General features: G+C 57.8%; 185 protein-coding genes and 1 riboswitch (1 of these 186 only partly in view). Of the genes, 104 read left to right on the forward strand and 81 right to left on the reverse strand.

Annotation, left to right across the window (positions count from 1 at the left end; translation table 11 throughout):
• The 3 genes from tal to AACV31_RS19470 form a co-directional block, all read left to right on the forward strand.
• On the forward strand, positions 1-80 hold the 3' end of the coding sequence (gene tal, locus AACV31_RS19460) for a transaldolase (RefSeq protein WP_012815221.1). Its footprint begins 874 nt before the window's first position; only the last 80 of its 954 coding nucleotides appear in the window; its start codon lies beyond the left edge, outside the window; its stop codon occupies positions 78-80.
• Positions 81-188: 108 nt separating this feature from the next.
• Entirely contained in the window at positions 189-776 is a 588-nt protein-coding gene (mog, locus tag AACV31_RS19465) for a molybdopterin adenylyltransferase (protein WP_165155843.1), read from the forward strand.
• Positions 777-903: 127 nt separating this feature from the next.
• The gene (locus AACV31_RS19470; protein ID WP_165155845.1) at positions 904-2205 is read left to right on the forward strand and encodes an MFS transporter; all 1302 of its coding nucleotides are present in this window, start codon (positions 904-906) and stop codon (positions 2203-2205) included.
• 75 nt (positions 2206-2280) lie between these two features.
• Here the strand turns inward: AACV31_RS19470 and satP are convergent, their stop codons facing one another.
• Positions 2281-2847: an acetate uptake transporter gene (gene satP, locus AACV31_RS19475; protein ID WP_075197478.1), complete on the reverse strand. Its 567-nt coding sequence runs from the start codon at positions 2845-2847 to the stop codon at positions 2281-2283.
• A gap of 291 nt (positions 2848-3138) precedes the next feature.
• On the opposite strand from satP, the gene dnaK reads away from it, so the two are divergent.
• The 4 genes from dnaK to AACV31_RS19495 all read left to right on the forward strand — a co-directional run bounded on the left by dnaK (position 3139) and on the right by AACV31_RS19495 (position 8021).
• The gene (dnaK, locus tag AACV31_RS19480) at positions 3139-5055 is read left to right on the forward strand and encodes a molecular chaperone DnaK (RefSeq protein ID WP_075197479.1); all 1917 of its coding nucleotides are present in this window, start codon (positions 3139-3141) and stop codon (positions 5053-5055) included.
• A gap of 84 nt (positions 5056-5139) precedes the next feature.
• Positions 5140-6282: a molecular chaperone DnaJ gene (gene dnaJ, locus AACV31_RS19485; RefSeq protein ID WP_012815226.1), complete on the forward strand. Its 1143-nt coding sequence runs from the start codon at positions 5140-5142 to the stop codon at positions 6280-6282.
• A gap of 270 nt (positions 6283-6552) precedes the next feature.
• Complete coding sequence (locus AACV31_RS19490) at positions 6553-7500, forward strand: LysR family transcriptional regulator (RefSeq protein WP_165155847.1); 948 nt, start codon at positions 6553-6555, stop codon at positions 7498-7500.
• Positions 7501-7682: 182 nt separating this feature from the next.
• Positions 7683-8021, forward strand: a complete 339-nt coding sequence (locus AACV31_RS19495; RefSeq protein WP_075197481.1) for a phage holin family protein — start codon at positions 7683-7685, stop codon at positions 8019-8021.
• A gap of 46 nt (positions 8022-8067) precedes the next feature.
• On the opposite strand, the gene AACV31_RS19500 is transcribed toward AACV31_RS19495, so the two are convergent.
• A complete protein-coding gene (locus AACV31_RS19500) occupies positions 8068-8607 on the reverse strand; it encodes a glycoside hydrolase family 108 protein (RefSeq protein ID WP_075197482.1) in 540 nt (179 codons plus the stop codon).
• Between the two features lie 20 nt (positions 8608-8627).
• On the reverse strand, positions 8628-9074 hold the full coding sequence (locus AACV31_RS19505; RefSeq protein ID WP_075197483.1) for a winged helix-turn-helix domain-containing protein: 447 nt from the start codon (positions 9072-9074) through the stop codon (positions 8628-8630).
• Positions 9075-9475: 401 nt separating this feature from the next.
• Between AACV31_RS19505 and AACV31_RS19510 the strand changes: the two genes are divergently transcribed.
• The 3 genes from AACV31_RS19510 to nhaR all read left to right on the forward strand — a co-directional run bounded on the left by AACV31_RS19510 (position 9476) and on the right by nhaR (position 13944).
• Positions 9476-11563 (forward strand): glycosyl hydrolase family 18 protein, encoded by a 2088-nt coding sequence (locus tag AACV31_RS19510; protein WP_165155849.1) that lies wholly within the window; start codon positions 9476-9478, stop codon positions 11561-11563.
• Between the two features lie 237 nt (positions 11564-11800).
• A complete protein-coding gene (nhaA, locus tag AACV31_RS19515; protein ID WP_075197485.1) occupies positions 11801-12973 on the forward strand; it encodes a Na+/H+ antiporter NhaA in 1173 nt (390 codons plus the stop codon).
• A 74-nt stretch (positions 12974-13047) separates the two neighbouring features.
• A complete protein-coding gene (gene nhaR, locus AACV31_RS19520) occupies positions 13048-13944 on the forward strand; it encodes a transcriptional activator NhaR (RefSeq protein ID WP_105538102.1) in 897 nt (298 codons plus the stop codon).
• A 77-nt stretch (positions 13945-14021) separates the two neighbouring features.
• Here the strand turns inward: nhaR and rpsT are convergent, their stop codons facing one another.
• A complete protein-coding gene (rpsT, locus tag AACV31_RS19525; protein ID WP_004386260.1) occupies positions 14022-14285 on the reverse strand; it encodes a 30S ribosomal protein S20 in 264 nt (87 codons plus the stop codon).
• Positions 14286-14602: 317 nt separating this feature from the next.
• Here rpsT and ribF point away from each other — a divergent pair, with 317 nt between their 5' ends.
• The 5 genes from ribF (at position 14603) to ispH (ending at position 20419) form a co-directional block, all read left to right on the forward strand.
• A complete protein-coding gene (gene ribF / locus AACV31_RS19535; RefSeq protein ID WP_007769449.1) occupies positions 14603-15541 on the forward strand; it encodes a bifunctional riboflavin kinase/FAD synthetase in 939 nt (312 codons plus the stop codon).
• A gap of 48 nt (positions 15542-15589) precedes the next feature.
• Positions 15590-18406, forward strand: coding sequence for an isoleucine--tRNA ligase (gene ileS / locus AACV31_RS19540; RefSeq protein ID WP_165155851.1), 2817 nt, complete (start codon positions 15590-15592; stop codon positions 18404-18406).
• Entirely contained in the window at positions 18406-18903 is a 498-nt protein-coding gene (lspA, locus tag AACV31_RS19545; RefSeq protein ID WP_007699831.1) for a signal peptidase II, read from the forward strand. The genes ileS and lspA overlap by 1 nt, the downstream gene beginning before the upstream one ends.
• A 114-nt stretch (positions 18904-19017) precedes the next feature.
• On the forward strand, positions 19018-19488 hold the full coding sequence (fkpB, locus tag AACV31_RS19550; protein WP_004386255.1) for an FKBP-type peptidyl-prolyl cis-trans isomerase: 471 nt from the start codon (positions 19018-19020) through the stop codon (positions 19486-19488).
• On the forward strand, positions 19469-20419 hold the full coding sequence (ispH, locus tag AACV31_RS19555) for a 4-hydroxy-3-methylbut-2-enyl diphosphate reductase (RefSeq protein WP_012815239.1): 951 nt from the start codon (positions 19469-19471) through the stop codon (positions 20417-20419). The genes fkpB and ispH overlap by 20 nt, the downstream gene beginning before the upstream one ends.
• 60 nt (positions 20420-20479) lie before the next feature.
• Here the strand turns inward: ispH and AACV31_RS19560 are convergent, their stop codons facing one another.
• The 9 genes from AACV31_RS19560 to AACV31_RS19600 form a co-directional block, all read right to left on the reverse strand.
• Positions 20480-21262: an SDR family NAD(P)-dependent oxidoreductase gene (locus AACV31_RS19560; RefSeq protein ID WP_075197776.1), complete on the reverse strand. Its 783-nt coding sequence runs from the start codon at positions 21260-21262 to the stop codon at positions 20480-20482.
• Between the two features lie 12 nt (positions 21263-21274).
• Entirely contained in the window at positions 21275-22180 is a 906-nt protein-coding gene (locus AACV31_RS19565; protein ID WP_075197775.1) for a dihydrodipicolinate synthase family protein, read from the reverse strand.
• A complete protein-coding gene (ilvD, locus tag AACV31_RS19570) occupies positions 22177-23886 on the reverse strand; it encodes a dihydroxy-acid dehydratase (protein ID WP_165155853.1) in 1710 nt (569 codons plus the stop codon). The genes AACV31_RS19565 and ilvD overlap by 4 nt, the downstream gene beginning before the upstream one ends.
• 21 nt (positions 23887-23907) lie before the next feature.
• A complete protein-coding gene (locus AACV31_RS19575) occupies positions 23908-25281 on the reverse strand; it encodes an MFS transporter (RefSeq protein WP_165155855.1) in 1374 nt (457 codons plus the stop codon).
• 24 nt (positions 25282-25305) lie between these two features.
• Complete coding sequence (locus AACV31_RS19580) at positions 25306-26730, reverse strand: sugar porter family MFS transporter (protein WP_165155857.1); 1425 nt, start codon at positions 26728-26730, stop codon at positions 25306-25308.
• A gap of 24 nt (positions 26731-26754) precedes the next feature.
• The gene (locus tag AACV31_RS19585) at positions 26755-27618 is read right to left on the reverse strand and encodes an SMP-30/gluconolactonase/LRE family protein (protein WP_255491290.1); all 864 of its coding nucleotides are present in this window, start codon (positions 27616-27618) and stop codon (positions 26755-26757) included.
• Positions 27618-28268: a 2-dehydro-3-deoxy-6-phosphogalactonate aldolase gene (locus AACV31_RS19590; protein WP_165155861.1), complete on the reverse strand. Its 651-nt coding sequence runs from the start codon at positions 28266-28268 to the stop codon at positions 27618-27620. Before AACV31_RS19590 ends, AACV31_RS19585 begins: the two co-directional genes overlap by 1 nt.
• Positions 28265-29167 carry a 2-dehydro-3-deoxygalactonokinase gene (locus AACV31_RS19595; RefSeq protein ID WP_165155863.1) on the reverse strand — a complete coding sequence of 301 codons (903 nt, stop codon included), beginning with the start codon at positions 29165-29167 and terminating at the stop codon, positions 28265-28267. Before AACV31_RS19595 ends, AACV31_RS19590 begins: the two co-directional genes overlap by 4 nt.
• Before the next feature lie 105 nt (positions 29168-29272).
• Positions 29273-30004 carry a FadR/GntR family transcriptional regulator gene (locus AACV31_RS19600; RefSeq protein ID WP_075197768.1) on the reverse strand — a complete coding sequence of 244 codons (732 nt, stop codon included), beginning with the start codon at positions 30002-30004 and terminating at the stop codon, positions 29273-29275.
• A 94-nt stretch (positions 30005-30098) separates the two neighbouring features.
• Here AACV31_RS19600 and rihC point away from each other — a divergent pair, with 94 nt between their 5' ends.
• The gene (gene rihC / locus AACV31_RS19605; RefSeq protein ID WP_165155865.1) at positions 30099-31016 is read left to right on the forward strand and encodes a ribonucleoside hydrolase RihC; all 918 of its coding nucleotides are present in this window, start codon (positions 30099-30101) and stop codon (positions 31014-31016) included.
• Here the strand turns inward: rihC and AACV31_RS19610 are convergent.
• Positions 31013-31909 (reverse strand): LysR family transcriptional regulator, encoded by an 897-nt coding sequence (locus tag AACV31_RS19610; RefSeq protein WP_165155867.1) that lies wholly within the window; start codon positions 31907-31909, stop codon positions 31013-31015. The two genes, rihC and AACV31_RS19610, sit on opposite strands and share 4 nt — an antisense overlap.
• A 94-nt stretch (positions 31910-32003) precedes the next feature.
• On the opposite strand from AACV31_RS19610, the gene AACV31_RS19615 reads away from it, so the two are divergent.
• From AACV31_RS19615 to AACV31_RS19640, 6 genes are all read left to right on the forward strand, one after another.
• Positions 32004-32636 carry an alanyl-tRNA editing protein gene (locus tag AACV31_RS19615; RefSeq protein ID WP_165155869.1) on the forward strand — a complete coding sequence of 211 codons (633 nt, stop codon included), beginning with the start codon at positions 32004-32006 and terminating at the stop codon, positions 32634-32636.
• 190 nt (positions 32637-32826) lie between these two features.
• On the forward strand, positions 32827-33648 hold the full coding sequence (gene dapB / locus AACV31_RS19620; RefSeq protein WP_165155871.1) for a 4-hydroxy-tetrahydrodipicolinate reductase: 822 nt from the start codon (positions 32827-32829) through the stop codon (positions 33646-33648).
• A 466-nt stretch (positions 33649-34114) separates the two neighbouring features.
• Positions 34115-35263 carry a glutamine-hydrolyzing carbamoyl-phosphate synthase small subunit gene (gene carA / locus AACV31_RS19625; protein WP_165155882.1) on the forward strand — a complete coding sequence of 383 codons (1149 nt, stop codon included), beginning with the start codon at positions 34115-34117 and terminating at the stop codon, positions 35261-35263.
• Positions 35264-35280: 17 nt separating this feature from the next.
• Positions 35281-38505 (forward strand): carbamoyl-phosphate synthase large subunit, encoded by a 3225-nt coding sequence (gene carB, locus AACV31_RS19630; RefSeq protein ID WP_075197763.1) that lies wholly within the window; start codon positions 35281-35283, stop codon positions 38503-38505.
• 159 nt (positions 38506-38664) lie between these two features.
• Positions 38665-39528, forward strand: a complete 864-nt coding sequence (locus AACV31_RS19635; protein ID WP_165155884.1) for a hypothetical protein — start codon at positions 38665-38667, stop codon at positions 39526-39528.
• Between the two features lie 133 nt (positions 39529-39661).
• A complete protein-coding gene (locus AACV31_RS19640) occupies positions 39662-39895 on the forward strand; it encodes a YgdI/YgdR family lipoprotein (RefSeq protein ID WP_007701022.1) in 234 nt (77 codons plus the stop codon).
• A gap of 59 nt (positions 39896-39954) precedes the next feature.
• Here the strand turns inward: AACV31_RS19640 and AACV31_RS19645 are convergent, their stop codons facing one another.
• Complete coding sequence (locus tag AACV31_RS19645; RefSeq protein ID WP_165155886.1) at positions 39955-40341, reverse strand: putative T6SS immunity periplasmic lipoprotein; 387 nt, start codon at positions 40339-40341, stop codon at positions 39955-39957.
• Between the two features lie 173 nt (positions 40342-40514).
• Between AACV31_RS19645 and kefF the strand changes: the two genes are divergently transcribed.
• Together kefF and kefC are read left to right on the forward strand one after the other, a co-directional pair.
• On the forward strand, positions 40515-41045 hold the full coding sequence (gene kefF / locus AACV31_RS19650) for a glutathione-regulated potassium-efflux system oxidoreductase KefF (protein ID WP_105538880.1): 531 nt from the start codon (positions 40515-40517) through the stop codon (positions 41043-41045).
• On the forward strand, positions 41038-42900 hold the full coding sequence (kefC, locus tag AACV31_RS19655) for a glutathione-regulated potassium-efflux system protein KefC (RefSeq protein ID WP_165155888.1): 1863 nt from the start codon (positions 41038-41040) through the stop codon (positions 42898-42900). The genes kefF and kefC overlap by 8 nt, the downstream gene beginning before the upstream one ends.
• Before the next feature lie 51 nt (positions 42901-42951).
• Here kefC and AACV31_RS19660 read toward each other — a convergent pair whose 3' ends face one another.
• Positions 42952-43566 (reverse strand): LysE family transporter, encoded by a 615-nt coding sequence (locus AACV31_RS19660; protein ID WP_012815261.1) that lies wholly within the window; start codon positions 43564-43566, stop codon positions 42952-42954.
• 264 nt (positions 43567-43830) lie between these two features.
• Between AACV31_RS19660 and folA the strand changes: the two genes are divergently transcribed.
• The gene (gene folA, locus AACV31_RS19665; protein ID WP_165155890.1) at positions 43831-44310 is read left to right on the forward strand and encodes a type 3 dihydrofolate reductase; all 480 of its coding nucleotides are present in this window, start codon (positions 43831-43833) and stop codon (positions 44308-44310) included.
• A 278-nt stretch (positions 44311-44588) separates the two neighbouring features.
• Here folA and apaH read toward each other — a convergent pair whose 3' ends face one another.
• The 6 genes from apaH to lptD are packed head-to-tail and all read right to left on the reverse strand — an operon-like array spanning position 44589 to position 51341.
• Positions 44589-45440 carry a bis(5'-nucleosyl)-tetraphosphatase (symmetrical) ApaH gene (gene apaH / locus AACV31_RS19670; protein WP_075197758.1) on the reverse strand — a complete coding sequence of 284 codons (852 nt, stop codon included), beginning with the start codon at positions 45438-45440 and terminating at the stop codon, positions 44589-44591.
• A gap of 4 nt (positions 45441-45444) precedes the next feature.
• Positions 45445-45822 (reverse strand): Co2+/Mg2+ efflux protein ApaG, encoded by a 378-nt coding sequence (gene apaG, locus AACV31_RS19675; RefSeq protein WP_007764350.1) that lies wholly within the window; start codon positions 45820-45822, stop codon positions 45445-45447.
• A 2-nt stretch (positions 45823-45824) separates the two neighbouring features.
• Complete coding sequence (rsmA, locus tag AACV31_RS19680; protein WP_007764351.1) at positions 45825-46646, reverse strand: 16S rRNA (adenine(1518)-N(6)/adenine(1519)-N(6))-dimethyltransferase RsmA; 822 nt, start codon at positions 46644-46646, stop codon at positions 45825-45827.
• The gene (gene pdxA / locus AACV31_RS19685) at positions 46643-47638 is read right to left on the reverse strand and encodes a 4-hydroxythreonine-4-phosphate dehydrogenase PdxA (protein ID WP_161589709.1); all 996 of its coding nucleotides are present in this window, start codon (positions 47636-47638) and stop codon (positions 46643-46645) included. The genes rsmA and pdxA overlap by 4 nt, the downstream gene beginning before the upstream one ends.
• Positions 47638-48924 (reverse strand): peptidylprolyl isomerase SurA, encoded by a 1287-nt coding sequence (surA, locus tag AACV31_RS19690; protein WP_007764354.1) that lies wholly within the window; start codon positions 48922-48924, stop codon positions 47638-47640. Before surA ends, pdxA begins: the two co-directional genes overlap by 1 nt.
• A gap of 53 nt (positions 48925-48977) precedes the next feature.
• Complete coding sequence (lptD, locus tag AACV31_RS19695; RefSeq protein ID WP_165155892.1) at positions 48978-51341, reverse strand: LPS assembly protein LptD; 2364 nt, start codon at positions 51339-51341, stop codon at positions 48978-48980.
• Positions 51342-51524: 183 nt separating this feature from the next.
• On the opposite strand from lptD, the gene djlA reads away from it, so the two are divergent.
• The gene (djlA, locus tag AACV31_RS19700) at positions 51525-52337 is read left to right on the forward strand and encodes a co-chaperone DjlA (protein WP_032804270.1); all 813 of its coding nucleotides are present in this window, start codon (positions 51525-51527) and stop codon (positions 52335-52337) included.
• 68 nt (positions 52338-52405) lie between these two features.
• Here djlA and rluA read toward each other — a convergent pair whose 3' ends face one another.
• The 6 genes from rluA to araB all read right to left on the reverse strand — a co-directional run bounded on the left by rluA (position 52406) and on the right by araB (position 62617).
• Entirely contained in the window at positions 52406-53062 is a 657-nt protein-coding gene (rluA, locus tag AACV31_RS19705; protein WP_007765052.1) for a bifunctional tRNA pseudouridine(32) synthase/23S rRNA pseudouridine(746) synthase RluA, read from the reverse strand.
• Between the two features lie 12 nt (positions 53063-53074).
• Positions 53075-55981: an RNA polymerase-associated protein RapA gene (gene rapA / locus AACV31_RS19710; protein ID WP_007765054.1), complete on the reverse strand. Its 2907-nt coding sequence runs from the start codon at positions 55979-55981 to the stop codon at positions 53075-53077.
• Positions 55982-56114: 133 nt separating this feature from the next.
• Positions 56115-58475, reverse strand: a complete 2361-nt coding sequence (polB, locus tag AACV31_RS19715) for a DNA polymerase II (RefSeq protein WP_165155894.1) — start codon at positions 58473-58475, stop codon at positions 56115-56117.
• A 133-nt stretch (positions 58476-58608) separates the two neighbouring features.
• Entirely contained in the window at positions 58609-59304 is a 696-nt protein-coding gene (araD, locus tag AACV31_RS19720; protein ID WP_007765646.1) for an L-ribulose-5-phosphate 4-epimerase, read from the reverse strand.
• 87 nt (positions 59305-59391) lie between these two features.
• A complete protein-coding gene (gene araA / locus AACV31_RS19725) occupies positions 59392-60894 on the reverse strand; it encodes an L-arabinose isomerase (RefSeq protein WP_032806156.1) in 1503 nt (500 codons plus the stop codon).
• Positions 60895-60904: 10 nt separating this feature from the next.
• Entirely contained in the window at positions 60905-62617 is a 1713-nt protein-coding gene (araB, locus tag AACV31_RS19730; protein ID WP_165155896.1) for a ribulokinase, read from the reverse strand.
• 339 nt (positions 62618-62956) lie between these two features.
• Here araB and araC point away from each other — a divergent pair, with 339 nt between their 5' ends.
• Positions 62957-63802, forward strand: coding sequence for an arabinose operon transcriptional regulator AraC (gene araC, locus AACV31_RS19735; RefSeq protein ID WP_146376772.1), 846 nt, complete (start codon positions 62957-62959; stop codon positions 63800-63802).
• Between the two features lie 116 nt (positions 63803-63918).
• Positions 63919-64689 carry a DedA family protein gene (locus AACV31_RS19740; RefSeq protein ID WP_165155898.1) on the forward strand — a complete coding sequence of 257 codons (771 nt, stop codon included), beginning with the start codon at positions 63919-63921 and terminating at the stop codon, positions 64687-64689.
• Here the strand turns inward: AACV31_RS19740 and thiQ are convergent.
• The 4 genes from thiQ to sgrR all read right to left on the reverse strand — a co-directional run bounded on the left by thiQ (position 64683) and on the right by sgrR (position 69771).
• Positions 64683-65384, reverse strand: a complete 702-nt coding sequence (gene thiQ, locus AACV31_RS19745) for a thiamine ABC transporter ATP-binding protein ThiQ (protein ID WP_165155900.1) — start codon at positions 65382-65384, stop codon at positions 64683-64685. The genes AACV31_RS19740 and thiQ overlap by 7 nt on opposite strands.
• On the reverse strand, positions 65368-66978 hold the full coding sequence (thiP, locus tag AACV31_RS19750) for a thiamine/thiamine pyrophosphate ABC transporter permease ThiP (RefSeq protein WP_165155902.1): 1611 nt from the start codon (positions 66976-66978) through the stop codon (positions 65368-65370). The genes thiQ and thiP overlap by 17 nt, the downstream gene beginning before the upstream one ends.
• On the reverse strand, positions 66954-67937 hold the full coding sequence (gene thiB / locus AACV31_RS19755) for a thiamine ABC transporter substrate binding subunit (RefSeq protein ID WP_165155904.1): 984 nt from the start codon (positions 67935-67937) through the stop codon (positions 66954-66956). The genes thiP and thiB overlap by 25 nt, the downstream gene beginning before the upstream one ends.
• 32 nt (positions 67938-67969) lie before the next feature.
• A riboswitch (TPP riboswitch) is annotated at positions 67970-68071 on the reverse strand.
• Between the two features lie 35 nt (positions 68072-68106).
• A complete protein-coding gene (gene sgrR, locus AACV31_RS19760; protein ID WP_075197746.1) occupies positions 68107-69771 on the reverse strand; it encodes an HTH-type transcriptional regulator SgrR in 1665 nt (554 codons plus the stop codon).
• An 86-nt stretch (positions 69772-69857) separates the two neighbouring features.
• Here sgrR and sgrT point away from each other — a divergent pair, with 86 nt between their 5' ends.
• Positions 69858-70022, forward strand: a complete 165-nt coding sequence (gene sgrT, locus AACV31_RS19765) for a glucose uptake inhibitor SgrT (protein ID WP_075197745.1) — start codon at positions 69858-69860, stop codon at positions 70020-70022.
• Between the two features lie 119 nt (positions 70023-70141).
• Entirely contained in the window at positions 70142-71320 is a 1179-nt protein-coding gene (locus AACV31_RS19770) for a sugar efflux transporter (protein WP_075197744.1), read from the forward strand.
• Between the two features lie 175 nt (positions 71321-71495).
• Here AACV31_RS19770 and leuD read toward each other — a convergent pair whose 3' ends face one another.
• The 5 genes from leuD to leuL all read right to left on the reverse strand — a co-directional run bounded on the left by leuD (position 71496) and on the right by leuL (position 76362).
• Complete coding sequence (leuD, locus tag AACV31_RS19775) at positions 71496-72101, reverse strand: 3-isopropylmalate dehydratase small subunit (protein ID WP_075197743.1); 606 nt, start codon at positions 72099-72101, stop codon at positions 71496-71498.
• Between the two features lie 10 nt (positions 72102-72111).
• Positions 72112-73512 (reverse strand): 3-isopropylmalate dehydratase large subunit, encoded by a 1401-nt coding sequence (leuC, locus tag AACV31_RS19780; protein ID WP_007767592.1) that lies wholly within the window; start codon positions 73510-73512, stop codon positions 72112-72114.
• Between the two features lie 2 nt (positions 73513-73514).
• On the reverse strand, positions 73515-74606 hold the full coding sequence (leuB, locus tag AACV31_RS19785; RefSeq protein WP_075197742.1) for a 3-isopropylmalate dehydrogenase: 1092 nt from the start codon (positions 74604-74606) through the stop codon (positions 73515-73517).
• Complete coding sequence (gene leuA, locus AACV31_RS19790; protein WP_075197741.1) at positions 74606-76177, reverse strand: 2-isopropylmalate synthase; 1572 nt, start codon at positions 76175-76177, stop codon at positions 74606-74608. Before leuA ends, leuB begins: the two co-directional genes overlap by 1 nt.
• Positions 76178-76275: 98 nt before the next feature.
• Entirely contained in the window at positions 76276-76362 is an 87-nt protein-coding gene (gene leuL / locus AACV31_RS23235; protein WP_105538031.1) for a leu operon leader peptide, read from the reverse strand.
• Positions 76363-76977: 615 nt separating this feature from the next.
• On the opposite strand from leuL, the gene leuO reads away from it, so the two are divergent.
• The 23 genes from leuO (at position 76978) to mutT (ending at position 104143) form a co-directional block, all read left to right on the forward strand.
• Positions 76978-77922, forward strand: a complete 945-nt coding sequence (leuO, locus tag AACV31_RS19795) for a transcriptional regulator LeuO (protein ID WP_007767597.1) — start codon at positions 76978-76980, stop codon at positions 77920-77922.
• A gap of 399 nt (positions 77923-78321) precedes the next feature.
• Positions 78322-80046: an acetolactate synthase 3 large subunit gene (gene ilvI, locus AACV31_RS19800; RefSeq protein ID WP_012815290.1), complete on the forward strand. Its 1725-nt coding sequence runs from the start codon at positions 78322-78324 to the stop codon at positions 80044-80046.
• A 2-nt stretch (positions 80047-80048) separates the two neighbouring features.
• Positions 80049-80540, forward strand: coding sequence for an acetolactate synthase small subunit (ilvN, locus tag AACV31_RS19805; RefSeq protein ID WP_004386411.1), 492 nt, complete (start codon positions 80049-80051; stop codon positions 80538-80540).
• Between the two features lie 177 nt (positions 80541-80717).
• Positions 80718-81722 carry a catabolite repressor/activator gene (gene cra / locus AACV31_RS19810; RefSeq protein ID WP_004386410.1) on the forward strand — a complete coding sequence of 335 codons (1005 nt, stop codon included), beginning with the start codon at positions 80718-80720 and terminating at the stop codon, positions 81720-81722.
• Positions 81723-82301: 579 nt separating this feature from the next.
• On the forward strand, positions 82302-82760 hold the full coding sequence (gene mraZ, locus AACV31_RS19815) for a division/cell wall cluster transcriptional repressor MraZ (protein ID WP_007783849.1): 459 nt from the start codon (positions 82302-82304) through the stop codon (positions 82758-82760).
• A gap of 3 nt (positions 82761-82763) precedes the next feature.
• Positions 82764-83705 (forward strand): 16S rRNA (cytosine(1402)-N(4))-methyltransferase RsmH, encoded by a 942-nt coding sequence (gene rsmH, locus AACV31_RS19820; RefSeq protein ID WP_075197739.1) that lies wholly within the window; start codon positions 82764-82766, stop codon positions 83703-83705.
• Positions 83702-84067 carry a cell division protein FtsL gene (ftsL, locus tag AACV31_RS19825; protein WP_007706714.1) on the forward strand — a complete coding sequence of 122 codons (366 nt, stop codon included), beginning with the start codon at positions 83702-83704 and terminating at the stop codon, positions 84065-84067. The genes rsmH and ftsL overlap by 4 nt, the downstream gene beginning before the upstream one ends.
• 15 nt (positions 84068-84082) lie before the next feature.
• Positions 84083-85849, forward strand: coding sequence for a peptidoglycan glycosyltransferase FtsI (locus AACV31_RS19830; RefSeq protein ID WP_007767909.1), 1767 nt, complete (start codon positions 84083-84085; stop codon positions 85847-85849).
• Positions 85836-87323 (forward strand): UDP-N-acetylmuramoyl-L-alanyl-D-glutamate--2,6-diaminopimelate ligase, encoded by a 1488-nt coding sequence (gene murE / locus AACV31_RS19835; RefSeq protein ID WP_161589721.1) that lies wholly within the window; start codon positions 85836-85838, stop codon positions 87321-87323. Before AACV31_RS19830 ends, murE begins: the two co-directional genes overlap by 14 nt.
• Positions 87320-88678: a UDP-N-acetylmuramoyl-tripeptide--D-alanyl-D-alanine ligase gene (gene murF, locus AACV31_RS19840; protein ID WP_165155906.1), complete on the forward strand. Its 1359-nt coding sequence runs from the start codon at positions 87320-87322 to the stop codon at positions 88676-88678. Before murE ends, murF begins: the two co-directional genes overlap by 4 nt.
• Complete coding sequence (gene mraY / locus AACV31_RS19845; RefSeq protein WP_007706942.1) at positions 88672-89754, forward strand: phospho-N-acetylmuramoyl-pentapeptide-transferase; 1083 nt, start codon at positions 88672-88674, stop codon at positions 89752-89754. Before murF ends, mraY begins: the two co-directional genes overlap by 7 nt.
• Positions 89755-89756: 2 nt before the next feature.
• Positions 89757-91073 (forward strand): UDP-N-acetylmuramoyl-L-alanine--D-glutamate ligase, encoded by a 1317-nt coding sequence (gene murD, locus AACV31_RS19850; RefSeq protein ID WP_075197736.1) that lies wholly within the window; start codon positions 89757-89759, stop codon positions 91071-91073.
• Entirely contained in the window at positions 91073-92317 is a 1245-nt protein-coding gene (ftsW, locus tag AACV31_RS19855) for a cell division protein FtsW (RefSeq protein WP_007768071.1), read from the forward strand. Before murD ends, ftsW begins: the two co-directional genes overlap by 1 nt.
• Positions 92314-93381 carry an undecaprenyldiphospho-muramoylpentapeptide beta-N-acetylglucosaminyltransferase gene (gene murG / locus AACV31_RS19860; RefSeq protein WP_105538025.1) on the forward strand — a complete coding sequence of 356 codons (1068 nt, stop codon included), beginning with the start codon at positions 92314-92316 and terminating at the stop codon, positions 93379-93381. The genes ftsW and murG overlap by 4 nt, the downstream gene beginning before the upstream one ends.
• 67 nt (positions 93382-93448) lie before the next feature.
• Complete coding sequence (gene murC / locus AACV31_RS19865; protein ID WP_075197734.1) at positions 93449-94915, forward strand: UDP-N-acetylmuramate--L-alanine ligase; 1467 nt, start codon at positions 93449-93451, stop codon at positions 94913-94915.
• Positions 94908-95828, forward strand: coding sequence for a D-alanine--D-alanine ligase (locus AACV31_RS19870; protein ID WP_165155908.1), 921 nt, complete (start codon positions 94908-94910; stop codon positions 95826-95828). The genes murC and AACV31_RS19870 overlap by 8 nt, the downstream gene beginning before the upstream one ends.
• A 1-nt stretch (position 95829) precedes the next feature.
• Positions 95830-96660 carry a cell division protein FtsQ gene (gene ftsQ / locus AACV31_RS19875; protein ID WP_007707156.1) on the forward strand — a complete coding sequence of 277 codons (831 nt, stop codon included), beginning with the start codon at positions 95830-95832 and terminating at the stop codon, positions 96658-96660.
• Positions 96657-97913 (forward strand): cell division protein FtsA, encoded by a 1257-nt coding sequence (gene ftsA / locus AACV31_RS19880; protein ID WP_004388394.1) that lies wholly within the window; start codon positions 96657-96659, stop codon positions 97911-97913. Before ftsQ ends, ftsA begins: the two co-directional genes overlap by 4 nt.
• Before the next feature lie 63 nt (positions 97914-97976).
• Entirely contained in the window at positions 97977-99128 is a 1152-nt protein-coding gene (ftsZ, locus tag AACV31_RS19885; RefSeq protein WP_004388393.1) for a cell division protein FtsZ, read from the forward strand.
• A 101-nt stretch (positions 99129-99229) separates the two neighbouring features.
• Complete coding sequence (gene lpxC, locus AACV31_RS19890; protein WP_012815300.1) at positions 99230-100147, forward strand: UDP-3-O-acyl-N-acetylglucosamine deacetylase; 918 nt, start codon at positions 99230-99232, stop codon at positions 100145-100147.
• A gap of 277 nt (positions 100148-100424) precedes the next feature.
• Positions 100425-100928: a secA translation cis-regulator SecM gene (gene secM / locus AACV31_RS19895; protein ID WP_199778685.1), complete on the forward strand. Its 504-nt coding sequence runs from the start codon at positions 100425-100427 to the stop codon at positions 100926-100928.
• 57 nt (positions 100929-100985) lie between these two features.
• Positions 100986-103691, forward strand: a complete 2706-nt coding sequence (secA, locus tag AACV31_RS19900; RefSeq protein WP_075197731.1) for a preprotein translocase subunit SecA — start codon at positions 100986-100988, stop codon at positions 103689-103691.
• A 59-nt stretch (positions 103692-103750) separates the two neighbouring features.
• The gene (gene mutT, locus AACV31_RS19905) at positions 103751-104143 is read left to right on the forward strand and encodes an 8-oxo-dGTP diphosphatase MutT (protein WP_146376791.1); all 393 of its coding nucleotides are present in this window, start codon (positions 103751-103753) and stop codon (positions 104141-104143) included.
• Here the strand turns inward: mutT and yacG are convergent.
• The 3 genes from yacG to coaE are packed head-to-tail and all read right to left on the reverse strand — an operon-like array spanning position 104140 to position 105713.
• Positions 104140-104340 carry a DNA gyrase inhibitor YacG gene (gene yacG, locus AACV31_RS19910; protein ID WP_007768394.1) on the reverse strand — a complete coding sequence of 67 codons (201 nt, stop codon included), beginning with the start codon at positions 104338-104340 and terminating at the stop codon, positions 104140-104142. The genes mutT and yacG overlap by 4 nt on opposite strands.
• A gap of 9 nt (positions 104341-104349) precedes the next feature.
• Positions 104350-105093 carry a cell division protein ZapD gene (zapD, locus tag AACV31_RS19915; protein ID WP_075197729.1) on the reverse strand — a complete coding sequence of 248 codons (744 nt, stop codon included), beginning with the start codon at positions 105091-105093 and terminating at the stop codon, positions 104350-104352.
• Positions 105093-105713: a dephospho-CoA kinase gene (gene coaE / locus AACV31_RS19920; RefSeq protein ID WP_165155910.1), complete on the reverse strand. Its 621-nt coding sequence runs from the start codon at positions 105711-105713 to the stop codon at positions 105093-105095. The genes zapD and coaE overlap by 1 nt, the downstream gene beginning before the upstream one ends.
• Before the next feature lie 264 nt (positions 105714-105977).
• Here coaE and AACV31_RS19925 point away from each other — a divergent pair, with 264 nt between their 5' ends.
• Positions 105978-107021, forward strand: coding sequence for a GMP reductase (locus tag AACV31_RS19925; protein ID WP_075197728.1), 1044 nt, complete (start codon positions 105978-105980; stop codon positions 107019-107021).
• Positions 107022-107060: 39 nt separating this feature from the next.
• Here AACV31_RS19925 and hofC read toward each other — a convergent pair whose 3' ends face one another.
• The 4 genes from hofC to nadC form a co-directional block, all read right to left on the reverse strand.
• Positions 107061-108260, reverse strand: a complete 1200-nt coding sequence (hofC, locus tag AACV31_RS19930; RefSeq protein ID WP_165155912.1) for a protein transport protein HofC — start codon at positions 108258-108260, stop codon at positions 107061-107063.
• The gene (gene gspE / locus AACV31_RS19935) at positions 108253-109635 is read right to left on the reverse strand and encodes a type II secretion system protein GspE (protein ID WP_165155914.1); all 1383 of its coding nucleotides are present in this window, start codon (positions 109633-109635) and stop codon (positions 108253-108255) included. Before gspE ends, hofC begins: the two co-directional genes overlap by 8 nt.
• Before the next feature lie 14 nt (positions 109636-109649).
• Positions 109650-110084: a prepilin peptidase-dependent pilin gene (ppdD, locus tag AACV31_RS19940; protein ID WP_007768411.1), complete on the reverse strand. Its 435-nt coding sequence runs from the start codon at positions 110082-110084 to the stop codon at positions 109650-109652.
• 248 nt (positions 110085-110332) lie between these two features.
• Positions 110333-111223 carry a carboxylating nicotinate-nucleotide diphosphorylase gene (nadC, locus tag AACV31_RS19945; RefSeq protein WP_165155916.1) on the reverse strand — a complete coding sequence of 297 codons (891 nt, stop codon included), beginning with the start codon at positions 111221-111223 and terminating at the stop codon, positions 110333-110335.
• 87 nt (positions 111224-111310) lie between these two features.
• Between nadC and ampD the strand changes: the two genes are divergently transcribed.
• Entirely contained in the window at positions 111311-111874 is a 564-nt protein-coding gene (gene ampD, locus AACV31_RS19950) for a 1,6-anhydro-N-acetylmuramyl-L-alanine amidase AmpD (RefSeq protein WP_075197724.1), read from the forward strand.
• Entirely contained in the window at positions 111871-112725 is an 855-nt protein-coding gene (gene ampE, locus AACV31_RS19955) for a beta-lactamase regulator AmpE (protein WP_007768417.1), read from the forward strand. The genes ampD and ampE overlap by 4 nt, the downstream gene beginning before the upstream one ends.
• 19 nt (positions 112726-112744) lie before the next feature.
• Here ampE and AACV31_RS19960 read toward each other — a convergent pair whose 3' ends face one another.
• The 4 genes from AACV31_RS19960 to AACV31_RS19975 all read right to left on the reverse strand — a co-directional run bounded on the left by AACV31_RS19960 (position 112745) and on the right by AACV31_RS19975 (position 116914).
• Positions 112745-113698: a glycoside hydrolase family 43 protein gene (locus AACV31_RS19960; protein WP_075197723.1), complete on the reverse strand. Its 954-nt coding sequence runs from the start codon at positions 113696-113698 to the stop codon at positions 112745-112747.
• Positions 113699-113707: 9 nt separating this feature from the next.
• Positions 113708-115108 carry a glycoside-pentoside-hexuronide (GPH):cation symporter gene (locus AACV31_RS19965; protein WP_041923197.1) on the reverse strand — a complete coding sequence of 467 codons (1401 nt, stop codon included), beginning with the start codon at positions 115106-115108 and terminating at the stop codon, positions 113708-113710.
• Between the two features lie 156 nt (positions 115109-115264).
• A complete protein-coding gene (aroP, locus tag AACV31_RS19970) occupies positions 115265-116635 on the reverse strand; it encodes an aromatic amino acid transporter AroP (protein WP_165155982.1) in 1371 nt (456 codons plus the stop codon).
• Between the two features lie 24 nt (positions 116636-116659).
• Positions 116660-116914 carry a hypothetical protein gene (locus AACV31_RS19975; RefSeq protein WP_105538015.1) on the reverse strand — a complete coding sequence of 85 codons (255 nt, stop codon included), beginning with the start codon at positions 116912-116914 and terminating at the stop codon, positions 116660-116662.
• 261 nt (positions 116915-117175) lie between these two features.
• Here AACV31_RS19975 and pdhR point away from each other — a divergent pair, with 261 nt between their 5' ends.
• From pdhR to lpdA, 4 genes are all read left to right on the forward strand, one after another.
• Positions 117176-117940: a pyruvate dehydrogenase complex transcriptional repressor PdhR gene (pdhR, locus tag AACV31_RS19980; RefSeq protein WP_007768422.1), complete on the forward strand. Its 765-nt coding sequence runs from the start codon at positions 117176-117178 to the stop codon at positions 117938-117940.
• Between the two features lie 254 nt (positions 117941-118194).
• Positions 118195-120858: a pyruvate dehydrogenase (acetyl-transferring), homodimeric type gene (aceE, locus tag AACV31_RS19985; RefSeq protein ID WP_007768424.1), complete on the forward strand. Its 2664-nt coding sequence runs from the start codon at positions 118195-118197 to the stop codon at positions 120856-120858.
• 14 nt (positions 120859-120872) lie between these two features.
• The gene (gene aceF / locus AACV31_RS19990; protein ID WP_012815318.1) at positions 120873-122774 is read left to right on the forward strand and encodes a pyruvate dehydrogenase complex dihydrolipoyllysine-residue acetyltransferase; all 1902 of its coding nucleotides are present in this window, start codon (positions 120873-120875) and stop codon (positions 122772-122774) included.
• A gap of 207 nt (positions 122775-122981) precedes the next feature.
• Entirely contained in the window at positions 122982-124406 is a 1425-nt protein-coding gene (gene lpdA, locus AACV31_RS19995; protein WP_004388373.1) for a dihydrolipoyl dehydrogenase, read from the forward strand.
• A gap of 51 nt (positions 124407-124457) precedes the next feature.
• Here the strand turns inward: lpdA and AACV31_RS20000 are convergent, their stop codons facing one another.
• A complete protein-coding gene (locus tag AACV31_RS20000) occupies positions 124458-125255 on the reverse strand; it encodes a DUF2950 family protein (protein ID WP_165155918.1) in 798 nt (265 codons plus the stop codon).
• Between the two features lie 10 nt (positions 125256-125265).
• Complete coding sequence (locus tag AACV31_RS20005; protein ID WP_165155920.1) at positions 125266-126747, reverse strand: DUF3300 domain-containing protein; 1482 nt, start codon at positions 126745-126747, stop codon at positions 125266-125268.
• A gap of 904 nt (positions 126748-127651) precedes the next feature.
• Here AACV31_RS20005 and acnB point away from each other — a divergent pair.
• A complete protein-coding gene (acnB, locus tag AACV31_RS20010) occupies positions 127652-130249 on the forward strand; it encodes a bifunctional aconitate hydratase 2/2-methylisocitrate dehydratase (protein ID WP_165155922.1) in 2598 nt (865 codons plus the stop codon).
• An 85-nt stretch (positions 130250-130334) separates the two neighbouring features.
• On the opposite strand, the gene AACV31_RS20015 is transcribed toward acnB, so the two are convergent.
• Positions 130335-130715: a hypothetical protein gene (locus tag AACV31_RS20015; RefSeq protein ID WP_007768674.1), complete on the reverse strand. Its 381-nt coding sequence runs from the start codon at positions 130713-130715 to the stop codon at positions 130335-130337.
• Positions 130716-130898: 183 nt separating this feature from the next.
• On the opposite strand from AACV31_RS20015, the gene yacL reads away from it, so the two are divergent.
• Positions 130899-131264, forward strand: a complete 366-nt coding sequence (gene yacL / locus AACV31_RS20020; protein WP_007707680.1) for a protein YacL — start codon at positions 130899-130901, stop codon at positions 131262-131264.
• Positions 131265-131291: 27 nt separating this feature from the next.
• On the opposite strand, the gene speD is transcribed toward yacL, so the two are convergent.
• The 3 genes from speD to AACV31_RS20035 all read right to left on the reverse strand — a co-directional run bounded on the left by speD (position 131292) and on the right by AACV31_RS20035 (position 133424).
• Entirely contained in the window at positions 131292-132086 is a 795-nt protein-coding gene (gene speD, locus AACV31_RS20025; RefSeq protein ID WP_075197716.1) for an adenosylmethionine decarboxylase, read from the reverse strand.
• A gap of 14 nt (positions 132087-132100) precedes the next feature.
• Positions 132101-132952 (reverse strand): polyamine aminopropyltransferase, encoded by an 852-nt coding sequence (speE, locus tag AACV31_RS20030; protein ID WP_032806177.1) that lies wholly within the window; start codon positions 132950-132952, stop codon positions 132101-132103.
• A 124-nt stretch (positions 132953-133076) separates the two neighbouring features.
• Complete coding sequence (locus tag AACV31_RS20035; protein WP_015386992.1) at positions 133077-133424, reverse strand: YacC family pilotin-like protein; 348 nt, start codon at positions 133422-133424, stop codon at positions 133077-133079.
• 219 nt (positions 133425-133643) lie between these two features.
• Between AACV31_RS20035 and cueO the strand changes: the two genes are divergently transcribed.
• On the forward strand, positions 133644-135206 hold the full coding sequence (gene cueO / locus AACV31_RS20040) for a multicopper oxidase CueO (protein ID WP_165155924.1): 1563 nt from the start codon (positions 133644-133646) through the stop codon (positions 135204-135206).
• Positions 135207-135456: 250 nt separating this feature from the next.
• Here cueO and AACV31_RS20045 read toward each other — a convergent pair whose 3' ends face one another.
• Entirely contained in the window at positions 135457-137853 is a 2397-nt protein-coding gene (locus AACV31_RS20045; RefSeq protein ID WP_075197714.1) for a glucose/quinate/shikimate family membrane-bound PQQ-dependent dehydrogenase, read from the reverse strand.
• A gap of 192 nt (positions 137854-138045) precedes the next feature.
• Between AACV31_RS20045 and hpt the strand changes: the two genes are divergently transcribed.
• On the forward strand, positions 138046-138582 hold the full coding sequence (gene hpt, locus AACV31_RS20050; RefSeq protein ID WP_165155926.1) for a hypoxanthine phosphoribosyltransferase: 537 nt from the start codon (positions 138046-138048) through the stop codon (positions 138580-138582).
• A 54-nt stretch (positions 138583-138636) separates the two neighbouring features.
• Here the strand turns inward: hpt and can are convergent, their stop codons facing one another.
• Entirely contained in the window at positions 138637-139299 is a 663-nt protein-coding gene (gene can / locus AACV31_RS20055; protein WP_012815327.1) for a carbonate dehydratase, read from the reverse strand.
• A 108-nt stretch (positions 139300-139407) separates the two neighbouring features.
• Here can and AACV31_RS20060 point away from each other — a divergent pair, with 108 nt between their 5' ends.
• From AACV31_RS20060 to AACV31_RS20075, 4 genes are all read left to right on the forward strand, one after another.
• Positions 139408-140334 carry an ABC transporter ATP-binding protein gene (locus AACV31_RS20060; protein WP_007768866.1) on the forward strand — a complete coding sequence of 309 codons (927 nt, stop codon included), beginning with the start codon at positions 139408-139410 and terminating at the stop codon, positions 140332-140334.
• A complete protein-coding gene (locus AACV31_RS20065; protein WP_007768867.1) occupies positions 140331-141101 on the forward strand; it encodes an ABC transporter permease in 771 nt (256 codons plus the stop codon). Before AACV31_RS20060 ends, AACV31_RS20065 begins: the two co-directional genes overlap by 4 nt.
• 87 nt (positions 141102-141188) lie before the next feature.
• Positions 141189-141620, forward strand: a complete 432-nt coding sequence (locus tag AACV31_RS20070) for a PTS sugar transporter subunit IIA (RefSeq protein WP_007768868.1) — start codon at positions 141189-141191, stop codon at positions 141618-141620.
• 79 nt (positions 141621-141699) lie between these two features.
• On the forward strand, positions 141700-142947 hold the full coding sequence (locus AACV31_RS20075; RefSeq protein ID WP_105538010.1) for a polysaccharide deacetylase family protein: 1248 nt from the start codon (positions 141700-141702) through the stop codon (positions 142945-142947).
• Positions 142948-142992: 45 nt separating this feature from the next.
• On the opposite strand, the gene panD is transcribed toward AACV31_RS20075, so the two are convergent.
• The 9 genes from panD to thpR form a co-directional block, all read right to left on the reverse strand.
• Complete coding sequence (gene panD / locus AACV31_RS20080) at positions 142993-143373, reverse strand: aspartate 1-decarboxylase (RefSeq protein WP_004387652.1); 381 nt, start codon at positions 143371-143373, stop codon at positions 142993-142995.
• Positions 143374-143470: 97 nt separating this feature from the next.
• A complete protein-coding gene (gene panC, locus AACV31_RS20085; protein WP_165155928.1) occupies positions 143471-144325 on the reverse strand; it encodes a pantoate--beta-alanine ligase in 855 nt (284 codons plus the stop codon).
• 12 nt (positions 144326-144337) lie between these two features.
• Positions 144338-145132, reverse strand: coding sequence for a 3-methyl-2-oxobutanoate hydroxymethyltransferase (panB, locus tag AACV31_RS20090; RefSeq protein WP_165155930.1), 795 nt, complete (start codon positions 145130-145132; stop codon positions 144338-144340).
• A gap of 87 nt (positions 145133-145219) precedes the next feature.
• On the reverse strand, positions 145220-145699 hold the full coding sequence (gene folK / locus AACV31_RS20095) for a 2-amino-4-hydroxy-6-hydroxymethyldihydropteridine diphosphokinase (RefSeq protein WP_165155932.1): 480 nt from the start codon (positions 145697-145699) through the stop codon (positions 145220-145222).
• Positions 145696-147096 (reverse strand): polynucleotide adenylyltransferase PcnB, encoded by a 1401-nt coding sequence (pcnB, locus tag AACV31_RS20100; RefSeq protein WP_207552699.1) that lies wholly within the window; start codon positions 147094-147096, stop codon positions 145696-145698. The genes folK and pcnB overlap by 4 nt, the downstream gene beginning before the upstream one ends.
• A 52-nt stretch (positions 147097-147148) precedes the next feature.
• Positions 147149-148045 carry a tRNA glutamyl-Q(34) synthetase GluQRS gene (gene gluQRS / locus AACV31_RS20105; RefSeq protein WP_165155934.1) on the reverse strand — a complete coding sequence of 299 codons (897 nt, stop codon included), beginning with the start codon at positions 148043-148045 and terminating at the stop codon, positions 147149-147151.
• A 69-nt stretch (positions 148046-148114) separates the two neighbouring features.
• Positions 148115-148570, reverse strand: coding sequence for an RNA polymerase-binding protein DksA (dksA, locus tag AACV31_RS20110; RefSeq protein WP_001155227.1), 456 nt, complete (start codon positions 148568-148570; stop codon positions 148115-148117).
• A gap of 178 nt (positions 148571-148748) precedes the next feature.
• Positions 148749-149453, reverse strand: coding sequence for a DNA/RNA nuclease SfsA (gene sfsA / locus AACV31_RS20115; RefSeq protein ID WP_165155936.1), 705 nt, complete (start codon positions 149451-149453; stop codon positions 148749-148751).
• Positions 149454-149462: 9 nt separating this feature from the next.
• Positions 149463-149993: an RNA 2',3'-cyclic phosphodiesterase gene (gene thpR / locus AACV31_RS20120; protein WP_165155938.1), complete on the reverse strand. Its 531-nt coding sequence runs from the start codon at positions 149991-149993 to the stop codon at positions 149463-149465.
• Positions 149994-150064: 71 nt separating this feature from the next.
• Here thpR and hrpB point away from each other — a divergent pair, with 71 nt between their 5' ends.
• The 6 genes from hrpB to fhuB all read left to right on the forward strand — a co-directional run bounded on the left by hrpB (position 150065) and on the right by fhuB (position 161286).
• Positions 150065-152494, forward strand: a complete 2430-nt coding sequence (gene hrpB / locus AACV31_RS20125; protein WP_165155940.1) for an ATP-dependent helicase HrpB — start codon at positions 150065-150067, stop codon at positions 152492-152494.
• Between the two features lie 103 nt (positions 152495-152597).
• Complete coding sequence (mrcB, locus tag AACV31_RS20130; RefSeq protein WP_041923207.1) at positions 152598-155117, forward strand: bifunctional glycosyl transferase/transpeptidase; 2520 nt, start codon at positions 152598-152600, stop codon at positions 155115-155117.
• Between the two features lie 274 nt (positions 155118-155391).
• On the forward strand, positions 155392-157563 hold the full coding sequence (gene fhuA / locus AACV31_RS20135) for a ferrichrome porin FhuA (RefSeq protein ID WP_165155942.1): 2172 nt from the start codon (positions 155392-155394) through the stop codon (positions 157561-157563).
• A 47-nt stretch (positions 157564-157610) separates the two neighbouring features.
• Positions 157611-158408, forward strand: coding sequence for a Fe3+-hydroxamate ABC transporter ATP-binding protein FhuC (gene fhuC / locus AACV31_RS20140; protein WP_105596931.1), 798 nt, complete (start codon positions 157611-157613; stop codon positions 158406-158408).
• Positions 158408-159304, forward strand: a complete 897-nt coding sequence (gene fhuD / locus AACV31_RS20145; protein WP_165155944.1) for a Fe(3+)-hydroxamate ABC transporter substrate-binding protein FhuD — start codon at positions 158408-158410, stop codon at positions 159302-159304. Before fhuC ends, fhuD begins: the two co-directional genes overlap by 1 nt.
• Positions 159301-161286 (forward strand): Fe(3+)-hydroxamate ABC transporter permease FhuB, encoded by a 1986-nt coding sequence (gene fhuB, locus AACV31_RS20150; protein WP_165155946.1) that lies wholly within the window; start codon positions 159301-159303, stop codon positions 161284-161286. The genes fhuD and fhuB overlap by 4 nt, the downstream gene beginning before the upstream one ends.
• Positions 161287-161467: 181 nt before the next feature.
• Here the strand turns inward: fhuB and hemL are convergent, their stop codons facing one another.
• A complete protein-coding gene (gene hemL / locus AACV31_RS20155) occupies positions 161468-162748 on the reverse strand; it encodes a glutamate-1-semialdehyde 2,1-aminomutase (protein ID WP_165155948.1) in 1281 nt (426 codons plus the stop codon).
• Positions 162749-162921: 173 nt separating this feature from the next.
• On the opposite strand from hemL, the gene clcA reads away from it, so the two are divergent.
• Complete coding sequence (gene clcA, locus AACV31_RS20160) at positions 162922-164325, forward strand: H(+)/Cl(-) exchange transporter ClcA (RefSeq protein ID WP_165155950.1); 1404 nt, start codon at positions 162922-162924, stop codon at positions 164323-164325.
• An 81-nt stretch (positions 164326-164406) separates the two neighbouring features.
• Complete coding sequence (gene erpA / locus AACV31_RS20165; RefSeq protein WP_004386149.1) at positions 164407-164751, forward strand: iron-sulfur cluster insertion protein ErpA; 345 nt, start codon at positions 164407-164409, stop codon at positions 164749-164751.
• 53 nt (positions 164752-164804) lie between these two features.
• Here the strand turns inward: erpA and AACV31_RS20170 are convergent, their stop codons facing one another.
• From AACV31_RS20170 to mtnN, 3 genes are read right to left on the reverse strand one after another with little or no spacing between them, the layout of a single operon-like run.
• Entirely contained in the window at positions 164805-165425 is a 621-nt protein-coding gene (locus AACV31_RS20170; protein WP_007769285.1) for a TRIC cation channel family protein, read from the reverse strand.
• A gap of 16 nt (positions 165426-165441) precedes the next feature.
• Positions 165442-166242, reverse strand: coding sequence for a vitamin B12 ABC transporter substrate-binding protein BtuF (btuF, locus tag AACV31_RS20175; protein WP_165155952.1), 801 nt, complete (start codon positions 166240-166242; stop codon positions 165442-165444).
• Positions 166235-166933, reverse strand: a complete 699-nt coding sequence (gene mtnN, locus AACV31_RS20180) for a 5'-methylthioadenosine/S-adenosylhomocysteine nucleosidase (RefSeq protein WP_165155954.1) — start codon at positions 166931-166933, stop codon at positions 166235-166237. The genes btuF and mtnN overlap by 8 nt, the downstream gene beginning before the upstream one ends.
• 92 nt (positions 166934-167025) lie before the next feature.
• Here mtnN and dgt point away from each other — a divergent pair, with 92 nt between their 5' ends.
• Both dgt and degP read left to right on the forward strand, forming a co-directional pair.
• Positions 167026-168540, forward strand: a complete 1515-nt coding sequence (gene dgt / locus AACV31_RS20185; RefSeq protein ID WP_165155956.1) for a dGTPase — start codon at positions 167026-167028, stop codon at positions 168538-168540.
• A 141-nt stretch (positions 168541-168681) separates the two neighbouring features.
• Positions 168682-170118 (forward strand): serine endoprotease DegP, encoded by a 1437-nt coding sequence (gene degP / locus AACV31_RS20190; protein WP_075197695.1) that lies wholly within the window; start codon positions 168682-168684, stop codon positions 170116-170118.
• 79 nt (positions 170119-170197) lie between these two features.
• Here the strand turns inward: degP and AACV31_RS20195 are convergent, their stop codons facing one another.
• The 4 genes from AACV31_RS20195 to map all read right to left on the reverse strand — a co-directional run bounded on the left by AACV31_RS20195 (position 170198) and on the right by map (position 175077).
• The gene (locus AACV31_RS20195; protein WP_004386143.1) at positions 170198-170587 is read right to left on the reverse strand and encodes a DUF3461 family protein; all 390 of its coding nucleotides are present in this window, start codon (positions 170585-170587) and stop codon (positions 170198-170200) included.
• A 109-nt stretch (positions 170588-170696) separates the two neighbouring features.
• Positions 170697-171521 (reverse strand): 2,3,4,5-tetrahydropyridine-2,6-dicarboxylate N-succinyltransferase, encoded by an 825-nt coding sequence (gene dapD, locus AACV31_RS20200; protein ID WP_012815351.1) that lies wholly within the window; start codon positions 171519-171521, stop codon positions 170697-170699.
• Between the two features lie 42 nt (positions 171522-171563).
• Positions 171564-174239, reverse strand: coding sequence for a bifunctional uridylyltransferase/uridylyl-removing protein GlnD (gene glnD / locus AACV31_RS20205; RefSeq protein ID WP_075197777.1), 2676 nt, complete (start codon positions 174237-174239; stop codon positions 171564-171566).
• 43 nt (positions 174240-174282) lie between these two features.
• Positions 174283-175077: a type I methionyl aminopeptidase gene (map, locus tag AACV31_RS20210; RefSeq protein ID WP_007769358.1), complete on the reverse strand. Its 795-nt coding sequence runs from the start codon at positions 175075-175077 to the stop codon at positions 174283-174285.
• Positions 175078-175386: 309 nt separating this feature from the next.
• On the opposite strand from map, the gene rpsB reads away from it, so the two are divergent.
• From rpsB to AACV31_RS20320, 22 genes are all read left to right on the forward strand, one after another.
• The gene (gene rpsB / locus AACV31_RS20215; RefSeq protein WP_004386139.1) at positions 175387-176112 is read left to right on the forward strand and encodes a 30S ribosomal protein S2; all 726 of its coding nucleotides are present in this window, start codon (positions 175387-175389) and stop codon (positions 176110-176112) included.
• A 156-nt stretch (positions 176113-176268) separates the two neighbouring features.
• Positions 176269-177120, forward strand: a complete 852-nt coding sequence (gene tsf, locus AACV31_RS20220; RefSeq protein WP_004386138.1) for a translation elongation factor Ts — start codon at positions 176269-176271, stop codon at positions 177118-177120.
• Between the two features lie 146 nt (positions 177121-177266).
• Positions 177267-177992 carry a UMP kinase gene (pyrH, locus tag AACV31_RS20225; RefSeq protein WP_165155958.1) on the forward strand — a complete coding sequence of 242 codons (726 nt, stop codon included), beginning with the start codon at positions 177267-177269 and terminating at the stop codon, positions 177990-177992.
• A gap of 167 nt (positions 177993-178159) precedes the next feature.
• Positions 178160-178717 (forward strand): ribosome recycling factor, encoded by a 558-nt coding sequence (gene frr, locus AACV31_RS20230; protein WP_007666696.1) that lies wholly within the window; start codon positions 178160-178162, stop codon positions 178715-178717.
• 124 nt (positions 178718-178841) lie between these two features.
• The gene (ispC, locus tag AACV31_RS20235) at positions 178842-180038 is read left to right on the forward strand and encodes a 1-deoxy-D-xylulose-5-phosphate reductoisomerase (RefSeq protein WP_165155960.1); all 1197 of its coding nucleotides are present in this window, start codon (positions 178842-178844) and stop codon (positions 180036-180038) included.
• 188 nt (positions 180039-180226) lie between these two features.
• Positions 180227-180985, forward strand: coding sequence for a (2E,6E)-farnesyl-diphosphate-specific ditrans,polycis-undecaprenyl-diphosphate synthase (ispU, locus tag AACV31_RS20240; RefSeq protein WP_012815355.1), 759 nt, complete (start codon positions 180227-180229; stop codon positions 180983-180985).
• A gap of 12 nt (positions 180986-180997) precedes the next feature.
• Positions 180998-181855, forward strand: coding sequence for a phosphatidate cytidylyltransferase (gene cdsA, locus AACV31_RS20245; protein ID WP_075199747.1), 858 nt, complete (start codon positions 180998-181000; stop codon positions 181853-181855).
• Between the two features lie 11 nt (positions 181856-181866).
• Positions 181867-183219 carry a sigma E protease regulator RseP gene (gene rseP / locus AACV31_RS20250; protein ID WP_007769414.1) on the forward strand — a complete coding sequence of 451 codons (1353 nt, stop codon included), beginning with the start codon at positions 181867-181869 and terminating at the stop codon, positions 183217-183219.
• Between the two features lie 30 nt (positions 183220-183249).
• Positions 183250-185664, forward strand: a complete 2415-nt coding sequence (gene bamA, locus AACV31_RS20255) for an outer membrane protein assembly factor BamA (protein ID WP_032806190.1) — start codon at positions 183250-183252, stop codon at positions 185662-185664.
• 122 nt (positions 185665-185786) lie between these two features.
• On the forward strand, positions 185787-186281 hold the full coding sequence (gene skp, locus AACV31_RS20260) for a molecular chaperone Skp (RefSeq protein WP_007697090.1): 495 nt from the start codon (positions 185787-185789) through the stop codon (positions 186279-186281).
• Positions 186282-186284: 3 nt separating this feature from the next.
• On the forward strand, positions 186285-187310 hold the full coding sequence (gene lpxD / locus AACV31_RS20265) for a UDP-3-O-(3-hydroxymyristoyl)glucosamine N-acyltransferase (RefSeq protein WP_165155962.1): 1026 nt from the start codon (positions 186285-186287) through the stop codon (positions 187308-187310).
• 116 nt (positions 187311-187426) lie between these two features.
• Positions 187427-187882, forward strand: coding sequence for a 3-hydroxyacyl-ACP dehydratase FabZ (gene fabZ / locus AACV31_RS20270; protein WP_004386127.1), 456 nt, complete (start codon positions 187427-187429; stop codon positions 187880-187882).
• A 3-nt stretch (positions 187883-187885) separates the two neighbouring features.
• A complete protein-coding gene (gene lpxA / locus AACV31_RS20275; protein WP_004386126.1) occupies positions 187886-188674 on the forward strand; it encodes an acyl-ACP--UDP-N-acetylglucosamine O-acyltransferase in 789 nt (262 codons plus the stop codon).
• A complete protein-coding gene (gene lpxB, locus AACV31_RS20280) occupies positions 188674-189816 on the forward strand; it encodes a lipid-A-disaccharide synthase (protein ID WP_105580609.1) in 1143 nt (380 codons plus the stop codon). Before lpxA ends, lpxB begins: the two co-directional genes overlap by 1 nt.
• Entirely contained in the window at positions 189813-190409 is a 597-nt protein-coding gene (gene rnhB / locus AACV31_RS20285; RefSeq protein WP_165155964.1) for a ribonuclease HII, read from the forward strand. The genes lpxB and rnhB overlap by 4 nt, the downstream gene beginning before the upstream one ends.
• Positions 190410-190438: 29 nt before the next feature.
• A complete protein-coding gene (gene dnaE, locus AACV31_RS20290; protein WP_075199752.1) occupies positions 190439-193921 on the forward strand; it encodes a DNA polymerase III subunit alpha in 3483 nt (1160 codons plus the stop codon).
• 103 nt (positions 193922-194024) lie between these two features.
• Positions 194025-194984, forward strand: coding sequence for an acetyl-CoA carboxylase carboxyl transferase subunit alpha (gene accA, locus AACV31_RS20295; RefSeq protein WP_012815365.1), 960 nt, complete (start codon positions 194025-194027; stop codon positions 194982-194984).
• 163 nt (positions 194985-195147) lie between these two features.
• Positions 195148-196914, forward strand: a complete 1767-nt coding sequence (locus tag AACV31_RS20300) for a chitinase (RefSeq protein ID WP_165155966.1) — start codon at positions 195148-195150, stop codon at positions 196912-196914.
• 149 nt (positions 196915-197063) lie between these two features.
• Positions 197064-199202: a lysine decarboxylase LdcC gene (locus AACV31_RS20305; RefSeq protein ID WP_105538716.1), complete on the forward strand. Its 2139-nt coding sequence runs from the start codon at positions 197064-197066 to the stop codon at positions 199200-199202.
• 57 nt (positions 199203-199259) lie between these two features.
• The gene (locus AACV31_RS20310; protein WP_007759960.1) at positions 199260-199649 is read left to right on the forward strand and encodes a VOC family protein; all 390 of its coding nucleotides are present in this window, start codon (positions 199260-199262) and stop codon (positions 199647-199649) included.
• A 64-nt stretch (positions 199650-199713) separates the two neighbouring features.
• The gene (gene tilS / locus AACV31_RS20315) at positions 199714-201018 is read left to right on the forward strand and encodes a tRNA lysidine(34) synthetase TilS (protein ID WP_165155984.1); all 1305 of its coding nucleotides are present in this window, start codon (positions 199714-199716) and stop codon (positions 201016-201018) included.
• Positions 201011-201325, forward strand: a complete 315-nt coding sequence (locus AACV31_RS20320) for a c-type cytochrome (protein ID WP_165155968.1) — start codon at positions 201011-201013, stop codon at positions 201323-201325. Before tilS ends, AACV31_RS20320 begins: the two co-directional genes overlap by 8 nt.
• Positions 201326-201370: 45 nt before the next feature.
• Here AACV31_RS20320 and rof read toward each other — a convergent pair whose 3' ends face one another.
• Positions 201371-201631 (reverse strand): Rho-binding antiterminator, encoded by a 261-nt coding sequence (gene rof / locus AACV31_RS20325; RefSeq protein ID WP_007760020.1) that lies wholly within the window; start codon positions 201629-201631, stop codon positions 201371-201373.
• On the reverse strand, positions 201618-201818 hold the full coding sequence (locus AACV31_RS20330; protein WP_007760023.1) for a YaeP family protein: 201 nt from the start codon (positions 201816-201818) through the stop codon (positions 201618-201620). Before AACV31_RS20330 ends, rof begins: the two co-directional genes overlap by 14 nt.
• Positions 201819-202024: 206 nt before the next feature.
• Between AACV31_RS20330 and AACV31_RS20335 the strand changes: the two genes are divergently transcribed.
• Genes AACV31_RS20335 through nlpE form a run of 3 tightly spaced genes read left to right on the forward strand, consistent with a single transcriptional unit; the run spans position 202025 to position 203715 of the window.
• Positions 202025-202570 (forward strand): YaeQ family protein, encoded by a 546-nt coding sequence (locus AACV31_RS20335; RefSeq protein WP_165155972.1) that lies wholly within the window; start codon positions 202025-202027, stop codon positions 202568-202570.
• The gene (arfB, locus tag AACV31_RS20340) at positions 202567-202989 is read left to right on the forward strand and encodes an alternative ribosome rescue aminoacyl-tRNA hydrolase ArfB (protein WP_165155974.1); all 423 of its coding nucleotides are present in this window, start codon (positions 202567-202569) and stop codon (positions 202987-202989) included. The genes AACV31_RS20335 and arfB overlap by 4 nt, the downstream gene beginning before the upstream one ends.
• 27 nt (positions 202990-203016) lie before the next feature.
• Positions 203017-203715, forward strand: coding sequence for an envelope stress response activation lipoprotein NlpE (nlpE, locus tag AACV31_RS20345; protein WP_165155976.1), 699 nt, complete (start codon positions 203017-203019; stop codon positions 203713-203715).
• 69 nt (positions 203716-203784) lie between these two features.
• Here the strand turns inward: nlpE and proS are convergent, their stop codons facing one another.
• From proS to metN, 6 genes are all read right to left on the reverse strand, one after another.
• Positions 203785-205503 carry a proline--tRNA ligase gene (gene proS, locus AACV31_RS20350; protein ID WP_165155978.1) on the reverse strand — a complete coding sequence of 573 codons (1719 nt, stop codon included), beginning with the start codon at positions 205501-205503 and terminating at the stop codon, positions 203785-203787.
• Between the two features lie 110 nt (positions 205504-205613).
• Positions 205614-206321, reverse strand: coding sequence for a tRNA (N6-threonylcarbamoyladenosine(37)-N6)-methyltransferase TrmO (tsaA, locus tag AACV31_RS20355; protein WP_165155980.1), 708 nt, complete (start codon positions 206319-206321; stop codon positions 205614-205616).
• The gene (rcsF, locus tag AACV31_RS20360) at positions 206318-206722 is read right to left on the reverse strand and encodes an Rcs stress response system protein RcsF (RefSeq protein WP_012815375.1); all 405 of its coding nucleotides are present in this window, start codon (positions 206720-206722) and stop codon (positions 206318-206320) included. The genes tsaA and rcsF overlap by 4 nt, the downstream gene beginning before the upstream one ends.
• Positions 206723-206834: 112 nt before the next feature.
• Positions 206835-207650, reverse strand: coding sequence for a MetQ/NlpA family lipoprotein (locus tag AACV31_RS20365; RefSeq protein WP_007674157.1), 816 nt, complete (start codon positions 207648-207650; stop codon positions 206835-206837).
• A 43-nt stretch (positions 207651-207693) separates the two neighbouring features.
• Positions 207694-208347, reverse strand: coding sequence for a methionine ABC transporter permease MetI (locus tag AACV31_RS20370; protein ID WP_012815377.1), 654 nt, complete (start codon positions 208345-208347; stop codon positions 207694-207696).
• Positions 208340-209371 carry a methionine ABC transporter ATP-binding protein MetN gene (metN, locus tag AACV31_RS20375; protein WP_007760178.1) on the reverse strand — a complete coding sequence of 344 codons (1032 nt, stop codon included), beginning with the start codon at positions 209369-209371 and terminating at the stop codon, positions 208340-208342. Before metN ends, AACV31_RS20370 begins: the two co-directional genes overlap by 8 nt.
• 190 nt (positions 209372-209561) lie before the next feature.
• Here metN and gmhB point away from each other — a divergent pair, with 190 nt between their 5' ends.
• Positions 209562-210122 (forward strand): D-glycero-beta-D-manno-heptose 1,7-bisphosphate 7-phosphatase, encoded by a 561-nt coding sequence (gmhB, locus tag AACV31_RS20380; protein WP_007760180.1) that lies wholly within the window; start codon positions 209562-209564, stop codon positions 210120-210122.
• Positions 210123-210419 lie beyond the last annotated feature (297 nt).

A 210419-nucleotide genomic window follows, 5' to 3' on the forward strand; every position in this document is an offset into this window, starting at 1 on the left:
TGGACAAACTGGCGGACGGTATCCGCAAGTTCGCCATTGACCAGGAAAAACTGGAAAAAATGGTCGAAGAGCTGCTGTAATCCCTCCGTGGCCGGTCCCGCCGGCCACGTTTCTTGCGTTCTCTCCCTGTCTGCAAACCCCGCTGGCGTGTATCATTTCGCAAAACCGCACTGATTTTCGGAAATGATATGGATACGTTACGCATAGGCTTAGTTTCAGTTTCTGACCGCGCTTCCAGCGGCGTTTATCAGGATAAAGGCATTCCCGCACTCGAAGCGTGGCTGGCGCAGGCGCTGACGACCCCGTTTGTGCTGGAGACCCGTCTGGTGCCTGACGAACAACCGCTTATTGAACAGACGCTCTGTGAACTGGTGGATGAAATGGGCTGTCATCTGGTGCTGACCACCGGCGGCACCGGCCCCGCGCGTCGCGATGTGACGCCGGACGCCACGCTCGCCATCGCCGATCGCGAAATGCCGGGCTTCGGCGAGCAGATGCGCCAGATAAGCCTCAACTTTGTGCCGACGGCGATTTTGTCGCGCCAGGTGGGCGTGATCCGCAAGCAGGCATTAATTCTTAATCTGCCGGGCCAGCCCAAGTCCATTCAGGAAACGCTCGAAGGGCTGAAAGATGAGCAGGGTAAGGTCAAAGTGGCAGGAATATTTGCCAGCGTGCCGTACTGCATCCAGCTGCTGGATGGCCCGTACATTGAGGCCAACGCGGATGTGGTAGCGGCATTTCGTCCCAAAAGCGCAATTCGCGATGTAAAAAACTGATTATTTGCTTTTGCTGGCATAAAGGCTGTTTGAGGATGGCGTGGCGGTGATTTAACGTTATAGTCACTTTTAGTTTACGTTTTTGCAGTAAGCTAATTCACGCCCACCTCTTTACAAACGGTTCGTTATGGAACAGCAAACACGCCCTCTTAATCGTCAGGATTATAAAACGCTGACGCTGGCGGCCCTTGGCGGCGCGCTGGAATTCTACGATTTCATTATCTTTGTCTTTTTCGCCGCCGTGGTGGGAGAGCTTTTCTTCCCGCCGGATATTCCGGAGTGGCTGCGTCAGGTGCAGACGTTCGGGATCTTCGCCGCCGGTTATCTGGCGCGACCGCTGGGCGGGATCATCATGGCGCACTTCGGCGATCTGGTCGGGCGCAAAAAGATGTTTACCCTGAGCATTCTGCTGATGGCGGTGCCGACGCTGCTGATAGGCCTGCTGCCGGATTACGCCGCGCTGGGCATCGCCGCACCCGTGTTGCTGTTGCTGATGCGCATTTTGCAGGGCGCGGCTATCGGCGGCGAAGTGCCTGGCGCGTGGGTGTTCGTTGCTGAACACGTGCCGGAAAAACGCATCGGCATTGCCTGCGGCACGCTCACGGCGGGCCTGACGGTAGGCATTCTGCTCGGCTCCGTGGTCGCCACCATCATTAATACCAGCATGACGCAGCAGGCCATTCATAACGGCGGCTGGCGTATTCCTTTCCTGCTTGGCGGGGCCTTTGGTCTGGTGGCGATGTACCTGCGTCGCTGGCTCCAGGAGACGCCGATTTTCCTTGAGATGCAGCAGCGCAAAGCGCTGGCGCAGGAGCTGCCGGTGAAAGCCGTGGTGGTGAAGCATCGCCAGGCGGTGGTCATTTCCATGTTGCTCACCTGGCTGCTGTCGGCGGGGATTGTGGTCGTTATTCTGATGTCGCCGGTATGGCTGCAAAAACAGTACGGCTTTACGCCAGCGGTGACGTTACAGGCCAACAGCATCGCGACGATTATGCTCTGCGTCGGCTGTCTTATCGCAGGCCTTGCCGCGGATCGTTTCGGCGCCAGCCGGACGTTTATCGTGGGCAGCGTGCTGCTGGCAGCCGCCAGCTGGGCGTTTTATCACCTTTCCGGCTCGCACCCTGAGCAGCTCTTTTTACTCTACGGCGTGGTAGGGCTGTGCGTCGGCGTGGTAGGCGCGGTGCCTTTCGTGATGGTGCGCGCGTTCCCGGCAGAGGTGCGCTTTACCGGCATTTCGTTCTCCTACAACGTGGCGTACGCCATTTTCGGCGGCCTGACGCCGGTGGCGGTAACGATGCTGATGGGCGTCTCACCGATGGCGCCCGCTTGGTATGTACTGGCGCTTTCCATTATGGGGCTTGGGCTGGGTGTGTGGCTTGGACGAAAGCCGCAGGCTGAATCCAGAGGGGTGGCGACGGCGCAGCCGTAATGCGGCAGGTGTTGAGAGGGCGGAAGGAGCACGGAAAGAAGAGACGTCGTACCCGCAGGCACGACGTCGGGTAAATCAGTGTTTCTCGCCGATCGGCAGTACGGTGCGACCGTACTGTTCGTTCAGCACTTCGCCCATCGCCAGCCAGATAGCGCTCGCGCCGCACACCAGGCCAATCCAGCCTGCGATATGTACGATGCTTTCGTTATCCATCAGGTGACCGACAGCCAGCAGCGCGAACAGCACCGTCAGGCTCAGGAATACGAATTGCAGCATGCGGGCGCCGCCCAGCGTGCCGAAGAACATGAAGAGCGTGAACACGCCCCAGATGCCTAAGTACACGCCCAGGAAATGCCCGTTGGCCGCGTCCGCCAGGCCCATCTTCGGCAGCAGCAGGATAGCGACCAGCGTCAGCCAGAACGAACCATAAGACGTGAACGCCGTTAAGCCGAACGTATTGCCTTTTTTATATTCCAGCAGACCGGCAAAAATTTGCGCGATACCGCCGTAGAAAATCCCCATCGCCAGAATAATGCCGTCCAGCGGGAACATCCCGATGTTGTGCAGATTGAGCAGAATGGTAGTCATACCAAAGCCCATTAACCCCAGGGGGGCCGGATTAGCCAACTTAATGTTGCCCATAAACCCTCAAAAGAATAAGAAAATTTGCAAAAAGTAACGCCCCGGACGTTATCTTCCGTGACGGGGCGCGGCATCATAATCAGGCCGTTTCGCGCCGTCTATGATCTGGGAAGGGAGAAAATAAAAAAATTTTGCGCTTTGCCCCTTGATGGCGGACAAGCTGACCCCATCTTGTAGTCAACCGCAATGGATGAGCCTGAAAAAAAGGGCGGTGGACGGTTGAATCCCCACCGTTAGCCCGCATAACAGGTTCATACCACATGATGACGATTTTTTAGTGGAGACGTTTAGATGGGTAAAATTATTGGTATTGACCTGGGTACAACCAACTCTTGTGTAGCGATTATGGATGGCACTCAGGCTCGCGTGCTGGAAAATGCGGAAGGCGATCGCACCACGCCTTCAATCATTGCATACACTCAGGATGGTGAAACTCTGGTAGGTCAGCCGGCTAAACGTCAGGCAGTGACTAACCCGCAGAACACCCTGTTTGCGATCAAACGCCTGATTGGCCGCCGCTTCCAGGACGAAGAAGTACAGCGTGACGAGTCTATCATGCCGTACAAAATCATTTCCGCTGACAACGGCGATGCCTGGCTGGATGTGAAAGGCCAGAAAATGGCACCGCCGCAGATCTCCGCGGAAGTGCTGAAAAAAATGAAGAAAACCGCCGAGGATTACCTGGGCGAGCCGGTAACTGAAGCGGTTATTACCGTTCCGGCTTACTTCAACGACGCGCAGCGCCAGGCGACCAAAGACGCCGGCCGTATCGCGGGTCTGGAAGTAAAACGTATCATCAACGAACCGACTGCCGCTGCGCTGGCTTACGGCCTCGATAAAGAAACCGGCAACCGCACCATCGCGGTCTATGACCTGGGTGGTGGTACGTTCGATATCTCTATCATCGAAATCGATGAAGTGGACGGCGAAAAAACCTTCGAAGTGCTGGCGACCAACGGTGACACCCACCTGGGTGGTGAAGACTTCGACAGCCGCCTGATCAACTATCTGGTTGAAGAATTTAAGAAAGATCAGGGCATCGACCTGCGTAACGACCCGCTGGCGATGCAGCGCCTGAAAGAAGCCGCAGAAAAAGCGAAAATCGAGCTCTCTTCTGCGCAGCAGACCGACGTGAACCTGCCGTACATCACCGCAGACGCGACCGGTCCGAAACACATGAACATCAAAGTGACTCGCGCGAAACTGGAAAGCCTGGTGGAAGACCTGGTGAACCGTTCTATCGAGCCGCTGAAAGTCGCGCTGCAGGACGCTGGCCTGTCTGTGTCAGACATCAACGACGTTATCTTGGTCGGTGGTCAGACCCGTATGCCGATGGTTCAGAAGAAAGTGGCTGAGTTCTTCGGTAAAGAGCCGCGTAAAGACGTTAACCCGGACGAAGCTGTCGCTATCGGCGCAGCGGTTCAGGGCGGCGTACTGACCGGCGACGTGAAAGACGTACTGCTGCTGGACGTGACCCCGCTGTCTCTGGGTATCGAAACCATGGGTGGCGTGATGACTCCGCTCATCACTAAGAACACCACCATCCCGACCAAGCACAGCCAGGTGTTCTCGACGGCTGAAGACAACCAGTCTGCCGTGACCATCCATGTGCTGCAGGGTGAGCGTAAACGCGCTGCGGATAACAAGTCTCTGGGTCAGTTCAACCTGGATGGCATTAACCCGGCGCCGCGCGGTATGCCGCAGATCGAAGTCACCTTCGACATCGACGCCGACGGTATTCTGCACGTGTCTGCGAAAGACAAAAACAGCGGTAAAGAACAGAAAATCACCATCAAGGCTTCTTCTGGTCTGAACGAAGAAGAAATCCAGAAAATGGTGCGTGAAGCCGAAGCAAACGCTGAAGCTGACCGTAAGTTCGAAGAGCTGGTGCAGACCCGTAACCAGGCGGATCACCTGGTGCACAGCACCCGTAAGCAGGTTGAAGAAGCAGGCGACAAACTGCCGGCTGATGATAAAACCGCTATCGAATCCGCACTGAGCGCGCTGGAAGCGTCCCTGAAAGGCGAAGACAAAGCGGATATCGAAGCGAAAATGCAGGCGCTGGCGCAGGTTTCCCAGAAACTGATGGAAATCGCTCAGCAGCAGCATGCTCAGCAGCAGGCGGGCTCCGCTGACGCTTCTGCGAACAATGCGAAAGATGACGACGTCGTTGACGCTGAGTTCGAAGAAGTTAAAGACAAAAAATAATCGCCCTGATGCAGGGTAGATAACACTGGCACGGGCGTAGGAGTTTCTCCACGCCCGTGCACGCATGTCAGGGGCAGATAAAACATGGCGAAGAAAGACTATTACGAAATTTTAGGCGTCCCGAAAACGGCGGACGAGCGTGAAATAAAAAAGGCGTATAAACGCCTGGCCATGAAATTTCACCCGGACCGTAACCAGGGTGATAAAGAGGCCGAAGCAAAATTTAAAGAGATTAAAGAAGCTTACGAAATCCTCACCGACGCGCAAAAACGCGCGGCGTATGATCAGTATGGCCACGCTGCCTTTGAACAGGGCGGTATGGGCGGCGGCGGTTTCGGTGGCGGCGGCTTTGGCAACGGCGCAGACTTCAGCGATATTTTCGGTGATGTCTTCGGCGATATCTTCGGCGGCGGACGTGGTCGTCGCGCGTCGCGCGGCGCAGATTTACGCTACAACATGGAGCTGACGCTCGAAGAAGCGGTACGTGGCGTCACGAAAGAAATTCGCATCCCGACGCTGGAAGAGTGTGAAGTTTGCCACGGTAACGGCGCCAAACCTGGCAGCCAGCCGCAGACCTGTCCGACCTGTCACGGTGCGGGCCAGGTGCAGATGCGCCAGGGCTTTTTCGCCGTCCAGCAGACCTGTCCGCACTGTCAGGGCCGCGGTACGCTGATTAAAGATCCGTGCAACAACTGCCACGGTCATGGTCGTATCGAGAAAACCAAAACGCTGTCGGTGAAAATCCCGGCGGGCGTCGATACCGGCGATCGTATCCGTCTGGCGGGCGAAGGCGAAGCGGGCGAGCAGGGCGCGCCGGCAGGCGATCTGTACGTTCAGGTACAGGTGAAACAGCACCCGATCTTCGAGCGCGAAGGCAATAACCTCTACTGTGAAGTGCCGATCAACTTTGCGATGGCGGCGCTGGGCGGTGAAATCGAAGTCCCGACGCTGGATGGCCGCGTGATGCTGAAAGTGCCGCATGAAACCCAGACCGGCAAGCTGTTCCGCATGCGCGGTAAAGGCGTGAAATCGGTCCGTGGCGGCGCGCAGGGCGATTTGCTGTGCCGTGTGGTGGTGGAAACCCCGGTCGGCCTGAACGATCGTCAGAAAGCGTTGCTTCAGGAGCTGCAGGAAAGTTTCGGCGGTCCTACCGGCGAAAAGAATAGCCCGCGTTCAAAAAGCTTCTTCGACGGTGTGAAAAAGTTCTTTGATGATTTAACCCGTTAACTCTTCGGTTTTAACGAATCATTCTTCAGCCTGAAATGGTAAATACCGTTTCAGGCTTTTTTATGCTCAGTTTTAACTTAATCTGTATAAATAGCTTCAGAACGAATATTAACATCTGCGAGCACGAACCAACCGACAGCGGAAGGAATAATGCGGGTTACACCGCTATTTTAGACCAGACATGTTACAGAAGAGATAAATTGATTTTGCCAGAGGACGCTGAACCTTATATTTTGTTACCTCTCCCCCGGCGCCAGGACACTCCGCAACATGAAGAAGAAGAATGGTGTCAAAGAATTTGATTATAATCTGATCAAAGTCCTTGATGCAGTAATCACGGCGGGCAATGCGACACGCGCTTCCCGGCAACTTCAGGTCACCCCTGCTGCCATTACCCTCGCCATTCAACGTTTACAGCAAACCTATAACGAAGAGCTTTTTATTCGCACCCGCGAGGGCCTGACGCCGACGCCGCGCGCTCACCAAATTCATCGTGCCTATAGCCGGGTGCTGGATATGATTGACGCCACCTTTGAACACGACGTCAGGATACCGCCGTGGTGTGAAATGAAAATTACGGGCGATGATGTCAGCGAACAGTACTACTTCTCGCAACTATTTGATATGGAAGTGTTTGACCGTTTACGCTTGCATTACGCTTCCGTAACAGGAAAAGGTTTGGCTCAACAGATCAGCGATTTGAAAAATGGGAACAGTGATTTGCTGATAGCCACGCATCATTTTAGCGATCCGGATATTGAGCAGATTATTATCGATCAATATCGAAATTATACGGCTGTCTGTCATGTACAAAATCCGCTTTGCGAACTATCGCAGTTATCGCTGGCGAATATTTTTAGTTCCAGACATGCCGTTTATCATCCTTACACGATAACGCCGCTGCTAAAAAAGGATATCAGAAACAATGAATCTTTCTCATTTTTTAATAATCATTTGTCTGTCGGGTATAATACAGATTCAATAAATGGATTATTAAGTATTATTGAAAACTCTTCCATGGTGGCAATTTTACCAGAAAAGATTGCGCGATTTTTCCAGACGCAAGGAAAGTATCGCATCGCGTTAATTAGCCTGCCTGATGCGATAGAGTTTGAAACTATTAAGGTTTATGCCAACTGGTATCGTAGTAACCCACAACGCGATCAACTCAGAGATGTTATTGCGATGCTACAAACTCTTATCAATTATCGTAAATAGCTTCTCTCACGCCTGTAAATCACATAAAAAACCTGGGCAGTAAAAAAAACAGCGAACCTAAAAATACGCGTGTTCCCTGAGTGTTGATATTAAATGATTAGCGTCCTATTGGTTAGATTGCTAACTTTATCGCATCGCCAGACGGCGTAATTATTTATCGTCTATTTATTACCGAGGTTATCATGTCTATTGCTGCACATATCGCAACGCCAAAACTGGTTCTTGTTGAACTGGAAATATTATTAACCATTATCGCTATTGGCGGGTGGGGGGGCTTTGTCAGCTATCTGATGAAGCGTGAAAGGAACGAGACCCATAAAGACATCATGGATTGTCTGGCTCAGATAGCCATCTCCTGTTTTACCGCTTTTTTGTTGAGTGTGGCCGCTATCGATCGCAACCTGAGTTTTAATATGGTGCTTATGGTCGCCGGGCTCGGAGGCGTATTCGCCACGCCGATACTACGGGTACTGAGCGAGAAGGTGAAAAACTTCCTGAGCGGGACCTCACTGTTAAAATAAGCTCAAAAAAAGCCCGCTGGCAGCAGCGGGCTTTGTGCAATTGTTTTTATGACAGCGTGACTCTTTCTCGCAGCCATCCGTAGATAAACGCCTCGTTCGCTTCACGCTTCTCAGTGATATCAAGATAGTAGTCGCCTTGCGTACAGTTCAGCGCTTTTACCAGCACGCCTTCACCTTCTTTACCACGTTTATCCAGGTACGCTTTCAGCGCATTCAATGTATTTTTGCCGATAACGCCGTCCACGGTTAAGTCCTGGCGAATATTCTGCTGGCCGTTGAAAACATTCAGCCAGCGCTGCAACCAGCGGGCTGGGATAGAAGGCCCGATATTCGTGCCCGCTTCGCACAACTCAAAGGCGACCGGCAGCGAATACTGCGCGACGCGATCAAACCCCGGCGCTATCCAGTAGTCTTGCTCAAGAATGCGGTAAGCTTCTTCGCGGCTCATGTCACGCATATCCCTTTTGTAGCCATGCGCTCTGGCCGTTTTTTCGGTGATACCCCATTTCGTCGGGCCGCCGCGATCGGCCGGATGATTCACATAACTCCCTTCGATATTCAGGATGCCGTCAATGACAGGATTCATAATGGTTCCTCGCACAGAGATTATGGGTTGCTCATATCCGTCAGAGTAAAAAGCGCGAGAACACAGACGATAAACACGGCAAATACCGCAACCGTCCAGAGCGCGCGTTTAGGCTTTTGCTTTTTTTCTTCGGTGAGAATGTCGACGGGTACATCATCATTCACTTTGATGCCGAGTTTGGGGATAGTGACGAAGAGGTCGTTGATGCCGAGAGTGCGCAGATCCCGGCGCAGCAGATACAGCACCTGCGTCAGGTTGGCGTCGCTGATGAATTGCCCCCGGTTTCCCCACAAGACGGCGGCGATTTGCTGCTTTTCAATTACACCATTTTTGGCGTTTTCAATAATAAAGCTTAAACACCGTGCCCGCATGGTAGTCATTTTTATAACGCATGCGTTATCGGTATTTTTTAATTCATTATTTGCCTCAGTGAAAAGGCAGTTGTGATTAATCAGATAACTTTTCATATATCACCTGTGGACAGATATTAATATATGGCGGGAGGTTCTCTGGCGCCTTTAAGAGTAGGGATGCGCTTAATTAATTTCCACAGAATAAAATAAAAAACGGTTTTTATTTGACGAAACGGTAGTCCAGATCACGATTCACTGGGCTTATTAACTTTGTCTTAATTGGCACTTAAAGATGGTTTAATATTTAATATATCATATATAACATTTCAATATGTTGAATTTAAAAAGAAAAAAACAAAAAGATGTCTTTTGTTTATAGTTTTGTAATGGCTATTTAAATCATTGCTATTTTTTAATCTCATTTTTATTGATTGTGACTGGAGGAATGAGAAGTGGCCGATCATGATAGTTAGCGCAGAAAGTACTGCACTCACTTTTCACGAAGGAAAATAAACATGGCTACAAGTAAATTAATTCAGGGCGACAGCCTCACTGAAACCAGTAATGCCGCTGATGGCTTTAATCCTGCAAGCGAAGTAGAAAAATATAGTTATACCTCAGCCCGCGTGGCGAAACCGGTATATAACAAATATAAGGCTGCTAATAAACCAAAAGTGTTTGGATATTATACCGACTGGTCGCAATACGATGGGCGTCTGGAAGGGGATGACAGCCCTGCCAACCGTGGGCGCGGCTATGATCTTGCGAAGGTCTCGCCTACCGCTTATGACAAAATCGTTTTCGGCTTCCTGGGCATTGTCGGCGATAAAGGCGAAAAGCAGTACACCATTGAAAACGCCGCGCGTCAGACGAATAAAAACACCAACGAACCGACCTTCCTGGATCCGTGGGGCGATTTCCAGTCTTACGTGAACTGCGGACATACTACCAGCGGCTGGGATATCGAGCCGGCAACCGTAACGCAGGCCACCACCAAAGGGCTGTTGGGCGGTCTTCGCGATCTGCAACAAAGAGCGAAGCAGCAGGGGCACACGCTGGCGCTGTCGATGAGTATCGGCGGCTGGACCATGAGTAACGGCTTCCATGAGATGTCGAAGACGGACTCGTCGCGTAAAACCTTCGCCGCCGGGGTCGTAAAACTCTTTAAACAATTCCCGATGTTCAGCGAAGTGGATATCGACTGGGAATACCCAAATGCGGAAGGCAACGGCAACCCGCATGGCCCGGAAGATGGCGCGAACTATGCGCTGCTTATCGCGGAGATGAAAAAACAGCTCAGCGCAGCAGGGCGCAGCGATGTCAAAATATCCATTGCCAGCTCGGCCGTTGTTTCTACCCTGGAATATTCCAACGTTAAGGCATTGCTGAACGCCGGTCTGTACGCGATTAACGTGATGACCTATGACTTCTTCGGCACGCCGTGGGCTGACACGCTGACCCACCATACCAACCTGACGCCGCTCACGGCGGGCGGCTGGAGTATCGAGGCGGTGGTGGATTATCTGATTGCCGAAGGCTTCCCGTCCGATCGTATCAACATCGGTTATGCCGGGTATACCCGCAACGCGCGTAACGCCGTTATCGAAAGCTTCTCGCCGCTTAAGGGCGCTTACACCCCGGGCAACGGCACCACCACCGGGACTTTCGAATCCGGCAGTACTGAATGGTATGACACCATTTATAACTACCTGGATCTGGAAAACCAGAAAGGGCGTAACGGCTTTAACGTCTATACCGATAAAGTCGCCAATGCGGACTACCTCTACAACCCGCAAAGCAAACTGTTTATGTCGCTTGATACGCCGCGTTCGGTAAAAGCCAAAGGCCAGTATGCCGCGTCGCGTAACCTTGGCGGGCTGTTTACCTGGACTATCGACCAGGATAACGGCGTGCTGGTGAACGCCGCGCGCGAAGGGCTCGGTTATGAAATCGAAACCCAGACGGTAGAGATGAAGCCGTTCTATTTCGAAGGCATTAATGTTTCCGAGCCGGATAGCAGCGGCAGCGACAGCGAGCCGCAACCGACCATCAACCATGCGCCGGTGGCGGCCATTCAGCTGCGCGTGGTCGGCGGTTCACGCATTCAGCTTTCCGGCGAGGCGTCGCACGATGAAGATAACGATGCGCTGAGTTTCAGCTGGGGCGTGCCGTCGACAATCACCGTGGCGGATAAAAGCGCGGCCGTGATTGAGTTTGATGTGCCGGTAGTTACCCAGAGCACCGATTACCAGTTCACGCTATTTGTACGTGACAGCAAGAATGAGCCATCTTCGCAGCAGCGTTTTGTCGTCACCGCCGTACCGGCAAGCTCCTCATCCACCGGCGGCGATACGCCTGCGCCGACGCCGGTCCCGGATCCGGAACCGACTCCCGTTCCCACCCCGACGCCTGATACCAGCGGCTCCGGCAACGCGCCTTATGCGCTCTGGAATGCCAGCACCATTTATGGCGCGAAATGGGGCACTTTCGAGAAGGTTAGCTGGAAAGGGCATAACTATCAGGTGAACTGGTATTCCCAGGGCGAACAGCCCGATCTCAACAGCGGGCCTTATCAGGTCTGGACCGATTTGGGAGCGTACTAATCGTCTTGCTTCCTGACGTATTTTTCCACTCCGCCCGTTATTTGAGCGGAACTCTGGCCCCGGGTAAGGATTACCGGGGCTTTTTTTATGCCCGCCTTTTGTCCTGACGCTATTCTGATTACTCGTTTTTATCGAATATTATCGGTTGAATAAACTGCTTTTCCGATGAGTAATCCACGCTATCCTTATACCTGGTGTAAGTAAATGGAGATGTGACTCCATAATTCTGGATGGACAATGATGATAAAAACGGTACAACGTTTCTTTAAAAGTGACGCTGCGGGTGGCATTGTGCTGATTGCCGCCGCCGCGCTGGCCATGCTTCTGGCAAACCTTAACGCCACGCAGGATCTCTACTCAGGCTTTCTCAGCACGCCGGTAGAATTAAAATTCGGGGCGCTGGAGATTAAAAAGAACATGCTGCTGTGGGTGAACGACGCCCTGATGGCTGTGTTCTTCCTGGTCGTGGGGCTGGAGGTGAAGCGAGAACTGGTACTGGGCTCGCTCGCCAGCCGTCGGCAGGCTTCGCTGCCGGTCATCGCCGCGCTGGGTGGCATGGTGCTTCCGGCCGCGCTGTACCTGGCGTTTAACTATCAGGACCCGATAACGCGCGCGGGCTGGGCTATTCCGGCGGCGACGGATATCGCGTTCGCGCTGGGTATTCTGGCGCTGCTCGGCAGCCGCGTGCCGCCTGCGCTGAAAATTTTCCTGATGGCGCTCGCTATCATCGACGATCTGGGCGCGATTGTGATTATTGCGCTGTTCTATACCAGTTCGCTGTCGATGGTATCGCTGATGGTGGCGGCAGGCGCTATCGCCGTACTGGCCGTGCTGAATATCTGCAACGTGCGTCGCGTCGGCGTCTATATTCTGGTGGGCGTGGTGCTCTGGACGGCGGTGCTGAAATCGGGCGTGCATGCCACGCTCGCGGGCGTGATTATCGGCTTTTTCGTGCCGCTTAAAGCGGAAAAAGGGCATTCGCCCGCAGGCTCGCTTGAGCATGCGCTGCACCCGTGGGTGGGTTTTATGATCCTGCCGCTGTTTGCCTTCGCCAACGCAGGCGTTTCGCTTGAGGGCGTCACGCTGGCGGGCCTGACCTCACTGCTGCCGCTGGGCATTATTGCCGGGTTGTTTATCGGCAAGCCGCTGGGCATCAGCCTGTTTTGCGCGCTGGCCGTCAAGCTTAAGTGGGCCACGCTCCCGCCGGGCGTCAGTCAGAAAACGATTCTGGCCGTCGGCGTGCTGTGCGGTATTGGCTTTACGATGTCCATTTTCATCGCGTCGCTGGCCTTCGGTGATGTTGACGCCGCGCTGGTGACCTGGGCGAAGCTAGGCATTCTGGTCGGTTCATTACTGGCTGCGGTCATAGGGTATGCGCTGTTGCGCAGCCATTTATCCGGGGCGCGTTAACGCCCGCTTGATTATGCGGCCTTTCGGAGCGAAGGCCGCTTTGCCCTCAGGGACGCCAGAGAGAACGCGCGTTTATGTCTCATATCAATTACAACCACTTATATTATTTCTGGCAGGTTTGTAAGGAAGGATCGGTCGTGGGTGCCGCCGAAGCGCTCTACCTTACGCCGCAAACCATCACCGGGCAGATAAAAGCGCTTGAGGAGAGGCTACAGGGCAAACTGTTTAAGCGTAAGGGAAGGGGCCTTGAGCCCAGCGAACTCGGGCAACTGGTCTTTCGTTACGCCGACCGGATGTTTACGTTAAGCCAGGAGATGCTGGACATCATCAACTACCGCAAAGAATCCCATTTGCTGTTTGATGTCGGCGTGGCGGATGCGCTTTCCAAAAGGCTGGTCAGCGGCGTGCTGGACGCGGCGGTGGTGGAAGATGAGCAAATCCACCTGCGCTGTTTTGAATCGACGCATGAGATGCTGCTGGAACAGCTGAGCCAGCATAAACTCGATATGATTATCTCTGACTGCCCCATCGACTCCACGCAGCAGGCGGGCCTGTTTTCCGTCAAAATCGGTGAATGCAGCGTGAGCTTCTGGTGTCAGAGCCCGGCGCCGATAAAGCCGTTCCCGGCGTGTCTTGAAGAGCGTCGGCTATTGATACCGGGGCGTCGTTCCATGCTCGGGCGTAAATTACTCAACTGGATCCACTCACAAGGGCTGAAAGTGGAAATCCTCGGTGAATTTGACGACGCGGCGCTAATGAAAGCCTTTGGCGCGGCGCATAATGCCGTATTCGTCGCGCCAAGCCTCTACGCGCACGATTTTTACGAAGATGACAATATTGTTGAGATAGGGCGCATGGATAACGTGATGGAAGAGTATCACGCGATTTTTGCGGAGAGGATGATCCAGCATCCGGCGGTGCAGCGCATCTGTAATCGCGACTACTCGGCGCTGTTTGTCCCGCCAAAATAAATCATCAGGCATAAAAAAACCCGCAGATGCGGGTTTTTTTAACAAACTGCTTTCAACAAAGCGACAACCAACGGCGATTAAGCCAGTTTGCTGATCTGTGCAGCCAGGTTAGCTTTATGACGAGCAGCTTTGTTTTTGTGGATCAGACCTTTAGCAGCCTGACGATCCACGATTGGTTGCATTTCGTTAAATGCTTTCTGTGCTGCAGCTTTGTCGCCAGCTTCAATCGCTGCGTACACTTTCTTAACGAAAGTACGCATCATAGAGCGACGGCTTGCGTTGTGCTTACGGGCCTTTTCAGACTGAACGGCACGCTTCTTAGCTGATTTGATATTAGCCAAGGTCCAACTCCCAAATATGATCTATGTGGACAATTCAAAGGCCGAGGAATATGCCCTTTCAGCCTTCTTTTGTCAATGGATTTGTGCAAATAAGCGCCGTTGTTATGCGGTGCTCGTTACGTAGTGATGGCGCAAGATTCTACCAGCTTGCCTCGTGCGAATACAGTCTTTGTGGGACAAAATTCACGTTCAGTGCGAAACCCTGACGCAGCGCGATGAAATCGTTGCCGGTTTATGGCTGACAGGGCCAAATCGTCGGTTAACCTTAAAGGCTGTACAAGGTATAATCCGACGATTTTCACTGTTCTGAGCCAGTCATGAAGCTGATACGCGGCATACATAATCTCACCTCTGAGCATCACGGTTGCGTGCTGACCATCGGCAATTTCGATGGCGTGCATCGTGGTCACCAGGCTTTGCTGAGCGGGCTATGCGCGCAAGGGCGCGAACGCGGCCTTCCCGTCATGGTCATGATTTTCGAGCCGCAGCCGCTCGAACTGTTCGCAGCCGATAAAGCGCCTGCGCGGCTCACCCGTCTGCGTGAAAAGCTGCGCTATCTCGCCCGTTGCGGCGTGGATTACGTGCTGTGCATTCGCTTCGACCGCCGCTTTGCCGCGCTGACGGCCCAGAACTTCGTGAGCGATCTGCTGGTAGAGCGTCTCGGCGTGAAATTTCTGGCGACCGGAGACGATTTCCGCTTTGGCGCTGGTCGCGAAGGGGATTTCTTGTTATTACAGAAGGCCGGGCGCGAATATGGCTTTGAAGTCACCAGCACGCAAACGTTTTGCGAAGAGGGCGTGCGTATCAGCAGCACCGCCGTACGCCAGGCGCTCGCGCAGGACGATTTAAGCCTCGCGGAAAACCTGCTCGGACGGCCATTCGCCATCTCCGGGCGCGTGGTTCACGGCGATGCGCTCGGGCGCACCATAGGTTTCCCGACGGCGAACTTACCGCTGCGCCGTCAGGTTTCGCCCGTTAAGGGCGTGTATGCGGTGGAAGTGCTGGGCATCAGCGATAAACCGCTGCCCGGCGTCGCCAATATCGGCACCCGCCCGACGGTGGCCGGCCTCCGTCAGCAGCTGGAAGTTCACCTGCTGGACGTTGCAATCGACCTCTACGGCCGCCATATAGATGTAGTGCTGCGTAAAAAAATACGCAATGAACAGCGGTTTGCCTCGCTTGATGAACTCAAGGCGCAAATCGCCAGAGACGTGATCACCGCCCGCGACTTTTTTGGGCTACCGACACCGGCGTAACGCCTGAATCGGCTAATTATCAAACCGAAATACGGAACCGAGAATCTGATGAGTGACTATAAATCAACCCTGAATTTGCCGGAAACAGGGTTCCCGATGCGCGGCGATCTCGCCAAGCGCGAACCGGGAATGCTGGCGCGTTGGACCGATGATGACCTGTACGGCATCATTCGTGCAGCCAAAAAAGGCAAAAAAACCTTCATTCTGCATGATGGCCCTCCGTATGCGAATGGCAGCATTCATATTGGTCACTCGGTTAACAAGATTCTGAAAGACATTATCGTGAAGTCCAAAGGGCTTGCCGGTTATGACTCTCCGTACGTGCCGGGCTGGGACTGCCATGGCCTGCCGATCGAGCTGAAAGTGGAACAAGAGTTTGGCAAGCCGGGTGAGAAATTCACCGCGGCCGAATTCCGCGCCAAATGCCGTGAATACGCGGCGACTCAGGTCGACGGCCAGCGTAAAGACTTTATCCGTCTGGGCGTGTTGGGCGACTGGTCGCACCCGTACCTGACCATGGATTTCAAAACCGAAGCCAACATCATCCGCGCGCTCGGTAAAATCATCGGCAACGGCCACCTGCACAAAGGCGCCAAGCCGGTGCACTGGTGTGTCGACTGCCGCTCCGCGCTCGCTGAAGCGGAAGTGGAGTATTACGACAAAACGTCGCCGTCCATCGACGTCGCCTTTAACGCGGTAGACGCTGCGGCGGTCACGGCGAAATTCGGCGTGCAGACCGTTAACGGCCCGGTATCACTGGTTATCTGGACTACCACCCCGTGGACGCTGCCGGCGAACCGCGCTATCTCTCTGCATGCTGAAATCGACTATGTGCTGGTGCAGATTGAAGGCCAGGCGCTGATCGTGGCGAAAGACCTGCTTGAGAGCGTGATGAAGCGCATCAACGTCGCCGATTACACCGTGCTGGGCGAAACCAAAGGCGCGCAGCTTGAGCTGATGCGCTTCACGCACCCGTTCATGGGCTTTGACGTTCCGGCTATTCTCGGCGAGCACGTAACGCTCGACGCCGGTACCGGCGCGGTGCATACCGCGGGCGGCCATGGCCCTGACGACTACACCATCAGCCAGAAATATGGTCTGGAGATTGCGAATCCGGTCGGTCCGGACGGCGCGTATCTGCCGGGCACGTATCCGGGTCTGGATGGCGTTAACGTCTTCAAAGCGAACGATCAGATCGTTGAGCTGCTGCGTGAAAAAGGCGCGCTGCTGAATGTCGCGAAAATGGTCCACAGCTATCCGTGCTGCTGGCGCCACAAAACGCCGATCATCTTCCGCGCCACGCCGCAGTGGTTCGTCAGTATGGATCAAAAAGGCCTGCGCGCGCAGTCGCTGAAAGAGATCAAAGGCGTGCAGTGGATCCCGGACTGGGGCCAGGCGCGTATCGAATCGATGGTCGCCAACCGCCCTGACTGGTGTATCTCCCGTCAGCGCACCTGGGGCGTACCGATGTCCCTGTTCGTTCATAAAGAGACGCAGGAACTGCATCCGCGCACGCTGGAGCTGATGGAAGAAGTCGCAAAACGCGTTGAGCAGGACGGCATTCAGGCGTGGTGGGATCTCGACCCGCGCGACATCATGGGCGATGACGCCGATGTTTATGAAAAAGTGCCGGATACGCTCGATGTGTGGTTCGATTCCGGCTCTACCCACTCGTCTGTGGTTGACGTGCGCCCGGAATTTTCCGGCCATGCGGCGGATATGTATCTCGAAGGCTCTGACCAGCATCGCGGCTGGTTCATGTCTTCGCTGATGATCTCCACCGCCATGAAAGGCAAAGCGCCGTACCGCCAGGTACTGACCCACGGTTTCACCGTGGATGGTCAGGGCCGCAAGATGTCGAAATCCATCGGCAACACGGTCTCTCCGCAGGATGTGATGAACAAACTGGGCGCCGATATTCTGCGTCTGTGGGTGGCATCGACCGACTACACAGGCGAGATGGCCGTCTCTGACGAGATCTTAAAGCGCGCCGCCGACAGCTATCGCCGTATCCGCAACACCGCGCGCTTCCTGCTGGCGAACCTGAACGGTTTCGATCCGGTAAAAGATATGGTGAAACCGGAAGAGATGGTCGTGCTGGATCGCTGGGCGGTCGGCTGCGCGAAAGCCGCGCAGGACGATATCGTGAAAGCGTATGAAGCGTACGATTTCCACGAAGTGGTGCAGCGCCTGATGCGCTTCTGCTCCATCGAAATGGGCTCGTTCTATCTCGATATCATCAAAGACCGTCAGTACACGGCGAAAGCCGACAGCGTGGCGCGCCGCAGCTGCCAGACCGCGCTCTATCACATCAGTGAAGCGCTGGTGCGCTGGATGGCGCCGATCCTCTCCTTCACCGCTGATGAAGTGTGGGGCTACCTGCCGGGGGAGCGCGAGAAGTACGTCTTTACCGGCGAATGGTACGACGGCCTGTTTGGTCTTGCCGATACCGAAGCGATGAACGACGCTTACTGGGACGCGCTGCTGAAAGTGCGCGGCGAAGTGAACAAGGTGATTGAGCAGGCGCGCGCCGATAAGAAAGTCGGCGGCTCGCTGGAAGCGGCGGTCACCCTGTACGCGGAGCCAGAGCTGGCGGCTAAACTCACCGCGCTTGGCGAGGAATTGCGATTTGTCCTGTTGACCTCGCAGGCGAAGGTTGAGGATTATGCCAGCGCCGCCGCCGATGCCCAGCAGAGCGAACTGCTCAAAGGGCTGAAAGTGGCGCTCGCAAAAGCCGAAGGTGAGAAGTGCCCGCGCTGCTGGCACTACACCACCGATGTCGGCAAGGTGGCGGAACACGCAGAAATCTGCGGTCGCTGTGTCAGCAACGTCGCCGGTGACGGCGAAAAACGTAAGTTTGCCTGATGAGTAAACCGATTCTTTCAACCGGTCTGCGCTGGCTGTGGCTGGTGGTGGTCGTGCTGATTGTCGATCTGGGTAGCAAGGCGTTAATCCTCCAGCACTTCGCGCTGGGGGAAACCGTCTCGCTGTTCCCGTCGCTCAATCTGCATTATGCGCGCAACTACGGCGCGGCGTTCAGCTTCCTCGCGGACAAAGGCGGCTGGCAGCGCTGGTTCTTCGCCGGTATCGCTATCGGTATCTGCGTGCTGCTGGCGGTCATGATGTATCGCGCGAAGGCGAGCCAGAAGCTCAACAATATTGCTTACGCGCTGATTATTGGCGGCGCGCTGGGCAATCTGTTTGACCGTCTGTGGCACGGCTTTGTGGTCGATATGATTGATTTCTACGTCGGCGACTGGCACTTCGCGACGTTCAATCTGGCCGATACCGCTATCTGTATCGGCGCCGCATTAGTCGTGCTGGAAGGCTTCCTGCCTTCTAAACAGAAAGCCACGGCGTAAATCCTGGCCGGGCGGCGTTCGCTGACCCGGCCCACAGAATGTGCGGCCTTCCGTAGGCCCGGTAAGCGTAGCGCTCCGGGCAAACAGACGACCCAAAATAAGTGAGCAACCTGCATGTCTACATCCATACAGAGCAACAGCGCGGTGCTTGTGCACTTTACGCTGAAGCTTGAAGACGGCTCCACGGCGGAGTCCAGCCGCAACAGCGGCAAACCCGCGCTGTTTCGCCTGGGCGACGGTTCGCTGTCGCAGGGCCTGGAGCGCGAGTTGCTCGGCCTGCATGCTGGCGACAAAAAAGCGTTTACGCTCCTGCCGGAAGACGCTTTCGGCACGCCAAGCCCGGATCTTATCCAGTACTTCTCCCGCCGCGAGTTTATCGATGCGGGCGAGCCGGACATTGGCGCTATCATGCTCTTTACCGCAATGGACGGCAGCGAAATGCCGGGCGTCATCCGTGAAATCAACGGCGACTCCATCACGGTGGATTTCAACCATCCGCTCGCCGGGCATACCCTTCATTTTGATATAGACGTGCTGGAGATCGATCCGGCGCTGGAGAGTTCTGATGCAGATCCTGTTGGCTAACCCGCGCGGCTTCTGCGCAGGCGTGGACCGCGCTATCAGCATTGTGGAAAACGCGCTGGCCATTTACGGCGCGCCTATTTACGTTCGCCATGAAGTCGTGCATAACCGTTATGTGGTGGACAGCCTGCGCGAGCGCGGCGCGATTTTTATCGAGCAAATCAGCGAAGTGCCGGATGGCGCGATCCTGATTTTCTCCGCCCACGGCGTCTCTCAGGCGGTTCGCAATGAAGCGAAAAGCCGCGATCTGACGGTGTTTGACGCTACCTGCCCGCTGGTGACCAAAGTGCATATGGAAGTGGCGCGCTCCAGCCGCCGCGGCGAAGAAGCCATTCTTATCGGCCACGCCGGACACCCGGAAGTGGAAGGCACGATGGGCCAGTACAGCAACCCGGAAGGGGGCATGTACCTGGTGGAATCGCCGGATGATGTCTGGAAAATTACCGTGAAGGATGAAAATAATCTCTCCTTTATGACCCAGACGACGCTGTCAGTGGATGACACTTCCGAGGTGATCGACGCGCTGCGCAGCCGTTTTCCGAAAATCGTCGGCCCACGTAAAGACGACATCTGCTACGCCACCACCAACCGTCAGGAAGCCGTGCGCGCGCTGGCGGAGCAGGCGGACGTGGTGTTAGTGGTCGGGTCGAAAAACTCCTCCAACTCCAACCGTCTGGCGGAGCTGGCCCAGCGTATGGGCAAAACGGCCTATCTTATCGACGACGCGAACGACATTCAGGAAGCCTGGGTGAAAACCGCCGACTGTGTAGGCGTGACCGCAGGCGCCTCCGCGCCGGATATTCTGGTGCAGAACGTCATCACGCGCCTCAAAGCGCTCGGCGGCAGCGATGCCCATGAGCTGACCGGCCGTGAAGAGAACATCGTTTTCGAAGTGCCGAAGGAGCTGCGCATCGACGCGCGCGAAGTGCAGTAAATTTCACGCGCGAGAAGCGATGACATCACAGACGGGGAGCCAGGCGCTCCCCGTTTTCATTCAGGCCTCGTCTTCATCCTGCATCAGGGCGCTGCGTCCGCCGTCCATGACGATAGTCGTGCCCGCAATAAACCCGGCGCGCTCACTTGCCAGAAACAGACACAGCTCGCCAACTTCTTCAGGACGGCCAATGCGCCCGACCGGATGTTTACGTACCGTTTTTTCCCGCACACGTTGCGCATCCGGGTGGCTGTCAAACCACGCCTGGTTGCCAGCGGTGTCGATAAACCCCGGCGCGATGCCCACGGTGCGAACCTCCGGGCCCCATTCGATGGTGAGGCTCTGCACCAGCGAAAGCAGAGCGCGCTTGCTGATGTTGTAAGGCGCGCAGCCTGGCATTGTGGAAAACGCATGGTTAGAAGTGATGATTAACATCACCCCATGACTTTTTGTTAGCGGTTCACGCGCGCATTTCGCCAGAAACCAGTGCGAGCGCAGGTTGAGCTCAAGATTATGCGACCACGTTTCCAGGCTGCAATCGACCCCTGCGAACACATTTTTCCCGGCGTTCGACACCACGACGTCAATGCGTCCCGCCAGCGCCAGCGCCTCCTCAATAAACTGCCGGATGTGCCCGGTTTGCGTCACATCCACGGAAAAGTAAAAAAACTGCCCGGGCCAGGCCGCCAGCAATGCCTGAGCCTGCGGCGCGTTTTCAGTAGACGGGAGCGCGCAGCCGATCACCAGGTCGCCGTGCGCTAAAAAGGCACTGGCGATGGCGTGGCCGATCCCCTGACTGGCGCCGGTTACGATGACCACGCGCGGGGTCTGTTGTAATGTCATGGCGTTATTCCCTCACAAGGAAAATTCTTCGATAAGCCGGGCAATAGCCTGACGATCGGCCTGCGTCAGCGGCCAGCCTGGATGGCGGCAGTAGTCGCTCGCGATAATGCCCCGGCGGTACAGCAGCGTTTTTTCCGCCTGGATGATGTACTCACAATGGCTCATCCACTGCCGGATCCAGGGCAGGAGCCGCTGATGCAGCGCCTGCGCTTCGGCTTCCTCCCCCGCCTGCCAGTGGCGGTAAATCCGCACATAGACTTCGGTAAACGAACAGCCAGGCATTACGCCTCTGGCGCCAGCCTCCAGCATTTGCAGCATATACAGGCCCGCATAGCCATTGAGCACGCCCGCCTGCGGCGCGGCGGCGAGAAACGCCCGGGTATATTCCACCGGCGGGTTACATTCGATTTTGAACACCGCGTGCGGGTAGCGCGTCGCCACGGCCGCCAGCTGTTCCGGCGGGACAGACAATCCGGTTTCACCCGGCGCGTACTGCACCATCACCGGAATATCTACCGCTTCCAGCACCGCGAAAATATGTTCCTGGATAGCCTGCGGGCGAGGTTGCAGGAAGAATGGGGGCAGCAACATCAGCGCGTCAGCGCCCAGCGCCTGATACTTTCTGGCGCGTTTTACCGCCAGCTCGGTACTGTGATCGGTCACAGAGAGGGCGCGAAATAAAGGGCTGCCGGAGAGCGTATGGATAAACCTCTGCGCCAGCCGATCGCGCTCTGTGTCGCTGAGTTTGGGAAACTCGCTGGCGATGCCAAACAGCGTGACGCCATCCGCGCCGGTCGCGGCGAGATGCTCCAGTAAGCGAACAAAGCTGCGCTCGTCGATATCGCCGTTCGCGGTAAACGGCATCGCCACGATGGGATTTACGCCTGCGATACTGGCAGCGTCATAAGCGTTACTCATGCCTCATCCTCCCGGTCTGCCAGCACGGCGCCCTGCGCGGCGGGTAGCGCCCAGCGGCGATAGAGACGCAGGAAGCCGCGCGGGACTTCCTTATAGACCGGCTGCCACACGGCGCGGCGCAGGGCCAGCGTGTCGTCATCCACATGTAAAATCAGAAGGCGATCCGGAATATGGATGGAGATTTCATCGCCGTCTTTCACCAGGCCCAGCGCGCCGCCGTCGGTCGCTTCCGGCGAGATATGCCCGACAAACAGGCCGCGATTCGAGCCGGAGAAACGCCCGTCCGTGATCAGCGCGCAGTGGTCAGATAACCCCATGCCTTCCAGACATTTCATCGGTTTATACATTTCCGGCATCCCCGGCCCGCCTTTCGGCCCTTCGTAGCGCAACACCAGCACGCTGCCAGGCGGAATGCTGCCGGACATAATGGCCTCCACGGCCTCCTGTTCGCTGTTGAACACCACGGCCGGGCCACGGAAGATCATTAAATGCTCGGGAACGGCAGCGGGTTTCACTACGCAGCCCAGCGGCGACAGATTGCCGTGCAATACCGCCACGCCCGCCTCGTTACGCACCGGGATGGCTAAGGTATGAATAACGTCAGGGCGCGGGCTGCGAGGGCCTGCGGCAATGAGCTGCGCTTTGGTTTTCCCGGAAACCGTCAGGGCGGACGTCTTCATCAGCGAGGCGATCTCCCGCTCCACCGCCGGGACGCCGCCTGCCTCATGAAAATCGATCATGTCGTATTCCGATGCCGGATATAACGACGCCACCAGCGGCACCTGATGGCTGAGCGCGTCAAACGCCGCCAGCGGCAGATGGCCCAGACCGGCTTCATAGTGAATGGCCTGCAAATGCAAAATAGCGTTGGTTGAGCCGCCGGTCGCCAGCAGATAAACCATCGCATTGTGGATGGATTCCGGGGTGATTAGCTGGCGGGCATTCATGCCATGGGTGACCAGCTTCACGGCCTGACGCCCGGTTTCTGTCGCACAGGTACGGCGCTGCGCTGAAATCGCGGGTAGCGTACTGCTGCCCGGCAGGCTCATGCCTAATACTTCAGCGATGCAGCACATCGTGTTGGCGGTGCCGTACATGGTGCAGGAGCCGGGGCCGGGCTCTGCAATGTTTTCGATGTGGGCGAACTCGGCCTCGGTTATCTCTCCACGTTTCTTCCAGCCGATGGCTTCGGTGACGATATTGCCATCCCAGTGCTTGCCCTGGTATTGCGCCGGGTACATCGGCCCGCCGTTTACCATAATCGCCGGAATGTCCAGACGGGCGGCGGCCATCAGCATCGCCGGGACGATTTTGTCGCAGGAGCCGAGCAGCACCATGCCGTCAAAGCGATGGGCGCGCACCATGGTTTCAATCGAGGCGGCAATCACTTCCCGCGCGGCGAGAATGTAGCGCATGCCCAGATGCCCTTCAGCGATGCCGTCGCAGGGCGCGATAGTGCCAAACACCATCCCGACGCCGCCCGCTTCATCGATGCCCTGTAAAACGTTCGCCGTCAGCTCGTTCAGATTGACATGCCCGGCGGTGGCGTTGGTATAGCTGTTGACCACCGCAATGACCGGGCGGCGCAACTGTTCGTCCGTGTGGCCCATCGATTTATACAGCGCGCGTTTCAGCGCGCCGTTATCGCCTTCCAGTATCGGATTAAAATGGGTACTACAGTGGGCGCATCCTTCGTTACAGCTCATAGTCATCCTCTTTTACATCAGTTAGCGACGTGCCGTCGCATCGACAGAAGGGGCAGTGTCAGACTGCTCATCATGGGGGTCAGATGCCGCAAGGCGTTTTGTTGGGTTCGCCAGCCGCGCGGGCAGGGCAAGGATCAGCGGCGCGCACAGCAGCAGGAAGCCAGCCAGAATGTAGAGCCCCGTGTCGGTGCGGCCGGTGGCGTCTTTCAGCCAGCCCAGCACGGTCGGGCCGAAGAAACCGGCGAGGTTGCCGATGGAATTGACCAGCGCGATGCCTGCCGCGGCGGCGGTGCCGGACAGCATCGCGCCCGGCAAACTGATATAGGTGGGAATGAGCGCCAGCGTGCCGGACATCGCAAGGCAAATCCACGTCATCATCCAGAAGGTGGACGTGCTGCACCAGGCGCTCAGCGCAAGGCCAATGCCGCCGATGAGCGCCGGGACGGCGATATGCCAGCGGCGCTCCTGCTTCAGATCGGAGTGATGGCTGTTCCACACCATAAACACCGCGCCACACACATACGGCAACGCGGCGAGTAAGCCAATGTAGATATCGTTGCTGACGCCGGAGGTTTTAATGATCGACGGCAGCCAGAAATTAATGCCGTAATAACCGATGTTGAAGCTGAAAAAGATCAGCGCCAGCAGCCAGACATAGCCGTTGTTAAACATATCTTTCAGGCTGCGATCGGCTTTGCCGTGGCGGGCGCGCTCGCGGTTCAGCGCGTCTTTCGCCATATCGTCAATGACCACCTGTTTTTCGGTTTCGCTCAGCCAGCGTGCGGCTTTCACGTCATTATCGAGATAGCGCAACACCACAAACGCCAGCACAAAAGAGGGGATCGCCTCGACAAGAAACAGCCATTGCCAGTTATGCAGCCCTTCCACGCCCTCAAACAGCGTCAGAATTAGCCCCGACAGCGGACTGCCGATAATGGTTGAGAGCGGCGTGACCAGAATAAACAGCCCCAGCGTGCGGGCGGAGCGCCAGGAAGGGAACCACAGCGTCAGATAGAAGACGATGCCCGGAAAGAATCCGGCTTCGGCGACGCCCAGTAAAAAGCGCAGCACGTAAAACTGCGTCGGGGTGCTGATAAAAATCATCGCCGCCGACAGCACCGCCCAGGTCACCATAATGCGGGCTATCCAGAAACGCGGGCCGAAGCGCTGCATCAGCAGATTGCTCGGCAGCTCAAACAGAAAGTAACCGATAAAGAAAATCCCGGCGCCGAGGCCATAAACCGTGTCGCTGAAGTTCAGCGCATCTTGCATATGCAGTTTGGCGAAACCGACGTTGACGCGGTCAAGGTAGGCGAAGAAATAGCACAGGATCAGAAACGGGATGAGCCTGCGGGTTATTTTGCGATAGACCTTATCTTCAGATGTCAGGAGCATGTCATTAACCTCCAGGAGAGCAACTTAGCGCGCGGTCGCAGCGCGGGGAGCATCAGACGCAACAGGCTGGCCAATAAGGCGCAGCGGCGCGCCGTTCATCAGGTTGCGCTCGATGTCTTCCAGAGAGATATTTTTGGTTTCCGGCACAAACAGCAGCGTCAGAACAATGCACACGACATTGAGCAGGCCATACAGCCAGAAGGTGTTCGGACTACCGATAGTGTCGATAAGCGTCAGGAAAGAAGCGCCGATAATCATGTTGGCTATCCAGTTCGCCATCGTGGAACAGGTGACGCCGAAATCGCGCCCGGCCAGCGGCTGGATCTCCGAGCACAACACCCAGATAAGCGGACCGGCGCTCATGGCGAAACCCGTGATGAAAAGCAGCAGGATCAGCACCGCAAGGTATTGCCCGACGGCGCTGTGCAGCCCGCTGTAAAACATGAAGCCGAGAATGCCCATGCAAACCGCCATCACTGCGAACCCCAGTTTCAGGACAGGCTTGCGGCCCCAACGGTCCACAAGGCCAATCGCAATAAAGGTGGCGAGCACATTCGTCAGCCCGGCGATGACCGTGCCCCACATCTGCTGTCGGGTTGTGGCGAATCCGGCGATTTCAAAGATTTTCGGCGCGTAGTACATGATGACCGTCATGCCGGTGAACTGCTGCATAAACTGCAACAGAATGCCAAGGCCGGTGGAGCGGCGAAAATGGGCGTTGTGACGGAATAATTGCCAGCCGCGCTGTTTTATTTTTACGCTTTCACGGATCTGGTTTAGCTCGTGCTGCGCGTCTTTATCGCTGTTACGCAGCCGTTTAAGCACGCTCGCCGCCAGCGCATCACGGCGTTTCATCATCAGCCAGCGCGGGCTTTCCGGCAGCGTCAGCACGCCGATAAACAGCACCACTGCCGGAAAGGTGATAATGCCCAACATCCAGCGCCAGTGGCCGCCGCCGCTCAGGGCCGTATCAGAAACGAACGCGGCCAGAATGCCGATAGTGATCATCAGCTGATACAGCGAAATCATGCTGCCGCGAATACGTTCCGGCGCGATTTCAGAGAGATACAGCGGCGCCGTGAACGAGGCCACGCCGACCGCCAGACCCAGAATAAAGCGCGCTATCGCCAGCATTTGCATATTCCCTGCCGCCGCGCAGCCGAGCGAGCCGACGACAAACAGCGTGGCGCCGAGCAACAGGCTTCTGCGGCGGCCCAGCGAGGAGGACATCGGGCCGCTGCACAGCGCGCCCAGCGCCGCGCCGAACATCATGACGCTGACCACAATTTCCTGCTGGTGGCTGTTAAGGTCGAATGTTCGCGCGAGAAACGGTAGCGCGCCTGCGATAACGCCCATGTCGAGGCCAAACAGCAACCCGGCGAGCGCCGCGAGAAAGCAGACGGTAAACGCCTGCCGGTTCAAAATGTGAGAGTGTGTTGAAGTCGTCATAATCGGTCCCGTGTCAGAAAAGAATCACAGCCGAAAACGGTTTTCAGGCTGGCCGGTCAACGTTGTTTTTAGAATTAACAGTGCGCCATCAAGCGGGCCGGGATGCGCGAGGCCATCCCTGGCGGACGTGATGTAGAGATCGCTGAGCGTGTCGCCGCCAAAGGCGCAACTACTCGGTTGTCGTACCGGCAGCGTGAAGGACTCTTCTTCCCGCATCGTCCCGGCGCGCAGGGCGTGACAAACCAGTTTTCCCGCGCCCCAGCGGGCATTAATCAGATGTCCATCCATGCTCAGAGCGGAGCCGTCGGCAATGCCCTCGACCTTATATTCCTGAAGAAGAGTGAATTCAGGCGGCCTGAACGCGGCGCGGTAAAAACGGTGACGCAGCGAATCGGCAAACCACTGCGCGTCTTCATACCAGACCATGGTATTGGGCACCCACTGGCGCGCCAGCAGAAGCTGAGGCGCGGTAGCGCCGGGCTCCAGGCGGTACCAGCGGCCGATGGCCTGCGCTGCCTGCGGCTCCATCGTGCTGAACCACAGCGCGCCGTCGGGCGCGATAGCCGCGTCGTTCGGCCGGGTGTGGGTTTCGCTTTCCGGCCACGGCAGAAGGGGCGACATGCGCGCCCGGGCGTAGTCATACACCCCTATGCCCGTCTGGCTGACGACCAGAAAATGGTCGCTCCGGGTCGTCAGTAATACCGCGCTGGTGAAGCGGGGCATATCGCGAATCGTGAGGCGCTGCGTTGACGGCCAGTAGCGCAGCAGTTTGCCTGCCAGAATATCGACCCACAGCAGCGAGGCGCTGCGATCGCACCACACCGGGGTTTCGCCGAGCCGGGCGCGCCAGGCGCCAATGGAGGCGGGATCGCCGAGAAAATACGTCATCACGCGTCTGCCAGGGTGCGCCAGGCCTGCCGGAACGCGCCAGCGCGCAGGCGTAAATCGTGCAGGCTCATCCCGGCCTGATACAGCGCGCCCCCAAGCCCGAAGCCATCCGCGCCAGCCCGGCGATAAGCGCCCATCTGCGTCGGATCAGGCTGAATGCCGCCTACCGGTAAACAGACGAGGTGTGGCGGCAGTACCGCGCGCAGGGCTTTCACGATGGCCGGGGTAATCTGTTCTGCCGGAAAGAGTTTCAGCGCGCTGGCGCCTGCGCCGATAGCGCTAAAGGCTTCGGTGGGCGTTATCACGCCGGGAAGGCTTATCAGCCCCCGCTCGCGGGTGCGGCGAATCACCGCCGGGCAGCTGTCGGGAGAGACGATAAGCTGTCCGCCGCATCTCGCCACGTGGTCGACCTGTTCCGGCGTCAGGACCGTCCCTGCGCCGACTCTGGCGCTATCGCCCACCGCCTCACGCATCAGCCTGATGGACGTCAGCGCCGAAGGACTGTTAAGCGGAACCTCAAGCCAGTGAAAACCCGCGTTAACCAGAATGTCTGCCGCGGGCTGCGCGTCGGCGGGCGTGATCCCGCGCAGAATGGCGATAAGCGGCAGCGTCTCCCGCTGCCAGCAGGTATAAAAGTCAGTCGGTGTCATGGATGAGTGTCCCGAAGCAGGGCGCGGATGGCGGCCATACCGCGAAGGAAGCAGGCGTCGCCGTCTGCGGCATGTAACGTCAGATGAAACGCCGGAGCGGCAAGCTGGTAGCGGGCCGTGAGCGAAGGGGAGCCCACAACCCAGATATCGTCGGTGCCAGGCATCGCGGCCAGCTCATACCCAATCAGCAGGCCGGAAAGATAGCTATGGACATGCTCCGGGGCGATGTCGCCTGCCAGCCGTCGCGTGCGGGCAGAAAAAATCAGATGACTGAATGGCGCGCTCTGCTCAGCGCTTTCCACCCCCGCGAGAAAGCTAAGGCGATCCTCATGCTGCGGCGGCAGATCGCGCCCGAGCAGCGAGTGCTCACTCAGCACTGAAAACAGTTCGCCGGTCATAAACGTTGAGAAATGAGTAATGGCGCCCTGACGCATAAAAACATGCTTACTGTGCGTGCCGGGCAGAATGACCGCATGGCGCGCCGCGGGATGCAGCGCATTAAGCCCCATCAACTGCACTTCTTCCCCCCGCATCACGTCAGGCAGGCCGAATGCGCTGACGCAACTGACGCCGGGGATAATCCATGTCGCACCGCCCCACGGCGTGACGAGCGGGAACGCCTTCGCCGCCAGCGACGCGGTACTGGCAGGCGTGGCGACATACGGCACTTCCTGCCAGCCCTGACGCGAGCCCACCATGCCAGCCATCAGAACCGGCAACGCGCCATAATCCTGAAGCCATTGCGCCAGGTGGCGTAGCGACGTGGTGGCAAAGGCGTTTTTCTCTACGGACAATAAACCGCAGTCGTGAAAGGACCTGGCAATAACATTCTGCTTATCAAGGAGAAAGGCGCGAAAGTTGGTCGTGCCCCAGTCGATGGCGATCCAGTATCTGCTCATAATGTAGTACAAACTCTATAATCTTGTAATACAAGAAGGATGGAGCAAAAAATAACCACAATCTGTGAGGGGGATCGGAATTACGTCAGAAGAGGATCGAAGAAATCAGAGAATGCGATCGACGAAAGCGGGGCGTTCCTGCCAGATGCTTTTCCCGGCGGCATTTAGCAGGATAGTGCGCATGCAGGCCCTGGCGTCATCGACCTGTCGCAGACGAATGGCTTCAAACAGGCGGAAGTGTTCATCAATGGCCGTGTGGGTGAGTCGCACATCGGCTTCCAGCGTCTGGCGAAAGGAGAGCATCATCGCGGCGCTCAACGCATTGCCAAGCGCGAGCAAAAACGGGTTGTGCGTTGCACGCAGCAGCGCCTGGTGAAAAGCCATATCCCCGGCTTCAAAAGCCGCTTTTTCTGCTTCCGTTTGCCCACGGCGCATCAACTCCAGCGCATCTTCCATGGCAGCCAGATCGTGCGCGTCGGCGTTAATCGCCGCCAGGGCCGCCACGCTGGGTTCAAAAATAAGGCGCGTGAGCATTAACTGTTCAACCAGTTGTGCATCCACTTTGCCTTCGGCGAGCCAGCCCAGCACGTCAAGGTCAAGCAGGCTCCACTGCTCCCGGGCGTTAACCGTGCTGCGTTTTTTAGCCTGAATAGCGATAAGCCCTTTGGCCGCAAGCGTCGCCAGCGCATTACGGATAGAAGTACGGGAAACGTTATATTCGGCCGCCAGCTCGTTTTCGCCGGGTAATGACAGACCCGCCGCCAGCTCGCCCCGCATAATGCGCCCGGCAAGATGCCGGGTGACGGATTCAGAAACACTGGCCTGCACAACTTTCATGACAATTCCCGGCTAAATTTGAAGACGATGATGTGTTACATAGTAAGCCAACCACGAGCGAAATAGCTAACAAACGCATAAGGGAGAATCACTTATGGAAGCCATTCCCATCCTTCTCGACACCGATCCTGGCATTGACGACGCCGTGGCTATCGCCGCCGCGCTGTTTTCGCCCGCGCTGGATTTACAGCTCATCACCACTGTCGCAGGGAATGTGTCCGTGGAGAAAACCACCCGCAACGCGCTGCAACTGTTGCATTTCTGGAACGCTGACGTGCCGGTGGCGCAGGGCGCCGCCACGCCGCTGGCGCGCCCGCTGCGCGATGCCGCGTCGGTGCACGGCGAATCGGGAATGGAAGGCTACACGTTTGTCGAACATGACCGGCTGACGCTCGACGTTCCGGCGTTTCAGGCCATTTACGAACGCCTGATGACCGCCACGGAGCCGCTGACGCTCGTCACCATCGGGCCGCTGACCAATATCGCGCTGCTGCTGACGCACTACCCGGCGTGTAAAGCGAAAATCAAACGGCTGATGATGATGGGCGGCTCTTCAGGGCGCGGCAACTTTACCCCCAACGCCGAGTTTAATATCGCCATCGATCCGGAAGCCGCCGCGCGGGTGTTTGACAGCGGCATTGAGATAGTGATGTGCGGGCTGGATGTCACCAACCAGGCGGTGCTCACGCCGGATTATCTCGCCGCGCTGCCCAAGCTTAACCGCACCGGGAAAATGCTGCACGCGCTCTTCAGCCACTACCGCAGCGGCAGCATGACGACGGGCCTGCGTATGCACGATCTCTGCGCCATCGCCTGGCTGGTTAAGCCTGAACTGTTCACGCTCAGGCCCTGTTTCGTGGCGGTAGAGACGCGCGGCGACTACACGGCGGGCGCCACGGTGGTGGATATTGAAGGAAAGTTAAACCGTCCGGCGAATGCGCAGGTTGCGCTCGGTATCGATGTGGCCGCGTTTCGCGAATGGGTCGCGCAGACGCTCATGCTGGCCCCTTAGCAGAGCTTTTCCGTCAGGTAGTCGATGAGCGCCCGGATTTTGGGAGGCATATGGCGGCTTGTCGACCACAGCAGCCAGAGCTTGCCGGAATAGCTGCTGATAAATTCCCACTCCGGCAACACCTGAACAATCTCGCCTGCCGCCAGCGCGTCGCTGGCGGTAAAGCGCGGCAGGCTGCCGATGCCCAGATGGCGCTTTACGGCGTCGAGACGCACGCCGGTATGGTTAGCGGCGTATCGCCCGTGCGTCTGCACCACCACGCTTTTCCCGTCGCGACGAAACTTCCAGCGCGCATCCGCCGCCGTTTCGCCAAGGCTGATGCAGCTGTGCTGGCGTAATGCCTGCGGCGTTTCCGGCGTGCCGTGGCGCGCCAGATAGTCCGGCGTGGCGCACAACAGATGGTCTATCTGCATCAGCGGTTTACCGTATAGCCCAGGGGAGGGGGAATCGGTAATGCGTAGCGCCAGATCCACCTCGTCATCAATCAGATCCATATACCGGTCTTCCAGGCGCAGACAGATATCCACTTCCGGGTAGCGCGCCAGAAACGCTTCCATCAACGGATGGATCACAAAGCGGCCTACCGCTTTCGGCACGCCGAGCGTGACGCGCCCCTGCGGCGCCTGTGAGGCGGTACCGCCCTGAGCCATCACGTCACGGGCGGCGTCCATCATGCTGGCGGCGCGCTGAAACACGCCGCTGCCTGCCTCGCTGAGGCGCAATTTGCGCGTGGTGCGAACCAGCAGCTTGCAGCCCAGCTCGCGCTCCAGGCGGGAGACGCTGCGGCTGACGGAAGAGGGTGTGCTGCCGAGCTTGCGCGCGGCGGCGGAGAAGCTGCCGGACTCCACCACCTGAACAAAAACCGCGATATCGGGCAGAAGGGCTAAATTCATATTTGTGCGCCTGGTGCAAAGGTTCGTTGTCGCCGCGCAGGATTATCGCTGCGGAAATAATAAATATACTGTGTGGTGAACCGGGAGGACAACGATGACACACAGAGAGTACTACCTGAGCGACGCGCTACAGGGCGAAGCGAACGTGTTGCGCTGCGAGCAAAACGCGCAGGGCGATTATGAAGTGGAGCTGGATACGACGCTGTTTCACCCGCAGGGCGGCGGACAGCCCTCTGACAGCGGCACGATAAACGCCGCGCCGGTGCTGCGCGTGGAAAACCGCGGCGAGACGGTCATTCATCTGCTGGCGCAGCCGGTAGCAACAGGCCCCGCCACGCTTGTGGTTGATGATGTGCTGCGCAAGCGTCATACCCGCTGGCACTCTGCGGGCCATCTGATTGGTTATGCGGGCGAGCAGCTCGGCTGGCAGCCGGTGAAAGCGCACCACTGGCCCGGCGAAGGGAAAATTACGTTTGCCCCGGCGCAGGCTTCAGACGCGCCTGACGCCGACGCGTTAAGCGAGACAATCGCCGCCTGGATCGCCGCCGATCTGCCGCGCTATGTTGATTTCGTTGACGGGCGGCGGCAGGTGCGCTTCGGCGAACTGCCCGTTTACGGCTGCGGGGGGACGCATGTGGCATCGTTGTCGCAGGTCGGCGAGGTGACGCTTACCAGCATTAAAGTGAAAAAAGGCCAGTTGCTGGTGGCTTATCAGCTGGCGGATTAAGTGTCGCGGCAGGCGGCGCGCCTGCCGTATTACCCCGCTATAACCATAAAAATATCAGGTGATCCACGCCTTTTACTGATATCCCCGCCGTTTTGTCATAAATTTCTAATTATCCATGTTTTCAGCTGGCAGCCTGCGGGCTGGCTGGTTAACCTAAGAACGATTTCTAAGCAATCTGAAGAGTATAACTATGCAAGAAGCACAGGTCCGCGTCGCGATCGCGGGGGCGAATGGCCGTATGGGACGGCAGTTAATTCAGGCGGCGCTCGCGATGGACGGCGTGGCGCTGGGCGCCGCGCTGGTGCGCGAAGGTTCCTCGCTGCTGGGCGCGGATGCGGGCGAACTGGCGGGCGCAGGCGCGACCGGCGTAACCCTCCAGAGCAGCCTTGAGGCGGTGAAAGATGACTTTGACGTACTTATCGATTTTACGCGTCCTGAAGGCACCTTAGCGTACCTGGCGTTCTGCCGCGCGCACGGTAAAGGCATGGTTATCGGCACGACCGGGTTTGACGATGCCGGCAAAGCGGCCATCCGTGAAGCCGCCGCGGCGATCCCTGTGGTCTTTGCCGCCAACTTTAGCGTCGGGGTGAATGTGATGCTGAAACTGCTCGAAAAAACCGCGCAGGTCATGGGCGATTACACCGATATCGAAATTATTGAAGCGCATCACCGTCATAAAGTAGATGCGCCTTCCGGCACGGCGCTCGCGATGGGCGAGGCGATTGCCGGTGCCCTGAATAAAGATCTGCAAAGCTGCGCGGTCTATGCGCGTGAAGGCCACACAGGCGAGCGCGTGCCCGGCACCATTGGCTTTGCTACGGTACGCGCGGGCGATATCGTCGGTGAACACACCGCCATGTTCACCGACATCGGCGAGCGCATCGAAATCACGCACAAAGCGTCGAGCCGGATGACGTTTGCGAATGGCGCAATTCGGTCTGCTTTATGGTTAAAAGGGCGAGAAACCGGGCTTTATGATATGCGTGATGTGCTTAATTTGAATGAGTTATGATTTTTATTACCCATCGTGATGTGGTTATTACAATCATAAGTTTCTGATTGGAAGGGCAATAATTTATTGCCCTTTTTTATTTATTTGTTTTTACTGATTTTGAATGTCAATCTTATTTAAAGTGCCAAAATACAGGCTTTTTTAGCATTTTTACGTTAACGGTTTGTGAATTTTGACCGTTTGGTCCGTTTTAAAAGCTGTGTTATGATTCGTTTTTACTTTTCTCGGTGAGCAACCGTTTTCTGCGCTTCGTTTTCTTTGGTTTTTACCCGTCATTTCTTCTCTTTTCATCAAAGCCCTCAAAAAAACAATAAAAAGTGCGTTTTAAGGTAGACTTCCCTGTGGGTTCTCTCTAGAATGCCGCCGTTTGCCAAAAATTCGCTGTTCAGGCGTTTTTGCGTTGATTTAGCCATACTGGTTGAATTAATATGCAAATAAATTGACTGTTTATTCCCTGGAGGACGTTTTGATTAAGTCAGCGCTGTTGGTTCTGGAAGACGGAACCCAATTCTACGGTCGGGCCATCGGGGCAACAGGTACGGCAGTAGGGGAAGTCGTTTTCAATACTTCAATGACCGGTTATCAAGAAATCCTCACTGATCCTTCCTACTCCCGCCAGATTGTCACTCTCACTTATCCTCATATTGGTAATGTCGGCACCAACGATGCTGACGCTGAATCCTCCCAGGTACATGCTCAGGGCCTTGTGATCCGCGATTTACCGCTGATTGCCAGCAACTACCGCAACACCGAGGATCTCTCTTCTTACCTGAAGCGCCATAACATCGTGGCGATTGCCGATATCGATACCCGCAAGCTGACGCGTCTGCTGCGTGAGAAGGGCGCTCAGAACGGTTGCATCATCGCAGGGGATAATGTCGATGCCGCGCTGGCGCTGGAAAAAGCGAAAGCCTTCCCGGGCCTGAACGGCATGGATCTGGCGAAAGAAGTGACCACCACCGAAGCCTACAGCTGGACGCAGGGCAGCTGGACGCTTTCAGGCGAACTGCCGGAAGCGAAAAAAGAAGAAGAGCTGCCTTACCACGTGGTGGCGTATGACTACGGCGTGAAGCGCAACATCCTGCGCATGCTGGTGGACAGAGGCTGCCGCCTGACGGTTGTTCCGGCGCAAACCTCCGCCGAAGACGTCCTGAAAATGAACCCGGACGGCGTGTTCCTCTCCAACGGCCCAGGCGACCCGGCGCCGTGCGACTACGCCATCGACGCTATCCAGAAATTCCTTAAAACCGACGTGCCGGTCTTCGGCATCTGTCTCGGCCACCAACTGCTGGCGCTCGCGAGCGGCGCGAAAACCGTGAAGATGAAGTTCGGCCACCACGGCGGCAACCACCCGGTGAAAGATATCGACAACAACCGCGTGATGATTACCGCCCAGAACCACGGTTTTGCGGTGGATGAAGCGACCATGCCGTCAACGCTGCGCGTGACCCATAAATCCCTGTTCGATAACACGCTCCAGGGGATTCACCGCACCGATAAACCGGCTTTCAGCTTCCAGGGGCACCCTGAAGCGAGCCCCGGCCCGCATGACGCCGCGCCGCTGTTTGACCACTTTATCGAATTAATTGAGCAGTATCGTAAGACCGCCAAATAATCGGGAGAAAGAGAGCAATGCCAAAACGTACAGATATTAAAAGCATCCTGATTCTTGGCGCAGGCCCGATTGTGATCGGCCAGGCGTGCGAATTCGACTACTCCGGCGCCCAGGCGTGTAAAGCGCTGCGCGAAGAGGGTTACCGCGTCATTCTGGTGAACTCCAACCCGGCGACGATCATGACCGACCCGGAGATGGCCGATGCAACGTACATTGAGCCGATCCACTGGGAAGTGGTGCGTAAAATCATTGAAAAAGAGCGCCCGGATGCGGTGCTGCCGACCATGGGCGGCCAGACGGCGCTTAACTGCGCGCTGGAGCTGGAGCGTCAGGGCGTGCTGGCCGAGTTCGGCGTAACCATGATTGGCGCGACCGCCGATGCGATTGATAAAGCCGAAGACCGCCGCCGTTTTGACGTCGCGATGAAGAAAATCGGCCTCGACACCGCGCGCTCTGGCATCGCGCACAATATGGACGAAGCGCTGGCGGTCGCGGCGGATGTCGGTTATCCGTGCATTATTCGCCCGTCGTTCACCATGGGCGGCACCGGCGGCGGCATTGCGTATAACCGCGAAGAGTTCGAAGAGATCTGCGCCCGCGGCCTGGATCTCTCGCCGACCAAAGAGCTGCTGATTGATGAATCGCTGATCGGCTGGAAAGAGTACGAGATGGAAGTGGTGCGTGATAAAAACGACAACTGCATCATCGTCTGCTCGATTGAAAACTTCGACGCCATGGGCATCCATACCGGCGACTCCATCACCGTCGCGCCTGCCCAGACGCTGACCGACAAAGAATATCAAATCATGCGTAACGCCTCGATGGCGGTGCTGCGTGAAATCGGCGTGGAAACCGGCGGCTCCAACGTGCAGTTTGCGGTGAACCCGAAAAACGGCCGTCTGATTGTTATCGAAATGAACCCGCGCGTGTCGCGCTCCTCGGCGCTGGCCTCCAAAGCGACCGGCTTCCCGATTGCCAAAGTGGCGGCGAAACTGGCGGTGGGTTACACCCTTGATGAGCTGATGAACGACATCACCGGCGGCCGTACCCCGGCGTCGTTCGAGCCGTCCATCGACTACGTGGTCACCAAAATCCCGCGCTTTAACTTCGAGAAATTCGCCGGCGCCAACGACCGCCTGACCACCCAGATGAAATCGGTGGGCGAAGTGATGGCGATTGGCCGCACCCAGCAGGAGTCGATGCAGAAAGCGCTGCGCGGCCTGGAAGTGGGCGCGACCGGTTTTGACCCGAAAGTGAGCCTTGACGACCCGGAAGCGCTGACCAAAATCCGCCGCGAGCTGAAAGACGCGGGCGCCGAGCGTATCTGGTACATCGCCGATGCCTTCCGCGCCGGTCTGTCGGTAGACGGCGTGTTTAACCTGACCAATATCGACCGCTGGTTCCTGGTGCAGATTGAAGAGCTGGTGCGCCTCGAAGAGCAGGTGGCCGAGCAAGGCATTAACGGCCTCAGCGCCGATTTCCTGCGTATGCTCAAACGTAAAGGCTTTGCGGATGCGCGTCTCGCGAAACTCGCGGGCGTCAGCGAATCGGAAATCCGTAAACTGCGCGAGCAATACAAGCTGCACCCGGTCTACAAGCGTGTAGATACCTGCGCGGCGGAGTTCTCGACCGACACCGCCTACATGTACTCCACCTATGAAGAAGAGTGCGAAGCCAACCCGAACCAGGATCGCGAAAAAATCATGGTGCTGGGCGGCGGGCCGAACCGTATCGGCCAGGGCATTGAGTTCGACTACTGCTGCGTACACGCCGCGCTCGCGCTGCGCGAAGACGGTTACGAAACCATTATGGTCAACTGCAACCCGGAAACCGTCTCCACCGACTACGACACCTCCGACCGTCTCTACTTCGAGCCGGTGACGCTGGAAGATGTGCTGGAAATCGTGCGTATCGAGAAACCGAAAGGCGTTATCGTGCAGTACGGCGGCCAGACCCCGCTGAAACTGGCGCGCGCGCTGGAAGCGGCAGGCGTGCCGGTCATCGGCACCAGCCCGGACGCTATCGACCGCGCGGAAGACCGCGAGCGCTTCCAGCAGGCGGTAGATCGCCTGAAGCTCAAGCAACCGGCGAACGCCACCGTAACCGCGATTGAAATGGCCGTTGAGAAAGCGAAAGAGATTGGCTACCCGCTGGTGGTGCGCCCGTCTTACGTACTGGGTGGTCGCGCGATGGAAATCGTCTACGACGAAGTCGATCTGCGTCGCTACTTCCAGACGGCGGTCAGCGTCTCCAACGACGCGCCGGTGCTGCTGGACCGCTTCCTGGATGACGCCGTCGAAGTGGATGTCGACGCCATCTGCGACGGCGAAATGGTGCTGATTGGCGGCATTATGGAGCACATCGAACAGGCGGGCGTGCACTCCGGCGACTCCGCGTGCTCTCTGCCAGCGTATACCTTAAGCCAGGAGATTCAGGACGTAATGCGCCAGCAGGTGCAGAAACTGGCCTTTGAACTCCAGGTGCGCGGCCTGATGAACGTCCAGTTCGCCGTGAAAGATAACGAAGTGTATCTGATTGAAGTAAACCCACGCGCCGCGCGTACCGTGCCGTTCGTCTCCAAAGCCACCGGCGTGCCGCTGGCGAAAGTGGCGGCGCGCGTCATGGCGGGCAAAACGCTGAGCGAGCAGGGCGTCACCAAAGAGATCATCCCGCCGTACTACTCGGTGAAAGAAGTGGTGCTGCCGTTCAACAAATTCCCGGGCGTCGACCCGCTGCTGGGGCCGGAAATGCGCTCCACCGGCGAAGTCATGGGCGTGGGCCGCACCTTCGCAGAGGCGTTCGCCAAAGCGCAGCTCGGCAGCAACTCCACCATGAAGAAACAGGGCCGCGCGCTGCTCTCGGTGCGTGAAGGCGATAAAGAGCGCGTGGTGGATCTCGCCGCCAAGCTGCTGAAATACGGCTTCGAGCTGGATGCGACCCACGGCACCGCCATTGTGCTGGGCGAGGCAGGCATTAACCCGCGCCTGGTGAACAAAGTGCATGAAGGCCGTCCGCACATTCAGGACCGTATCAAGAATGGCGAATACACCTACATCATCAACACCACCGCAGGCCGCCAGGCGATTGAAGACTCTAAGCTGATTCGCCGCAGCGCGCTGCAGTACAAAGTGCATTACGACACCACGCTGAACGGCGGCTTCGCCACCGCGATGGCGCTGAACGCCGACGCCACCGAAAAGGTGACGTCCGTTCAGGAGATGCACGCGCAAATCACGAAGTAACACGACATGAGTGAGCCCAAAGCCAGCGTAAGCTGGCTTTTTTTATTGGCACCCCCCTAAATTTAATAGCCAATTAGTTTTTCACTCCTGCGTAACCATCCGTTACCCTTCAGGCTGTCTCGTTTACCGACTTCCCGGTTCACGTTTAAGGAGAAACACGTGTTAAAAAAAGTCCTGCTTCTGGGTGCCTGTCTGACATTAGCCGCCTGCTTTGGCGGTGGTGACAGCAAAGAGTTCCTGATTGACAACCCGACAAATAAACCGCTGGCGATTTCGGTAGACGATCAAAAAATCACGCTGCCGGCAGAGCAATCACAAACGATCAAACTGGACGCGGGCCAGCATACGCTGACGCTTGAGAATGGCGACAAGGTAAAATTCAGCGTCTTTAGCGCGATGCCTCGCTCGGGCGTGAGCGGTCTTATCAACCCGACCCGTACCCGTTACATCTACGTGATACAAAAATACCTGGCGGAAGGGGTAACACCGTCCAGTGAAAACGGCGATGTTCACACCCTGACGATTGACGGGCAGACCGTGACCGGCCCGTTTGAAGATATGGGCAACGGGCTGTTTATCGATAATTTTACGAAAGAGTGGGAGCTGAACCCGACTGAACCTTTCCCGGAATCGATGTCATCGACGTCCGCGGATAACTACAAGACCAAACTTTTCCGTACCGAAGAGTTTAAGGACTATTACAACAATCAGTTTTCGCCATCCGTGGAATACACTGAAAATATGCGTATCACGGAGTCGCGTTATCAGCCGCCTGCCATCACCGCGCAGTTTACGTCGCCTGAGCTTCAGCAAAACCTGAATGAAGCCACCAAGATTTATAATGACTTTATTCACGCCGAATCGGCAGGCGACCAAAAAGATCTGCTCAAAGCGTTCGACAAACAGAACCGCGAGAAATGGCGCAACCCTAAAGCGGGCGGTGAAGAATTGACCCGTTATTTTGAGGTCATGACCAACCTGAATCACACCATGATGAGCTCCATTCTGGAGCTGAAGCAGTAACATCTGACCGCCGGGCGTCTGCGTCTCAGGATGCCCGGCCTCAGAACCTTCTGTATTTCCATCTGTTATCAGTAAGTTAATCTAAAATAATAAAGTAAGTCATTAAAACACACTGAAAGCAGGGGAGAACACCATGCGATCGAAACTACTGATAACCTCCATTTTTGCTGCCGCTACACTGTTTACCGTGGCGGGCTGTTCATCCAATCAGGCCGTCAAAACCACCGATGGCAAGACCGTAGTCACCGACGGCAAGCCGGAAGTCGATAGCGATACCGGGCTGGTTTCTTATAAAAACGCCCAGACCGGACAGACTGAGCAGATTAACCGCGACCAGGTGAAATCCATGAGCGAACTGGATAACTAACCGCCGCGTTAATTATCCTCACGCCTTAAAAGACGGATGCTGATGCATCCGTTTTTGTTTTATTGCTTGTGCTCAATCGCTATCTCACCGCCCGATGCCAACACTGTAAATCCATGTGTGACGTAGTGATGCGATGACGTATCCACCGATACGCTGTACGTTTTGCCCTCGACAAAGTGAAACCCCTCCAGCGCCTGCGCGCAGCGATGCGCGTCCAGCATTAACGTGCTGTATGCCAGGTTCTTGATATAAACCTCTTTTTGCGCCTCGTAGCTCCATACCCTGACACGCAGGATCTTTTCCGGCGCAGGCACGATCTCTTCATCCACGGCGACGCAGAGCCGTTCATCGACGAGGTTAACCTCCGCAGGCAAAAAAGGAACGCGATCCCCGAGGGGGCAACCTGAGAGCAGAAATACAAAAAGGGGAATAACGGTTTTTTTCATAGGGGCAGTCCTGTGCCAGCGTCAATTAAGACACATTATGCCTGCCGGTAAGCCGTAGCAAACCTGCTAACTTTCATCACCGCCCAATACCCCTGCGGATTGTCCCTGTAAGCGCGCCCGTTAACTGGCTACACTCATTGCATTCCCACGGTGGGCAGGACACAGGCAAGGTTATGATTTTAATTATTTATGCGCACCCCTATCCGCATCACTCCCACGCCAACCGGCGGATGCTGGAGCATGTGCAGGGGCTGGACGATGTCGAAGTACGCTCGCTTTATCAGCTTTATCCCGATTTCAACATCAACGTGCCCGCCGAGCAGGAGGCGCTGGCGCGAGCCGAACTCATCGTCTGGCAGCATCCGATGCAGTGGTACAGCGTGCCGCCGCTTTTCAAACTCTGGATAGACAAAGTGTTATCGCACGGCTGGGCTTATGGCAAAGGCGGAACGGCGCTCAGAGGGAAAAGCGTGCTGTGGGCCGTGACGACCGGCGGCGATAAACACCATTTTGATACTGGCGACCATCCGGGTTTCGACGTCCTCGCGCAGCCCTTACAGGCGACCGCGCTCTATTGCGGCCTGAACTGGCTGGCGCCCTATGCGATGCACCGCACCTTTGTCTGCGATGACGAAACGCTCGAAGGCAAAGCACGGGAATATCAGAAACGCTTAACGGACTGGCAGGAGCGTCATCATGGATAGTCATACGTTGATTCAGGCGCTGATCTACCTCGGGTCGGCCGCGCTGATTGTGCCTGTCGCGGTGCGTCTTGGGCTTGGCTCGGTGCTGGGATATCTGATTGCAGGCGGGCTGATCGGCCCGTGGGGACTACGGTTGGTGACGGACGCGCAGGCTATCCTGCATTTTGCGGAGATTGGCGTGGTGCTGATGCTGTTTGTGATTGGCCTTGAGCTCGATCCGCAGCGGCTGTGGAAACTGCGCGCCTCGGTCTTCGGCGGCGGCGCATTGCAGATGGGCGCGTGCGGCCTGCTGCTCGGCGGCTTTTGCGTGGCGCTCGGGCTGCGCTGGCAGGTGGCGCTGCTGATTGGCCTGACGCTCGCGCTCTCCTCCACGGCCATCGCCATGCAGGCGATGAACGAGCGTAACCTGACGGCGTCGCAAATGGGGCGCAGCGCCTTTGCCGTGCTGCTGTTCCAGGATATCGCCGCGATCCCGCTGGTGGCGATGATCCCGCTGCTGGCCGCGAGCGGCGAAGCGACAACCGCCAGCGCGTTTTTCCTCTCGGCGCTGAAAGTCGTCGGCGCGCTGGCGCTGGTGGTGTTGCTCGGACGTTTTGTGGCGCGACCGGCGCTGCGCTTTGTGGCGCGCTCCGGACTTCGCGAAGTCTTCAGCGCCGTGGCGCTGTTTCTGGTGTTCGGCTTCGGGCTGCTGCTGGAAGAGGCCGGGCTGTCGATGGCGATGGGCGCGTTTCTGGCGGGCGTGCTGCTGGCAAGCTCCGAATACCGGCATGCGCTGGAGAGCGATATCGAGCCGTTCAAAGGGCTGCTGCTGGGTCTCTTTTTTATCGGCGTCGGGATGTCGATTGATTTCGGTACGCTGGTGGCGCATCCGCTGCGCGTGCTTACGCTCCTGTTCGGCTTTCTGATTATCAAAACCGTGACGCTGTGGCTTATCGCAAAACCGCTGAAGGTGCCGGGCCGCCAGCGGCGCTGGTTTGCGGCGCTGTTAGGGCAGGGGAGCGAATTCGCGTTCGTGATTTTCGGCGCGGCGCGCAGCGCCGAGGTGCTGGATGCCGAATGGGCGAAGGCGCTGACGCTCGCGGTCGCGCTTTCGATGGCCGCGACGCCGCTGTTGCTGGTGTTGTTAACCCGCCTTGAGAAAGCGGGCCAGCAGCAGGCGCGTGAAGCCGATGAAATTGATGAAGAGCAGCCGCGGGTGATCATCGCGGGCTTTGGGCGCTTCGGGCAGATCGCCGGACGTTTGCTGCTCTCCAGCGGCGTGAAGATGGTGGTTCTCGATCACGATCCGGATCACATCGAAACGCTGCGCAAATTCGGCATGAAGGTGTTTTACGGCGACGCGACCCGCGTCGATTTGCTGGAATCGGCTGGGGTGGCGAAAGCCGAAGTGCTTATTAACGCCATTGACGATCCGCAGGCGAATTTACAGCTGACGGAGCTGGTGCAGACGCACTTCCCGCAGGTGCGGATTATTGCCCGCGCCCGCGACGTCGATCACTACATTCGCCTGCGTCAGGCGGGTGTGGTGCAGCCGGAGCGTGAAACGTTCGAAGGCGCGCTGCGTGTAGGGCGTATGGCGCTGGAAGAGCTGGGCATCGGGAGTTACGAAGCGCGCGAGCGCGCCGACCTGTTCCGCTGCTACAACCAGCAGATGGTGGACGAAATGGCCGAAGGCGACAACGATACCACGGCGCGCGCCGCCACCTTCAAGCGCACCAGCGCGATGCTGACGGAAATCATCAGCGAAGACCGCGCGCATCTGTCGTTGATCCAGCGCCACGGCTGGCAGGGCACACAGGAGGGCAAGCACACCGGCGATGACGCCGACGAGCCGGAAGTGAAACCGCAGCCATAAAAAAACGCCCCGTCCGGGGCGTTTTCTTTTGCGCGAAGGCAGGGCGCGGCGTTAGCTCAGCGCCACTTTGATGCCGAGCGCCAGCAGCATGCCGCCCAGCAGTTTATCGATCACCTTCTGCGCTTTGGTCAGGCCGCGGCGCACCGGCTGGCTCTGAATCAACAAGACCAGCAGCGGCCACCAGACCAGCGTCAGGGCGACGATAATGCCCGCGTACCAGAGTTTTTCCATCAGGCCGGAATTCACATTCAGCACCTGAGTGAACATCGCCAGGAAGAACAGCGTGGCTTTAGGGTTCAGCAGGTTGCAGAGATAGCCCTGAATAAACGCTTTTTTCAGCGAGGTGCTCTCCTGCGCCACGCCATCCAGCGCCAGGCTGGTGGTGCCACGCGCCAGCAGCGCATTAATGCCAAGCCAGACCAGATACGCCGCGCCGACATATTTCAGCGCGCCGAAAAGCCAGGGCGTCGTGGTGATGACCACCGCGATACCCGCCACGCAGTAAGTCATGTGCGTCACGACGCCTGCGATAACGCCGGCGGCCGTCATCATCGCGGCGCTGCGCGGATAGCGCGCGGCGTTTTTGATAACCAGAAAGAAATCGGGGCCCGGCGACAGCATGCCCAGCGCCGCAATGGTGGCAACGAAAAGGGTGGTTTCCAGCATGGTCAATCCTCACATCAACAAGCGCGCACTATAAAGCATTCAGCGCATTTTGACATCTGTCGCCGCAGGCGACACGGCGGCTTTACGCCGGTGTAAAGACGAAACGCGTTTGGTTTCAGTCGCATAACGCAGCGGCGAAAAAAGCTGCATCGTGCCCTGCACAGCAGAACAAAAAAAATTCTCTGCCTGGTTCGGGTCGCCAGTCGACTAAAGATTGCGCTTTCCGTATAGTGGCGGCAATTTTTTATATCTGGGAAATTATCAATGATCAGTCTGATTGCGGCTTTAGCGGTGGATCGCGTGATTGGTATGGAAAACGCCATGCCGTGGGACCTCCCTGCCGATCTCGCCTGGTTTAAACGTAACACGCTTAGCAAACCGGTTATCATGGGTCGTCTGACCTGGGAATCGATCGGCCGCCCGTTGCCGGGCCGTAAAAATATCGTGCTCAGCAGCCGTCCGGGCGACGACGACCGCGTGGTGTGGGTGCGCTCTGTTGAGGAAGCGTTACAGGCCTGCGGCGATGCCGAAGAGGTCATGGTGATCGGTGGCGGTCGCGTTTACGAGCAGTTCCTGCCGCGCGCGCAGCGTCTTTATCTCACCCATATCGATGCCGAAGTGGAAGGCGACACCCATTTTCCGGATTACGAGCCGGACGAGTGGCAGTCGGTGTTCAGCGAATTCCATGACGCCGATGAGAAGAACTCACACAGCTATTGTTTCGAGATCCTGGAGCGCCGTTAATCCGCGTTCGGGATGACGGTTAAGTCGAAAAAGCGGATGCGCATGGCGTGTCCGCTTTTTTTATGGGTCTGCGACGGCGGGTGCGCGTGGCTTACCCGCCCTACGGGGATGGTGATGATAAAAGGTAGGGTGGATAGATGAAAGGTAGGGTGGATAAGCGAAGCGCATCCACCTTTTATATGGCGGGTGCGTGTGCTTACCCGCCCTACGGGGATGGTGGTGAGAAAAGGTAGGGTGGATAAGCGAAGCGCATCCACCTTTTTACAGAGAAAACCCGGTCAGGACGCGATGGCCGCTTTGTCTTCGTCGCCGTCGGTCTGACGATTAGAGTGCTGCGTGAACACCGCTTTATCTTCCCAGCGCAGGCAGGTCAGCGTACCGCCCCAGCAGCAGCCGGTATCCAGACCGTAGATGTTTTCCGGCGTGCCTTTACCTTCCAGCGACGCCCAGTGCCCGAAGACAATGGCGTACTCCTGCGCCACGGGGCCTGGGATCGCGAACCACGGTTTCAGCGGTGCCGGCGCGCTTTCCGGGCTCTCTTTGCAATACATGTCAAGCTGGCCGTTCGGGAAGCAATAACGCATCCGCGTCAACGCGTTCGAGATAAAGCGCAGGCGCGCAAGGCCCGTCAGTTCTGTTGACCAGTTGTTCGGCATATCGCCGTACATCGCATCAAGGAACAACGGGTAACTGTCACTCGCCAGCACCGCCTCGACATCGCGTGCGCACGCCTGAGCGGTGGCGAGATCCCACTGCGGCGTAATGCCTGCGTGGGCCATCACCAGCTTTTTCTCTTCATCCACTTGTAACAGCGGCTGACGGCGCAGCCAGTTGAGAAGCTCGTCGGCATCCGGCGCTTCAAGCAGCGGCGTGACTCGGTCTTTCGGTTTATTGCGGCTGATGCCTGCGAAAACCGCCAGCAGATGCAGATCGTGGTTCCCCAGCACCATGCGGACGGAATCGCCGAGCGAACGCACGTAGCGCAGCACTTCCAGCGAGCCGGGACCGCGGGCCACCAGATCGCCGGTCAGCCACAGCGTATCCTGGCCTGGTGTAAAGTCGACCTGCTGTAACAGCGCGACCAGTTCATCGTAGCAACCATGAACGTCGCCAATCAGATATGTAGACATGGTATTAATGGATCAGTGTGGGAACGGCGAGGCGGAAAACCGGGATATCAAGGTGAAAACCGTTGCCCTGATCGTCCACCATCTCGTAGTGGCCCTGCATCGTGCCGAACGGCGTTTCAATAACTGCGCCGCTGGTGTACTGGTATTCGCCGCCGGGCTGGATGTGAGGCTGAACCCCTACCACGCCTTCACCCTGGACTTCGGTCTCTTTACCGTTGCCGTTGGTGATAAGCCAGTAGCGGCCCAGCAGCTGAACAGGCGTTCGCCCCAGATTGCGGACAGTGACGGTATAGGCAAAGACGAAACGCTCATCTTCAGGTGAAGACTGGGCCTCGATATAAACACTTTGAACCTGTACGCAAACGCGGGGTGAATCAACCATGTTTAGCTCTCCTTCGAGGGCGGATTATCGGCTAAATAATTCGCCATCTGGCAATACTGCGCAACAGAAATATTCTCGGCGCGCATGGCCGGGTCGACGCCCAGCGAGACCAGCACGTCAGGGGTGAACACATTGCCGAGGCTGTTACGAATCGTTTTACGACGCTGGTTAAATGCTTCGGTGGTCAGACGGCTTAACAGACGCAGCTCTTTCACCGGGTGCGGCGGCGTGGCGTGCGGCACAAGGCGTACCACGGCGGAATCCACTTTAGGCGGCGGCGTAAAGGCGGTAGGCGGCACTTCGAGCACCGGGATCACATTGCAGAAATACTGCGCCATCACGCTTAAGCGACCATACGCCTTGCTGTTCGGCCCCGCAACCAGACGGTTGACCACCTCTTTTTGCAGCATAAAGTGCATGTCGGCAATCGCATCAGTATAGCTAAAGAGGTGGAACATCAGCGGCGTCGAGATGTTGTACGGCAGGTTACCGAACACGCGCAGCGGCTGGCCCATCTTCTGAGACAGTTCGCCGAAATCCATGGTCATGGCGTCCTGCTGATAAATCGTCAGCTTCGGGCCAAGGAACGGATGCGTTTGCAGGCGCGCCGCGAGATCGCGGTCCAGCTCAATAACGGTGAGCTGGTCGAGGCGTTCGCCGACCGGCTCGGTTAATGCGGCAAGGCCCGGACCGATTTCTACCATCGCCTGGCCTTTTTGTGGGTTAATTGCAGAGACGATGCTGTCTATAACGAACTGATCGTTAAGAAAGTTTTGCCCGAAGCGTTTGCGGGCTAAATGGCCCTGATGGACTCGATTATTCATTGATTCTTACTGTTCACAATCATGCTGATGGCGAGATTAAGCGCCGTAATAAAACTGCCGACGCTGGCGTTTCCGGATCCTGCCAGCTCCAGCGCGGTGCCGTGATCGACCGACGTGCGGATAAAGGGCAGGCCGAGCGTAATGTTCACCGCGCGGCCAAATCCCTGGTATTTTAGCACGGGCAGGCCCTGATCGTGGTACATCGCCAGCACCGCATCGGCGTTTTCGAGGTATTTGGGCTGGAAAAGGGTATCGGCGGGGAGCGGACCGGTCAGACGCATCCCTTTCGCGCGCATCGCTTCCAGCACGGGGATAATCGTGTCGATCTCCTCAGTGCCCATATGACCGCCTTCGCCTGCGTGCGGGTTCAGGCCGCAGACCAGCACGTGCGGGTTCGCGATACCAAATTTGCTTTGCAGGTCGTGGTGCAGCGTAGTGAGGATATGGCGCAGGAGATCAGGGGTAATGGCGTCAGCCACCGCTTTCAGCGGCAGATGCGTGGTCACCAGGGCCACGCGCAGCGCTTCGGTGGCGAGCATCATTACGACTTTTTCGCTACCACTGCGCGCTTCAAAAAACTCGGTATGGCCGGTAAACGGAATGCCTGCGTCGTTGATAATCCCTTTGTGCACCGGCCCGGTCACCAGCGCGTCGAATTCGCCGCAAAGACAGCCATCGCAGGCGCGCGCCAGCGTTTCCACCACGTAAAGGCCGTTCGCCGCATCCAGTGTGCCTGGAACGACAGGGGCTTTTAGCGTGACGGGCAGAAGCGTAAGCGTACCTGCCGCCTGAGGGGCGGCAGGTGTATCGGAAGAGAAGGGCAACAGCGTGAGCGGTAAGCCGAGCTGCGCCGCCCGCGCGGTGAGAAGCGCCGGGTCGGCGCAGACAACCAGTTGCGCAGGCCAGCTGTTCTGCGCCAGCGCGACAACCAGGTCGGGGCCAATCCCGGCGGGTTCGCCGGGCGTAATGACCACGCGGGGTGTTTTTACCATCAGTTGCTCAGAATTTTCACGTAAGCGCTGGCGCGTTGTTCCTGCATCCAGGTCGCCGCTTCTTCGGAGAATTTGCGGTTAAACAGCATGCGGTAGGCGCGATCTTTCTGCGCCGCATCGGTGCGGTCAGATTTACGGGTATCCAGCAATTCGATCAGGTGCCAGCCGAAGGAGGAGTGCACCGGCGTGCTCATCTGGCCTTTGCTGAGGTTCATCAGCGCATCGCGGAAGGCCGGATCGTAAATGTCCGCCGCCGCCCAGCCGAGATCCCCGCCCTGGTTTGCGGAGCCCGGATCCTGAGAGAACTCACGCGCTGCCTGAGCAAACGTGGTTTTACCGCTCTTAATGTCCGCGGCGATCTCTTCAAGCTTCTGACGTGCCTGCTGATCGGTCATGATCGGCGACGGCTTCAGCAGAATGTGGCGCGCATGCACTTCGGTGACCGACACGGTCTGAGACTGGCCGCGCAGATCGTTAACTTTAATGATGTGGAAGCCGACGCCTGAACGAATCGGGCCAATCACGTCGCCTTTCTTCGCGGTGCTCAGCGCCTGAGCGAAGACGGAAGGCAGCTCCTGAATACGGCCCCAGCCCATCTGGCCGCCTTTCAGCGCCTGCTGATCAGCGGAATAGGTAATCGCAAGCTTACCGAAATCGCCGCCGTTACGCGCCTGATCGATAATCGAGCGCGCCTGGGCTTCCGCTTCGCTCACCTGATCGGCCGTCGGGTTTTCCGGCAGCGGGATCAGAATGTGGCTCAGGTTCAGCTCGGTGCTGGCGTCGTTCTGGTTGCCGACCTGCTCGGCCAGCGTTTCCACTTCCTGCGGCAGGATCGTGACGCGACGGCGCACTTCGTTATTGCGGACTTCAGAGATAATCATCTCTTTGCGGATTTGGGCGCGATAGGTGTTGTAGTTCAGACCATCATAGGCCAGACGGCTACGCATCTGATCGAGCGTCATGTTGTTTTGTTTGGCGATGTTAGCGATAGCCTGATCGAGCTGGTCGTCGCTGATTTTTACGCCCATTTTCTGGCCCATCTGCAACATTATCTGATCCATGATCAGACGTTCCAGAATCTGATGACGCAGCGTGCTGTCATCCGGGAGCTGCTGGCCTGCCTGGTTTGCGTTAAGCTTTACCGATTGCATGAGGCCATCAACGTCACTTTCCAGTACCACGCCGTTGTTCACGACGGCTGCAACTTTATCGACAACCTGCGGAGCAGCGAAGCTGGTATTCACCACCAGGGTGATACCGAGAAGCAGCGTTTTCCAGTTCTTCATACCTTTTCCATTTCGTTTAACCGCAAAGCGGAGGATGTTTCAAAATCTGAGCATTACATGGAGCGCTGATACGGCAGAATATTCGAGCGCAGCATCTGCTGAGTGCCGAGGCCGTAGTTGGAACTCAGGCCGCGCAGCTCAATGTTGAAGCCAATGACCTCGTCGTATTTGCTCTTATCAGTATCCCAGCCGTTGAGTTTCCGCTCATAACCGACGCGGATAGCATAACAGCAGGAGTTGTACTGCACGCCGAGCATCTGATCGGCCGCTTCGTTGGAGTTGGTATCGTAGTAATACGCGCCCACCACCGACCAGCGATCCACAATCGGCCAGCTCGCCGTCATGCCCACCTGATTAATACCGTCTTTATACTGTTCTGCCGTGGAATACGAAGGCAGCGTCGCCTGGATATACTCCGGGCTGGCGTAACGGTAGTTCAGCTGCACCACGCGATCGTCGTCGCGACGATATTCGATAACGCCGTTGCCGGTGGCGACGTTCGCGAGACGCGCGTCATACTGCACGCCGCCGCGCAGGCCCCAGCGATCGCTGATGCGCCAGTACGTGTCGCCCGCCCAGACCATCGAGCCCGTATCTTTGTTCTTCTCCCAGTTAATATCGTCATCGCCGGTACGGGACTGGGTGAAGTAGTAGATTTGACCTACAGAAACGTTAAAACGTTCAACGGAGGCGTCATCATAAATACGCGACGTGACGCCGGTCGTGACCTGATTTGCTGAGGCGATACGGTCCAGGCCGCCGTAGGTACGGTCGCGGAAGAGGCCCGAGTAGTCGGACTGCAGCAGCGAGGAGTCGTAGTTATTAATGGAACTCTGATCGCGGTAGGGCACGTAGAGATACTGCGCGCGCGGCTCCAGCGTCTGGGTAAAGCCGTCGCCGATAAGACCGGCGTCGCGCTCGAAGACCACCTTACCGTCGAGCTTAAACTGCGGCAGGACGCGGTTCACAGAGTCTTCCAGATTGTTCGCCGCTTCGTTATTGCCGCCGCGGTACGCGCGATAGCGGTCGAGATTATCCTGCTGATAGTGGGTCGCCAGCAGCTTCGCTTCGGCATTCAGGCTGCCCCAGTCGTTGGAGACCGGCAGGCTAATGGTCGGCTCAAGGTGCAGACGCGTAGCTTCCGGCAGGTTTTCGTTCACGTTGGTAAAGTGTACCGCCTGGGCATAGAGACGCGTGTCGAACGGCCCGACATCATTCTGGTAGAAGTTGACGTCAAGCTGCGGCTCGGCGCGGTAGGCGCTGCCGCGGCTGGCATCAAATACCTGGAACTGGAGCGCCGAGAGCGTCGCGTCGAAGTTTTCGACCGCATAACCGACGCTGAAAAACTGTCTGGCGTAACCGTCGGTGCTCGAGCCGTATTTGGAATTGAAATCGTTAAAGTAGCTCGTGTCGCTGACTTTGGTGTAGTTAACGTTAAAGCGCCACACCTGATCCATTACGCCGCCATGCTGCCAGTAAAACAGCCAGCGATGTTTGTCGCTCATCCCTGGATTTTCGTCCTGATAGACCTTATCGGACGGCAGATAGTCGAACTCCATCAGGCCCGCGCCTGCATGAGTCAGGTAGCGGAACTCGTTCTGCCACTGCACGTTGCCGCGTTTATGCATGTAGTGCGGCGTAATAGTGGCGTCAAAGTTCGGGGCGATGTTCCAGTAATACGGTAACGAGAACTCGAAGTAGTTGGTTTTGCTGTATTGCGCGTTCGGGATCAGGAAGCCTGAGCGGCGCTTGTCGCCGACCGGCAGCTGTAAATAGGGGCTGTAGAACACCGGCACCGGGCCGAGTTTAAAGCGCGCGTTCCAGATCTCGGCGACCTGCTCTTCGCGGTCGTGGATCACTTCGCTGCCGACCACGCTCCAGGTATCCGAGCCCGGCAAACAGGAGGTAAAGGAGCCGTTTTCCAGGATGGTGTAGCGGTTTTCGCCGCGCTGTTTCATCAGATCCGCTTTGCCGCGGCCCTGACGGCCCACCATCTGGTAATCACCTTTCCAGACGTTGGTATCTTTCGTGTTTAAATTCGCCCACGCTTTAGGACCTTTCAGGATGACCTGATTGTCATCATAGTGCACATTACCCAGGGCATCGACCGTGCGCACGGGCTCTGGCTGGCCTTCCGCTTGTTTCTGATGAAGCAGCACTTCATCCGCCTGCAGGCGACCATTACCTTGCTGAATATCCACATTACCGGTAAATACCGCATCGTCCGGGTAGTTACCTTTAGCGTGATCGGCGTTAATCGTCACCGGCAGCTGGTTGGTATCGCCCTGCACCAGAGGACGATTATAGGTGGGTATGCCAAGCTTACATTGAGAAGCAAGATCGGCAGCCATGCCTTGTTGGCTGTAAAGGGCTGTGCCAATCATGGTGGCCAGCAAGGTGGGAATACGTTTTTTCATACGAGTTATTCGTGGTTCCATCATCAATGGCTTCGCGTCGGCAAACGGTCAGAGACTAACTTACTCATCACTACAGCGCCAGTGTTATCCTGTCTGCTTTTCTGCCTGCCGGTTAGGCACCGCTTTGAATGGCAGGTATGATAAAGGAATTTCTGGCTGACGGCATGACCATTTGGGGAGTATATGCAGTATTGGGGAAAACTGGTTGGAGGGCTCACCGGGCTGCTGGTCGGCGGTGGAGTCTGGGGCGTCATCCTCGGCCTGGTGATAGGCCATATGATAGACAAAGCGCGCAGCCGCCGTACCGTCTGGTTCACCAGCCAGCAGGAACGTCAGTCGCTCTTCTTCGCCACCACGTTTGAGGTGATGGGACACCTGACCAAATCGAAAGGTCGTGTCACCGAGGCCGATATCCAGGTGGCGACGCAGTTTATGGATCGCATGAACCTGCACGGCGCGTCGCGAGACGCGGCCCGCAACGCGTTTCGCGTTGGCAAGGAGAATGACTATCCGCTGCGCGATAAAATGCGTCAGCTGCGCAGCGTCTGTTTCGGCCGCTTTGATCTGATTAGGATGTTTCTGGAAATTCAGATCCAGACCGCGTTCGCGGACGGCTCGTTGCACCCGAAAGAGCGCGACGTGCTGTACGTGATTGGCGAAGAGCTGGGGATTTCCCGCATGCAGTTTGATCAGTTCCTGCGCATGATGCAGGGCGGCGCGCAGTTCGGCGGCGGTCAGCAATCCTGGCACAACGGCGACACGCAGCAAGCCTCGCGCGGGCCGACGCTGGAAGACGCCTGCAACGTGCTGGGCGTGAAAACCACCGACGACGCCACGACCATCAAGCGCGCTTACCGTAAGCAGATGAGCGAACATCACCCTGACAAGCTGGTCGCCAAAGGGCTGCCGCCGCAGATGATGCAAATGGCGCAGCAGAAGGCGCAGGAAATCCAGAAAGCCTACGACATGATCAAGACGGCGAAAGGGTTTCGTTAAGCCTGTTTGAGGCCATAAAAAAGAGACGCGTTTGCGTCTCTTTTTATTTATGGGTTAACGAGCGCCATTCAGAAATCGGCTGGCGCCCGGAACGTCATCGGCGTGCCATAGGCCGGATGCGTAATCGTCAGCTGCTCGGCGTGCAGCAGCAAACGCGGCGCGCGGGCCAATGCCTCGGGTGTGGCGTAAAACTTATCGCCCAGGATTGGATGGCCGAGCGCCATCATATGCACGCGCAGCTGATGCGAACGCCCGGTAATCGGCCTGAGCAACACGCGGGCGGTATTATCGTCCGCGTACTCCAGCACGTCATACTCGGTTTGAGCCGCTTTGCCGGTTTCATAGCAGACCTTCTGCTTCGGCCGGTTCGGCCAGTCGCAAATCAGCGGTAAATCCACAACCCCTTGCGCTTTTTCCGGGTGCCCCCAGACGCGCGCCACGTAGTGCTTCTTCGGCTCGCGTTCGCGGAACTGTCGCTTGAGCTCACGCTCCGCGGCTTTGGTGAGCGCAACCGCAATCACCCCGCTGGTGGCCATATCCAGACGGTGTACCGACTCCGCATTCGGGAAATCGCGCTGAATGCGGGTCATCACGCTATCTTTATGCTCCTCAAGCCGTCCAGGCACAGAGAGCAGGCCGCTGGGTTTATTCACCACCATGATGTGCTCATCCTGATAAAGGATGAGCAGCCACGGATCTTGCGGCGGGTTGTAGGCGTCCAGCATATTTCGCTCCGGTTACTGGTGAGTCACTACGATAAGACGCAGCGCATCCAGTCGCCAGCTCGCCTGGTTAAGATTCTCCAGGACCTGCTGACGGTTATGCTCAATCGCCGCCAGTTCGTCGTCGCGAATGTTCGGGTTCACGGCGCGCAGCGCTTCGAGACGCGACAGCTCGGCGGAGAGTTTGTCGTCGGCTTCCTGACGCGCCGCATCGATAAGCTCGCGCGCCGCTTTCTCCACCTGCGCCTCGCCGCCCTGCAGGATCGCATGGACTTCCTGCTGCACCGCGTTCACCAGCTTGCTGCCGGTATGGCGGTTCACCGCGCTGAGCTGGCGGTTGAAGCTTTCAAACTCCACCTGGCCTGCCAGATTGTTGCCGTTTTTATCCAGCAGCATGCGTACCGGCGTCGGCGGCAGGAAGCGGTTAAGCTGCAACTGCTTCGGCGCTTTGGCTTCGACCACGTAAATCAGCTCCAGCAGCAGCGTGCCGACCGGTAACGCTTTATTTTTCAGCAGCGAAATGGTGCAGCTGCCGGTGTCGCCGGAGAGGATCAGATCCAGACCGTTGCGGATAAGCGGGTGTTCCCAGGTAATGAACTGCGCGTCTTCGCGCGACAGCGCCACGTCGCGGTTAAACGTAATGGTGCAGCCATCTTCCGGCAGGCCAGGGAAATCCGGCACCAGCATATGATCGGACGGCGTCAGCACAATCATATGTTCGCCGCGGTCATCCTGATTGATGCCTACGATATCGAACAGGTTCATGGCGAAATTCACCAGGCCCGTATCGTCATCCTGCTCAGCGATGGCGTCAGCCAGCTGCTGGGCTTTTTCGCCGCCGTTGGAGTGGATCTCCAGCAGGCGGTCGCGGCCCTGCTCAAGCTGCGCTTTCAGTTCATCGTGCTGTTTACGGCACGCCTGAATCAGCTCGTCAAAGCCCTCGCTGTTTTCCGGGGCGGCCAGGTAGCCAATCAGCTGCTCATAGACGCTGTCATAAATCGCGCGTCCGGTAGGGCAGGTGTGTTCAAACGCGTCCAGCCCCTCGTGATACCAGCGCACCAGCACCGACTGCGCGGTTTTCTCAAGGTACGGCACATGGATCTGGATATCGTGCGCCTGGCCGATACGGTCCAGACGACCGATACGCTGCTCCAGCAGATCGGGGTTGAACGGCAGATCGAACATCACCAGCTGGCTGGCGAACTGGAAGTTACGGCCTTCAGAGCCGATTTCCGAGCACAGCAGCACCTGCGCGCCGGTATCTTCTTCGGCAAACCAGGCTGCGGCGCGGTCGCGCTCGATAATCGACATGCCTTCGTGGAACACGGCGGCGCGAATGCCTTCACGCTCGCGCAGCACTTGCTCCAGTTGCAGCGCGGTGGCCGCTTTAGCGCAGATCACCAGCACTTTCTGCGAGCGGTGGCTGGTGAGATAGCCCATCAGCCACTCCACGCGCGGATCGAAGTTCCACCAGGTGCCGCTGTCGCCTTCAAATTCCTGATAAATCTGCTCCGGGTAGAGCATATCGCGCGCGCGCTCCTCGGCGGATTTACGCGCGCCCATAATGCCGGAGACTTTAATGGCGGTCTGGTACTGGGTCGGCAGCGGCAGCTTAATGGTGTGCAGCTCGCGTTGCGGGAAGCCTTTCACGCCGTTGCGGGTATTACGGAACAGCACGCGGCTGGTGCCGTGACGGTCCATCAGCATGGACACCAGCTCCTGACGCGCGCTTTCGGCGCCGTCGCGGTCGCTGTTGGCGGTTTGCAGCAGCGGCTCGATATCCTGTTCGCCAATCAGCTCGCTTAGGGTATTGAGCTGTTCATCGCTCAGATGCGTGCCTGCCAGCAGCAGCGCCACGGCGTCCGCCACCGGGCGATAGTTCTGCTGTTCTTCGACAAACTGTTCGAAATCGTGGAAGCGGCTCGGGTCCAGCAGGCGCAGGCGCGCGAAATGGCTCTCCATACCGAGCTGTTCCGGCGTCGCGGTCAGCAGCAGCACGCCCGCTACGCGTTCGGCCAGCTGTTCAATGGCCTGATATTCGCGGCTCGGCGCGTCTTCGCTCCAGACCAGGTGGTGAGCTTCGTCCACCACCAGCAGGTCCCACTCGGCATCGCACAGATGCTCAAGGCGCTGCTTGTTGCGGCGCACGAAATCCAGCGAGCAGATAACCAACTGTTCGGTATCGAACGGGTTCTCGGATTCATGCTGGGCTTCGGCGTAACGCTCGTCGTCAAACAGCGAGAAGCGCAGGTTGAAGCGGCGCAGCATCTCCACCAGCCACTGGTGTTGCAGCGTTTCCGGCACGACAATCAGCACGCGCTCCGCCGCGCCTGCAAGCAGTTGCTGGTGAATGATCATCCCGGCTTCGATGGTTTTACCGAGGCCCACTTCATCGGCCAGCAGGACGCGCGGCGCATGGCGGCGGCCCACGTCATTGGCGATATTGAGCTGGTGCGGGATCAGGTTCGTGCGCTGACCGCGCAGGCCGCTCCACGGCATCCGGTACTGTTCGCTCTGGTATTTGCGGGCGCGAAAGCGCAGGGCGAAGCGGTCCATACGGTCAATCTGACCGGCGAACAGGCGGTCCTGCGGTTTGCTGAACACCAGTTTGCTGTCGAGGAAAACCTCGCGCAGCGTAACATTTTCCTCAAGCGTATCCAGACGGGTGCCGATATAAATAAGTAAGCCGTTTTCTTCCTTTACTTCATCCACTTTCAACTGCCAGCCTTCATGGCTGGTCACGGTATCGCCCGGGTTGAACATCACGCGGGTGACCGGGGAGTCATTTCGGGCATACAGACGATTTTCACCGGTAGCCGGGAAAAGCAGAGTCACCATGCGGGCGTCGATCGCCACCACGGTGCCCAGTCCCAGTTCGCTTTCCGTATCGCTGATCCAGCGTTGACCAAGTGTAAAAGGCATATATATCGGCTCTATTCTCTTATCAAATGTGCAGGCAATAGTATGACTCCCGCCTGCGCGCAGGCGGGGTGTCGCAATCAGGGTGATGTGAAAAGGGCGCTATGGTACTGGATGCCAGGACGTTCGTCACGTGTCAAAAAAGCCCCATCTGCCCTGTCATCAGTGTAGCAAAGTCATCCTCCATGAAAGGCAGGATGCCGTCCGCGACGGGCTGTAACTGCTTCGTTAAATAGTGATCGTAGTCCGGCGCGCCCTGCTGATAATCCACCGGCTCCGGGCCGTTCATCGTCCAGACATATTTGATCGTGCCGCGATTCTGGTACTGCGCCGGACGCCCGAGGCGCGCGTTATGCTCATCGGCAAGCCGCGCCGCGCGTACATGCGGCGGCACGTTGCGCTGATATTCGCTGAGCGGGCGGCGCAGGCGTTTGCGGTACACCAGTTGATCGTCCAGCTCGCCCGCCATCAGCCGGGCGATAGTGTCGCGAATGTAATCCTGATACGGCTCGCGGCGAAAAATGCGCAGGTAGAGATTTTGCTGAAACTGCTGCGCCAGCGGCGTCCAGTCGGTACGTACCGTTTCCAGCCCTTTAAACACCATGCGCTGGCGGTCGCCCTCCTGAATCAGCCCGGCGTAGCGCTTTTTACTGCCCATCTCCGCGCCGCGGATCGTCGGCATCAGGAAGCGGCTGAAGTGGGTTTCGTATTCCAGCTCCAGCGCGCTCTCAAGACCCATGCTCTCTTTCAGGTGACGCTGCCACCACGCGTTGACGTGCGCAATCAGCCGCTGGCCTATCTCTGCGGCTTCCTCTTCCTGGTGCGCCCGCTTAAGCCAGACGAACGTGGAGTCGGTATCGCCGTAAATCACCGTATAGCCCTGCGCTTCGATAAGCGCTTTGGTCTGGCGCATGATCTCATGCCCGCGCATCGTGATAGAAGAGGCGAGGCGCGGATCGTAGAACCGGCACGCGCTGGTGCCAAGCACCCCGTAAAACGCGTTCATGATGATTTTCAGCGCCTGAGAGAGCGGTTTGTTGCCGAGGCGTTTGGCCTCTTCGCGCCCCTGCCAGATCTGCGTGACGATCTCCGGCAGGCAGTGCGTCTCGCGCGAAAACCAGGCGCCGATAAAACCTTCCACACTCGTCGCGGGTTCCGGCGCGCCCAGTCCTTCCACCAGCCCCACCGGATCGATTAAAAAGGTGCGGATAATCGACGGATAAAGGCTTTTGTAATCCAGCACCAGCACCGAGTCATACAGGCCGGGCTGCGAATCCATTACATAACCGCCAGGGCTTGCCTGCGGCGCTACTGCGCCGAGGTTCGGCGCGACAAAGCCCGCGCGGTGCATACGCGGAAAATAGAGGTGGCTGAATGCCGCGACCGAGCCGCCGTGGCGGTCCACAGGCAGGCCGTTCACCGTGGCGCGCTCCAGCAAAAACGGCATGATCTCCGTTTTATGGAAGATGCGCGTTACCAGCTCGCAGTCTTTCAGGTTATAGGTGGCGAGCGCGGGTTTATCTTCGGCGAAGCGCCGGTCGATTTCATCCATGCGCTGCCACGGGTTGTCGATAGCTTTGCCTTCGCCCAGCAGCTCCTGCGACACTGACTCCAGCGAAAACGACGAGAAATTCCAGAAGGCGGATTTCAGGGCTTCGATCCCGTCGATAATTAATCGCCCTGCGGCCTGCGCGAAAAAGACGCCGTTTTTAAAACCGTGCTCGCGCCACTCCAGCTCGCTGTTGCCGCGCCCAAGCCGCAAGGGCACGCCGTAACGCTCAGCATGTTTTTGCAGCATCCGCAGATCGAACTGGATAACGTTCCAGCCGATCAGCACATCCGGATCGTGCCGTGCAAACCAGGCGTTGAGTTTTTCAATCAGCTGCGGGCGGCTTGCGACATACTCCAGTTCGAAATCGAGGCCGCGGGCATCGCCGTTTTCCGGCCCGAGCATGTACACCACCCGCGAGCCGCAGCCTTCAAGGCCGATGCAGTAAAGCTCGCCGTGGCGGTTGGTTTCGATATCCAGCGACACCCATTTGAGCGGCGGGCGGTAGTGCGGGTTCGGCTTCAGACGCGCGTTAATCAGCCGCTCGCCCTGACGCTCGCCGCTGACCCACACCGGCGCCGTGATAAAGCGCTCCATCAGAAAGCGCTCGGGCGGGCGAATATCCGCCTCATAGACCGTGACGCCGTTTTCGCGCAGCAGCTTTTCAACCCGCATCAGCTGGCGGTGCGAGCGGCAGTAAAGGCCGCACACTGCCTGACGCTGAAAATCTTTCAGTGAAAGTGCCGCGAAGCGCGCGTCGTTCTCCTGCGCAAGCAGGCTTTCGGCGCGCGCGCGTTCGGCTTCGAGAATAAACGCGACGGACTCCTGCGGCGGCAGGCAAACCCGCAGCGGGCCGGCATCCGTCGCGAGCCAGAATTCGATCTCCGTTCCCTGCGGTGTATCCCGCCAGTGACGGCTTACAATAAACCCCTGATGCGCTTCAGACACGCGGCGTACTCACGTAAAAAACCAGGCGTGATTATAGCCTGGTTGCGTCTGTTTTGCTGGGGTTTTATACAGGTGCGCGGCGGCGGCACAGGCCGCTCGCAGGCCTGGTAAGCATCGTGCCGCCGGGCGCGGTTTACTGCCCGTAATACGCTTTCGCGCCGTGTTTGCGCAGGTAGTGTTTATCCAGCAGCGTCTGTTGCATCTGCGGCAGTTCCGGGGCGAGCTGGCGGCAGAAGATCCCCATATAGGCGACTTCTTCCAGCACGATGGCGTTATGTACCGCATCGACCGCATCTTTACCCCATGCGAACGGGCCGTGAGAGTGCACCAGCACGCCAGGCATCTGGGCCGGATCGATATCGCGCTGACGGAAGGTTTCGGCGATCACCACGCCGGTCTCCCACTCATACGCGCCGTTGATCTCTTCATCCGTCATTTTGCGGGTGCAAGGGATCTCGCCGTAAAAGTAGTCGGCATGGGTAGTGCCGGTCGCCGGAATCGGCAGGCCCGCCTGCGCCCAGATGGTGGCGTGGCGCGAATGGGTATGCACAATCCCACCGATGGTCGGGAATTGTTGATAGAGCAGGCGATGAGTAGGCGTGTCGGACGAGGGCTTTTTCTTGCCTTCGACGACCTCGCCGGTCTCGATGCTGACCACCACCATATCGTCAGCGGTCATCACGGTGTAATCCACGCCCGAGGGCTTGATAACAAACACGCCGCGCTCGCGGTCGACGGCGCTCACATTGCCCCACGTGAGCGTCACCAGATTATGCTTTGGCAGCGCCAGATTGGCTTCCAGCACCTGACGCTTGAGTTCTTCTAACATGCCTCTCTCCACGCCGGATGGCGCGTCGCCGCGTTGGCCTGCGAAACCACAGGCCCGGCAAACGACGCGCCACCGGGCATCCGGGATTTAACGTTTGAAACCGTAATAGACTTCGTTCCAGCGCAGCGCGTCTTTAAACGCGGGCAGGCGGGTGTCGTTGTCGATCACGGCGATTTCAAGGTCATGCATCTCTGCGAACAGGCGCATATCGTCGAGCGTCAGCGCCTGGCTGAAGACGGTATGGTGCGCGCCGCCAGCCAGGATCCAGGCTTCAGACGCGGTCGGCAGATCCGGCTGGGCTTTCCACAGCGCGTTGGCCACCGGCAGCTTCGGCAGGTCGTGCGGAGTTTTCACCGCGTCGACGCAATTCACCAGCAGGCGGAAACGATCGCCCAGATCGATAAGGCTCGCGTTCACGGCAGGGCCGGTGGTGGTGGAGAAGATCAGGCGCGCCGGATCGGCTTTACCGCCGATGCCGAGGTACTGCACGTCGAGGATCGGTTTTTCCGGCGTGGCGATGGTCGGGCAGACTTCCAGCATATGGGAGCCGAGCACCATGTCGTTGCCGTTCTCGAAGTTATAGGTGTAGTCCTCCATAAAGGAGGTGCCGCCTTCAAGACCGCCAGACATCACTTTCATGATGCGTAGCAGCGCGGCGGTTTTCCAGTCGCCTTCGCCCGCAAAGCCGTAGCCCTGCTGCATCAGACGCTGTACCGCCAGGCCCGGCAGTTGTTTCAGCCCATGTAAATCTTCAAACGTCGTGGTGAAGGCGTGGAAACCGCCATCCTCCAGGAAACGCTTCATGCCAAGCTCAATGCGCGCCGCATCGAGAACGTTCTGGCGTTTGTCGCCGTTGATCTGCGCGGCAGGGGTCAGGCGGTAGCTGCTTTCATATTCATCCACCAGCGCGTTGATATCGCCTTCGCTGACGTCGTTAACCACAGCCACCAGATCGCCCACGCCCCAGGTGTTCACTGAGAAACCGAACTTGATCTGCGCGGCGACTTTATCCCCTTCGGTCACGGCGACTTCACGCATGTTGTCGCCAAAGCGCGCCACTTTCAGGTGACGGGTATCTTGTTTCGATACCGCCTGACGCATCCACGCGCCAAGACGTCCCTGAGACTGTTTGTCCTGCCAGTGGCCCGTCACCACGCTATGTTGCAGACGCATACGCGCGCCGATGAAGCCGAACTCGCGGCCGCCGTGCGCGGTCTGGTTCAGGTTCATAAAGTCCATATCGATGCTGCCCCACGGGATCTGCGCATTGAACTGGGTATGGAATTGCAGCAGCGGTTTGTTGAGGATGGAAAGACCGTTGATCCACATCTTCGCAGGCGAGAAGGTGTGCAGCCAGACCACCAGACCCGCGCATTTATCGTCATAGTTGGCGTCGCGGCAGATGGCGGTGATCTCGTCCGGCGTAGTGCCGAGCGGCTTTAACACCAGTTTGCACGGCAGCTTCGCTTCGGCGTTCAGCGCGTTCACTACCTGTTCGGCGTGCTGGTTGACCTGACGCAGCGTTTCAGGGCCGTAAAGGTGTTGGCTGCCAATCACAAACCACACTTCATACTGATCGAAAATTGTCATCATCGTGTCCTTAATGTGTCAGGGCCGCCTGGCCTGCGCGCTCGGCAGACTGCGGGGTGGCGGCTGAAGGGAGATAGTGTTGTTCCGCGCTTTGCGACCATTGCTGGAAGCGGCGGTAGAGTTGTTCGAAGCGCGCGGCGCTCTCCGGCTGCGGCTGTAGCGTGTTTTCAATCTGGCTGGCCATCGCCTGCTGCGCCTGCGGGATATCGGCATGCGCGCCGGCGGCGACTGCGGCGAAAATGGCCGCGCCCAGCGCACAGCACTGATCGGAGGCGACGATTTGCAGCGGGCGGTTCAGCACGTCGCAGCAGACCTGCATGATCACCGGGTTTTTACGAGCGATGCCGCCGAGCGCCATCACGTTGTTCACGGCGATGCCCTGATCGATAAAGCACTCCTGAATGGCGCGCGCGCCAAAGGCGGTGGCGGCAATCAGCCCGCCGAACAGCAGTGGCGCGTCGGTGGCGAGGTTAAGATCGGTAATGACGCCTTTCAGGCGCTGGTTGGCGAACGGCGTGCGGCGGCCGTTAAACCAGTCGAGGATCACCGGCAGATGATCAAGCGACGGATTTTTCGCCCAGGCTTCCGTAAGCGCAGGCAGCAGCTGTTTTTTGCTGGCCTCGATCTGAGGCTTCAGTTCCGGATGCTGCTTCGCGAGCGTATCCAGCGGCCAGCCGAGCAGGCGGCCAAACCAGGCGTAGATATCGCCAAAGGCGGATTGCCCGGCTTCCAGACCGATGAAATCCGGCACCACGCTGCCATCCACCTGACCGCAGATGCCTTTCACGGCGCGCTCGCCGACGTCCGCTTTCTCCGCCACCAGGATGTCGCAGGTGGAGGTGCCGATGACTTTCACCAGCGTATTCGGCTGTGCGCCCGCGCCGACCGCGCCCATATGGCAGTCAAACGCGCCGCCGGAGATAACGACGCTTTCCGGCAGGCCGAGGCGCTGCGCCCAGTCGGCGCAAAGATTGCCTACCGGGATGTCGGCGGTGAAGGTGTCGGTGAACATCGGGTAATCGAGATGCTGGTTAATCAGCGGATCAAGCTCGTCGAAGAAGCTTGCCGGCGGCAGGCCGCCCCAGCTTTCATGCCACAGCGATTTATGACCGGCGCTGCAACGGCCGCGGCGAATATCCGCCGGACGGGTGGTGCCGGAGAGCAGGGCAGGCACCCAGTCGCACAGCTCAATCCACGAGGCGGCGGCCTGCGCGACGGCGTTGTCCTGGCGCGTTACATGCAGGATTTTGGCCCAGAACCATTCGCTGGAATAAATACCGCCGATGTAGCGTGAATAGTCCGCTTTGCCGGGCGTATGGCACAGGCGGGTGATTTCTTCCGCTTCTTCCACCGAGGTGTGATCTTTCCACAACACGAACATCGCGTTGGGGTTGTCGGCAAATTGAGGGTTGAGCGCCAGCACGTTGCCGTTGGCGTCAATCGGGGCGGGCGTGGAGCCGGTGCTGTCAACGCCAATGCCGACCACGGCGGCGCGCTGCTCTGGCGAGAGTTCCGCCAGCACGGTTTTTAACGCCGCTTCCATTGATTCAATGTAATCCCGCGGATGATGGCGGAACTGGTTACGGGCCGCGTCGCAATAGCGGCCTTCCTGCCAGCGTGGATACCACTCCACGCTGGTGGCAAGCTCGGCGCCGGTGGTGCAATCCACCGCCAAAGCCCGAACCGAGTCGCTGCCAAAATCGAGTCCCAGCGCAATAGCCATCTTCATACTCCATGCGATAAACAAACATGGAGAGAACATTAGTTTTACCCCGCCAAAAGGGTCAGGGTGGATCCGCTGAACTTATGGACGAAAATGCTGTGAAGCGAGAATTTGTGACGCCACGCAAATATTCGATGTGGACATTTCTGCCGCACTTATAGACACTTCGGTTATGGATTAAAAAGCCTGACAGCGAAGACAATACAGGTTATTTTCTGTAATAAAGCGGGCTTAAGACGCCGCCGCTATTGTACCGGGCGCTCAGGCGCCTGCCGCTGCCAGCAAAATTAACGATATGGACAAATGGTTTCTTCTCTCTCGCTTCGGAGCGCCGTGAAAATGGCTGAAACGCAAAACGATCCTCTGCTGCCTGGTTATTCATTCAATGCCCATCTGGTGGCCGGGCTGACGCCGATTGAGGCCGATGGCTGGCTCGATTTTTTCATCGACCGCCCGCTCGGCATGAAAGGCTTTATTCTCAACCTGACGGTGCGCGGCGAAGGCGTGGTGAAAAACCAGGGGAAAGAATATCTCTGCCGCCCCGGCGATATGCTGCTCTTTCCGCCAGGCGAAGTGCACCACTATGGCCGCAACCCGGAGGCCAAAGAGTGGTATCACCAGTGGGTCTATTTCCGCCCGCGCGCTTACTGGCACGAGTGGCTGAACTGGCCTGCGATTTTCGCCAATACCGGTTTTTATCGCCCGGATGAGGCGCATCACGAACAGTTTTCCGCGCTGTTTCAGGCGATTATCGACGCCGCTCAGGGGCCGGGGCGCTATGCCGAACTGCTGGCGATAAACCTGCTTGAGCAGTTACTACTGCGCCGCGTCGAGGCGATTAGCGAGTCCCTGAAAGCGCCGCTCGACAGTCGCGTGCGCGACGCCTGCCAGTACATCAGCGATCACCTGGCCGACAGCCATTTTGATATCGCAAGCGTCGCGCAGCATGTCTGTCTTTCGCCGTCGCGTCTGTCGCACCTCTTCCGCCAGCAGTTAGGCGTCAGCGTGCTGAGCTGGCGCGAAGATCAGCGCATCAGCCAGGCGAAGCTTCTGCTTAGCACCACCCGGATGCCGATAGCGAGCGTCGGGCGCAACGTGGGCTTTGAAGATCAGCTCTATTTCTCGCGAGTGTTTAAGAAGTGTACCGGGGCGAGCCCGAGTGAATTCCGCGCCGGGTGCGAATAACGGAACGTGGGTTTCGTGTCATGACCGGTAAAGTAAAGTATGGTTAAAGAATGATGGCTTGACGCAGGACATAGCGCTCAGGAGAATCCTCTGTTCCACACTTTACCGGATGCGTTATGGAAGCCTTTCTGGAACACTTTATCACTCAGTCAGTCGCCTATTCGCTGATTGCCATTGCGCTGGTAGCGTTCCTTGAATCCCTGGCGCTGGTCGGACTATTGCTGCCTGGCACTGTGCTGATGGCCGCTCTGGGCGCGCTTATCGGCAGCGGCGAGGTCAATTTCTATGAGGCCTGGGCGGCGGGGATTATTGGCTGTCTGCTCGGCGACTGGATCTCGTTCTGGCTCGGCTGGCGCTTTAAAAAGCCGCTGCACCGTTGGGCATTTCTCAAAAAACACAAGGCGCTGCTCGATAAAACCGAACACGCGCTGCATCAGCACAGCATGTTTACCATTCTCGTCGGGCGCTTTGTCGGGCCGACGCGCCCGCTGGTGCCGATGGTGGCAGGGATGCTTGACCTGCCGGTGCGGAAATTCCTCGCGCCGAATATCGTCGGTTGCCTGCTCTGGCCGCCGTTTTACTTTCTGCCGGGGATCCTCGCGGGCGCCGCTATCGACATTCCGCCGGAGATGAAAAGCGCCGCATTTAAGTGGCTGCTCGGCGGCGTGGCGTTGCTGGTCTGGCTGGCGGCGTGGCTGCTCTGGCGCTGGTGGCGCAGCGGCAAAACGCAAGACCGCCTCACGCGCTATCTGCCGCGCGCGCGTCTGCACTGGCTGGCGCCTGGCGTGGCCGTGGCGGCGGCGGCGGCGCTGTTCGCCATTCAGAGCCACCCGCTGATGCCGGTTTATCGCAGTATTTTGTGGAAAGTGGTGACCGGCGCTCAGTGAGGCGTAATGCCGAGCAGCGCCGATGCGCTGGTCTCGCCGCTCAGCAACTGCGCGGTGGGGCCGTCCCAGACGATATGTCCTTCAACGACCACCAGACTGCGCGCGGCGATACGCGCCGCATCTTCCACGCTGTGCGAGACCATGAGTAGCGTGGTGCCTTCCTCTTCGCATATGTGCTCCAGCAGCGTCAGCATCTCCTGACGCAGCGCCGGATCGAGCGCGGAAAACGGCTCATCAAGCAGCAGAACCGGACGCTTTCGCACCAGACAGCGCGCCAGCGCCGCCCGCTGACGCTGACCGCCAGAGAGCGCGCTCGGCAGCCGCTCCAGCAGATCGCCAATCGCCATGTTGTCGGCAATCGCCTCCACCTGACGCTTTTGCTGCGCGTTCAGCCGCAGGCCGGGCGAGAGCCCGAGCGCAATGTTCTGGCGCACCGTCAGATGGTTAAACAGATTATTTTCCTGAAACAGCATCGATACCGGGCGTTGTGACGGCGGCGTGTGGGTGTGATCCGCCCCGTTGATAGTGAGCGTGCCGCTGTCAGGCGCGAGAAAGCCGGCGATCAGGTTAAGCAGCGTGCTTTTTCCAGCGCCGCTTGGCCCCAGCACCGCGACCCGTTCAGCGTCGCGCACGTCCAGCGTAAAGCGCATCGGCAAATGGTGATACAGCCAGGTGAGATCAGTCAGTGTCAGCATGGCGCCCCGGAAGTTTTTCAATCAAGGTGAACAGCAGGAAACAGAGCAGCAGCAGAAGCAGTGCCGTGACGGCGCCCGCATCGCTACGGTAGGCGCCGATCTGCTGGTAGAGATAAAAGGGCAGCGTGCGGAAATCCTCATTGCCAAACAGCGCCACCACGCCGAAATCGCCAATCGATAATACGCAGGCGAACGCCATCGCCTGGGCGAGCGGCGCCCGCAGCGCGCGGGCCTCCACCAGCCGCAGCCGGTTCAGGCCGCGCATCTCAAGCGAGGCGCAGAGCGCGCCGTAACGCGCGGCGATGTCGCGCATCGGGTTATCGAGCACTTTCAGCGCGTAAGGGATTGCCATTAAGGCGTTGGTGAAAATTACTATCGCATCGGCGCGCTCCGGCAGCCCGACGGTGGCATTGAGCAACAGGAAAAAACCGGTCGCCAGTACAATGCCCGGCATCGCGAGGATCAGCACGCCGCAGAGCTCCAGGCTTTGCCCGGCGAGACGACGCTGGCGCAGGTACAGCTCGCGCGTGCTCCAGAGCAGCATCATGGTCAGGATAACGCACAGCCCCCCCGCGCAGAGCGCGATGCGCAGCGACGTCCAGAGCGCGCCCCACAGCGCCGGGTCGGCCAGCGCGTGACCGATGTCGCCGCGTAAACCATCCACCAGCACCGCCAGCAGGGGCGGCAGGAGAAGCAGCAGCGCGCCGGTAATCAGCAGGGAATCGATAAGTTTGCTGCGCCACGAATCCTCCGGGTTGCGCCAGCCGCGCACCAGCGTCGCGCCGACCGGGATCGCCTTGCTGAGCCGCTGGCTTAACAGGATAAGCGACAGGCAGCAGCCCATCTGGATAAGCGCCAGCAGCGCCGCGCGGCCTGGATCGTAGTCATAGCTCAGCGCCTGATAGATGGCGAGCTCAATGGTTGTCGCCTGCGGCCCGCCGCCAAGCGCCAGCACCGTTGCGAAACTGGCGAAGCACAGCATAAAGATTAGCGCCGCTACCGGCGGGATCTGGCGACGCAGCCAGGGCCACTCTACCAGCCGGAAGAAATCCCAGCCGCGCATGCCGAGTTGCGCGGCGAGCTGGCGCTGTTCGCCGGGGATCTGCGTCAGCGTCTGGTGCAGCAGGCGGGTCGCCATCGGCATATTAAAAAAGAGGTGCGCCAGCAGGATGCCCTGCAAACCATAAGGCGAGAACGTCCATTCGATGCCGAGCGTCGCGCAGAGCGCGGCAAGCCAGCCGCTGCGCCCGTAGACGCTGAGCAGGCCGAAAATCGCCACCAGCACCGGCAGGATGAGCGTCATGGCGCACAGGCGCAGCAGCGTTCGCCGCCCCGGAAAGCGGCGGCGGTAGAGCGCGCGGGCGAGTGGAATAGCGGGCACGACGGAAAGCAGGGCGGAGAGAAACGCCTGCCAGAACGAGAAGCGCACCACGTGCCACAGATAGCTGTCATGCAGCAGCGCGCGTACCTCGGTGTGCGGCGCGTGCGTCCAGAGCGCCGCGAACGCCGCCAGCGCCACCGCCGCCATTAGCAGGGCGGCGATGAGGCCGGGCCAGAGCCAGCCTGGGATCAGCGGCTCACGGCGCGTTGCCATTCACTCGTCCATTGCGCTCGCTGTGTGGCGACATCCTGTGAGGTGAATTGCAGGGTGGTCTGCGGCCGGGTCAGGGCGTTAAACCCTTCCGGCAGGGCGATCTTGGTCACCGGATACATCCAGTTGCCTGTGGGGATCGCATTCTGGAACGCGGGCGAAACCATAAACTTCAGGAATTTTTCCGCCAGCGCCGGCTGTTTGCTGGCGGCGGTGCGCGCGGCGACTTCCACCTGCAAATAGTGGCCTTCGCTGAAGTTCGCCGCCGCGTAGTTCTCTTTTTTCTCTTCGATGATGTGGTAGGCGGGGGAGGTGGTGTAGCTCAGCACCAGATCGCCTTCGCCTTTGAGGAACAGGCCGTAGGCTTCGCTCCAGCCTTTGGTGACGGTGACGGTCTTCGCAGCGAGCTTCTGCCAGGCGTCCGGCGCTTTATCGCCGTAAACTTTCTGCATCCACAGCAGCAGGCCCAGCCCCGGCGTGCTGGTGCGCGGATCTTCATAGACAACGCGCCATTTCTGATCGCTTTCCACCAGCTCTTTCAGGCTTTTCGGCGGGTTTTTCAGTTTAGTTTTGTCATAGACGAAGGCGAACCAGCCGTAGTCGAACGGCACAAAGGTGTCGTTGTTCCAGCCGCCCGGCACGTTGACGTCACTTGCCGGAACGCCGCTTTTCGCGAACAGCCCGGTCGCGGTCGCGGCCTGAAGCAGGTTGTTATCAAGGCCCAGCACCACATCGGCTTTGCTGTTTTTGCCTTCCATGCGCAGGCGATTAAGCAGCGAGACGCCATCTTCCAGCGCCACGAATTTCAGCTCGCAGCCGCAGTCGGCTTCAAAGGCGGTTTTAATTTTCGGGCCAGGGCCCCACTCCGAGGAGAAGGAGTCGTAGGTGTAGACGGTCAGAACGGGTTTGGCGAAAGCCGGAGCGGCGGCGAGCGCCAGCAGGGGAAGCAGTTTTTTTAACACTTTGCACCTTTATCAAATGGGGGCAAAGGATTTTGAGCGGTAGCCTCAAATCCCTTCGCCGGCGTTATCCGGATCAGGTTCGACGGGTATTATCTCAGCGCACCGGTCAGCCGGCAGCACCCCGTTGAGAACGGCCCATTGTAATGATTTGCGTAATGTTGCGAAAGGGTTACGGCTCGGGCGGCGCAAACCAGGCGGATTTAAAATCAAACCAGCCGAGCGTGTTCATCCGCACGCCGCGCATACTGCGCTGGCCCTGAAGCATCAGCCAGTGATGGATCAGCGGCAGAATGTCCTGACGCTCCAGCATGGTGCGGCACCACTGCGGCAGGTTCAGCGCGCCGGTACGCCAGCGCTGCGCGTCGCCCTGCCAGTCGAGCGGAATGCAATGCTGGATGAGCGGCACTTCGCACAGGTGCGCGAACAGCGAGAAGTCGAGCGGCAACGTAAAGTTGGCGCTGTTAAGCCACAGATCGCTGGTGATGTCGCCCTGATACCACTCTTCATAGCTCACTTCCCGCAGCTCAAGCTCAACCTGCTCCTGCGCCAGAATATCGCGCAGCAGCGCGCCGATAATGCGGTTTTCAATATGGTCGCCATAGAAGGTGAGCGTCAGGCGCTCCAGCCCGGCGGGTTTCTGCGCTTCAGGGATTTGCGGCGCGTGGTGCCAGCGCGGCAGCAGGCCGTAAGCCGGAAACCAGATGCGCTGATATTGCGGCGCGGCGCGGTGCAGCAGGCGGGCGGGCGTAAAGCGCGAGCTTATCCAGCGGCGCACCTCCGGCATGGCGCCGATGCGCGAGCGGGAATCAAATAACAGATAGTAACAGCCCTCTTCGAGGCGGCTCTCCACGGCTTTTTCGTCGGCGTCGCGCGTCGGGCCTTCAAGCTGAACGGCGCAGCTCAGTTCCTCGCCTATCTCCGGCAGCACCCAGAAGTTGACCTCATCAATCAGCGCCCGGTAACCGAAGTAGTCATCGAAGGCGTGGATCTTAAGCTGGTTGCTGTTATTGCGCACCACCGCGTAAGGGCCGGTGCCGACGGGCTGACTGGCGAATTTCGGCAGTTCCGGCCACTCCCGCGGCAGGATCATCGCAGGCACGCTGCCCATCAGCCACGGCAGCCAGTCGTCCGGCTCGCTCAGGTGAATATCTAGCGTCCAGGCCGTGGGGGAGGTCACCTGGTGAATATGAGCGTAGAGCGGCAGGGCGCAGATGCGCTGTAGCGAGCTGATGACATCGAGCATATCGAGCTCGCGGCCATGATGAAAATGGATGCCGGGGCGTAAGAAAAAGCGCCAGTGAAAAGGGGAAATCTGTTGCCAGTGGTGCGCGATATCAGCTTCCAGTTCCCCGTTTTCCTCGTTTATGCGCGTCAGGCCGCTGAAAATTTGCCGGGCGATATGGGTTTCTGAACGGCGCAACGCGCTGCCGGGCAACAGGTTTTGCAGCGGGCGGTAGTAGAGCACGCGCAGAATATGGCGTCCCTGGCGGAAGCTGCGGCCCAGGTGCGAGAGCAGCATTTGGCGCACCGCGGATTTGTCGCCGACGATCTGCACCAGTTGATCGATCCTGTCCTGCTCCAGCAGATCTTCCGCCCGCTGCTGCTGGAGCGCGAGACCGGTATAGAGGAAGCGCAGCCTGGAGCGCTTGCCGCGTCCGGCTTCGGCTTCCCACGTCAGCCAGCCGCGCGCCTGCATGGCGTTCAGCAGCGTGCGCATGTGGCGGCGCGAGCAGCTTAGCAGCTCGGCCAGTTCGTTCAGCGTGGTGTCCTGGGGTTTACCGTCGCAGCATTGCCACAGGCGGATGAATTGCTGTTGCAGACGACCTGAAGGCATAAAAGGGGAACTCCTGCCGTAAACTCATCAATTTAATATTCCCTATATTACGGCAATACTTCTCTTCGATGAAAGCGGAGGGGCTTATGGAAACGTCGTCAACAAGCAGATTTTATCAGCAATATTTCAGCGCAACGCAACGTCTTTCCCGCTCATGGCTGGCCCGCCTGAACGGTAAAACGCCGCAACGAATGCTGGATGAGATCATGCAGTGGGAGGTGACGCTCCCGATGACGTTTAAACGCCGCTAAGCGGACATCACGTGTAACTGAGTATTGGTGCTTTTCACCCGCCAGCAGTGTGCTACTGCTGGCTTTTTTCGTCTATCATGAACACGTCTTCGCCCGCCCCACGTGAAAGGATGCGCCTGATGTTGTGGTTTCTTACGTTTGTCCGACGTCTTAATGTCGTCTATCTCTCCTTTATGGTCGTCGCCTTCATGATGGGGGTGGCGGGCGCGCTACAGGCGCCGACGCTGAGCCTGTTTTTAAGCCGCGAAGTGGGCGCGCCGCCATTCTGGGTCGGGCTGTTTTATACGGTAAACGCCATCGCCGGGATCGCGGTCAGCCTGTTGCTGGCGAAGCGTTCCGACAGCCGGGGCGACCGGCGCAAGCTGATTCTTTTTTGCTGCCTGATGGCGGTCGGCAACTGCGTCCTGTTTGCTTTTAACCGTCACTATCTGACGCTGATTACCGCAGGCGTGCTGCTGGCGTCGCTTGCGAATACCGCCATGCCGCAGCTTTTCGCGCTGGCGCGCGAGTATGCCGATAACTCCGCCCGCGAGGCGGTGATGTTCAGCTCGGTGATGCGCGCCCAACTGTCCCTCGCCTGGGTTATCGGGCCGCCGCTGTCGTTTATGCTGGCGCTGAGCTTCGGCTTTACCACGATGTTTTTAATCGCCGCCGGGATTTTTATCCTGAGCCTGGTGATTATCTTTTTCGCGCTGCCGTCGGTGGCGCGCATTGAGCAGCCCGCCGACGTGGCGCTGACGCAGGTCAGCGGCTGGAAAGACAAGAACGTGCGGATGCTGTTTATCGCCTCGGTGCTGATGTGGACCTGCAACACGATGTATATCATCGATATGCCGCTGTGGGTGAGCCAGGAGCTGGCGCTGCCCGAGAGCCTCGCGGGCGTGCTGATGGGGACCGCGGCGGGGCTTGAGATCCCGGCGATGCTGCTGGCCGGTTTTTACGTGAAGCGGTTCGGTAAGAAGCCGATGATGCTGGTGGCGGTGGGCGCTGGCGTGCTGTTTTACGCCGGGCTTAATCTTTTTCACAGCCGCGAGGCGCTGCTGGGGTTGCAGCTGTTTAACGCGCTGTTTATCGGGATTGTCGCCGGGCTTGGGATGATCTGGTTTCAGGATCTGATGCCGGGGCGTGCCGGTTCTGCCACCACGCTGTTCAGCAACAGTATTTCGACCGGGGTGATCCTGGCGGGCGTAGTGCAGGGGGCGCTTGTGGAGAGCTTCGGGCATTACGCGGTATACCCTGTGATTGCCGGGATAGCGCTGGTGGCGCTGTGGCTGACGAGCAGGGTGAAGGACGTTTAAAGAGGTGGTTTGATGGCGGGTGCGCTGCGCTTACCCGCCCTACCAAAAAATACGTTTAAGCGTTTGTAGAGCGGGTAAGCGCAGCGCACCCGCCACATCATTACCTTACACGGTTTGCCGTAGGGCGGGTAAGCCACGCGCACCCGCCGTAGTCACCGAGGAAGCTGCAAAACACTCACCCCATAAACGCGGGCTGTTTTTTCTCATACGCCGCGATGGCGTCGTCGTGCTGCAACGTCAGACCAATGCTGTCCAGCCCGTTCAACATGCAGTGGCGACGAAACGCGTCGATGCTAAAGCTGTAGGACTTCTCGCCCGCTTTTACCACCTGCGCTTCCAGATCCACTTCAAAGCGAATGCCAGGGTTCGCCTTCACCAGCGCAAACATCTCATCCACTTCTTCATCGCTGAGCGTCACCGGCAGCAGCTGGTTGTTAAAGCTGTTGCCGTAGAAAATATCGGCGAAACTCGGCGCAATCACCACTTTAAAACCGTAATCGGTCAGCGCCCAGGGCGCATGCTCGCGCGAGGAGCCACAGCCGAAGTTTTCACGCGCCAGCAGGATAGACGCGCCCTGATATTCCGGGAAATTCAGTACGAATTCCGGGTTCGGTTGCTCGCCTTTGTCATCCAGAAAACGCCAGTCGTTAAACAGATGCGCGCCGAAGCCGGTACGCGTCACCTTTTGCAGGAACTGCTTCGGGATAATCGCATCGGTATCCACATTCGCCGCATCCAGCGGAACCACCAGACCGGTGTGTTGGGTAAATTTCTCTGCCATGGGGTTCCCCTTATTTCAGGCTACGGATATCGGCGAAATGGCCGGTAACGGCGGCGGCGGCGGCCATCGCCGGGCTGACCAGGTGCGTGCGTCCGCCGCGGCCCTGACGGCCTTCAAAGTTACGGTTGCTGGTGGACGCGCAGCGCTCGCCCGGGTTCAGGCGGTCATTGTTCATCGCAAGGCACATGGAGCAGCCCGGCAGACGCCATTCAAAACCGGCTTCGATGAAAATTTTGTCCAGCCCTTCGGCTTCCGCCTGCGCCTTCACCGGGCCTGAGCCTGGCACCACCAGCGCCTGAACGCCCGGCGCCACTTTACGGCCACGGGCGATTTCTGCCGCGGCGCGCAGATCTTCGATACGCGAGTTGGTGCAGGAGCCGATAAACACTTTATCAATAGCCACATCGGTCAGCGGCACGCCGGGTTTAAGACCCATATAGGCCAGCGCTTTCTCCGCAGAGGCGCGCTCGACCGGATCGGCGAACGAGGCCGGATCGGGAATGGCGTCGCTGACGGCGATCACCTGACCGGGGTTGGTGCCCCAGGTCACCTGCGGGGCGATCTCTTCGGCATTGAGCGTCACGACCGCATCGAACTGCGCGCCGTCGTCGGTTTTCAGGGTTTTCCAGTACGCCACGGCCTCGTCGAAATCCTGGCCTTTCGGCGCATGCAGACGGCCTTTGACATAATTAAACGTGGTCTCGTCCGGCGCGACCAGGCCCGCTTTGGCGCCCATTTCAATCGCCATGTTGCACAGCGTCATACGGCCTTCCATGCTCAGCGCGCGGATAGCGTCGCCGCAGAATTCCACCACATAGCCGGTGCCGCCTGCGCTGCCGGTTTTACCGATGATCGCCAGCACAATGTCTTTCGCGGTGATGCCCGGTGCTGCGCGGCCGTTGACCTCGATTTTCATGGTCTTCGCGCGGCCCTGCTTGAGGGTTTGCGTCGCCAGCACATGCTCGACTTCCGAGGTGCCGATACCGAACGCCAGCGCGCCGAACGCGCCGTGGGTGGCGGTGTGGGAATCGCCGCAGACGATGGTCATACCCGGCAGGGTGATGCCCTGTTCCGGCCCCATCACGTGCACGATGCCCTGATACGGGTGGTTCAGATCGTACAGTTCGACGCCGAATTCGTTGCAGTTCTTAATCAGCTCCTGCATCTGAATGCGGGCCATTTCGCCGGACGCATTGATATCTTTGGTCTGGGTGGAGACGTTGTGATCCATGGTGGCGAACGTTTTGCGCGGCTGACGCACCGGGCGGCCATGGGCGCGCAGGCCGTCAAACGCCTGCGGCGACGTCACTTCATGCACCAGATGACGGTCGATGTAGAGCAGCGGCGTTTCGTTCGGGGCCTCATGAACCACGTGAGCGTCAAACAGCTTCTGATATAAGGTCTTTGCCATGGTTACACCCCTTCGGCCACATAGCGGGCAATGATATCGCCCATTTCATCAGTGCTGACAGCCTGCCCGCCGCGGGCCAGGTCGCCGGTACGCACGCCTTCTTCCAGCGCGCGGTTGATCGCGTTTTCAATCGCCGTCGCCGCGTCGTCGGCTTCCAGGCTGTAGCGCAGCAGCAGAGACAGCGAGAGGATCTGCGCCACCGGGTTGGCGATGTTTTTCCCGGCGATATCCGGCGCGGAGCCGCCTGCCGGTTCGAACAGGCCAAAGCCCTGTTCGTTGAGGCTCGCGGAAGGCAGCATCCCCATCGAGCCGGTAATCATGGCGCACTCGTCAGAGAGAATATCGCCAAACAGGTTAGAGCAGAGCAGCACGTCGAACTGCGACGGATCTTTAATCAGCTGCATGGTGGCGTTGTCGATATACATGTGCGCCAGTTCGACGTCCGGGTACTCTTTGCCAATTTCATTGACGATTTCACGCCACAGCAGCGACGTTTGCAGCACGTTCGCTTTATCAATTGAGGTGACTTTATTACGGCGTTTGCGCGCCGACTCAAACGCGATGCGCGCAATGCGTTCAATCTCAAAACGGTGATAGACCTCGGTGTCGAACGCTTTTTCATGCATGCCGCTGCCTTCGCGGCCTTTCGGCTGGCCGAAATAGATGCCGCCGGTTAACTCGCGCACGCAAAGGATATCAAAGCCGTTGGCGGAGATATCGGCGCGCAGCGGGCAAAACGCTTCCAGGCCCGGGTAGAGCTTCGCCGGACGCAGATTGCTGAACAGCTTGAAATGTTTACGCAGCGGCAGCAGCGCGCCGCGCTCCGGCTGCTGCGCCGGGGGCAGGTTTTCCCACTTCGGCCCGCCGACCGAGCCAAACAGGATGGCATCGGCCTGCTCGCAGCCCTCTACGGTCGCCTGCGGCAGCGGGTTGCCATGGCGATCGATGGCGATACCGCCAACGTCGTAGTGGCTGGTGGTGATACGTATGTCAAAACGACTACGAACGGCATCCAGTACTTTCAGGGCTTGCGCCATGACTTCCGGGCCAATACCGTCGCCCGGCAAAACTGCAATATGATAATTTTTAGACATCACACGGTTTCCTGATTGTGTTCTTTATTCTGTGCTTTGCGTTGCAACTCTTTCTCGACTTCGCCGGCGCGCCAGATGTTGTTCAGCACGTTGATCATCGCGCGGGCGGAGGATTCGACGATATCGGTCGTCAGACCCACGCCGTGGAAGTGGCGGCCGTTATAGCTGACTACGATATCTACCTGGCCCAGCGCGTTTTTGCCGTGGCCTTTTGCGCCTAACTGGTATTTCACAAGCTCAATGTCGTAGTCGGTAATGCGGTTGATGGCCTGATAAACCGCGTCGACCGGGCCGTTGCCGTTAGCGGCTTCGGCTTTGATCTCCTCGCCGCAGGCCAGTTTCACAGACGCGGTCGCCATGGCGCTGGAGCCGGACTGCACGCTGAAGTATTCCAGACGGAAATGCTCCGGCTCTTCCTGCTGTTTATTGATAAAGGCCAGCGCTTCCAGATCGTAATCAAACACCTGGCCTTTTTTGTCCGCCAGCTTCAGGAAGGCGTCGTACAGGTCGTCCAGGTTGTAGTCGTTTTCGTGGTAGCCCATCTCTTCCATACGGTGCTTAACGGCAGCGCGGCCGGAGCGGGAGGTCAGGTTCAACTGCACCTGATTCAGGCCAATGGATTCCGGCGTCATGATTTCGTAGTTTTCACGGTTTTTCAGGACGCCGTCCTGATGGATGCCGGAAGAGTGCGCAAAGGCGCCGGAGCCGACCACCGCTTTGTTCGCCGGGATCGGCATGTTGCAGATCTGGCTGACGGTCTGGCTGGTGCGCCAGATCTCCTGGTGGTTAATGCGGGTGTGGACGTTCATCAGGTTCTGGCGCAGCTTGATAGCCATAATGACTTCTTCCAGCGCGCAGTTGCCCGCGCGTTCGCCGATGCCGTTTAACGTGCCTTCCACCTGACGCGCGCCCGCCTGCACGGCGGCCAGGGCGTTGCCGACGGCCATGCCCAGATCGTCATGGGTATGAACGGAGATAACTGCTTTGTCGATGTTCGGTACGCGCTCATACAGGCCGCTGATGATGTTGCTGAATTCGAAGGGCAGGGTGTAGCCAACGGTGTCCGGAATATTAATAGTCGTGGCGCCTGCGTTGATGGCGGCTTCCACGACGCGCGCCAGGTCCGCAATCGGGGTGCGGCCCGCGTCTTCGCAGGAGAATTCAACGTCGTCGGTATAGTTGCGGGCGCGTTTTACCATATAGACGGCGCGCTCAATCACTTCATCCAGCGTGCTGCGCAGTTTGGTCGCGATGTGCATTGGTGAAGTGGCGATAAAGGTGTGAATACGAAACGCCTCGGCGATTTTCAGGGATTCGGCGGCCACGTCGATATCTTTTTCCACGCAACGGGCCAGCGCGCAGACGCGGCTGTTTTTGACCTGGCGGGCGATGGTCTGCACCGATTCGAAGTCGCCCGGCGAAGAGACCGGAAAACCGACTTCCATGACATCGACACCCATGCGCTCAAGCGCCAGCGCGATTTGCAGTTTTTCCTTTACGCTCAGGCTCGCCTGGAGCGCCTGCTCACCGTCACGCAATGTGGTATCAAAAATAATGACTTGCTGGCTCATGGTTGGTGTCCTTATTTGTCATGGGGCGCCTTGCGTGAGCATAAAAAAACCCGCGCAGCGGCGCGGGTTTTCGTATTTCTGATGACCTGACTCAAGCGTTATCGCCGTACGTCGCGCACCAGTCTACCGCGCACTGAAGATGCGTTTAGTAGTAGTAGACCAGTAAAACGAACGATGCGAATCATGACTCACGTCCCGAATAAATGCGTTAATAGGCTTTTAGTGGTACTTGATAGCCCAGGCCATGTCAACCCCCTGTCCGGAATTCTACAGTTAGCGTGCCAGTGCCCCGCCAGATGCGGATTTAGTGGATTATGCTAAGTAAACGCTATTATATAAAACATCTGTATAAGTTAAGCGCAGCGTAAGTATTGATGTCGTAAAGGGGCGCATTTTTGGTGCCTTTTTAGCAACTTTATTGCGTTAAATTATTCGTCATATCAATTGATTGATATACCTTTGGGTTCCGTGAGCGTTTTTGAGACGTCATATTTCAAAATACATGGTCTCATTTGTGAAAAAAGTGAAGTGTTTACGAAAACTTAATTGATAATTCATAAAGTGAATTATTGTTTATTCGTCTTTTTTATGATTTGATCACGCTGTAAGAAAAGTGGCGTGATAATAAAAGTCCAAAAGTATCAGGAGATTTATTTTATTGTCCATTAATGATCTTTTATTTCTTAATAGTTACGTTTTATGAATTTTTAAACCTCCTCTTTTGCCTGAGATTGCTACAAGATAAACGGAATGTTCTGGGTAATGCATGCAAAGGGAATAATGTATCAGTGGAGTAAATTATGTCTGGTGATCATATTGAACACTCACCCGCACCTGAAGGGCTGAAACCTCAATTACGCACGGTCGATCTGAATTTATTGACGGTTTTTGATGCGGTAATGCAGGAACAAAATATTACCCGCGCCGCGCATATGCTGGGGATGTCTCAGCCCGCCGTCAGTAACGCAGTGGCGCGCCTTAAAGTAATGTTTAATGACGAATTATTTGTACGCTACGGGCGCGGCATTCAGCCCACGGTCCGGGCCTGTCAGCTGTTCGGGTCGATTCGTCAGGCGCTTCAGTTGGTGCAAAATGAATTGCCGGGCTCAGGTTTCGAGCCGCTCAGCAGCGAAAGGCTGTTTAATCTCTGCGTGTGCAGCCCGCTGGATAATCTGCTGACGTCGATTATTTACAACAGCGTAATGAATATCGCGCCCAATATACATTTAGTATTTAAATCATCGCTAAATCAGAATATCGAACATCAGCTGCGCTACCAGGAGACGGAATTCGTGATTGGTTATGACGAATTTCGCCGCCCCGAGTTTACCTGTGTTCCGCTATTTAAAGATGAGATGGTGCTGGTGAGCAGTAAGAGCCATCCGCGTAAAGATAACCTGTTACGCGAAAGTGAAGTTTTTAAAGAACAACATGCCGTGGTGGCGTTAGATCGTTTTAGTTCTTTCAGCCTGCCGTGGTATGACACCGCAGAAAAACAATCCGCCATCGCTTATCAGGGCATGGCGATGACCAGCGTATTAAATGTCGTGTCGCGCACGAATCTGATTACCATCGCTCCGCGCTGGCTCGCGCAGGATTATGAGCAAGCGCTGCAACTGCAAATCATGCCGTTGCCGTTTAAATTAAACAGCCGCACCTGTTATCTCTCCTGGCATGAGGCGGCCGGGCGCGATAAGGGCCATCAGTGGATGGAGGAGCTGTTATCGAACGTCTGTCGGCGTTAATGGCGAGAAAAACCCTGCGGGTGGCGTTAGCCGCCCGTTTTTCTGTTTATTCACCCTTTTTTGATATTTTATTCTGTTGTGATCCCCTGCCTTCCGGCACATCGCGTTACCTGCCGATTTTTTGATTTATCACTGTCAGAAATGAGCGATGCGAAATTAACGGTCATAAGCGCCGCTTATATTCAGCATATCTCTCCGTTTAATCGCTTTTCTTCAGCGCCGCGCGGCAATTTAGCGCGCCCGACGGCCGCCGATTGCTAATTGCCTGCCTCATTTTCAGCGGTTATGTTAGGGAGAACCTATAACGATAATTAACGACAGGACATCACACCTGTACCAGTGACCGTGCGGAAAATGACTTCTGCCGTCAGTCCGTAAACAAAAGCCTGGAGGCAAACCATGGAGATGTTGTCTGGAGCCGAGATGGTCGTCCGATCGCTTATCGATCAGGGCGTAAAGCAAGTATTCGGTTACCCCGGTGGCGCGGTGCTCGATATTTATGACGCGCTACATACCGTTGGCGGGATTGATCATGTGCTGGTGCGCCATGAACAAGCCGCAGTGCATATGGCGGATGGTCTGGCGCGCGCGACCGGCGAGGTGGGCGTGGTGCTGGTGACCTCAGGCCCTGGCGCGACCAACGCGATTACCGGTATTGCTACTGCCTACATGGACTCCATTCCGCTTGTGGTGCTGTCAGGCCAGGTGGCGACCTCGCTGATTGGTTATGACGCTTTCCAGGAGTGCGACATGGTGGGGATCTCCCGCCCGGTGGTGAAGCACAGTTTCCTGGTGAAGCAAACCGAAGATATCCCGACGGTACTGAAGAAAGCGTTCTGGCTTGCCGCCAGCGGCAGACCGGGCCCGGTAGTGGTCGATTTGCCGAAAGATATTCTCAACCCGGCGAAAAAACTGCCGTATGTCTGGCCGGAAACCGTCAGCATGCGCTCCTATAACCCGACGACGCAGGGGCATAAAGGGCAGATCAAACGCGCCCTGCAAACGCTTATTGCCGCGAAAAAGCCAGTCATGTATGTGGGCGGCGGCGCGATTACCGCGGCCTGTGAAAACGAGCTGCGCGCGGTGGCGGAGAAACTCAACGTGCCGGTGGTCTCTTCATTAATGGGGCTGGGCGCGTTTCCGGGTACGCACCGCCAGGCGCTGGGAATGCTCGGGATGCACGGCACCTTTGAAGCGAACATGACGATGCACAATGCGGATGTCATTTTCGCGGTCGGCGTGCGCTTTGACGATCGCACCACCAACAATCTCGCGAAGTACTGCCCGAACGCCACCGTGCTGCATATCGATATCGATCCGACGTCGATTTCCAAAACCGTGGCGGCGGATGTGCCGATTGTGGGGGACGCGCGGCAGGTGCTGAACCAGATGCTGGAGTTGCTGGGTCAGGAAGAGAGCCAGCAGCCGCTGGATGATATTCGCGACTGGTGGCAGCACATCGAACAATGGCGCGCCCGTCAGTGCCTGAATTACGACCGCGAAAGCGGCAGCATTAAACCGCAGGCGGCCATCGAAACGATCTATCGCCTGACCAACGGCGATGCCTATGTCACCTCCGATGTGGGCCAGCATCAGATGTTCGCGGCGCTGCATTACACCTTTGATAAACCGCGCCGCTGGATAAACTCCGGCGGGCTCGGCACGATGGGCTTCGGCCTGCCAGCGGCGCTGGGCGTGAAGCTCGCGCTACCGGAAGAAACCGTCGTGTGCGTGACCGGCGACGGCAGTATACAGATGAACATTCAGGAGCTTTCCACCGCGCTGCAATATGAACTGCCGGTGCTGGTGCTTAACCTCAACAACCGATACCTGGGCATGGTGAAGCAGTGGCAGGATATGATTTACTCCGGCCGCCACTCGCAGTCCTATATGGAATCGCTGCCGGATTTCGTCAAACTGGCGGAGGCTTACGGGCACATCGGGATCTCCATCACCCGCCCGGAAGAGCTGGAAAGCAAACTCAGCGAGGCGCTGGAGCATGTGCGCAATAACCGGCTGGTGTTTGTCGATGTCACCGTGGACGGGACCGAGCACGTTTATCCGATGCAGGTTCGCGGCGGTGGAATGGATGAAATGTGGTTAAGCAAAACGGAGAGAACCTGATTATGCGCCGGATATTATCAGTATTGCTGGAAAACGAATCGGGCTCGTTGTCTCGTGTGATTGGGCTCTTCGCGCAGCGCGGCTATAACATTGAAAGCCTGACCGTGGCACCGACAGACGATCCGACGCTCTCAAGGATGACCATCCAGACGGTCGGCGACGAAAAGGTCCTTGAGCAGATCGAAAAGCAACTGCATAAGCTGGTGGACGTACTGCGCGTCAGCGAGCTGGGGCAGGGCGCGCATGTCGAACGTGAAATCATGCTGGTGAAAATCCAGGCGAGCGGCTACGGGCGTGAAGAGGTCAAACGCAGCGCGGAAATTTTCCGCGGTCAGATTATCGATGTCACGCCCTCGCTCTATACCGTGCAACTGGCGGGCACCAGCGAAAAGCTCGACGCGTTTCTCGCCAGCATCCGCGACGTGGCGAAAATCGTGGAAGTGGCGCGCTCCGGCGTGGTGGGCCTCTCGCGCGGCGAAAAGATCATGCGTTAATGGTATTACCTTCTTGTTATGCATCCGCCCGGCGTCTGCCGGGCTTTTTTTTGCAGCGGGCGCGACAGGCGCGCGCAAAAGCAGTTGCTCAGGGTACTATTCTGCGCTTAGATGTTAAGGATTTTAACTTATAACCCTTGAAAGGTTATGGAGTAACACTCTTGTTAAGGGGCAAACGTGAAACTGGATGAAATCGCGCGGCTGGCTGGCGTGTCGCGCACCACGGCGAGCTATGTCATTAATGGAAAAGCCCGGCAGTACCGTGTGAGTGATAAAACCGTTGAGAAAGTGATGGCGGTGGTGCGTGAACATAACTACCACCCGAACGCCGTCGCCGCTGGCCTGCGCGCGGGAAGAACGCGCTCTATTGGCCTGGTGATCCCCGATCTTGAAAACACCAGCTATACCCGCATCGCTAATTACCTTGAGCGCCAGGCGCGTCAGCGCGGATACCAGCTCCTCATCGCCTGTTCCGAAGATCAGCCGGATAACGAAATGCGCTGCATTGAGCATCTGCTTCAGCGCCAGGTCGATGCCATCATTGTTTCCACCTCTTTACCGCCTGAACACCCGTTTTACCAGCGCTGGGCGAATGACGCGTTTCCGATTGTCGCACTGGACCGCGCATTAGATCGCGAACATTTCACCAGCGTCGTCGGCGCCGATCAGGATGACGCAGAGATGCTGGCAAGCGAGCTGCGCACGTTCCCGGCGGAAACCGTACTGTACCTCGGCGCGCTGCCGGAGCTTTCAGTCAGTTTCTTGCGCGAGCAGGGCTTTCGCACCGCGTGGAAAGACGACCCGCGTGAAGTGCACTTCCTGTATGCCAACAGCTACGAGCGTGAAGCCGCCGCCGCGCTGTTTGAGAAATGGCTGGAAACGCACCCGATGCCGCAGGCGCTATTCACCACGTCTTTCGCCTTGTTACAGGGCGTGATGGACGTAACGCTTAAGCGCGAAGGCCGTCTGCCGTCGGAACTCGCTATCGCCACGTTCGGGGATAACGAACTGCTCGATTTCCTGCAATGTCCGGTACTGGCCGTGGCGCAGCGTCATCGCGATGTCGCGGAGCGCGTGCTCGAACTGGTGCTGGCAAGCCTTGATGAGCCGCGCAAACCGCGGCCTGGCCTTACCCGCATCCGCCGTAATCTCTACCGTCGCGGCAGCTTAAGCCGCCGCTAACGCGCAGAGAAAAATGAGAAAAAGGCAGCTTCGGCTGCCTTTTCTGTGGATTCGGATAATTCCGGCGCATTTTTACACATTCTGACACTCTTCCTTCTCACTGCGGAGAAACGATGCGGCGTACCGTATTAGTGGTAACCAATCATTTCTTGTGTGTTAATTTGTAACCATCACAATCTCTGAATTGGCCGGCAGAAGGGTTTTATTTTCAGTCGGTTCCCGAACGGCGGAGAAAAGCGCGCTAAACCCTAGCTGACGCTGTTAACTCCAGGGCTTTTACCTTAAAATGCCGCTCGCGTCGCAAACTCAACACTTAGTCCTCTTCACCGATCGTATTAAGTGGTTTTTAACGGTCCTGTGTGTATTCGTCATTTTTCTTACAAATATTCATAGCGTTAATTTTGCCTCGTCAGGATGGCAGGGATTTTATTTGCCGCTTTCTCTTTGTCAGCGCCGAATCTTTTGTTGAAGGCTGCCCCGGTGCTGGCTTGACAAGCTTTTCCTCCGCTCCGTAAACTCCGGTGGGTGGGAATTTGTGGGATAAAGTGGTGAAAAAGGGCAGAGCTCAGTGAGGCTTTAATGTTTCGTGGCGCAACGTTGGTGAATCTCGACAGCAAAGGGCGGTTATCCGTTCCGACGCGCTATCGCGATTTACTGAACGACGCCTCGTCCGGCCAGATGGTTTGCACCATCGATATTCACCATCCCTGCCTGTTGCTTTATACCCTGCCCGAATGGGTAATTATCGAACAAAAATTGTCGCGTCTGTCGAGCATGAACCCCGCAGAACGGCGAGTGCAGCGCCTGCTGCTGGGCCATGCCAGCGAATGCCAGATGGACAGCGCGGGCCGTCTTTTATTAGCACCCGTTTTACGGCAACACGCCGGATTGACCAAACAAGTGATGCTGGTCGGGCAGTTCAATAAATTTGAGCTGTGGGACGAAGTGACCTGGCATCAACAGGTCAGGGAAGACATCGACGCTGAGCAGTCATCTTCTGAAGTGTTGTCGGAGCGGCTGCAGGATTTGTCTTTATAAAATATGATGGAAAATTATAAACATACGACGGTGCTCCTGGACGAGGCCGTCAACGGCCTGAATATACGTCCGGACGGCATTTACATTGACGGCACCTTTGGCCGCGGCGGACACTCGCGCCTTATCCTTTCACAGCTGGGCGAACAAGGCCGATTACTGGCGATCGATCGCGATCCGCAGGCGATTGCGGCGGCCGCTGCCATTGACGATCCGCGATTCTCCATCATCCATGGTCCTTTCTCGGCGCTGGGCGATTATGTCCGCGAACGCGAGCTACAGGGCAAGATCGACGGCATTCTTCTCGATCTCGGCGTTTCCTCGCCGCAGCTTGACGATCCCGAGCGCGGCTTTTCCTTTATGCGCGACGGCCCGCTGGATATGCGCATGGATCCCACCCGTGGACAATCTGCCGCCGAATGGCTGCGCAACGCGGAAGAAGCGGATATCGCCTGGGTGCTGAAAACCTTCGGCGAAGAGCGCTTCGCTAAGCGTATCGCGCGCGCCATTGTCGAGCGCAACCGCGAACTGCCCATGACCCGCACCAAAGAACTGGCGGAGGTTGTGGCCGCCGCGACGCCCATCAAAGACAAGTTCAAACACCCGGCTACCCGCACCTTCCAGGCGGTACGCATCTGGGTGAACAGCGAACTCGAAGAGATTGAGCAGGCGCTGAAAGGCGCGGTAGACGTGCTGGCGCCGGGCGGACGCCTTTCGGTTATTAGCTTCCACTCGCTGGAAGACCGTCTGGTGAAACGCTTTATGCGTGAGCAGAGCCGCGGTCCGCAGGTGCCGGCAGGATTGCCGATGACCGAAGCGCAGCTCCAGAAACTCGGCGGTCGCCACCTTCGCGCGCTGGGCAAACTGATGCCGGGTGAGGCCGAAGTGGCGGAGAACCCGCGCGCGCGCAGCTCTGTGTTACGTATCGCCGAGAGGACGGGCGCATGATAAGCCGGGTGACAGAGACCCTCAGCAAAGTAACCGGATCGCTTAGCAGCACGGAACGCCATGCGCTGCCTGCTGTGATCGGCGGCGATCTTCTGCGCTACGGGAAACTGCCGCTCTGTTTGTTTATCGCCATTATCGTGACCGCGATTTTCGTGGTCACCACCGCGCACCACACTCGCCTGCTCACCGCGCAGCGCGAGCAACTGGTGCTGGAACGCGACGCGCTGGATATCGAATGGCGCAACCTAATTCTTGAAGAAAACGCGCTCGGCGATCACAGCCGGGTTGAACGGGTCGCAACAGAAAAGCTGCAAATGCAGCATGTCGATCCCTCGCAGGAAAATATTGTGGTGCAGAAATAAGGACTGACCAGGCGAATGAAAGCAGCAGCAAAGACGCTTAAACCAAAACGTCAGGAAGAACAGGCCAACTTTATTAGTTGGCGTTTTGCGTTGCTCTGCGGCTGCATTTTGCTGGCTCTGGCGTTTCTGCTGGCGCGCGTCGCCTGGTTGCAGATTATCGACCCGGACATGCTGGTGCGTCAGGGCGATATGCGCTCGCTGCGCGTGCAGGAAGTCTCCACCGCACGCGGCATGATAACCGACCGCTCCGGCCGACCGCTCGCGGTCAGCGTGCCGGTAAAAGCGATCTGGGCCGATCCGAAAGAGCTGCACGACGCGGGCGGCATCACGCTCGATAACCGCTGGAAGGCGCTCTCCGACGCGCTGAAAATCCCGCTCGACCAGCTCGCCGCGCGCGTCAACGCCAACCCGAAAGGCCGCTTTATCTATCTCGCGCGTCAGGTCAACCCTGATATCGGCGATTACATCAAAAAGCTCAAGCTCCCTGGCATCCATCTGCGTGAAGAGTCGCGCCGTTACTATCCTTCCGGCGCAGTGACCGCTCACCTCATCGGCTTTACCAACGTCGACAGCCAGGGGATCGAGGGCGTCGAAAAAAGCTTTGATAAATGGCTCACCGGCCAGCCCGGTGAGCGTATCGTGCGTAAAGACCGCTATGGGCGCGTCATTGAGGATATCTCTTCGACCGACAGCCAGGCGGCGCACAACCTGGCGCTCAGCATCGACGAACGTCTCCAGGCGCTGGTCTACCGCGAACTTAATAACGCCGTGGCGTTCAACAAAGCGGAATCCGGCAGTGCCGTGCTGGTGGATGTGAACACCGGCGAAGTGCTGGCGATGGCCAACAGCCCCTCTTATAACCCGAACAACATCACCGGCACGCCGAAAGACGTGATGCGTAACCGCACCATTACCGACGTCTTCGAACCGGGTTCCACCGTTAAGCCGATGGTGGTGATGACGGCGCTGCAGCGCGGTGTGGTGCAGGAAAATACGGTGCTTAACACCGTGCCATACCGCATTAACGGTCACGAAATTAAAGACGTCGCCCGCTACAGCGAGCTGACGCTCACCGGGGTATTACAGAAGTCGAGTAACGTCGGGGTTTCCAAACTGGCGTTAGCGATGCCCTCCTCAGCGTTAGTAGATACTTACTCACGTTTTGGACTCGGGAAGTCGACCAATCTGGGGCTGGTCGGAGAACGCAGTGGCTTATATCCGCAAAAACAACGGTGGTCTGACATAGAGAGGGCCACCTTCTCATTCGGCTACGGGCTAATGGTAACCCCGTTACAGTTAGCGCGAGTCTACGCGACCATCGGCAGCTATGGCGTCTACCGCCCGCTGTCGATTACCAAGGTCGATCCGCCTGTGCCGGGCGAGCGCATTTTCCCGGAATCTATCGTGCGCACCGTGGTGCATATGATGGAAAGCGTGGCGCTGCCTGGCGGCGGCGGCGTGAAGGCGGCCATCAAAGGCTACCGCATTGCGATTAAAACCGGTACGGCGAAAAAAGTCGGGCCGGACGGACGATACATCAACAAATACATTGCTTACACCGCAGGCGTTGCACCTGCCAGCAATCCGCGTTTCGCGCTGGTGGTGGTGATTAACGATCCGCAGGCGGGCAAATACTACGGCGGCGCCGTTTCCGCGCCGGTCTTTGGTGCCATTATGGGCGGCGTGCTGCGCACCATGAACATCGAGCCGGATGCGCTGACAACGGGCGAAAAAAGTGAATTCGTAATTAATCGAGAAGAGGGAACAGGTGGCAGATCGTAATTTGCGCGACCTTCTCGCTCCGTGGGTAGCTGGTCTGCCTGCGCGAGCTCTGCGGGAGATGACCCTGGACAGCCGCGTTGCGGCGGCGGGGGATCTCTTTGTGGCGGTGGTCGGTCATCAGGCGGACGGGCGTCGGTATATCCCGCAGGCGATAGCGCAAGGTGTAGCTGCCATCGTCGCCGAAGCCAAAGGCGAGGCGACGGACGGCGAAGTCCGTGAAATGCACGGCGTGCCGGTTATCTATTTAAGCCAGCTCAACGAGCGTCTCTCGGCGCTGGCGGGGCGTTTTTATAATGAGCCATCCGATCGTCTGCGTCTGATTGGCGTGACGGGCACCAACGGTAAAACCACCACCACGCAGCTTATCGCGCAGTGGTGTCAGCGGCTGGGCGAAACCAGCGCTGTGATGGGCACCGTAGGCAACGGGCTGCTGGGTAAAGTGAGTCCGACGGAAAACACCACCGGCTCTGCGGTGGACGTTCAGCATGTGCTGTCAGGGCTCGCCGCACAGGGGGCTACCGTGGCCGCGATGGAAGTCTCATCCCACGGTCTGGTGCAGCATCGCGTGGCGGCGCTGAAATTCGCCGCCACGGTATTTACCAATTTAAGCCGCGATCATCTCGACTATCACGGCGACATGGAACATTACGAAGCGGCGAAATGGCTGCTGTTTTCCGCGCATCATTACGGGCAGGCGGTGATCAACGCCGATGATGAAGTCGGCCGCCGGTGGCTGGCGAAGCTGCCGGATGCCGTCGCGGTGTCCATGGAAAACAACATTAATCCGGGCTGTCACGGCCGCTGGTTACGCGCAGATGCGGTGGAATACCACGACCGCGGCGCCACGCTGCGCTTCAGCTCCTCCTGGGGCGATGGCGAAATCGACAGCCGCCTGATGGGCGCGTTTAACGTCAGCAACCTGCTGCTGGCGCTCGGCACGCTGCTGGCGCTCGATTACCCGCTCGCCGCGCTGCTCGAAAGCGCGCCGCGCCTCCAGCCGGTCAATGGCCGCATGGAAGTGTTCAGCGCGCCGGGCAAACCGACCGTGGTGGTCGATTACGCCCACACGCCGGATGCGCTCGAAAAAGCGTTGCAGGCCGCGCGTCTGCACTGTGCGGGCAAGCTCTGGTGCGTATTCGGCTGCGGCGGCGATCGCGATAAAGGCAAACGTCCGCTGATGGGCGCGATTGCCGAGCAATTCGCCGATGTCGTGGTGGTTACTGATGACAACCCGCGCACCGAAGATCCGAAGGCGATCATCGCCGATATCCTGACCGGTATGCTGGATGCGGGCCGCGCGCGCGTCGTTGAAGGCCGCGCCGAAGCCGTAACCAACGCCATTATGCAGGCGGCGGAAAACGACGTCGTACTGCTGGCGGGCAAAGGCCACGAGGATTACCAGATTGTCGGCACCCGCCGTCTTGATTATTCCGATCGCGTCACCGCGGCGCGTCTGCTGGGAGCAGTGGCATGATTCACGTATCTCTGAGCCAGCTTGCCGTTATTCTGAAAGGCGAGCTGCACGGCGCCGATGCTGATATCGACGCGGTAACGACCGACACCCGCAAACTGACGCCCGGCTGCCTGTTTGTGGCGCTGAAAGGCGAGCGTTTCGACGCGCATGATTTTGCCGACCAGGCGCAGGCTGGCGGCGCGGGCGCGCTGCTGGTAAGCCGCAAGCTGGATATTGACCTGCCGCAACTGGTGGTGGCCGACACGCGCCTGGCGTTTGGCGAACTGGCGGCGTGGGTCAGACAGCAGGTGCCCGCGCGCGTGGTCGCGCTGACGGGGTCTTCCGGTAAAACCTCGGTGAAAGAGATGACCGCCGCCATTCTCGGCGAGTGCGGCAACACGCTCTACACCGCAGGCAACCTGAATAATGACATCGGCGTGCCGATGACGCTGCTGCGTCTCACGCCGGAACATCAGTACGCAGTGATTGAGCTTGGCGCCAATCATCAGGGCGAAATCGCCTGGACCGTGAGCCTGACACGCCCGGAAGCCGCGCTGGTCAACAACCTGGCGGCGGCGCATCTCGAAGGTTTCGGCTCGCTCGCGGGCGTGGCTAAAGCCAAAGGCGAAATCTTCTCCGGTCTGCCGGCAAACGGCATCGCGATTCTGAACGCCGATAACAACGACTGGCTGAACTGGCAGAGCGTGATTGGCGACCGCAAGGTCTGGCGCTTCTCGCCAAACCTCGCCACCAGCGACTTCAGCGCCACCAATATTCACATCACCAGCCACGGCACCGAATTTACGCTGCGTACGCCGGTGGGCGACATGGACGTTTTGCTGCCGCTGCCAGGGCGCCATAACGTCGCCAACGCGCTCGCCGCTTCGGCATTAGCGATGGCTGTCGGCGCGCCGCTTCAGGCCATTAAAGCCGGGCTTGCGAAGCTGAAAGCGGTGCCGGGGCGTCTGTTCCCGGTGCATCTCGCCGAAAACCAACTGCTGCTGGATGACAGCTACAACGCCAATGTCGGCTCCATGACCGCTGCCGCGCAGGTGCTCTCTGAAATGCCGGGATATCGCGTGATGGTGGTTGGCGACATGGCGGAGCTCGGCGATGAAGCCGAAGCGTGCCATCAGCAGGTGGGCGAAGCGGCGAAAGCCGCTGGCATCGATAAAGTCCTGAGCGTCGGCACGCTCAGCGAAGGCATCAGCCGCGCCAGCGGCGTGGGCGAACATTTCCGCGATAAGCAGGCCGTGATTGCACGCCTGAAGACGCTTATCAACGAGCATTCCATCATTACCCTTTTAGTGAAAGGTTCACGTAGTGCTGCCATGGAAGAGGTAGTGCGCGCATTACAGGAGAACAGGACATGTTAGTGTGGCTGGCCGAGCATCTGGTCAAATATTATTCCGGCTTTAACGTCTTTTCCTATCTGACGTTTCGCGCCATCGTCAGCCTGCTGACCGCGCTGTTTATCTCGTTATGGATGGGGCCGCGCCTGATCGCGCATTTACAGAAACTCTCCTTCGGGCAGGTTGTGCGTAACGACGGTCCGGAGTCGCACTTCAGCAAACGCGGCACGCCGACCATGGGCGGCATCATGATCCTCACCTCTATCGTGGTGTCGGTGCTGCTGTGGGCTTATCCGTCCAATCCGTATGTCTGGTGCGTGCTGTTTGTGCTCGTCGGTTACGGCGCGGTGGGTTTCGTCGACGATTACCGCAAGGTGGTGCGTAAAGATACCAAAGGCCTGATTGCCCGCTGGAAATATTTCTGGATGTCAGTGATAGCCCTGACGGTGGCGTTTGCGCTCTACATTACCGGCAAGGGAACGCCTGCGACCGAACTGGTGGTGCCGTTCTTTAAAGACGTCATGCCGCAACTCGGCATTTTCTATGTGTTGCTCGCCTATTTCGTGATTGTCGGCACCGGCAACGCGGTGAACCTGACCGACGGTCTGGACGGCCTTGCCATTATGCCCACCGTGCTGGTGGCGGGCGGTTTCGCGCTGGTGGCGTGGGCGACGGGTAACATGAATTTCGCAAGCTATCTGCATATTCCATATCTGCGCCACGCGGGCGAACTGGTGATTGTCTGCACCGCGATTGTCGGCGCGGGCCTGGGCTTTTTGTGGTTCAACACCTATCCGGCGCAGGTCTTCATGGGCGATGTCGGCTCGCTGGCGTTAGGCGGCGCGCTCGGCATTATCGCCGTGCTGCTGCGTCAGGAATTCCTGCTGGTGATTATGGGCGGCGTGTTCGTCGTGGAGACCCTGTCGGTCATCCTGCAGGTCGGCTCCTTTAAGCTGCGCGGACAGCGCATTTTCCGAATGGCGCCTATTCATCACCACTATGAACTGAAAGGCTGGCCGGAGCCGCGCGTGATCGTGCGCTTCTGGGTGATTTCGCTGATGCTGGTGCTGATTGGCCTGGCTACGCTTAAGGTACGTTAAACATGGCAGATTATCAGGGTAAAAAAGTCGTCATCATTGGGCTTGGGTTAACCGGCCTTTCCTGCGTGGACTTTTTCCTGGCGCGCGGCGTGACGCCGCGTGTGATGGATACCCGAATCTCCCCGCCGGGGCTGGATAAGCTGCCGGAAGAGGTGGAGCGCCATCTCGGCTCGCTCAACGAAACCTGGCTGATGAACGCCGATCTGATCGTCGCAAGCCCCGGGATCGCCCTCGCGCATCCGGCGCTGAGCGCGGCGGCGGAAGCGGGCGTTGAGGTCGTCGGCGATATCGAACTGTTCTGTCGCGAAGCGCAGGCGCCGATCGTCGCCATTACCGGATCGAACGGTAAAAGCACCGTGACGACGCTGGTGGGCGAAATGGCGAAAGCGGCGGGCGTTAATGTGGGCGTCGGCGGCAATATCGGCCTGCCCGCGCTGATGCTGCTGGAAGAGGGGCGCGAACTCTATGTGCTTGAGCTTTCAAGCTTCCAGCTCGAAACCACGTTTAGCCTGAAGGCCGCCGCTGCGACTATCCTTAACGTCACCGAAGATCATATGGATCGCTATCCGCTCGGGTTGCAGCAGTATCGTGCGGCGAAGTTACGGATTTATGAAAACGCGACGGTGTGCGTGGTCAATGCCGATGACGCGCTGACTATGCCGGTACGCGGCGCCGACGAGCGCTGCGTGAGCTTCGGTATTGATGTCGGGGATTATCACCTCAACCGCCAGCAGGGCGAAATCTGGCTGCGTGTGCGGGGCGAGAAAGTCCTCAACGTCAAAGAGATGAAGCTGGTCGGCCAGCATAACTACACCAACGCCCTGGCGGCGCTGGCGCTGGCGGATGCCGCGGGCCTGCCGCGCGCCAGCAGCCTGAAAGCGCTGACGACGTTTGGCGGGCTGGCGCACCGTTTCCAGCTTGCTTATGAGCATAACGGCGTGCGCTGGATTAACGATTCCAAAGCCACCAACGTCGGCAGCACCGAGGCGGCGCTTAACGGTCTGCATCTCGACGGCACGCTGCATTTGCTGCTGGGCGGCGACGGTAAATCCGCCGATTTCTCGCCGCTCGCGCATTATCTGACGGGCGATCGCGTGCGTCTTTATTGCTTTGGCCGCGACGGCGACGCGCTGGCTGCGCTGCGCCCTGAAGTGGCTGAGCGTATGGAAACCATGGAAGAGGCGATGAAAGTCATTGCCGGACGCGTGGCGCCTGGCGATATGGTGCTGCTTTCGCCTGCCTGCGCCAGTCTCGATCAGTTTAAAAACTTCGAACAGCGCGGCGACGTCTTTACGCGACTTGCGAAGGAGCTTGGCTGATGCGCTTATCGCTCCCACGCCTTCGCCTGCCGCGCCTGCCCGGTATGGGCATTCTCGCCTGGCTTTTCCGGGCGGTTCGCGGCTGGGTGATGGGCTCGCGCGAGAAAGACACCACCAGTCTGGTGATGTACGACCGCACGCTGCTCTGGCTGACGCTGGGGCTGGCGGCGATTGGTTTTATCATGGTGACGTCGGCGTCAATGCCGGTAGGTCAGCGTCTGGCAAACGATCCTTTCCTGTTCGCCAAGCGTGACGGTATTTATCTGCTGCTGGCATTTGGCCTGGCGCTGATTACGCTGCGCCTGCCGATGGAATTCTGGCAGCGCCACAGCGCAGCCATGCTTATCGCCTCGATTGTGATGCTGCTGATCGTGCTGGTGGTGGGCAGTTCGGTCAACGGCGCGTCGCGCTGGATTGCGCTTGGCCCGCTGCGTATTCAGCCAGCCGAATTCTCCAAGCTGTCGCTCTTTTGTTATCTGTCGAACTACCTGGTGCGTAAGGTCGATGAAGTGCGCAACAACCTGCGCGGCTTCTTAAAACCGATGGGCGTGATCCTGGTGATGGCGGTGCTGCTGCTGGCGCAGCCTGACCTCGGTACGGTGGTGGTGCTGTTTGTGACGACCCTTGCGATGCTCTTTCTCGCAGGCGCCAAGCTCTGGCAGTTCATCGCGATTATCGGCATGGGTATTTCGGCGGTTGTGCTGTTGATCCTCGCCGAGCCTTACCGTATTCGCCGTGTGACGTCGTTCTGGAACCCGTGGGAAGATCCGTTCGGCAGCGGCTACCAGCTTACCCAGTCGTTGATGGCGTTTGGTCGCGGCGAATTGTGGGGGCAGGGGCTCGGGAATTCGGTGCAGAAACTGGAGTATTTACCCGAAGCGCATACCGACTTCATCTTCTCCATTATTGGGGAAGAACTGGGATATATCGGTGTGGTACTGGCGCTTTTGATGGTATTCTTCGTGGCTTTTCGCGCCATGTCGATAGGGCGTCGCGCGCTGGAAACCGATCAGCGCTTCGCGGGTTTTCTGGCCTGTTCTATCGGCGTCTGGTTTAGTTTTCAGGCGCTGGTTAACGTCGGCGCGGCGGCGGGTATGCTGCCGACCAAAGGCCTGACGTTGCCGCTTATCAGTTACGGCGGTTCGAGCCTGCTGATAATGTCGACGGCGATTATGTTTTTGTTGCGCATAGATTATGAAACGCGTCTGGAAAAAGCCCAGGCGTTTACACGAGGTTCACGATGAGTGGTCAACCAAAGCGGCTGATGGTGATGGCGGGCGGAACGGGCGGACACGTCTTTCCAGGACTCGCCGTTGCGCACCATCTGATGGCGCAGGGATGGCAGGTTCGCTGGCTGGGGACCGCCGATCGCATGGAAGCAGACCTGGTGCCGAAAAACGGCATTGAGATCGATTTTATTCGTATCTCCGGCCTGCGTGGTAAAGGCCTGAAAGCACTGGCGCTGGCGCCGGTGCGTATTTTTAACGCCTGGCGTCAGGCGCGGGCGATCATGAAGCGCTTTAAGCCCGATGTCGTGCTGGGCATGGGCGGCTATGTATCCGGCCCTGGCGGGCTGGCGGCGTGGTCGCTGGGTATTCCGGTCGTGCTGCATGAGCAAAACGGCATCGCGGGGCTGACCAACAAGTGGCTGGCGAAAATCGCAAGCCGCGTGATGCAGGCGTTCCCCGGCGCATTCCCGAACGCGGAAGTGGTGGGCAATCCGGTACGCACCGATGTGCTGGCGCTGCCGTTGCCGCAAGCGCGGCTGACGGGGCGTGAAGGGCCGGTGCGCGTGCTGGTCGTCGGCGGCTCGCAGGGCGCGCGCGTACTGAACCAGACGATGCCGCAGGTGGCGGGGCGTCTGGGCGATGCTGTCACTGTCTGGCATCAGAGTGGTAAAGGCGCGCTGGCAGATGTTCAGCAGGCGTATGCCGCCGCGGGCCAGCCGCAGCATAAAGTGACCGAATTTATCGACGACATGGCGGCAGCCTACGCGTGGGCGGATGTGGTGGTATGCCGCTCCGGCGCGCTGACGGTAAGTGAAATTGCCGCCGCCGGTTTACCGGCGCTGTTTGTGCCGTTCCAGCATAAAGACCGGCAGCAATACTGGAATGCGCTGCCGCTTGAGAAAGCGGGGGCGGCGAAGATTCTGGAGCAGCCGCAGTTTACCGTTGAGGCGGTGAGCGAGACGCTGAAGGGATGGGATCGCGCTACGTTGCTCGATATGGCTGAGCGCGCGCGCGCGGCCGCCATTCCCGACGCGACCGAAAGGGTCGCAGATGAAGTACGCGCGGTCGCCCGCGCGTAACGATTGCGGATCATGTTTGTTCCGCGTGATTGATGATGTTATGGCGTTTGCCAAAGGCTTTTAAAGAATGAATACACAACAACTGGCGAAACTGCGTTCTATCGTGCCCGAGATGCGTCGCGTCCGGCACATTCACTTCGTTGGCATCGGCGGCGCCGGTATGGGCGGCATTGCGGAAGTGCTGGCGAACGAAGGCTACCAGATCAGCGGGTCCGATCTGGCGCCGAACGCTGTCACGCAGCAGTTGACGGCGCTGGGCGCCACTATTTATTTCAACCACCGTCCGGAAAACGTCCTGGACGCGAGCGTGGTCGTCGTATCCAGCGCGATTTCTGCGGATAACCCGGAGATCGTCGCGGCCCATGAGGCCCGTATTCCTGTTATCCGCCGCGCCGAGATGCTGGCGGAGCTGATGCGTTTTCGTCACGGCATCGCCGTGGCAGGTACGCATGGCAAAACGACGACGACCGCGATGGTGTCGAGCATTTATGCCGAAGCGGGTCTCGATCCGACGTTCGTTAACGGCGGCCTGGTGAAAGCGGCGGGTACGCACGCGCGCCTTGGCCACAGCCGTTATCTGATTGCCGAAGCGGACGAAAGCGACGCCTCGTTCCTGCATTTGCAGCCGATGGTCGCGATTGTGACCAATATCGAAGCCGACCACATGGACACCTACCATGGCGACTTTGAGAACCTGAAACAGACATTTATTAACTTCCTGCACAACCTGCCGTTTTACGGCCGCGCGGTGATGTGCGTGGACGATCCGGTGATCCGCGAGCTGCTGCCGCGCGTCGGGCGTCAAATTACCACTTATGGTTTCAGCGAAGATGCCGATGTACGTGTGGAAAATTATCGCCAGACCGGCGCGCAGGGGCATTTCACTCTGGTGCGTCAGGACAAGCCGGAACTGCGCGTGACGCTGAACGCGCCGGGCCGCCATAACGCGCTGAACGCCGCGGCGGCGGTCTCTGTAGCGACGGAAGAGGGGATTGAAGACGAGGCCATTCTGCGCGCGCTGGAGAGCTTCCAGGGCACCGGGCGTCGTTTTGATTTCCTGGGCGAGTTTCCGCTGGCAAACGTCAACGGTAAATCCGGCACGGCGATGCTGGTGGACGATTACGGCCATCACCCAACCGAAGTGGATGCGACCGTGCGCGCTGCCCGCGCAGGCTGGCCGGAGAAAAATCTGGTCATGATTTTCCAGCCGCACCGCTATACCCGTACGCGCGATCTGTATGACGATTTCGCCAACGTGTTGTCGCAGGTCGATGTGCTGCTGATGCTGGACGTTTACCCGGCGGGTGAAGCGCCGATCCCGGGCGCTGACAGCCGCTCGCTGTGCCGCACTATCCGCGCGCGCGGCAAGGTCGACCCGATTCTGGTTTCCGATCCGGCGCAGGTCGCCGCGATGCTGGCGCCGGTACTGTCGGGCAATGATTTGATTCTGGTTCAGGGCGCGGGCAATATCGGTAAAATCGCGCGCCAGCTGGCGGAAGCGAAGCTGCAACCAGAGGAGAACGCGCATGGCTGAGAAAATCGCCGTACTGCTGGGCGGTAGCTCGGCGGAACGTGAGGTCTCCCTGCAATCCGGCAGCGCGGTACTCGCGGGCCTGAAGCAGGCGGGTGTTGACGCATATGCCGTCGATCCGCGCGATGTGTGCGTGACAACCCTGAAAGAAGAAGGGTTCGATAAAGTCTTTATCGCGCTGCATGGTCGCGGCGGCGAAGATGGCACGCTGCAAGGCACGCTGGAGTATCTCGGCCTGCCTTATACCGGCAGCGGCGTGATGGCTTCGGCTATCACCATGGATAAATTGCGCACCAAACTGCTCTGGCAGGGCGCAGGGTTGCCTGTGGCGCCTTGGGTGGCGCTGGAGCGTCGCGACATCCGTGGCGGCCTTAGCGAGGCGCTGAGCGCGCGTATCGCGGCGTTAGGTCTGCCGGTTATCGTGAAGCCGAGCCGCGAAGGGTCAAGCGTCGGCATGTCGAAAGTGGACAGCACGCAGGCGTTACTGCCCGCGCTCGAACTGGCGTTTGAACACGACAGCGAAGTGCTGGTGGAAAAATGGTTGAGCGGCCCGGAGTTTACCGTCGCCATCCTTGGCGATGACATTCTGCCCTCGATTCGCATTCAGCCCGCTGGCGTGTTTTATGACTACGAGGCGAAATATCTCTCGGACGAGACGCAATATTTCTGCCCGGCCGGTATTGATGCCGGGCGCGAGCAGGCGCTACAGGCGCTGGTGCTGGAAGCCTGGCGTGTGCTGGGCTGCCGGGGCTGGGGCCGCGTGGACGTGATGCAGGACAGCGACGGCGAGTTTTATCTGCTTGAGGTGAACACGGCGCCTGGCATGACTAGCCATAGCCTGGTGCCGATGGCGGCGCGTCAGGCGGGGATGAGCTTCTCGCAACTGGTGGTGCGTATTCTGGAGCTGGCGAACTGATATGTCGCAGGCTGCGCTGAACACGAAAAATCGTCCTGAAGAAAATACGGTTTCGCGCCGTAATAATGGGACCCGTCTTGCAGGCATCGTCTTTCTGCTGGCGGTCGTGTTAACCGTGATATTCGGCGGCTGGATGGTGCTGGGGTGGATGGAAGACGCCCAGCGCCTGCCGCTGTCAAAGCTGGTGGTAACGGGCGAGCGCCATTACACCCGCAACGATGATATTCGTCAGTCCATCCTGGCGCTGGGCGCGCCGGGCACGTTTATGACCCAGGACGTGAATATCATTCAGAATCAGATAGAACGTTTGCCCTGGATCAAGCAGGCAAGCGTAAGAAAGCAATGGCCGGACGAATTGAAGATTCATCTGGTTGAATATGTGCCGATAGCACGCTGGAATGACCAGCACATGATCGACACCGACGGTACGGCCTTCAGCGTGCCGTCCGATCGCGCCAGTAAGCAGGTTTTGCCGTTACTGTACGGCCCGGAAGGCAGCGAGAACGAAGTGCTGCAGGGTTACCGGTCGATGGGACAGGTGCTGGCGAAAGATAAATTTACACTGAAGGAAGCGGCGATGACCGCACGTCGCTCCTGGCAGGTGACGTTGAGCAATAATATTAAGCTCAATCTCGGTCGGGATGACACAATGAAACGCCTGGAACGCTTTGTGGAGCTCTACCCGGTTCTGCAACAGCAAGCGCAAACTGACAATAAGCGGATAAGCTATGTCGATTTACGCTATGACTCCGGCGCGGCGGTCGGCTGGGAGCCGGCCCCCACTGAGGAAATTAATCAGCAACAGAATCAGGCACAGGCAGAGCAACAATGATTAAGGCGACGGACAGAAAACTGGTAGTTGGACTGGAGATTGGCACTGCGAAGGTCGCCGCTTTGGTAGGGGAAGTTCTGCCCGACGGTATGATCAATATCATTGGTGTGGGAAGCTGTCCGTCCCGCGGGATGGATAAAGGCGGCGTTAACGATCTGGAATCGGTGGTGAAGTGCGTTCAGCGCGCGATAGACCAGGCCGAACTGATGGCGGATTGCCAGATCTCTTCCGTCTACCTGGCGCTTTCCGGCAAGCACATTAGCTGCCAGAACGAAATCGGCATGGTGCCGATCTCCGAAGAGGAAGTGACGCAGGAAGATGTTGAAAATGTTGTCCATACCGCAAAATCAGTACGCGTACGCGATGAACATCGCGTATTGCATGTGATTCCTCAGGAATACGCTATTGATTACCAGGAAGGGATTAAAAACCCGGTAGGGTTATCCGGCGTTCGCATGCAGGCGAAAGTGCATTTAATCACCTGCCACAATGACATGGCGAAAAACATCGTCAAGGCAGTGGAACGTTGCGGCCTGAAAGTTGACCAACTTATTTTCGCGGGCCTGGCCTCCAGCTACTCCGTATTGACGGAAGACGAGCGTGAGCTGGGCGTCTGCGTAGTGGATATCGGCGGTGGTACAATGGATATTGCGGTCTATACCGGCGGTGCGCTGCGTCACACTAAAGTGATTCCGTATGCCGGTAACGTGGTTACCAGCGATATCGCTTATGCCTTCGGCACGCCGCCGAGCGATGCCGAGGCGATTAAAGTGCGTCACGGTTGCGCGCTGGGGTCGCTGGTCGGTAAAGACGAGAGTGTTGAAGTGCCGAGCGTGGGCGGTCGTCCGCCGCGCAGCCTCCAGCGTCAGACGCTGGCGGAAGTGATTGAGCCGCGTTATACCGAGCTGCTTAATCTGGTAAACGAAGAAATTTTGCAGTTGCAGGAGCAGCTTCGCCAGCAGGGCGTGAAACATCATCTTGCGGCGGGGATTGTATTAACGGGCGGCGCGGCGCAAATTGAAGGTCTGGCGGCGTGCGCGCAGCGGGTGTTCCATACGCAGGTGCGTATTGGACAGCCCTTAAATATTACTGGCCTTACCGATTACGCCCAGGAGCCCTATTACTCCACGGCGGTGGGTTTACTGCATTATGGTAAAGAATCGCATCTCAGCGGTGAGGCGGAAGTGGAAAAACGAACTTCAGTCGGCTCGTGGATCAAACGGATCAACAGCTGGCTGCGAAAAGAGTTTTAATTTTTTTCAGAGACCGGACAAAATTAGCGGTCTCAGGCGAAAGGCACAAAACGGAGAGACATTATGTTTGAACCTATGGAACTGACCAACGACGCGGTGATTAAAGTCATCGGCGTCGGTGGCGGCGGCGGTAATGCCGTAGAACATATGGTGCGCGAGCGCATCGAAGGTGTTGAGTTCTTCGCAGTCAACACCGATGCCCAGGCGCTGCGTAAAACCGCAGTCGGCCAGACTATCCAGATTGGTAGCGGCATCACTAAAGGTTTGGGCGCGGGCGCCAACCCGGAAGTCGGTCGTAACGCTGCGGAAGAAGACCGCGAAGCGCTGCGCGCCGCATTAGATGGCGCTGATATGGTATTTATCGCAGCCGGCATGGGCGGCGGTACAGGCACCGGCGCTGCGCCAGTTGTCGCTGAAGTGGCGAAAGACCTCGGCATCCTGACCGTTGCTGTCGTGACTAAGCCGTTTAACTTCGAAGGCAAAAAGCGTATGGCTTTTGCCGAACAGGGTATTGCCGAGCTCTCCCGTCATGTCGACTCCCTGATTACCATTCCTAACGACAAGCTGCTGAAAGTGCTGGGTCGTGGGATCTCTCTGCTGGACGCGTTCGGCGCGGCCAACGACGTGCTGAAAGGCGCGGTGCAGGGTATCGCCGAGCTGATTACGCGCCCGGGTCTGATGAACGTCGACTTTGCAGACGTGCGTACCGTGATGTCTGAAATGGGTTACGCCATGATGGGCTCGGGTGTCGCAAGCGGCGAAGACCGTGCGGAAGAAGCGGCCGAAATGGCTATCTCCAGCCCGCTGCTGGAAGATATCGATCTGTCCGGCGCGCGCGGCGTTCTGGTCAACATCACGGCGGGCTTCGACCTGCGTCTTGATGAGTTCGAAACCGTGGGTAATACCATCCGTGCCTTCGCATCGGATAACGCCACCGTGGTTATCGGTACGTCTCTCGACCCGGATATGAACGACGAACTGCGCGTAACGGTTGTAGCGACCGGTATCGGCATGGATAAGCGTCCTGAAATCACTCTGGTGACTAACAAACAGACGCAGCAGCCTGCAATGGATCGTTATCAGCAGCACGGCATGGCCCCGCTGACTCAGGAGCAGAAACCGGCTTCTAAAGTGGTTAACGACCCGACGCCGCAGACGGCGAAAGAGCCAGATTATCTGGATATCCCGGCATTTCTGCGTAAGCAGGCTGATTAAGAATAAGCCGGAAGTTGGGCAGATGCGCTCTTTGTGCTAAAATGCCCCACCGGTTGTGATGTACACTATCGGTAAGGTGAATTATTTGGCGAGATTATACGATGATCAAACAAAGGACTCTTAAACGTATCGTTCAGGCGACTGGCGTCGGTTTACATACCGGCAAGAAAGTCACCCTGACGCTGCGCCCTGCGCCGGCAAATACCGGGGTCATCTATCGTCGCACCGACTTGAATCCTCCGGTAGATTTCCCGGCCGATGCCAAATCTGTGCGTGATACCATGCTCTGTACTTGCCTGGTTAATGAGCATGATGTGCGGATTTCTACCGTCGAGCACCTGAACGCCGCGCTGGCGGGTCTTGGTATCGACAACATCATTGTCGAAGTGGACGCGCCTGAAATCCCGATTATGGATGGCAGCGCCGCGCCGTTCGTCTACCTGCTGGTTGATGCAGGTATCGATGAGCTGAACGTAGCGAAGAAATTCGTGCGCATCAAAGAAACCGTGCGTGTAGAAGATGGCGATAAATGGGCGGAATTTAAACCGTATAACGGTTTTTCGCTGGACTTCACTATCGACTTCAACCACCCGGCTATTGATGCGAGCAATCAGCGCTACTGCATGAATTTCTCTGCAGATGCGTTTATGCGCCAGATCAGTCGTGCCCGTACTTTCGGTTTCATGCGTGATATCGAATATCTGCAGTCCCGCGGTTTGTGCCTGGGCGGCAGCTTCGATTGTGCCATCGTTGTTGACGATTATCGCGTACTGAACGAAGACGGCCTGCGTTTTGAAGATGAATTCGTTCGTCACAAAATGCTGGATGCGATCGGTGACTTGTTTATGTGTGGCCACAACATTATCGGCGCGTTTACCGCCTATAAATCGGGTCATGCATTGAACAACAAATTGCTGCAGGCGGTTCTTGCGAAACAAGAAGCCTGGGAATATGTCACCTATGAAGACGATGCAGAACTGCCTCTGGCTTTCAAAGCGCCTTCGCTGGTGCTGGCGTAACCGCATAGTTTGACTAAAGACGACTGGTAGACCAGGTACTCTCTCCGGCCTGTGTTCACCAGTCGTTTTTTATTGCTTTCAGACCGCCATTTTTCTCTTCGCCTTTTTCCCTGCTTTACCATCTCCCTGCTGATGATTAACTGCTGGTTTCTTGTGCGGATTGCGTAAGGTATCGCAGCGATACTGCTGCCGCCTCGCGGGAATGATGGTAATATTTATGCCCTTATTAACAGATAACATAACGCGGGCGCAGGCCAGCGTTATCCGGTGGGTTACAGTGCCTGGTATATTCACGCGTTGGCGACAGTTAGGAAGACGCTACTTCTGGCCGCATCTCCTTTTGGGGATGGTCGCGGCCAGCCTTGGCCTGCCTGCGCTCAATAATAACGCTGAACCCGCCGCGCCTGCTGAGGCCAGCACCAGCCATACCGGTACGTTGCGCAGTTTCGATTCACTGGCGCTCATCGGTGAAACTTCACGTCGTTCCGCAGCGTTCGGTGTGGATTACTGGCAGCAGCACGCCATTCGTACCGTTATCCGTCATCTTTCTTTCGCCATGGCGCCGCAGGCGCTACCAATGGCGATGGAAGAAAGCCTGCCGCTGAATGCGCAGCATCTCGCGCTGCTGGATACGCTCAGCGCGATGCTAACGCAGGATTTGCAGCCTGCCGCTACGCAGGTGCGGCCCGCACCGCGTTTGCTTCCTCATCTTTCCTTTACGGTTTCCACATGGATTCGCCAGGTTCAGGGTATCCGCGCCGGTCCTCGTCTCCTCGCCTGAGTACTCTCTTTTTTATTTATTTCATTTTTGCCTGTGCGAGGCTTCAGAGAATTTATTATGTTAATCAAAATGTTAACCAAGGTATTTGGTAGCCGTAACGATCGTACCTTACGTCGTATGCGTAAGGCCGTGACGCTTATTAACGGCATGGAACCGGCGCTGGAAAAGCTTTCCGATGAAGAGCTTAAAGCAAAAACCGTGGAATTCCGCGCGCGCCTGGAAAAAGGCGAAACGCTGGAAAGTCTGTTGCCGGAAGCCTTCGCGGTAGTCCGTGAAGCGAGCAAACGTGTCTTTGGCATGCGCCACTTTGACGTCCAGTTGCTGGGCGGTATGGTGCTTAACGATCGCTGCATCGCAGAGATGCGTACCGGTGAAGGTAAAACCCTGACGGCGACGCTGCCTGCCTACCTGAACGCGCTGACCGGCAAAGGCGTTCACGTGGTAACCGTCAACGACTATCTGGCGCAGCGTGACGCCGAAAACAACCGCCCGCTGTTTGAATTCTTAGGCATGAGCGTTGCTGTGAACATGTCCGGCATGCCTGCGCCAGCCAAACGCGAAGCCTACGCTGCGGATATCACCTACGGCACCAACAACGAATATGGTTTCGACTACCTGCGCGACAACATGGCCTTCAGCCCGGAAGAGCGCGTACAACGTAAGCTTCACTATGCGCTGGTGGATGAAGTCGACTCCATTCTTATCGATGAAGCGCGTACGCCGCTGATTATCTCCGGCCCGGCCGAAGACAGCTCCGAGCTTTACAAGAAAGTGAACAAAATCATCCCGCATCTGGTGCGTCAGGAGAAAGAAGACTCCGATACGTTCCAGGGTGAAGGTCACTTCTCGGTAGATGAAAAAGCACGTCAGGTTAACCTGACCGAGCGCGGCCTGGTGCTGGTTGAAGAGCTGCTGGTGAAAGAAGGCATCATGGACGAAGGCGAATCGCTCTACTCGCCGGGCAATATCATGCTGATGCATCACGTCACCGCCGCGCTGCGCGCGCACGTGCTCTTTACCCGCGACGTTGACTACATCGTTAAAGACGGCGAAGTTATTATCGTCGATGAGCATACCGGCCGTACCATGCAGGGCCGTCGCTGGTCTGATGGTCTGCATCAGGCTGTGGAAGCCAAAGAAGGCGTGGAAATTCAGAATGAAAACCAGACGCTGGCTTCCATCACCTTCCAGAACTATTTCCGTCTGTATGAAAAACTGGCGGGGATGACAGGTACTGCGGATACCGAAGCGTTTGAATTCAGCTCAATCTATAAACTGGATACCGTCGTAGTTCCGACCAACCGTCCGATGATTCGTAAAGATCTGCCGGATCTGGTCTATATGACCGAAGCTGAGAAGATCGACGCGATCATCGAAGATATTAAAGACCGTACCGCGAAAGGTCAGCCGGTTCTGGTAGGGACTATCTCCATCGAGAAATCCGAAGTGATTTCTGAGGCGCTGACAAAAGCAGGCATCGAACACAACGTCCTGAACGCCAAATTCCATGCCCGCGAAGCAGATATCGTCGCGCAGGCGGGTTATCCGGGCGCGGTCACCATCGCGACCAACATGGCAGGCCGTGGTACCGACATCATGCTGGGCGGTAGCTGGCAGGCGGAAATCGCCGAGCTGGAAGCGCCTGGCGAAGAGCAGATTGCGCAGATCAAAGCCGACTGGCAGAAACGCCACGACGCGGTGCTGGCCTCCGGCGGTCTGCATATCATCGGTACCGAGCGTCACGAATCGCGTCGTATCGATAACCAGTTGCGCGGCCGTTCCGGTCGTCAGGGCGATCCGGGTTCTTCCCGTTTCTATCTCTCCATGGAAGATGCGCTGATGCGTATTTTCGCCTCGGATCGCGTCGCCAACATGATGCGTAAACTGGGCATGAAGCCGGGCGAAGCGATTGAACACCCATGGGTGACTAAAGCGATTGCTAACGCGCAGCGCAAAGTAGAAAGCCGCAACTTCGACATCCGTAAACAGCTGCTGGAATACGATGACGTTGCCAACGATCAGCGCCGTGCTATCTACACCCAGCGTAACGAACTGCTGGATGTGGCTGACATCAGCGACACCATCAACAGCATCCGCGAAGACGTTTTCAAAGCGACCATCGATGCCCATATTCCGCCGCAGTCTCTGGAAGAGATGTGGGATATTCCGGGTCTGGAAGAGCGCCTGAAAAACGACTTCGATCTGGAGCTGCCGATTGCGCAATGGCTGGATAAAGAGCCGGATCTGCATGAAGAAACGCTGCGTGAGCGTATTCTCGAAAGCGCGAAAGAAGTTTACGCCCGTAAAGAAGAGGTCGTTGGCGCTGAGATGATGCGTCACTTCGAAAAAGGCGTGATGCTGCAGACGCTGGATTCCCTGTGGAAAGAGCACCTGGCGGCAATGGATTACCTGCGCCAGGGGATTCACCTGCGTGGCTATGCGCAGAAAGATCCGAAGCAGGAATATAAGCGTGAATCGTTCGCCATGTTTGCGGCTATGCTGGAATCGCTGAAATATGAGGTCATCAGCACCATCAGCAAAGTGCAGGTGCGTATGCCGGAAGAAGTGGAAGCGATGGAACAGCAGCGCCGTGAAGAGGCGGAGCGCCTGGCGCAGATGCAGCAGCTCAGCCATCAGGACGACGAAACCGCCGCAGCCGCAGCACTTGCTGAGCAGACCGGCGAACGTAAAGTCGGCCGCAACGATCCGTGCCCGTGCGGCTCCGGTAAAAAGTATAAGCAGTGCCACGGCCGCTTAAGCTAACCGGTTGTTAACCGACATAAAAGGCGCAGATATCTGCGCCTTTTTTACAGGGAGAAAGCATGAAAAAATTACAGATTGCGGTGGGTATCGTGCGTAACGCAAAGGGCGAAATCTTTATTACGCAGCGCGCCGCCGATGCGCACATGGCGAATAAATGGGAATTCCCAGGCGGTAAGATTGAAGCGGGCGAAACGCCTGAAGCGGCGCTTCGCCGCGAGCTTCAGGAAGAGACCGGGATTACAGTAACTTCCGCCGCCCTGTTTGAAACGCTGGACTATGAATTCCCGGATCGCCACGTCAGCCTGTGGTTTTACCTGGTAGAAAGCTGGGAAGGGGAGCCGTGGGGGAAAGAGGGGCAGCCGGGACACTGGGTGCATCAGCAGGCTCTGGACGCGCAGGCGTTTCCGCCTGCCAACGAGCCCGTGATTGCTAAGCTTCGCGCCCAGCCTTAAGGCTGGTTGTCTTCCTCGCTCCAGCCGTCGGTGTCGGAGCGATCGCCGCTGCTGGGAATACGTTTCTCTTCAGCGGCCCACTCTCCCAGGTCGATAAGCCGGCAGCGGTTTGAACAGAACGGACGAAACGGGCTTTGCTCACCCCAGATAACTTCTTTGCCGCAGGTCGGGCAGTTAACGATGGTAACGTCTGACATCATAATTCCTTAACAACAGGCCAGTTCAAAATCGAAACGTTCCGGTACGCGCCCGTGCTCACTGTCGAGCGGCATAAAGCGGATCGCGAAACGGCTCTTATGGCCGGAAATCTGTGGGTAAAGCGCTTCTTCAAGCGGGAGTTGCAGGCGCAGAAGATCGGCATCATCGCCGTTATCCTGATAAAACCCGTTCAGGCTGGTTTGTTTGCGAAACGGCGCTGACTGGCGGATAAGATCCAGGATCATATCCAGCGTGTACGTCAGAGGTTGCAGCGTAGCAAGCCAGCGGTTTACCTGAACGTCACGCTCTTCCTGTGATGAGCAGAGCCAGACGTGCAGCAGCGGTAAATCGAAGCTGCAACAGCCGCCGGGGATACTCAGGCGCTGACGCACCAGGGCGATAAGGCGATCTTCACGCAGCGTCTGCCCGAGGCGAGGCGCAGCCATCAACATGCTGCTGCGCGCTTTCAGTTCGTGGCGCAGCGACTCAATGCGCTCGTTATCAACACCCGGCACTTCTGCCCAGCTTTGCAGCTTGCGCTGCTGGCGTTCCAGCTCTTTCAGGAGTTCAGTGCGGGTATCGCCGCGCTCAAAGACATCCAGCAAATCGCCCACGTTGCGAAAGAAGTGCAGCGCAGAGGCATGATCGCTGACAGGCAGCAGCGCTTTCATTTGCTGGATGAGAAATTCGATACGCAGCCAGGTGCGCATTTTTTCATTCAGGGGATGTTCAAAAAGAACGTGAGTCTGCATTACTTATTTTCCTGTGGTACGGCCTGCGCCGCCAGTTGCAGATAGCGCTGATGCAGATGCGCCACATCCAGGGCTATCGTATCCGGCGAGCCGTTATTATCTATGACGTCATCAGCAACCGCTAACCGGGCCTCGCGGGAGACCTGCGCGTTGAGGATAAGCTCTGCATGCTCCCGGGAAACCCTATCGCGCTGCATGGTGCGCTGTATCTGCGTTTCTGGCGTGACATCCACCACCAGCACGCGGTTAGCTTTACTGTGTAATTGGTTCTCAAGCAGCAGCGGGACGACCCAAAGTACATAGGCTGACGCGGCGCGCGCCATTTCCGCTTGTGTCTGCTGATGAATAAGCGGGTGCAGAAGGCCGTTCAGCCAGGCTTTTTCCTGCGGGCTTGAGAAGATGATTTCGCGCAGCGCGCGACGATTGAGTGTGCCGTCGGGGAGACAAATGGTCGGCCCAAAATGCCCGATAATGGCATTTAATCCGGGCGTGCCAGGCTCTACAACCTGACGAGCGATGACATCGGCATCGACAACGGTAACGCCGAGACGGGCGAAGGCGTCGGCGACTGTACTTTTGCCGCTTCCGATACCGCCCGTCAGTGCTACCGTATAAACCATAAGGCCATCATCCCGAATCGTTGAAATAAACTAAACAGCATGAAAATATTTATTTTTCAGTCTGTTAAAAGAATCGATAAACACCGCCAGCGGGCTCGTTTATCGACCTCGCGCACAAGGTAAATTTATAGGATTGTAGCGTAAAAAAGAGCGCTTTCGCAGTCTTGCGGCGCCATTATTAGTGCGTATGATAACGTCACTGGAGTTGGCAGTTGTCCCGCCGCACACGTTACGCGCTCATCGCCATTAACCCAGGAATCGCAAATGCGTATTGAAGAAGATTTGAAGTTAGGTTTTAAAGACGTTCTTATCCGCCCGAAACGCTCTACCCTCAAAAGCCGCTCTGATGTTGAACTTGAGCGTCAGTTCACCTTTAAACATTCCCGCGTTCAATGGTCTGGTGTTCCGATCATCGCAGCCAATATGGATACCGTTGGTACTTTCGCGATGGCGCAGGCGCTGGCGGCGTTCGATATCCTGACGGCGGTGCATAAACATTACAGCGTGCAGGACTGGGCCGGGTTTATCCAGTCCGTGTCGGCAGATGTGCTGAAGCATGTCATGGTGTCGACTGGTACTTCCGATGCCGATTTTGAAAAAACCAAAGAAATCCTCGCGCTTTCTCCGTCCTTACAGTTTATCTGTATCGACGTTGCGAACGGCTACTCAGAGCATTTCGTTCAGTTCGTCGCGAAAGCGCGTGCCGCCTGGCCTGATAAAGCGATCATCGCAGGCAATGTCGTTACCGGCGAAATGTGTGAAGAACTGATCCTGGCGGGCGCCGATATCGTTAAAGTCGGTATTGGGCCGGGCTCTGTCTGCACCACACGCGTAAAAACCGGTGTGGGCTATCCGCAGCTTTCTGCTGTTATCGAATGTGCGGATGCCGCACACGGTCTCGGTGGTCAGATAATCAGCGACGGCGGCTGCACCGTACCGGGCGATGTGGCGAAAGCCTTCGGCGGCGGCGCGGACTTCGTTATGTTAGGCGGTATGCTGGCAGGCCATGACGAAAGCGGCGGCACCGTCGTTGAGCAGAACGGCGAAAAATTCATGCTCTTCTACGGTATGAGTTCCGAATCTGCGATGAACCGTCACGTCGGCGGCGTAGCGCAATACCGTGCCGCAGAAGGCAAAACGGTGAAACTACCGCTGCGCGGCCCGGTGGAAGACACGGCGCGGGATATCATGGGCGGCCTGCGTTCTGCCTGTACCTATGTCGGGGCTTCCCGTCTGAAAGAGCTGACCAAGCGCACCACGTTTATTCGCGTGCAGGAGCAGGAAAACCGGGTGTTCAACAGCCTCTGAACCGGTTAAATATAATGCTGGCGCCTCTTTGCGCCAGCATTAATTCATTCCACTCATCGCATCCCCAAGCCGAAATATCGGCAAATACATCGCAACCACCAGCGTGCCGACAATCAATCCTATGATCATCATCATGAGCGGCTCCAGCGTGGCGGCCAGCGTCTGGGCGCGTTCAGATGTTTGCCCCAGATGCCAGCCGGCAAGTTTCTCCAGCATCAGATCCAGCGAGCCGGTTTCTTCTCCCGTACGCACTAACTGAATACATAGCGCGGTAAATACCGTTTCCTGCTCCAGCGCTCTCCATAACGGCAACCCGCTGGCGATACCTTCTTTAACGCGCCCGACAGCCTGGCGCCATAAGGGCGAGGCCAGCGTTTCTTCCACGCTACCAAGGCTCTGAAGTAAAGGAATACCGGCGCCCTGCATGAGTGAGAGCACCGTATAGATCTGGCTTAGCAACTGACCGCGAATCAGCGGACCAAACAGCGGCAGTTTCAGAAGCCAGGCCGCCTCCCGCAGCTGCCATTGTGGCTTTCGCCGAAGCCTGATAATGAGCAAAGGTGCTATGAGTAACACGCCGAGCCACCATACCGCGTACTGCATCAAACCTTCAGAAAGCGCAATAACGGCGCGTGTCACCAGCGGCAGCGGCGTATTAAAGGAACGGTAAATAGCCGTAAACTGCGGCAGGACAAAGCAGGTCATACCCAGCGTCAGCAACAGCGCGACGGTAAAAATAAAGGCCGGGTAGCGCAGCGCCTTGATGACCTGCTTACGTAATTTTTGCTGATCCTCCTGCTGTTGCGCCAGTTGCTGACAGCACATATCGAGCTTGCCGGTCAGTTCGCCGGTACGCATGAGCGAGATATAGAGTGGAGGAAAAATGTCTGGCCACTGGCGTAACGTTTCTGAGAAGGCGACGCCGCGACCGAGCTGTTTCGCAAGCTGCGCAAACAGCGCGCGCCACTGGGCGACGGGATGCTGGCTCGAAAGCATCGCCAGACCCTGCGTCAGGCTGACGCCCGCCTGTAGCAGCGCAGCCAACTGGCGGACTGCCAGGATTTTATGCTCGCTGCTCCAGTGGCGCTTGTTTACGCTGGCGCGCTTGAGTATCAGCGGCTGAACCTCGTCATCCAGCAACTGCAACGACGCGCTTATTTTATCTGGCGCCCAAATCATGCCTTCACAACTTGCGCCGTCTTTATCAACGCCGCGCCAGCGCCATAACATGTTATCCATGTGGCGCACCCGAAACGCGATAAAGCTCTTCGGGCGTGGTAAGCCCTGCCTCTACGGCCTGTAGCCCGTGTTCAAAGAGTGTGGTCATGCCCTGAGCCCGCGCTTGCGATGCTATCTCCTCAGGTGGGGCGCCGCTGGCTATCGTCTGGCGCAGCGCCGCATTAATGCTGAGCAGTTCAAAAAGCGCGATGCGTCCGTAATACCCGCCATAGCAGCGTTCGCACCCGCAGGCCTTGTAAGGATGGATCGGGCGCGGCCAGAGCGAGGCCGGGAGCGTTACTGGCTCCTGTGCAAAGACCCGGCAGTAAGGGCAAAGCTTTCTGACCAGCCGCTGTGCGACAATCAGTTCCAGCGCAGACGCCAGCATCCAGCGCGGCAATCCCATCTGTTCGAGTCGCACCAGGGTTTCCGTTGTGGAATTGGTGTGAAGCGTTGAGAGCACCAGATGCCCCGTCTGCGCGGCTTTTACCGCTATCTCCGCGGTTTCGAGATCGCGAATTTCACCAATCATGATAACGTCCGGATCCTGTCTTAACAGCGCCCGCAGCACGGCCTGAAAGGTCAGGCCAGCTTTCGGCAGCACCGGCGTCTGGTTAAGGCCCGTGACAGGAATTTCTACAGGATCCTCCACGCTGCAAATATTCACCTGTGGATCGTTAAGCGCGCTGAGCGCGGTGTACAGCGTGACGGTTTTACCGCTCCCGGTGGGGCCAGTAACCAGAATCAGCCCCTGCGGGCGCTGCAACGCCTGGCAAAACAGAGTTTGCTGCGCCTGCGATAAGCCCAGCGCCTGCACTTCAAGCGGCTGCTCTGTTTGCTGTAACAGACGCAACACCACTTTTTCACCGCAGCGGCAAAGCAGGGTAGAGATGCGAAAAGAGACGGTCCGGCCTGCAAGCTCAATGCTGAACTGCCCGTCCTGCGGAAGCCTGCGCTCCGCGATATCAAGGTTGCCCAACACCTTAAGGCGCGCGGTCAGCGCGCTGGCAAGCGTCGCTGGCAGCGGCGGCAGGGCGTGTAAAACGCCATCAATACGAAACCTTATCTGGTAGTGCGCTTCTGCCGGTTCAAAATGGATATCAGATGCGCGCCGCTGTAGCGCCTGTTGCAACGTCTTGTCAATCAGCTCAACCACAGAGGCGCTCTCATCCTGAGCTGCCGGGCGTAGCGGGTCGGCCGTAAGCTGTCGCTCTTTTTCCAGCCGTTCGGCGCTCCAGCATTCAATATCAATATGCCTGTGCGTGGAAAACCGTAGCGCATCCATCAGCTCATTGCTGGGCTCGCCCGCCACGGCGATATGCACCGTGGCGTCGTCGATATTCAGAACCAGCGCGTTATAGCGCTGGCATAACGTATGTAAGTAATCGAGTGGCATGGCACTACCTCCGCTTAAGGTAGCGAACTGCGAAAGACATCTTCGCAGGCCTGTTGCAATGCGGCGTCGCTGGTGGCGCAGGTTCGCTTCCAGCCTTCCATGCCGTTAGCGCTGTTCCACTGGGGCGTGAGCGTGACCGACAAACCGTTGAGGCTGTCCTGGCCAGTGACGCTTATTACGCCTTGCGCAACGGTCATTTCGCTTACATAGCGGGTCGTTTTTGGCGCCGGAATGCCATTAGTGCCTGCATCGCAGCTGCCAAGCCCGCCGCGATCGATAACGCAAAGCTCAATGGCGGTGCGGTAAGGGATGACCGTTTGCAGCATGTCCGTCAGCGCCGCTTTGCGCAGATAATTCTGGTATGCCGGTACGCCAATGGCGCTAAGAATGGCGATGATGCCTATCACCACCATCAGTTCAATCAGCGTGAAGCCGCTTTGTTTGTTCATGTTTTCTCCTTGGTTGGGTGACGTCACTCTGTCAGACCCAAAAAAGAGTCTCCAGACGAACAAACCGATTCAGGAATCTGTCTTCAGAAGAAATTCACGCCGTTGCACGAAACCGCAACGCGGTTGCGTAACGTCTCGCAAATCCGTTAATAAACAAGAGTGTGCTCTAAAAAAAGCAGGACAACACCGAGAGGAAACACGAAGATAACGGCAGGGAGAGGGCAGGCGAAAACCTGCCCTGTGGTGAGTTAGCGAAAACGCATGGAGAGGTCGAGCGCGCGAATATGTTTAGTCAATGCCCCGACGGAGATGAAGTCCACGCCGGTTTGCGCGAATTCGCGCAGCGTCTCCAGCGTGACGTTGCCGGAAACCTCCAGCCGAGCCTGGCCTGCGGTACGTTTTACCGCTTCACGCATTTGATCGACAGTAAAATTGTCGAGCATGATGATATCGGCCCCGGCTTTCAGCGCGGCTTCCAGTTCTTCAAGCGATTCCACTTCGACTTCAACCGGCACGTCGGGATGCAGCCAGAACGCTTTTTCCACCGCCTGACGCACCGAGCCAGAGGCGATGATATGGTTTTCTTTGATCAGAAACGCATCGGACAGCCCCAGACGATGGTTAGCGCCGCCGCCGCACAGTACCGCGTATTTCAGCGCGCTGCGCAGCCCAGGTACGGTTTTACGGGTGTCGAGCAGTTGCGTGTGAGTGCCTTCCAACAGCGCCACATAACGGCGAACTTCGGTAGCGACGCCGGAAAGCGTCTGCACGAAATTCAGCGCGGTGCGCTCGCCGGTCAGCAGGACGCGGGAGCGGCCTTCGAGCTCAAAAAGCGGCTGATCCGGCTTTACGTCGTCACCATCTTTCACGTGCCACGTCACGCTGACATCGCCGCCAAGCTGGATAAAAACCTCATCAACCCAGCGTTTGCCGCAGAACACGCCCGCTTCGCGCGTGATGACTACCGCGTGTGAACGACTGTCTGGCGGTAACAACTGCGCGGTAATATCGCGGCTGGCATCGGTCTCGCCGCCGAGATCTTCACGCAGGGCCTGAGCGACGGTTAAGGGGATATCCAGGGTGATTCGTTCCAGTAGCACGTCACGTCGATGGTCCGGATTGTAACGGCGAGGTGGCATGATATAACTCCAGATTGGTGGCTAATCAAAAGAATGAAACATGCTACTCTGAAGCGAGTTTGAGTACCACAGAAAGGAGAATTGCACATGCAGGTGAAAGATGGCTGGCTGGTGGATGCCCGGCACGCGCCCTCGCCGCATCACGACTGCCGGCCAGAGGATGAAGCGCCTTCGTTGCTGGTAGTGCATAACATCAGCCTGCCGCCAGGGGAGTTTGGCGGTCCCTGGATTGACGCGCTGTTCGCCGGTACGCTCGATCCGCAGGCGCACCCTTATTTCGCCGGCATCGCCCACCTGCGTGTTTCGGCGCATTGCCTGATTCGTCGTGACGGCGAAATTGTGCAGTATGTGCCTTTTGATAAACGCGCCTGGCACGCTGGCGTATCCTGCTACCAGGGGCGCGAGCGCTGTAACGACTTTTCCATCGGTATTGAGCTTGAAGGGACGGATACGCAACCTTACACCGACGCGCAGTACCGGCAACTGGCCGCGGTGACGCGCACGCTGATGGGCCTTTATCCGGCGATGAAAAACCATATGACCGGACACAGCGATATCGCGCCTGAACGTAAAACCGATCCCGGTCCGGCTTTTGACTGGCCGCGCTTTCGCGCTCTGGTGAACGACCCGTCCGATAAGGAGATGAGATGACGCTTTTTACCCTGCTGCTGGTACTGATCGCCGAACGGCTTTTCAAACTGGGCGAACACTGGCAACTGGATCATCGCCTTGAGCCGCTCTTCCGCCGCGTCCGCCATTTCTCGCTGTTCTTTACGCTTGGTATGGCGGTCCTGGCGATGCTGATCGTTTTCCTGTGCCTGAACGCGCTGGAAGGCTGGTTTTTCAACGTGCCGCTGCTGATTTTCTGGATTGTCATCGGCGTGCTGTGTATCGGCGCAGGTGGCGTGCGCAGGCACTACCACGCTTATCTTAAAGCGGCGAGCCAGAATGACAGCCACGCGCGCGAAAACATGGCTTATGAACTGACGCTTATCCACGGCGTGCCGCCGGGCTGCGACGAGCGGGAATACCTGCGTGAGCTGCAAAATGGCCTGTTGTGGATTAACTACCGTTTTTATCTGGCGCCCATGTTCTGGTTTGTGGTGGGCGGTATGTGGGGCCCGGTTACGCTGACGGGATACGCCTTCTTACGCGCCTGGCAGAGCTGGGTTGCCCGCCATCATACGCCGCATCAGCGTTTGCTTTCAGGCATTGATGCCGTGTTGCACGTGCTGGACTGGGTGCCGGTGCGTCTGGCGGGCGTGGTATATGCGCTGGTGGGGCATGGGGAAAAAGCGCTGCCCGCGTGGTTTGCCTCGCTGCTCGATCGCTACACCTCGCAGTATCAGGTGCTGACCGGCCTTGCGCAGTTTGCGCTGGCGCGTGAACCGCATGTTGATAAGGTGGAAACGCCGAAGGCGGCGGTGTCGATGGCGAAGAAAGCGACGCTGGTGATTGTGGTGGTGGTCGCGCTGTTAACGATTTACGGCACGCTCATGTGAGCGTGCCGCTGACCGTGTCTCAGGCGTGATCGGCGGGCGGAACGCCAAACTGCGGCATGCCGTCGTCATCCCAGGTAACCAGCTTCACACGGGTATGGCGGTTCGGGTCCCAGAGCGGATCGCCTTCGATTTCCGTGTAGTTACGCGCATGGTATACCAGCACGTCCTGACCATCCGGCGTCGTGGTGAAGCTGTTGTGTCCCGGACCGTACTGCCGGTTTTCATAGCTGGTAGTGAAAACAGGTTGCGGCGATTTATGCCAGTTACGCGGGTCGCGCATATCCGCAGCCTGATCTATCCAGAGCAGCCCCATGCAGTAGTTTTCATCGGTCGCGCTTGCTGAGTAAGCCACAAACAGGCGTTCGCCGTGCTTCACCACCGCCGGGCCTTCATTCACTAAAAAGCCGCGGCACTCCCACTCCAGCTCCGGTTTGCTCAGCATTACCGGCTCACCTTTCAGCGTCCACGGGTTTTCCATCTCGCACAGGTACAAATTGGAGTTCCCCGGAATATCCGGCGCTTTCTGCGCCCACAAATACCAGAGTTTGCCCTGATGTTCGAAGGTGGTGGCGTCCAGCGAGAAGGTATCGTAAGGCGTCTGGATCTGGCCTTTCTCTTCCCAGGTGCCGGTCAGCGGATCGCTGTCGGTACACTCCAGCACGTACATCCGGTGCTGAAACATGTTGTCTTTCAGTTCGCGCGTCGGAGCGGCGGCGAAGTAGATATACCATTTGCCGTTGATGTGATGCAGCTCCGGCGCCCAGATAAGCTCGCTCATCGGCCCGGTTTGCGGCTTATGCCAGACCACGACCGGTTGCGCCTGGCGTAACGACTCAATGGACGGCGCGCGGCGAATTTCCAGCCGGTCATACTCCGGCACTGAGGCGATAAAGTAGTACTGGCCCTGATGGCGCAGAATAAACGGGTCGGCGCGCTGTTCAATCAGCGGGTTTGGCCAGGGAGAAGTATTCATCATCGCTCCTTAAGGTTTTACTTCCACAGGTTTGGTCTGCGGGTATTCAGACAGCTCGCGGTAGTTTTCGCGGCGTTTTTCAAGGTCGCTCTGAATACGCGCCATCAGTTCACGATCCACTTTCAGCATACGCACAACGCCTGCGGTAATGAGATACCCGACGCCCGGGATCACGGTAAACAGCATGACGATGCCGTTAAGCGCGCTGGCGCTCTGGGCTTTGGCGCCGGAGTCGTAGCCATACCAGGAGAGCAGAAAGCCCACCAGCGCACCGGCGATAGCCAGCCCCAGCTTCAGGAAAAAGAGGTTGCCGGAGAAGCTGATGCCGGTGATGCGCTTGCCGGTTTTCCATTCGCCGTAATCATCCACGTCCGCCATCAGCGACCAGTGCAGCGGCGACGGGATCTGATGCAGCACGTTAAGCAGGAAGTACATCACCACAATCAGTACGGTGGCGTGCGGATCCAGGAAATAGAACCCGCTGGAGAAAATCGCCAGCACGATGTTGGTCCAGAAAAACACTTTCAGTTTGCACCAGCGGTCGGTCAGCACTTTGGCGAGCGTACTGCCAATCATCATGCCGATCACGCCAAGGCTGATAAACATCGTGGCGAAGCTGGTGCTCTGCTGCATGACCCAGGTGACGTAATACATGGTCGCCGCCATGCGGATAAAACCAGGGCAGACGTTGCAGATGGTCAGCAGCAGAATGCGCACCCACTGGTCGTTTTTCCAGACATCTTTCAGATCGGCTTTTAAATCGTCGTTGGTCGGAACCGCCGGGCGGATACGCTCGCGCACCGTAGCAAAGCTGAACAGGAACATGCACATGCCAATCAACGCCAGAATCGTCATGGCGATTTGATAGCCTTTGGCTTTGTCGCCGCCGCCGAAGTAATCCACCATCGGCAGGAGCGTCAGGGACAGCAGCAGTGTGGCGATGCCCACCATCACGAAGCGATAAGACTGACAGGCGACGCGCTCTTTCGGGTCATTGGTAATGACGCTGCCAAGCGAGCAGTAGGGGATATTGATAGCCGTGTAGGTGATGGAGAGCAGGAAGTAGGTCACAAAAGCATAGACAACTTTGCTGCTGTAGCTCCAGTCGGGCGTGGTAAACATCAGCACGCTGAATAATGCGTAGGGGAACGCTATCCACAGCAGCCATGGACGAAAACGCCCGAAGCGGCTGCGAGTGCGGTCGGCGAGGGCGCCCATTATCGGGTCGGTCACCGCGTCGATAACGCGAATAGACAGAAGCAATACGCCGACCAGCGCCGGGGCCAGGCCAAAAATATCGGTATAGAAGTAATTAACAAACAACATGATGGCGCCAAAGATAATATTGCATCCGGCGTCACCCATTCCGTAGCCGATTTTTTCTTTGACAGAGAGTCTGCTGTTTTCCATCGACACATCTCCGTTGAATAATATGGACAGAAGTATCATTCGACATAAGAAAAACTGCGCAGCAGTAATAAGTCACAGAGATGGATAATCGTGTTGTGCAGACGAATTTGTGAGGAAGGTAACAACCCTCACCCGGTCGGGTGAGGGTTTTATGGCTTAGCGGGCGTGCGCCGCTTTCGCTTTTTTCTCTTTAATGAAGTAACCGATAGCCAGGATTAACAGCCATACCGGGATCAGCCATACGGAAATCGCCATGCCCGGGGTCATCAGCATGATGACCAGCACCGCAGCCATAAACAGCAGGCACAGCCAGTTGCCGGCGGGGTAGAGCAGGGCCGGGAAGCGCGGCGTGACGCCTTGTTGCTGTTTGGCGCGGCGAAAACGCATATGCGCGAGGCTAATCATCGCCCAGTTGATGACCAGCGCAGAGACCACCAGCGCCATCAGCAGGCCGAAAGCTTCCTGCGGCGCCAGGTAGTTAATCAGCACGCACAGCGCGGTAAAGGCGGCGGAGACCAGAATGGTGTTCACCGGCACGCCGCGTTTGTCGACTTTCTGCAGCGCCTTCGGGGCGTTGCCTTGTCTGGCGAGGCCGAACAGCATACGGCTGTTGCAGTAAACGCAGCTGTTATAGACGGAGAGCGCCGCGGTCAGCACCACGATGTTGAGCGCGTTCGCGACCAGCGAGTCGCCCAGCTCATGGAAAATCAGGACAAACGGGCTGGTATCGGCAGTAACGCGCGTCCACGGCAGCAGAGAAAGCAGCACCGCCAGCGACCCCACATAGAAGATCAGAATGCGATAGATAACCTGATTGGTGGCTTTCGGAATGCTTTTTTCCGGTTCGTCGGCTTCCGCCGCCGTGATACCGACCAGCTCCAGGCCGCCGAACGAGAACATGATAATCGCCATCATCATGACCAGCCCGGAGACGCCATGCGGCAGGAAGCCGCCATGTTCCCAGAGGTTACGGACTGAGGCCTGCGGGCCTGCGGTATCGCTAAAGAGCAGCCAGGCGCCGAACAGGATCATCGCGACGACCGCGATGACTTTAATAATGGCGAACCAGAATTCCATCTCGCCGAACACTTTTACGTTAGTCAGGTTGATGGCGTTGATAACCACAAAAAAGACGGCGGCAGAGGCCCAGGTCGGGATTTCCGGCCACCAGAACTGGATGTATTTACCGACCGCGGTCAGTTCCGCCATCGCCACCAGGACATAGAGCACCCAGTAGTTCCAGCCGGATGCAAAGCCCGCGAATCCGCCCCAGTATTTATAAGCAAAATGGCTAAATGAGCCTGCGACCGGTTCTTCCACGACCATTTCGCCGAGCTGGCGCATGATCAGAAACGCGATAAACCCTGCGATGGCGTAGCCGAGAATGATCCCCGGCCCCGCCGACTGGATCACGGAGGCGCTGCCGAGAAACAGGCCCGTACCGATAGCACCACCCAGCGCGATAAGCTGAATATGGCGGTTTTTGAGGCCGCGCTTCAGCGTGTCGCCGTGCTGTTGACCTTCCATCATAAAACCTCGTTTGTGGTTATTTTAATCCGCAGCGTGGCGCTGCTGTAATGTTGTTATGTCGCTGTGTGTAGTCTTTTCTTTACAGCCAATAAGGATGAAATTTCTAATAACGACTACCGCAGCGCAAAGAATAGTGATAAGCGCTGCCAAATGCACCTGCTTTCTCAGCGGGTGCTCGCGGAGTGAATAAAAAGAAACCATTTGTAAATCGCTGCGGTTATTCCACGGACGGGCGCGTGTATTCATCTTAAGCGCAAATATTGAATAGATATTCATATTTTAAACTAATGAATCGGTTCAGTTTGCACACCCTTACGTTTCACTAGCGTTAAAACTACCGCTTTTGAGGTAACGGGTTCATTTGTGCGGAGTTACATTTCTGAAACGTTATTTCTTTAACCTTGTTAAAATATGCGGGCTTTCCTGATTTCAATCAAAACCAGGATGGACAGAAGGTGAATACTTTGTTACTTTACCAACACGAACGTTAAATTGGTCATACCAATTGACTCCGGGCGAATGGCAGAGACAGGGAATATGGCCTACAGCAAAATCCGCCAACCAAAACTTTCCGATGTGATTGAGCAGCAACTGGAGTTTTTGATCCTCGAAGGGACCCTGCGTCCCGGCGAAAAACTGCCTCCTGAGCGCGAGCTGGCTAAACAGTTCGACGTTTCCCGACCCTCCCTGCGAGAGGCGATTCAGCGTCTCGAAGCGAAGGGCCTGCTGCTTCGTCGCCAGGGCGGCGGTACTTTTGTTCAGAGTACGCTCTGGCAAAGCTTCAGCGACCCGCTGGTAGAACTCCTCTCTGACCACCCCGAATCCCAGTTTGATCTTCTTGAGACGCGTCATGCGCTGGAAGGTATTGCTGCCTATTACGCAGCGCTGCGCAGCACCGACGAAGACAGAGCGCGTATAAGCGAATGTCATCAGGCCATTGAACGTGCTCAGGAGTCCGGCGATCTGGACGCGGAATCAAACGCGGTGGTGCAGTATCAGATAGCGGTAACGGAAGCCGCCCATAATGTAGTGCTGCTTCATCTGCTACGCTGCATGGAGCCGATGCTGGCGCAAAACGTCCGTCAGAACTTCGAACTGCTTTATGCGCGACGTGAAATGCTGCCGCTGGTCAGCGGCCATCGTACCCGTATTTACGAGGCGATTATGGCGCGGGAGCCGGAGCAGGCGCGGGAAGCGTCGCATCGCCACCTGGCGTTCATTGAAGAAATTTTGCTGGACCGCAGCCGTGAGCAGAGCCGTCGAGACCGCTCGCTGCGCCGTCTGGAGCAACGTAAGAATTAATATTTTTCCGGTTTTCGCCGGAAGATTTGTACCAAAAGCGCCATTCAAGCGCGGCAACTAAACCCAGAACCTGTCTTATTGCGCTTTGTTAAGTGCCCGTAGTTCAGGTTGCATCGCGGCGGCAAGCGTGAAGCCCTTTGAAAAAGAGGGCGCACAGCCGCCAAAGACGCAGCCGGACGCTGTAAGAGCATAGAGTGCAATGGGACAGGTTCCAGATAAATCAACGTATTAGATAGATGATAAGGAATACCCCCATGTCAGAACGTTTACAAAATGACGTGGATCCGATCGAAACTCGCGACTGGCTACAGGCGATCGAATCGGTAATCCGTGAAGAAGGTGTTGAGCGTGCTCAGTATCTGATCGATCAGCTGCTTTCCGAAGCTCGTAAAGGCGGCGTGAACGTAGCGGCGGGCAGTGCCGCCCGTCAGTACATCAATACCATCCCCGTTGAAGAAGAGCCGGAATACCCGGGTAATCTGGAACTGGAGCGCCGTATTCGTTCTGCTATCCGCTGGAACGCTATTATGACCGTGCTGCGTGCGTCCAAAAAAGACCTCGAGCTCGGCGGCCACATGGCGTCCTTCCAGTCTTCCGCGACCGTCTACGAAGTGTGCTTTAACCACTTCTTCCGTGCGCGCAACGACAAAGACGGCGGCGACCTGGTGTACTTCCAGGGCCACATCTCTCCGGGCGTTTACGCGCGTGCTTTCGTTGAAGGCCGCCTGACCGAAGAGCAGATGAACAACTTCCGTCAGGAAGTTCACGGCAACGGTCTGTCCTCTTACCCGCACCCGAAACTGATGCCGGAATTCTGGCAGTTCCCGACCGTATCGATGGGCCTTGGCCCGATCGGCGCTATCTACCAGGCGAAGTTCCTGAAATATCTGGAACACCGCGGCCTGAAAGATACCTCTGAGCAGACCGTTTACGCGTTCCTCGGCGACGGTGAGATGGATGAGCCGGAATCTAAAGGCGCCATCACCATCGCGACCCGCGAAAAACTGGACAACCTGGTCTTCGTCATCAACTGCAACCTGCAGCGTCTGGATGGCCCGGTCACCGGTAACGGCAAAATCATCAACGAACTGGAAGGCATCTTCGAAGGCGCCGGCTGGAACGTTATCAAGGTTATGTGGGGTTCCCGTTGGGACGAGCTGCTGCGTAAAGACACCAGCGGTAAACTGATCCAGCTGATGAACGAAACCGTTGACGGCGACTATCAGACCTTCAAATCCAAAAACGGCGCATACGTGCGTGAGCACTTCTTCGGTAAATACCCGGAGACCGCCGCGCTGGTTGCAGACTGGTCTGACGATGAGATTTGGGCCCTGAACCGTGGCGGCCACGATCCGAAGAAAGTCTACGCCGCATTCAAAAAAGCTCAGGAAACCAAAGGCAAAGCGACCGTTATCCTTGCTCATACCATTAAAGGTTACGGCATGGGCGACACCGCCGAAGGTAAGAACATCGCTCACCAGGTGAAGAAAATGAACATGGACGGCGTTCGCTACGTCCGTGATCGCTTCAGCGTGCCGGTGGCCGACGAAGATCTGGAAAAACTGCCGTACATCACCTTCCCGGAAGGCTCCGAAGAGCACAAGTACCTGCACGAACGCCGTCAGGCGCTGCACGGTTACCTGCCGTCTCGTCAGCCGAACTTCTCCGAGAAGCTGGAGCTGCCGGCGCTGGAAGATTTCCGCTCCCTGCTGGATGAGCAGAGCAAAGAGATCTCCACCACCATCGCTTTCGTACGTGCCCTGAACGTGATGCTGAAGAACCCGTCTATTAAAGACCGTCTGGTTCCTATCATCGCGGACGAAGCCCGTACCTTCGGTATGGAAGGTCTGTTCCGTCAGATCGGTATCTACAGCCCGAACGGCCAGCAGTACACCCCGCAGGACCGTGAGCAGGTGGCGTACTACAAAGAAGACGAGAAAGGCCAGATTCTGCAGGAAGGGATCAACGAGCTGGGCGCAGGCGCTTCCTGGCTGGCGGCGGCGACCTCTTACAGCACCAACAACCTGCCGATGATCCCGTTCTACATCTATTACTCCATGTTCGGGTTCCAGCGTATCGGCGACCTGTGCTGGGCAGCGGGTGACCAGCAGGCGCGCGGCTTCCTGATCGGCGGTACTTCCGGCCGTACCACACTTAACGGCGAAGGTCTGCAGCACGAAGATGGTCACAGCCACATTCAGTCGCTGACTATCCCGAACTGCATCTCCTACGATCCGGCTTACGCTTACGAAGTCGCTGTCATCATGCATGACGGTCTGCAGCGTATGTACGGCGAAGCGCAGGAAAACGTGTACTACTACATCACCACGCTGAACGAAAACTACCACATGCCGGCCATGCCGGAAGGTGCCGAGGAAGGTATCCGTAAAGGTATCTACAAACTCGACACCCTCGAAGGTAGCAAAGGTAAAGTTCAGCTGCTGGGCTCCGGCTCCATCCTGCGTCACGTCCGTGAAGCGGCAGAGATTCTGGCGAAAGAGTACGGCGTGGGCTCTGATGTCTACAGCGTAACCTCCTTCACCGAACTGGCTCGCGACGGCCAGGACTGCGAGCGCTGGAACATGCTGCACCCGCTGGAAACCCCGCGCGTACCGTACATCGCTCAGGTGATGAACGACGCACCGGCGGTGGCTTCCACCGACTATATGAAACTGTTCGCCGAGCAGGTTCGTACTTATGTACCGGCTGATGATTATCGCGTACTGGGCACCGACGGCTTTGGCCGCTCTGACAGCCGCGAAAACCTGCGCCACCACTTCGAAGTTGATGCTTCCTACGTGGTTGTTGCAGCGCTGGGCGAACTGGCTAAACGTGGTGAAATCGATAAGAAAGTCGTGGCTGACGCCATCGCTAAATTCAATATCGATGCAGATAAAGTCAACCCGCGTCTGGCATAAGAGGTAAAGAAAGAATGGCTATCGAAATCAATGTACCGGACATCGGGGCGGACGAAGTTGAAGTCACCGAGATCCTGGTCAAAGTGGGCGACAAGGTTGAAGCTGAACAGTCGCTGATCACCGTAGAAGGCGATAAAGCCTCTATGGAAGTCCCGTCTCCGCAGGCGGGCGTGGTCAAAGAGATCAAAGTGTCCGTGGGCGACAAAGTCGAAACCGGCAAACTGATCATGATTTTCGATTCCGCCGACGGTGCAGCAGACGCTGCACCTGCCAAGGCAGAAGAGAAGAAAGAAGCGGCACCGGCGCAGTCTGCTGCCCCGGCTGCAGCGGCAGCAAAAGACGTTAACGTACCGGACATCGGCGGCGACGAAGTTGAAGTCACCGAGATCCTGGTGAAAGTCGGCGATAAAGTTGAAGCTGAGCAGTCTCTCATCACCGTAGAAGGCGACAAAGCCTCTATGGAAGTTCCGGCGCCGTTCGCGGGTACCGTGAAAGAGATCAAAATCAACACCGGCGACAAAGTGTCTACCGGTTCCCTGATCATGGTCTTCGAAGTGGCGGGCGCAGCGCCAGCGGCTGAAGCCAAACCGCAGGTCACCGAGCAGGCGGCGTCCGCTCCGGCGGCAGCGGCAGGCGCGAAAGACGTCAACGTGCCGGATATCGGCGGCGATGAAGTTGAAGTGACCGAAGTGCTGGTGAAAGTGGGCGACAAAGTCACCGCTGAACAGTCTCTTATCACTGTAGAAGGCGACAAAGCCTCTATGGAAGTTCCGGCGCCGTTCGCGGGCACCGTGAAAGAGCTGAAAGTCAACGTGGGCGATAAAGTCTCCACCGGCTCTCTGATCATGGTCTTCGAAGTGGAAGGCGCAGCGCCTGCGGCGGCTCCGGCTGCGAAACAGGAAGCGGCGGCTCCGGCTCCGGCAGCGAAAGCTGACAAACCGGCTGCGGCTCCGGCGAAAGCCGAAGGCAAATCTGAATTTGCTGAGAACGACGCTTACGTCCACGCGACGCCGCTGATCCGCCGCCTGGCGCGCGAGTTCGGTGTAAACCTGGCGAAAGTGAAAGGCACCGGTCGTAAAGGCCGTATCCTGCGCGAAGACGTTCAGGCTTACGTGAAAGACGCGGTGAAACGCGCTGAGTCTGCGCCTGCCGCCGCATCCGGTGGTGGTCTGCCGGGCATGCTGCCGTGGCCGAAAGTGGACTTCAGCAAGTTTGGTGAAGTGGAAGAAGTTGAGCTGGGCCGCATCCAGAAAATCTCTGGCGCGAACCTGAGCCGTAACTGGGTGATGATCCCGCACGTTACGCACTTCGACAAAACCGATATCACCGATCTGGAAGCGTTCCGTAAACAGCAGAATGCCGAAGCTGAGAAGCGCAAACTGGACGTGAAATTCACCCCAGTGGTCTTCATCATGAAAGCCGTTGCGGCTGCCCTTGAGCAGATGCCGCGCTTCAACAGCTCGCTGTCTGAAGACGGGCAGCGCCTGACGCTGAAGAAATACATCAACATCGGTGTTGCGGTTGATACGCCGAATGGTCTGGTGGTTCCGGTCTTCAAAGACGTGAACAAGAAGAGCATTACCGAGCTGTCTCGCGAGCTGACCGTTATCTCCAAAAAAGCGCGTGATGGCAAGCTGACCGCTGGCGAAATGCAGGGCGGTTGCTTCACCATCTCCAGCATCGGCGGCCTGGGCACCACCCACTTCGCGCCGATCGTGAACGCGCCGGAAGTGGCTATCCTGGGCGTCTCCAAGTCTGCGATGGAGCCGGTGTGGAATGGTAAAGAGTTCGTGCCGCGCCTGATGCTGCCGATCTCCCTGTCCTTCGACCACCGCGTGATCGACGGTGCTGATGGTGCGCGTTTCATCACCATCATCAACAACACCCTGTCGGACATTCGCCGCCTGGTGATGTAAGCGAAAAAGCCGGCCTGACGGCCGGCTTTTTTCTGGTAATTCCGCCTGACTGTGCGAAATTATTGGATGCCAAAAGGATTCGTCTGCCGTTTGTTGTTTCAAAATTGTTAACAGTTTTGTAAAATGCGAGCGGATAGAACGTCCCGGTGGATGATGGGCGTTAAAACTTAAGCGTCAGACCCGCCGGAAAATTACAAAGAGGTCATGATGAGTACTGAAATCAAAACTCAGGTCGTGGTACTTGGGGCAGGCCCGGCAGGTTACTCTGCAGCCTTCCGTTGCGCTGACTTAGGTCTGGAAACCGTAATCGTCGAGCGTTACAGCACCCTGGGCGGTGTTTGCCTGAACGTAGGCTGTATCCCTTCTAAAGCGCTGCTGCACGTAGCGAAAGTTATCGAAGAAGCTAAAGCGCTGGCCGAGCACGGCATCGTTTTCGGCGAGCCGAAAACCGACATCGATAAAATCCGCACCTGGAAAGAAAAAGTCATCAATCAGCTGACCGGCGGTCTGTCTGGTATGGCCAAAGGCCGTAAAGTGAAAGTGGTGAACGGCCTGGGTAAATTCACCGGCGCGAACACCCTGGAAGTGGAAGGCGAGAACGGCAAAACCGTTATCAACTTCGACAACGCTATCATCGCGGCGGGTTCCCGTCCGATTCAGCTGCCGTTTATTCCGCACGAAGATCCGCGCGTATGGGATTCCACCGATGCGCTGGAACTGAAAGAAGTACCGAAACGCATGCTGGTTATGGGCGGCGGTATCATCGGTCTGGAGATGGGTACCGTTTACCATGCGCTGGGTTCAGAGATCGACGTGGTTGAAATGTTCGACCAGGTTATCCCGGCTGCCGACAAAGACGTCGTGAAAGTCTTCACCAAACGTATCAGCAAGAAATTCAACCTGATGCTGGAAACCAAAGTAACTGCCGTTGAAGCGAAAGAAGACGGTATTTACGTTTCCATGGAAGGCAAAAAAGCGCCTGCGGAAGCGCAGCGTTACGATGCGGTGCTGGTCGCTATCGGCCGTGTGCCGAACGGCAAAAACCTGGATGCAGGCAAAGCGGGCGTGGAAGTGGACGACCGTGGCTTCATCCGCGTTGACAAACAAATGCGCACCAACGTGCCGCACATCTACGCTATCGGCGATATCGTCGGTCAGCCGATGCTGGCGCACAAAGGCGTTCACGAAGGTCACGTTGCCGCTGAAGTTATCGCGGGCATGAAGCACTACTTCGACCCGAAAGTGATCCCGTCTATCGCTTACACCGAGCCGGAAGTGGCATGGGTGGGTCTGACCGAGAAAGAAGCGAAAGAGAAAGGCATCAGCTACGAAACCGCCACCTTCCCGTGGGCGGCATCTGGCCGTGCTATCGCTTCCGATTGCGCAGACGGTATGACCAAACTGATTTTCGACAAAGAAACCCACCGTGTTATCGGCGGCGCGATTGTCGGCACCAACGGCGGCGAGCTGCTGGGTGAAATCGGTCTGGCTATCGAAATGGGTTGTGACGCTGAAGATATCGCGCTCACCATCCACGCGCACCCGACCCTGCACGAGTCTGTAGGTCTGGCGGCAGAAGTGTTCGAAGGCAGCATCACCGACCTGCCGAACCCGAAAGCGAAGAAAAAGTAAGTTTCTCTCGCTAAATAAAAACGCCTCTTCGGAGGCGTTTTTTTATGCCTGTTATTCAGCAGTGACTTTCTGCCAGCCGTCATCCGGATCAAACGCGGCGAGCGCCTGCGCCTTTTGCGACGACTGCTGACCAGAATCTTTCTGATAAACGGTGTCATCCTGGTTCACGATAAAGCTCATCACCCCGGTCTCGCCGTAACGGACGGGCCAGGCGATCATCGTAAAGCCGTTATCGTGAGCCGGTAAAAGACGAAAACGGTAACCGTGATAGCCGGTATCCGCGGTCTGCGGGCTGAACGCCGGGCCGAGCGGGCTTGGCGCCTCGCCAGGTTTTACCGGCCAGTAGAGCCCATCCTTTTTCCCTTCGCTGCTGACGATTTTCTGTGCGTAGCGCTGATGCAGGGCGTAATAACTCTGCTGTGCGTCAACGCTGGCGTGCAGCGTCTCAATCGCGGCGAGTTCGTTGCGCCCTATCGTGCGGGTGGCGATTTCATCCGCGGCGCCCTGCATATCGAACCGCCAGCCCTGCGCGCTTTTCACGATGGGGATCGGCAACTGCCAGCGTTGCGCGCCCACTTCCAGGTGCGCGGTGTCGCCGTGCTGTACCACATGGTGACTGACGCTCCAGTCACGCAGGAAGCGGTCAACCGCTTCAGGATCGGCTCCTTCGGGCGGCAATATCTGACGCCAGTCATCGCCGAGAAGATGATTGAGTGCGGTCTCATTCTGCGTGTCGATAGCCTGCGTCAGGGCATCGGCGGCCTGTTCCGGCGTGGCGAATTGCGCCAGCGCGAGGGCGTATGTTGAGGTTAAACCGAACGCCAGGGCGGCGAGGAATGTGAGTTTCACCTTTTTCTCCTTAGTGATGGCGTTCAGCGTGATGACGGACAGGATGCTGCGCGTTTACCGGCGTGTCCGAATGAGGGATGGCTGCCCGCTGGCGGCTTTGTAAACCGCGCTGCTGCTGCGCCTGCCAGTTGGCGGAGCGGCTGTCGTTACCGCTGAGCGCGCTGGCGCGCGTATCGTGATAAGCCACGTTTCGTGAAGCCTGGCGTTCCTGCGCGTTATGCGTACGTTTTTCCTGCCGTTGTACCGCGGGCTTACTGATATCGTAACCGCGGTAGTTACTGCGCTGCGCGCGCGCCTGCAATGGCTGGCGGCCTGGCTGATGCGAAGCATTGGGCGCGGCGCTATGCCCTGTCGATTGCTGAAACCGCGCGGCTGCGGCCTGACGCTGCGACGCCCGGCTGGCGGGCGCCTGAGTCGCGCTCAGGCCTGTGGCGCTGTCAGGAGAGTGATACTGCGCGGCGACGCGGTTATCGGCATAGCCGACGCCGTAGCGATACGCCGGATTATGGTGCCAGGGTATCGTGTTCCCCGGCCGGTTTTCACCGGTGATCCGGTTGTAGTTATTCACATTAATATTGATGTTATCGCCGTTATGCGAATAGCCGCCGTCATGATGATCGTGGTGATGGTAATCATCGTCATGATGATGATCGTCATCATCCCAGTCGATGGCGCTGAAGAGCGCGTAAGTCGTGGCGACGCCGAGACTGTATCCCAGACCTTTAACAAAACTGCTGCTGAACTGCTCGCCAGGCGTTGGAGGCAAATAAACGGGCGGGTAAGCGGCATTCGGCCAGGCGCCGTAAACCGTGGCCGGGTTATAGGCGGGAACGTAAACCACGTCAGGGGTGGCGGGTTCGATTTCAATAATCGTTGAGCTGCGCGGGGCGGCGGTCGTTTTCTCTGCCGGAGCGGGCGGCGCGGTTTTGGTCAGGGTCGTCACCTTCTGCTGCGGCGAGGAGGTCAGCGCGCCTGTCTGTTGGGCCAGCGCGCGCAGGCGCTGTACCGAGGCCATGACGTCATCGGGCTGTGCCAGAAAGGCATCCCCCAGGTTTTGTATCCACGGCGGGTTTTGTCCCAGCAGCGACATCAGTTGCGGGAAAGCGACCAGTGATTTCACGCTGGCGTCCCACGGTTGCCCGGCCACCGCCTGGATGGCGGCGTCGCCCTGCAGCGTGGGATGGTCCTGCGACCACTGCGCGGCCTGCACCAGGTTCGTGGGATAGGTGGCCGCCATCAATATTTGGGATAGCAGCGCGTCAGGGTAGAGCGCGACGGGCGCCACCCATTGATCGATTTGCGCGGCTGAAAACGTTGGGGCGGCTGGCGTAGCAGGCGCAGGCGGAGCCTGCGTTGGCGCGGGTTGCGCGGCAACAGGCGTTTGGGCAGGGGCGGCGGGAGCCTGACTTTTCACAAACAGGACGCCCGAGGCGGCAAACAGCCCGGCGCTGCACAGTAGCGCGAGCAGGTGTGGCTTTAAAGGCAACTTCATAGAGGACTCCGGGGCTAACGGTGCCTTACGGCGTGGTGTTGCCGCGAGTATTATCTACTCGTGTTTTCCTTTTTTAACGTAAATGGGGAAAGGGACCGCATAGTCCGGAATAAGAATGTGAGTATTTATTACACGATTATAACCGATAACGGAGCGCAGGGCGGGGAGACGTAAAAGACCGCCCTTACGGGCGGTCAGCAGCTTAATTGCCCAGATTCACCACCAGCAGCACCGTGATGTCGGAAATATTCCAGCCACCGTGCGACGCCGCCAGCAGCGAACCCAGCGCAACGATGAGCGCAAAAAGCCAACGCATCTCCATTGCGAGTAGTCCCGAAGGCGCTACGTTGATCCTCTCTTCACCGGGAAAGGCAGAACCAGGCAAGTATGTTGAGCTTGCCACGTAGGTTATTGGAACTGCTTCCGGGCCCGGTGACTGGCTGCTACACCAGCGAAGCAGGCCAGGCGCTACTGTAGCGGGCCAGAGAGGTGGCCGGAAGCGGTTTTCAGGGGTTGCAGCGGCTTACATGTAAATTCTGAAAGCAGTACGCAAAACGTACAGATACGCTTGATCGCCGGTTCAGGTAATGGCATGCTTCATCGTGTGTTGAGCTTGCCGCACAAACTGTACAACGGTGCCTGCTACCACCCGCGTACAACAGAGAAACCGCCACACGGCGGTTTTTTTGTGCCCCAAAACACACTTCTGAAACGCCTTCTGCGCAGCTTAACGATTCAGCAAATATTTAATGTTGCTTTTTTGTAAACAGATTAACACCCCATCAAATTCCTGCTATTCTCCCCGTCGCGGATCCGGGCATTTACCCTACAAACTGCTGTCTCACAGGAGCGTGAAGAGAGAAGCCTGGCTCCCACTATGACAATGAGAGCGAGGAGAACCGTCGTGCTAGAAGAATACCGTAAGCACGTAGCTGAGCGTGCCGCCGAGGGGATTGTAGCCAAACCCTTAGATGCAACCCAAATGGCCGCACTCGTCGAGCTGCTGAAGAACCCGCCTGCGGGTGAAGAAGAGTTTCTGTTAGACCTGCTGATCAACCGCGTACCCCCGGGCGTTGACGAAGCCGCCTATGTAAAAGCAGGTTTCCTTGCCGCTGTCGCCAAAGGCGAAGCCACCTCCCCGCTGGTAACCCCTGAAAAAGCCGTTGAACTCTTAGGCACCATGCAGGGCGGTTACAACATCCATCCGCTGATCGAAGCGCTGGATAACGACACGCTGGCGCCGATTGCCGCCAAAGCGCTGTCCCATACGCTGCTGATGTTCGATAACTTCTACGATGTGGAAGAGAAGGCGAAAGCGGGTAACGCTTACGCGAAGCAGATCATGCAGTCCTGGGCCGACGCCGAATGGTTCCTGTCTCGTCCCGCGCTGGCAGACAAAATCACCGTCACCGTGTTTAAAGTGACCGGTGAAACCAACACCGACGATCTCTCTCCGGCGCCGGATGCCTGGTCGCGCCCGGATATCCCGCTGCACGCCCTGGCGATGCTGAAAAACGCCCGTGAAGGCATTGAGCCGGATCAACCTGGCGTGGTCGGCCCGATCAAACAGATCGAAGCGCTGAACCAGAAAGGCTTCCCGCTGGCCTACGTCGGCGATGTCGTCGGCACCGGCTCCTCCCGTAAATCCGCCACCAACTCCGTGCTGTGGTTTATGGGCGATGACATCCCGTACGTGCCGAACAAACGCGGCGGTGGCGTGGTGCTGGGCGGCAAAATCGCGCCTATTTTCTTCAACACTATGGAAGATGCGGGCGCGCTGCCTATCGAAGTGGACGTCTCTTTGCTGAATATGGGCGATGTGATTGACATCTATCCGTTCAAAGGCGAAGTACGTAATCACGAAACCGGCGAGCTGCTGGCGAATTTTGAACTCAAAACCGACGTACTGATCGACGAAGTACGCGCGGGCGGTCGTATTCCGCTGATTATCGGCCGCGGCCTGACCACCAAAGCGCGTGAAGCGCTGGGCCTGCCACACAGCGACGTGTTCCGTCACGCGAAAGATGTGGCTGAAAGCAACCGCGGTTACTCGCTGGCGCAGAAAATGGTCGGTCGCGCCTGCGGCGTCGCCGGCGTCCGTCCGGGCGCGTATTGCGAGCCGAAAATGACCTCCGTAGGCTCACAGGACACCACCGGGCCGATGACCCGTGATGAACTGAAAGACCTGGCGTGCCTCGGCTTCTCCGCCGATCTCGTGATGCAGTCCTTCTGCCACACGGCGGCGTATCCGAAGCCGGTTGACGTTACCACGCACCACACCCTGCCGGACTTCATCATGAACCGCGGCGGCGTGTCGCTGCGTCCTGGCGATGGCGTCATTCACTCCTGGCTGAACCGCATGCTGCTGCCGGATACCGTCGGCACCGGTGGTGATTCCCACACCCGTTTCCCGATCGGGATTTCGTTCCCGGCGGGCTCTGGCCTGGTAGCGTTCGCTGCCGCGACCGGCGTGATGCCGCTCGATATGCCGGAATCCGTTCTGGTGCGCTTTAAAGGCCAGATGCAGCCGGGCATTACGCTTCGCGATCTGGTGCATGCAATCCCGTACTACGCGATTCAGCAGGGCCTGCTGACCGTTGAGAAGAAAGGGAAGAAAAACATCTTCTCTGGTCGCATTCTGGAAATCGAAGGGCTGCCGGATCTGAAAGTTGAGCAGGCCTTTGAGCTGACCGACGCCTCTGCCGAGCGTTCTGCGGCGGGCTGTACCATCAAGCTCAACCAGGAGCCGATCATTGAGTATCTCAGCTCCAACATCGTGCTGCTGAAGTGGATGATTGCGGAAGGCTACGGCGATCGTCGTACGCTGGAGCGTCGTATCCAGGGCATGGAGAAGTGGCTGGCCGATCCGCAACTGCTGGAAGCCGATGCTGACGCCGAATACGCGGCGGTGATCGAGATCGATCTCAATGAGATTAAAGAGCCGATTCTCTGCGCACCGAACGATCCGGACGACGCGCGTCTGCTCTCTGACGTCACTGGCGATAAGATTGACGAAGTGTTTATCGGCTCGTGCATGACCAACATCGGTCACTTCCGTGCGGCGGGTAAGCTGCTGGATACCCATAAAGGCCAGCTGCCGACCCGTCTGTGGGTGGCCCCGCCGACCCGTATGGATGCCGCGCAGCTCACTGAAGAGGGCTATTACAGCGTCTTCGGTAAGAGCGGCGCGCGTATCGAGATCCCGGGCTGCTCGCTGTGCATGGGTAACCAGGCGCGTGTGGCAGACGGCGCGACGGTGGTGTCCACCTCAACCCGTAACTTCCCGAACCGTCTCGGTACTGGCGCAAACGTCTATCTGGCGTCTGCCGAACTCGCCGCCGTCGCGGCGCTGATTGGTCGCCTGCCGACGCCGGACGAGTATCAGCAGTTCATGTCCCAGGTCGATAAAACTGCGCTGGACACGTACCGTTATCTGAACTTCGACCAGCTGGATCAGTACACTGAGAAAGCAGACGGCGTGATTTTCCAGACGGCGGTATAACGCAAGCCTGCCCGGCGTGACTCGCGTCGGGACAGCCAGTAAAAAGGGAAGCCAGTGGCTTCCCTTTTTTATTGCGCTGAACGGCTCAGGATTCCGCTTTGCCGTCGTAGCGCGGCAGACTCACGACCGGGTAGGTAAACTCGCCCTCCACCTGACAGCGTTCCGGTTTCTGCTTGCCGGCATCAAACAGCACATAGCGCTCCTTTTCCGGGAAATAGATCAGATCGTCGCCGTTACGAAACGAAATGGTTTCATAAGGCGTGCCGTTGTCGGTTTTGCTCTTCTCAATGCCGGAGGCTATCTGGAAGTGGTCTTCCCACTTCATGGTCGAGAGATGATATTTAAAAAAGGAGACCAGCACGTTGCCGCGGTTAACGCATTCAAGGCGAACCGCTTCGCCGGCATACGCGTGGGAGAGCGGCAGCGCGGCGAGCAGCAGCGCGCGGCGCAGAAGAGTAAAGTTCACAGGCAACCCCATTACAACAGCACTTAAGATAAACCAAGAGTAACACAGCGAATGCAACGGCTCGTCTACGACGGTGTTTTCAGTTTCGTCGGCGGCTGCGCTTTTCTTTCCGTTTCATGCTGCGATAATAACAAGAGATAAACAATGCAGCGGCCAGGCGACGCCTGACCAGAGGAAAACACCATGGATTATGAATTCTTGCGCGACATCACCGGCGTGGTGAAAGTCCGCCTCTCAATGGGCCACGAAGCGCTCGGGCACTGGTTCAACGAAGAGGTGAAAGGCAATCTGGCGCTGCTGGATGAAGTTGAAGCGGCAGCGCGAGACGTAAAGGGCAGCGAGCGGCAGTGGCAGAAAACCGGCCATGAATACACGCTGTGGCTGGATGGCGAAGAAGTGATGGTGCGCGCCAATCAGCTGGAGTTTTCCGGCGACGAAATGGAAGAAGGGATGAGCTACTACGATGAAGAGAGCCTGTCGCTCTGCGGCGTTGAGGATTTCCTTCAGGTGGTGCAGGCGTACCGCGACTTTCTGGCGCAATACGGATAACGCGGCGCCTCCGTGCGCCGCGCAGGGTTATACGGACGGAATATTGCGTCCGTAATAGATTTCACGCATCTCTTTCCAGAGCAGGTCAGTAATGACCTTGCGCTCTTCTTCGGTTAACTCTTCCGGCCGGGTATGGAACATGTAGTGCTTAAGGTCGAACTCTTTAAGCAGCATTTTGGTATGGAAGATGTTTTCCTGATAAACGTTCACGTCCATCATGTCATACAGCGATTTAATGTCGTCAGACATAAAGTTCTGTATTGAGTTAATCTCATGATCGATAAAGTGTTTCATGCCATTCACGTCGCGGGTAAAACCGCGCACACGATAGTCGATGGTCACGATATCGGATTCAAGCTGGTGAATTAAATAATTCAGCGCCTTCAGAGGCGAAATCACGCCGCAGGTCGACACTTCAATGTCGGCGCGAAAGGTGCACAGGCCGCCTTCAGGGTGGCTTTCCGGGTAGGTGTGGACGCAGATATGGCTCTTGTCGAGGTGCGCGACCACCGTCTCCGGCAGCGGGCCGGGGTGCTCGGTTTTGTCGATAAGCTGCGGGTCGACGGGTTCTTCGCTCACCAGAATCGTGACGCTGGCGCCCTGGGGCTCATAGTCCTGACGTGCGATATTCAGAATATTGGCGCCGATAATCGAGCAGGTTTCCGTCAGGATTTCCGTAAGACGGTTGGCGTTATAGAGTTCATCGATATACGCGATATAGCCATCGCGCTCTTCCGCCGTTTTGGCGTAGCAAATATCGTAAATACAAAAACTCAGGCTTTTGGTCAGGTTGTTAAAGCCATGCAGTTTCAGCTTTTTCAATTTTTATCACCTCCTTAGGATGCCTGAGACGCCAGGGCATCTTGCAAATATTGCGGCAGAGCGAAAGCTGCCGTATGAATGGCCGGATTGTAATAACGGCACTTCAGCCCCGCGGTGTGAAAGCGCGCCTGTAAGGTTTCGAGCGGGAGTTTGCGCAGGGCGTCGTTATCGGTCGCCCAGGCGAACGTCATAATGCCGCCGTAGTAGGTGGGAATGGCCGCCTGATAAAAGCTCACGTCGCCGAAGTAGTGGCTGAGCTTTTTATGGCTGTCGATGGCTTCATCCTGCTGGAGAAAGCAGACGCCGTTCTGCGCGACGAAAATCCCGCCCGGATTCAGGCAGCGTTTGCACCCTTCATAGAACGCCGACGTGAACAGGCTCTCTCCCGGCCCGATGGGATCGGTGCAGTCGGAGATAATCACATCGAATTTCTGGGTCGTCTGGTTGACGAAATTCACGCCGTCGTCAATCACCAGCGTAAAGCGCGGATCGTCATAGCTACCGGCATTGTGGTTAGGCAGATGCTCGCGGCAAAACGCCACCACGCCCGCGTCGATTTCCACCATCGTGATAGATTCCACGCCCTGGTGGCGGGTCACTTCACGCAGCATGGCGCCGTCGCCGCCGCCGATAATCAGCACGCGTTTCGCGTGGCCGTGGGCCAGCAGCGGGACATGCGTCATCATCTCGTGATAGATAAACTCGTCGCGTTCGGTGGTTTGCACCACGCCGTCCAGCGCCATCACCCGGCCAAAGGCGGAGTTTTCGAAAATGATCAGATCCTGATGATCGGTCTTTTCGCGATAGAGCACTTTGTCGACGGCAAAGTATTGACCAAACTGATCGTGCAGCGTTTCGTGCCACATTGGATTCTCGGTCACTGGCTGATACCTCCTTCGTTAACAACCCTTAAAAACGGGCGCAACATCATAGCTAACTATGACCGTGGATGCACGGTCACCATTTCACCAAAGGAGCAGGGGAGGGGGATTACTTCACGTAGGCAAGCAGGCTTAACGAATCACGCGCCAGGGCTTTGCACTTTTTAGCGGTAGGAATAGCGATGCCGCTCAGATCGCGGTAACTGTCCTCGCCGAGCGCCTTCATATTAAAGCTGTCGTAATTGCTTAAATCCCACTGATTCTGCTGGGCGAAAAAGACCAGCGCGCGGCGGATCTGGCCGTTCGGCAGGTTCTGGTAGCCACAATCATTTTTCAGAAATACAAAAACAGCCGTCAGGTCGGCCATGTCTTCCGCTTCTGATTCACTGAGCGCAAAACTGTTGGTGGAAAAGGCCAACAGACAGCCCAGAAACATCAGCCTGACTACTTTTCTCATCACGTCTACCACTCGCCAACCGATACCCAACGATAGCACATTTCGTTCAGGCGCGACGAGGAGATTTATGCGGGCAGACGGCGGTTCCAGCGCCTTTCTGAACGCGTTTTTATTCACAAATTCGCTGTGCGTATTACCGTAATGACGCGCAGAACTTGACCTTCCCGCAAGGGGAGGGTTTAAGCTCAACGAATGCACGTTGACGATAAGGACGGGAAGATGCAACGCCGAGATTTTATTAAGTATACCGCCGCGCTGGGGGCGATAAGCGCGCTGCCGACATGGAGCCGGGCCGCGTTTGCCGCAGAGCAACCCGCGCTGCCCATCCCCGCGCTGCTGACGCCGGACGCCCGCAGTAGTATTCAGCTCACGGTTCAGGCGGGTAAAACCGCGTTTGCGGGCAAAAATGTCACGACCTGGGGCTATAACGGTTCGCTGCTGGGCCCGGCGATAAAACTGCGCCAGGGCAAGCCGGTAAATGTCAATATCCGCAATAACCTCGCCGAAGCGACCACGTTGCACTGGCACGGTCTGGAAGTGCCGGGGGCGGTGGACGGCGGGCCGCAGGGCATTATCGCGCCGGGCCAGACGCGCAGCGTGAGCTTCACGCCCGAGCAGCGCGCCGCAACCTGCTGGTTTCACCCGCATCAGCATGGCAAAACCGGTCATCAGGTAGCGATGGGGCTGGCGGGGCTGTTGCTTATCGAAGATACCGAAAGCCTGCAACTGATGCTGCCCAAAATCTGGGGCGTCGACGACGTGCCGCTGATCATTCAGGACAAGAAATTTACCGCTGACGGCCAGGTCGATTATCAGCTGGATGTCATGACCGCTGCGGTGGGCTGGTTTGGCGATACGCTACTGTGCAACGGCGCGCTTTATCCGCAGCATACGCCGCCGAAAGGGTGGCTGCGTCTGCGTCTGCTGAACGGCTGTAACGCGCGTTCGCTGAAAATCGCCGCGAGCGATAACCGCCCGCTGTACGTTATCGCCAGCGACGGCGGCCTGCTGGCGGAGCCGGTGAAAGTGACTGAACTGCCGATGCTGATGGGCGAGCGTTTTGAAGTGCTGGTGGATACCAGCGACGCGCGGCCTTTCGATATCGTGACATTGCCGGTCACACAAATGGGCATGACGGTCGCGCCATTTGATAAACCGCAGCCGGTGGTGCGTATTCAGCCTGTCGTGGTGCCCGCCTCAGGGACGCTGCCGGATAAGCTGGTGGACGTTCCGGCGCTGCCTTCGCTCGACGGCCTTCAGGCGCGCTGGCTGCAATTAATGATGGACCCGATGCTGGATATGATGGGCATGGATGAACTGGCAAAGCGCTACGGTAAGCAGGCGCTGGCAGGGAATTCGCACGGACAGATGATGGGCCAGATGGGGCACGGGAAGATGTCGCATGGCGGCATGGGCCACGATGGTCACGGGTTCGATTTCCATAACGCCAACAAAATTAACGGCAAAGCCTTTGATATGAACACGCCCGCGTTTGCGGCGGCGCTTGGCAAATATGAGCGCTGGACCATTTCCGGCGAGGGCGACATGATGCTGCATCCGTTCCATATCCACGGTACGCAGTTCCGCATTTTGGCCGAGAACGGCAAGCCGCCCGCCGCGCATCGCGCCGGATGGAAAGATACGGTATGGGTGGAAGGCGCGCGCAGCGAAGTGCTGGTGCGGTTTGATTACGCGGCGTCAGCCGAGCATGCCTATATGGCGCATTGCCATTTGTTAGAGCATGAAGACACCGGGATGATGTTAGGGTTTACGGTGGCGTGATGGATGCGCGTTAATGGCGGGTGCGCTTCGCTTACCTGCCCTACGGTAAGGGCGGTGAGATTGATATGGCGGCTGCGCTGCGCTTACCCGCCCTACAAAAGGATTACAGTGAGCTCTGTGTAGGGTGGGTAAGCGAAGCGCACCCACCGGTTCCCGAATAAATACACTGGTCCCAAATAACACCCGGCCCACAACCCGCGCCCATAAAAAAAGCCCCTCGATGAGGGGCTTTTTGCTTTCCGATACGGTTTTACTTCGCATCATCCGGCAGGGCATAGGCAACGATGTAGTCGCCCATTTTGGTGCCGAACGAACCGTGGCCGCCTGCGGAGATCACGACATACTGCTTGCCGTTCACTTCATAGGTCATCGGCGTCGCCTGGCCGCCAGCCGGCAGGCGGGCTTCCCACAGCTTCTCGCCGTTGGTCACGTTGTACGCGCGCAGATAGTTATCCGCGGTCGCACCGATGAACAGCACGTTGCCGCCGGTGGTGATCGGGCCGCCAAGCATCGGCATACCCATGTTAAACGGCACCGCGAACGGCATCGGGAACGGCATGCTGTCGCGCGGCGTACCGATACGTTTTTTCCACACCACGTCGTTGGTCTTCAGATCCAGCGCGGAGATATAACCCCATGCCGGCTGCTTACACGGCAGACCAAACGGAGAGAGGAACGGGTTCAGGGTAACGCCGTACGGCACGCCATACTGCGGCTGGATACCAGCTTCAGTACCGGTGCCCTTCGCGTCTTTCGGCTGCTCCATCGGGTTACCCGGACCACGCGGGATAAGCTTCGATACGAACGGCAGCGCCATCGGGTTGGCAATCGCCACCTGACGGTGCGGGTCAACGGCCAGGCCGCCCCATTCGAACATCCCCAGGTTACCCGGGAACACCAGCGTGCCCTGCTCGGACGGCGGCGTGAAGATACCTTCGTAACGCAGGCTGTGGAACATCACGCGGCAGACCAGCTGGTCATACATCGTGGCGCCCCACATATCCGCGCCGCTCAGATCTTTCTTCGGACGGAAGGAAAGGTCAGAGAACGGCTGCGTCGGCGTCACGTAGTCGCCTTTCGCGGCGCCCTGCGGAACCGGTTTTTCCGGCGCCGGAACGACGAGCTTACCGTTGCGGCGATCCAGCACGAAAATGTTGCCGGTTTTCGCTGGCGCGTAGATGACCGGAACGGTTTCGCCTTTCACGGTAATGTCGGCAAGGGTCGGCTGCGCAGGCAGGTCCATATCCCACAGGTCGTGGTGAACGGTCTGATAAGACCATACCAGCTTACCGGTAGACGCGTTCAGCGCGACGATGGAGCTCGCGTAGCGTTCCTGCTCCGGTGTGCGATTACCGCCCCAGATATCCGGCGTGGTCACGCCCATCGGCAGGTAAACCATGTCGAGTTTCGCATCATAAGACGCCGGCGCCCAGGAGTTCGGGGAGTTCAGCGAGAAATGATGTTCATCCGCCGGGATCGCATTCGGGTCTTTCGCGCCCGGATCGAACGCCCACAGCAGTTTACCGGTGTTGATATCAAAACCACGGATGACGCCGGACGGCTCACGGGTGGAGAAGTTATCGGTCACCGCGCCTGCAATGACAATCACCTTATCGGTGACGATCGGCGGCGATGTCGGCTCGTACATACCTGGTGTGGTCACCGGCATGTTGGTTTGCAGGTTCAGAATGCCTTTATTAGCGAAGCTTTCGCACAGCTTGCCGTTATCCGCATTCACCGCAAACAGACGACCGTCGTTCACCGGCAGGATAATACGACGCGGACAATCCGCGACGACATCCGGGTTGGCATTCGCCGTGGTCGCTTCGTGATACGACACGCCGCGGCACGTGACGTGCTGGAAGGTCGGGTTCGTATTCAGTTGCGGATCGAAGTGCCATTTCTCTTTACCGGTCGCGGCATCAACGGCGAAAAGACGCTGGTGCGCGGTGCAAAGGAACAGGGTGTCGCCGACTTTAATTGGCGTCACTTCGTTAGTAATTTCACCTGGGTCATTCGGCAGCTTCAGGTCGCCAGTGCGGAACACCCAGGCTTCTTTCAGCTGATGAACGTTGTCGGTGTTGATCTGCTTGAGCGGGGAGTAACGCTGGCCTTCCTGGTTACGCCCGTAAGCCGGCCAGTCGCCGTCAGGAATGCTCTGGCTGCCGTTCACGGCGGCAGGGGTGCTGTCCGCGCTGAGCGTGCCGTTGATTTCCTGCGGATCGTTAAAGCCTGCCCAGAACAGCAGCCCAGCAGTGATGATTAACGAGACCAGCAGCGCCGGTACGCCTGCGCGAGACGGCGTGCTGAGGCGACGCCAGACGAACGGCAGAATCAGCCATACGCCGAAGAACACCAGCACGTCACAACGCGGCGTCAGCGCCCAGAAGTCGAAGCCGACTTCCCAGATGCCCCACGCCATCGTACCTAACAGGATGATTGCGTAGAGCCACAACGCCGCAGCGTTACGTTTCCACAGCAGCCAGGCGGTCGCCAGCATGCCTACCCCGGCGATGGGGTAGTACCAGGAACCACCGATTGAAACCAGCCATATACCACCAACCAATAAATACAGTCCTGATAATGCTGCGAACAGGGCTGTGAGAATCACGAGAAGTCGTGATTGTGTCTTTTTTGTTTCTTCCATAACCACACTCTTAATTTTTAAGTAGCAAGTTATTATAGTTGTTAACATATGTGATCTTAATCACAAAAAGAGCTTTTCGCACTTTTCTGTCGGAAGGGCGTTTTGCTGGTATACTGCCCCGCTTATCTATCGTTACCGGCGGCAGCCGCAGCGGGTATCGGTGATTTATTTTTAAATCAAACGGTTAGCGATATGAAACATACTGTTGAAGTGATGATTTCCGAGGCGGAAATTAAAGCGCGCGTCGAAGAACTGGGCCGTCAGATTACTGAACGTTATCAGGACAGCGGCAGCGAAATGGTGCTGGTAGGGCTGCTGCGCGGCTCATTTATGTTCATGGCGGACCTGTGCCGTCAGGTTCACGTGGCGCATGAAGTCGACTTTATGACCGCCTCCAGCTACGGCAGCGGCATGTCCTCCACGCGCGATGTCAAAATCCTTAAGGATCTGGATGAAGATATCCGTGGCAAAGATGTGTTGATCGTCGAAGATATTATCGACTCCGGCAACACGCTCTCCAAAGTGCGTGAAATCCTGAGCCTGCGCGAGCCGAAATCGCTCGCTATCTGTACGCTGCTTGATAAACCGTCGCGCCGTGAAGTGGATGTCGCCGTGGAATATGTCGGCTTCTCCATCCCGGATAAATTCGTGGTGGGCTACGGTATCGATTATGCCCAGCGCTATCGCCATCTGCCGTATATCGGCAACGTCGTGATGCGGGAAGAGTAAATCCGGCGCACAAAAAAGGGGCCAGCGGCCCCTTTTTTTATTTCACGCTCGCCCTTATTTATGGCTGGCGTGAGTTTTCTGGATATTGGATACGCCTTTGCGATAGCCCTGTTCCAGCGTTTCGCGGTCAGTGGCGGTCACGTCCAGATCGCGCAGAAGACCGTCGTGGATGCCGTAGGCCCAGCCGTGAAGCGTCACTTTCTGGCCGCGTTTCCAGGCGGACTGCATGATGGTGGAGTGGCCGAGGTTATAGACCTGCTCCATCACATTCAGTTCGCACAGCGTGTCGAGGCGTTTTTCCTGCGGCAGTTCGCCCAGCAGCGCGCTATGTTTAAACCAGATGTCGCGAATGTGCAGCAGCCAGTTGTTAATCAGGCCCAGTTCCGGGTTTTCCACCGCCGCCTGCACGCCGCCGCAGCCGTAGTGACCGCAGATGATGATGTGCTCAACTTCCAGCACGTCAACCGCGTACTGGACCACGGAGAGGCAGTTAAGGTCGGTGTGGATAACCAGGTTCGCCACGTTGCGGTGAACGAAAATCTCGCCCGGCTCAAGGCCAGTGAGGCGTTCAGCCGGTACGCGGCTGTCGGAACAACCGATCCACAGGAAGCGCGGTTTCTGCGCCTGCGCCAGACGTTCAAAAAAGCCAGGGTCTTCTTCCACCAGCATTTTTGACCAGACTTCGTTATTACTAATGAGTGTGCTGATATCTTTCATAGAGGTTAACAACCTGTAACCAGACAATTGCGTTGGGGTAATATAGGGCAACTAAACTTTTTTTTAAACCACACAACTTCTGCAAGTAAATAAGGTGACTGTACTTTCATGACCATTGCACTGGAACTGGAGCAGCTTAAAAAGACATATCCCGGCGGCGTGCAGGCGCTACGCGGCATTGATTTACAAGTCGAAGCGGGAGATTTCTACGCCCTGCTAGGGCCGAACGGCGCGGGGAAATCCACCACCATCGGCATCATCAGTTCGCTGGTAAATAAATCGTCCGGCCGGGTGCGCGTGTTTGGGTACGATCTGGAACGGGATGTGGTTAACGCGAAACGCCAGTTGGGTCTGGTGCCGCAGGAATTTAACTTCAACCCCTTCGAGACCGTGCAGCAGATCGTGGTGAACCAGGCGGGTTACTATGGCGTTGAGCGCCGCGAAGCGGTCGAGCGTAGCGAAAAGTATTTAAATCAGCTCGATCTGTGGGAAAAACGCAACGAACGTGCGCGTATGCTTTCAGGCGGGATGAAGCGTCGTCTGATGATTGCCCGCGCGCTGATGCATGAGCCAAAACTGCTGATCCTCGATGAGCCGACGGCGGGCGTGGATATCGAACTGCGCCGCTCTATGTGGGGCTTTCTGAAAGATCTTAACGATAAAGGCACCACGATTATCCTCACCACCCACTATCTCGAAGAGGCGGAGATGCTGTGTCGCAATATCGGCATCATCCAGCGTGGGGAGCTGGTGGAAAACACCTCGATGAAGTCGCTGCTATCCAAGCTTAAATCGGAGACGTTCATCCTCGATCTGGCCTCGAAAAGCCCGCTGCCGAAGCTCGAAGGCTATCAGTATCGTCTGGTGGATACCTCAACGCTTGAGGTGGAAGTGCTGCGCGAGCAGGGCATTAACAGCGTCTTTAATCAGCTGACCGCGCAGGGCGTTCAGGTGCTGAGTATGCGCAACAAAGCGAACCGTCTTGAAGAGCTGTTCGTCACGCTGGTGAATGATAAACAAGGAGAGCGCGCATGATGCAGCTTTACTGGGTCGCCCTGAAAAGTATCTGGGCGAAAGAGGTGAACCGATTTGCCCGCATCTGGATACAGACGCTGGTGCCGCCGGTCATCACCATGACCCTCTATTTTATTATCTTCGGCAACCTTATCGGCTCGCGTATCGGCGAAATGCATGGCTTCACGTACATGCAGTTTATCGTGCCGGGTCTTATCATGATGGCGGTCATTACTAACTCTTACGCCAACGTGGCGTCGTCGTTTTTCAGCGCCAAGTTCCAGCGCAATATCGAAGAGCTGCTGGTGGCCCCGGTCCCGACGCATGTGATTATCGCCGGTTACGTGGGCGGCGGCGTGGCGCGCGGGCTGTGCGTCGGTATTCTGGTGACCGCCGTGTCGCTGTTCTTCGTGCCGTTCCAGGTGCACTCATGGCTGTTTGTCGCCCTGACGCTGTTGATGACCGCCATTCTGTTCTCGCTCGCCGGGCTGCTGAATGCGGTGTTCGCCAAGACCTTTGACGATATCAGCCTGATCCCGACCTTCGTGCTGACGCCGCTGACCTATCTCGGCGGGGTGTTCTATTCGCTGACGCTGCTGCCGCCGTTCTGGCAGGCGCTGTCGCACTTGAACCCGATCGTCTACATGATTAGCGGTTTCCGCTTCGGTTTCCTTGGGATCTCCGATGTCCCGCTGCTGTTCACCGTCGCGGTGCTGGCGTGCTTTATCATCGCGTTCTATCTGCTGTGCTGGTATCTCATCAGCCGCGGGCGCGGCCTGCGTTCCTGACGGGCTAACCGCGTCGGCGTTGATGAAAATCACGCCGACGCGTCGCCACTTCGCTACACTATCCCGCCGTTTCGAAGGAGATTCACCATGCCAGGCTGGGTTATCGCCTGCCACGATTACATCGCCCGCGACTACGCGCAGCAGCTTGAAGCGCAGTTTGGCCCGCTTGCGCAGTGTCGGACGGTTGATTACTGGGCAGGGCTTAGCACCAATATGTTAAGCCGCATGATGTGCGATGCGCTCTGGCATGTGGATACGGGCGACGGTGTGATTTTCCTGACCGACACCCCCGGCGGCGCGCCGTATCGCGCGGCGGCGCTGATGAGTCACAAGCATCCGCATTGTGAAGTCATCGCTGGCGTCACCTTACCGCTGCTGATGCAGATGTATCCGCTGCGTGAATCGTTGACCAGCGAGGCGTTTCGCGATGCTATCGTGCAGGCGGGCGGCGAGGGCGTTACCAGCCTGTGGCATGAGCAACAAAAAAATCCCCCGTTTGTTTTACTGCACGATTACTGATAACCAGGTTTGGTATTCATGTCACTTTTGTTAAAATGTGCATAATTTCACCTCTGGCAGTCACTGTTCCATCACTCCTATGCTAAATCGTCTTTTTTTCTGTCTGCTGCTGCTGGCCGCAGGTGTCGCGCAGGCCAGCCTGCTCGGTCGCGAACAACCCTCTGCGCAATATATGCAAATCACCGAAGATGCCGCGATCTGGGCGAAGGTCGGCGATAGCGTTCAGACGGTCGGCACCGTCCGCGAAGGGCAACTGCTCGCCGTGGTGCCGATTGCCGCCGACTACTATGAATTTCGCTTCGGCTTCGGCACCGGGTTTATCGATAAAGCGCATCTGACCGACGTGCAGGGCAGTAACCGCGTAAAAGACAGTCTCGGCGATCTGAATAAGCCGCTCAGCAACCAGAATCTGCTCACCTGGCGGGATGTCACCATCTATAACGAGCCGGATGCGAACAGCGCGCCGTTCGGCACGCTCGCGGAAAATCTGCGTTACCCTGTCGTCGGCAAGCTGAAAGACCGCCTCAACCAGACCTGGTATCAGATCCGCATCGGCGACCGGCTGGGTTATATCAGTAGCCTGGACGCGCAGGAAGATAACGGCATTCCGGTGCTGACGTACCACCATATCCTGCGCGATGAAGAGAACACCCGGTTTCGCCACACCTCGACCACCACGTCCGTGCGCGCGTTCAGCAACCAGATGACATGGCTGCGCGATCAGGGCTATGCCACGATTAGCCTCTACGATCTCGACGGCTACGTGCATAACCGCGTGAATTTGCCCGCCCGCGCGGTGGCGATCACCTTCGACGATGGGCTGAAGTCGGTTTATCGCTACGCGTATCCGGTACTGAAAGAATATGGCTTTAAAGCGACGGCGTTTATTATCTCGTCGCGCATTAAGCGCCAGCCGCAGCGGTGGGAGCCGAAATCGCTCCAGTTTATGAGCGTTTCCGAGCTGAAATCGATTCAGGACGTGTTTGATATCCAGTCGCACACCCATTTTCTGCATCGCACCGACGGCGCGCGCCATCCGATTTTGTTAAGCCGCACGTATCACAACATTCTCTTTGATTTTCAGCGGTCTCGCCGCGCGCTCTCACAGTTCAATCCGCACGTGCTGTTTCTCTCTTATCCGTTCGGCGGGTATGACGACAAGGCGGTGAAGGCGGCGGGCGACGCCGGGTTTCATCTGGCGGTGACGACGGTGAAGGGGAAAGTGAAGCCGGGCGATAACCCGTATTTGCTCAAGCGGCTCTATATTCTGCGCACCGACTCGCTGGAGACGATGGCGAAAATCATCAGTAATCAGCCGCAGGGATAAAAAAAGCCCTCGCGAGGAGGGCGTTACGGCGAGGCGGGAGGGCGGTTACGCTACCTGCACCGGCACCGCTTTGGCGAGACGTTTCATCTCGTTGTCGCCGTCGAAATAGGCGACTTTCGGCTGCCAGCTGCGCGCCTGCTCATCCGGCATGGTCACGTAGCTTGCGATAATCAGGATATCGCCGACATCCGCGCAGTGGGCCGCCGCGCCGTTCACCGAAATGATCTTCGAGCCGCGCTCGCCCGCGATGGCGTAAGTCGAAAAGCGTTTGCCATTGGTCACGTTGTAGATATCAATGGCTTCATATTCCAGAATGCCCGCGGCCTCGAGGAAATCCTGATCGATGGCGCAGGAGCCTTCATAATGCAGGTCCGCCTGAGTAACTTTGACGCGGTGCAGTTTGCCCTGCAACATGGTGCGAATCATAACTTGAACCCTGTTTACCTGAATGTCGTCAGAGCCGGGCGGTGACCCGGCTCCAGGAATTTATCCCGGGCAGTATTGCCCTTTTTACCCATGCTGTCTACTGGGTTAATTCCACGGTCTGATTGTCGATTAACCGCGCCTGACCGAGCCACGCCGCCATCAGAATCACCGCGCGTTGGCTTGCCGGTGAGAGCGGCTGCAGCGTGTCGGCATCGCGGATTTGCAGGTCGTCCGGACGGAAACCTTTCTCGCTGAGTTCGTCGCTTGCCGCGGCGATAATCGCCTCCAGATCGCGCTCGCCCGCGCGCAGTTTGTCCGCCATCGCGTTCATTACTTTGCTTAAGCCCGGCGCGATTTTACGCTGGTCGCTGGTGAGATAGCCGTTACGGGAGCTGAGCGCCAGCCCGTCTTTGGCGCGTACCGTCGGCACGCCAACAATCTCGATGTCATAACCCATGTCGGCCGTCATTTTGCGGATCAGCGCGAGCTGCTGATAATCCTTTTCGCCAAAGCAGGCGACATCCGGCTGCACCAGGTTAAACAGCTTGCTGACCACGGTCGAGACGCCGCGGAAATGGCCCGGACGGCTTGCGCCTTCCAGCATGGTGGAGAGGCCCGGCACGTCAACATAGGTCTGGTCATTCATGCCCTGCGGATAGACCTCTTCCGGCGTAGGGGCGAACACGAAATCGGCGCCGCGTTTTTTCAGCTTTTCGCAATCTTCCTGAAGCGTGCGCGGGTAGCGCGCCAGATCGTCGGCGCGGTCAAACTGCATCGGATTAACGAAAATACTTACCACCACCGCGTCGGCGTTGGCTTTCGCCTCGTCCACCAGCTTCATATGGCCGTCGTGAAGATTGCCCATGGTCGGCACCAGAGCGATGCGTTTGCCTTCCATGCGCAGGCGACGGATCTGCTGGCGCAGCAGCGGCAAGGTTTCAATAATCAGCACAATGACACTCCTTTAGTGAAAACTGTGTTCTTCGCCCGGATACGCGCCGGACTCCACTTCAGCAATATACTGGCGCACCGCGGCGCGCATATCGCCCGCTTCAGCCAGGAAGTTTTTAGCGAATTTCGGGATGTGGCCGCCGGTAATGCCGAAGGCGTCATGCATCACGAGAATCTGCCCGTCAGTGACGTTACCGGCGCCGATGCCGATAACCGGAATGGAAAGCGCGTCGGTGATGCGCTGCGCCAGCGCGACCGGCACGCACTCCAGCACCAGAAGCTGCGCGCCTGCGGCTTCTAAAGCCAGCGCGTCGTTAAACAGCGTCTGCGCGGCGGCTTCATCGCGGCCCTGTACTTTATAGCCGCCGAAAATATTGACGGATTGCGGGGTCAGCCCCAGATGCCCACACACCGGCACCGCGCGCTCGGTCAGCATACGTACCGTGTCGGCAAGCCACTGGCCGCCTTCGATTTTCACCATATTGGCGCCCGCGCGCATGACGGCGGCGCTGTTTTCAAAGGCCTGCTCAGGCGTGGCATATGCCATAAACGGCAAGTCGGCGAGCAACAGACAGTGCGGCGCGCCGCGGCGTACAGCGCGCGTATGATAGGCGATGTCGTCGACGGTGACCGGCAGGGTCGAATCGTGTCCCTGGACGGTCATGCCCAGCGAATCTCCCACCAGCATGACGCCAATTCCTTCTTCTTCAAAGAGTTTCGCAAAGCTGAAATCGTAGGCGGTGATGGTGGCGAATTTTTTGCCGGTTTCCTTCAGGCGTCGCAATTGAGAAATGGTTGTCGGTTTCATGGGTGTCCCGCAAACAGAAAAAAAGCAGTGTAAACGATGCGTTTACGGGAGGATACCGCGAGGAAATACGAAGGGGAACTTTTTGATTTACCAGTGGCGAATTGCTGAACAATCAAGGCGTTCGAGCACATCGGCCAGACGCTCGCCATCCGGGAAGCGCAGCGCGGGCGCTATCTCTGAAAGCGGCAGCAGCATAAAGGCGCGGTTTTTCATGTCGTAGTGGGGAACGGTCAGCCGCTCGGTGTTTATCGTCGCGTCGCCAAACAGCATGATATCGAGATCGAGCGTGCGCGGCCCCCAGCGCTCCGCTTTACGCACGCGCCCCTGCTCAAGCTCGATGCGCTGCGTGTTATCGAGAAGTGCTTCGGCGCTAAGCGTCGTCTCCAGCGCCACGGCGGCATTCAGGTAATCGGGCTGATCCTGCGGGCCAAGCGGCGGGGTGCGATAGAAAGAAGAGGTGGTCACGATGCGGCTGTGAGGAATACGCGCCAGCGCGGCCAGCGCGTTATTGACCTGAGAAAGCGGCTCGGCAAGATTGCTGCCGAGCGCGATAAAGGCCAGCGTCACGCGTTACCCTCGCGGCGCGGGGTGGTGCGACGACGTGGACGACGCGTACGGCGACGCGCGGCCGGTTCGTCGCCCAGATCGTTGAGCATATCTTTTTGCATCGGCGGCGCGGCGGACTGGAATTCACCCCACCAGTTCGTCAGGCGTTGCAGCTCGCTGTTGCTTTCCGCTTCGGCGCGCAGCGCCAGCAGATCGTAGGCGGCGCGGAATTTCGGATGCTCCATCAGCTTCCACGCGCGTTTGCCCTGACGGCGAGACAGGCGCAGTTGCAGCATCCAGATATCGCGGATAAGCGTCGTAATGCGTTTGGGAATAGCCAGCGAGCGGCAGGCTTCATCCAGCACGTCGTTCATGGCGAGCGCGAACGCGTCGTAGTAAGCAAGGCCGCTCTCCTGGGCGATTTTCTGCGCCATTTCGAGCTGCGGATACCAGAACATCGCGGCGAACAGAAACGCCGGATTCACGCGCATATCATTGTGAATGCGGTGATCGGTGTTCTTCAGTACCTGCGCGATGATGCGCTCCATCGGGCTGTCGCCTTTCTCGGTGAAATAGCGGCTGATGCCCGGGAACAGCGGCTGGAACAGGTTGTATTCGCACAGCAGGCGATACGTCGCATAGCCGTAACCGGCCTGCAACAGCTTCAGCGATTCTTCAAACAAACGCGCTGGCGGCACATCGTTCAGCAGCGTGGCAAGGCGCGGGATAGGCTCCCCGGTTTCCGGGCTGATGCGCATATCAAGGCGTGCGGCGAAGCGCACCGCGCGCAGCATACGGACCGGATCTTCGCGGTAGCGCGTTTCCGGATCGCCGATAAGACGAATAATGCCTTCGTTGAGATCGTTCAGGCCGCCGACATAATCACGTACCGTGAAATCGGCCACGCTGTAATAAAGGCTGTTGATGGTGAAATCGCGGCGCTGGGCGTCTTCTTCGATGGAGCCGAAAATGTTGTCGCGCAGCAGCATGCCGTTCTGGCCGCGCTGGGAGGTGGCGCGATCGCTTTCGCTCTCTTCGTGATGGCCGCGAAAGGTCGCCACTTCAATGATTTCCGGCCCGAACATCACGTGCGCCAGGCGGAAGCGACGGCCGACCAGGCGGCAGTTGCGGAACAGCTTACGGACCTGATCCGGCGTGGCGTTCGTGGTCACGTCAAAATCTTTCGGCTTTTTGCCAAGCAGCAGATCGCGCACACCGCCGCCGACAAGCCAGGCTTCATAGCCCGCTTTATTCAGGCGGTACATCACTTTAAGCGCGTTCTCGCTGATATCTTTGCGGGAGATAGCGTGCTGTTCACGCGGGATTATGGTTATGGCGGGCTGTGCGACGCCTTCGTCAACCACGCTCTCCTCGCGGTTTAACACCTTACGGCAAAAATTAGCGACTCGGGTAAAAATGGTGCACCTCGGTAGTGTCAGACTCTGGACAAAAAACAGCGGCTAATATAGCTCAGCGCAACGCATTTGAGAATGCCGGATTCGCGGCTACCGCCGCAGGCACCGCGCTGAGAACCCATTTTTCCACCGCCTGACGCAACAGCGCTTCGGTGGAAAGCGAACGCCAGTCGTCATCGACCGGCTGGTTTAAAAACCTCAGCGCCTCAACCAGCACTGGCCGCGGATCGCCTTCGGGCAGCGGCGGCGCGTGGTTCTGTTTGGAAAGCTTATTGCCATCCGGGTTCACCACCAGCGGCAGATGCACGTAATCCGGCGCCTGCCAGCCAAACTGCTGGTAGAGCGAAATCTGGCGCACCGTCGGCTCGATGAGATCCGCCCCGCGCACGATTTCCGTCACGCCCTGGAAATGATCGTCGACGACGACGGCCAGGTTATAGGCGAACAGGCCGTCGCGGCGGTGAATAATAAAATCTTCGCGGGCGAGCGCCGGGTCGGCGATGATTTCACCGCGCAGCGTATCGGTAAACGCCATAACCGGGTGCGTCTGCACCAGGCGTACGGCGGCGTTCTCCGGGCCGTGATGCAACGCGCGACAGTGGCCGTCGTAAATGCCGCCCCGTTGTTGAATGCGGCTGCGCGGGCAGGTGCAGTAGTAGCTTAGCCCGTGCTCGCGCAGGTACGCCAGCGCCTCGCGGTAGGCCTCGTGACGCTGCGACTGATACAGCACCTCGCCATCCCAGTGCAGGCCGTAATGCTCAAGCTGGCGCAAAATCGCGTCGGCGGCGCCCGGCACTTCGCGCGGCGGATCGATATCTTCGATACGCACAAGCCAGGTGCCCTGCAACGCACGGGCCTGAAGATAACTGCCGAGCGCGGCAATCAGCGAGCCGAAATGCAGTTCGCCGGAAGGTGAGGGGGCGAAACGCCCAACGTATGGCTTAACAGACATGGTGATGGCAGATATAAAAGAATACGGCGGGAAAATCCCGCCGTAAGTGTTATTAATTTGCGTCGGCGATTAGCCGGCCATCTGTTTTTCGCGGATTTCAGCGAGCGTCTTACAGTCGATGCACAGATCGGCGGTCGGACGGGCTTCCAGACGACGGATGCCGATTTCAACACCGCAGGATTCGCAGTAGCCGAAATCTTCGTCTTCCACTTTTTTCAGCGTTTTTTCAATCTTCTTGATAAGCTTGCGTTCGCGGTCGCGGTTACGCAGCTCAAGGCTGAACTCCTCTTCCTGGGCGGCACGGTCTACCGGATCCGGGAAGTTTGCAGCTTCATCCTGCATATGGGTTACGGTGCGATCGACTTCATCCCGGAGTTGATTACGCCATGCCTCAAGAATACGCCTGAAGTGCGCCAGCTGGGCTTCGTTCATATACTCTTCGCCCGGTTTCTCCTGATAAGGCTCCACCCCAGCGATGGCGAGAATACTCAGGGACGATGTTTTACGGTTTTGCCCTTCTTGCATGTTGCTTCTCCTTAACACGCACTATCGATCCCCTTCTCGGGGGAAAAATCAGGCCGCTATAAATAACAGAAGCTTTTCCGGATAGCAATTATCTAAACGTTACACTTGACAACCCTGTGAGGAAAAGCGTATTTGCGCACGCGGCCGTATCATTATTAGTCGATTGCGGATCAACTGGTTATAAGCGAACCGGCAAAGGCGACGTCAGCGTTATCTCACTGGCGGAAAGCGAGGCCTTCCAGGCCAGCACTTCCACCCCCTTGCGCTGCGCCTCGCTCAGGAGCTCGGCATAGCGTTCATCAATATGGCGCGCCGGGGCAACCTGCGTAATGGCGGAGTGCAGCACGGCGAACAACAGCACGGCGCGATCCCCTTGTTCCACTACGCTCATCAGCTCCCGCAAATGCTTCTGACCGCGCGCGGTCACCGCATCCGGGAAGTACCCTGAATCCTGCTCCGACAGCGTCACGGATTTCACCTCAATATAGCAGTTAACCTTGTCACTCGCCTGCAACATAAAGTCGATGCGGCTGCGTTCGGCGCCGTACTTGACTTCACTCTTCAGGCTCTCGTAACCGGCTAACGCAGGCAGCCTCTGCGCCTGCAAGGCCTCTTTCACCACCGTGTTGGCGCGCAGCGTATTCACGCAAATAAACGCGCCGTCACGGGTTTCAGTTAATTCCCAGGTGTGCGGATATTTGCGCGTCGCGACGCTTGAGGTGGAATACCAGACGGTATCCCCTGGCGTCGCGCAGCCGGTCATCGCACCGGTGTTCGGGCAGTGCAGGGTTAAGGTGTCGCCTTGCGGCGTGACCACATCGGCGAGAAAGCGCTTGTAGCGCTGAATCAGCCGGGCCGGTTGCAGTGCGGGCGTAAATTCCATGTCGCTTCCTTATGGGTTCAGAGACCAGCTTTGCAGCGGCTGGTAACGGGTACGTCCCTGTTCAAATCGCGATTCATACAGCACAAACTCCCGCACCGGAAGCTGCCAGCCAAACCCTGGCGGCGGCAGCCTGACCGGGTGCTGAGCGTTACGCAGTAATGTGACATGCGGATGAAAGGGTTGCGCGCTTTGTGGGCAACCGCTGCGCGCCGCCTGCGCACGCAGCAGATTCGCGAGCTGCAACAGGCCGCGCGGCGGCTGGCGGGAGCCGAGCCAGACCACCTGCGAGCGGGGCCAGTGCCCGGCGTCGTCGAGCGCAAGCGTAAACCCTGGCTGTTGAATACGCCCGGCAAGCGCGCTTAACGTGCGCTGTTTTTGCGCGCTGACGTCGCCTAAAAAGGCGAGCGTGATATGCAAATTCGCGGCGGCGATGGGCCTGCCCGCGTCGGGCGCAAAGCTTGCGGCGCGCCACTCAATAATGCGTTGCTGAAGGTCGGCTGGCAGCGGCAGCGCGAAAAACAGCCGTTTCTGGTCTGACATAGCGGTAACTCGTAATGATCGGGCGGAATGCTACAATGCGTGCCTTTCATAGTAACCCTCTGGAGCCTGTCGTGTCGTCTTTACCGGTCGCCGCCGTTTTACCTGACCTTCTCAACGCCCTGCAGCACGCGCCGCAGGTGCTGCTGTGCGCCCCGACCGGCGCCGGGAAATCGACCTGGCTGCCGCTGGAAATCTTAAAATCCGGCGGTCTGGACGGGAAAATCATTATGCTGGAGCCCAGACGGCTCGCGGCGCGCAACGTGGCGCAGCGTCTGGCGGATCTGCTCGGCGAGCCGTGCGGCGAAACCGTGGGCTACCGGATGCGCGCCGAAAGCTGCACCGGCCCGGCCACCCGGCTGGAAGTGGTGACCGAAGGCATTCTGACGCGGCTGTTGCAGCGCGACCCGGAGCTTTCCGGCGTGTCGCTGGTGATCCTCGATGAATTCCACGAGCGCAGCGTGCAGGCGGATCTCGCCCTGGCGCTGCTGCTCGATGTCCAGCAGGGGCTGCGTGACGATCTCAAGCTGCTGATTATGTCTGCGACGCTGGACAACGCGCGCCTGCAGGCGATGCTGCCGCAGGCGCCGACGGTGGTGTCTGAAGGGCGCAGCTTCCCGGTGGAGCGGCGCTACCAGACGCTCTCTGCGCATCAGCGTTTCGATGAGGCGGTGGCGCAGGCCGTGAGCGGCTTGCTGCGTGAAGAATCCGGTTCGCTGCTGCTGTTTTTACCGGGCGTCGGCGAGATCCAGCGGGTGCAGACGCAGCTTGCAGAACGTGTGGGGCGCGATGTGCTGCTGTGTCCGCTCTACGGCGCGCTGCCGCTCGCCGAGCAGCGCAAGGCTATCCTGCCCGCGCCGTCCGGCTTTCGCAAAGTGGTGCTCGCCACCAATATCGCGGAAACCAGTCTGACCATCGAAGGCATCCGGCTGGTGGTGGACAGCGCCCAGGAGCGCGTGGCGCGCTTTGACGCCCGCACTGGCCTGACGCGGCTTATCACGCAGCGCATCAGCCAGGCGTCGATGACCCAGCGCGCCGGCCGCGCCGGACGCCTTGAGCCGGGCATCTGTCTGCATCTTCTCCCGAAAGAGCAGGCGGAGCGCGCCGCCGCGCAGTCTGAAGCCGAAATTACCCAAAGCGATCTCTCCGGGCTGCTGCTGGAGCTGCTGATGTGGGGATGCCGAGACGTAACGGATCTCCAGTGGCTGGATCTGCCGCCCGCGGCGAACCTTGCCGCCGCGCGCGAACTGCTCACCGCGCTGGGCGCGCTGAAAGACGGTCAGCTCACCGCGCGCGGACGCCAGATGGCGCAGTTTGGCAACGATCCGCGCCTCGCCGCGATGCTGGCCTGCGCAGAAGGCGCTGACGCTCAGGCGACGGCGGCGCGGCTCGCCGCAATACTCGAAGAGCCGCCTCGCGGGGCGGAGGCGGATTTGCGCAGCGCCTTTTCCCGCAGCCAGGGCAACTGGCAGGCCCGCTGCGCGCAACTGATGAAGCGGCTTAACGCCCGCGGCGGCACGCCGTCGCTCTCTTTTGCACCCGCGCTGTTGGCCTGCGCGTTCAGCGACCGTATCGCGCGCCGTCGCGGTCAGGAGGGGCGCTATCAGCTCGCCAACGGCATGGGCGCGATGCTCAGTCAGGACGACGCGCTGACGCGCTATGAGTGGCTTATCGCGCCGCTGCTGCTTCAGAGCAGCCACAGCGCCGACGCGCGCATTTTACAGGCGCTGCCGCTCGACATCGACGCGCTCATTGACGCATGCCCGCATCTGCTGAGCCAGCGCGATTCGCTGGAGTGGAATGACGAACAGGGCACGCTGCGCGCGCAGCGTCGCTGGCAGGTTGGGCAACTGGTGCTGAAAACCCAGCCGCTCTCAAAGCCTTCCGAAGAGGAGCTTCACCAGGCGATGCTTAACGGCATTCGCGAAAAAGGGCTTTCTGTTCTTAACTGGACGCCAGAGGCGGAGCAGTTGCGCCTGCGTTTGCAGTGCGCGGCGCGTTTTCTGCCGGAACATCCGTGGCCGGACGTCAGCGACGAGGCGCTGCTGGCCTCGCTCGATGTCTGGCTGTTACCCGCGCTTCGCGGCGTACATTCGCTGCGCGCGCTGAAAAATATCAATCTCGCCCAGGCGCTGCTGCATTTACTCGACTGGACGCAGCGGCAACGGCTGGATAGTGCGCTGCCAGAGCATTACACTGTGCCGACCGGCAGCCGGATAGCGATTCGCTATCATGAGGAAAACCCACCGGCGCTGGCCGTGCGCATTCAGGAGATGTTCGGTGAGGCCGACACGCCGGTTATCGCCGAAGGCCGGGTGCCGCTCACCCTTGAACTGCTTTCGCCCGCCCAGCGACCGCTACAGATCACGCGCGATCTCAGCGCGTTCTGGCGCGGCGCCTGGAAAGAGGTGCAGAAAGAGATGAAAGGGCGCTACCCGAAACATGTCTGGCCGGACGATCCGGCGAATGCGCAGCCGACCCGGCGCACCAAAAAGTATCAGTAACGACGGCCTTGCCGTCGTGATGATTTGAGAGCTTTCTTCTTCCGCCTGCGGGCGGAAGAGCCAAGAATCTGGCCTTTGCGCCTGTACGTTGTGGAGAAAAAGCATGGCGGGGAATGACCGCGAACCTATCGGACGCAAAGGACGACCGACGCGTCCGACTAAACAGAAGGTAAGCCGTCGTCGTCTCAGGGAAGAGGATTATGACGATGAGTATGAAGACGATGATGAGGAGCCGATGCCGCGTAAAGTAAAAGGCAAAAAAGGCAAGGGCGGCAAACGCCGCTGGCTGTGGCTTCTGTTAAAGCTGTTTGTGATTTTTGTGGTGTTGCTGGTTATTTACGGCGTCTATCTCGATCAAAAAATCCGCAGCCGTATCGATGGCAAAGTCTGGCAACTGCCGGCGGCGGTCTATGGGCGCATGGTTAACCTTGAGCCGGATATGACCATCAGCAAGCAGGAGATGGTGAAGCTGCTGGAGGCGACGCAGTATCGTCAGGTGACGAAAATGACGCGCCCTGGCGAATTTACCGTCCAGGCGAACAGCATTGAGATGATTCGCCGTCCGTTCGATTTCCCGGACAGCAAAGAGGGGCAGATCCGCGCGCGCCTGGAGTTTGACGGCGACCATCTGGCCTCTATCGAGAACATGGACAGCAACCGTAACTTCGGTTTCTTCCGCCTCGATCCGCGGCTGATTACGATGCTGTCATCGCCCAACGGCGAGCAGCGCCTGTTTGTGCCGCGCTCCGGCTTCCCGGATCTGCTGGTCGATACGCTGGTCGCGACGGAAGACCGCCACTTCTATGAGCATGACGGCATCAGCGTCTGGTCGATTGGTCGCGCGGTGCTGGCGAACCTGACGGCGGGCCGCGCGGTGCAGGGCGGCAGTACGCTGACGCAGCAGCTGGTGAAAAACCTGTTCCTGACTAACAAGCGCACCCTGTGGCGTAAAGCCAACGAAGCGTACATGGCGCTTATCATGGACGCGCGTTATGACAAGGATCGTATCCTTGAGCTGTACCTGAACGAGGTGTATCTCGGTCAGAGCGGCGACGATCAGATCCGCGGTTTCCCGCTGGCGAGCCTTTACTACTTCGGCCGTCCGGTGGAAGAGCTGAGCCTCGATCAGCAGGCGTTGCTGGTGGGCATGGTGAAGGGCGCGTCGCTCTATAACCCATGGCGTAACCCGAAACTGGCGCTGGAGCGTCGTAACCTCGTGCTGCGCCTGCTCCAGGAGCAAAAGGTCATCGACCAGGAGCTCTACGACATGCTGAGCGCCCGCCCGCTGGGGGTGCAGCCGCGCGGCGGCGTCATCTCCCCGCAGCCGGCGTTTATGCAGATGGTGCGTCAGGAGTTGCAGGCGAAGCTTGGCGACAAAGTGAAAGATCTCTCCGGCGTGAAGATTTTCACCACGTTTGACTCGGTCGCGCAGGATGCGGCGGAGAAAGCGGCGGTGGAAGGTATTCCGGCGCTGATTAAACAGCGCAAGCTGAAGGATCTGGAAACCGCGATGGTGGTGGTGGACCGTTTCACCGGCGAAGTCCGTGCGATGGTCGGCGGCGCGAATCCGCAGTTCGCGGGCTATAACCGCGCCATGCAGGCGCGCCGCTCGATTGGCTCGCTCGCCAAACCGGCGACCTACCTGACCGCGCTAAGTCAGCCAAACACGTACCGTCTCAACACCTGGATCGCCGATGCGCCGATCGCCCTGCGCCAGCCGAACGGGCAGGTGTGGTCGCCGCAGAACGACGATCACCGCTACAGCGGCCAGGTGATGCTGGTGGATGCGCTGACGCGCTCCATGAACGTGCCGACCGTCAACCTCGGTATGGCACTGGGGCTGCCCGCCGTGACCGAGACCTGGAAAAAACTCGGCGCGCCGGAAAATCAGCTGCATCCGGTTCCGGCTATGCTGCTCGGCGCGCTGAACCTGACGCCGGTTGAAGTGGCGCAGGCGTTCCAGACCATCGCGAGCGGCGGCAATCGCGCCCAGCTTTCCGTGCTGCGTTCGGTGATCGCCGAAGATGGCAGCGTGCTGTATCAGAGCTTCCCGCAGTCGGAGCGCGCCGTACCGGCGCAGGCCGCCTACCTGACGCTCTGGACGATGCAGCAGGTCGTGCAGCGCGGCACCGGCCATGCGCTGGCGGTGAAATTCCCGAAACTGCATCTCGCCGGGAAAACGGGGACCACCAACAACAACGTCGACACCTGGTTTGCCGGTATCGACGGGCGTGAAGTGGTGATCACCTGGGTGGGACGCGATAATAACCAGCCGACCAAACTCTACGGGGCCAGCGGCGCGATGGCGATTTACCAGCGCTATCTGACCAATCAGTCGCCGATCCCGCTGGATCTGACGCCGCCTGAAGATATCGTCGACATGGGCGTTGATGATATGGGCAATTTCCTGTGCGGCGGCGGTGGTATGCGTACGCTGCCGGTCTGGACCAGCGATCCGAATGCGCTCTGCCAGCAGAGCCAGCCGGTCGCGCCGTCGGGCAATCCGTTCGATCAGTCCGCGCCGCAGCAGCCGCAACAGCAGCAGCCTCAACAGGCGCCGCAGCAGGAAGAGAAGAGCGACGGCGTCGCGGGCTGGATTAAAGATATGTTCGGCAGCAACTGACGTCCGCTTCGGTGACACAGGGCTTAGCGCCTCTCCGGCTTCGGCGGGAGCAGGGCTAAGCCCTTTTTTATTGTCACGGGTCTTTAAAGTGCCGATAACGTTTCGATAGCCGCTGATTAACCAGATAATTTCCTCTGGTGATTAATTGGGCCATTGGCCGCCCGCGCTGCGCCAGGCGCTTGCTATATAAACAACCTTTCGCATATCATCTCGGGCGCATAATAATAATTCTCGTTTACGTTATCATTTGTCACTATCACTCAGAGAAATTAGCATGGCGCGTTCTACTCACACTCAGATCAATACCAGGATTTGCAGACTGGTGGTTGTTGTTGCAACGGCGTGCGGCGGTTTTGCCGCCTCCGCGTTAGCCGCCGACGGCCAGAAAGAGGAAACCATCACCGTTTCCGCTGCTGCTGCGCAGGAGAGCGCCTGGGGCCCGGCCCCGACCATTGCGGCAAAACGTTCCGCGACCGCCACCAAAACCGATACGCCGATTGAAAAAACGCCGCAGTCCGTGTCCGTCGTGACGCGCGAAGAGATGGACATGCATCAGTCTCAGTCGGTGAAAGAAGCGCTGGGCTATACGCCGGGCGTGGTCGTCAGCAACCGTGGCGCCTCTACCACTTATGACTTTGTCAGCATTCGCGGGTTTACGTCCGTGGGCTTAAGCCAGAACAACTATCTGGATGGGCTGAAACTGCAGGGCAACTTTTACAACGATGCGGTTATCGACCCTTACATGCTGGAGCGCGTTGAACTGATGCGCGGCCCGACGTCCGTGCTTTATGGTAAGAGCAACCCCGGCGGCATTATCGCGATGGTCAGCAAGCGTCCGACCACCGAACCGCTGCATGAAGTCCAGTTCAAAATGGGCACGGATAATCTTTACCAGACCGGTTTTGACTTCAGCGACTCTCTGGACGATAACGGCGAGTTTTCTTACCGCCTGACCGGCGTGGCGCGCTCGAACGATCAGCAGCAGGTTAACGCTAAACAGAAACGCTACGCGATTGCGCCGTCGTTTACCTGGCGTCCTGATGAAAACACGAATTTCACGTTCCTTTCTTATTTCCAGAACGAACCGCAAACCGGCTACTACGGCTGGCTGCCGAAAGAGGGAACGGTCGAACCGTTACCGAACGGCAAACGTATCGGCAGCGATTTTAACGAAGGCGCGTCTAATAACTCCTATTCCCGCAACCAGAAAATGGTGGGGTATAGCTTCGAGCACGCTTTCGACGACACCTTTACCGTGCGTCAGAACCTGCGTTTTGCAGAGATGAAAACGGCGCAGCAGAGCGTCTACGGCACAGGCGTTCAGGCCGATGGCCATACGCTGAACCGCGGCACCGTCGTTGATAACGAGCGTCTGCAGAACTTCAGCGTCGATACCCAACTGCAAAGCAAATTCGCCACCGGCGCTCTGGACCATACGCTGCTGACCGGCGTCGATTTCATGCGTATGCGCAACGACATCAATGCCGCGTTTGGCTCAGCGCCAGCCATCGATCTTTACGGCTCTTACACGCCGGAAGACTTTGATTTTGGTAATGCCGAGCCATATCAGCTTAACGAAACGAAACAGACCGGTATTTACGTTCAGGATCAGGCTGAATGGGATAAATGGGTGTTTACGCTCGGCGGCCGCTATGACTGGTCTCAACAAGGGACGACCGTACGGGCTGATGGTGGTTCTATTGAGCGCAACGACCACCAGTTTACCTGGCGCGGCGGCGTGAACTACCTGTTCGACAACGGTATTTCCCCGTACGTTAGCTACAGCCAGTCTTTCGAGCCGAACGCTTTTGATCTCTACAGCACGCCGCGCATGGCTTTTGCGCCGTCTAAAGGCGAGCAGTATGAAGCGGGCGTGAAATATGTGCCGAAAGATATGCCTATCGTGATTACCGGCGCGGTGTATCAGTTGACCAAAACCAACACGCTGACTACCGATCCTAATGATGCAACCTTACAGGTGCCATCGGGTGAAGTGCGCTCACGCGGTGTCGAGCTGGAAGCCAAAGCCGCAGTTAACGCGAACATCAACGTGACGGCGTCTTACACCTATATTGATGCGGAATACACCAAAGACACCAATCTCAAAGGCAATCACGTTGAGCAGGTGCCGCGCAATATGGGCTCGCTGTGGGGCGATTACACGTTTAATAATGGCCCGCTCTCCGGGCTGACGATTGGCACCGGCGGTCGCTTTATCGGCTCCAGCTACGGCGATCCGACGAATACCTTTAAAGTCGGTAGCGCCGCGGTCATGGACGCTGTGGTCAAATATGACCTCGCGCGAGTGGGCCTGCCAGGCTCAAGCGTTGCGGTAAACGTTAATAACCTCCTTGACCGTGAATATGTCTCCAGTTGCTTCCAGACCTATGGTTGTTTCTGGGGCGCGGAACGTCAGGTTACGGCGACCGCCACATTCCGCTTCTGATCCGTCTTCGGGCACGCCTGCGCGTGCCCTTCAACAAGTTGGCTACCATGCAGGACAAAATTTCCCCGCCCGATGCTGGTTTTTCGTTAAAAGATCTCACTTTTCGTGTGCCCGGACGCACGCTGCTGCATCCCTTATCGCTCACCTTTCCGGCGGGCAAAGTCACCGGTCTCATCGGCCATAACGGCTCCGGCAAATCCACGCTACTGAAAATGCTGGGGCGTCACCAGAAACCCTCCGGGGGAGACATTCTGCTGAACGGCGAGCCGCTCGCGGACTGGAACAGCAAAGCGTTCGCGCGTGAAGTCGCGTATCTGCCGCAGCAACTGCCCGCCGCGGAGGGCATGACGGTGCGTGAACTGGTGGCGATTGGCCGCTACCCGTGGCACGGCGCGCTCGGGCGTTTCGGGGCGGAAGATCGCGAACGGGTGGAGGAAGCGATTACTCTGGTAGGGCTTAAACCCCTTGCGCACCGGCTGGTGGACAGCCTTTCCGGCGGTGAGCGCCAGCGCGCCTGGATAGCCATGCTGGTGGCGCAGAACAGCCGCTGCCTGCTGCTCGACGAGCCGACCTCGGCGCTGGATATCGCCCATCAGGTTGACGTGCTGGCGCTGATTCACCGCTTAAGCCAGCAGCGCGGGTTAACGGTGATCGCGGTGCTGCACGACATCAACATGGCGGCGCGTTACTGCGACCATCTGGTGGCGCTGCGCGGCGGGGAGATGATAGCTCAGGGCAGCCCGCTTGAACTTATGAACGGCGAAACGCTGCAACAGATTTATGGCATTCCGATGGGCATTCTGCCGCATCCGGCGGGCCTGGCACCCGTGAGCTTTGTCTGCTGATGCGCGATATTCTCTCTACGCCTTTCAGCCGTCGGCGTCTGATGACGGCGATGGCCCTCTCGCCGCTGATGTGGCACATGGCGAAAGCCCGTGCGGCATCGGTGGATCTCAAACGTATCGTGGCGCTCGAATGGCTGCCCGTCGAACAGCTTATCGCGCTCGGCGTGGTGCCTTTCGCGGTCGCGGATGTGCCGAACTATCGCCTGTGGGTTGACTACCCGCCGCTGCCGGATTCCGTTATCGACGTCGGGCTGCGTACCGAGCCGAATCTGGAGCTGCTTACCCAGCTTCAGCCATCGCTGATGATCTGGTCGGCCGGTTATGGCCCCGCGGAGGCGCAGCTTAAGCGTATCGCGCCTGGTATGGGCGTGACGTTTACCGACGGCAAGGCGCCGCTTGCCATGGCGCGCCAGTCGCTAGTAGCGCTGGCCGCACGGCTGGGGCTGGAGAGCGCGGCGCAGGCTCACCTTGATGAGTTTGAACGGTTCCTGACGCAGATGAAGCTGCGCTTTGCGGGCCGCGGCCAGCGTCCGCTGCTGATGATGTCGTTACTGGACTCACGCCACGCGCTAACGCTCGGTACGAACAGCCTGTTCCAGCCGGTGCTGGATGCGGTAAATATTCCCAACGCCTGGCAGGATAAGACCAATTTCTGGGGCAGCGCGATTGTCGGCGTCGAGCGCCTCGCGCAGTTCCGCGACGCTGACGTCATCTGCTTTGAGCATGGCGATGATCAGGCGATGCGCCAGCTTGCCGCCACGCCGCTCTGGCAGGCGATGCCGTTTGTGCGCGAGGGCCGGTTTCAGCGCGTGCCCGCCGTCTGGTTTTACGGCGCGACGCTTTCGGCGATGCGCTTTGGCCGCGTGCTGGATAACGCGCTGGGAGGCCGGGCATGAGACAACGTTCTTTGCTGTTCCCGGCGCTGTTGCTGGGGCTGTTGTTCGCGCTGGCGCTCGGTCTGAGCTGGGCTAACCTGAACGCCTGGCTGCCGCGCGCGCAATGGGGCGAGGCGCTGTGGCGCCCGGATATCGACGCCATCGACCAGATGCTGTTCCACTACAGCCTGCTGCCGCGCTTTGCGGTGTCGCTGTTAGTCGGCGCGGGGCTTGGGCTGGTGGGCGTGCTGTTTCAGCAGGTGTTGCGTAACCCGCTTGCGGAGCCGACCACGCTTGGCGTGGCGACCGGCGCGCAGCTTGGCGTGACCGTAGCGACGCTCTGGGCGTTGCCGGGCGGCGTGCTGACCGCGCAGTTCGCGGCGCTGGCCGGAGCCTGCGTGGTCGGGGTGCTGGTGTTCGGCGTCGCCTGGGGTAAACGTCTCTCGCCGGTCACGCTCATTCTGGCGGGCCTGGTGGTGAGCCTCTATTGCGGCGCCGTCAATCAACTGCTGGTGCTGTTCCACCACGATCAGCTGCAAAGCATGTTTTTATGGAGCACCGGCGCGCTTAACCAGAACGACTGGAGCGTGGCGGCGCGGCTGTGGCCGCAACTGCTGGCGGGCTTTTTACTGACGCTGCTGCTGCTGCGCCCGCTTACCCTGATGGGGCTGGACGACGGCGTGGCGCGCAATCTGGGGCTGGCGCTGTCGCTGGCGCGGCTCGCGACGCTGACGCTGGCGATTGTCATCAGCGCGCTGCTGGTCAACGCGGTCGGGATCATCGGGTTTATCGGCCTGTTCGCGCCGCTGCTCGCGAAAATGCTCGGCGCGCGTCGGCTGCTGGCGCGGCTGTTGTTGGCCGCATTCATTGGCGCGCTGCTGCTGTGGCTGTCGGATCAGTTTATCCTCTGGCTCTCCCGCGTCTGGCTGGAAGTGTCTACCGGGATGGCGACGGCGCTGTTTGGCGCGCCGCTGTTGCTATGGCTCCTGCCGCGTCTGCGTACCATGAGCGCGCCGGCGATGAATGCGGGCGACACGATCCCGGCCGAGCGCGGGCAGGTAGGGCGCTGGGCGCTGGGCGGGCTGTTGCTGTTACTGGGCGTGGCGGCGCTGGCGCTCTGTTTTGGTCGCGACGCGAATGGCTGGGTATGGGCGCAGGGCGACGTGCTGCGCGAACTGCTGGGCTGGCGCTGGCCGCGCGTGCTGGCGGCGATGTGCGCGGGCACCATGCTGGCGGCGGCGGGCTGTATTATCCAGCGGCTGACCGGCAACCCGATGGCGAGCCCGGAAGTGCTGGGCATCAGTTCCGGCGCCGCGTTCGGCGTAGTGTTGATGCTGCTGTTCGTGCCGGGCGACGCGTTTGGCTGGCTGCTGCCGGCGGGCAGCGTCGGGGCGGCGGCGACGCTGATGATTATTCTGATGGCCGCCGGACGCGGCGGGTTTTCGCCGCACCGGATGTTGCTCGCCGGGATGGCGCTCAGCACCGCGTTTACGATGCTGCTGGTGATGCTTCAGGCGAGCGGCGATCCGCGTATGGCGCAGGTGATCACCTGGATCTCCGGCTCCACTTACAGCGTGACGCCGCAGCAGGCGCGCAATTCGTTGTGGGTGATGCTGGCGCTGCTGGCGTTGACGCCGCTGTGCCGTCGCTGGCTGACGGTGCTGCCGCTCGGCGGCGAGACCGCGCGTGCGGTGGGGATGGCGCTGACGCCGACCCGCATCGTGCTGCTGTTGCTGGCCTCGGCGCTGACCGCGGCGGCGACGCTGACCATCGGGCCGCTGAGCTTTATCGGGCTGATGGCGCCGCACATTACGCGGATGCTCGGTTTTCGCCGCGCGTTGCCGCAGCTGGTTATCGCCTCATTGCTGGGCGGTATGCTGATGATGCTGGCGGACTGGGCGGGGCGGATGGCGATGTTCCCGTACCAGATCCCGGCGGGGCTGTTGGCGACGTTTATTGGCGCGCCGTATTTCGTGTATTTGTTGCGTAAGCAGAGCCGTTAATCAGAAGGCAGGGCGCTGGAGGGGGAAATGGTGGGTGCGCTGCGCTTACCCACCCTACATGGGGCGTTGTGTTGGTGAAAAGGTGGGTGCGCTTACGCTTACCCACCCTACATAGACTCACCTTTGTCGATGCATCGTAGGGCGGGTAAGCGTAAGCGCACCCGCCACGGTCAAAAAAACCTTACAGCTTCGCGAACACCCGGCGCGCGGCGTCGATGGTGTTGTTGATATCCTCTTCGCTGTGCGCGACGGACATAAAGCCCGCTTCAAACGCCGACGGCGCGAAGTACACGCCTTCTTCCAGCATCAGATGGAAGAAACGCTTAAAGCGCTCGACATCGCATTTCACCACATCCTGATAGCAGGTCACGCTGTCGGCATCGGTAAAGAAGAAACCGAACATCCCGCCGACGTGGTTCACCACCAGCGGCACGCCTGCGTCCCGCGCGGCGTCCAGCAGGCCGTCCGCCAGTTGGGTCGTCAGCGCGTCAAGGGTACTGTGCACGCCAGGCTGCGCCACTTCGCTCAGGCAGGCGAAGCCTGCCGCCATCGCGATCGGGTTGCCGGAGAGCGTGCCCGCCTGATAAACCGGGCCGGTCGGCGCCAGCGCTTCCATCACTTCGCGACGTCCGCCGAACGCGCCCACCGGCATACCGCCGCCGATGATTTTGCCAAGACAGGTGAGATCCGGCACCACGTTGTAGTACGCCTGCGCGCCCGCCAGCGCGACGCGGAAACCCGTCATCACTTCATCAATGATCAGCAGCGCGCCGAATTCGTCGCACAGCGCCCGCAGGCCCGGCAGGAAATCGGGCTGCGGCGGAATGCAGTTCATGTTGCCCGCCACAGGCTCAACGATGATGCACGCGATATCCTGCGGGTAACGCTCGAAGGCTTCGCGCACGGAGGCGAGATCGTTATAGGTGCAGGTCAGAGTATGTTTCGCGAAATCCGCCGGTACGCCTGGCGAGTTCGGCTGGCCGAGGGTCAGCGCGCCGGAACCCGCTTTCACCAGCAGGTGATCCGCGTGGCCGTGGTAGCAGCCTTCGAATTTGATGATTTTATCGCGGCCGGTAAAGCCGCGCGCCAGGCGGATAGCGCTCATGGTCGCCTCGGTGCCGGAGTTCACCATACGCACCATATCCATCGTCGGCACCAGATCGGTAACGAGCTGCGCCATTTTCACTTCCATCTCTGTCGGCGCGCCGAAGCTCAGGCCGCGCTGCACCGCTTCAATCACCGCGTTGCGAATCGCCGGGTGGTTGTGGCCCAGCACCATCGGGCCCCAGGAGCCGACGTAGTCGATATAGGCTTTGCCGTCGGCGTCATAGAGATAAGCCCCGTCCGCCCGTTCGATAAACAGCGGCGTGCCGCCCACGCCGGTAAAGGCGCGCACCGGCGAGTTAACGCCGCCTGGGATAAGTTCGCGGGCGGCGGCAAAGAGGTTTTCAGACTTACTCATGAATCGGCTCCTGATTCGGGGAAAAGAGGGATAACGGGTTATTCTAAGTCATCCCTTCCTGGTTATGAAAGTTTTGCCCGATTAAACCCCGACAGCGGGCAGGGCTTTTTTGAATGACGCCGTCGCGCGGCGTATAATACGTAGCCTGAATGAATCCCGGAGAATCTGTTCGCATGAACCCGCAGACGACATCCCCACGCCGCGTCAGAGGATTTCAACACGCCGCTGTTATCCGCCAGTTACTGTCGCGCGACAAAACACCGTTGACAATTTTACTGCTGGCGACGCTCACCGGCCTGTTGACAGGGCTTGCGGGCGTGGCGTTTGAAAAATCGGTCGCCTGGGTCACGGCGCATCGTATTGAAGGACTGGCGCAGGTGGCGGACAGTCCCTGGCTCGTCTGGCTGCTGGCGTTTCTGTTTTCCGCGCTGCTGGCGATGGCAGGGTATTTTCTGGTGCGCCGCTTCGCGCCGGAGGCGGGCGGTTCAGGCATTCCTGAAATCGAAGGGGCGCTGGAGGAGTTACGTCCGGTGCGCTGGTGGCGCGTGCTGCCGGTGAAGTTTTTCGGCGGTATGGGCACGCTCGGCGCGGGCATGGTGCTCGGACGCGAAGGCCCGATGGTGCAGATGGGCGGCAATATCGGGCGCATGGTGCTGGATATTTTTCACCGTCCGGACGCCGAGGCGCGCCATACGTTGCTGGCAACGGGGGCGGCGGCGGGCCTTGCGGCGGCCTTTAACGCGCCGCTCGCGGGCATCCTGTTTATTATCGAAGAGATGCGCACGCAGTTTCACTACAGCCTTATCTCCATTAAAGCGGTGTTCACCGGCGTCATTATGTCGACCATTGTCTTTCGCATTTTCAATGGCGAAGGGTCGGTGATTGAGGTGGGGCAACTGGCCGACGCGCCCGTCTACACGCTCTGGCTCTATCTGCTACTGGGCATTATTTTCGGTGCGGTGGGACCGCTGTTTAACCGTCTGGTGCTGGGGATGCAGGATGTGTTCGCACGTATTCATGGCGGAAATATCACCCGCTGGGTATTGCTTGGCGGCGTTATCGGCGGCACGTGCGGCCTGCTGGCGTTGTGGGAGCCTGCGGCAGCGGGCGGCGGATTTGGCCTGATCCCCATCGCGGCGGCGGGCAATTTTACCATCGGTATGATGCTGTTTATTTTCATCGCGCGCGTGCTGACGACGGTGTTCTGTTTTTCCTCCGGCGCGCCGGGCGGGATTTTCGCCCCGATGCTGGCGCTCGGCACGCTGCTTGGCAGCGCGTTCGGCATGGCCTGCGCCGCCTGGTTCCCGGACTGGCATCTACAGGCGGGCACATTTGCTATCGCCGGGATGGGCGCACTGCTTGCCGCCTCGGTCAGAGCGCCGATTACGGGCATCGTGCTGGTGCTGGAGATGACCGATAATTACCAGCTCATTTTGCCAATGATTATTACCTGTCTCGGCGCGACACTGCTCGCCCAGTTCCTCGGCGGCAAGCCGCTCTATTCTACGATCCTCGCGCGAACGCTTGCGAAACAGGAGGCGGAGCGACAGGCGCAGGCCGACGGGCGGAATACTTGAACGATTTACCAGGGTAATAGATAATGGCCCTAAAGATCGGGTTATTCTTTGCCCGATTGCTGGTTTCAACGGGAGCAAAAAATGAGTGATGACGTAGCGCTGCCGCTGCAGTTTACCGACGCAGCAGCCAATAAAGTAAAAAGCCTGATCGCCGATGAGGACAACCCGAATCTCAAGCTGCGCGTCTACATCACCGGTGGTGGTTGCAGCGGCTTCCAGTATGGTTTTACCTTTGATGACCAGATCAATGATGGCGATATGACTATCGAGAAGCAGGGCGTGTCGCTGGTCGTTGACCCGATGAGCCTGCAATATCTGGTCGGCGGCGCGGTGGATTACACCGAAGGCCTCGAAGGCTCGCGCTTCGTGGTGAACAACCCGAACGCCACCAGCACCTGCGGGTGTGGTTCTTCCTTCAGCATCTGATTGCCTTGCTGAAACAAAAAAGCCGTGTTTTAAGACACGGCTTTTTTTATGGCTTACGCTTTTTCGTCCAGCGCGAAGGTGGGGAGCTTGAGATGCCAGCGGATCGCCGCAAGCCGTATCGCAAGCGTCACCGCCATGCCCATCATACTCGCCTGCTCCAGCGGCACCGCAAAGGTATAAAACGCCGTCGCATGGACGATGCCGCCCACGATGCACGCGGTGGCGTAGATTTCGGTCCGCAGGATCATCGGGATTTCGCGCGCCAGCACGTCGCGAATAATGCCGCCGCCGACGCCCGTCACTACGCCCATGCAAATCGCCACCAGCGGGCCGGTGCCGGCCATAAACGCTTTATTCACCCCGATGCCGACAAACACCGCGAGCCCGACGGCGTCCAGCACCGGCAGCACCCATTTCGGCAGGCGACGCGGCTGGCGCACCAGCGCAATCGTCAGCAGACACGTCACCATCGCCACCACCAGATCGGTGGGATCTTTCACCCAGAAAACCGGACCATGATCGAGCGCCATATCGCGGATCGTACCGCCGCCCACCGCGGTCACCACGCCCAGCACCAGTACGCCGAAAGGATCCATACGCAGTTTGCCCGCCAGCAAAACGCCGGAGATGGCAAACACCGCGGTGCCAATAATATCCAGCCAGTAAACCAGCATGATGTTCCTCGACTCGTTATTTTACCTCCGCCAGCGCCTGGCAGAGCTGATTCGCGGCGAGGATAATACGCGGGCCGGCGCGTTCAAACCAGTCATCGTTAATGCTTATGATCGGGACATTAAGCTGAGGCCGCCAGAACTGCCGCGTGGCGGTGACGGACGTCTCGCCGCCGGTGATAATCACCGCCGCAGGATGGCGCGCCAGCACCTGTTCGCGGCTCACCTGCGGCCAGGGAACGGGGCTGTCGGCGAAAATATTCTCGCCGCCGCAGGTCTCGACTATCTCATTCTGGATAGACGCGTGGTTGGTGGTGAAGAGCGGGCGCGTACCAAACTGCACAAAGACGCGCTTTTTCGGCTGGCCTTTATAACGCGCGGCGAGTGAGCGCCAGCGCTGTTCGAGCTCACGCGCCGCCGCCTGCGCCTTTTCCGGCGTCGGGCTGTAAGGCGCAAGCGCGCGCAGCGCGTCGGCCACCTGCGCGACATTTTGCGGATCGAGCCAGAGCACGTGGATGCCGAGCGATGTGAGCTGATTTATCTGCCGCTCCGGATTGCCGCCGCGCCAGGCGACCAGCAGATCGGGTTTGAGCGCCGCGATACGCTCCACGTTCATCCCTTGCCAGTTCGCGACCTGTTCGAGATGACGCGCGGCGTCGGGGTAGTCAGAGTAAGCGCTGACCGCAACCGGCGTAATGCCAGCGGCAAAGGCGAGTTCGGTATTGGCGGGGGAGAGGGTAATCACCCGCGGCGCGGCAAAAAGCCACGCCGGGAGGACAAACAGGGCGACAAGCGCCCTGTTAAGCCAGCGTTTAGCCACGGTTCAGGCTCGTGAGCAGCGTTTCGACCATCAGGCTCGACTGCTTCGCCGCCACCGCCAGGAACTCTTCAAAGCTCAGGTGCGACTGCTGATCCGCAACGTCAGAAATGGCGCGCACCACGACAAACGGCACGCCGAAGTTATGGCAGACGTGACCAATCGCGGTCGCTTCCATCTCAACGGCAATCGCCTGCGGGAAGTTATGGCGGATTTTCGCGAGGTTCACGGAGCCGTTGATAAAGGCGTCGCCGCTCACTACCAGCCCGCGTACTGCGTGCAGGTTGAGCTGTTCGATCGTTTCCTGCGCCGCCGCGATCAGTTTTTCATCGGCCTTGAACGCTGCCGGGCAGCCCGCCATCTGGCCATATTCGTAGCCGAACGCGGTCACGTCGGCGTCGTGATAGCGCACTTCGTCGGACACCACGATGTCGCCCACTTTCAGCGACGGCGCGAGACCGCCCGCCGAGCCGGTATTGATAATCACGTCAGGTTTGCAGTGCTCCAGCAGCAGCGTCGCGCCCATCGCGGCGGAAACTTTACCGATGCCCGATTTCAGCAGCGCCACGTCCACGCCATTGAGCGCGCCGGTGTAAATTTCGCAGCCGGCGATATTCAGGGTCTGGCGGTCGTCGATTTTGTCACGCAGCAGCGTCACTTCTTCTTCCATTGCGCCAATAATGCCTGCTTTCATAGAGATACTCGCTAAATGATGGATTCAGAGGCATAGTCTATCATGGCATACAGCAAGGATTTAATTCGCGTGCGCGCAGACCGGGAGGGCGAATGGAGAAAATCGATTTCCGAAACAAAATCAACTGGCATCGCCGGTATCGCTCACCGCAGGGCGTGAAGAGTGAACACGAGATCCTGCGCATCTTTGAAAGCGATCGCGGTCGCATTATTAACTCGCCCGCGATCCGCCGTCTTCAGCAGAAAACCCAGGTTTTTCCCCTTGAGCGCAACGCCGCGGTGCGCACCCGTCTTACGCATTCGCTGGAAGTCCAGCAGGTCGGGCGTTATATCGCCAAAGAGGTGTTAAGCCGCCTGAAAGAGCAGGGGCTGCTTGAGGCGTATGGCCTGGCGGAGCTGACCGGGCCGTTTGAGAGCATTGTCGAGATGTCGTGTCTGATGCATGACATCGGCAATCCGCCGTTCGGTCACTTCGGCGAAGCGGCGATTAACGACTGGTTCAGCCAGCGACTCTTTCCGGCGGATGCCGAAAACCAGCCCGTAAGCCAGGACCGCTGTACGGTGCAGACGCTGCGCCTGCAGGAGGGCGAAGAGGCGCTTAACGCGCTGCGCGGCAATGTGCGCCGGGATTTGTGTCATTTCGAGGGTAACGCGCAGGGAATACGACTGGTGCATACGCTGCTGCGCATGAATCTTACCTGGGCGCAGGTCGGCGGTATTCTTAAATATACGCGCCCGGCCTGGTATAGCGGAGCAGTGCCGGAAACCCACAGCTACCTGATGAAAAAGCCTGGGTTTTATCTCTCCGAAGATCAATATATTTCGAGGTTGCGTAAAGAACTGCAATTAGAAACTTACAGTCGCTTCCCGCTCGCCTGGATTATGGAGGCGGCCGACGATATTTCTTATTGCGTGGCGGATCTTGAAGATGCGGTGGAAAAACGCATTTTCAGCGTCGAGCAGTTATATCAACATCTCTACGACGCCTGGGGCGAACATGCGCCTGGCGATCTCTTTAATCTGGTGGTGCAAAACGCCTGGGATAAATCGGGAACCAATCAATTGCATCACAGCGCGGAAGACCAGTTTTTTATGTATCTGCGCGTCAATACGTTAAATCGACTGGCGCCATACGCCGCGCAGCGCTTTATTGATAATTTGCCTGAGGTCTTTGACGGCTCGTTTAATCATGCGCTGCTTGAAGATGACAGCCCGTACAGCCGCCTGCTGGAGCTGTATAAAAATGTCGCGGTGCGTCATGTATTTAACCACCCTGACGTCGAGCAACTGGAGTTGCAGGGCTACCGGGTTATTAGCGGGCTGCTGGATATTTATCGGCCGTTGCTCTCGCTGACGCTGGCGCAATTTCGTGAGCTGGTGGAAAAAGAGAGCGTGCGAACGTTACCGATTGAATCGCGCCTTTATCATAAACTTTCTTCCCGGCACCGGCTGGCTTATATCGAAGCCGTGAGTCATCTTCATCCACAGGCGGCGGATTTCCCGGTTTGGGAATATTATTATCGTTGCCGTCTTATCCAGGACTATATCAGCGGCATGACCGATCTCTACGCCTGGGATGAATATCGTAAACTGATGGCGGTAGAATAACCCCGCTTCGTTTTGTAAAGACGCCCAATAAATTTTTACTTTTTTCAGAAAATTAACAATGGAACTTCGCGCTATAAATCGACTCTGACAGACACCTTCACAGCAATTTATTTGCGTTACTTGTTAGTTGAGAATGAATCGATGAAAAAAACCACGTTAGCAATGAGTGCGCTGGCCCTGAGCCTGGGGCTGGCATTAAGCCCGGCTTCCTTCGCCGCTGAAACCGCGTCCGCCGTGACGTCGCAGGCGATGCCGAGCCTGGCGCCGATGCTGGAAAAAGTCATGCCTTCTGTCGTCAGCATTAACGTTGAAGGCAGCACAACGGTCAATACGCCGCGTATGCCGCGCAACTTCCAGCAGTTTTTCGGCGATGATTCGCCGTTCTGCCAGGATGGCTCTCCGTTCCAGAGCTCTCCGTTCTGCCAGGGCGGCCCTGGTGGTCAGGGCGGCGCTGACGGCAATGGGCAGCAGCAGAAATTTATGGCGCTGGGCTCCGGCGTGATTATCGACGCCGCTAAAGGTTATGTGGTCACCAACAACCACGTGGTGGATAACGCCACCACCATCAAAGTGCAACTGAGCGACGGCCGTAAGCTGGACGCGAAAATGGTAGGCAAAGATCCGCGCTCCGACATCGCGCTGATCCAGATTCAGGACCCGAAAAACCTGACGGCGATTAAACTTGCCGACTCCGACAGCCTGCGCGTCGGCGACTATGCCGTCGCCATCGGCAACCCGTTCGGTCTTGGCGAAACGGTAACCTCCGGTATCGTCTCGGCGCTGGGCCGCAGCGGCCTGAACGCGGAAAACTACGAGAACTTTATTCAGACCGATGCGGCGATTAACCGCGGGAACTCCGGCGGCGCGCTGGTGAACCTGAACGGCGAGCTTATCGGCATCAACACCGCTATTCTGGCGCCGGATGGCGGCAACATCGGTATCGGCTTTGCTATTCCGAGCAACATGGTGAAAAGCCTGACGTCGCAGATGGTCGAATATGGCCAGGTGAAACGCGGCGAGCTGGGCATCATGGGGACCGAGTTGAACTCTGAACTCGCCAAAGCGATGAAAGTGGACGCGCAGCGCGGCGCGTTTGTAAGCCAGGTGCTGGCGAACTCTTCCGCCGCCAAAGCGGGCGTGAAAGCGGGAGACGTGATCGTGTCGCTGAACGGCAAGCCGATTAGCAGCTTCGCGGCGCTGCGTGCGCAGGTCGGCACCATGCCGGTCGGCACGAAACTGACGCTCGGCCTGCTGCGCGACGGCAAACCGGTGAACGTCGATCTGGTGCTGCAGCAGAGCAGCCAGACGCAGGTAGACTCGTCTTCTATCTTCAGCGGTATCGAAGGGGCGGAGATGAGCAACCGTGCCGGTAAGGAGAAAGGCGTGGTGGTCAACAGTGTGAAAGCGGGTTCGCCTGCGGCACGCATTGGCCTGAAAAAAGGAGATGTTATTGTCGGCGCGAACCAGCAGCCGGTGAGCAATATCGCCGAACTGCGCAAAATCCTCGACAGCAAACCGTCGGTGCTGGCGCTGAATATTCAGCGTGGCGACAGCTCTATCTATCTGCTGATGCAGTAAGAGACGCTCTGAAAACAAAAGGCCGCGATTGCGGCCTTTTTTATGTCTGATGCCCTGCGATAAAACGCGGGGGCAACGCTTATTTGTTGCGGGTGAGCTTTTCGAGGTCGGACTCGATCTCGGAGATCTTGTTCGCCACGACGCTTTCCAGATGGCGCAGGTCGTCGAGGATTTTGCGTTTCAGATCCACTTCGGTGCGGTCGCGCTGGCAGAGTTGATCCAGCTCGTCTATCACGTAGCGCAGGTTAGGGCTGATTTCCTGCACTTCTTTGTAACCCTGACCGACGCCGTCGGCGACCACGGTTTTGCGCTGGCGTGGGTATTTAAACTTCACGCTTTTGGCGAAGAACTCGCCCTTATCCTTATGGAAGTAGATCTTCAGGATATCGTTGTTCGCTTCCTGGCGCAGACTGTAACGGTCGATTTCATCAGGATTGGTTATGCCAAGACTCTTAAGGTTGTCGTACATAGCGATCCCCCAGGGGAAATATTAACCTTTAGATAATTAATGAAAAGATCTCATCGCGCCACCCTCAGATGTGAAAAAGGCGGGCCAGGCACGCCTTTTTTCGTTCTGCTTAGTCGATGGTGCGAAGCAGTTCGTTGATACCGACTTTACCGCGGGTTTTCGCGTCGACCTTCTTCACGATCACCGCGCAGTAGAGGCTGTATGTCCCATCTTTCGACGGCAGGTTGCCGGAAACCACCACGGAGCCTGCCGGCACGCGGCCGTAGAAGACTTCGCCGGTTTCCCGGTCATAAATTTTGGTGCTCTGGCCGATGTAAACGCCCATCGAGATAACAGAGCCTTCTTCGACGATAACGCCTTCCACCACTTCAGAGCGCGCGCCGATAAAGCAGTTGTCTTCAATGATGGTTGGGTTGGCCTGCAGCGGCTCCAGTACGCCGCCGATGCCGACGCCGCCGGAGAGGTGAACGTTTTTACCGATCTGCGCGCAGGAGCCGACGGTAGCCCAGGTATCCACCATGGTGCCTTCATCGACATACGCGCCGATGTTGACATAAGACGGCATCAGCACGGTGTTGCGGGCGATAAACGCGCCCTGACGCACGGCGGCGGGCGGCACCACGCGAAAGCCTTCTTTCTGGAAGCGCGCTTCGTCGTAGTTAGCGAATTTCATCGGCACTTTGTCGAAATAGCGGCTTTCGGCGCCTTCAATCACCTGGTTGTCGTTAATGCGGAAGGAGAGCAGCACCGCTTTTTTCAGCCACTGGTGGGTGACCCACTCGCCGTTGATCTTCTCTGCGACGCGCAGTTCGCCGCTGTCCAGCAGGGCGATAACCTGGTTGACCGCCTCGCGGGTGACGGCATCGACGTTCGCCGGCGTAATGTCGGCGCGGCGCTCGAAAGCGGATTCAATAACGTTCTGTAGCTGCTGCATAATTAGCTTCTTTCCTGATAACTTTTGGGTATTAAAAATTCACTACACTTTATCGTTTGGATTGAGGGCCTCTGTCAACCGTTGTCTCACCTCTTGCTGGAGCAGATTATTAAGCCCACGCCGGTCCGCTGTCGCGATTATAAATAAATCTTCTACTCGCTCCCCGATTGTACTGATTCGGGCTCCGTGCAGCGAAATGCCGAGGTCGGCGAAGACCTGTCCGACGCGCGCCAGAAGGCCGGGCTGATCGAGCGCGATAAGCTCCAGAAACGATTTTCTGTCGGTGTGGGTCGGCAGGAAATTCACCTCGGTTTCCACCGTAAAGTGCCGCAGTTTGGCCGGCTGGCGACGCGGCTGCGGCGGCTGCCAGGTGCGCTGGGTGATCGCCTGCTCGAGACCCTGGCGAATCGCCTCATGGCGGTCCGGGGAGAGCGGACTGCCGTCCGGCTCCAGAACAATAAAGGTATCCATCGCCATATCGTCGCGGGTTGTGAAGATCTGCGCGTCGTGCACGCTCAGATTGCGCCGGTCGAGCTCGGCGCAGACCGCGGCGAAGAGGTAAGGGCGGTCCGGGCTCCAGATGAATATCTCGGTGCCGCCGCGCGTCGCCTGCGGGCTTAGCAGGATCAGCGGCTGGCTGAGATCGTGGTGGAGCAGATGCCGCGCGTGCCAGGCGAGCTGGTTCGGGCTGTGGCGCACAAAATAGTTGGCGCGACAGCGTCCCCAGATGTGGTGCAGCGCCTCTTCATCGATATTCTCCATACGCAGCAGCGCCAGCGCCTGGAGCTGGTGATGACGCACCCGCTCGCGCATGTCGGGCGTGCTTTGCATGCCGCGGCGCAGCTGTTTTTCCGTCGCGAAGTAGAGCTCGCGCAACAGGCTCTGCTTCCAGCTGTTCCAGAGCGTCTCGTTGGTGGCGCAGATATCCGCCACCGTCAGGCAAACCAGGAATCGCAGACGGTTTTCGGTCTGCACTTCTTCGGCGAACTGTTTAATGACTTCCGGATCCTGAATGTCGCGGCGCTGGGCCGTGACCGACATCAGCAGGTGGTGGCGAACCAGCCAGGCGACCAGCTGCGTTTCACGCGAGTTCAGGCCGTGCAGCTCGGCGAATTTCAGGATGTCCTGCGCGCCCAGCACCGAGTGGTCGCCGCCGCGCCCTTTGGCGATGTCATGGAACAGCGCGGCGATGAGGATCAGCTCCGGGTGCGACAGGCGCGGCCAGAGATCCACGCAGAGCGGATGTTTCGAGCGCGTCTCTTCTTTGGCGAAGCTTTCCAGCTTCAGCAGCACGCGGATGGTGTGCTCATCCACCGTATAGGCGTGGAACAGATCGAACTGCATCTGGCCGACGATATGCGACCACTGCGGCATATAGGCCCACAATACGCTGTGGCGGTGCATCGGCAGCAGGCCGCGGCTCACGGCGCCCGGATGGCGCAGCATCGCCAGAAACAGCGAGCGCGCTTCCGGGATGTAGCACAGCGGCTGTTTAAGATGACGGCGCGCGTGGCGCAGATGACGCAGGGTGGTGGAATAGATACCGGTGATGTCGCGATTACGCACCATCATATAAAACATGCGCAGGATGGCCTGCGGCTCGCGGATAAACAGCGTTTCATCGCGCAGATCGATAAGCGTGCCGCGCAGCTGGAAATCGTCATCCAGCACGCGCGGTTTTTCATCGGTCGTCAGCGCAAGGATAGCTTCGTCGAACAGTTGCAGCAGCATCTGGTTAAGCTCGCCGACGCGGCGCGTGACGCGGTAGAAATCCTTCATCATATGCTCAACCGGCTCGTTGCCTTCGCCTTCATAACGCAGGCGCTGGGCTACGCTCAGCTGGCGGTCGAACAACAGACGGTTGTCGTAGCGGTTGAGCTCCAGGTGCAGGGCAAAGCGAATGCGCCACAGCAGATGCTGGCACTCGTCAAGCTCGTTGCGCTCAGCTTCCGTCAGAAAGCCGAAACCGACCATTTCACGCAGCGACGTGGCGCCAAAGTGGCGGCGCGCCACCCATTGCAGCGTGTGTATATCGCGCAGACCGCCGGGGCTGCTTTTAATGTCCGGCTCCAGGTTGTAGCTCGTGCCGTGATAGCGCTGGTGGCGCTCGTTCTGCTCTTCGACTTTGGCGGCGAAGAATTTCTCCGAAGGCCAGAAGCCGTCGCTGAAAATGTGCTTTTGTAATTCAAGGAACAGCGCCACGTCGCCAATCAGCAGGCGCGATTCGATAAGGTTAGTGGCGACGGTGAGATCCGAAAGCCCCTCCAGCAGACACTCTTCAAGCGTGCGTACGCTGTGCCCCACTTCCAGCTTCACGTCCCACAGGAGCGTCAACAGCTCGCCCACTTTTTGCGCTTGCGCTTCGCTTAAGCGTTTGCGGCTCAGGATCAGCAGATCGATATCCGATAGCGGGTGTAGTTCGCCGCGTCCGTAACCGCCTACCGCCACCAGCGCGGCGTCGGTGGTTTCGCCAAAACCCGCGGCGAGCCACAGCCGTTGCAGGAGCTGGTCGATAAATTCAGTACGCGCTTCAATCAGCCGTTCGGCGCTATAGCCATCGTCAAACGCGGCGCCCAGCCACTGCTGAAAGGCGTCGAGATGGTGTTTGATTTGCGCGCAGTTCAGCGCGTCGGCAGGCCAGGTGGCGGGGTTTTCAGGCTGTCCGGGAAGAGGAGCAAGCGTGGTATTCACCGACTGCTCGGGTAATGTGTTACTCATCATGCGCCACCCATAAAAAAAGCCGGCGTTTGCCGGCTTCTTATTAGTCGTTATGCGAAATGATGTTGGGTATGGTGTCGTCTTTACGCAACGTCAGAATTTCGCAGCCGTTATCCGTCACCACAATAGTATGCTCGTACTGCGCAGACAAGCTGCGATCCTTGGTTTTCACCGTCCAGCCGTCCTTCATGGTGCGGATGCGGTAGTCGCCGGCGTTAACCATCGGCTCGACCGTAAAGGTCATGCCCGGTTGCAGCACCACGCCGCCGTCATCGGCATCGTAATGCAGGACCTGCGGCTCTTCATGGAAGCCGCGGCCGATGCCGTGTCCGCAATATTCGCGCACCACGGAGAACCCTTGCGCTTCGACGAATTTCTGAATGGCGGCGCCGAGGGTGCGCAGACGAATGCCCGGCTTCACCATGCGCAGCGCGACATACAGGCTTTCCTGCGTAATACGGCACAGGCGCTCGCCCAGAATGGTCGGCTTGCCGACGATAAACATTTTAGACGTGTCGCCGTGGTACTCATCTTTAATGACGGTGACGTCTATGTTGACGATATCGCCATCTTTCAGCAGTTTGCCGTCATCGGGAATGCCGTGGCAGACCACTTCGTTAATAGAAATACACACGGATTTCGGGAAGCCGTGGTAGTTCAGGCTTGCGGAGATCGCATGCTGGTGGTTGGTAATATAATCGTGACAGATGCGATCCAGTTCGCCCGTGCTGACGCCTGGTTTCACATGTTCTTCGATCATTTCAAGCACTTCAGCGGCAAGCCTGCCCGCGACGCGCATTTTTTCGATTTCTTCAGGGGTTTTAATTGAAATAGCCATAATCTGGTCCGCTGGTGCCGGAAAATTCGGCAATACTGATAAATGTAAAACAATGGTATCAGGGCATCAGGAAGGTGCCAAATTGAGAATCATTAAGGACGCCTCCCGTGAACAACTATTGGAGTCGGGGGCGAATTTGTGATATAAAGCGCGCCGGACTTCTGTACCAGAATCCTGGCACAGAGGCGACTACTCTCACTTTGTGTAATAACACACACGTATCGGCACATATTCCGGGGTGCCCTTCGGGGTCGGTAATATGGGATACGTGGAGGCATAACCCCAACTTTTAAACAGAGGTTTTAAATCATGGCAACTGTTTCCATGCGCGACATGCTCAAGGCTGGTGTTCACTTCGGTCACCAGACCCGTTACTGGAACCCGAAAATGAAGCCGTTCATCTTCGGTGCGCGTAACAAAGTTCACATCATCAACCTTGAGAAAACTGTACCGATGTTCAACGAAGCCCTGGCTGAGCTGAGCAAAATTTCTTCCCGTAAAGGTAAGATTCTGTTCGTCGGTACCAAACGCGCTGCAAGCGAAGCGGTGAAAGAAGCTGCTAACAGCTGCGACCAGTTCTTCGTGAACCATCGCTGGCTGGGCGGTATGCTGACTAACTGGAAAACCGTTCGTCAGTCCATCAAGCGCCTGAAAGATCTGGAAACTCAGTCTCAGGACGGCACCTTCGATAAGCTGACCAAAAAAGAAGCGCTGATGCGCACTCGTGAGCTGGAAAAGCTGGAAAACAGCCTCGGCGGTATCAAAGACATGGGCGGCCTGCCGGACGCACTGTTTGTTATCGACGCTGACCACGAGCACATCGCTATCAAAGAAGCAAACAACCTGGGTATCCCGGTATTTGCTATCGTTGATACCAACTCCGATCCGGACGGTGTTGACTTCGTTATCCCGGGTAACGATGACGCCATCCGTGCTGTCAGCCTGTACCTGAATGCTGTTGCTGCAACCGTTCGTGAAGGCCGTTCTCAGGATCTGGCTGCTCAGGCGGAAGAAAGCTTCGTAGAAGCTGAATAATAAGGCATGCTCGTTTAGAGCCCTTATTAACCAGGTAGTAACAAGTTTGGTTAGGGGGCCTGTCTCAGGCTCCCTTTTTTGTTTGAGTCGGGTGTGCCGGACGCTTCCGGCAGGCCTGGACTTATCTCCCCGCACGAGATAACCGAGGATTATAGAATGGCTGAAATTACCGCTTCCCTGGTAAAAGAGCTGCGCGAACGTACTGGCGCAGGCATGATGGAATGTAAAAAAGCTCTGGTTGAAGCTAATGGCGACATCGAGCTGGCTATCGAAAACATGCGTAAATCTGGCGCGATCAAAGCAGCGAAAAAAGCAGGCAACGTAGCTGCTGACGGCGTGATCAAAACCAAGATCGAAGGCAACTACGGCGTGATCCTGGAAGTTAACTGCCAGACCGACTTCGTTGCTAAAGACGGCGGTTTCCAGGCGTTCGCTGACAAAGTACTGGACGCTGCTTTTGCGGGCAAAATCACCGACGTTGAAGCACTGAAAGCGCAGTTCGAAGAAGAGCGCGTTGCTCTGGTTGCTAAAATCGGCGAGAACATCAACATCCGTCGTATCGCATCCCTGGAAGGCGACGTTCTGGCAAGCTACCTGCACGGCGCGCGTATCGGCGTTCTGGTTGCGGCTAAAAACGCTGACGAAGAGCTGGTTAAACAGCTGGCGATGCACGTTGCTGCAAGCAAGCCGGAATTCGTTAAGCCGGAAGACGTGTCTGCTGACGTGGTAGAAAAAGAGTACCAGGTACAGCTGGACATCGCCATGCAGTCTGGCAAGCCGAAAGAAATCGCAGAGAAAATGGTTGAAGGCCGCATGAAGAAATTCACCGGCGAAGTTTCTCTGACCGGTCAGCCTTTCGTTATGGACCCGAGCAAAACCGTTGCTCAACTGCTCAAAGAGCACAACGCTGACGTGACTAACTTCATCCGCTTTGAAGTGGGCGAAGGCATCCAGAAAGTTGAGACTGACTTCGCAGCAGAAGTTGCTGCCATGTCCCGCCAGTCTTAATGGTGTAAAAGAGCCGCCTGAGGGCGGCTCCTTTTTATCCGTCATTCATAAATTTCGGCCTGCTCTTATATAGCCGGAGCCGGAATGCGACGCATCATGTCGCCTGAATTAACCATCCCATTCGTTGACAGTTCCAGGAAAGAAACATGGCTACCAATGCAAAACCCGTCTATAAACGCATTCTGCTCAAGCTGAGTGGCGAAGCGCTGCAAGGAGCAGAAGGCTTCGGTATTGATGCGAGCATTCTGGATCGCATGGCGCAGGAAATTAAAGAGCTGGTGGAGCTGGGCATCCAGGTCGGGGTGGTGATCGGCGGCGGCAACTTATTCCGCGGCGCTGGCCTTGCCAAAGCCGGTATGAACCGTGTCGTGGGCGACCACATGGGGATGCTGGCGACCGTGATGAACGGCCTTGCGATGCGCGACGCACTGCACCGCGCCTATGTTAACGCGCGCCTGATGTCTGCCTTCCCGTTAAATGGCGTATGCGACAACTACAGCTGGGCTGAAGCTATCAGCCTGCTGCGTAACAACCGCGTGGTCATTCTGTCCGCCGGTACCGGCAACCCGTTCTTCACCACCGATTCCGCTGCCTGCCTGCGCGGTATCGAAATTGAAGCCGAAGTGGTGCTGAAGGCGACGAAAGTCGACGGCGTGTATTCCGCAGACCCGATGAAAGATCCAACCGCGACGCTCTACGATCAGCTGACCTACCAGGAAGTGCTGGAAAAAGAGCTGAAAGTGATGGATCTGGCGGCCTTTACGCTCGCACGCGACCACAAATTGCCGATTCGTGTCTTCAACATGAATAAGCCGGGCGCGCTGCGCCGCGTGGTAATGGGCGAAAAAGAAGGCACTTTGATTACGGAATAATTTTCGTTTCAAAGGAATCAGGGTAAGATTCCGCTTTAAAATCAGTTTCCGTGACCAGGCGACCCGTCGGGTGCCGCAAGATAAAGAGGCTATACTTAGCACGCAGCCGCAAGGCATCGTGGCGCAGGTGTGGTCTGCCTGATAACCAGTTTTCAAGGATTCGTAACGTGATTAGCGATATCAGAAAAGATGCTGAAGTACGCATGGACAAATGCGTTGAAGCATTCAAAACCCAAATCAGCAAAGTGCGTACCGGCCGCGCTTCCCCGAGCCTGCTGGACGGGATCGTAGTGGAATACTATGGCACGCCGACGCCGCTGCGTCAGCTGGCTAACGTTACCGTAGAAGATTCCCGTACGCTGAAAATCAACGTATTCGATCGCTCTATGAGCCCGGCCGTTGAGAAAGCGATTATGGCATCTGACCTCGGCCTGAACCCAAGCTCCGCGGGCAGCGATATCCGCGTTCCGCTGCCGCCGCTGACCGAAGAGCGTCGTAAAGACCTCATCAAAGTGGTGCGTGGCGAAGCCGAGCAGGCGCGCGTGGCTATCCGTAACGTCCGTCGCGACGCGAACGATAAAGTGAAAGCGCTGCTGAAAGATAAAGAGATCGGCGAAGATGAAGATCGCCGCTCTCAGGACGACGTTCAGAAAATGACTGACGCCGCCATCAAGAAAGTGGACGCGGCGCTGGCTGATAAAGAAGCCGAGCTGATGCAGTTCTAATCCCTTTCTGATGATACCGTAAACGCCGTACAGGAGAACCGCATCGCGGTTTTCGCTGGCGGCGTTTTGCATTGGATCGCGCGTCTGCGCGGTGCGTTTATTCTTATTTCACGTTGAGCGCCTCATGAAGCATTTAACCATTCTCGGCTCTACCGGCTCTATCGGTTGCAGCACCCTTGATGTTATCCGTCATAATCCGGACAAGTTTGCGGTTACCGCGCTGGTGGCGGGCAAGAATGTCGCCCGAATGGTTGAGCAATGTCTGGAGTTCCGCCCGCGTTTCGCGGTGATGGATGATGAGGCGAGCGCCCGTGAATTGCGTGACACGCTGCGCGAGCAGGGCAGCCGCACTGAGGTATTAGCCGGGCGCGACGCGGCCTGCGAGATGGCATCGCTTGATGAGGTGACGCAGGTAATGGCGGCCATCGTCGGCGCCGCCGGGCTGCTGCCGACGCTTGCCGCTATCGCGGCCGGTAAGCAAGTGTTACTGGCGAATAAAGAATCGCTGGTGACCTGCGGACGCCTTTTTATGGAGGCGGTCGCGGGCAGCGGGGCGCAACTGCTGCCGGTGGATAGCGAGCATAACGCGATTTTTCAGAGTTTACCGGCAACAATTCAACACAACCTGGGGTACGCTAAACTTGAGGAAAGCGGAGTTTCTTCGATTATCCTCACCGGATCTGGTGGACCGTTTCGACAGACGCCTTTGCCTGAACTGGCGGCAATGACGCCGGACCAGGCGTGTCGTCATCCTAACTGGTCGATGGGGCGTAAAATATCCGTCGATTCGGCTACCATGATGAATAAAGGTCTCGAATACATTGAAGCTCGCTGGCTATTTAACGCCCGGGCAGACCAGATGGAAGTGTTGATTCATCCACAGTCGGTGATTCATTCCATGGTGCGCTATGCCGACGGCAGCGTGCTGGCTCAACTGGGCGAACCCGATATGCGCACCCCCATCGCGCATACGATGGCCTGGCCGGCGCGCGTCCCTTCCGGCGTGACGCATCTGGATTTTTGCAAGATAGCGACGCTGAGCTTCGGTGAACCGGATTATCAGCGCTATCCGTGTCTGAAGCTCGCCATTGACGCCTTTGAAAAAGGGCAGGCGGCGACGACAGCGCTTAACGCGGCGAATGAGATTACGGTCGCCGCTTTTCTTGCCGGAGAGATTCGTTTTACGGATATCGCAGCGCTTAATCAGGCGGTGCTGGATGAAATGGATCTTCGTGAACCGCAAAGTGTGGATGAAGTGCTCACCGTAGATGCCGAAGCGCGCACTGTTGCGCATAATCGGGTGACGCGTCTCGCAAGCTGATGATTAATCACGCGGCGAAGGCGACGTTATTTGTGAGCGCTCTGCTTCGGTGATATAGTCTGCGCCACCTGAATACGGGTGGGTGAGCCTGGCCGGTCGGGCGAGCCGTGGTTGTCACGGCTTTTTTATGCAAAGGCTTCAGTATTCCTGAGTACCGCTTAATCCTTATCAGGGAATAAATACGCGTTATGTTGTCTGTAAACCTTCCATTAAGCGAAAACTTGCCCGCACATGGCGCGCGCCATGTTGCCATTATTATGGATGGCAATGGTCGCTGGGCGAAAAGACAAGGGAAAATCAGAGCCTTTGGCCACAAAGCGGGAGCGAAGTCAGTTCGCCGCGCGGTTTCTTTCGCTGCAAACAATGGTATTGAGGCACTGACGCTTTACGCATTCAGCAGCGAGAACTGGAACCGCCCTGCTCAGGAAGTCAGCGCGCTGATGGAATTATTTGTCTGGGCGCTCGACAGCGAAGTCAAAAGCCTGCATCGCCATAATGTGCGTCTGCGGGTCATCGGCGATATTAGCCGTTTTAACACCCGCTTACAGGACCGTATCCACAAAGCCGAAGCGTTAACCAGCCAGAATAGCGGGCTGACGTTGAATATCGCCGCGAATTATGGCGGACGTTGGGATATTATTCAGGGAGTGCAGCATTTAGCGGCACAGGTCCAGGAAGGTTTACTGCGTCCTGACCAGATTGATGAAGAGATGCTCAGTAAGCAGATCTGCATGAATGAGCTGGCTCCCGTAGATTTAGTGATTAGGACAGGGGGAGAGCATCGCATCAGTAATTTCCTGCTGTGGCAAATTGCCTATGCAGAACTCTATTTTACCGATGTTCTCTGGCCTGATTTTGATGAACAAGACTTTGAAGGTGCGCTAAATGCCTTTGCCAACCGGGAACGTCGGTTCGGCGGCACAGCACCTGGTGGCATCGATGCCTGATGGGGGTAGCTTTTGCTGAAGTATCGCCTGATTTCTGCGTTTGTTTTAATACCGGTTGTTATCGCCGCGCTGTTTTTGCTGCCACCGATGGGTTTCGCGATTGCGACGCTGGTCGTTTGCGTGCTGGCCGCCTGGGAATGGGGGCAACTGAGCGGTTTCGTTTCCCGATCTCAGCGGGTATGGCTGGCGCTGCTTTGTGGGCTGCTTCTGGCGCTGATGCTCTTTTTTCTGCCCATCTACCAGGCGCCGATTAACGTTCCGCTGGTCGAAGGCGCGCTCTGGGCGTCGCTGGGCTGGTGGGTGATTGCCCTGTTACTGGTGCTGTTCTACCCCAATTCCGCGGCATTCTGGCGCCATTCTAAAGCGCTGCGTCTGGTGTTCGGCCTGCTGACGATTGTTCCGTTTTTCTGGGGCATGGTGGCGCTGCGCGCCTGGCATTACGACGCCAATCATTACAGCGGCGCGCTCTGGCTGTTGTATGTGATGATTCTGGTCTGGGGTGCGGATTCCGGCGCGTATATGTTCGGCAAAATGTTCGGCAAGCATAAGCTTGCGCCGAAAGTCTCCCCGGGTAAAACCTGGCAGGGCTTTATCGGCGGGCTTTTTACCGCGGCGATTATCTCCTGGATTTACGGTGCGTGGGCCGATCTTAACGTCGCGCCTGTGACGCTGCTGACCTGTTCTATCGTTGCCGCGCTGGCCTCTGTGCTGGGCGACCTGACAGAAAGCATGTTCAAGCGTGAAGCAGGCATTAAAGACAGCGGGCATCTCATCCCCGGTCACGGCGGCATTCTCGATCGCATCGACAGCCTGACAGCGGCGGTGCCGGTTTTCGCCTGCCTGTTGCTGCTGGTCTTCAGGACGATTTAACGGAATAAATTATGTTGAGCATACTCTGGAATCTGGCGGCTTTTATTATCGCACTGGGCGTTCTTATTACGGTGCATGAGTTCGGCCATTTCTGGGTTGCGCGTAAAGCGGGCGTGCGCGTGGAGCGCTTCTCCGTCGGCTTTGGTAAAGCGCTGTGGCGGCGCACTGACCGCCACGGCACAGAATACGTTATCGCCCTCATCCCGCTGGGCGGCTATGTCAAAATGCTCGACGAGCGCGTGGAGCCGGTTGCCCCGGAACTGCGTCACGAAGCCTTCAATAATAAAACCGTGGCGCAGCGCGCCGCGATTATCGCCGCCGGGCCCATCGCCAACTTCCTCTTCGCTATTTTCGCCTACTGGCTCGTTTTTATGATGGGCGTACCGGGCCTCAAACCGGTGATTGGTGAAATAACGCCCAATTCCATCGCGGCGAAGGCACAAATCGAACCTGGCACGGAACTAAAAGCTGTAGATGGCATCGAAACGCCAGACTGGGATGCTGTGCGTCTTGAACTTGTCGCCCGTATCGGCGACGAGAATGTGACGCTCAGCATTGCCTCGCCAGGGGACACAACGGCCACGGATAAAGTGCTCGATCTTCGCCAGTGGCAGTTCGAGCCAGATAAAGAAGATCCGGTTGCGTCGCTTGGCATCAGGCCGTTTGGTCCGAAGATTGAACCTGTGCTTGCGCAGGTGCAACCGAAGTCCGCCGCCAGTAAAGCGGGTTTGCAAGCCGGAGACAGGATCGTTAAAGTCGATGGGCAGCCGCTCAGTGAGTGGTCAACCTTTGTGACGACGGTGCGGGATAATCCGGCGCGGCCGCTCGCAATCGAGATAGAAAGACAGGGGAGCCCCTTGTCTTTGACGCTGATACCGGATACAAAACCCGGTAACGATAAGGCGGAAGGGTTTGCAGGCGTGGTGCCGAAAATTGCGCCGCTGCCCAATGAGTACAAGACAGTGCGCCAGTATGGGCCGTTCCATGCGATAACAGAAGCGACGACGAAGACGTGGCAACTGATGAAGCTGACGGTCAACATGCTGGGAAAATTACTGACCGGCGACGTTAAACTGAACAACCTCAGTGGGCCAATCTCGATTGCCCAGGGAGCAGGGATGTCAGCGGAGTTCGGGTTGATTTACTACCTGATGTTTCTGGCGCTGATCAGCGTGAACTTAGGGATTATCAATCTGTTCCCGCTACCCGTACTCGACGGGGGGCATTTGCTGTTTCTGGCGATTGAGAAGCTTAAAGGCGGGCCGGTTTCCGAGCGAGTTCAAGACTTTAGTTATCGCATTGGCTCAATTTTGCTGGTGCTGTTAATGGGGCTTGCACTTTTCAATGATTTCTCTCGGCTATAGAGAGCAGGTTAGGAAGAACGCATAACAACGATGGCGATGAAAAAGTTGCTCATAGCGTCGCTGCTGTTTAGCAGCGCCACCGTATACGGTGCAGACGGGTTCGTAGTGAAGGACATTCATTTCGAAGGCCTGCAGCGAGTCGCCGTTGGTGCGGCCCTCCTCAGCATGCCGGTTCGCGTTGGCGATACGGTAAATGACGAGGATATCAGTAATACTATCCGCGCGCTGTTTGCCTCCGGCAACTTCGAGGATGTGCGGGTGCTGCGCGACGGCGATACGCTGCTCGTTCAGGTGAAAGAGCGCCCGACGATCGCCAGCATTACTTTCTCCGGCAACAAGTCGGTGAAAGATGACATGCTCAAGCAGAACCTCGAAGCCTCTGGCGTGCGCGTGGGTGAATCCCTCGACCGCACTACGCTTTCCGATATCGAAAAGGGTCTGGAAGACTTTTACTACAGCGTGGGTAAATACAGCGCCAGCGTAAAAGCCGTGGTCACGCCGCTGCCGCGTAACCGCGTTGACCTGAAGCTCGTCTTCCAGGAAGGCGTTTCTGCCAAAATCCAGCAGATCAACATCGTCGGCAACCGCGCGTTCAGCACCGAAGAGCTGATTTCCAACTTCCAGCTGCGTGACGAAGTGCCGTGGTGGAACGTGGTGGGCGATCGCAAATACCAGAAGCAAAAGCTTCAGGGCGATCTCGAAACGCTGCGTAGCTACTACCTCGATCGCGGTTACGCGCGTTTTAATATCGATTCCACGCAGGTCAGCCTGACGCCGGATAAAAAAGGCATCTATGTCACTATCAACGTGACTGAAGGCGATCAGTACAAGATTGCAGGCGTGGAAGTCAGCGGCAACCTGGCGGGTCACTCCGCTGAAATCGAGTCGCTGACCAAAATGCAGCCGGGCGAGCTTTACAACGGCACGAAAGTGACCCGTATGGAAGACGACATCAAAAAACTGCTTGGCCGTTACGGTTATGCGTATCCGCGCGTGCAGACGCAGCCGGAAATCAACGACGCCGATAAAACCGTCAAGCTGCATGTGAATGTCGATTCCGGCAACCGCTTCTATGTGCGTAAGATTCGCTTTGAAGGTAACGACACCTCCAAAGATGCCGTACTGCGTCGCGAAATGCGTCAGATGGAAGGCGCGTGGCTTGGCAGCGATCTGGTGGATCAGGGCAAAGAACGTCTGAACCGCCTCGGGTATTTCGAAACCGTCGATGCAGACACGCAGCGCGTTTCCGGCAGCCCGGACCAGGTCGACGTGGTGTACAAAGTCAAAGAGCGTAACACCGGCAGCTTTAACTTCGGCGTAGGTTACGGCACCGAAAGCGGCGTGAGCTTCCAGGTGGGCGTACAGCAGGATAACTGGCTCGGTACTGGTTATTCCGTTGGCATTAACGGCACCAAAAACGATTACCAGACGTACTCTGAGTTCTCCGTAACTAACCCGTACTTCACGGTAGATGGCGTGAGCCTCGGCGGGCGCATCTTCTACAACGACTTTAAAGCGGACGATGCGGACCTCTCCTCCTACACCAACAAAAGCTATGGTGTGGATGGTACGCTGGGCTTCCCGGTTAACGAATACAACACGCTGCGCCTCGGCTTAGGTTACGTACACAATGACCTGTCGAATATGGAACCGCAGGTGGCGATGTGGCGTTACCTGGATTCCCTGGGCCAGAGCGCGAAAACGACCTCTGATGACAACGGCTTCTCGGCAGACGATTTCACGCTGAACTACGGCTGGACCTATAACCATCTTGACCGCGGCTTCTTCCCGACGTCAGGTTCACGTGTAAACCTGAACGGTAAAGTGACGATCCCGGGCTCTGATAACGAGTTCTATAAACTCACGCTCGATACGGCAACCTATGTTCCTATCGATGACGACCACAAATGGGTGGTTCTGGGTCGTACGCGCTGGGGTTACGGCGACGGCCTGAGCGGTAAAGAGATGCCGTTCTATGAAAACTTCTATGCGGGCGGCTCCAGCACCGTACGTGGTTTCCAGTCCAACAACATCGGTCCTAAAGCCGTTTACTACAGTGGTCCGGGTCTGGATAACTGTGACAAAGCGGTGGGCGGCTACTGCTCGTCTGACGATGCGGTGGGCGGTAACGCAATGGGTGTCGCAAGCCTTGAGTTTATTACCCCAACGCCGTTCCTGAGCGAGAAATACGCGAACTCTGTTCGTACCTCGCTGTTCGCCGACGCGGGTACCGTCTGGGATACCAACTGGAAGAACACAGCAGCCATGCGCGCGGCGGGCGTGCCGGATTATAGCGATCCGAGCAACATCCGTATGTCTGCGGGTATTGCGTTACAATGGATGTCTCCGCTTGGGCCGCTGGTGTTCTCGTATGCCCAGCCGTTCAAGAAATACGAGGGAGACAAAGCAGAGCAGTTCCAGTTCAATATTGGCAAGACCTGGTAATGTTCATTACAAGGGAATGCGTTTAGCAGTCGCGATGACTTTCGGTGCGTACGCAGAGTACGCATCCGGGCCACGCAAAGAATAGTGCTTTCGGGCACATATGGGATGGTAAGGAGTTTATTGTGAAAAAGTGGTTATTCGCTGCAGGTCTTGGCCTGGCAATGGCAGCATCAGCTCAGGCTGCTGACAAGATCGCTGTAGTTAACATGGGTAATCTGTTCCAGCAGGTTGCACAGAGCACTGGCGTTTCTAAAACGCTGGAAAACGAGTTCAAAGGCCGCGCCGGCGAACTGCAGCGCATGGAAACCGACCTGCAAGCTAAAATGCAGCGTCTGCAGCGTGACGGCTCTACCATGAAAGCGAGCGATCGCAGCAAACTGGAGAAAGACGTCATGGCGGGTCGCCAGGAGTTCTCCAGCAAAGCGCAGCAGTTCGAACAGGATCGCGCACGTCGTTCTAACGAAGAACGCGGCAAACTGGTGACTCGCATTCAGAGCGCCGTTAAAAAAGTGGCTGCTGACCAGGATATCGATCTGGTGGTAGACGCCAATACTGTGGCTTACACCAGCAGCGATGTAAAAGACATCACCGCCGATGTGCTGAAACAGGTTAAATAAGTAATGCCTTCAATTCGACTGGCTGATTTAGCCCAGCAGTTGGATGCGGAGTTACACGGTGATGGCGATATCGCCATCACCGGCGTCGCTTCCATGCAATCTGCAAAGAGTGGGCAAATCACGTTCATGGTAAACCCGCGTTACCGTGAGCAACTGGCGCACTGCCAGGCCTCCGCGGTCGTCATGACCGAGGCCGATCTTCCCTATGCCAACAGCGCTGCGCTGGTAGTGAAAAATCCCTACCTGACTTACGCGCGTATGGCCCAGATTCTCGATACCACGCCGCAGCCAGCCTCCAGCATCGCGCCGAGCGCGGTGATTGACGCCTCTGCGCGGCTTGGCAATAACGTGGCCGTCGGCGCCAACGCTGTGATTGAATCCGGCGTGGAGCTTGGCGACAACGTCGTTATCGGCCCTGGCTGTTTCGTCGGTAAAAACAGCAAGCTTGGCGCCGGTACTCGCCTGTGGGCGAACGTCAGTATTTATCACGATATTCAGATTGGCGAAAATTGCCTGGTCCAGTCCAGCACCGTCATCGGTGCCGACGGTTTCGGCTACGCTAACGATCGCGGTAATTGGGTTAAAATTCCACAACTTGGCCGCGTCATTATCGGCGATCGCGTTGAGATTGGCGCCTGTACCACTATCGATCGCGGCGCGCTTGACGACACGATTATCGGCAATGGCGTGATCATTGATAATCAGTGCCAGATTGCACATAACGTCGTGATTGGCGACAATACGGCGGTCGCAGGCGGCGTCATCATGGCTGGCAGCCTGAAAATTGGCCGCTATTGCATGATTGGCGGCGCCAGCGTGATTAATGGCCATATGGAAATCTGCGATAAAGTAACGGTAACAGGGATGGGGATGGTCATGCGTCCTATTACTGAACCTGGGGTCTACTCTTCAGGCATACCGCTGCAACCGAACAAAGTGTGGCGCAAAACGGCGGCGCTGGTGATGAATATTGATGAAATGAACAAACGCTTAAAAGCAGTTGAGCGTAAAGTCACTCACCAGGACTAACTCGCCGGTAAATAAAGCCTGCCCGCCAACAGAACCGCGGCCTGCAAGCGATCCAGAATCGCCGCAGGCCGTGTTATTATTGCCCATTCAGTATATTTTTAGACAGGAAGAGTATTTTGACTACTGAAACTCATACTCTGCACATTGAAGAGATTTTAGAGCTTCTGCCGCACCGTTATCCATTCTTGTTGGTGGATCGCGTGCTGGATTTTGAGGAAGGTCGTTTTCTACGCGCAGTAAAAAATGTCTCTGTAAACGAGCCTTTTTTCCAGGGTCACTTTCCTGGTAAACCCATTTTTCCGGGCGTGTTGATTTTAGAAGCCATGGCGCAGGCCACCGGCATTCTGGCTTTCAAAAGCGTTGGCAAACTGGAACCGGGTGAACTTTACTATTTTGCAGGCATCGATGAAGCGCGCTTTAAGCGCCCTGTCGTGCCAGGCGACCAGATGGTGATGGAAGTTACCTTTGAAAAAACGCGCCGTGGAGTGACTCGCTTCAAAGGCGTCGCGCTGGTTGACGGTAAAGTGGTGTGTGAAGCCACCATGATGTGTGCACGGAGCCGGGAGGCCTGATACGTGATTGATAAGACCGCCTTTATTCATCCCACCGCCATTGTGGAAGAGGGCGCCGTTATCGGCGCTAACGCCCACATTGGTCCGTTTTGTATTGTCGGCCCTGATGTCGAAATCGGTGAAGGTACCGTACTGAAATCGCACGTTGTCGTGAATGGTCATACTACGATCGGTCGCGATAACGAGATCTATCAGTTCGCTTCTATCGGCGAGGTAAACCAGGATCTGAAATATGCTGGCGAGCCGACCCGCGTCGAGATTGGCGATCGCAACCGCATCCGCGAAAGCGTCACCATTCATCGCGGCACGGCACAGGGTGGTGGTCTGACGAAGGTGGGCAGCGATAACCTGCTGATGATAAATGCGCACGTCGCGCATGACTGCACAGTAGGCAACCGCTGCATTCTTGCCAATAACGCCACGCTTGCCGGACATGTTTCCGTTGATGATTTCGCTATCATCGGCGGCATGACGGCCGTGCATCAGTTCTGCATCATCGGGGCGCACGTCATGGTGGGCGGCTGCTCCGGCGTCGCGCAGGACGTACCGCCTTATGTGATCGCGCAGGGCAACCACGCGACCCCGTTTGGCGTGAACATCGAAGGGCTCAAGCGTCGCGGCTTCAGCAAAGAAGCGCTGCACGCTATCCGTAACGCTTACAAGCTGCTTTACCGCAGCGGTAAGACGCTGGATGAAGTGAAGCCGGAAATCGCAGAGATTGCCGCGAAGCATCCTGAAGTGCAGCCGTTCTACGATTTCTTCGCCCGCTCCACGCGTGGTCTGATTCGTTAATGACCCGTCCGCTTACGATTGCCCTGGTCGCCGGAGAAACCTCCGGCGATATTCTTGGTGCCGGTCTCATCCGTGCGCTCAAGGCGCGCGTACCAAACGCGCGTTTTGTCGGCGTCGCGGGCCCGCGTATGCAGGCCGAAGGCTGCGAAGCCTGGTATGAAATGGAAGAACTGGCCGTGATGGGAATTGTGGAGGTGCTGGGCCGTCTGCGCCGCCTGCTGCATATCCGCGCCGATCTCACGCAGCGCTTCACCGCGCTGAAACCGGATGTGTTTGTCGGTATCGACGCGCCGGATTTCAACATCACGCTGGAAGGCAACCTGAAACAGCAGGGCATTCGCACTATTCACTACGTCAGCCCGTCCGTCTGGGCCTGGCGCCAGAAACGCGTTTTCAAAATAGGCAGAGCCACCGATCTGGTGCTCGCGTTTCTGCCTTTCGAAAAAGCGTTTTATGACAAATTTAACGTTCCGTGTCGCTTTATCGGGCATACCATGGCGGACGCGATGCCGCTGGATCCGGATAAAAACGCGGCGCGTGACGTGCTGGGTATCGCCCACGACGCCCGTTGTCTGGCGCTGTTGCCAGGCAGTCGCAGTGCGGAAGTGGAAATGCTAAGTGCGGATTTCCTGAAAACCGCGCTGCGTTTACGCGAGCATTACCCGGATCTCGAAATCGTCGTGCCGCTCGTTAACGCGAAGCGGCGCGAGCAGTTCGAGCGCATCAAAGCGGAAGTCGCGCCACAGCTGACCGCGCATCTTCTTGACGGCCACGCGCGCGAAGCGATGATCGCAAGCGACGCGGCGCTTCTTGCCTCCGGCACCGCCGCGCTCGAATGTATGCTGGCGAAATGCCCGATGGTGGTTGGCTATCGCATGAAGCCGTTCACCTTCTGGCTGGCGAAACGTCTGGTGAAAACTGAATTTGTGTCGCTGCCTAATCTGCTGGCCGGGCGCGAGCTGGTAAAAGAGCTGCTCCAGGACGACTGCGAGCCGCAGAAGCTCGCCGACGCGCTGCTGCCGTTGCTGGCTGATGGCAAGCAGAGCCATGATATGCACGACACTTTCCGTAAACTGCATCAGCAGATCCGCTGCAATGCCGATGAACAGGCGGCGGACGCGGTGCTGGAACTGGCGCAATGATGGAATTTATCTATCCCCATACGCATCTGGTGGCGGGCGTTGATGAAGTGGGCCGCGGCCCGCTGGTCGGCGCTGTGGTCACCGCTGCGGTGATCCTCGATCCGCTCAACCCCATCGTCGGGCTGGCGGATTCCAAAAAGCTGTCTGAAAAGCGTCGTCTTGCGCTGTTTGACGAGATCAAAGAGAAGGCGATCGTCTGGAGTCTTGGACGCGCGGAGCCGCACGAGATTGACGAGCTGAATATTCTCCACGCCACGATGCTGGCTATGCAGCGCGCGGTGGCGGGGCTTGCCGTCACGCCCGAATATGTGCTGATAGATGGCAATCGCTGTCCGGCCCTGCCGATGCCCAGCATGGCGGTCGTCAAAGGCGACAGCCGGGTGGCGGAAATCAGCGCTGCGTCGATACTGGCTAAAGTAACGCGCGACGCGGAAATGGCTGAACTGGACCTCACCTTTCCTCAGTATGGATTTGCCCAGCACAAGGGCTATCCGACCGCCTTTCACCTTGAGCGGCTTGCCGAGCACGGCGCGACGGCGCATCATCGGCGCAGCTTCGCGCCGGTCAGACGCGCGCTGGGCATTGCCTCTTAACGACGAAACAGAGTTAACCGGAAACAGAAATGGCTGAACCTCGTTTTGTGCACCTGAGAGTGCACAGTGACTATTCCATGATCGATGGACTGGCAAAAACGGGGCCGCTGGTAAAAAAGGCGGCCGCGCTTGGCATGCCTGCCTTTGCCATTACTGACTTCACCAACCTGTGCGGGCTGGTAAAATTTTACGGCGGCGCGCACGGCGTCGGCATGAAGCCGATTATCGGCGCCGACTTCAATATGCAGTGCGACCTGCTGGGTGAAGATTTCTCGCATATCACCGTGCTGGCGGCGAACAATACCGGCTATCAGAACCTGACGCTGCTTATCTCTCGCGCCTATCAGCGCGGTTATGGCGCGGCCGGCCCGTGGATTGACCAGCAGTGGCTGGCGGAGCTGGGCGAAGGGCTGATCCTGCTCTCCGGCGGTCGTCAGGGTGACGTTGGTAAGTGTTTACTTCGTGGTAATAACGTCATGGCCGAGCAGGCGCTGGCGTTTTACCAGGAACATTTCCCGGACCGTTATTATCTGGAGCTGGTTCGCACCGGCCGTCCGGATGAAGAGCGCTATCTTCATGCGGCGGTGGCGCTCGCGGAAGAAAAAGGCGTTCCGGTCGTTGCCACCAACGACGTGCGCTTTATTGAGCCCGGCGATTTCGACGCCCATGAAATTCGCGTCGCTATCCACGACGGTTTTACGCTCGATGATCCGAAAAGACCTCGCCACTATTCGCCGCAGCAATACCTGCGTACCGAAGAGGAGATGTGCGAGCTGTTCTCCGATCTCCCGGAAGCGCTGGAAAACAGCGTGGAGATTGCCCGCCGCTGTAACGTGACGGTGCGTCTTGGCGAGTATTTCCTGCCGCAATTCCCGACCGGCGACATGACCACCGAAGATTTCCTGGTCATGAAATCGAAAGAAGGTCTGGAAGAGCGCCTTGAGTTCCTGTTCCCGGACCCGGAAGAACGCGTACAGAAGCGTCCGCCCTATGACGAGCGCCTGGATATCGAACTCCAGGTTATCAACCAGATGGGTTTCCCTGGTTACTTCCTGATCGTAATGGAATTTATCCAGTGGTCGAAGGATAACGGCATTCCGGTAGGGCCGGGCCGTGGTTCGGGCGCGGGATCGCTGGTGGCGTATGCGCTAAAAATCACCGATCTCGATCCGCTGGAATTTGACCTGCTGTTCGAACGCTTCCTCAACCCGGAACGTGTCTCCATGCCCGACTTCGACGTCGATTTCTGCATGGAAAAACGCGACCAGGTGATTGAGCACGTGGCGGACATGTATGGTCGCGACGCGGTTTCCCAGATTATCACCTTCGGCACCATGGCGGCGAAAGCGGTTATTCGCGATGTAGGCCGCGTGCTGGGGCACCCTTACGGGTTTGTCGATCGCATCTCTAAACTGGTGCCGCCCGATCCGGGTATGACGCTTGCGAAAGCGTTCGAAGCCGAACCGCAGCTACAGGAAATTTACGATGCCGATGAAGAGGTCAAAGCCCTTATCGACATGGCGCGTAAGCTCGAAGGGGTGACGCGCAACGCCGGTAAACACGCCGGTGGGGTGGTGATCGCGCCGACCAAAATTACCGACTTCGCGCCGCTCTATTGCGACGAGATGGGCCATCATCCGGTCACGCAGTTTGATAAAAACGATGTCGAATACGCGGGCCTGGTGAAGTTCGACTTCTTAGGTCTGCGCACGCTCACTATTATCAACTGGGCGCTGGATATGATTAACGCCCGGCGCGCGAAGCAAGGGCTGGAGCCGATTGATATCGCGGCTATCCCGCTGGATGACAAGAAAAGCTTCGACATGTTGCAGCGCTCGGAAACCACCGCGGTCTTCCAGCTTGAATCGCGCGGCATGAAAGATCTTATCAAGCGTCTGCAGCCGGACTGCTTCGAAGATATGATAGCCCTGGTGGCGCTGTTCCGCCCAGGGCCGCTGCAGTCGGGCATGGTAGATAACTTTATCGACCGTAAGCACGGGCGCGAAGCCATCTCTTACCCGGATATTCAGTGGCAGCACGAGAGCCTGAAGCCGGTGCTGGAGCCGACCTATGGCATCATTCTGTATCAGGAACAGGTGATGCAGATAGCCCAGGTGCTTTCGGGTTATACCCTCGGCGGCGCGGATATGCTCCGTCGCGCGATGGGTAAAAAGAAACCTGAAGAGATGGCCAAGCAGCGCTCCATCTTTGAAGATGGCGCGAAAAATAACGGCGTCGACGGCGAGCTGGCGATGAAAATCTTTGACCTGGTGGAGAAATTCGCCGGGTACGGATTTAACAAATCGCACTCCGCCGCCTATGCTTTGGTTTCCTACCAGACGCTGTGGCTCAAAGCCCACTATCCGGCGGAGTTTATGGCGGCGGTCATGACCGCCGATATGGACAACACCGATAAAGTGGTTGGGCTGGTGGATGAGTGCTGGCGCATGGGGCTTAAGATCCTGCCGCCGGATATCAACTCCGGGCTGTACCATTTCCACGTCAACGACGACGGGGAGATTGTCTACGGCATCGGCGCGATTAAAGGCGTCGGCGAAGGCCCCATCGAGGCCATCATCGAGGCGCGTAATAAAGACGGCTACTTCCGCGAGCTGTTCGATCTCTGCGCCCGTACCGACACCAAAAAGCTCAACCGCCGCGTACTGGAAAAACTGATCATGTCCGGGGCGTTCGACCGCCTCGGGCCGCACCGCGCCGCGCTGATGAATTCGCTCGGCGACGCGCTGAAAGCGGCGGATCAACATGCGAAAGCCGAGGCTATCGGCCAGGCGGATATGTTCGGCGTACTGGCGGAGGAGCCGGAACAAGTCGAGCAATCCTACGCCAGCTGCCAGCCGTGGCCGGAGCAGGTGGTGCTGGATGGCGAGCGTGAAACGCTGGGGCTGTATCTCACCGGTCACCCCATTAACCAGTACCTGAAAGAGATCGAGCGCTATGTCGGCGGCATGCGCTTAAAAGATATGCATCCTACCGAACGTGGCAAAGTGACCACGGCGGCGGGTTTGATAATTGCCGCGCGGGTTATGGTCACCAAGCGCGGCAATCGTATCGGCATCTGTACGCTGGATGACCGTTCCGGGCGTCTTGAAGTGATGTTGTTCACCGATGCTCTGGAAAAATACCAGCATCTGCTGGAAAAAGACCGAATCCTTATCGTCAGCGGACAGGTCAGCTTTGATGACTTTAGCGGGGGCCTTAAAATGACCGCCCGTGAAGTCATGGACATTGACGAAGCCCGCGAAAAGTATGCGCGCGGGCTTGCTATCTCGCTGACGGACAGGCAAATTGATGACCAGCTTTTAAACCGACTCCGTCAGTCTCTGGAACCCCACCGTTCGGGAACCATTCCAGTACATCTCTACTATCAGAGGGCGGATGCACGCGCCCGGCTGCGCTTTGGCGCGACGTGGCGTGTCTCTCCGAACGATCGTTTACTCAACGATCTGCGTGGCCTGATTGGTTCGGAGCAGGTGGAACTGGAGTTTGACTGATGCGCTGCATCAGGTTCCGGGCGCCTGAATCGCTGGACTCAACCCGCGTGGCCTGCCAGGTTCGGAGCAGGTGGAACTGGAGTTTGACTAATACAGGAATACTATGAGTCTGAATTTCCTTGATTTTGAACAGCCGATTGCAGAGCTGGAAGCGAAAATCGATTCCCTGACTGCGGTTAGCCGTCAGGATGAGAAACTGGATATTAACATCGATGAAGAGGTGCATCGTCTGCGCGAAAAGAGCGTAGAACTGACGCGTAAAATCTTCGCCGATCTGGGAGCCTGGCAAATTGCCCAGCTGGCGCGTCATCCGCAGCGTCCTTATACCCTGGATTATGTCCGCCTGGCCTTTGAGGAGTTTGACGAGCTGGCAGGCGATCGCGCCTATGCCGACGACAAAGCGATCGTGGGCGGCATCGCGCGTCTGGACGGGCGTCCGGTGATGATCATCGGCCACCAGAAAGGGCGCGAAACCAAAGAGAAAATTCGCCGCAACTTCGGGATGCCGGCGCCGGAAGGTTACCGTAAGGCGCTGCGCCTGATGGAAATGGCCGAGCGCTTCAACATGCCGATCGTGACCTTCATCGACACCCCGGGCGCGTACCCAGGTGTGGGCGCGGAAGAGCGCGGTCAGTCTGAGGCTATCGCCCGTAACCTGCGTGAAATGTCTCGCCTGAAAGTGCCGGTTATCTGCACCGTTATCGGTGAAGGCGGCTCCGGCGGCGCGCTGGCTATCGGCGTTGGCGATAAAGTGAATATGCTGCAATACAGCACCTATTCCGTTATCTCACCGGAAGGCTGCGCCTCGATTCTGTGGAAAAGCGCCGATAAAGCCCCGATCGCGGCCGAAGCGATGGGCATCATCGCGCCGCGCCTGAAAGAGCTGAAACTTATCGACAGCGTGATCCCTGAACCGCTGGGCGGCGCGCACCGCAACCCGGAAGTCATGGCGCAGTCGCTGAAAGCGCAGCTGCTGGCGGATCTCGCCGATCTCGACGTGCTGAGCAAAGACGATCTGCTCAACCGCCGCTATCAGCGTCTGATGAGCTACGGTTACGCCTGATAAACGGCGAATAAAAATCTCAATGAGGGTCGCGCAAGCGGCCCTTTTTTATGGGCGCTCGCCGCTGATGAAATGTGATTTTTGCAATGAGTTAACGTGAGATACCCCGTCTGGCTCCCTTCCTACACTCGCTGGTGAACCACAACCACAAGGGGACACCGGAATGGAAATAGTAAAAATCGCGGCGATTGGCGCCGCAGGGTTTTTCGCAGGCTCGCAGGCGCTGGCCGCGCCGCTGCTCAGCAGCAGTACGCCTTACACCATCAACGCCAGCGACCTCACTAAAAAAGAGCAGGAGCTAAGTAACTTTCCACTGATGCAGTCGGTAAAAAGCGCTATCCGCACGCTGGATAACGCGCAGGTCGAACAGATAGCGCCGGGGCGCGCCGCGAACCCGGACAACGTCAAACGCGTCGAGAAAATCCTCACCGCCCAGGACTGGGAGTTTCTCTTTCCGCTGCGCGCGCCGGAATACACCTATACGAATTTCCTGAAAGCCGTCGGCAAATTCCCGGCGGTGTGCGGCGATTACAGCGACGGGCGCAACGCCGAGGCTATTTGTCGGAAATCGCTCGCCACCATGTTCGCGCACTTCGCGCAGGAAACCGGCGGCCATGAAAGCTGGCGCGAGCAGCCGGAGTGGCGGCAGGCGCTGGTTTATCTGCGTGAAATGGGCTGGAACGAGGGGCAGAAGGGCGGCTATAACGGCGAATGTAATCCGGATACCTGGCAGGGGCAGACCTGGCCGTGCGGGCGGGATAAAGACGGCGATTACATGAGTTACTTCGGGCGCGGCGCCAAACAGCTTTCGTATAACTACAACTACGGGCCGTTCTCTGACGCTATGTATGGCGACGTCCGCCCGCTGCTTGATAAACCGGAAATGGTCGCCGATACCTGGCTAAATCTCGCCAGCGCACTCTTTTTCTTTGTCTATCCGCAGCCGCCTAAGCCTGGCATGCTGCATGTGATCGACGGCACCTGGACGCCGAATGAACACGATAAAGAGAGCGGACTGGTGCCCGGCTTTGGCGTCACCATTCAGATTATCAACGGCGGCGTGGAGTGCGGCGGCGAAGCGGAAAACGCCCAGTCGCTTAACCGTATCGCGTATTACAAAGAGTTTGCCAAATACCTGAAGGTGCCGGTCCCGGCGGATGAAGTGCTCGGCTGTAAGAAAATGAAGCAGTTCGATGCGGGCGGTTCGGGCGCGTTGCCTATTTACTGGGAGATGGACTGGAGCTGGAGCACCACCACGCCGGACGGCCAGGCTTACGCCTGCCAGCTGGTAGGTTATCAGACGCCATTCAGCGCGTTCAAAGAGGGGGATTACGCGAAATGCGTGCAGAACCACTTTAATGTGAACATCGTCAACGACGCCTCCGGCGGCACAACGCCCGCGCCGCAGCCTGAACCGCAACCGCAACCGTCTCCAGCGCCTTCTGGCGGCAACGTAGCGCCGATCGCACGCATCAGCGGCCCGGTGGGTGCGGTGGAATCGGGCAGTAAAGTTTCGTTAAGCGCCACCGGCTCCAGCGATGAAAACGGCGATGCGCTGACCTACACCTGGATGGCGCAGACCGGGCAGACGCTGAGCGGCAAAGATAAGAACGTAGTAACCTTCAATGCGCCGGAGAGCTCCAGCGACGCGCAGTACACCATCAGCCTGAAAGTGGACGATGGCAAGCTGAGCGATACCACCAGCTATGTCCTCAACGTGAAGGCGAAAGCCAAAACGCCGGACGCCGGTCCGGTGAGCTATCCGTCGTGGAGTGCCAGCCAGAGCTGGAAGCCGGGCGATATCGTGCTTAACCATGGCGCGCTCTACCAGTGCAAACCGTTCCCGGCGGGCGGCTGGTGCAGCGTGGCGCCGGCTTACTATGAGCCTGGCGCAGGCCTGAACTGGCAGGACGCCTGGGACGCGCGGTAAGGGCAAAAGCCAGCCTGCGGGCTGGCTTTCAGTCTTTGATGACGCACAAGAAGGCGAAAAGCGTATGCCAGGTTTTTTGCCTTCTCGCCTGTTGTTCCGCTTCGCTCAACTATGCTTACCAGACGGTTTTTTTTGCCAGGGGGTAAGCAGTGAACATCATCGCCATCATGGGGCCGCACGGCGTTTTCTATAAAGACGAGCCGATGAAAGAGTTGCAGGCGGCGCTCCAGCAGCAGGGCTTTCAGCTAATCTGGCCGAAAAACAGCAACGATCTGCTGAAGTTTATCGAGCACAACCCGCGCATCTGCGGCGTCATTTTCGACTGGGATGAGTACAGTCTCGATTTATGCTGTGAAATCAATCAGCTCAATGAATATCTGCCGCTCTATGCGTTTATCAATACGCACTCTACGCTTGATGTCAGCGCGAATGAGATGCGCATGGCGCTCTGGTTTTTCGAATATTCGCTGGGCATTGCCGACGACATCGCGACGCGCATTCGCCAGTACACCCAGGAGTATCTCGACAACATCACGCCGCCGTTTACCAAAGCGCTGTTCACGTATGTGAAAGAGGGCAAATACACGTTTTGCACGCCGGGCCATATGGGCGGCACGGCGTATCAGAAAAGCCCGGTCGGCTGCCTGTTTTATGATTTTTTCGGTGGCAACACGCTAAAGGCGGATGTCTCGATCTCCGTCACCGAGCTGGGATCGCTGCTCGATCACACCGGGCCGCATCTGGAGGCGGAAGAGTATATCGCCCGCACTTTTGGGGCCGAACAGAGTTATATGGTGACCAACGGCACATCCACCTCCAATAAGATAATCGGGATGTACGCCGCGCACGCCGGCAGCACGGTACTCATCGATCGCAACTGCCACAAGTCGCTCACGCATCTGCTGATGATGAGCGATATTGTGCCGCTGTGGCTCAAGCCCACGCGCAACGCGCTCGGCATTCTGGGCGGCATTCCGAAGCGGGAATTTACCCGCGAGTCGATTGCCCAAAAAGTGGCGCAAACCCCGGACGCCAGCTGGCCGGTTCATGCGGTCATCACTAACTCCACCTATGACGGGTTGCTGTATAACACCAACTGGATCAAACAGACGCTGGACGTTCCCTCGATCCATTTTGATTCCGCCTGGGTGCCCTATACCCATTTTCACCCGATCTACAAAGGCAAGAGCGGCATGAGCGGCGAGCGCGTGCCCGGCAAAGTGTTCTTTGAAACCCAGTCGACCCATAAGATGCTGGCGGCGCTGTCGCAGGCGTCGCTGATCCACATTAAAGGCGACTATGACGAAGAGACGTTCAACGAAGCGTACATGATGCACACCACCACTTCGCCGAGCTATCCGCTGGTGGCGTCCATTGAAACCGCCGCGGCGATGCTGCGCGGCAATCCGGGCCGCCGTTTGATCAACCGCTCGGTGGAGCGGGCGCTGCATTTTCGTAAAGAGGTGCAGCGTCTTCGTGAGGAAACCGACAGCTGGTTCTTCGATATCTGGCAGCCGGAGGAGATTGACGAAGCGGACTGCTGGCCTATCACGCCCGGCGATGACTGGCACGGCTTTACTCATGCTGATCACGATCATATGTATCTCGATCCGGTAAAGGTCACTATTCTGACGCCGGGCATGGACGCGCAGGGCAATATGGAGAAAGAGGGGATCCCCGCGGCTCTCGTGGCGAAATTCCTCGACGAACGCGGCGTGGTGGTGGAGAAAACCGGGCCGTACAACTTGTTGTTCCTGTTTAGTATCGGCATCGATAAAACCCGCGCGATGGGCCTGCTGCGCGGGCTGACGGAGTTTAAGCGCGCTTATGATCTTAATCTGCGGGTGAAAAACATGCTGCCCGATCTCTGGGCGGAAGATCCGGACTTCTACCGCAACATGCGCGTGCAGGAGTTAGCCCAGGGGATCCACAAGCTTATCCAACAGCACGATCTGCCGGATCTGATGCTGCGCGCGTTTGACGTCTTGCCGGAAATGAAAATGACGCCGCATGAAATGTATCAGCAGCAGGTAAAAGGCAATGTGGAAACGGTGGAGATCGAGAAGCTGATCGGGCGGGTGTCCGCCAATATGATCCTGCCATATCCGCCCGGCGTGCCGCTGGTGATGCCTGGCGAGATGATCACGGAGGCGTCGCGCGCGGTGCTCGATTTCCTGCTCATGCTCTGCTCCATCGGCAGACACTATCCCGGCTTTGAAACGGACATCCACGGGGCGAAGTGCGGCGAAGACGGCGTCTATAGGGTACGTGTCCTAAAAAGCGAGTAACCCCTTGTTTTGCCGCATCAGGCTCAGTAACGTGCCAGACAATCATAAGGAGGGATTATGCTGGGTTTAAAACAGATTCACCATATCGCCATTATCGCGACGGATTACCACCGCAGCAAAGCGTTCTACTGCGATACCCTGGGGTTTACTCTGCAGTCGGAGGTTTACCGTGAGGCGCGCGATTCCTGGAAGGGCGATCTGGCGCTGAACGGGCAGTATGTGATCGAGCTTTTCTCGTTTCCGTTTCCGCCCGCGCGGCCAAGCCGTCCGGAAGCCTGCGGTTTGCGCCATCTCGCGTTCAGCGTGGATGATGTCGAGAGGGCGGTGGCGTTTCTGGAAAGCCGCGGCGTGACGTGCGAGGCGGTACGTGTGGATCCGCTCACCGGCAAGCGCTTCACATTCTTTAACGATCCGGACGGCCTGCCGCTGGAGCTCTACCAGCAGTAACGCTTGCTCCCGGCGCCATTGCCCGGTAAGTTGCCTGGCAATGGCCCTTCTTTCTTTCGACGCAATGGACACTTCTCTGCTCTCTGCCCTGCGGGGCCGACGCCAGCTGCTGGTGGCTTACAGTGGCGGGCTCGATTCGACGGTATTGCTCCATCAACTGGTGCGGTTGCGCGAGACGCATCCTGAACTGCGCCTGCGCGCCATCCACGTTCATCATGGCATCAGCCCGAACGCCGACCGTTGGGCGGCGCACTGTCAGGCGCTGTGTCACCGCTGGCAGGTGCCGTTTGAGCTGGCGTATGTGGAGCTGGCGCAGGACGGGCTCGGTCTTGAAGCGCAGGCCCGCAAGGCGCGCTACCAGGCGTTTGAAGCGGCGCTTTTGCCGGGTGAAGCGCTGGTCACGGCACAGCATCTCGATGACCAGTGTGAAACTCTGCTGCTGGCGCTCAAGCGCGGCAGCGGCCCGGCGGGGCTGGCGGCGATGCCTGCCGAACTGCCTTTTGCGGGCAGCGCTATCCTGCGCCCGCTGCTGAATACGTCGCGCGCGCAGCTGGAGGCGTGGGCCGATCGTCACCAGCTTCTGTGGATCGACGATGAAAGCAACGAGGACGATCGCTTCGATCGCAACTTTTTACGCCTGCGCATTCTGCCTGCGCTGCAAGCGCGCTGGCCGCACTTCACCCAGGCGGCGGCGCGCAGCGCGCAACTCTGCGGCGAGCAGGAGCAACTGCTGGATGAACTGCTGGCGCCGGAGCTTGCCGCGCTGATGGACGGCAAAACGCTCGCTATCGCGCCGCTCGAAACCATGAGCGAGATAAAACGCGCCGCGCTGCTGCGCCGCTGGCTGGCCGCCCTGAACGCGCCGATGCCCGCCCGCGCCACGCTGCAACGTCTCTGGGATGAAGTGGCGCAAAGCCGTGAGGATGCCGCGCCGCGCCTTAAATCCGGCGACTATGAGGCGCGGCGTTATCAGGGGCGGCTGTGGTGGATCAGAGCGCGGCAGGGGCAGCGCCAGACGGTGCTTGCCTGGCCCGATCCGCATGTGGCGTTGCCTCTGCCGGAGGCGCTGGGCCGCCTGAGTTTCGGCGAAGCAGGCGACGCCGTGCGTCCGCCGCGTCCCGGCGAGTCAGTCTCGGTGCGCTTCAGCGCGCCAGGCATGTTGTATATCGTCGGGCGCGATCGCGGGCGCACGCTGAAAAAACTCTGGCAGGAACTGCAGGTGCCGCCCTGGCAGCGCGAGATAACGCCCGTCCTGTTTTATGATGAGCAACCCATTTGCGCGCCCGGCCTGTTTATTACCCGTGAGGGCCAGGCGCAGAACGAACCGGGCTGGATGCTGGCCTGGCATAAGGAGCATAACGATGATTAAACATGGCATGGTGCTGGTGAGCCTGATGGCGCTAAGCCTGGCGGCGCAGGCCAAAGGCGATGCGGCGGCGGGGGAGGAGAAAGCGGTCATGTGCGTCGCCTGCCACGGCGCGTCCGGGAAAGCCAGCGCACCCCTTTATCCTAATCTCGCGGGGCAAAATGAGGCGTATCTTGAGCACGCGCTTCAGGCATATAAAAAAGGCGAGCGTAGCGGCGGACAGGCGGAAATCATGAAGGCGTATGTCAGTGGGCTGTCGGATGAAGATATCGCGAATCTCGCGGCTTACTATGCCGGGCAGAAGCCCTGAAAAAAACGGGCAGCCGCAGGGCTGCCCGCCAGGGTGGAACGCGCGTCAGGATTCGCTAACGACCACCGTACCGATTTGTGGATGGCTGAAGCTCGCAATTTTGTCGAGACGCACTTCGCGCTCGGCTCCGGCTTCATCAGCAATTAAATATTCGACGTTTTTGCGCGTAACCAGATCCTGCGCTTTGGCCTTAATGACCTCGCCGCTTTTGAGTTCCAGCGTCAGTAATAAGTGATGCTGGCAGGCGAGCTCGAGGTTGTCATAGTCATCGCAGTTGATGGGTTGATAGGCATCATTCATTGACATAATCGCTCACCAGTAAGTTCGCGGCAGCATACGCCGCCTGTTCCCTGACCGACTCTGAGAGGGCTTCATCAGAGGCCACCTCATTCAGAGCCCTTAATACGCAGCCCAGCGCGTCGGGAATATACCCCAGATCGCCGCTGGCTATCTGCGAATAGCGCTGTCGTATTAATTCACAATATTTATCCACATACCCTCCTGTCAGAGCCTGACGACAGACTTCACCGCGGGATGCAAGTCTAAGCCTACGTAGTTAAACTCTGTTTAGCAAGGTGACTATACCATAGTCATCAGAGCCATAGCGCAGGCTGTGGCGGCGTTACCGCGCTCCGCTTGAATCGGCAGCCAGCCGACGCGTATTGGGCTACAATACCCCCCAACTTTTCAGGGGGCCCTATGGCGTTAAAAGCAACCATTTATAAAGCGGCGGTCAATGTGGCCGATCTCGACCGGCAGCAATTTCTCGACATCAACCTGACGCTGGCGCGTCATCCTTCGGAAACGCAGGAGCGGATGATGCTGCGTCTGCTGGCCTGGATGATGTACGCCGACGAGCGGTTGCAGTTTACCCGCGGCCTGTGCGCCGATGACGAGCCGGAGATCTGGCTGCGTAACGATCATCTCGGCATCGAACTCTGGATTGAGCTCGGGCTGCCGGAAGAGCGGCGCCTTAAGAAGGCGGTGAGCCAGTCGCAGCAGGTGGCGCTGTTTACCTATAATGACCGCGCAGCGCAGGTCTGGTGGCAGCAGAATCAGGATAAGCTGCGGCAGTATAAAAACCTGACTATCTGGAATATCAATGATGAACAGCTCGCCCAGCTGAGCGCGCTGGCGCAGAGAACTATGACGTTACAGGCCACGTTGCAGGAAGGCATCATCTGGCTTTCCGGCGGCGAGGACAGCCTGGAGCTTCATCCTGCCGTCTGGCAAGGTCAGGCATGATTACGTTTTCGCGAAGCGTGGCGGTGCCCGATGAAGAGGTGACGTTCAGCGCCATCCGTGCGCAGGGCGCGGGCGGGCAGCACGTGAATAAAAGTTCGACGGCCATTCACCTGCGGTTTGACATCAACGCCTCCAGCCTGCCGGATGAATGGAAAACGCGCCTGCTGGCGGCGAGTCATCATCTGATCACCGCCGAGGGCGTGGTGATTATCAAGGCGCAGGAGTATCGCAGCCAGGAGATGAACCGCGAGGCGGCGCTGGCGCGTCTTGTTATGCTGGTCCGGGAACTTACTGCTACGCAAAAGCGTCGAAAGGAGACTCGCCCGACGCGCGCGTCGAAAGTGCGCCGCCTGGAGGCGAAAACCCATAAGTCCGCCACCAAAGCCATGCGGGGCAAAGTGCGCGGTATGCCGGATTAAAAGCGCCACGAACAATAAGGAAATACGGTGAAAAAACTCATTTTTTGCGCAGCGGCGGCCTTAAGCCTGTTTGCGCTGTTTGGCTGTAACAACCGGGCAGAAATGCAGACCTTAGCGCCGACCAGCGCCGCAGAGCTGAAGCCGATGCAGCAGAGCTGGAAAGGCGTGCTGCCCTGCGCCGATTGCGAAGGCATCGAGACCGCGCTGTTTTTAGAGAAAGACGGCACCTGGGTGATGAATCAACACTATCTGGGCGCGAAAGGGCAGGCGGTGTTCGCCTCTTACGGCACCTGGGCGCGCACCGCCGATAAGCTGGTGCTCACCGACAGCCAGGGTGAGAAAAACTATTTCCGCGCGCGCGGCGAGGCGCTGGAGATGCTCGACCGGGAAGGCAACCCGATTAAATCATCGCTGAATTATCGACTGGATCCGGTCAGCGATCCGCTGCCGCAAACCCCGATGACGATGACGGGGATGTATCAGCACGGCGCAAATGCAGCCACCTTTACCGACTGCGCCACCGGGCGCGAGACGGGCGTGGCGAATCATGCGGTGCTGGCGCATGATTACCAGCGCGCTCGCGGCGCGAGCCAGAAACCGGTACTGCTGGTGGTGGAAGCGCACTTCACGATGACGGTTGACCCGGCGAACGGCGCGGTGCAAAAGCATCTGGTGGCCGACCGCAAAGTGGCGTTTAAGCCCGGCAAAGATTGCGACCACCCGTAACGGTGACAGGTAAGCCGATAAGAAAAAGGCCCTCCATGGAGGGCCTTTTTAATGCAACATGGAAAGCGCTTAGCGCTTCACATTCGCCACCAGGTAATCAAGGATGTCGCCGGTTTTGATCATTTTCTTCTCGCCATCGCGACGGTATTTGTATTCAATCTCGTCGTTGTCGAGGTTGCGATCGCCAATCACCACCGTGTGCGGAATACCGATAAGCTCCATGTCGGCGAACATCACGCCCGGACGCTCTTTACGGTCATCCATCAGCACATCGATGCCTTTGGCGCGCAGCTCAGCGTAGAGTTTCTCCGCCAGCTCCTGCACGCGGAAAGATTTGTGCATGTTCATTGGCAGAATCGCGACCTGGAACGGCGCGATCGCGTCCGGCCAGACGATACCGCGATCGTCATGGTTCTGCTCAATCGCCGCCGCCACCACGCGCGTTACGCCGATGCCGTAGCAGCCCATGGTCAGCACCTGGTTACGGCCGTCTTCGCCCTGTACGGAGGCTTTCAGCGCGTCGGAGTATTTGGTGCCAAGCTGGAAAATATGGCCCACTTCAATACCGCGTTTGATAAGCAGCGTGCCCTGACCATCCGGGCTCGGATCGCCGGCCACGACGTTGCGGATATCGGCAACCTGCGGCGTCGCCACGTCGCGATCCCAGTTGATGCCGAAGTAGTGTTTGCCGTCGATGTTCGCGCCTGCGGCGAAATCGCTCATGGCGGCCACGCTGCGGTCAATCACGACCGGCACCGGCATATTCACCGGGCCAAGCGAACCCGGACCTGCGTTAACCGCGGCGCGGATTTCGGCCTCTGTGGCGAACGTCAGCGGGCTGGCGACCTGCGCCAGTTTCTCGGCTTTGACTTCGTTCAGTTCGTGGTCGCCGCGCACCAGCAGCGCCACCAGCGGGAAATCGCTGCCTTCAGCGGCTTTCACCAGCAGGGTTTTCACGGTTTTCTCAACCGGCAGGCTGAACTGCTCAACCAGCTCGGCGATGGTTTTCGCGTTCGGCGTATCGACCAGCGTCATGTCCTGCGTTGCCGCCGCGCGCGGGGTCAGCGGGGCAACCGCTTCGGCGAGTTCAATGTTGGCGGCGAAATCAGAGGTGTCAGAGAAGACGATATCGTCTTCGCCGCTCTGCGCCAGCACCTGGAATTCGTGAGACGCGCTGCCGCCAATCGAGCCGGTATCCGCCTGCACCGGGCGAAAATCGAGCCCCATGCGGGTGAAGATTTTGCTGTAGGCGCCATACATCGCGTCGTAGGTCTGCTGCAGCGATTCCTGCGTAGTATGGAAAGAGTAGGCGTCTTTCATCAGGAATTCGCGTGAGCGCATCACGCCGAAACGCGGGCGCACTTCGTCACGGAATTTGGTCTGGATCTGATAGAAGTTGAGCGGTAGTTGTTTGTAAGAGCTCAGCTCGTTGCGGATCAGATCGGTGATGACTTCTTCATGCGTCGGGCCAAGCACAAACGCGCGATCGCCGCGATCGACAAAGCGCAGCAGCTCCGGACCGTACTGCTCCCAGCGGCCGCTCTCCTGCCACAGTTCAGCAGGCTGAACCACTGGCATCGACACCTCGATAGCACCGGCGTTGTTCATCTCTTCACGCACGATATTTTCGACTTTTTTCAGGACGCGCAGGCCGGTCGGCAGCCAGGTGTATAACCCTGAGGCCAGCTTGCGGATCATCCCGGCGCGCAGCATCAGCTGGTGGCTGATAACCTCCGCGTCGGCAGGTGTCTCCTTCAGAGTGGAGAGCAGATATTGGCTAGTACGCATGTTGTTACGGTTCCGTTTGAACGTGTGAATTCAGGCACTGTAAAGCCTGACACAAAAAAGTGGTTTAGTGTACCAGTGAGAATGGGCCGCCAAAAGAGAGGCTACGGAAATTAACGCGGCTCCAGCGCGTAGACCTCAAAGCCCTGCGGCGTAACACGCCAGCGGACATTGAAATCGAGCAACCAGACGGCGTAGCTTTTGCCGGTTTCCTCATCTTTACGGTAAGCCGGACGCGGATCCTGGGCGAGCACTTCAACGATGAACTGGCCAAGATTCGGGTAGCGCTTCTCAAGGTGCGGCAGGGCGTGCGCGATGTCGTCGGTAAAGGTGACCGGCACCGTGGCATCCGGCGCCTGCCGGGCATAGCCCGCGCGCGCGTCAGGCAACGCTTCGGCGAACGGGAGATAGGGTTTGATATCTATCACCGGCGTGCCGTCCACCAGATCCAGTCCGCCGAGCGTCAGGATCACGCGGTCTTTTTCGCAGCGGATGCCCTGAAGTTCCACCAGCGACATGCCGACGGGGTTCGGGCGGAAGGTAGAACGCGTGGCGAAAACGCCCATTCTGGCATTGCCGCCAAGACGCGGAGGACGCACGGTAGGGCGCCAGCCGCCTTCCATCGTCTGATGGAAAACAAACACGACCCAGATATGGCTAAACGCCTCCAGCCCGCGCACGGCGTCAGGCTGGTTGTAGGGCGCGATTAAATGCAGCTCGCCGAGCGCGCTGTTGACCAGTCCTGGCTGGCGCGGCACGGCGAATTTTTCTTTATAAGGCGAGCGAATGACACCAATTTGCTCAAAGGCAAAGGTGGTCATTTGGTCGGAACGCTAAGGGCAGAGCCTACGCAAACGGCCTGGCGGTAGCAGCCCGGCGTGCCGCTGGTGACTTCACAGCTGTGCAGCAGAACGGCGTTCGCTTTCATTTTAGAGGCGTTGATCTGCAGGCGCTTACGGGCCGTCGGGATATTCGGCGGAGAGTCCTGGTTAGTGGCCTGGCAGGATTCACCGCTCACTTCGCCTAAATCGCGAAAGGGTTTGCCGACCAGATCTGCAGCGTTGGTATAGATTTTTACCGGAGCAGGGCGAACCGTTTTCTGGCGAACAGGCTCGGATTTTTGCGGCGACGCGGTGCTTTGAACAGGTTCTACAGGGGATCTGTTTAGCACGGAACAGCCGCTCAGGATGAATGCTAAAAGACAGATCGGTAAAGCACGCATAATAATTCCTCGTCGGTGATAAAAACGTGGCTTATTGAATCAGGAGCTTGCAGAAATAACAAGACGGGCTTAAGCCCGTCCTGAAATTATAACCGTCAGCAATCAAAACGGCTTACCAGCCTTTGACGGCGCCGCCGTTAAAGACTTTATTTGCGGCTTCATTCACTTCGTCAGACTGGTAAGCCTGAACGAATTTCTTCACGTTTTCCGCGTCTTTGTTATCTTCGCGGGTCACAATCATGTTCACGTACGGAGAATCTTTGTCTTCCACGAAGATGCCATCTTTCGCCGGGGTCAGGTTGATCTGGCTGGCGTAGGTGGTGTTAATCACCGCAAGGGCAATCTGGTCGTCATCCAGCGAGCGCGGCAGCTGCGGCGCTTCCAGCTCGACAATCTTCAGGTTTTTCGGGTTTTCGGTGATATCCAGCACGGTCGGCAGCAGGCCGATATCGTCTTTCAGTTTGATCAGACCCACTTTCTGCAGCAGTAGCAGGGAACGGCCAAGGTTGGTCGGATCGTTCGGTACGGCAACCTGCGCGCCCGGTTGCAGGTCATCCAGCGATTTGATTTTGCGGGAGTAACCGGCGATCGGATAAACGAAAGTGTTGCCGACGGAAACCAGCTTGTAGCCGCGGTCTTTGATCTGCTGATCCAGATACGGTTTGTGCTGGAAGGCGTTAGCGTCGATATCGCCTTTGCTCAGCGCTTCGTTCGGCAGTACGTAGTCGTTAAAGGTGACCAGCTCGACGTCCAGACCATATTTCTCTTTGGCGACTTTTTTGGCGACTTCAGCAACCTGCTGTTCCGCACCCACAATCACGCCCACTTTAATATGGTTCGGATCTTTTTCTTCCTGACCGCAACCTGCCAGGGCCAGCGTGCCGAGAAGGGCGCCTACTGCCGCAAAGGTTTTAAACTTGAAAGACATAACCATTCCTTAACTGAAAAGTATATTGATGTTGTGTGTAACGTTACTTGTGAGTGACAGCCCGGACGATACGATCGCCTGAGAATTGAATTAAATACACCAGTACCACCAGTAAGACTAATACGGTATTCATTACGGTGGCGTTATAGCCGATGTAGCCGTACTGATAACCGATCTGGCCCAGGCCGCCTGCGCCAACCGCGCCGCCCATGGCGGAATAGCCGACAAGGGTGATAAGCGTAATCGTCGCGGCGTTCACGAGGCCCGGCAGCGCTTCAGGCAGCAGTACCTTACGAACGATCTGCATCGGCGTGGCACCCATTGCGCGCGAGGCTTCAATAAGACCCGACGGGATCTCCAGCAGGGCGTTTTCCACCATACGGGCGATAAACGGCGCGGCGCCGACGGTCAGCGGTACGATGGCCGCCTGCAGGCCAATGGAAGTGCCGACGATAGTACGGGTAAACGGGATCATCCATACCAGTAAGATAATAAAAGGAATGGAGCGGAAGATATTCACCAGCGCGGAGAGAATACGATAGAGTTTCGCGTTCTCGATAATCTGGCCCGGACGCGTGACGTACAGCAGTACGCCAACCGGCAGGCCAATCACAAAACCGAAAAAGCCGGAAACAAAGGTCATCGCCAGCGTTTCCCAGATGCCGCGCACCAGTAACCACATCATTGCTTCAGACATAACCCAGAACCTCTACTTTTACATGATGTTGTTGCAGGTAAGCGATGGCCGCTTGCGTTTCTTCCTGTGTGCCGTGCATTTCCGTCAGCATGATGCCGAACTTCACGCCGCCGGCGTAATCCATCTGCGCGCTGATAATGTTGTTGTTCACGTTATAACGGCGTGCGGTCTCGGAAAGGAGCGGCGCGTCAACCGACTGGCCTGTGAATTCAAGGCGCAGCAGCGGGACGCGGTTATCGCCGGATTGCGCGTTAAGACGCTGGGCGTAATCTTCCGGGATATCCAGATGCAGCGTGGACTGGATAAACTGCTGAGCCAGCGGCGTCTTCGGGTGCGAGAACACTTCGCTGACGCTGTCCTGCTCGATAAGCTCGCCGTTGCTGATCACCGCAACGCAGTCGCAGATACGCTTCACGACATCCATTTCATGCGTAATGAGCAGAATAGTAAGACCCAGGCGACGGTTGATGTCTTTCAACAGCTCCAGAATGGAGCGGGTGGTGGCAGGGTCGAGCGCGCTGGTGGCTTCATCGCACAGCAGCACTTTCGGGTTGCTCGCCAGCGCGCGAGCAATCGCCACGCGCTGTTTCTGACCGCCCGAGAGATTCGCCGGGTAAGCGTCCTGCTTTTCGCTTAGGCCAACCAGATCCAGCAGCTCGGTTACACGACGTTTGATTTCGTCGCGCGGCGTGTTGTCCAGCTCCAGCGGGAGCGCGATGTTGCCAAAAACGGTACGTGATGCCAGCAGATTAAAATGCTGGAAAATCATGCCAATCTGGCGACGGGCTTTGGTCAGTTCTGATTCAGAAAGCGCGGTCAGCTCCTGGCCGCCTACCAGGACGCTGCCCTGGGTGGGGCGCTCAAGCAAATTGACGCAGCGGATGAGTGTACTCTTACCGGCGCCGGAGGCGCCAATCACGCCATAAATCTGTCCTGCCGGGACATGCAGGCTGACATTATTCAGCGCCTGAATGGTGCGGTTTCCCTGCTGGAACACTTTGGTGATATTCGACAGTTTGATCATCAGGTTATTTATTATCTTATAGGAGTTAGCCGTGGCATTTTGTTCTGCCTTATACGGGCGGTGACCGTAAACAGAATGGATGGTAAGGCATCCAGACGTCTAAATCAATCTGACTGTCTGCAATGAGCGCTTTCTCCGTCTAAGAATCATGCGATACTAGACAGCATTATTTAAGGCAGGAGTTTTTCAGGTGGCTAAATCTGTACCGGCAATTTTTCTCGACCGCGACGGCACTATTAATATCGATCACGGTTATGTCTCTGAGATTGACCGCTTCGAGTTTATCGACGGCGTTATCGATGCGATGCGCGAACTCAAAGCGATGGGCTTTGCGCTGGTGCTGGTGACGAATCAGTCCGGCATCGCGCGCGGGAAGTTTACCGAAGCGCAGTTTGAACAACTCACAGAATGGATGGACTGGTCGCTGGCCGACCGGGACGTCGATTTTGATGGCATCTATTATTGCCCGCATCATCCTGAAGCCGCAGTGGAAGAGTTTCGTCAGAATTGTGACTGCCGTAAACCGCAACCGGGCATGCTGCTCTCCGCTCGTGATTTTCTGCACATCGATATGGACGCTTCTTATATGGTGGGCGATAAATTAGAAGATATGCAGGCGGGCGCAGCGGCAGGCGTCGGCACAAAAGTGCTGGTACGTACCGGCAAACCCGTGACGCCAGAAGCAGAAGCGGCGGCCGATTGGGTGTTAAATAGCCTCGCGGCGCTGCCGGAAGCTATCAAAAAGCGCTAAAAATGCGCGCAATGATGAAAAGGTGAGCGGTTGTGATTTTTTTAAGTTTTCCGCTTGCCATTACTTCTGAGCTCCCTATAATGCGCCTCCATCGACACGGCGCTGATGAGAAACATCACACAGCGACGGTGAGTCGGAAAGAGAAAAATCCTGAAATTAAGGGTTGACTCTGAAAGAGGAAAGCGTAATATACGCCACCTCGCGACAGCAGGCCGAAAGCCGCGTCGCACCGCTCTTTAACAATTTATCAGACAATCTGTGTGGGCACTCGGGGCACTGATATCTTAACGTCCTCGG

Origin of the sequence: Cronobacter sp. EKM101R, assembly GCF_963888145.1 — a bacterium.
In the GTDB taxonomy this organism is placed as follows: domain Bacteria; phylum Pseudomonadota; class Gammaproteobacteria; order Enterobacterales; family Enterobacteriaceae; genus Cronobacter; species Cronobacter turicensis.

What these genes read in the sequence shown, in the direction of transcription:
- mog (WP_165155843.1), top strand. Translation starts at nt 189, where the DNA reads ATGGATACGTTACGCATAGGCTTAGTTTCAGTTTCTGACCGCGCTTCC.
- AACV31_RS19470 (WP_165155845.1), top strand. Translation starts at nt 904, where the DNA reads ATGGAACAGCAAACACGCCCTCTTAATCGTCAGGATTATAAAACGCTG.
- satP (WP_075197478.1), bottom strand. Translation starts at nt 2,847, where the DNA reads ATGGGCAACATTAAGTTGGCTAATCCGGCCCCCCTGGGGTTAATGGGC.
- dnaK (WP_075197479.1), top strand. Translation starts at nt 3,139, where the DNA reads ATGGGTAAAATTATTGGTATTGACCTGGGTACAACCAACTCTTGTGTA.
- dnaJ (WP_012815226.1), top strand. Translation starts at nt 5,140, where the DNA reads ATGGCGAAGAAAGACTATTACGAAATTTTAGGCGTCCCGAAAACGGCG.
- AACV31_RS19490 (WP_165155847.1), top strand. Translation starts at nt 6,553, where the DNA reads ATGAAGAAGAAGAATGGTGTCAAAGAATTTGATTATAATCTGATCAAA.
- AACV31_RS19495 (WP_075197481.1), top strand. Translation starts at nt 7,683, where the DNA reads ATGTCTATTGCTGCACATATCGCAACGCCAAAACTGGTTCTTGTTGAA.
- AACV31_RS19500 (WP_075197482.1), bottom strand. Translation starts at nt 8,607, where the DNA reads ATGAATCCTGTCATTGACGGCATCCTGAATATCGAAGGGAGTTATGTG.
- AACV31_RS19505 (WP_075197483.1), bottom strand. Translation starts at nt 9,074, where the DNA reads ATGAAAAGTTATCTGATTAATCACAACTGCCTTTTCACTGAGGCAAAT.
- AACV31_RS19510 (WP_165155849.1), top strand. Translation starts at nt 9,476, where the DNA reads ATGGCTACAAGTAAATTAATTCAGGGCGACAGCCTCACTGAAACCAGT.
- nhaA (WP_075197485.1), top strand. Translation starts at nt 11,801, where the DNA reads ATGATGATAAAAACGGTACAACGTTTCTTTAAAAGTGACGCTGCGGGT.
- nhaR (WP_105538102.1), top strand. Translation starts at nt 13,048, where the DNA reads ATGTCTCATATCAATTACAACCACTTATATTATTTCTGGCAGGTTTGT.
- ribF (WP_007769449.1), top strand. Translation starts at nt 14,603, where the DNA reads ATGAAGCTGATACGCGGCATACATAATCTCACCTCTGAGCATCACGGT.
- ileS (WP_165155851.1), top strand. Translation starts at nt 15,590, where the DNA reads ATGAGTGACTATAAATCAACCCTGAATTTGCCGGAAACAGGGTTCCCG.
- lspA (WP_007699831.1), top strand. Translation starts at nt 18,406, where the DNA reads ATGAGTAAACCGATTCTTTCAACCGGTCTGCGCTGGCTGTGGCTGGTG.
- fkpB (WP_004386255.1), top strand. Translation starts at nt 19,018, where the DNA reads ATGTCTACATCCATACAGAGCAACAGCGCGGTGCTTGTGCACTTTACG.
- ispH (WP_012815239.1), top strand. Translation starts at nt 19,469, where the DNA reads ATGCAGATCCTGTTGGCTAACCCGCGCGGCTTCTGCGCAGGCGTGGAC.
- AACV31_RS19560 (WP_075197776.1), bottom strand. Translation starts at nt 21,262, where the DNA reads ATGACATTACAACAGACCCCGCGCGTGGTCATCGTAACCGGCGCCAGT.
- AACV31_RS19565 (WP_075197775.1), bottom strand. Translation starts at nt 22,180, where the DNA reads ATGAGTAACGCTTATGACGCTGCCAGTATCGCAGGCGTAAATCCCATC.
- ilvD (WP_165155853.1), bottom strand. Translation starts at nt 23,886, where the DNA reads ATGAGCTGTAACGAAGGATGCGCCCACTGTAGTACCCATTTTAATCCG.
- AACV31_RS19575 (WP_165155855.1), bottom strand. Translation starts at nt 25,281, where the DNA reads ATGCTCCTGACATCTGAAGATAAGGTCTATCGCAAAATAACCCGCAGG.
- AACV31_RS19580 (WP_165155857.1), bottom strand. Translation starts at nt 26,730, where the DNA reads ATGACGACTTCAACACACTCTCACATTTTGAACCGGCAGGCGTTTACC.
- AACV31_RS19585 (WP_255491290.1), bottom strand. Translation starts at nt 27,618, where the DNA reads ATGACGTATTTTCTCGGCGATCCCGCCTCCATTGGCGCCTGGCGCGCC.
- AACV31_RS19590 (WP_165155861.1), bottom strand. Translation starts at nt 28,268, where the DNA reads ATGACACCGACTGACTTTTATACCTGCTGGCAGCGGGAGACGCTGCCG.
- AACV31_RS19595 (WP_165155863.1), bottom strand. Translation starts at nt 29,167, where the DNA reads ATGAGCAGATACTGGATCGCCATCGACTGGGGCACGACCAACTTTCGC.
- AACV31_RS19600 (WP_075197768.1), bottom strand. Translation starts at nt 30,004, where the DNA reads ATGAAAGTTGTGCAGGCCAGTGTTTCTGAATCCGTCACCCGGCATCTT.
- rihC (WP_165155865.1), top strand. Translation starts at nt 30,099, where the DNA reads ATGGAAGCCATTCCCATCCTTCTCGACACCGATCCTGGCATTGACGAC.
- AACV31_RS19610 (WP_165155867.1), bottom strand. Translation starts at nt 31,909, where the DNA reads ATGAATTTAGCCCTTCTGCCCGATATCGCGGTTTTTGTTCAGGTGGTG.
- AACV31_RS19615 (WP_165155869.1), top strand. Translation starts at nt 32,004, where the DNA reads ATGACACACAGAGAGTACTACCTGAGCGACGCGCTACAGGGCGAAGCG.
- dapB (WP_165155871.1), top strand. Translation starts at nt 32,827, where the DNA reads ATGCAAGAAGCACAGGTCCGCGTCGCGATCGCGGGGGCGAATGGCCGT.
- carB (WP_075197763.1), top strand. Translation starts at nt 35,281, where the DNA reads ATGCCAAAACGTACAGATATTAAAAGCATCCTGATTCTTGGCGCAGGC.
- AACV31_RS19640 (WP_007701022.1), top strand. Translation starts at nt 39,662, where the DNA reads ATGCGATCGAAACTACTGATAACCTCCATTTTTGCTGCCGCTACACTG.
- AACV31_RS19645 (WP_165155886.1), bottom strand. Translation starts at nt 40,341, where the DNA reads ATGAAAAAAACCGTTATTCCCCTTTTTGTATTTCTGCTCTCAGGTTGC.
- kefF (WP_105538880.1), top strand. Translation starts at nt 40,515, where the DNA reads ATGATTTTAATTATTTATGCGCACCCCTATCCGCATCACTCCCACGCC.
- kefC (WP_165155888.1), top strand. Translation starts at nt 41,038, where the DNA reads ATGGATAGTCATACGTTGATTCAGGCGCTGATCTACCTCGGGTCGGCC.
- AACV31_RS19660 (WP_012815261.1), bottom strand. Translation starts at nt 43,566, where the DNA reads ATGCTGGAAACCACCCTTTTCGTTGCCACCATTGCGGCGCTGGGCATG.
- folA (WP_165155890.1), top strand. Translation starts at nt 43,831, where the DNA reads ATGATCAGTCTGATTGCGGCTTTAGCGGTGGATCGCGTGATTGGTATG.
- apaH (WP_075197758.1), bottom strand. Translation starts at nt 45,440, where the DNA reads ATGTCTACATATCTGATTGGCGACGTTCATGGTTGCTACGATGAACTG.
- apaG (WP_007764350.1), bottom strand. Translation starts at nt 45,822, where the DNA reads ATGGTTGATTCACCCCGCGTTTGCGTACAGGTTCAAAGTGTTTATATC.
- rsmA (WP_007764351.1), bottom strand. Translation starts at nt 46,646, where the DNA reads ATGAATAATCGAGTCCATCAGGGCCATTTAGCCCGCAAACGCTTCGGG.
- pdxA (WP_161589709.1), bottom strand. Translation starts at nt 47,638, where the DNA reads ATGGTAAAAACACCCCGCGTGGTCATTACGCCCGGCGAACCCGCCGGG.
- surA (WP_007764354.1), bottom strand. Translation starts at nt 48,924, where the DNA reads ATGAAGAACTGGAAAACGCTGCTTCTCGGTATCACCCTGGTGGTGAAT.
- lptD (WP_165155892.1), bottom strand. Translation starts at nt 51,341, where the DNA reads ATGAAAAAACGTATTCCCACCTTGCTGGCCACCATGATTGGCACAGCC.
- djlA (WP_032804270.1), top strand. Translation starts at nt 51,525, where the DNA reads ATGCAGTATTGGGGAAAACTGGTTGGAGGGCTCACCGGGCTGCTGGTC.
- rluA (WP_007765052.1), bottom strand. Translation starts at nt 53,062, where the DNA reads ATGCTGGACGCCTACAACCCGCCGCAAGATCCGTGGCTGCTCATCCTT.
- rapA (WP_007765054.1), bottom strand. Translation starts at nt 55,981, where the DNA reads ATGCCTTTTACACTTGGTCAACGCTGGATCAGCGATACGGAAAGCGAA.
- araD (WP_007765646.1), bottom strand. Translation starts at nt 59,304, where the DNA reads ATGTTAGAAGAACTCAAGCGTCAGGTGCTGGAAGCCAATCTGGCGCTG.
- araA (WP_032806156.1), bottom strand. Translation starts at nt 60,894, where the DNA reads ATGACAATTTTCGATCAGTATGAAGTGTGGTTTGTGATTGGCAGCCAA.
- araB (WP_165155896.1), bottom strand. Translation starts at nt 62,617, where the DNA reads ATGGCTATTGCGCTGGGACTCGATTTTGGCAGCGACTCGGTTCGGGCT.
- araC (WP_146376772.1), top strand. Translation starts at nt 62,957, where the DNA reads ATGGCTGAAACGCAAAACGATCCTCTGCTGCCTGGTTATTCATTCAAT.
- AACV31_RS19740 (WP_165155898.1), top strand. Translation starts at nt 63,919, where the DNA reads ATGGAAGCCTTTCTGGAACACTTTATCACTCAGTCAGTCGCCTATTCG.
- thiQ (WP_165155900.1), bottom strand. Translation starts at nt 65,384, where the DNA reads ATGCTGACACTGACTGATCTCACCTGGCTGTATCACCATTTGCCGATG.
- thiP (WP_165155902.1), bottom strand. Translation starts at nt 66,978, where the DNA reads ATGGCAACGCGCCGTGAGCCGCTGATCCCAGGCTGGCTCTGGCCCGGC.
- sgrR (WP_075197746.1), bottom strand. Translation starts at nt 69,771, where the DNA reads ATGCCTTCAGGTCGTCTGCAACAGCAATTCATCCGCCTGTGGCAATGC.
- sgrT (WP_075197745.1), top strand. Translation starts at nt 69,858, where the DNA reads ATGGAAACGTCGTCAACAAGCAGATTTTATCAGCAATATTTCAGCGCA.
- AACV31_RS19770 (WP_075197744.1), top strand. Translation starts at nt 70,142, where the DNA reads ATGTTGTGGTTTCTTACGTTTGTCCGACGTCTTAATGTCGTCTATCTC.
- leuD (WP_075197743.1), bottom strand. Translation starts at nt 72,101, where the DNA reads ATGGCAGAGAAATTTACCCAACACACCGGTCTGGTGGTTCCGCTGGAT.
- leuC (WP_007767592.1), bottom strand. Translation starts at nt 73,512, where the DNA reads ATGGCAAAGACCTTATATCAGAAGCTGTTTGACGCTCACGTGGTTCAT.
- leuB (WP_075197742.1), bottom strand. Translation starts at nt 74,606, where the DNA reads ATGTCTAAAAATTATCATATTGCAGTTTTGCCGGGCGACGGTATTGGC.
- leuA (WP_075197741.1), bottom strand. Translation starts at nt 76,177, where the DNA reads ATGAGCCAGCAAGTCATTATTTTTGATACCACATTGCGTGACGGTGAG.
- leuL (WP_105538031.1), bottom strand. Translation starts at nt 76,362, where the DNA reads ATGATTCGCATCGTTCGTTTTACTGGTCTACTACTACTAAACGCATCT.
- leuO (WP_007767597.1), top strand. Translation starts at nt 76,978, where the DNA reads ATGTCTGGTGATCATATTGAACACTCACCCGCACCTGAAGGGCTGAAA.
- ilvI (WP_012815290.1), top strand. Translation starts at nt 78,322, where the DNA reads ATGGAGATGTTGTCTGGAGCCGAGATGGTCGTCCGATCGCTTATCGAT.
- ilvN (WP_004386411.1), top strand. Translation starts at nt 80,049, where the DNA reads ATGCGCCGGATATTATCAGTATTGCTGGAAAACGAATCGGGCTCGTTG.
- mraZ (WP_007783849.1), top strand. Translation starts at nt 82,302, where the DNA reads ATGTTTCGTGGCGCAACGTTGGTGAATCTCGACAGCAAAGGGCGGTTA.
- rsmH (WP_075197739.1), top strand. Translation starts at nt 82,764, where the DNA reads ATGATGGAAAATTATAAACATACGACGGTGCTCCTGGACGAGGCCGTC.
- ftsL (WP_007706714.1), top strand. Translation starts at nt 83,702, where the DNA reads ATGATAAGCCGGGTGACAGAGACCCTCAGCAAAGTAACCGGATCGCTT.
- AACV31_RS19830 (WP_007767909.1), top strand. Translation starts at nt 84,083, where the DNA reads ATGAAAGCAGCAGCAAAGACGCTTAAACCAAAACGTCAGGAAGAACAG.
- murF (WP_165155906.1), top strand. Translation starts at nt 87,320, where the DNA reads ATGATTCACGTATCTCTGAGCCAGCTTGCCGTTATTCTGAAAGGCGAG.
- mraY (WP_007706942.1), top strand. Translation starts at nt 88,672, where the DNA reads ATGTTAGTGTGGCTGGCCGAGCATCTGGTCAAATATTATTCCGGCTTT.
- murD (WP_075197736.1), top strand. Translation starts at nt 89,757, where the DNA reads ATGGCAGATTATCAGGGTAAAAAAGTCGTCATCATTGGGCTTGGGTTA.
- ftsW (WP_007768071.1), top strand. Translation starts at nt 91,073, where the DNA reads ATGCGCTTATCGCTCCCACGCCTTCGCCTGCCGCGCCTGCCCGGTATG.
- murG (WP_105538025.1), top strand. Translation starts at nt 92,314, where the DNA reads ATGAGTGGTCAACCAAAGCGGCTGATGGTGATGGCGGGCGGAACGGGC.
- murC (WP_075197734.1), top strand. Translation starts at nt 93,449, where the DNA reads ATGAATACACAACAACTGGCGAAACTGCGTTCTATCGTGCCCGAGATG.
- AACV31_RS19870 (WP_165155908.1), top strand. Translation starts at nt 94,908, where the DNA reads ATGGCTGAGAAAATCGCCGTACTGCTGGGCGGTAGCTCGGCGGAACGT.
- ftsQ (WP_007707156.1), top strand. Translation starts at nt 95,830, where the DNA reads ATGTCGCAGGCTGCGCTGAACACGAAAAATCGTCCTGAAGAAAATACG.
- ftsA (WP_004388394.1), top strand. Translation starts at nt 96,657, where the DNA reads ATGATTAAGGCGACGGACAGAAAACTGGTAGTTGGACTGGAGATTGGC.
- ftsZ (WP_004388393.1), top strand. Translation starts at nt 97,977, where the DNA reads ATGTTTGAACCTATGGAACTGACCAACGACGCGGTGATTAAAGTCATC.
- lpxC (WP_012815300.1), top strand. Translation starts at nt 99,230, where the DNA reads ATGATCAAACAAAGGACTCTTAAACGTATCGTTCAGGCGACTGGCGTC.
- secA (WP_075197731.1), top strand. Translation starts at nt 100,986, where the DNA reads ATGTTAATCAAAATGTTAACCAAGGTATTTGGTAGCCGTAACGATCGT.
- mutT (WP_146376791.1), top strand. Translation starts at nt 103,751, where the DNA reads ATGAAAAAATTACAGATTGCGGTGGGTATCGTGCGTAACGCAAAGGGC.
- yacG (WP_007768394.1), bottom strand. Translation starts at nt 104,340, where the DNA reads ATGTCAGACGTTACCATCGTTAACTGCCCGACCTGCGGCAAAGAAGTT.
- zapD (WP_075197729.1), bottom strand. Translation starts at nt 105,093, where the DNA reads ATGCAGACTCACGTTCTTTTTGAACATCCCCTGAATGAAAAAATGCGC.
- coaE (WP_165155910.1), bottom strand. Translation starts at nt 105,713, where the DNA reads ATGGTTTATACGGTAGCACTGACGGGCGGTATCGGAAGCGGCAAAAGT.
- AACV31_RS19925 (WP_075197728.1), top strand. Translation starts at nt 105,978, where the DNA reads ATGCGTATTGAAGAAGATTTGAAGTTAGGTTTTAAAGACGTTCTTATC.
- hofC (WP_165155912.1), bottom strand. Translation starts at nt 108,260, where the DNA reads ATGGATAACATGTTATGGCGCTGGCGCGGCGTTGATAAAGACGGCGCA.
- gspE (WP_165155914.1), bottom strand. Translation starts at nt 109,635, where the DNA reads ATGCCACTCGATTACTTACATACGTTATGCCAGCGCTATAACGCGCTG.
- ppdD (WP_007768411.1), bottom strand. Translation starts at nt 110,084, where the DNA reads ATGAACAAACAAAGCGGCTTCACGCTGATTGAACTGATGGTGGTGATA.
- nadC (WP_165155916.1), bottom strand. Translation starts at nt 111,223, where the DNA reads ATGCCACCTCGCCGTTACAATCCGGACCATCGACGTGACGTGCTACTG.
- ampD (WP_075197724.1), top strand. Translation starts at nt 111,311, where the DNA reads ATGCAGGTGAAAGATGGCTGGCTGGTGGATGCCCGGCACGCGCCCTCG.
- ampE (WP_007768417.1), top strand. Translation starts at nt 111,871, where the DNA reads ATGACGCTTTTTACCCTGCTGCTGGTACTGATCGCCGAACGGCTTTTC.
- AACV31_RS19960 (WP_075197723.1), bottom strand. Translation starts at nt 113,698, where the DNA reads ATGAATACTTCTCCCTGGCCAAACCCGCTGATTGAACAGCGCGCCGAC.
- AACV31_RS19965 (WP_041923197.1), bottom strand. Translation starts at nt 115,108, where the DNA reads ATGGAAAACAGCAGACTCTCTGTCAAAGAAAAAATCGGCTACGGAATG.
- aroP (WP_165155982.1), bottom strand. Translation starts at nt 116,635, where the DNA reads ATGGAAGGTCAACAGCACGGCGACACGCTGAAGCGCGGCCTCAAAAAC.
- AACV31_RS19975 (WP_105538015.1), bottom strand. Translation starts at nt 116,914, where the DNA reads ATGAATATCTATTCAATATTTGCGCTTAAGATGAATACACGCGCCCGT.
- pdhR (WP_007768422.1), top strand. Translation starts at nt 117,176, where the DNA reads ATGGCCTACAGCAAAATCCGCCAACCAAAACTTTCCGATGTGATTGAG.
- aceE (WP_007768424.1), top strand. Translation starts at nt 118,195, where the DNA reads ATGTCAGAACGTTTACAAAATGACGTGGATCCGATCGAAACTCGCGAC.
- aceF (WP_012815318.1), top strand. Translation starts at nt 120,873, where the DNA reads ATGGCTATCGAAATCAATGTACCGGACATCGGGGCGGACGAAGTTGAA.
- lpdA (WP_004388373.1), top strand. Translation starts at nt 122,982, where the DNA reads ATGAGTACTGAAATCAAAACTCAGGTCGTGGTACTTGGGGCAGGCCCG.
- AACV31_RS20005 (WP_165155920.1), bottom strand. Translation starts at nt 126,747, where the DNA reads ATGAAGTTGCCTTTAAAGCCACACCTGCTCGCGCTACTGTGCAGCGCC.
- yacL (WP_007707680.1), top strand. Translation starts at nt 130,899, where the DNA reads ATGGATTATGAATTCTTGCGCGACATCACCGGCGTGGTGAAAGTCCGC.
- speE (WP_032806177.1), bottom strand. Translation starts at nt 132,952, where the DNA reads ATGTGGCACGAAACGCTGCACGATCAGTTTGGTCAATACTTTGCCGTC.
- AACV31_RS20035 (WP_015386992.1), bottom strand. Translation starts at nt 133,424, where the DNA reads ATGAGAAAAGTAGTCAGGCTGATGTTTCTGGGCTGTCTGTTGGCCTTT.
- cueO (WP_165155924.1), top strand. Translation starts at nt 133,644, where the DNA reads ATGCAACGCCGAGATTTTATTAAGTATACCGCCGCGCTGGGGGCGATA.
- AACV31_RS20045 (WP_075197714.1), bottom strand. Translation starts at nt 137,853, where the DNA reads ATGGAAGAAACAAAAAAGACACAATCACGACTTCTCGTGATTCTCACA.
- hpt (WP_165155926.1), top strand. Translation starts at nt 138,046, where the DNA reads ATGAAACATACTGTTGAAGTGATGATTTCCGAGGCGGAAATTAAAGCG.
- can (WP_012815327.1), bottom strand. Translation starts at nt 139,299, where the DNA reads ATGAAAGATATCAGCACACTCATTAGTAATAACGAAGTCTGGTCAAAA.
- AACV31_RS20060 (WP_007768866.1), top strand. Translation starts at nt 139,408, where the DNA reads ATGACCATTGCACTGGAACTGGAGCAGCTTAAAAAGACATATCCCGGC.
- AACV31_RS20065 (WP_007768867.1), top strand. Translation starts at nt 140,331, where the DNA reads ATGATGCAGCTTTACTGGGTCGCCCTGAAAAGTATCTGGGCGAAAGAG.
- AACV31_RS20070 (WP_007768868.1), top strand. Translation starts at nt 141,189, where the DNA reads ATGCCAGGCTGGGTTATCGCCTGCCACGATTACATCGCCCGCGACTAC.
- AACV31_RS20075 (WP_105538010.1), top strand. Translation starts at nt 141,700, where the DNA reads ATGCTAAATCGTCTTTTTTTCTGTCTGCTGCTGCTGGCCGCAGGTGTC.
- panD (WP_004387652.1), bottom strand. Translation starts at nt 143,373, where the DNA reads ATGATTCGCACCATGTTGCAGGGCAAACTGCACCGCGTCAAAGTTACT.
- panB (WP_165155930.1), bottom strand. Translation starts at nt 145,132, where the DNA reads ATGAAACCGACAACCATTTCTCAATTGCGACGCCTGAAGGAAACCGGC.
- gluQRS (WP_165155934.1), bottom strand. Translation starts at nt 148,045, where the DNA reads ATGTCTGTTAAGCCATACGTTGGGCGTTTCGCCCCCTCACCTTCCGGC.
- dksA (WP_001155227.1), bottom strand. Translation starts at nt 148,570, where the DNA reads ATGCAAGAAGGGCAAAACCGTAAAACATCGTCCCTGAGTATTCTCGCC.
- sfsA (WP_165155936.1), bottom strand. Translation starts at nt 149,453, where the DNA reads ATGGAATTTACGCCCGCACTGCAACCGGCCCGGCTGATTCAGCGCTAC.
- thpR (WP_165155938.1), bottom strand. Translation starts at nt 149,993, where the DNA reads ATGTCAGACCAGAAACGGCTGTTTTTCGCGCTGCCGCTGCCAGCCGAC.
- mrcB (WP_041923207.1), top strand. Translation starts at nt 152,598, where the DNA reads ATGGCGGGGAATGACCGCGAACCTATCGGACGCAAAGGACGACCGACG.
- fhuA (WP_165155942.1), top strand. Translation starts at nt 155,392, where the DNA reads ATGGCGCGTTCTACTCACACTCAGATCAATACCAGGATTTGCAGACTG.
- fhuC (WP_105596931.1), top strand. Translation starts at nt 157,611, where the DNA reads ATGCAGGACAAAATTTCCCCGCCCGATGCTGGTTTTTCGTTAAAAGAT.
- fhuD (WP_165155944.1), top strand. Translation starts at nt 158,408, where the DNA reads ATGCGCGATATTCTCTCTACGCCTTTCAGCCGTCGGCGTCTGATGACG.
- fhuB (WP_165155946.1), top strand. Translation starts at nt 159,301, where the DNA reads ATGAGACAACGTTCTTTGCTGTTCCCGGCGCTGTTGCTGGGGCTGTTG.
- hemL (WP_165155948.1), bottom strand. Translation starts at nt 162,748, where the DNA reads ATGAGTAAGTCTGAAAACCTCTTTGCCGCCGCCCGCGAACTTATCCCA.
- clcA (WP_165155950.1), top strand. Translation starts at nt 162,922, where the DNA reads ATGAACCCGCAGACGACATCCCCACGCCGCGTCAGAGGATTTCAACAC.
- erpA (WP_004386149.1), top strand. Translation starts at nt 164,407, where the DNA reads ATGAGTGATGACGTAGCGCTGCCGCTGCAGTTTACCGACGCAGCAGCC.
- AACV31_RS20170 (WP_007769285.1), bottom strand. Translation starts at nt 165,425, where the DNA reads ATGCTGGTTTACTGGCTGGATATTATTGGCACCGCGGTGTTTGCCATC.
- mtnN (WP_165155954.1), bottom strand. Translation starts at nt 166,933, where the DNA reads ATGAAAGCAGGCATTATTGGCGCAATGGAAGAAGAAGTGACGCTGCTG.
- dgt (WP_165155956.1), top strand. Translation starts at nt 167,026, where the DNA reads ATGGAGAAAATCGATTTCCGAAACAAAATCAACTGGCATCGCCGGTAT.
- degP (WP_075197695.1), top strand. Translation starts at nt 168,682, where the DNA reads ATGAAAAAAACCACGTTAGCAATGAGTGCGCTGGCCCTGAGCCTGGGG.
- AACV31_RS20195 (WP_004386143.1), bottom strand. Translation starts at nt 170,587, where the DNA reads ATGTACGACAACCTTAAGAGTCTTGGCATAACCAATCCTGATGAAATC.
- dapD (WP_012815351.1), bottom strand. Translation starts at nt 171,521, where the DNA reads ATGCAGCAGCTACAGAACGTTATTGAATCCGCTTTCGAGCGCCGCGCC.
- glnD (WP_075197777.1), bottom strand. Translation starts at nt 174,239, where the DNA reads ATGAGTAACACATTACCCGAGCAGTCGGTGAATACCACGCTTGCTCCT.
- map (WP_007769358.1), bottom strand. Translation starts at nt 175,077, where the DNA reads ATGGCTATTTCAATTAAAACCCCTGAAGAAATCGAAAAAATGCGCGTC.
- rpsB (WP_004386139.1), top strand. Translation starts at nt 175,387, where the DNA reads ATGGCAACTGTTTCCATGCGCGACATGCTCAAGGCTGGTGTTCACTTC.
- tsf (WP_004386138.1), top strand. Translation starts at nt 176,269, where the DNA reads ATGGCTGAAATTACCGCTTCCCTGGTAAAAGAGCTGCGCGAACGTACT.
- pyrH (WP_165155958.1), top strand. Translation starts at nt 177,267, where the DNA reads ATGGCTACCAATGCAAAACCCGTCTATAAACGCATTCTGCTCAAGCTG.
- ispC (WP_165155960.1), top strand. Translation starts at nt 178,842, where the DNA reads ATGAAGCATTTAACCATTCTCGGCTCTACCGGCTCTATCGGTTGCAGC.
- ispU (WP_012815355.1), top strand. Translation starts at nt 180,227, where the DNA reads ATGTTGTCTGTAAACCTTCCATTAAGCGAAAACTTGCCCGCACATGGC.
- rseP (WP_007769414.1), top strand. Translation starts at nt 181,867, where the DNA reads ATGTTGAGCATACTCTGGAATCTGGCGGCTTTTATTATCGCACTGGGC.
- bamA (WP_032806190.1), top strand. Translation starts at nt 183,250, where the DNA reads ATGGCGATGAAAAAGTTGCTCATAGCGTCGCTGCTGTTTAGCAGCGCC.
- lpxD (WP_165155962.1), top strand. Translation starts at nt 186,285, where the DNA reads ATGCCTTCAATTCGACTGGCTGATTTAGCCCAGCAGTTGGATGCGGAG.
- lpxB (WP_105580609.1), top strand. Translation starts at nt 188,674, where the DNA reads ATGACCCGTCCGCTTACGATTGCCCTGGTCGCCGGAGAAACCTCCGGC.
- rnhB (WP_165155964.1), top strand. Translation starts at nt 189,813, where the DNA reads ATGATGGAATTTATCTATCCCCATACGCATCTGGTGGCGGGCGTTGAT.
- dnaE (WP_075199752.1), top strand. Translation starts at nt 190,439, where the DNA reads ATGGCTGAACCTCGTTTTGTGCACCTGAGAGTGCACAGTGACTATTCC.
- accA (WP_012815365.1), top strand. Translation starts at nt 194,025, where the DNA reads ATGAGTCTGAATTTCCTTGATTTTGAACAGCCGATTGCAGAGCTGGAA.
- AACV31_RS20300 (WP_165155966.1), top strand. Translation starts at nt 195,148, where the DNA reads ATGGAAATAGTAAAAATCGCGGCGATTGGCGCCGCAGGGTTTTTCGCA.
- AACV31_RS20310 (WP_007759960.1), top strand. Translation starts at nt 199,260, where the DNA reads ATGCTGGGTTTAAAACAGATTCACCATATCGCCATTATCGCGACGGAT.
- tilS (WP_165155984.1), top strand. Translation starts at nt 199,714, where the DNA reads ATGGACACTTCTCTGCTCTCTGCCCTGCGGGGCCGACGCCAGCTGCTG.
- AACV31_RS20320 (WP_165155968.1), top strand. Translation starts at nt 201,011, where the DNA reads ATGATTAAACATGGCATGGTGCTGGTGAGCCTGATGGCGCTAAGCCTG.
- rof (WP_007760020.1), bottom strand. Translation starts at nt 201,631, where the DNA reads ATGTCAATGAATGATGCCTATCAACCCATCAACTGCGATGACTATGAC.
- AACV31_RS20335 (WP_165155972.1), top strand. Translation starts at nt 202,025, where the DNA reads ATGGCGTTAAAAGCAACCATTTATAAAGCGGCGGTCAATGTGGCCGAT.
- arfB (WP_165155974.1), top strand. Translation starts at nt 202,567, where the DNA reads ATGATTACGTTTTCGCGAAGCGTGGCGGTGCCCGATGAAGAGGTGACG.
- proS (WP_165155978.1), bottom strand. Translation starts at nt 205,503, where the DNA reads ATGCGTACTAGCCAATATCTGCTCTCCACTCTGAAGGAGACACCTGCC.
- tsaA (WP_165155980.1), bottom strand. Translation starts at nt 206,321, where the DNA reads ATGACCACCTTTGCCTTTGAGCAAATTGGTGTCATTCGCTCGCCTTAT.
- rcsF (WP_012815375.1), bottom strand. Translation starts at nt 206,722, where the DNA reads ATGCGTGCTTTACCGATCTGTCTTTTAGCATTCATCCTGAGCGGCTGT.
- AACV31_RS20365 (WP_007674157.1), bottom strand. Translation starts at nt 207,650, where the DNA reads ATGTCTTTCAAGTTTAAAACCTTTGCGGCAGTAGGCGCCCTTCTCGGC.
- AACV31_RS20370 (WP_012815377.1), bottom strand. Translation starts at nt 208,347, where the DNA reads ATGTCTGAAGCAATGATGTGGTTACTGGTGCGCGGCATCTGGGAAACG.
- metN (WP_007760178.1), bottom strand. Translation starts at nt 209,371, where the DNA reads ATGATCAAACTGTCGAATATCACCAAAGTGTTCCAGCAGGGAAACCGC.